The following is a 219,755-nucleotide window of genomic DNA, read 5'->3' on the forward strand; positions in this document are numbered from 1 at the left end:
GAGCCCCGGCTACGAGGACTGGACGAAGAAGCAGCTAGCCGAGCGTGCCCGCGAAATCGGCGTCAAGGGCCGCTCATCGATGAGCAAGCAGCGGCTGATCTCCGCCCTCCGCAACCACTGACGCCCGCCCGAACAGAACTCCTCCCGGCCGCGACGGACGCTTCAAGCCCGGCTTGCTGGCCGGACGGCTTGCCACGCCCCGTCTTCTTCGCGGCGTCGACGCTGGCCTGCAGCGCAGCCGTCAGGTCGGACGCGTTGGTCGCCGACGGCGGCCCGGCGGCCGGCTGGAACTCCTGCCCCGTTCTTCTTCGCCTCGATGAGCTCGTTAACCCGGTCGGGCCAGTAGCTGCCTCCTGTGGTTTCGGCTGGTGACCATGGGTAGAGAGCTTCTCCAATAGCCAGACGTTTCCCCGGTCAAGGAGGAGAGACCAGATGCCACAGGGGATTATCGAGGCCTTGCGCCAGGATCATGACGAGGTCCGGCAGATGTTCGCGCAGCTGGAGACAGCAACCGGCGACCAGCGACGGGATCTGTTCCACCGGCTTGTCGGCGAGCTCATCCGCCACGAGGTTGCCGAAGAGGAGATCCTGCGGCCCGTCAGCAAGCGGGACGCGGGAGAAGAGATCGCCAACGCCCGGATCCGCGAGGAGAGCCAGGCCGAGGAACTGCTCAAGGAGATGGAGAAGCTCGACACGGACTCCCCGGAGTTCACGGCCAAGCTCGGCAAGCTGCGGACGGAGGTGGAACGTCACGCCGAAGCCGAGGAAACCCAAGAGTTCCCGAAAGTGGCCCAAAAGGAGAGCCCGGAACGGCTTGAGCAGATGGGCAAGGTCTACGAGGCCGCCAAGAAGGCTGCACCAACGCGCCCCCATCCCTCCACGCCGAACACGCCTGTCGCCAACATGCTGGCAGGCCCGTTCGCCGCGGTTCTCGACAGGGCACGCGACGCAGTGCGAGACGCCATGAAGTCAAACTCTTAACAGCCAAGCCTCACCTGACGGCAAGGGACCGGCATCAACCAGGCACAGGGGGGCGGGATGAGACAGCTACGGATCACCAGACACCGCTCGGCCAGCGCGCGCCGGCGCGGCGAGATGGAGCAGCCGCTCCCCCTCGACCCTCGCGACCCGGACATCACCCGTGCCAAGCAGCTGCAGCGCCGGCCGCGGCAGCCGGGCGACCGCGGAGCACGATAAGGCCGCCGGTCCCTCGGCGCGGCTGGGCATTCCGGATCGGGTCGCGATCCGGGCCGCACCGGCGGGGATGCAACGCCTCGTTCTGCGTCGTCCGCGACGACCACGCCGTGCACGTGCTCGCCGGCCGCTGCCGACCCGCGGGCAGCGGACGACCGGAGCGCACTGACGGCCCATCAACAGGAGGGAATGAAATGAACCAGCCCGCACAGCAGCAGCAGCCCCCAGGCGAGACCGGGCGGCTCGAGCCGCGCCCGGACCACGGCGAGGAGAGCTACCACGGGTCGGGGCGGCTGGCAGGCAAAGCGGCCGTGATCACCGGCGCGGATAGCGGCATCGGCCGGGCCGTTGCCATCGCCTATGCCAGGGAGGGCGCGGACGTCCTGATCTCCTACCTCGACGAGCACGACGACGCCCGCGAGACCGCCCACTGGGTCGAGCAGGCGGGCCGCAAAGCCGTGCTCGTGCCCGGCGACCTCGCTGACCCGGCCCGCTGCCGAGCCGTCATCGATGCCGCCGTCGCGGAGTTCGGCAGGATCGACATCCTGGTCAGCAACGCGGCGCAGCAGATGACGCACGACAAGGTGGAGGACATCTCCGACGAAGAGTGGGACAGGACCATCGCGCTCAACCTCAGCGCGTTCTTCTACCTGACCAAGGCCGCGCTGCCGAACATGCCGCCGGGCGGGTCGATCATCGGGACGAGCTCGGTCAACTCCGACTCGCCGACTCCGACCCTGCTGCCCTACGACGTCACCAAGGCGGGCATCGCCAACATGACCGCGGCGCTCGCCCAGCTGCTCGCGCCGCGCGGCATCCGGGCCAACAGCGTGGCGCCGGGTCCGATCTGGACCCCGCTGATCCCGTCGACGATGCCACCCGAGCACGTGGAGAGCTTCGGCTCCTCAGCCGCCCTCGACCGGCCAGGACAGCCGGCCGAGGTCGCGCCCGCCTACGTGATGCTGGCATCCGACGAGGCCAGCTACATCTCCGGCGCGCGAATCGCCGTTACCGGCGGCAAGCCCATTCTGTAAGCGGATACGGGCCTTACTCGGCTGCGTTGTCGCCGAAGCCGACGCCGATCGCCTGGTCGTCGCGGTTTGCCTGCTCAATGCGTTCCTCCAGTCGCTGACGGCGTGGTTGCCTACCCTCGCCCCGTCCGTTAAACGCGCCTGGCGCCAGGGCGGACGGGGCCTCGTGCCCGTTCGGTTTGCGTCCGTACCGTCCGGGTAGCCGGCAGCCCGTTAGGCGGCAACGCGCCGCGACCCTGAGGGGAGGATGGCATGCGGATCGGTTACAAGCTGGCCACCGAGGGGTTCGGTCCCAAGGAGCTGATCAGGCAGGCAGTCCTTGCCGAGCGGGCCGGCTTCGACTTCGTGGAGATGAGCGATCACTACCACCCGGGGGTGGAGGCTCAAGGGCACAGCGCCTACACGTGGAACCTGCTGTCTGCGATCGCGATGAAGACCGAGCGGATCGGGCTCGTCACCGGGGTCACCTGCCCCACGGTGCGCTACCACCCCGCCGACGGCGACGCGGGGCCTTTCGCCCGGCTGCTCTCCGGATAGGCGAGCAAATAAGCCAGCGGAAGGAGGAGGCACGAGTGGCCACAGGCAAGCAGGTCAAGACGGCACGAAAGAACATCAGCAAGGCGCGCGAGGCGGCCGCCTCGAAACGGACGATCGCGCACCTGCCCAAGCAGACGAGAAGCGAACTCGGCAAGCAGGGAGCCGCGGTCGCACGGCGCAACCGGGCGGGCGGGGACTCCCCGAAGACAAGGGCTGAGCTGTACGAGATCGCCAAGCGGCGTGACCTGCCCGGGCGGTCCACGATGGGACGAGCCGAGTTGGCGCGCGCCCTGGGCGAGGAATAGGCAGAGGCGGACACCGCCAGGGCCCCGGGGGCCGTGGCTTACGTTCTTCTGCAATGCGGCGTACCTGCGAGACACGCTGGGCCGTGAGTGTGCCCGGGGGCGCTCGGTCGGCTCCCAGCGAGGTTAGGCAGGTCGCCTGCTGCGACAGCACCGCCATCGGGGCCTGCACAACGCCGCCAGGCAAACGCGGCTCATCATCCGGGTCAGCGCATCCGGCGCCATTGCCGAGACCCTCCTGAAGGTCTGCGGCCTACCCGGCGGCACCGCCGAGTCCGATGTCCCGCGACAGCGTCACCGCGCACTCCAGCATCCCCGCGTGCACGAACGCCTGCGGCAGGTTCCCGCGCAGCTGCCGCTGGTGCACGTCGTACTCCTCGGTGTACAGCGCGGGCGGCCCCGCCGCCGACCGGTTCCGCTCGAACCAGTGCGCGGCGGCGACCGGGCTGCCGTAGGCGTGCTCGACGAGCGCCATCCAGAACCCGCACAGCAGGAAGGCGCCCTCCGCCTTGTGCAGCGGCCGGTCGTCGTGCCGGAAGCGGTACACGAACCCGTCGGCGCTGAGCTCGTCGCGCACCGCGCCGATCGTCGCCTTGACGCGCGGGTCGGCCAGGTCGAACCCGCCGCGGATCACCGAAAGCAGCAGCGCCGCGTCGGGCCGCTCGTCGTCCGGCGCCCGTTGCCAGCGCCCGCCCGGGTGCACGCAGTCGGCGAGGCTGGCGGTGATCGCGTCGGCGAGCGAGCTCCATCCGGCCGCCTCCCGGTGCCCGTGCCCGCCGGGCGACCCGGCGGCCGCCGCCGCCGCGATCGCGCGCAGCCCGGACACGCAGGCCATCCGCGAGTGCGCCCAGCGCTGGCTGTCCAGTTCCCAGATGCCGGCGTCCGGCTCCTGCCAGCGCTTTTCTATCGCGTCGGCGGCAACGCTGACCGCACGCCAGTCGTCCTCCGCCAGCATGCCATGCCCGGCGGCGGCGGCGAGCAGGGACAGCGTCTCACCGAACGCGTCGAGCTGGAACTGCTTGCGCACCCAGTTGCCGGACCGCGGCTGCCCGCCGGGGAAGCCGCGCAGCCGCAGCGCCCGCTCGCCGCCGATCGGCTCGCCTGCCACCGTGTACGCGGGCATGAGCCCTGGCCCGTCGACGAGCAGCCGCTCGGTGATGAACCGGACCGAGTCGGCCAGCATCGGGTGCGGCCCGTGGGCGGCCATGGCGAGCCCCGCGTAGCACTGGTCCCTGATCCACGCGTAGCGGTAGTCGTAGTTGCGCCCGGCCTCGAGCCGCTCGGGCAGCGACGTGGTGGCGGCGGCGACGGTGGCGCCGCTCGCCGAGGTCAGCCCGCGCAGCACCGCGTAGGCGTGCCGCGCGTCAGCCACGGCGATCAGGTCGTCGCAGGCGGGGACCGCCTGCGACCAGTCCTGCTCCGTCGCCGCCCAGTAGGCCTCCGCGCCGGTGCCGCCCGCCGCCAGTTCCCTGTCCGATATCTCCAGAACGAGATCGTGGTGCCCGCCCGCGGCGAGTTCCACCCGCATGGCCAGCCCGCCATCGACGTGTCGCGCCCGCCCGGCCCCGGTCCAGCGGAACCACAGCGGGCCGCTCCGCCCCGTCCATACGTCCGCGTGTTCGGCGTCACTGTGCCGCGCCAGATCCGTCATCGGCGAGTGCCCGTAGCCGGCCCGCAGGTCGAGCCGCACGTAGGCCCGGACGTCGCCGTCGAGCGCCTCGATCCTGCGCAGCAGCACCACGCGGTGCGGGTCGGCGGGCATGGCCAGCGCCTCACGGCACTCCATCCGCCAGTCCCCGACCCAGCGGCTGCGCCAGATCAGCGTGCCGCTCTCGTAATAACCGCCCCACACGTGCCACCGGTCGGCGGGCGTGACGCGGTAGCAGCCGCCGCCGCCGAGCAGACCGGACAGCACGGCCGGGCTGTCCCAGCGCGGCGCGCACAGCCAGGCGACGCTGCCGTCGGGCCCGATGAGCGCGCCACGCTCGCCGTCCGCGACGAGCGCGTACTCGCGCAGCACCCGCGGCGCGGGCACCGCATCCGCAATGTCCTGGTTCGCCCTGCGCGCAGTAGCCATGACATTCCTACTTCCTCGGTCACATGCTTCTATGCGCGGCGTTTGGCGAGCCCGATGCCTGGAAGTAGGAGTGGATTCCAGGCAAGACGGCAACCAGAGGAAGGCAGGCGTGCTCATGACCGAGCCAACGAGCCAGCCGATGCCCGACGTCCCCCCGGCAGAGGTCGTACCGGTACCCGCGCCGGCGCCAGGGCCGCTCAAGGAGCCGGCAACCACCCGGCCGGCCGCGCCGCGCACCATCGTGGTCACCGGGGCGAGCGCCGGCATCGGCCGGGCCACCGCGGAGCGGTTCGGCCGCCGCGGCGACCGGGTCGCGCTGATCGCACGGGGCGAGGACGGCCTGCGCGGCGCGGCAGAAGCGGTAGAACGGGCGGGCGGCACCGCCCTGGTGCTGCCGTGCGACGTGGCCGACTTCGACGCGGTGGACCAGGCGGCCGATCGCGCGGAAGCCGAGCTCGGCCCGATCGACGTGTGGGTGAACGTGGCCTTCACCTCGGTGTTCGCCCCGTTCACCAAGATCACCCCGGCGGAGTTCAAGCGGGTCACCGAGGTCACCTACCTCGGCTACGTATACGGCACGATGGCGGCACTGCAGCGGATGACGCCCCGCGACCGCGGCACGATCGTCCAGGTCGGCTCGGCGCTCGGCTACCGCGCGATCCCGCTCCAGTCCGCCTACTGCGGCGCCAAGCACGCCGTCAACGGGTTCACCGAGTCGGTCCGCTGCGAGCTGCTGCACGACCACAGCAACGTCAAGATCACCATCGTGCAGATGCCGGCCGTGAACACGCCGCAGTTCTCCTGGGTCCGGTCCCGGCTGCCCAGGCAGCCGCAGCCGGTCCCGCCGATCTACGAGCCGGAGGTCGCTGCCGAAGGCGTCGTCTTCGCCGCCGAGCACCCCGACCGCAAGGAGTACTGGGTGGGCGGGTCAACCGCGGCGACGATCTTCGCCCAGAAGTTCGCCGCGCCGCTGCTCGACCGCTACCTCGGCAAGACCGGGTACGACTCACAGCAGACGGACCAGCGCGAACCCGCGAGTCGTGCGGACAACCTGTGGCAGCCGCTGGACCAGGCGCCGGGCAGTGATCACGGCGCGAACGGCGAGTTCGACGAGAAGTCCCGCTCGCACAGCGGGCACACCGCGCTGTCTGAGGCAACGGAAACGGCAGGGGCGGTTGTCACCCGCGCCTTCGGGTCGCTGATCACCACCGCTCGAAGCGGCACGGCTCGCCGGCGACAGCGGTGATACCCGCGCAGTCGGCGCCGCTTGCCGACCTCGACTTCCCCACGGTGGAGGAGGTCGCCGCGGCGGTCTACGAGATCAACACCGACCGACCGGAGGCGGACGGGACGCTGGCCTGGTCCAAGACCACCCTGATCACCGCGCGGGTCACCGCCGGCGGGGCGGCCGGGCTTGGCTACACCTACGCCTCGGGGGCGTGCAAGCCGCTCATCGAGGGCGAACTGGCCGGCGCGGTCGCCGGCCAGTCCGTCCTCGACACCGGCGCGGCCTGGCAGGCGATGGTCAGGGCGGTCCGCAACCTGGGCCGCCCGGGCCTCGTCTCCTGCGCGATCTCCGCGGTGGACACCGCGCTGTGGGATCTCAAGGCGAGACTGCTCGACCTGCCGCTCAGCGGCCTGCTCGGCCAGGTGCGCAAGGCGGTTCCCGTCTACGGCAGCGGCGGCTTCACCACCTACGACGAGCCCGTGGCGCGGGCTCAGCTTGAACGCTGGACAAGCGACATGAAGATCCCCCGCGTCAAGATCAAGATCGGCGAGTCCTGGGGCACCGCGGAGCGCCGCGACCTGGCAAGGATCGCCTTCGCCAGGTCGGTGATCGGCCCGGACGCCGAGCTGTACGTCGACGCCAACGGCGGCTATACCCGCAAGCAGGCCATCAGGATGGCCCGCGCCATGGCCGAGCACGGCGTGACCTGGTTCGAGGAGCCGGTCACCTCGGACGACCTGGACGGCCTGCGCGAGGTCCGCGACCAGGTCGACCCGGACGTGACGGCGGGGGAGTACGGCTACGATCTGCCCTACTTCTCCCGCATGGTGGACGCCAACGCGGTCGACTGCCTCCAGGTCGACGTCACCCGCTGCGGCGGCATCACCGAATGGCTCCGGGCCGCCGCCGTCGCCGCCGCCAAGGGCCTCGAGGTATCCGGTCACTGCGCGCCGAACCTGCATGCCCACGTCGCCGCCGCCACCCCGAACCTCCGCCACCTGGAGTACTTCCACGACCACGTCCGCATCGAGACCATGCTCTTCGACGGCGCCCTCGACCCCGCCGGCGGTGCCCTCCACCCCGACCCCACCCGCCCCGGCCACGGCCTGACCCTCAAGGACACAACGGCCGCCCGCTTCCGCACCGCCTGACCCGTCAGTCGTCCGCCAGGACGTCTGTCACCGGTTGCGGCTCGCCCAGGCTGGTCGCCGTGGCGCCCCTGCGGACGTACTCACGGCCGGGCGGCCACTGGGCCACGTACTGATCCCCGCTCGCGTCGTCGTAGCGCAGATAGCTGACGTGATCGATGTCGATCGCGAACAGGTGGAAGTGGCTAGGTTCTGGCTTCCAGCCCAGCTTCCGCGCGACCGACTCCGCGTAACGCCGCTGGACACCTTCGTCCTGCTCGTTCAGGGCGTGACCGCGCACCTTGAACTCTCCGTCTCCGCCGTCGCGACTGATGACCACGCCATGCACCAGGACACGCGGATCCCTGAGAAGGTCCATCGCCTTCTGCGAGCGCCACAGCATCGACAGCCACAGGGCGCCGTCCATGATGAACGGCTCGACCGGGCTGAGCCGCGGGGTACCGTCGCGCCGGATGGTGGCGACCAGGACGACACCGGGGCCAAGCAGGCGCTGTCTGCCAACCTCCGCCAGCCGCGGCTGGCGGCGTTCGAATTCGGACCACTTCATGACTCCCCGCTACCCAGAGTCCGCCTCAAGCAACGCGGCGCCGCCCCGCGCCGTAGGCCGGCCGGTCGGGCGGCGTAGGCCAGCCGCGGCTCAGGCCGGAACCTGCACGTCGAGCCATGTCCCGATGCTGCGCGCAAGGGTCGGCATCGGCAGCGACCCGTGATCAAGCACCGCCGCGTGGAACTCCGCGAGCGAGAACGCGGAACCGAGCCGCCGCTGCGCCTCGCCGCGCAGCCGCTCGATCTCCAGCTTCCCCGTCAGGTAGGCGAGCGCCTGTCCCGGCATCACGATGTAGCGGTCGATCTCCGCCGCCATGAACTCGTCCGGCATCGGGACATGATCGACCGCGTACTCCACGGCCTTCTCCCGGCTCCAGCCGAACGCGTGCAGCCCGGTGTCCACCACCAGCCGGACCGCCCGCATCAGCGCCGCGCTGACCGCGCCGAGCCGGCCGCGGTCGTCGGCGAACAGCCCGGTCTCCTCGGCGAGCTGTTCCGCGTACAGGCCCCAGCCCTCGGAGAACACGGAAAGGCTGCGCTGCCGCTGCAGCGCGGGAAGATCGGACAGCAGCTGGAGCCGCGATAGCTGCAGGTGATGGCCGGGCACCGCCTCGTGGAAGGCGACGACGTCGATGTCCCACCCGGTGCCCGCCGTGGGCAGCATGGTGTTGAACCAGAACGTGCCCGGACGGCCCCCGTCCAGCCGCGGCGGCGTGTAGTGCGGCGCCGCCCCGCCCAGGGCGACGACCGACGGCATCGGGGTGACCTCGCACGGCGGCGGCAGGGGAGCGGGGAAGAAGCCGGGCGCCTGCTCCTCGGCGCGCCGCACGGCGGCGAGCGCCCGGGCCACCGCCTCCTCGGGTGCCAGCTTCCCCGCGGATGACCTGATTGCGGCGAACACCTCGTCGCGCCCGGACAGGCCGAGCCCGGCGCCCAGCCGCACGGCCCGTTCCTCGAGCGCCGCGACGTGGTCGAGCCCGGTCTGGTGCAGTTCCCGCGCGGTCAGCGGCAGCGTGGTGAACAGCTGGATCGACCGAGCGTAGTCACCATCACCGCCGGGCAGCCAGTGCAGCCCGGGATGGTCGGACGGCCGGGCGGCGGGCAGCAGTTCCCTGACGGTCTCCACCCAGCGGGACAGCGCGGGGTGCAGCACGTCGGTCACCAGGGCCCGGCGCTCCCGCTCCCACGCCTCGGTGCCTGACCAGCCCTCCGGCGGCCGCGGCGTCAGGACGGGGCTGTCGTCAGGGGCGGCGAGCACCGCCTCGGCCCGGACGATGGCCTGCTCGGCGAGCGCGGCCACCGGCAGCCTGCCGCGCCGTGCGCCGGCCCGCAGCCGCTCGGTGATCTGGTCGAGCCAGTCGCCGGTGCCGCGCAGCCGGGTGAGGTAGGCCTCCGCCGCCGCGTCGTCGACGAGCACCGTCCGTGCCATGACCGCGAGCAGCATGATGGGACCCGAGTACTGCATGGCGGTGACGGTGTACTCGTCCGGCGCAAGGTCTACGGAGGCCACTTCGTGCGCCGCCGCCTCCTTGGTGCAGTCGAGGGTGACGCCGTCGGCCGGGTCAAGTTCCCCGGGGTCGATCGCCGAGGCTTCGGCGAGGAACCCGTTCACCTCGGCGCGCCACGCCTGGTGCCCGGCCTCGCTGTCGTCGGGCAGCAGGTCGTCGTAGCCGGGAATGCCGTAGCTCGTCGCGGCGAACGGGTTGGCGCGCAGCCATCGCTCGTGGAAACGGTCTGCCAGGTCACGTGCTGCTGAGGTCATGGAGCCCTTCCCGGTCGCGGCCCGCGACCGGGCCAGGTCTGCCACCGCAGGCTAGCACGCGCCGAGTTCGGCCCAGACGACCTTCCCCGCCGGGGTCGGCTCCACGCCCCACCGGCTGGCCAGCCTGGCCACAACGCTGAGCCCGTGCCCGGTCGTCACGGGAAACGGGACCGGTTTAACGGATTCGCCCGCCGCCGGCGCGACTGGTGCGAGTGTGACCGAGGCGCGCGCGAGCGGTGCGTTGTCCCTGACCGCGATCCTGATCCTGGTCGCCCACCGGGAAACGATGACGGTGAACGCCGACCGACCGTGCAGCACCGCGTTGGCGGCGAGCTCGGTGACGGCGATCGCGACGCCGTCCGCGAGCACCTGATCCGTCACCGGGTCGAGCAGGCCCGCCACGTAGTGCCGCGCCGCGCGCACGGAGCCGAGTTCGCACGGGAAGCTGCGCGCGTCCGCGGCCGCCCCGTGCAGCCGGCGCACGTCAGCCACCGCGTCAACATGCTCAGGAGCGTCGAGCACGCTGGCCGGGTACCCGCACTGCAGCGAGAAGGGGAACCGCGCGGCGAGCCCGTTCCACAGTTCTTCAAGCTCGATGGCGAGCGAGACCTGCCCGGCCTCCCACAGCAGCGCCACCATCTCGGCGTAGATGCGGATCCGCCGTCCGCCGCAAGCCAGTCCGTCCGCGCCAGCCGCAACAGCCGCGCCGTCCGCGCCGTCCGTGACTTCCTCACCCGGCAGGCCGCCCGCCGACCGGGCCCGGCCGAGCAGGCCGGACGCCGCCGCGGCGAACCGGCCGCCGTCAAGCCGGTCACCGTCGAGAAACGTCCCGAGCAGGCCCGCCGCGTCGACGAGCAGCAGCCGTCCGTCTCGCTCCGCCTCGTCAACCTTGATGCCGGCCGCGGCGAGCCCCGCGACGAACGCGTCCCTGTGCGGCTCTGTCGCCACCACCACGACGCCGTCGCCGGAGCTGATGCCCTCGGCCAGATAACGGCTGACGCTGCCGGCCAGTTCGCCGTCTGCCGGGTAGAACTGGACGACATGGGCCTCTTGCCCACCGGCGAGACGACCACTTCCATGCGACACAGCCCTACCCCTCGCCCCGCAGCGGCGTCTTAAACACCATCTTCGGCGCGAATCCGCTCGCGGCGAGCTTCGTTGCTCGGGTCATGAGGTCCGTAGCACAGTGACATGATGAAGAAACAACATGTGCGCGTCAGCATCCATCGCCCGCCTCATGGCGGGCTTTCGTGACTGTGGCTGTCGGAAGCGCGTAAGCGATAACGAGGTGATGGCCCATGCCGGTGGCGACGACGGAGACCGGGCAGCAGGAGCAGATGCAGCAGTTGCTGGCCGGCCTGACCGCGGTGCGCGGCGGCGACTTCAGCATCCGGCTGCCTGAGGGCGCCGACTCGCTAATGAACGAGATCGCGGCCGTCTTCAACGCCATGAACGAGCAACTCGGCGTGTTCACCTCTGAGGTCACCAGGGTGGCCCGCGAGGTGGGCACCGAGGGCAGGCTCGGCGGTCAGGCGGAGGTGCCCGCCGTCGCGGGCACCTGGAAGGACCTCACCGACTCGGTCAACGCGATGGCGGGCAACCTCACCGGCCAGGTCCGCGCCATCGCCCAGGTCACCACCGCCGTCGCGCGCGGCGACCTGAGCCAGAAGATCACCGTCGACGCGCGTGGCGAGATCCTCGAGCTCAAGAGCACCGTGAACACGATGGTCGACACGCTGTCCGCGTTCGCCGGCGAGGTCACCCGCGTCGCCCGCGAGGTGGGCACCGAGGGCCGCCTCGGCGGCCAGGCGGAGGTGCCGGGCGTCGGCGGCACCTGGCGCGACCTCACCGAGTCCGTCAACTTCATGGCGGGCAACCTGACCAGCCAGGTCCGCAACATTGCCCAGGTGACCACCGCGGTGGCCAAGGGCGACCTGAGCCAGAAGATCACCGTTGACGCGCGCGGCGAGATCCTCGAACTCAAGAGCACGGTGAACACGATGGTCGACCAGTTGTCGGCCTTCGCGGGCGAGGTGACAAGAATGGCCCGCGAGGTGGGCACGGAAGGACGGCTCGGCGGCCAGGCGCACGTGCCAGGCGTCGGCGGCACCTGGCGCGACCTCACCGACTCGGTCAACTTCATGGCGGGCAACCTGACCAGCCAGGTCCGCAACATCGCCCAGGTGGCGACCGCGGTGGCCAAGGGCGACCTGAGCCAGAAGATCACCGTCGACGCGCGTGGCGAGATCCTGGAACTCAAGAGCACCGTGAACACGATGGTCGACACGCTGTCGGCGTTCGCCGGCGAGGTCACCCGCGTCGCCCGCGAGGTCGGCACCGAGGGCCGCCTCGGCGGCCAGGCCGACGTGCAGGGCGTGTCGGGCACCTGGAAGGACCTGACCGAATCGGTCAACGTCATGGCCGCCAACCTGACCGCGCAGGTCCGCTCGATCGCCCAGGTGACCACCGCGGTGGCCAAGGGCGACCTGAGCCAGAAGATCCGGGTCGACGCCCGCGGCGAGATCCTCGAGCTGAAGGACACCATCAACACGATGGTCGACCAGCTCTCCTCGTTCGCCGGCGAGGTCACCCGGGTCGCCCGCGACGTCGGTACCCAGGGCAAGCTCGGCGGCCAGGCGATCGTCCAGGGCGTGTCGGGCACCTGGGAGGACCTGACCGACAACGTCAACGTCATGGCCTCCAACCTGACCGCGCAGGTCCGCTCGATCGCCCAGGTGGCGACCGCGGTCGCCCGCGGCGACCTGAGCCAGAAGATCACCGTCGAGGCGAGCGGCGAGGTCGCCGCCCTCGCGGGGACGATCAACGGCATGGTCGACACGCTGTCCGCGTTCGCCGGGGAGGTCACCCGCGTCGCCCGCGAGGTCGGCACCGAGGGCATGCTCGGCGGCCAGGCGACAGTGCCGAACGTCGCAGGCACCTGGAAGGACCTGACCGACAACGTCAACTCGATGGCCAACAACCTGACCAGCCAGGTGCGGAACATCGCCCAGGTCACCACCGCGGTGGCCAAGGGCGACCTGGGCAGGAAGATCGACGTCGACGCCCGCGGCGAGATCCTCGAGCTTAAGACCACCATCAACACGATGGTCGACCAGCTGTCCTCGTTCGCCGCCGAGGTCACCCGGGTCGCCCGCGAGGTCGGCAGGGAGGGCCGCCTCGGCGGCCAGGCCGAGGTCGAGGGCGTGTCGGGCACCTGGAAGCGGCTCACCGAGAACGTCAACGAGCTGTCCGGGACGCTGACCCGTCAGGTTCGTGCGATCTCCGAGGTGACGAGCGCGGTTACCACCGGGGACCTCACGCGGACCATTTCGGTCGAGGCAGCCGGCGAGGTCGCCGAGCTCACGGACAACATCAACACGATGGTCCGCTCGCTGCGCGAGACCACCGAGGCCAACCAGCAGCAGGGCTGGCTGCAGACCAACCTCGCCAGGATCGCCGGCCTGATGCAGGGCCACCGCGACCTGACCATCGTCGCCGAGCTGATCATGAACGAGCTCATCCCGCTGGTCGGCGGCCAGCACGGCGCCTTCTTCCTCGCCGACACGGCCGACACCGCCGACACCGAACAAGGCCAGACCAGGCTCCGCCTCATCGCCGGCTACGGACTGCCGCCAAGCGGAACGCAAGGCCAGGTGCTGCTCGGCCAGTCGCTGATCGGCCAGGTCGCCAAGACGCGCCGCCCCGTCGTCCTCGACGAAGTGCCCGCGGGCTACGTGAAGATCTCCTCCGCGATCGGCGAGGCCCGCCCGGTCAACGTGATGATCATGCCGATCGTCTTTCAGGACCAGGTGCTCGGCGTCATCGAGGCCGGCTCGCTGTGGCCGTTCACCCAGGTGCACAGGGACTTCCTCGAGCAGCTGATGGAGACGATCGGCGTCAACGTGAACACGATGATCGCCAACGCCAGGACCGACGCGCTGCTCGAGGAATCGCAGCGGCTCACCGGCGAACTCCAGTCACGGCAGATGGAGCTGCAGAGCTCCAATGCGGAACTCGCCGACAAGGCGGCGCTGCTCGCCGCGCAGAACCGCGACATCGAGACGAAGAACAAGGAGATCGAGCAGGCCAGGCAGGAGATCGAGGAACGTGCCAAGCAGCTCGACCAGGCCTCGCGCTACAAGTCGCAGTTCCTCGCCAACATGTCGCACGAGCTGCGCACCCCGCTCAACAGCCTGCTGGTGCTCGCACGGCTGCTCGCGCAGAACCCGCACGGCAACCTCACCGGCAAGCAAGTCGAGTACGCGACCGTCATCCACTCCTCGGGCTCCGACCTGCTGCGGCTGATCAACGACATCCTGGACCTGACCAAGGTCGAGGCAGGGAAGATGGACATCAACCCGGAACGGTTCGCGCTGACCGGCCTCATCGAGGACCTGCGCGGCGTGTTCGGGCCGCTAACCGAGGAAAAGCGCCTCGGCTTCACCATCACCACGGCGTCGGGCGTGCCCGGCGACCTGGTCACCGACAAGCAGCGGCTGCGCCAGATCCTCTACAACCTGCTATCGAACGCGGTCAAGTTCACCGAACGCGGCCGCGTCGAGCTGCGCATCGAGACCGCCGCCGGCCAGGCGCCAGGAACCGGCTCGTGGATCGTCTTCTCGGTCACCGACACCGGCATCGGCATCAGCGAGGAAAACCTCACCAGTATCTTCTCTGCCTTCCAGCAGGCCGACGGCACAACGAGCCGCCGCTACGGCGGCACCGGTCTCGGCCTGGCGATCTGCCGCGAGGTCGCCGCGCGGCTCGGCGGCGAGGTGACCGTGCACAGCGAGCTCGGCACCGGCAGCACGTTCACCCTGCACCTGCCGCTCTCCCAGCATGGCGGCTCGCACGCGCGGGTCATCTCCGGCGACGGCAGCGTCCGGCCGGTGCCCGCCGCCATGTCGCACGAGGCGCTGCGCGGCCACAAGGTCCTGGTCGTCGACGACGACCCGCGCAACGCCTTCGTCCTCACCGACGTGCTCGAAATGCACGGCATGACCGTGGTGCAGGCCACCGACGGCCGCAGGGCCATCGCGGAACTGGCGGCGGGCGACATCGACCTGGTGCTGATGGACGTCATGATGCCGCGGATGGACGGCTACGAGACCACTCGGGCCATCCGCCGCATGCCCCAGTACGCGAGCCTGCCCGTCATCACCGTCACCGCCCGCGCCATGCAGGGCGACCGCGAGAAGAGCATCGACGCCGGCGCCACCGACTACATCACCAAGCCCATCGACATCGAGGAACTCCTCAACTGCATGGAGCGCTGGCTGTAAAGTCCAAAGCCCAAAACCAGAAACCCGGCACCGAACGGTTGCGTGGTTCCCCGCCCACCACACGAGTCTCAGGACCCGAACTGCTGGATGCGGTCCTTGAGCAGGGTGGTCGCTATCGTGGCGCGGTGCGGCTGACCGCGCAGGAACGCGAGGGCGAACTTCTTCGCCTGCTCGTATTCGACCTTGCCGGGCAGCGGCGGCTCGGCCGGGTTGACGTTCACGTCGACGAGAGCGGGACCCGGGTGGTTGAGCGCTCGCGCGATGGCGGGCTTGACCTCGCCCGGCGCGATGACCTTGGCGCCGAGCGCGCCGTTGGCGGTGGCGAAGGCCGCGTAGTCGGCGAACGGCTCGGAATGCCTGACACCGTACTCGGGGTAGCCGAGGACCATCTGCTCCCAGAGGATCTGGCCGAGTGAGTTGTTGTTGTTGATCACGACCTTGACCGGGAGGTTGTGCTTGATGGCGGTGAGGAACTCGGCCATCAGCATCGCGAAGCCGCCGTCGCCCACGAACGCGATGACCTGCCGCCCGGGGAAGGCGTGCTGTATGCCGATCGCGTACGGCAGCCCAGGCGCCATCGTGGCCAGGTTGCCCGACAGGTAGAACTGCCGCTCGCCGCGGATCGTCCAGTGCCGCGCCGCCCAGGTGGCGATCGTGCCGCTGTCGCAGGTCACGATCGCGTCGTCGGCGGCGAGTTCGCTGATCGCGGACATCAGGTACTGCGGCGCGATCGGGTCGCGCTCCGCGTCCTCAAGCGCGGCCATCTTCCCCCGCCAGGTGTTCATCTCCTGCTGGTACTTCTTGAGAAAGTCGTCCGAGGTCCGCTGCTTGAGCAGCGGGAGCACGGCGCGCAGCGTCTCCTTCGCGTCACCGACGACCGGCAGCTCGGTGGGGATGCGGGCGCCCGCGCGGGCCGGGTCGGCCTCGATCTGCGCGCAGCGCACCGCCTTCTGCGGCAGGTGCTTGGTGTACGGGAAGTTGGTGCCGACCATCAGCAGCGTGTCGATCTCGTCCATCAGGTCCTCGGACGGCCTGGTGCCGAGCAGCCCGATCCCGCCGGTGGTGTAGGGCGAGTCGTCGGGTACGGCCGCCTTGCCGGGCAGCGTCTTGACGATCGGCGCGCCGAGGGCCTCGGCCACGGCGAGCAGCTCCTCGCGGGCGTGCAGCGACCCGGCGCCGGCCAGGATGGCGATCTTCTCGCCGTCGTTGAGGAAGTCGGCGAGCCGCTGAATCTCCTGCGCGGCGGGAAGCCCCGGCGCGGCGAGGTAGACGGCCGAGGTCTTCGGGTTGCTCGCCGGGGCCACGTGCTGCCAGGGATCGGCGCCGGCGTCGGCGACCTGGATGTCGTTGGGGATCGTGATGTGCGCGACGCCGCGCCGCGCGTAGGCGGTGCGGATGGCCATGTCGGTCACCGCGGGGATCTGCACCGGGTTGGAGATCATCATGTCGTACTCGGCGACGTCGGCGAACAGCCGATCGAGCGCTACCTCCTGCTGGTAGCCGGTGCCGAGCAGGGACGTCTCCTGCATCCCGGTGATGGCGAGCACCGGGACGTGGTCGAGCTTGGCGTCGTACAGCCCGTTAAGCAGGTGAATGCCGCCGGGGCCCGAGGTCGCCAGGCAGACGCCGATCCGCCCGGTCGCCTTCGCGTGCGCGGTCGCCATGAACGCGGCCGCCTCCTCGTGGTGCACCAGGACGAATTCGAGCTTGTCCCGGTGCCGCCGCAGGCCTTCCATGATCCCGTTGATGCCGTCGCCTGGCAGCCCGAAGACGGTATCGACGCCCCAGTCGATGAGGCGCTCCACGAGCGCCTCTGACGCTATCTGTGCCATCGCTGCCTCCCGTTGCTGAAGTTCTAGGCCCGACTGTCCACCGAGGCCGGGTCCTAGGCCGACTGTCCACCGAGACCGGGCTCAAACATGACCATGCCCGCCGGGCGCGCGGGGGGAATGCGCGCCAGGCGGGCACGGAGCCAGCGGACCGGGGGGACGGGCGGCCGGCGACCGGGTGGGCCCGGTGAGGATGGCCCACCCGGAGCTGTCAGGCCGCCATCGCGGCGGCGTCCACAGCAGTGCCGTAGACAGCGAGCGTCTCGTGCGCGATCCGGTCCCAGGAGTAGCGGGACTTCGCCCGGTCGGCGGCGGCCACGCTGAAGGCCTCGAGCATCATCGGGTGCGCAAGCAGCTGGCGGATCCGCTGCGCGAGCAGGGCCGGACGGCCCGGCGGGACCAGGATGCCGGTGGTGCCGTCCACCACGGCGTCCACGTAGCTGCCGACCGCCGAGGCGATGACCGGCGTCCCGCAGGCCATCGCCTGCAGGGCGGTCTGGCCGGACGGATCGTAGTCGCTGACGCTGACCATCAGGTCGGCGGAGCGCAGCAGCGGTGGCAGGGCGTCGCGGCCGACGTGGCCGACGAACCGCACCTGGCCGCCCACGCCGAGGGTGTCGGAAAGCTTGGCGAGACGGCGGAAGCCGAGGTCGTCGCGGAGCCGCTCGCGCGGCGGGCCGCCGGCCACGACGAGCTCCGCGCCCGGCACCTTGGCCATCGCGCGCAGCAGGGAGTCAAGCGCATCGTGATCGTGCAGGTCCGCGATGGTCACCAGGCGGGGACGCGCGCCGCGGTCGGCGACCGGGCCCTCGGGGGTGAACTCCTCGGTGTCCACGCCCCACGGCACGATCCTGATGGACCGGCGCGGCACGCCGAGCCTGGTCAGGTCGTTTTCCTCGTCGGAGCTGCCGGCGACCACGGCGTTCGCGCTGCGGCCGATGGCGGGCTCGAGCCGCATCCGCTCGGGGCCGGCGTCGCCGGACGCCACGCGGTGGCGCCGCTCGGCGACGCTGAGGGAGTCAAACGACTGCACCACGGGGATGCGCAGGTTGCGGGCGGCGGCCAGGGAGGCCAGTCCGCTGGTCCAGCGCAGCGCGTGCACCACGTCGGGACGCTCGCCGCGCCACCGCTCGTGCAGCGGCTGGCTGAACGCCGGGACCTGCGCGAGCAGGTCAGACTCGCCAAGCTTGTCAGCGGCCGCACCCATGTACTCGACCGTGACACCGGGGGAAACCTCGGCACGGTCCGGCAACGTGGCGCTGTGCCGCTGCGCGTACACCGTCACCCGGTGGCCGTTGCTCGCCAGCGACCTGCTCAGCTCGCGCAACCGTGAGTCGGTGGCCGACCCGGCAGTGCCGCAAGAAGCTGAGCCGGAAACTGTCTCAGCAGAAACGGGGTCGCCGGACATTGACGTGGCGTGCTGTGCTACCAGGGCGATCTTCATACCAGGTCTCCTCACCGCGGGAATTCCCATCACGGCGAGCGAGTCGAGCGGCCTGGAAGCTTGAGCGTGAAAATAAAAAAGTGGGCCACGCGAGCACGCACGCCATAGATGGCGTGGAACGTGCCTGCGTCGTAGGCACCACTGGAAAGGATCATATCCCCCGGGGGGCCGGAGTAAACAGCCGACGGGAGAAATTTTATCCCGCGCTGGCTTCGCTGACGCTCGGGTAAACCGGAATTAGCTGGTCAGCGGCGGTAAGCCGAAGCATCTTGGCGACCGGATCCCGCGGGCCCGCGAGGGCGAGCACGCCCCCCTGGCGGTCCATCGCCCGGTTGGCGCGCAGGATCACGTGCAGGGCCGAGGAGTCCATGAAGCGCAGGCCGGACAGGTCGATGATCAGCGAGCGCGGCAGCTTGGCCACCTCGGCGTCGAGCACCTCGCGTAGCGCGTCGCTGTTGGTCACGTCGGCCTCGCCGCTGAGCTTCACCAGCGTGTAAGGCTCACTGTCCGACTCGACCGTCGCGACAGATGTCGTGAGCAGGTCCACACCCGTGTTGTACCACATGAACTGGGACGCCGTTGCTCCTCAGTGCCCGCCGTTCGGTGACGGCAGCGCCATGTGCATCCGGATGGTCGTCCCGCTGGAGTCGGAGTTGAGCTCCACGAAGTCGCAGACCTGGTAGACGAGCCAGAGACCGTGCCCGCCGGTCGCGTCAGGCGCCGGCCTGACCTGGCCCGCGAGCGGGTCGGTGATGGTCCCCTCGTCGCGGATCTCGCACACGATCTCCCGCTCGTTGTGCCAGATGGCCAGGGTGCCCGACGACTTGGTGTGCCGCAGCGTGTTGGCCGCCACCTCGCTGACCGCGAGCACGAGGTCGCTGGCTCTGCCCTCGGCGAGGCCGGCCTCCCTGGCGCGCTCGAGCACGAGGGCGCGGACCTCGGAAAGGTCCGAGCGGTATGTGTGGTACATGGCATCATTCGTCGGCACGGGCAGTCGCACCTCTTGGCTGCGGCTGCGGCTGCGGCTGGGCGAAGCGGGAACTCCGGTCTGACGATACACCGGCGTTATACCGCCGAAGCCGAGACCGCGCGAGTCCGGCACTGCCCGTCCCGGCGTCGTTTCGGCGCCGGTCTGGCCGGTCCCGGTGACTGAGCTGGCACGATGCAGCGCAATACCCGCTCATCGGCACCTCAAACAATCGCGCCCGCACGTACCGCCCATAAGAGCCGGGCGCCCTCCCGGACTTCCGGTGACCCGGACATGGCGCTACAAAAGGACCATGACGACAAGCAGCCCCCACTCTTCAGGCAGGCCCGCTACCTCAGGCAGCTCCGCGACGTCAGGCAGGCGCAGCGCGACCTGGTTCGCGGCGACGGGGCGGGCCGGGATGAACCACCGGTCGTGGATGCGCAGCCAGGGGTTCACCTCCGAGGTGTTCGACGGCAGGCCGGTGATCGGGATCGCGACCACCTGGTCGGAGCTCGCGCCGTGCAACGTGCACCTGCACCGGGTGGCCGAGTCGGTCAAGCGCGGGGTGTGGCAGGCGGGCGGCTTCCCGCTTGAGTTCCCGGCGATGGCCCTGGGGGAGACGCTGCTGCGGCCGACGGCGATGCTGTACAGGAACCTGCTCGCGATGGAGGCCGAGGAGCTCATCCGCGCCAACCCGCTCGACGGGGTGGTGCTGCTGTCCGGCTGCGACAAGACGACGCCCGGCCTGCTGATGGCGGCCTCAAGCGTGGGGCTGCCCGCGATCATGGTCACCGGCGGCCCGAAGCTGAACGGCAAGTACCAGGGAACCGACGTGGGCTCAGGCACCGCGGTGTGGCGCTGGGAGGAGGATCTGCTGGCCGGCCGGATGACGCAGGAAGAGTGCGCGTTCGCCGAGGGGTGCATGTCACGGTCTGACGGGCACTGCATGACGATGGGCACCGCGTCCACGATGGCGTCGATGGCCGAGGCGCTCGGCATGCAGCTGCCGTACTCGGCGTCCTGGCCGGCGGTGGACTCCCGGCGCTACGAGACCGCGCAGCGGGCGGGGCAGGTCATCATCGACATGGTGGAGAACGACCTGACCCCGGCGAAGATCATGACCAGGGAGGCGTTCGAGAACGCGATCAAGGTCAACGCCGCGATCGGCGGGTCCACCAACGCGGTCATCCACCTGCTGGCCATCGCGGGCCGGCTCGGCGTGCCGCTGCGGCTCGACGACTTCGACACGCTGATCAGGGACGTGCCCACACTGGTCAACCTGCAGCCGAGCGGCAAGTACCTGATGGAGGACTTCTGCTACGCGGGCGGACTGCCCGCGGTGATGCGCGAGCTCGGCGGCCTGCTGCACGCCGGCGCGCTCACCGTCACCGGCAAGACCGTCGCGGAGAACGTCGCCGACGCGCCCTGCTGGAACCGCGATGTCATCATGCCGATCGATTCGCCGTTCCAGGAGGCGGGCACCGGCACCGCGGTGCTGCGCGGCAACCTGGCGCCGGACGGCGCGGTCATCAAGCAGTCCGCCGCGTCGCCGCACCTGCTCAAGCACCGCGGCCGCGTCCTGGTCTTCGACTCGCCCGAGGCCTACTACGCGGTGGCCGCCGATGCGGACCTCGATGTCGACGAGAACACCGTCCTGGTGATCCGCTACTGCGGCCCGAAGGGCTATCCCGGCATGCCGGAGACCGCCAACGTGCCACTGCCCGCAAAGCTGCTCAAGCGCGGCGTCAAAGACATGGTACGGATCTGCGACGGCCGGATGTCCGGCACCGCCTACGGCACCGTCGTGCTGCACGTGGCGCCCGAGGCGGCGGCCGGCGGACCGCTCGCCATGGTCGCCACCGGCGACTGGATCACCATCGACGTCCCCGCCCGCGCGCTCACCCTGGAGGTGCCAGACGACGAGCTCGCGCTGCGCCGCGCCGCGTGGACCCCGCCGCCGCGCCCGGTCACCCGCGGCTGGACCTGGCTCTATACCGAACACGTCCAGCAGGCCGACACCGGCTGCGACCTGGATTTCCTCATCGGGGCCAGCGGCTCGGAGGTCGGCCGCGACTCGCATTGACCAGCGACGATGCGAACATTAGTGCGCAGTATAGCGCCGATAACTTCATCTGATAATTGACAGTGCGTTTTGCCCGGTGCGACGGTTAGCACAAGGCCGGGCGGGCACCGGGTGCCCGGCGATCGGTCAACGCGGAGGTGCTGTCGTGCTGCGGGCGGAAGAGAACGAGATCCTGACCAGGGTCGGGCCGGGAACGCCGATGGGCGACCTGCTGCGCCGCTACTGGACGCCGGCCTGCTTGACGGCGGAGATTCCGGAGCCGGGCGGCGCGCCGCTGCGGGTGCGGCTGCTCGGCGAGAACCTGGTCGCGTTCCGCGACACCCGCGGCCGGGTCGGCCTGGTCCAGGAGAACTGCCCGCACCGCGGCGCGTCCCTGTACTTCGGCCGCAACGAGGACGCCGCGATCCGCTGCGTGTACCACGGCTGGGCGTTCGACGTGGACGGCAAGTGCGTGGACATGCCGAGCGAGCCTGCGCCGTTCTGCGAGAAGGTCCGGATGCGCGCCTACCCAGTGCACGAGTCCGGCGGGATCGTCTGGACCTACATGGGGCCGCGCGAGACGATGACCCCGTTCAGGGATTTCGGCACCGACGGGGCCGACGCGAGCGAGTTCATCGCGGCAAAGCAGCACTCAACGTGCAACTGGGTGCAGGCCATGGAGGGCAACCTCGACACGTCGCACATCTCGCACCTGCACCAGTTCGACGCGATCGACGACATTCCCGACGACGGCTCCGACAAGCCCGGCTATCCGTCGAACTGGATGTCATGGAAGTTCTGGCGGCATGACAGGGCACCGCGGCTTGAGGTCGATGACACCTGGTACGGGTACCGGTACGCGGGCATCCGGACCACGCCGAACGGCAACACGCACGTGCGGATCACCGCCTACGCGCTGCCGTACTCGACCATGGTGGCGTCCATTCCGTTCAGCTCGGGCCAGGGCCTGTTCGTGCCGATCGACGACGAGAACTGCTGGCGCTACATCCTCATGTCACGCGCCCGCAGGAACCCGCGCGACCTCGGCGGCGCCAACCTCTTCGCCGTGCCCGGCGCCCCGTTCACGGTGCCGACGCAGCGCGGAGCCGGCGGCATCGTCGCCCGCGAGTACACGGCGGAGAACGACTACCAGATCAACCGGGAAGCGCAGCGCTACGGCATCTTCAGCGGCGTCTCCGATTTCGTCAGCCAGGACCTGATGGTGACCGAGTCGATGGGCCCGATCTACGACAGGACACAGGAGCAGCTCGGCTCGACCGACCGGGCGGTCAGCCGGATGCGGCACCTTCTGATCTCGGCGGCCAAGGGCCTCGCCGAGGGCAAGGAGCCCCCGGCGCTCACCGGCGACTTCACCTCTATCCGCGGCGCGGAGAAGATCCTCGAGCCGGACGAGGACTGGCGCGCCCTCGGCACCGGCGCGGACCCGGTCATCCAGGAGGCCTTCGACCTCTAGGAAGTGCGCCGCGAACTAGGACAAGATGGCCGGCTCTTCGCCCCTGGGAGAGCTGGCCATCTGCTGCGCTGAACCGCCCGCCTGACCAGCGGGCCGACCGGCCGCAGCCCTACCCGTCACTGACCTGTCCACACCTGACCGCTGCCGGTCCCGCGGGGGTAACTGACGCTACCGCGCCGCGTTACGCGCGAGTAACGTGTGCGACGTGGGAGAGACGACGTGGCTCGACGCCACCGCACAGGCAGAACTTGTCCGCCGCGGCGAGGTAAGTCCCGCGGAACTGGCCGAGCAGGCCATCGCCAGGATCGAGACGGTCAATCCCAAGCTGGACGCCGTGATCCGCACCAGGTTCGACGAGGCGCGGCTGGAGGCCGCGGGCGACCTGCCCGACGGGCCGTTCCGCGGTGTGCCGATCCTGCTGAAGGACCTGGGCTGCACGGTCGCGGGCGAGACGACGGCGTTCGGCATCGGGCCGCTGCGCGACGTGGCGTTCCCGTTCACCTCTTACCTGGCGGAACACTTCCGCGCGGCAGGCTTCGTACCGCTCGGGCGGACCAACGTGCCCGAACTCGGCACCACGGTGACCACCGAGCCGAAGAGTTTCCCGCCGGCGCGCAACCCATGGAACCCGGATCATTCGACCGGCGGCTCATCGGGCGGCTCGGCCGCCGCGGTGGCGGCGGGCCTGGTCCCGGTGGCGCACGCCAACGACGGCGGCGGCTCCATCCGCATCCCGGCGAGTGAGTGCGGCCTCGTCGGGCTCAAGCCGACCAGGGGACGGGTGAGCCAGGGCCCGCTGATCGGCGAGGCATGGGCGGGAAGCACGATCGACGGCGCGGTCACCCGCACCGTCCGCGACGCGGCGGGCATCCTCGACGTGATCGGCAAGCCCATGCCTGGCGACCCCTACTACGCGCCGCCGCTGCCGCGCCCGCTGGTGCAGGAGGTTGGCGCCGACCCGGGCAGGCTGCGCATCGGCTGGCTCGACCGGCCGGGCCTCGAGGGCTACCTCGACGACCCGGAGTGCCGCGCCGCGGTGGCTGGCGCCGCCCGGCTGCTCGAATCGCTCGGCCACCACGTCGAGGAGTCGGCGCCGGCGGCCATGTACGACCAGGAGATCATCGGGCATTTCAACACGATCATCGCCGCCGACACCGAGGCGACCATGCGCGCCTTCGAGCTGCTGATCGGCCGCCCGATCGGCGAGGACGAGATAGAACCGCGCAACGTCGCCTACCGGCGGGCCGGCAAGGACCTCGGTGCGGTGGCCTACCTGCAGAGCCGCTCCTGGCTCGAGGCCTGGGCCCGCCGCATGGCGGACTGGTGGACCGGCCACGACCTGCTGCTGACGCCCACCGTCGGCGCGCCGCCGCCCGAGCTCGGCTGGTTCACCGCAGCGGGCCCCGAGGAGGAGGGCGTCAGGATCATCAGCTTCATCCCCTACACGGCGCAGTTCAACATGACCGGCCAGCCGGCCATCAGCCTCCCGTTGCACTGGACCCCGGGCGGCCTGCCGGTCGGCGTCCAGCTGGTCGCCGCCTACGGCCGCGAGGACCTCCTGGTCCGCGTCGCCAGCCAGCTCGAGCAGGCTGCCCCCTGGAGCGACCGCCACCCGCCCATCCACGCCTGACGGGCGACCAGCCGGCCGTCGTCACGGAGCGGCGGCCGGTCAGTGGCCGGCGATCTGGCCGCCGTCGATGTGCAGGATCTCACCGGTGATGTACGGCGATGCCTCGAGGAACAAGATGCCGTCGACGACGTCGCTGACCTGGCCGACGTGCCCGAGCGGAGGAAGCCGGTCGCCGAGACCCGCATAGCTTTCCGCCGGATGTGCGGGCGTCTGGATGATGCCAGGCGAGACGGCGTTGACCCGGATGCCGCGGGAGGCGTACTCGACGGCAAGCGACCGGGTGGCCGCGGCCAGGCCGCCCTTGGTCAGCGCGGTCAGCACCGAGGGCTCGCCGGAGCTCGGGCGTTCCGCGATGGTGGCCGAGATATTGACCACGTGGCCGCCGCGCCGCCTGAGCATCTCAGCGATGGCCCGCTGGGTAAGCCAGAAGAACCCGTTGATGTTGACACCGACCACCTGGGCGTAGTCCTCGGCGGTGTAGTCGGTGAACGGCTTTGACACGTAGACACCGGCGTTGTTGATGAGCGTGTCGATTCGGCCGAATCGTTCGATTGCCCCGCTGACGATCCGCTCGGCGGTGACGGGGTCGGCGATGTCGCCTTCGATGGCGAAAACGCCGGGGTCCGCGGCCGGTTTCATGGCGCGGGCGCTGGTTACCACGCTCCAGCCTTGCCCGCGGTAGGCCGCGACCAGGCTCGCGCCGATGCCCTGGGAGCCGCCGGTGATAATGGCGACCTTCTCGCCTGCCCGGTTCATGGCGTTCCCATCAGTTCCCCTCGACGGGCGAATAGGTGACCATCACGTGGTCGGGGTTGTCGGCGACCTGCAAGATGACGTGCGAGTACTCCACGGGCCCGAAGCGAGGATGCCGCAGCTTCTTCACGCCCTCGCCGCCGATGGCGGTCACGTCATGGGCCGGCCACCAGTCGCGGACCTGCGGGCTTTCCCGCTGCAGCTCCTCGATCAGCCGCGCGACGCTCGGGTCGCCCGGGTGCCGCGCGGCGGCGAGCCTGAAGCGGCCGAGCATCGCCCGCGCCTCGGGCTCCCACTCCAGGTAGATGTCCCTGGCGGCGTCGCTGGTGAACATCCAGCGCACGAGGTTGCGCTCGCCGGAGCCGCCAGCGCCGGCTGACCCGCCCGACCAGTCGCCGAACAGCTCGCGCGCGGCCGGGTTAGCGGCGAGCACGTCCCAGCGGCGGCCCTTGACCATGGTGGGGTACGGCTCGAGCCGCTGCACGAGATCGTCGACGCCGGGGCCGAGCCGCTCGCGCGGCGCAGGCGGTGCCTCATCGGAACCGTAGGCGAGGGTCAGCAGGTATCTCCGCTCGGCGGCCGTCATCCGCAGCGCGGCGGCCAGCGCGTCGAGCACCTGCTCAGAAGGCCGCGCCTGGCGGCCCTGCTCGAGGAACGTGTAGTAGGTGACGGACACGTTGGCGAGCTGCGCGACTTCCTCGCGGCGCAGCCCAGCTGTCCGCCGCCGTGTGCCTGGCGGCAGCCCGACGTCGGCGGGCGCGAGCCGCTCGCGGCGCGACCGCAGCAGTTCGCCGAGCGCTTGCGGATCTCCGGCGGAGGCCATGACATCCAGCCTAGTGATGGCGTTACTAGTAATGAAGCGCTCTGGTTACCGCCGGTGGCCCTTCCTAGGGTTGGCGGCATGACAACAGTCTCGATCCCAGTCTCCGACGGCACCCTGCTGCCCGCCTACCTGGCCAGGCCCGCTACCGCCGCGGCCACCGGCGTGATCGTCGTGCACGAGCTGTTCGGGGTGAATCCCGGTATCGCGGCCGTGGCCGACGACCTCGCCGGAGCAGGGTTTCTCACGGTCGCGCCCGAGTTCTACCACCGGTCCGCGCCGGCCGGCCGCTGGCTGCCGCGCGACGGCGCGGGCCGCGCGGAGGGCTTCGGCTACCTGAACGAGCTGACCCGTCAGCACGCGCTCGACGACACGGCAGCGGCCATCGCCTGGCTGCGCTCCCAGCCGCGGATAGAGCGCATCGCCATGCTGGGCTTCAGCGCGGGCGGGCACCTGGCGTTCCTCGCGGCCTGCTCGCTCGACATCGACCGCACCGCCGTCCTGTACGGCGGCTGGCTGACCGTGACGGACATACCGCTGAGCCAGCCGGCCCCGACGCTCGACCTGGCACCGGGCATCAAGGGACGCCTGCTGTACCTGGTCGGCGAGGACGACTTCCTGATCACTGCCGGGCAGCGCAGGGAGATCGCCGCAGCGCTGCGCGCGGCCGGCCCCGGCCATGAGGTGGTGAGCTATCCGGGATTGCACCATGCGTTCTGGTGGCCGGACACCCCGGAGTACAGCAAGCAGGCCAGGGACGACGCGTGGACGCGCGTGCTGGCGTTGTTCGCCTCGTAGACCGCCTCGTAAACCGCGCCGCGGGACCGCGCTGGCCTGGCCTTATAGCCTCGAACCGTGCCTCGAACCCGCCACGTCAGGCGGGCGGCACCGCATGCGCCGACCCCCGCTTGGCGAGCCGCTCGCGCTGCGGCACCAGCGTGTACTTCGGGTCGCGCGCCGAGGCCATCCCCGCGTGGAAGACGCCGAAGCGGGTCGCCGCGGACGCGGCCATCAGCGCGGCGCCCGACACCGCTGCCACCACGCGCCGGGGAACGCCGGCTGGCACCAGGGGAGTGCCGGACAGCGCCGCCCCGGTCGCGCCGATCGCGCCGAGTACCTGCCCCGCCCTGATGTACGCACCGCCGCGCCCGGAGTGGTACGGCTCGGCGATCATCCCGATCCGGTGCGTCATCCGTTCGAAGGCGAGCATCTCCATGACCTGGCCGGCAAGCGCCAGGTTCCGCGCCGGCTCCGATTCGTCCGACCGCGCGGCGAGCAGGCCGAGTCCGCCCGCGGCCATGGCGGCAGAGCCGGCGAACACGAACGGCATCTCCGGGTAGCCGTCATGCCAGGCGGGCACGGCGGTGTCGCCGATCAGCACGGCGGTGTACGCGGCCACGCCGGGACCGAGCAGCGCCGCACCCGCGGTGGCCGTGGCGCCGACCCGGGGCAGTCGCCCCGTCAAAGCACAAACGGCCGCCACCCCGGCGGCGGGCAGGTAGCCGCCGAGCAGCCAGGACCCGACGCTCATCGGCGAGGTCACCTTGAACACCCGCATCATGTTGAAGAACCGGGCCGGCCGGCCGAGGTCGTGCACGAGGGCGACCACCGAGACGAGGCCCGCCGCGAGCGCGCCGGTCTTCGCGGTCCTGGCGAGACCGGGACGGCCGGTGAGGTCGGCGCCCGCGGCGAGCAGCGAAGACCCGCCGGCGAGACCGCCGAGGAAGAAGTAACCCGCGATTTCCCGCGCCTCCCAGACCGGCGGGTTGAGCACCGGCTTGCCGTAGTAGGAGGTGAACTCGGCCTTCGGCACCATCGGCCGTTCGCCCCGCCGGCCGCCCCGCCACCGCCGCACGCCGCTGCGCTGCGCTACCCCGCTCATCGCCGCCCCCCAGCGCCAAGGCGCCCGATGCCGAGCCGCTCGCCGAGCGCGCTAGCCGCGAACGACGCGGCTGCGAGGGCGCCGAGCGCCGCGGCCGCCGCTCCGGCATGCCGCCACATCGAGGGCAGGTCCCGCGTGGTCACCACCGGATCCGGTGGCAGGCCGTACACCTCGGGCTCGTCGAGCAGCAGGAAGAACGCGCCGTCGCCGCCGACGCCGTCCGACGGGTCGTGCCCGTACAGCCGCGCGCCCGCCTCGCCCGCCGCGTGCAGGTCCGCAAGCCGTGCGGAAGCCCGTATCCGCAACTCATCAAGCGGCCCGAACTGGATCGAGTCGGTCGGGCATGCCTTGGCGCAGGCCGGCTCCAGGCCGGCGCCGAGCCGGTCGTAGCACATCGTGCACTTGAAGGCCCGGCCGTCCTCCTCGCGCTGGTCGATCACCCCGTACGGGCAGGCAGGAATGCAGTAGCCGCAGCCATTGCACACGTCCGCCTGCACCACCACGGTGCCGAACTCGGTGCGCATCAGCGCCCCAGTCGGGCACACGTCGAGGCAGGCGGCATGCGTGCAGTGCTTGCACACGTCCGACGACATCAGCCAGCGCAGCGAGCCCGGCCGCCCAGAAGAGCCATCCGCTGCACCGTCCGGCACGGTAACCGGCCGCTCCTGCTCGATGAACGCCACGTGCCGCCAGGTGTCGGCGCTCAGCCCCACCGAGTTGTCGTACGACATCCCGGTGAGCGCGAGACCGTCCTCGGGCACACCGTTCCACTCCTTGCACGCCACCTCGCAGGCCTTGCACCCGATGCACACCGAGGTGTCGGTGAAGAAGCCCATCCGCGGCTGCCCGCCCGGATAGCTGTCCATCCCATCCGGCCCGGATGGTCGAGGTCCGATGGTCACGTCCACGGCGGTCATGGCGCCATCCCCGTCCGCTCGTCGATCCCCGCCCGCTCCCGGTACTCCCTGACCAGAGCGGGCCGTGCCGAACCGACCGGTCGCCGCCCGGGCCTGATGTCGCAGGCGAAGGCCTTGTCCTCTTGGATGTGCACGTTCGGGTCCAGGCTGATCTCGATCAGGTCGTTGGCCGAATCGCCGGTGCTGTACCCGGCCCAGCCCCAGTGATACGGCAGCCCGATCTGGTGCAGCCGCCGCCCGTCAACGGTCAGCGACGGAATCCGGGACGTCACGAGCACCCGCGCCTCCACCGCGTTGCGCGCGGTGACGATCGTCGCCCAGCCCATGTGCACCAGGCCGCGCTCGGCCGCGAGTTCCGGCGACACCTCGCAGAAGAACTCCGGCTGCAGCTCCGCCAGGTAGGGCAGCCACCGGCTCATCCCGCCCGCGGTGTGGTGCTCCGTCAGCCGGTACGTGGTGGCCACGTAGGGGAACATGTCGGAGCGCGGCGAGCCGTTCGACGGCTGGAACCGGTTGTCCGGATGACCGAACGCGGTCACCTGCCTGGCCGGGTTGCGCTGCTGCCCGTACAGCGGGTTGGACAGCGGCGAGTCCTGCGGCTCGTAGTGCGCGGGCAGCGGCCCGTCGACAAGCCCGGCCGGCGCGTACAGCCACGCCTTGCCGTCGGCCTGCATGATGAACGGGTCGGTCCCGGCGAGCGCCGCGGGGCCGACCGCGTCATCCGGCGGCTGGTAATCAGGTGCCTTGTCAGGCACGAAGTCCGGCACGTCGTGCCCGGCCCACTTGCCCTCCGCGGCGTCCCACCACACCAGCGCCTTGCGCGAGCTCCACGGCCGCCCCCGCGGATCGGCGGACGCGCGGTTGTACAGGATGCGCCGGTTGGCGGGCCAGGCCCAGCCCCACTCGGGCGCGATCCAGTTCTGCTCCTGGCCCGGCTTACGCCGCGCGGCCTGGTTGGCCCCGTCGGCGTACACACCGCAGTAGATCCAGCAGCCGCAGACGGTGGACCCGTCGTCCTTCAGCTGCGTGTAGGCGGACAGCGGAGCACCGTCGCCGCCCCAGCCGTTGATCTCGGCGAGCACCGCCTCGGCCGACGGCTCCCCGATCGCACCGGACACCGGATAGTCCCAGGTCAGGTCCATCACCGGCCGGTCCATATTGGAAACAGACCCGGAACCAGACCCGGCTAGCTTGGACCGTATCAATCGTCCCAGGTGATACGTGAACCACAGCTCGCTGCGCGCGTCCCCCGCGGGCTCCACCGCGGTGTGGTGCCACTGCAGCATCCGCTGGGTGTTGGTGAAGCTGCCGCTCTTCTCGGTGTGCGCGGCGGCGGGCATGAAGAACACCTCGGTGCCGATGTCCTGCGTCCGCAGCTCGCCGCTGTCGATCTCCGGGCCGTCCTTCCAGAACGTCGCGGACTCGATCAGCGAGAAGTCGCGCACCACCAGCCACTTGAGGTTGGCCATGCCGAGCCGCTGCAGCTTGCCGTTGGCCGAGCCCACCGCGGGGTTCTCACCGAGCACCAGGTAGCCCTCGCAGTCGCCCGCGAGCTGCGCCATCACGGTCTCGTAGGTGGAGTGGCTGCCGGTCAGCCGCGGCAGGTAGTCGAAGCAGTAGTCGTTGTCCGCCGTCGCAGCGGAGCCCCACCACGCCTTCAAAAGGCTCACCGTGTAGGCACGCATGTTCGCCCAGAACCCCTTGTCGGTGCCCTCGGCGGTGACGAACGAGTCCAGGTCCTCGTTGGTGTGCGCGTGCGGCATCGGGATGTAGCCGGGCAGCAGGTCGAACAGCGTCGGGATGTCGCTGGAGCCCTGAATCGAGGCATGCCCGCGCAGCGCCATGATGCCGCCGCCCGGCCGCCCGATGTTGCCGAGCAGCGTCTGCAGGATCGAGGCGGCGCGGATGTTCTGCACGCCCGTGGTGTGCTGGGTCCAGCCGACGCTGTAGACGAACGCGGTCGTCCGCTCGCGCCCGGAATTCGAGGTGATCGAGTCACAGATCATCCCGAACGTGTTCGGGTCAATCCCGCAGGCCCGCTCCACTACCTGGGCGGTGTAGCGCGCGAAGTGGCGCCTGAGTATCTGGAACACGCACCGCGGGTGCTCGAGCGTCGGGTCGGTCCGCGGCGTGCCGACGTGCGCGCCGCCCGAGCCGTGCGCCTCGCCGCGCGCGGCCGTGCGGACCGCGGACGAGTCCGCGGACGCCGACTCGGCGGACGACGATTCGCCCGGGCCGGTCCTGTCCTCGTATTCCGCGTCCCGCTCACCCGACGCGGCCTGCACCTCGGTGCCCTCGTACGTCCAGGTGCCCGGGTCGTAGGAACGGCTGTCGGGGTCGAAGCCGGAGAACAGCCCGTCCAGGTCCTCGGTGTCCGCGAACTCCGCGGAGATGATCGTCGCCGCGTTGGTGTAGTTGAGCACGTACTCGCGGAAGAACTGTCCGCTGGAAAGCACGTGGTTGATCAGCCCGCCGAGCAGAACGATGTCGGACCCGGCGCGCAGCGGCACGTGCAGGTCGGCGACGGCGCTCGTCCGGGTGAACCGCGGGTCGATGTGGATGATCTTCGCGCCGCGCGCCTTGGCCTCCATCACCCACTGGAATCCGACCGGATGGCACTCGGCCATGTTGGATCCCTCGATCACGATGCAGTCGGCGTTGCGCAGGTCCTGCAGCATATTGGTGGCGCCGCCGCGCCCGAACGAAGTCCCCAGACCGGGGACGGTGGCGGAGTGTCAAATGCGGGCCTGGTTCTCGATCTGCACTGCCCCGAGCGCCGTAAACAGCTTCTTGAGCAGGTAGTTTTCCTCGTTGTCGAGCGTCGCGCCGCCAAGCGAGGCGAACCCGAGTGTCCGCCTGACCGCTCTGCTGCCGTCTGGACCGTCCACCTCCCACTGCCATCCGGCGCGGCGGGAGGCGATGATCCGGTCGGCGATCATGTCCATCGCCGTCTCCAGGCCGAGCGGCTCCCACGCGGTGCCGTACGGGCGCCGGTAGAGGACTTGGTACTGCCGGGCGGAGCCGGTGGTGAGCTGGAGGCTCGCCGACCCCTTCGGGCACAGCCGCCCCCGGGACACCGGGGAGTCGGGATCGCCCTCGATCTGGACTACCCGGTCGTCCTTTACGTAGACGTTCTGACCGCAGCCCACGGCGCAGTACGGGCAAACGGACTTGACCACTGTGTCCGCCGTGGCGGTGCGCGCCGTCAGCCCGGCGCTCACCTGGCTCTGCACCGCGGCGCCCCTGCCAAACGAGTCAGCGCCGGTCACCTGCCGGTACACCGGCCAGCCTTCGATCCAGGTACGGACACCCATCGGCGGCTCTCCCCCTTCTCGGTACCGTCGTGCTACCTCAGCCGCGCCCCGTTAAACCAGGTGTTTGCCCCCACCTGATCAGGGAAGACGCGCCACATGGCCGAAAAAAGCAGGCGGCACCAAGGCCGGCGGGAGGACAGTGCGCCGAGGGAGCGGCCGAGGTGGCTGTTCCTCGTGACAGGCGGACTGGTCTACGCCGGCGCGCTGCTCGGAATGTGGATCGTGCTGGCCGGTCAGCCGGACGCGGAGGACCTGGCGGCGGGGTCGGCGGCTGCGGTGCTTGCCGTGGGCGCGGGCTACCTCCTCAGCGACCGCGGAAAGATGGTACCCAGCGTCCGGGCCGCCGACCTGCGCACGCTCGCGGCCGTGCCGTGGCAGGTGGTGGCCGAAACCGGGCAGGTCTTCGCGCTGGCCGCTCGCAAGGCGTCTGGTCGCCAGGCGGCGCCGGGCGCGCTGTGCACCGTGCCGCTGGATACTGGGCCGGTCCTGCGCGAATGGCCGGCCGCGCGGCGGGAAGCGGTGCTGACCGCGCTGCTGTCTGCGGCACCGAACACGGTCGTCGTGGACATTGACATGGAAGCGGGCACGGCGCTGGTGCACCGGCTGGCCGGAGGCCCCCCGTCCGGTCCGCACCCGGCCGGCGCACGCCAGGCGCTGCCGGGATGAGCTGGTTCCTCGCGGCGGCGCTGGTGCTCCAGGTGGCGCTGATTCCCTGCGCGTGGGTGTGCTGGCGTTTCGACTCCGAGCACCGGGTGGTGGCCCTGGGGCTGGCCGGCACGGTCCAGGCACTGGCCGTGCTGTGCCTGGCCGTCGGGTACGGCGAACCCGGACTCGCGTCGCTTGCCGTGGTGCTTGCCGCGTTGTCCAGCGGAGGCTCAGTCGCCTTCGCCCGGTTCCTTGAGCGGTGGCTGTGACAGGCGGCTGTGTCATGAGGGTGACTGGCCGATGACGCTGACCGGGGTCATCTCGACGGTCCTGCTAGTGGCGGGGCTGGTGGTCGTGGTCGGCTCGTGCGTGGGAATGGCAGTCCTCGACGACCCGCTGGACCGACTGCACCTGACCACCCCGGCCGCGATGCTCGGCTCAACAGGGATCTGCGCCGCGGTGGTGGTGCGCGCCGGCCTCTCGGCGTCGGGACTGGCCGCCATTGGCGTCGCCGTGATCCTGATCGTCGCCAATCCGCTTGTCGGCCACGCCATGGCTCGCGCCATCGCGATCCGGCACGGCGCCACCTGGGCGGATCCACAGGACAACGGGGTGAGCCCGTCCGGGGGGGAACAGTGAACGAGGTGGTGATCGCGGTCGCGCTGGTCTGGGTGGCCGTGTCGGGCACGGCCGTGGTGCTGACCAGGGACCCGCTCCGCCAGGCCTTCGTGGCCGGGTTCTTCGGGCTAGCGCTCGCCTTTCTTTACCTGTCATTGCAGGCCGGAGACGTGGCACTGTCACAGATCGTGGTCGGTGCCATCGCGGTGCCGCTGATCGTACTGCTCAGCCTGGCCAAGGTGCGGAAGGACCAGGAGTGAGTCGGCGCGCACGCCTGGCGTTCTTCGCGGTGGCCGCGGCGGCGCTGGCGGTGACCCTTGGTGCTGGCCTGGCCGGCCTGCCGTCGTTCGGCAGCCAGCTCACCGCCTACGCCCGGATGCTCAACGCAGTTGCGCAGCAGCAGCGGCACGTCACCGACGTGGTGTCGGCCACCACCTTCGACTACCGCGGAATCGACACCCTGTTTGAGGAGTTCATCCTGCTCAGCGCGGTGGCTGGGATCTCTGTGCTGCTGCGCCCGCTCAGCGACGAGACTCGCGAGCTCCCCGAGGACAAGGCGCCGGACCGTGCGATCCCGCCGCCCGGCCCGGCAGTGTGGCTGCTTGCGGTGTTCCTCAGCTCCCTGCTCGTGCTGATCGGCATCGAGACGGTCACGCACGGCCAGCTCACACCGGGCGGCGGCTTCCAGGGCGGCGTAATTCTGGCCAGCGCCTTCTACGTTGTTTACCTGGGCACCAACTACCGAACGGTGGAGCGGTTCCAGCCGGCCCCGCTGCTTGAGGCATCCGACGGGGTGGGCGCCTCCGGATACGTGTTCATCGGCCTGCTCGGCCTGCTAGCCGGCGCTTCCTTCCTGAGCAACGTCGTCGGCCTGGGCGTCGCGGGCACCCTGATCTCAGGGGGCACCATCCCGCTGCTTAACCTGGTCGTCGGCGTGGAGGTGGCGGCCGGTTTCGCGATCCTGGCCTCGGAGTTCCTTGACCAGACGGCGGTCATCCGGCCGAGGCGACAATGAGCGAGCTTGCGAGCGAATCAGTAAGCACAGTGTGTCCGCGAATGCGGACTCCGAGCGCCAGCGAGGTGGCCGTGTGAGTGCCCTGGCCTACGGCGTCGTCGCCTGGCTCTTCCTCGTCGGCGTCTACGGCGTCGTGACCAGCCGCAACCTCATTCACCTGGTGGTCTGTTTGTCGGTTGCGCAATCCGCCACCGACATCTTGCTGCTGGAGATCGGCTACCGCGGCGGCGGTCACGCCCCGGTGTTCGTCAGCCTGCCTGCCCACCCGGGACCGGCCGTCGACGCCGTCATGCAAGCGCTGGCGCTCACCGATGTGGTGGTGGGAGCCGCGGTGACCGGCCTGCTGCTCGCGCTGGCAGTGCAGGTGCACAAGCGAGCGGGCACGCTGGATCCCGACGCGCTCCGGGCAACCAGGGACTGACCGCCGTGGACCTCGCCGGGTCGGCTTCGGCCGTCGTTCCAGTGTCGATCGCGGTTCCGCTCGCCGGCGCGGCCCTGCTGGCCGGGTTCAGCCGGCTGCTGCCCCGGTGGGCCAGAGACTCGATCGCCATCGCGGTCGCGCTCGCCACCACCATCCTGACCCTGATCCTGGTGGCCGCCAGTGCGGGCCGCCCGATGATCTACTGGTTCTCCGGCTGGCGTCCCGCTGGGGGCAGGGCCATCGGGGTCGACTACGCGGTCGGCCCGCTCGGGGCGGGCATGGCGTCCCTGGCGGGGCTGCTGGCCAGCGCCGCTCTGGTCTACTGCTGGCGGTACTTCGACACCGCCCGCGGCCGCCACCACGCCCTGGTGCTGATCTTCCTGGCTGGCAGCGTCGACTTCTGCCTGACCGGGGACCTCTTTAACCTGTTCGTCGCGTTCGAACTGGTCGCCGTGACCGCCTACGCGCTCACCGGCTACAACGCCGGGTACCCGGGCCCGCTGCAGGGAGCGATCAACTTCGCGGTCACCAACAGCCTCGGGGGCCTGACCGTCCTGATGGGCATCGGCTTCCTGTATGCGCGCACCGGCTCGCTGAACCTGGCCCAGATCGGCCAGGCCCTGAGCGGACGGCATGCCGACGGGCTGGTCGTCGTGGCGTTCGCACTCCTGACTGGCGGCTTTCTGATCAAGGCCGCGGTCGTTCCGTTCCACTTCTGGCTGCCCGACGCCTACGGCTCGGCCCCGATCCCGGTATGCGTGCTGTTCGCCGGGGTGATGAGCGAGCTCGGGCTGTTCGCCGTGATCCGGGTGTGGGTTACCGTCTTCTCCGGCCTGGCCGGCGGGTCAGAAGCTCGGATGCGGGCGGTGCTGCTCGGGTTCGCGATCCTCACCGCGGTGGTCGGCGCGGTCATGGCACTGGCGCAGCTGCACCTGAAGCGGATGCTGGCCTTTGTCACCATGAGCCACCTGGGCATTTACCTGATCGGTGTCGGCCTGCTTAGCCCGCTGGGCCTAGCCGGCGCGTCGCTGCTGGTGATCGGCGACGGCCTGGCCAAGTCCGCGCTGTTCCTCGGCGTCGGCGTCCTGCAGCACGAGCGGTCCAGCGTCAGCGAGACCAGGCTGCGCGGCCGCGGCCGCGGGCTAGCGGTCACCGGCGTCACGATCGCCGTGGGTGCGCTGGTCCTGGCCGACCTGCCGCCCTTCGTTTCCTCGACCGGGCACGCGCTGCTGGTGGACGCGGCGGACCAGGCCGGCCTGCCGTGGCTGGAAATCGTGATCGCCGCGTGCGTTATCGCCTCCAGCGGTGCCGTGCTGCGGGCCGCGGCACGGATCTGGCTGGGCTGGGGAGATACCGAAAGTCCAGATGCGGACATTGGTACCGCAGATGACCCGGGGGAAGAGGCCGAGGATAGGTCCGACACGGCCGACGCGGAACAGGAAGAGGAACAGGATCAGGGCAGGCGAGAGCGCTCAGGGCAGGAGCGTCGCGTGCCGCTGACCATGGTGCTGCCGCCGCTGGCGCTGCTCGCGATCGGGCTGGGGCTCGGGCTGACAGCCGGCATAGCGGAACATGCCGCGGCCGCCGCGTCGTCCTTCTCGGACCGGGCGGCCTACGCGGCGGCAGTGCTTGGCACCCACCGCGGGTCCGCCACGGCAGGTCGGACCGTCGTCCCGGCCTCCACTGCGGCGTCTGCGGGCGGTGTCCTCGCTGACCTGGGCCAGGTGCTTGCCGCGCTCTGCGTGGCGGCCGTCGCCCTGGACCGGCGGGCCTCGCGGCTCCGCCAGGCACTGGCCGCAGGCACCCGATGGCTGCGCCGCCTGCACAGCGGTCTCGTCGGTGACCAGGTCACCTGGCTGGTGGCCGGCCTTGCGCTGCTCGCCGCCCTCGGTCAGTGGGCGCTGCACTGACCGGACAGTCAGGAGTCAAGCAGCGGGCCGAGCGGCCCCAGGTCGATATTCAGTTCCCGGCGTTCGATGCCGAACCGCTCGGTCAGCTCGTTCATCGCCTCATCGAGGCGCATCAGCGTGGTGCCAAGCCGTTCCGCCTGCTCGTCGCTGACGGTTCCGTCCTCGACGCGGCGCAGCGCCTGCCGCTCCATGAGCTGGCGCAGCAGTTCGACGATGGTCAGCACGAGCGCGGCGAGCCCGCGCTCGGCCGCTTCGGGGTCGTCCCCGTCAAGCCGGTACCGCACCCGTTGTCCGGATGGCGCGCGCCCGGCCTCGCTCACTACTCGGCCTACTTCCCGGCTCATTCCTCGTCTCCCGTCGCCTGTCCAGTCAACGCGCCGACCGAGGTAAGCAGCGCGCGCAGCGAGATCACCACCAGGTCCACGTCCGCCACCGACAGCGTGATCTCGCCGGTGATTACCACGCCGCCCGCGAGCACCCGGTCAAGCAGGTCAACAAGCGCGAGCCGCTCGCCTGGCAGCACGTCCGCGCGTGCGTCCTGGTAGGGATCGGCGGTACGGTACCGCTCAACATCCGTCATCGTCGTCGCCGACGAACGAGTAGGGCGGCCACGGTCCTGTCACCTCGATCCGCAGCTCCGGATGTGCGGCCGCCCGGGCCGCGACCGCCGCGTTGAAGTCCGCGGCGCCATCCGCGGGCACCAGGTAGGCGGCGTTGAGCAGCATCGGCAGCCGCACGCCGCTCAGCTGCGGCGACTGCGGCGGGTGCAGCCGCGCCCCATCCGCCTGGCCGGCCAGAGCGCCGTGCAACGTCCGCGCTGCGTCGACAGCCGCGACACGCGACTCCCGCCCCGCCGCGAGCTGAGCGCGCCGGCGCCGCAGGTAAGCGAGCCCGGTACCGCCCCGCGTCGCCTGGGCTCCGTCCTCATCCGGGCTGGCCGCGTCACGGCCGGCCGCAAAGCCGTCGCGGGCGTGCCGAGGCGCTGCGGTCTCCGATTCCGGCACCGCGTAGGCCTTCACGCCCCACTCGACGCGGCCGTCCACCCGTCGCAGGGCGCCGCGCAACATCGCCCGGCGCTCGTCGAGCGCCGCGCAGGCGGCGGCGTCGCTGCTGTAGACGGTGGCGAGCCTGGTCGGCAGCAGCGGGAAGAGCCGCGCCGCGGCGTCGATGACGTGATGGTGCGCCCGCGCCACCTCGTCGAGCCAGTCCAGGTTCTCCAGGTTCCTGCGCAGCGCGGCCTCGCCGAACTGCGTCTCGCTCACGTCGCTGACCAGCATGCTCAGCCCGGAACAGGCGGCCACGCGCACCGGCGCGCCGCCGACCCCGGTCATCCAGGTCAGGTCGGCCGCGAGATCATCCACGCCGTTGTCGATGATGGCATACGCCCAGACCGTGGTCTGCTCTTGCCGCTCGCGACCTGGCAGTTCAGCCGAGCCGCAGGCCTCAGGATGAACGATGTTCGCGATGCTCATCGCCCGCCTCCAGTTCTCTCACCCGGCCCCGCAGGCGCCGGACCTCGTCTCGCAGTTCCCCGATGCCGTTCCCCGACCGATAGGCCATCTGGCCCCGTGCGGCGTCCGCGCTCAGCCACGGGTCGGCTTCCCACCAGTTGATGCCCACCTCGCGGGCGGTTTCCAGTGAGGCGATCACCAGCCGCAGCTTGATCGTGAGCAGTTCGATGTCGAGCAGGTTGACCTGGATGTCGCCCGCGATGACCAGGCCCTTGTCGAGCACCCGCTCCAGGATGTCGCCGAGGTTGGCGGGGACGCGCCCGCCGCCTGCCGCGACGGCGTTCGCCTGCGTCACGCCCCCGTTCGCCGGCATGTTGCTGACGGTCATCAGATGATCCCTTCGTCGCCACGGCCCCGCGCGAAGCGCCGCATCCGCCGGTAGGAGATGAGTTCCCCGTCGAGGTCAAGCTCGGCCTGGTAGGTCGCGATTACGTCGGTCGAGGACGGAATCCTTGCATCCTCGACCACCTCAACAGTCACCAGCCAGCCGTCCTGCGACGGCTCGACGCCGCTGATACCCTCAGGGTCCCGGCCGGTCAGCTCCGCGACCTGCCGCAGTCCCCGCTGGCCCGCCTGGGCGGCCGACAGCGGCGGCGGGTCAGTGACGAACTCCTCGGCGCGGGCCTCCCTGGCGGATCGTCGTTCGGCCATGTCGATCAGCTCCTATCGCACTTGCCCCGCTGACGGCGCGGGCGATCGGGTCGGCTGGGCTTGGTGACCAGGGTGGCGGTGAGCCGGTCCTCGGTCTGCGCCAGCTCATCGTCGGAGATTTCGCCACGGTCTCGCCGGCTCTGCGCCTCCTCGAGCTCGCGCCTGATCCTCGCCGGGTCGTACATCTCACGCTCCGCCTGCTCCTTGATCATCTCTCCGAGCTTGATAACGCCCTGGAGCGGCCGGAGCGGAAGCTGGAATGGCATGGTAAGCAGGCCCATCAGTCCCCCCTAGTCGTCGTCGTGGTGCTTGACGCCGTCGCTGCCGTCCCGATGAAGTCGTAGGTGGCGAGCGGCCCGAGCAGTCGCAACTCGATCCGGTCGCGCCACTCCTCAGCAAGCCGCCCGACCGCCTCGCGCAGCTCGTCCGCCTTGTCGGTCTCGACGAGGAAGGCGCCGTAGACCGCGTCGAGCTCGTGTGTTGGCGGCCGGACGACGCTGGCCGTGACGTGCCCGGACAGCGCCTTGCCGAGCGTGCGGTTGTCCGCGTCGCGCTTAGCCGTGATCGCGTTGTTGATGAACTCGCCGAGTTCGATCCGCTGGCTGCGCGTCGCGTCCGGGTCCGCATCCCTGAGTTGCTCGGCGAGCCTGGCCGCCTGCGGGCTGCCCGCAAGAAGTTCCTGCAGGACCGCCTGCTCGATGTACCGGCCCCTGACGACGTACTCGGCATGCCCCTCGAGTTGCCGCAGTGCGGCGGCGAACTCGTCGTGGTGCGGGCCGAGCAGTTCATCGGTTACCGCGTCGTCGTCGGACACGACCGCGCCGAAGCGCAGCGGCAGCACCGGGACGTAGGCGGAGCTTGAGTCAAGCAGTTCCTCGTGCGTCACGAGATCTTCGGCCCGGCCCAGCGGACGGTCCAGCCGCACGTCGCTGACCAGCGCCACCAGGTCGCGATGCCGGATGGCCCTGACCTCGCCAGGCGGGTCGCCGACCCCGGTCGCCCCCGATTCGACCTCGATGTCACCCGGCATGATGCCGTAGACGTATACGCCTGTGTACTCATCGTCCGTGGCCCGCACGTCTTCCCTCTGCGTTGTCATCTCAGTCCCCTTCCCGGCGCGAACGCCGCCCCGCGCGATCCCCGCCCTGCGCGTCCGCGAAGTCGCGGAGCTTGTCGGTTGCCGCGTCGAGCGCCCCCTTCGTCTTGTGCTTGGCGCCGCTCTCCTCCAGGCCGCCGACCAGGCCGGGCAGGCCCTCCTTCTCCTGCGATATGTCGAGCCGGTTGACGGCCTCGGCGAACCGCAGGTAGGTGTCGACGCTGGCGATCACCACGCGGGCGTCGATGGTGATCAGCTCAATCCCGACCAGCGACACCCGCACGTACGCGTCGATCACGAGCCCCTTGTCGAGGATGGTGTCGATGACGTCAGCCAGTCCCGACGGCTGCGGCCGTGCCGAGTTCCCGCCGCCTGGCTGCGTAGCGATGGTCATTGCCCGCTCCCTCCGTTATTTCCGTTCTGGAGGCGCCCTCGTGCGCGGGCGCCCCGCCTCGCCTCGCGGCGGAACGCTTAGCGCGCTCCGCCGCGACCGGCCCCCTGGCGCGCACGCTGCGGTGCGCGCGTCCTGCCGCCGCCGCGGGCCGGTGCCCGGCGCCTGTCGCTGGCACGGCCCCCGCCGGTGTCGGCCTCTTCATCCGCGGCCTCTTCGCCCACGGCCTCTTCGTCCGCGTCCCGGTCGTCAGTGTCTTCCTCGTCCGACGGCTCCTCGTCCGCGTACTCGTCCTCGGCGCCCGACTCGGTGTCCCGGGCGTCGTCGCGTGACTCATCCATTTCGTCGCGGTCGTCCCGCTCGCGGCCCTCTTCCTCGAGCGCGGTCTCGTGGTCCTTGACGACCTTGCCGTCCTCGATCACGCCGCGCCAGCCCTCGACCTCGTCGGGTTCGAGCAGGGTGTGCGCCATGACGTGCCGCTGGAAGTGCTTGAGCTCGAGCCGCGTGCGACGGCCCTGGGCGCGCCACAGGTTGCCCGTCCGCTCCATGAACCCCTGCGGGTGGTACTCCATGACCACGACAATCTTGGTCAGGTTGGGGGTCAGCTCGTGGAAGGTGACCACTCCGTCGACGTGGCCCTTCTGCCCCTTGGACTTCCAGGCGATCCGCTCGTCCGGACGCTGATCAGTGATGGTGGCTTCCCACTCGCGGTGCGACCAGAAGACCTGGGCCTTCCAGTTGACCTTGTACTCCTGGTCGTTCTCGTCGGGCGAGGCGTTCTCGACCTTCTTGGTGAACGTGGGGAACTGATCCCACATGGTCCACTGGTTGTACGCGAGCCGGACCGGCGCGCCGACGTCGATGGATTCGACGATGTTGGTGAGCTTGAGCTTCTGGCGGCCGCCGCCCTTGCCCTTGCCACCGAACACGCCGCCGACCTTCTCCTTCAGGCCCGCCCAGCCCGCGCCGAGCATCGACCGGCCCGGGCTCTTGCCCTCGGCCAGGCCCTTCGCGCCGGTCACCGCGGCCAACAGCCCCGGTCCCCCGCCGCCTTCCACGTAGTCGGTGAGCCTGCCGGTCGCCTCCTGGACCTTGCCATGCACCTTCGACATGGCACGGTCGGTCAGGGCACCGACGAGGCCGTTAGCCTCCTGCTTGAGCCGGTCCATCGGGCCGCTGCTCTCCTTCTCTGGCGGCATCTCGCTTACCCCCTAGTCCTGGTCACGGGCGACCGGCGGGGCGTGCCGCCGCTGCGGGCAGGCCTGGCAGGCCGGGCGGGCCGGGCAGGCCGCGCGTCCGCCTCGTCATCGGCGGGCTCGTCGTCCGCCTCGTCGTCCGCCTCCTGCTCGTAGTCGTCTTCTTCGGCCTCGTCCTGGTAGTCCTCGTCGCCCTCGTAGTCCTCGTCGCGAGCGTCCTCGTCGCGGGCCTCGTACTCCTCGTCCTCCGGCTCGTCCGCCTCATCGGCCCTGCCGCGCCCGGTCACGCGCCGGCCAGCACCGCCGACGGTGGACGACGCGCGCTTGGCGGTGCCCCCAGCGGCGCGCTTTCCGGCACCCGCGGCCTTCTTGCCGGTCTCGGACGCTTTGTCCGCACCCTCGGCTACCGCGGCCTCGGGGTTGAGCACCCGCTCGGCGCGCTCGTGCAGCGAGTTGGTCAGCGCGTCCATCTGGCTGCTGACCGCCGCCGTCGCCGCGGCCTTCCCCGCCGAGAGCAGGTCGCCGCGCACGATCTCCGTGAGCTGGCCGAGCTGGGGCGCCACCTTCTGCAGCGCATCGGTCGAGTTGAGCATCTTCATGCCGCGCTTCATGGCGATGCCGCCCACGGTGGTCCCGCCAACGGCCGTCGCCGCGGCCAGCATGGTCGCCATGCGGAACTTCTTCCGACGGCCGAGCAGGTAGCCGACACCGATCGCGGCGGCGGCTTGCATGCTGCCTTTCATCCTTAGCCTCCGATCTGAGCCACGAGCCGCTGGGTTCGCGGGGTTCGCGCTCATGGTTCCTGTCGCATCCGGATCCGGTGTCTTCCGCTACCGAAGCCGTCTGCTCGTTCGATCTGGCGCCGCTACCCGACGAACTGACATGGAAACAACCAGCATGAATCGCAGAAGGTATTTGAAAAATGACAACGAGTGACATTCCCTTTTCGGGCCGAACCGGACGGCCATGACGGGCTCAACCCTCGTCACGACGGCTGGGTCCAGGCGCTGGTTGATACGACCCAGGACGGGCACGAGCTGAACCTGCCGCCCATGGAGGCGATCGCACGCCGCGTCGCCGAGGGCCGTGCCGGAGCGCGCGCCTAAGTCTGCGCCGCCCGCCTCAGCCGGCCGCGTTGCCCTTGGGCTGCTCGGCGTGCGCCCGCGCCTCCCGCCGGTGCTGCCACAGCTTGACGGCCACCACGAGCAGCAGCGCCGCCAGCGGCGGCAGCAGGGCCGTCCGGCTCGCGTACCTGATGAGCACCGCGCCGCACGCCGCCCCCGCGACGAGCGCGAGCAGCCCGACAACGGCGGAGGCGTCCGCTGATTTGCGGCGCCCCGTCACCAGCGCCTCGATGAGCGCGGTGAGCGCCCCGGTCATGTAGGTGGTCGACGGGTTCCCCTCGATGCCGCGGGCGGCGGCGCCCTGCATGCCGAGCGCGAGCGCCGCCGCGGTGAGCAGCACGTCGGTGGCCGCCGTGGGCGGCGCGGCGTCGTAGCCGATCCATGCGACGTTGAGCGCCGCGAGGAGAGCGCACTCGACGGCGAGCACCAGCGTCGCGGAACGTGGCCACGGCTGGCCCTGCGCTGAGCGGCTCTGTGCGGACCGCCCTAGTGCCCGCTGGCCCGTTGAAGGCCTGCCGAACAACAGCCGCAGCCTGCTGCCCGCCGCCACGCCGAGTATGTACCCGATGACGGCCAGGATGGCGTGCACCGCCGGGGTCAGCGACGTGGTGCCGATAGCCCGCCCGACGAAGATCAGGTTGCCGGTGATGACGCTGGTGAACGCACCGCCGATCATCATCAGCGTGACCACGTCGACGCAGCCGCTCGCGAAGGTGAGCAGGCCGATGTAGTACGAGTGCCGATGGCGTTCCGCCTGCTCAGCCATGGCCGGGGAGGAGGCCTCAGCCGCCCGCGCCCAGCTCGGCGTACAGCGCCGCGGTCTGCGCGGCGACCGTGTCCCAGGAGAACTCGGTGACCGCGCGCTCCCGACCGGCGTGGCCCATCGCGTCCGCGCGGCCCGGGTCGCGCAGCAGCATGTTGAGCGCGTCGGACAGCGACGCCGGGTCGTCGGGCGGCACCAGCAGCCCGGTCACCCCGCCGTTGACCACCTCGGGAATGCCGCCGACCCGGGAGGCGACCACCGCCGTCTCGCAGGCCATCGCCTCCAGGTTGACGATGCCGAGCGGCTCGTACACCGATGGGCAGGCGAACACCAGCGCGTGCGTGAGCAGCTGGATGACGTCCTTCTTGGGCAGCATCTCCGGAATCCAGATCACCCCGGACCGCGACGCTTGCAGCTCCGCCACCAGCGTCGACACCTCCGCGCCAAGCTCCGGGGTGTCCGCCGCGCCGGCGCAGAGCACGAGCTGCGCCGACGGGTCGAGGGACGCGGCCGCCCGCAGCAGCACCGGCACGCCCTTCTGCCTGGTGATCCGCCCGACGAAGATCACGTAGGGCCGCGAAAGGTCGATGCCGTGCCGCTCGAGCACGTCCGTGCCGGCGTCGGGAGCGTATTCGGCCGTGTCGATGCCGTTGTGTATGACACGAACCCGTTCGGGGGAAATCTCCGGGTAGCAGGACAGGATGTCGGCGCGCATGCCGTCGGACACGGCCACCACCGCGGCCGCCGCCGCCAGCGACGTGCGCTCCGCCCAGGACGACAGCTGATAGCCGCCGCCGAGCTGCTCGGCCTTCCACGGCCGCAGCGGCTCGAGCGAGTGCACCGTCGCGACGTGCGGGATGCCGTGCAGCAGCGAGGCGAGGTGCCCGGCCAGGTTGGCGTACCAAGTGTGCGAGTGCACCAGGTCGGCCGGAGCAACCATGTCCGCCATGGACAGGTCGGCGGAGAACACCTTGAGCGCGGCGTCATGCAGCGCGGGCCACGCCTGGTGCGCCACCGCGGAATCCCGCGGCGCCCCCTGGCAGTGCACGGTCAGCTCGACGAGCGGCGCGAGCGATTTGGCCAGGTACTCCACGTGCACGCCCGCGCCGCCGTACACCTCGGGCGGGTACTCCCTGGTGAGGAGTGCCACCTTCACGGAGCAACCACCTGTCCCTTGCCTACCACGGTGATGCCACCCGGCGACACGGCGAAGCCGCGGGCAAGGTCGTGCTCCTTGTCGACGCCTACCTTGACGCCCTCGGGCACCACGACGTTCTTGTCGATGATCGCGTCCCTGATTTCCGCGTGCCTTCCGACATACACGTTGTGCAGCAGTACCGTGCGTTCGACAGTTGCCCAGGAGTTCACGCGCACCCCGGGCGACAGCACAGACTGCCGCACTAGACCTCCGGAAACGATCACCCCGTTCGAGACGAGCGAGTCGATCGCCCGGCCCACCCGGTCGCCGGTGTCGTGCACGAACTTGGCGGGCGGCAGCGGGTCCATGTGGGTGAGTATCGGCCAGCGGTCGTTGTACAGGTTGAACATCGGCTCGACGGTGCGCAGGTCCATGTGCGCGTCGAAGTACGCGTCGATGGTCCCGACGTCCCGCCAGTAGCCCCGGTCCCGTTCCGTCGAGCCGGGTACCTCGTTCGTCATGAAGTCATAGGCCTGCGCCGCGCCGTCGCCGACCAGCGCGGGGATGATGCTGCCGCCGATGTCGTGCTTGCTTTCCTTGTCCGCCGCGTCCCGGTGCAGCACGTCGACGAGCACCTTCGTGTCGAACACGTAGATGCCCATCGACGCGAACGACTCCTCGGGGGAGTCAGGGATCGTCGGCGGGTTGGCGGGCTTCTCCACGAACTTCTCGACGGACCGCCCGTCGGCGGCGACGCCGACGATCCCGAACGCCTTGGCGTCCTGCCGCGTCACCGGGATCGACGCCAGGGTCACGCCGGCGCCGTACTCCAGGTGCTGGTCGATCATCTGCCGCGGGTCCATCCGGTACACGTGGTCCGCGCCGACGACCACCACCAGGTCCGGGCGCTCGTCGTTGATCAGGTTCAGCGACTGGAAGATGGCGTCCGCCGACCCGGTGTACCAGTGCGGCCCGAGCCGCTGCTGGGCCGGCACCGGGGTCACGTAGTTGCCGAGCAGGTCGCTCATCCGCCATGTGGTCGAGATGTGCCGGTCCAGGCTGTGGCTCTTGTACTGGGTGAGTACGCAGATCTTTCTGATGCTCGAGTTGGCCAGGTTAGATAGCGCGAAGTCCACCAGCCGGTACACCCCGCCGAACGGCACCGCAGGCTTGGCCCGGTCGGCCGTCAGCGGCGCCAGTCGCGTCCCCGCGCCGCCAGCAAGCACAATGCCCAGCACGCGCCGGTCTGCCATATTCCGTGCCTCCGCTCTCGATCAGTGCGATGCAATGCTGCACCCTCTAGATCCCCCGGCGAAAGGCCGGCACGCGCAGAAAACGAGGCCAAAGCCCAAAAGATCAAAGTCATTATCCCGAACGGTTGCGCCCTACTCCGACCCCCCTCCCATCCTCTCCTTCCGGCTGTAGATGAGGCGGACTCCCTGACCCGCCGCCTCCACCAGCCCGAGGGCCAGGTCCACCGGCCCCGTGCCATCGGGGAACAGCCGGCTGCCCTCGCCGATCACCAGCGGAAGCACGATTAGCCGGTACTCGTCGACCAGTTCGGCGGCCTGCAGTTCGCGGACCACGCTGAGGCTGCCGGTGACCACGATGTCCGTGTCCTTGCTGCGTGCCTCAACCTCTTTCATCAGGTCGTCGCAGTCGAGCAGTTCGGAGTTCTGCCACAAGCTCGCGTCCGCCAGCGACCGCGAAGCCACCAGCTTCGACCAGGCGTTCATCCTGGCGGAAAACCAGTCGTCGCGGCCCGGCCAGAGTGCGGCGAACTCCTCGAAGGTGCGGCGGCCGAGCAGCAGCGCGCCGTTGTCCATGATCTCCCCGAGGCGGAACTTGTCCCCTTCGAGCGGTTCCGGGCCGAACCGGTACAGCCATCCGCCGTACGAGGTTCCCGCACTTCCGCCCGGGTCCTGGATTACTCCGTCCAGTGAGATGTATTCGATGACGATGACACGGCCCATGACCGTCCTCCTCGGCGCTCTGCTGCGCGGCCGGCTCTTGCCGGCCGTCGCAGTAGAGACGAGCAGTGGTGGGCATCGGGGACAGTGGTCACGGCAGCAGCAGGCAGCTGTCGCCGAACTCGTGCCACCGGTACCCCAGGCGCAGCGCCTCCGCGTAAGCCCGTCCGACAAGCTCGGGCCCGGCCACCGCGGTCAGCAGCGCCAAGTGCGACGCTCCAGGCGCGTGCCAGCCGGTCACCAGCCCGTTCACCACCCGGGCGCGCCGCTCGGGACCGAGCACGAGATCGGTCCACCCGCTCCGCGCCCGCACCGTCCCGTCCGGGCCGGCGGCCGACTCAAGCGCGCGGGTCACCGTGGTGCCGACCGCGACCACCCGCCCGCCCGCCGCACGGGTGGCATTGACCAGCCGGGCGGTGGACTCCGGCACCCGGAACCGCTCCGGCTGCGGCGGCTCGCCTGGCTCCTGGGACGACACGCCCGTGTGCAGCACGATGGGAGCAAGCGCCACACCGCGGGTGACCAGGTCGGTGACGATTTCGGCCGTGAACGGCCGCCCCGCGCTCGGCATCTCCGCGCTGCCCGGCTCCCGGCCGAAGACGGTCTGGTACTCAGCGAGCGGCCACTGCCGCGGCACGTACGCGTAACGGATCGGCCGCCCATGCCGGGCAAGGAAGGCCGCGGCGCCGCCCTCGATACGCGACTGGCCCGCCCTGAGCTCGGCCCGCCACAGCCGGTCCTGCCCGGCAGGCCGCGGCCCGTCAAGCACCAGCCCAACGCCATCGGCCAGGCCGATCACCTCGCCGGCCCGCAGCCCGGACACCGGCCCCGTGGACGTCCCGGCCGGCCGCACCTCCACCACCCAGGCGCCGTCGTCGAGTTCCGCAGAAAAGTGCACCTCCACCGGCGCGCCCGCCCGGTCCCCGTCGACCGCCGCGGCGAGCGTGGCCGAGGCGTTGACCACGACGAGATCCCCCTCCGCGAGAAACTCGCCGAATTGCCCGAATCGGGCGTGCCGCATCCCCGTCGCGGTCGCCACCAGCAGCCGCACGCCGTCCCGCACGGGCGGCGGCTCACTCGCCTCGAGCCCCGCCGGCAGCACGAAGTCGAGTATGGTCACGCCAGCCCCCGATGCGACGCGTCCCTTGACGTCGGCCTCCTTCACGCCCGTGCCTCCGCGAAATCCGCGGCGCGCAAGCGCCCGCTCGGCGGCCGCGTCGCGATCAGCCGCAGCAGCGCAGGTACCACGGCCTCCGGCTCCTGCCGGTCGGAGATGTCCTCGCCGGGGAACGCCGCCTGATGCATCTCGGTGCGCATGTCGCCCGGGTCGACCGCGTACACGGCGAGCTCGGGCTCCTCCGCCGCGAGCACCGCGGACAGCTGGTCGAGCGCCGCCTTGGCGGCGCCGTAGGCGCCCCACCCCTCGTAGGCCTCGACAGCCGCGTCAGAGCTGACGTTCACGACGATGCCGCCCGCGGCCCGAAGCACCGGGAGGAACTGCTGAGTGAGCGCCAGCGGCGCGAGCACATTGGTCTCGAACACCTTGCGGGCCGCCGCGAGTGGCACGTCGTCCAGCCGGGGGAGCGGCGACGGCCCCAGGTCGCTCGCGTTGTTGACGAGCAGGTCGAGCCTGCCCGGTGCGCCTGCGGCACTGCTTAGCTCGCCGACCATTTCGGCGAGCGCCTCCCGGTGGGCCGGGTCCGTGACGTCGCCAGGCACCACGACGGCGCCGGGCAGGGCGGCGGCCAGGTGGCCGGTGCGGCGCGCGTCGGTCACCACGCGCCACCCGTTCGAAAGCAAGCCACGGGCCAGCGCCAGGCCGAGCCCGCGCCCGCCGCCGGTGATCAGGGCAATTGGTTGCGATGTGCTGCTCATGAGCCCTATTCTTGTAGTTGAAGTTAACTTTAAGTCAAGGGAAAGCCTGGCGACCGTGCAGAGCACCGACCATCTCACCGTCAGCGAGATCGCGACCCGCAGTGGATTCAGCGCGTCAGCGCTGCGCTTTTACGAGCGCGAGGGACTCATCAACGCGACAAGGACGACGGGCAACCAGCGCCGCTATGAACGCAACGTGCTGCGCCGCCTCGCCTTTATTCGCGCGGCCCGTAACGTCGGCCTCACCCTGGACGAGGTAGCCGCCGCGCTCGCCGAGCTCCCCGACTCCCGCACCCCGACCAAGGCCGACTGGACCAGGCTCTCCCGAGGCTGGCGCGCCCGCCTCGACGCGCAGATCGCCGCTCTGGAGAAGCTCCGCGACGGCCTCGACTCCTGCATTGGCTGCGGGTGCCTGTCCCTGAAGCGCTGCGCCATGTCCAACCCCGCCGACATCGCCAGGACAGACGGGCCGGGCGCCCGCTACCTCCCCGCCCCGCTCAGGTAACCGCTTCAGCGCCGCGCGATGCCCCGCCAGACGTGCTTGAACGGCTCGCCCGTCTTCCGGTGCGGCACGGAAACAGGCTCAAGCTCCACCCGCTGCCATCCGGCGAGCAGCTCGCGAAGGTAGTCCTCCGAGAAGAAATGCACGGTCTGCCCCGACGCCTCGGCCACGTAATCGGGCTCCAGCTCACGCGCGGGCAGGTTGCGGGCGCGCAGCGGCCGGTCCTGCAGCGAGTTGACGTGGAACAAGAACAGCCCGTCGGCCCGGACCAGCCGGGTCACTTCACCGACTGCCACCCGGGTCACGCTGTCTGGAAACATGTGGATGGCGACGTTGGACATGACCGCGTCGAAGCTGCCGTTGCGGAACGGGAGCGGCCGTGTCATGTCCGCCACGAGAAACCTGGCAAGCGAGCCGAACCGAGCCCGCGCCCGCCCGATGGCCTCACGCGACAGGTCGACAGCCGTGACCGCATAGCCCTCCGCGGCCAGCCGGGCCGCGTCGTTGCCCGTCCCGCAGCCAAGCTCGAGCACGGTCCGCACGCCCGCGTCACGCAGCGGCCCGAGGAACGGCGCGGTCCACACACCCGCCCAGTCCAGGTCATCACCGGACTCCAGCCGCTGCCGGTGGTACCGGTCCCAGAACTCCGCGCCCGCCTGGACCACACGGCCACGCTATGCCGGAAGCGCAAAGGAAGCGACTCACTTTCGCCATCCCGCGGAGGACTGACGCCGGGGCGATGGCCTGCCCTGCCGTGATCACGTGGCCGAGAAACGCCTTGGAGCGATGATCACCGGCCTGGTAGCCTACGGCTTACCGTGAGGCCGATTGAGGGGGTGAGACCCGTGAACGCTGTACCAGCATGGGTGCTCCGCTTCCCGTCACGGCCGTGCGACTGACGTAGATGTCGCCTGGAGCGCCTCAACAACAGGGCACTCCCGAAAGGCAACACCTATGTACTCTCTGCAGTTCACCGCCGAGTCGTCGTCGAACGGCATGCTCGAGCGCGACTTCACCGTGGGCGGGGTCCCCGGCGTCCTGTGGTCCCCGGCCTCCGGCGCCCAGCGGGCACCCCTGATCCTGATGGCCCACGGCGGCGGCAACCACAAGAAGCACCCGGCGATGTCCGGCCGCGCCCGGCGCCTGGTGGCCGGCTGCGGCTTCCACGTCGCCGTCATTGACGCGCCCGGTCACGGCGACCGGCCGCGCACGGCGCACGACGAGGCCGAGATCGCCGAGCTGTTCCGGGCGCGGGCGGCGGGCGAGCCGGAGGGCCCGATCGTCGTGCGATACAACGACCACCTGGCGCAGCTCGCCGTGCCCGAGTACCAGGCGACCCTGGATGCCCTCCAGGAACTCCCGGAGATCGGCACCGACGGGCCGGTCGGCTTCTGGGGTATCAACATGGGCACCGCGATCGGCGTGCCGTTCGTGGCGATCGAACCCAGGATCGCCGCCGCGGTCTTCGGTCAGCACTGGCCCGGCGTCCTGGCCGAGAAGGCAAGTCGGATCTCCATCCCGATCGAGTTCGACATGCAGTGGGACGACGAGCACATCTCGCGGGAGGAGGGTCTCGCGCTGTTCGACGCCTTCGCCTCGAAGGAGAAGTCGTTGCACGTGAACTCGGGCAAGCACAAGGAGCTGCCCCGGTTCGAGGCCGACAGCGCGGTCCGCTTCTTCGCCCGGCACTTTGGCGGAGCGGTCGCCACGTCGGCCTGACGTGCGCGGTCGGCCGTCTCCCGCCGGGCGCCTGGTGCGAACCGGGGCCGAGATCGTGGGCCATCCAGGCCGGCCACGGCCCGAAGCCCGGCCTCCTGCCCGTTTCGCCCTGTTTTGCCCGGCACCCCAAGCAAACCCACGACGCTAGCCGGACGGGGAACGGCGGACCGCCCCGGGTCGGCGCGGTCCGCCCTCACCGTCAGCTCGCGGGCAGGATGTTCTGATTGACGTGGAACGCGTTGTCCGGGTCGTAGCGGCGCTTGACCTCGGCGAGCCGGTCATAATTACCCAGGTAAGAGGCCCTGATCCGGTCATCTCCCTCGGCCATCATGAAGTTGATGTAGGCGCCGCCTGCCGACATCGGGTGCAGTTCCCGCCAGTAGTCCTGCGCCCACTGGGTGATGCTGGCATTGTTGGCGGGATCGGGGTCGACCCCCACGATGACGCCGGCCCAGCCGCCGTCCCGGTAGGCGAAGGCGGTCGCGTCGGCCGGCACCCGGCTGGCCGCGCCGTCGATCGGGTACAGGTGCATCGTCGAATGCCCCGTCGGGAGCTGCTCGCCGTACTTGACGTGCACGTCGATCGCCTCATCGGAGATCTCCTGGAAGAAGTCCGCCTTCCAGTACCACTGCAGCCCTGCCGGGTACAGCGGGTCGAAGGCGCTCTGCAGCGCGGTGAACGGCATCTCCATCAGCCCGACGATCAGCGGCGAGCCGAACGAACGGACCGGCTCGAGCACCTCGTCCGCCTTGGCGTGCGGCCCCGTGTAGCACCAGACGATGGCGCAGGCCTTGCGTCCCCACAGTTCCTCGGGGAACGGCGGGGCCGGCGGGATCGTGATCAGGCCGATCCAGCCGCTGAGCTCCTCGGGCAGCAGGGGCAGCAGCTGGCGGTACCAGCGCATGACCGCCGCGGTGTCGGCGAAGTCGTACAGAACAGGGCCGCCGATGATCGTCCCGTGCTCGCCGATGTCGTGGCAGCGGAACGTGAACGACGTGACGACGCCGAAGTTACCGCCGCCACCGCGCAGCGCCCAGAACAGGTCGCTGTGCTCGTTGTCGGCGGTGGCCGTCACGAACGACCCGTCGGCGAGCACGACGTCCGCGGACAGCAGGTTGTCCACGGTGAGGCCGAAGCGGCGGGACAGGTAACCGATGCCGCCGCCGAGCGTCAGGCCAGCCACGCCGGTCGAGGCGAGGAACCCGCTGGGGGTAGCCATGCCGAACGCGACCGTCGCGTGGTCGACGTCGCCCCAGGTGCAGCCTGGGTCGACGCGCACCGTGTGCTCCTGCGGGTTGACCGTGGTGCTGCGCAGCCCGGATAGGTCGATGACGAGCGCGTCGTCGGCCACGGCCAGGCCCGCGGCGTTGTGGCCCCCGCCGCGCACGGTGATGTCCAGGCCATGGGCGCGGGCGAACCGGACGCACGCGATGACGTCGGCGGTGTCCGCGCAGCGCGCGATCGCGGCCGGATGCTTGTCGATCATGCCGTTGTAGACGGCGCGAGCCTCGGCATAGCCGGGGTCTGCCGCCAGGATGACGGTGCCGCGCAAGGCGGCGGACAGTTCTTCGTACGGTGCCGTGGTGGTCCCCGTGGTAACGCTCATCTTGTCTCCTCCAGGTCAGGTCAATGAGCTATGAGTCCGACGGTAGAAGGCGGAGCGTTCGCGGGGCGTTCGTCAGGCGTTCGCGACGATCAGCCGCCCTCCGCCGGGGAGCTCAGCGGCCGAACGCCCCGGCCGGACAAATCGCCCCGGCCGGACAAATCGCCAAGGCCGGGCAAGTCGCTCAGGTCTGCCTCGCAGCGGCGGACCAGGGCCACGCTGCCGTGGCTCGACGCGAGATCCGCGGCGGCGCGCAGCCGCGCGACCGCCCCTTCCGGCGGGTCATAACGGGCGCGCATCCGCATCACCTCGGGCAGCCACCACAGGTCGTCGTGGACGCGGCCCGCGGTGAGCGCGGCGTCGAGCGTCGCGCGGGCGGCGGTCGGCCGGCCCTGCTTGGCCAGCAGGTCGGCGAGCAGCGACAGCCAGTAGGGCCGGCGGGCGAAGGCGCCTTGGGCCTTGAGATTGTCGGCGCCCTCTTCGGCGAGCCTGGCGCCGAGGCCGTCGCGGTCGCTCGCGGCGGACCACCCGTCCAGGATCAGTCCCCACTCGCGGTAGTAGCCGAATTCATACCGCTGGCACAGCTCGCGCAGCTCAGCCACGACCTCGCGGAGCCGGGGCAGGTCGTGGCGGAGCTGCTGGGTAATGGCGCTGTAGGCCAGGGCGATGGTCACGTTGTAGGGATCACCGATCGCGCGGGCGAGATCGATCGCCTCCTGTGCCGCGCGCGCGGCCGACTCCTCGTCGCCGAGCAGCCAGTGGGCATGGGCGCTCCAGGCCGTCGCGTGCACGTTGGCAAGCGTCCCCACGCTGAGCAGCTCAAGGCCGCCGCCAAGGCCGGCGGCGAACGTCAGGTCGCGCAGGCCCTCGGCCGGCCGGCCCAAGCTGAGGGCCGACCCGCCCATCATGAAGCGCGCCTGGCCCGCGGTGCTCGTCCCGGGGTCGGCGAGGGCGAGCGCGCGAGCCGAAACCCGGTGGCAGTCGGCGGTCCGGCCCTGAACGAACCAGGTGACCCCTAGTCCGACGAAGCCCACCTGCACAAGGTCGGCGCGACCCAGCGATTCGGCGAGCGCGATCGAGCGCTGCATGTTCCGCTCCAGTGCACGCGACGCGTAGCCCTCCCTGGCGTTGAGCGGTGCGGCCAGCGCGGTGAGCACCGCGAGTTCCAGGCTGTCGCGGTCCCGCCCGGCGGGCATGGCCGCGATAACCGACAACGCGTCCCGGTACAGCCGGATCGACTCGGTGTGTGCGAACCGATCGGCTGCGATCTGCGCGGCCTGCCGGAAAAAGGCCACCGCCTTGGCCCGGTCGCCTGCGCGGGCGTACTGCGCCGCGAGCTGTGCGGCGACCCCGTCCGTCGCCCCGCCGTGCAGCAGTTCCAGGCCCTGGGCGATCCGCCGGTGCATCAGCCAGCGGCGGGCCGGGCTGACCTCCGCGTACGCGGCCTCCCGCAGCAGGTCGTGGGAGAAGTCATAGCCGGTGCCGAGCTCCCGCAGGATTCTGCTCCGCCACAGCTCGTCAATGGCCTCGACCACGGCATCGGCCGTCAGGTCGCTCGCCTCGGTGAGCAGGCCAAGGGAGAAGTCCGTGCCTACCGCCGCCGCCAGGCCCGCCACCTCCTGCGCCCCCGGGGTCGCCTGCGCCAGCCGCCTGCGCAGCACGGCGGACAGGTCACCGGGCGGCGATCCGCCCCCCTCGTCGACCCGGCCAGGCTCGCCGGCCTCGCCGCGGGCCGCCTCGATGACATAAAGCGGGAAGCCCCCGGTCGTCGCGTACAAGGTCGCCGCGTCCGCCGCCGCCAGGGCCCGGCCGGATATCGCCTCGGCGAGGCGCGCCCCGTCGGCGGCGTCGAGCGGGGACAGCGCCAGCTCGGTGAGCAGGCCGGCGGCCCGCATCCGCACCGCCCAGGCGGCCAGCTCACGGTCGCCGCGGCGATGGTCGTCCCGGACGGTGCCGGCTACCAGGAGCGGCGTCTCGTCGCCCGTCAGGCCAAGGCAGAAGCTGACGAAGTCGAGCGTCTCCTGGTCGCACCACTGGACGTTGTCCAGGACCAGGAGCAGCGGGCGGCCCACCGCGATCAGGGCCCGCGCCAGCCCCTCATAGAAGCGGTGCCGCTGCCACGCGTCCGCCATCGTGCCCGGCCGTGGATCGATACCGGGAACGCCCTGGTCAGGCAGCAGCCGCGCGACTTCCGCTCGCCACGCCTGGTCGAGGGTCGCCGCGGCCGCTCTGACCGCCGGATCGCGCAGCCAGTCGGCGACCGGGGCAAGCGCCAGCCGTCCCGGCGCCGCGAAGCACTGGGTAGCCACCACGACCGCGCCCTGCCGGCGGGCGAGGTCGGCGACCTCGGTCACCAGGCGGGTTTTTCCCACGCCGGCGCCGCCCGCGACAAGCACCATGCCGCGCCGCCCGGCGGACGCCGCCTGCCAGACGTCGGTCAAGACGCGCAGCTCGGCAGCCCGCCCGATAAGCGGTGCCCTGGGCTGACCGGGCCGCCCGGCCGACTGTGCCTGCTGTGCCGTCTTCGTGATCACGGGCGGGCCATCCCCGGCCGGCGCCGTCGGCCGGTTACGCGTCATGAGCCGCCTGAACGCCGCGCGGGTCGCATCGTCGGGCGCCACGCCGAGCTCCCGCTCAAGCACGGAAGCGCAATGGTGGTAGGTGCTCACCGCCGCCGCCCGGTCGCCCATGTCGGCAAGCAGCCCCATCAGCACGCGATACCCGGTCTCCTCAAGGGGCCGCAGCTCGATGCGGCGCCGCGCGGCGGCCGCCGCCCCGGTGAGATCGCCGCCCCGCGCCCGGGCGGCGCCGACCAGGTCGCACAGCTCCACGCACTGCCGTCCGAGCCGTTCCCTCGCCTCGGCGGCCCAGTCGTCGTACACACCAGGCAGCAGGTCGCCGCGGTATTGCGCAAGCGCCTCGCCGCCGTGCCTGATCACCGCGTCGTCGTCGCCGGACTCCGCGGCCGCGAGTGCCGCCAGCCGGCCGGTATCGAAGGCCCGCACGTCCGCGTGACAGGTCGGCCCGTCCACCCAGCACAGGTCCCTGGCCGTGACCTGCAGCGAGCCGTCCTCGCCAAGCGCCTGGCGCAGGTGATGCAGTTCCCGGCGCAGGTTGGTCAGTGCCTGCGCGTCGCCGGATTCCGGCCACAGCAGGCCGGCGATTCGCTGGCGCGGATGTGGCACCCCGGGATGCACGGCGAGGTAGGCCACCAGCGCGAGCGCGCGCGACGACCGGACCTGAACGCCGCTGTCTTGGTCATCGGTGATTTGCTGTCCGCCCAAGACGGACACTCGCAACATAACGCTCCGCTCTCCGAGGTCCGGCACCCGGCCAGCGAAAAGCCAGGCAACCCCGCAGCCTCGCAATGGCGCAACCGCACACGACCGCCGCCGTGTGAGCCTTAACTGGATCCTAGTAAAGGAGGTGCCTCGGAGAAAGAATGAACGCAAGGCCCGACCTCGGTCAACGTTTCGTCCACCATGGCCTTCCCACGGACAGCTAGCCAGGCTCCCTAGCCGGCCGGCGTGGTGATAATGCCGTACTCGTGAATCCGCCGGTAGATCGTCGCCCGTGACATGCCGAGTGCGGCGGCGGCGCGGATCTTGTTGCCGCCGTGGTCGAGCAAGGACTGGACGATCGCGTCCCGCTCGATCGACTCGAGCGGCGACAGCACTCGGCGGGAGACCGTCCAGCACTCCGGCGGCAGGTCCTCGGGCTGGATCTGGCCCGCCCGGCGGCGCTGCACCACCTGCTTGAGTACCTGCCAGAGCTGCGCCGTGTTGCCCGGCCAGGTGTGCCGCAGCAGCAGTTGCATGGCCGCGGAGGAACACCTGACCCGTCCCTGCTGGCTGAGCTTGCCGAGGAAGAACGGCACTAGGTCGCGCAGGTCCTCGCTGTGATGGCGCAGCGGCGGCACGGCCACGGACCCGGGGAACAGCCGCAGCAGCCCGTTCAGGTCGGCGCGGGCGGCGCTGCCGTCGAGGGTGACCGCTACGAGCAGGTCTGCGTCCCGGCCGGCGGCCTTCACCTCCTCCAGGGCGCCCGCCAGGGTCCTGGCCTGCCGCGCGTTGAGCGCGTGCACGTGCCGCAGGACCAGCAGCCCGGTACCGCCGCTCAGTTCCGCGCGCACCTGGGCGAGCCAGTCGCGGTCGTGGGCCGCCTCCGCGGCGTCGAGGACGTGGCAGGGCGCGGCGGGGTTGCGCCGCTGGTGCACGGCCCGGACGAGCGCGAGCTTGCCGACGCCCGGTTCACCTTCGAGCACGAGCCACTCGCCTCGCTCGTAACTCGCCTCCGTCAGCCTGCTGGCCCGCCGCCAGGCCGCACCGCCGCCAACCAGGCCGGGTAGCGACATGGTGGCCCGCGACACCGCGGCCTCTGGGAGCGGGACCGTGGCGGGCGTCACGAGCTTGACGTGCACTACACCGTCGGTGAGCGGTGCGGAGTCCACCGCCGTCGTGATGGCGCCAAGCTCGCCGACTGGTCGGCAGAACATCTTGGCGACCGCCCCGCTCGGCAGGTCCACCGTCACCGCGCCGGGCGGCCGCCACCGGCCGCGCGGCCCGGCCGCACTGGCCATGGTCTCGGTGGCCCGGCAAATCAACGCCGCCTGGTCCGCGGGGGCCAGGGCCTTTCGCGCGTGGTCGTTGAGCATAACGATGTCGTTGCCCAGCCCGAGGACGATGCCGCCGGAGTGCCGGCAGGCCCGCGTGTACTCCTGCAGCAGCCGAAGGTCCCGGCTGTTGCTCGTCTCGGTGAGCGCCTGGTTGAGCTGGTCGGCGGTGGAGCGGACGAGCGACAGCATCAGCGGGTCGGCGTCCCTGCGCCAGCAGGTCAGGTCGATCACGCCGAGGGTCTTCCCGGACAGCGGGTCGCGGACCGGAACGCCGGCGCATGCCATGCCCTCAAGCCGCTCCGCGTAGTGTTCGTGCCCGAACACGTGCGTCGGACCGCCCGATTCGAGCGCGGTCCCAATGCCGTTGGTACCGACGATGTCTTCGGCGTAGGAGAAGCCGGGTATGAGCATGATCCGGTCAAGCTGGCGTTCCAGCTTGTCGTCGCCGGTGAAGCGGCGCAGCACCAGCCCGGACGCGTCGGTCAGGACGATGCTGATCGGCTGTCCGTCGAGCTGCTCGAACAGATGCCTGAGCACCGGCTCGGCGGAGCGGGCCAGCGTCGAGTCGAGATTGGGGTCGCCACGGTAGCTCAGGTCGAGCCGGTCGGCTGCGACGTTCCACTCCTTGGAACGCCACCAGGAAGCCAGAATCGGCTCTCTGACCACCGACCGGTCGACTGGCTCGGCCGCCAGGAACCGGTCCCTGGCCTCGGCCAGGGGATCGCGGCCGCCGGGAAGTCGCTGTTCGGGCACTGCGAGCGCGGTGTCTAGCGGCGATCCGCAACCAGGCGACCTTCCGCGATCCGGCAGACCCCCGCTCTCCGGAACGTTCTGGTGCAGCCACGTCGATGCACGTCCCATTTGTCTCCTCCTGCCCTGCTCGTCCCGGTCGGAGGACCCCCGGTTCTCACGTGGAGTGTTCTTTCGTTATCTCCGTGTTGCTCAAAAGATAAGCCCCCTGTCATTAGGCACTGTCTCAACTTGAGATGCCCGATGCAAACTCGTCGGCGTCTGCTCGGCCCCATGGACAGCAGCGAAGAGACCTACAACCCGTGGAGCATCGTCAATCTCGTCTTCCATCACCTCGCCGACGAGGGCCTGCACCCAATGCTCGGCGAGGCCGGCGATCCGGGCGCTCACGCCGCCGGGTTGCTGACGGCGCTCGGCATCGTCCCGTCCGCCCGTGGTACCGAGAAGGTCGCCGGCCGCGTCAGTGACGAGCTGGCCGCGCTCCGCGAGGCCTTCGAGGCGGCGCACCCCGAGCGTGCCAGCCGAGGCGAGTCAGGCTGAGCCCGGGGAGCAGCTCACCGCAAATCTCCCAAGACCCCCACTGGTCCCTGTCTCATGCTGAGAACACCGTCTCGGCCAAACCGAGGTGTGATCCAGTGCACAAGGACTTTCCCAGCAAGGGAGGGATGCCGATGAGCCGCCAGAGCGTGGCCAAGGCCCACCAGAAAATCCAGGAGCTCTCCTGGGAGCCTCAGTACCACACGCCGGTCAGCCACTACGGAACGGATTACACGTTCCAGAAGGCCCAGAAGAAGGACCCGCTCAAGCAGGTGCTCCGGTCCTACTTCCCGATGCAGGAGGAGAAGGACCACCGGGTCTACGGCGCGCAGGACGGCGCGATCCGCGGCAACATGTTCCGCCAGGTGCAGGAGCGGTGGCTGGAGTGGCAGAAGCTGTTCCTGTCCATCATCCCGCTGCCGGAGATCTCCGCCGCTCGCGCGATGCCGCTGCTGTTCCGCACGGTTCCGAACCCGGAGCTGCACAACGGGCAGGCGATCCAGATGATCGATGAGGTTCGGCACTCGACGATCCAGCAGAACCTCAAGCGCCTGTACATGAACAACTACATCGACCCGGCCGGCTTCAACATGAGCCTGCGCGGGTTCCAGGACGACTACTGCGGCACGATCGGCCGCCAGTTCGCCGAAGGTTTCATCACCGGCGACGCGATTACCGCGGCGTCGATCTACCTGACGATCGTCGCCGAGACGGCGTTCACGAACACCCTGTTCGTGGCCATGCCGGCCGAGGCCGCCGCCAACGGCGACTACCTCCTCCCGACGGTCTTCCACTCGGTCCAGAGCGACGAGTCGCGGCACATCTCCAACGGCTACGCCACGCTGCTGATGGCGCTGAGCGACGAGTCCAACCACCAGCTGCTCGAGCGTGACCTGCGCTACGCGTGGTGGAACAACCACCGCGTGGTGGACGCCGCCATCGGCACGTTCATCGAGTACGGCACCAAGGACCGCCGCAAGGACCGCGAATCCTACGCGGAGATGTGGCGCCGCTGGATCTACGACGACTACTACCGCTCCTACCTCGTGCCGCTGGAGAAGTACGGCTTGGTCATTCCGCACGACCTCATCGAGGAAGCGTGGAACCAGATCTGGAACAAGGGCTACGTGCACGAGGTCGCCCAGTTCTTCGCCACCGGCTGGCTCGCCAACTACTGGCGGATCGACCCGATGACCGACAAGGACTTCGAGTGGTTCGAGTACAAGTACCCGGGCTGGTATGACAAGTACGGCGCGTGGTGGGAGAACTACAACCGCCTCTCGATGCCGAACGGCCACCACCCGATCGTCGCCGAGAGCGTCGACTACGAGTACCCGCATCGCTGCTGGACCTGCATGGTCCCGTGCCTGGTCCGCGAGGACATGGTCATGGACCAGGTGGACGGGCAGTGGCGCACCTACTGCCACGAGGAATGCCGCTGGACCGACGCGGTGGCCTTCCGGCCGACGTACCAGGGCCGCGAGACCCCGAACATGGGGCAGCTCATCGGCAAGCGCGAGTGGGAAACTCTCTACCACGGCTGGAACTGGGCCGATGTCGTCTCCGACATGGGCTTCGTCCGCGACGACGGCAAGACGATGGTCGCGCAGCCGCATCTCAACCTCGACGACCCGAAGAAGATGTGGACGCTCGACCACCTGCGCCGGATGCCGGAGGTCCAGTCACCCAACGTCCTGCTCAACCAGATGACAGACGAAGAGCGTGCGGCGTTCGTCGCGCACTACAACGCCGGTGGTCCCGCAGGTCGTCCAGCACCGGCCGCCGCCGGGTGACGGCACGGCTCAGATTCAGAACGGAGGCGGCTTACTCAGCAGGGCGCAGGCCCGCCGGTCCCACCACCGGCTGGGCCCGCGCCCGGAGTTGAGCGCCCCGTGCCGCAGAAAGGTGGCGCAGGAGGGGTGCGCGCGTGAGCCAGAAGCACACAGTCAGGTTCGAACCCGTCGGCATCGACATCGAGGTCGACGAGAACCAGACGATCCTGCGGGCCGCGGCCGAGCAGGGAATCATGCTCATGCACGGGTGCAAGGAAGGCCAGTGCGCCTCGTGCAAGTCGTTTGTCCTCGAAGGCGACGACATCGAGCACGACCGGTATTCCACGTTCGCGCTGCCCGATTACGAATTGGAGGAAGGGTACACGCTGCTGTGCCGGGCGCACGCGTACGACGACGTCACGATCGAGCTCCTCAACTACGACGAGGACATGATCCGGTCTGGCCTGCCGATCCAGCAGGCCACCGCGGAGGTTGTTTCCAAGGATCCAGTGACGCACGACATGCGCCATCTCGTGCTGCGCCTCATCGAGCCGGACGAGGTCAAGTTCTTTCCTGGCCAGTACATGGACATCTCCGTCCCCGGCACCGACCAGGTCAGGTCGTTCTCCATGGCCAACACCTCAAGCAGGGAAGGGTTGCTCGAGTTCGTCATCAAGGTCTATCCCGACGGGCTGTTCTCGCAATTCCTCGACAAGGAGCTCAAGGTCGGCGATCGCTTGGAGCTGACCGGCCCCTTCGGGGTGTTCACCCTGCGAGAGTCAGAAGCCGACCTGGTCTTCGTAGGCGGCGGAGCGGGGATGGCCCCGATCCTGTCCCTGCTCCGCTCCATGGCCGAACGGGGCATCGGTCGCAAGGCCACCTTCTTCTACGGCGCCCGCACCCAGCCCGACCTCTGCTTCGAGGACGAACTGCGGTCGATCGCCGAGAAGCTACCCGACTTCACCTACATCCCGGCCCTTTCGCACGAGGACTGGGACGGCGAGAACGGCCTCATCACCGATGTGGTCAAGCGCCTGACGGGGAGCCTCTCCGGGGCGCACGCCTACGTATGCGGCCCGCCGCCCATGGTGGAGGCCGCGCTCCCGCTGCTCGAGACGCTCGGCGTCCCAGAAAAGCGCGTCTATTACGACAAGTTCACGACAACCGGAGAGCCCCAATGACAGAGACGCAGACACCCAGCGTTCCACAGCAACGCAGCGTGCCCCAGCCGGTCTTCACCGACGCGGAAGCGGGCGCGAAGGAGTTCCCCGACTCGAACAACCGCCGCTTTACCTACTTCACCCCGGCAAAGCGCAAGCCGTCGCACTACGAGGACGTGACCGTCGAGGTGCAGCCCGACCCTCGGCACTACCTGTCGCAGGGCTGGCTGTACGGGTTCGCGGACGGCCGCGGCGGCTACCCGCTCGACTGGACGGTACTCAAGGCCTGGGGCTCGGACCGGCCCGAGCCCGAGCGCTACCCCGGGTCAGGCGGCCAGGGCTACGAGTGGCCCGCCACCGGCTGGCATGAGTTCCGCGACCCGAACGAGGAGTGGGAGCTCACCCTGTACCGCTACAACGCCAACGTCGTGCGGCAGCTCAACCAGAACGTGGACAACGCCCGCCAGGCCAAGGCATTCGATCAGTGGAACCCTAACTGGATCCGCTTCGTCGAGCGCAACATCGGCGCCTGGATGCACGTGGACCACGGCCTCGGCCTGTACCTGTACGCGAACGCGCAGCGCCGGGCCCCCACGAACATGCACAACAACGCGATCTCGGTCAACTCGATGCACCGCATCCGCGCCGCCCAGGACATCGCGCTGTACAACCTCACGCTGACCGATGAGGTACCCGGCTTCGACGGCAGCGCGCACCTGGAGACCTGGAACTCGGACCCCGCCTGGCAGGGCGTGCGGGAGACCGCCGAGCAGCTCACCGCGATCTGGGACTGGGCTGAGGCGATCTTCGCGGCCAACGTGGTGTTCGAGCCGCTGGTCGGCGAGCTGTTCCGCAGCCATCTGGTGCAGCAGATCGCGCCGCGCAACGGCGACTTCGTGACACCGACCGTGGTCGGCGCCGCCGAGTACGACTTCGCCGAGCGCGACCTGCGCTACACGATGGCGATGTTCGGCCTGCTCACCACCGACCGGGAGTTCGCCGATCTGAACAAGGCAATCATGCGGGGCTGGCTGACGGACTGGGTGCCGCGCGCCATCGAGGCGGCCCGCAAGCTGCAGCCGCTCTGGTCGCAGACCGACATGAAGCCGCCCCGCTTCGAAGACAGCCTCGACGCCGCCAAGAGCCGGTTCGCCGGCATCGTGTCAGACCTGCACCTGGACGTCCCGAAGGAGCTGGCCCAGTGACCACGCAGCAGTTCAAAACCACCGAGTCCCCGTTCAAGGCTAACAACACTGCCTCGAACAAGTGCGGCTTCACGCTCATGAACAACCAGGTCGGCGAGGTGGTCGCGGAGGTCATGGCGACCAAGCCGAACGTCAAGGTGACGTACATGCCGTCCATGATGCGGGTCGACGGCGTAGGGACGATCGAGGTCAACTACGACGAGATCTCCGAGGCGCTCGGTGAGGAGCCGGGCTACTTCGACGCCGCCGAGTTCGAAGAGGACATGTCGACCCACTACGGCCGGATGATCCACCTCGATGACAAGACGCTCTTCTTCGCCAACCCGGAGGACGCCGCCGACTACCTCGGCTTCGACCTCACGCCTACGTCCACCTGATGGTCGCCGCCCCCGGGGAGAACAACTGTCCGTAACCGCTACCATGCGTTGCGTGGCGATCGTTCTCCCCGGGGCATGACCGAACACAGCACAGCAAAGATCGGGATCCCTTAAGGAGGCGTCGGGCCTTGTATGAAAAGGATGGCGAGAAGTACTTCATCGTCGATTCGCACATGCACTACTGGAACGCGGCACCCTCGAACTGGGTGAAGGGCGCGGAGCAATACGCCAAGGGCTGGATCGAGTGCTTCCACGCCTACCAGGGCCTCGGCCCGGCCGAGACGCACTGGCCGATCGAGAAGTTCATGGCCTACACCGAGGACGACCTGATGAAGGACGTCTTCGAGGACGGCTACGTGGACGTCGCGATCTTCCAGCCAACATACCTCAAGGAGTGGTACGCGGAGGGGTTCAACACCACCGAGCGCAATGCAGCCCTGGGAGAGAAGCACCCGGGCATGTTCATCGCGAATACCCGCTTCGACCCACGCGACGGCGACAACGGCTTTGATGAGCTGCGCCGTAACGTCGAGCGGTACGGCTCCAAGGGCGTCAAGCTGTACACCGCCGAGTGGAACAACGGATCGCGCGGCTACAAGCTGAGCGACCCGGCCGCCTACCGGTACCTGGAGAAGGCCCAGGAGCTCGGCATCAAGAACATCCACGTGCACAAGGGCCCGACGATCTGGCCGCTGGACAAGGACTCGTTCGACGTGTCCGACATCGACCACTGCGCGACCGACTTCCCCGAACTGAACTTCATCGTCGAGCACGTGGGCCTGCCGCGGATCGAGGACTTCTGCTTCATGGCAACGCAGGAGCCCAACGTCTACGCCGGCCTGTCCGTCGTCATCGGCGGGCTCATGCACGCGCGGCCGAAATTCTTCGCCAAGGTCATGGGCGAGCTGCTGTTCTGGGTCGGCGAGGACAAGATGACCTTCGGCAGTGACTACGGCATCTGGGAGCCGAAGTGGCAGGTGGAGGGTTTCGTGGACTGGCAGATGCCGGACGATGACGAGCTCTCCGACTACCAGAAGCTGACCACCGCCGGCAAGAAGAAGATCCTCGGCCTGAACGCGGCCAAGCTCTACGACATCAAGGTGCCGGCCGAGTTCCTGGTGCCCGCCCAAGCCGGAACCCCCGCCGCGCAGGATTCGTCGCAGCTGGTCACCGAGCAATGAGCGTAAGCACCGACACGACCGTGATGAGCGCCGCCTTGGCGGCGCTCACCACGGTCCGCGACCCGGAGCTCGACGAGCCGATCACCACCCTGGGCTTCGTCGCGTCGTGCGTGGTGTCCTGCGACGGGCGGGCGGTGGTCCGCCTCCGTCTCCCCACCTACTTCTGCGCCCCGAACTTCGCCTACCTCATGGTCGCCGACGCCTACGACGCGGTTATAGCGGTGCCGGGAGTCACCGCGGCCGAAGTGATCCTGGAGGACCACTTCGCCTCCGACCAGATCAACGCCGGCGTAGCCGCCCAAGCCGGCTTCATCCGCTCCTTCCAAGGCGAAGCCTCCGCGGAACTCGACGACCTCCGCGCCCAATTCCTAAGAAAAGCCGTCATGGCCAACACCGACGAAGTTTGCCGCCCCCTCCTGAAGGCAGGCGTGACCCAAGAAGAACTAGCGATCCTAACCCTCGGCGTTCTCCCGCCTTCCCGGCAATTGGAAAGCCTAAGAAGACGCCGCGCCGACCTAGGCCTACCAGCCGACGACGACGCCCCGTTGCTAATCGACCCGGTGACAGGCAAGCGCATAAGCGCAGAAGCCGTACCCCTTCACCTGCGCAGGGCGCGCGTCACGCGGACCGGCATCGACGCGAACACAGCAATCTGTTCCGGCATGTTCAAAGTCCGCTACCCGGAGGGTTGGACACCTTAGCCACCGCTAACCAGAAGCGGAGGGGACGGGCCGAGGGGAATTCCCCGCGGCCCGGCCCTCACAACGTTCAGCGGCAGCGCGAGAATAAGTAATCGCAGTTCCAGAAAGATCGGGAAGGAACCGCACACAAAGTGAAAGCAGTACGAATTCACAAATTTCACGAAACCCCAGTAATAGACGAAGTGCCGGAGCCGAAGATCAGCAACCCGCTAGACGTCATCGTCAAGATAGGCGGCGCCGGCGTCTGCCGGACAGACTTGCACATCATCGAGGGCCAGTGGGACGCCGCGATGGGCACGCCGCTGCCGTACATCCTCGGTCACGAGAACGCCGGCTGGGTCCACGAAACAGGCCCCGCGGTCACCAACGTCCAGGTAGGCGACACGGTGATCCTGCACCCCACGCCGACCTGCGGCCTGTGCCGCGCCTGCCGGGCCGGCGACGATATGCACTGCGAGAACTCCAGCTTCCCCGGCCTGTCCACCGACGGCGGCATGGCGGAGTACCTGCTGACCTCGGCCCGCGCCTGCGTGAAGCTCGACCCGAAGACGCAGCCACGGGATGTCGCCGCGCTAGCCGACGCGGGCATCACCGCCTACCACGCGGTCCGCAAGGCGCTGCCGCTGCTCTATCCCGGCAGCACCGCGGTGGTGATCGGGGCGGGCGGCCTCGGCCACATCGGCATCCAGTGCCTGGCGGCGCTGTCGGCGACAAGGATCATCGTGGTCGACCGTAACCCGGACGCACTCAAGCTGGCCGGGCAACTCGGCGCCAGCGAGGCCGTGGTCGCCGACGGCAGGCACGTCGCCGCGGTGAAGGAACTGACCAGCGGCCAGGGTGCGCACGTGGTACTGGACTTCGTGGCCGAGCAGGGCGCCGAGATGGACGGCTGGAACATGACCCGGCCGGCCGGCTCCTACTTCGTGATCGGCTACGGGGGAACCGTCACCATCCCGACGCTTGACATCATCTCCACCGAGCGGAACATCATCGGCAACATCGTCGGCACCTACAACGACCTGGCCGAGCTGATGGCCCTGGCGCAGGCAGGCAAGGTCACGCTGCACACCAAGACCTACCCGCTCACGGCGGCTCCCGACGCGCTCGCCGACCTCGACGCCGGCCGTGTCCGCGGACGCGCGATTCTCGTGCCCTGAGTCGGCCGCACCCGTTCCGTATCAGCATTAAGAGAGGAGCAGCGATGGCTAAGGAACTGCGCTTCGGTGGTGAGGCGCGCGCCCTGTTGCTTGCCGGGGTCGACCAGCTCGCCGAGGCGGTCAAGTCGACACTCGGCCCCAAGGGTCGCAACGTGATCCTGGAGAAGATCACCGGGTCGCCGGTGGTGACCAACGACGGCGTGACAATCGCCCGCGAGATCTACCTGAAGAACCAGTTCGAGAACATGGGGGCGCAGCTGGTCAAGGAGGCCGCGATCAAGACCAACGACGTGGTCGGCGATGGCACGACCACGGCCACCGTGCTCGCCCAGGCGATGATTCGCGAGGGAATGCGGGCGATCGACGGGGGAGCCAACCCGGTCCTGGTCAAGCGCGGCATCGATCTCGCGATCGGCCGGCTGGATGAGTACCTTGAGTCGGTCGCGCACCCCGTGGAGACCGAGGAGGACTACCGGCGTGTCGCGGCGATCTCCGCTAACGACGACTACACGGTCGGCGCGGTGATCGCCAAGGCGCTGCACACGGTCGGCGATGCGGGGATCGTGACCGTGGAGGACTCGCCCGCGCCCGGCTTGGGCGTGGAGTTTGTCGAGGGTTTCCAGTTCGACAACGGCTACCTGTCGCCCTACCTGGTGACCTCGCCGGCCTCGCTCGAGGCGGTGCTCGATGATCCGTACATCCTGCTGTGCAGCGAGAAGATCACCAAGGTGCAGCAGCTCATGCCGCTGCTCGACAAGGTAATGCGGGCGCCGAGGCCACTGGTGATCATCGCCGAGAACGTTGAGGGCACCGCGCTGTCCATGCTGGTGCACAACCATGTCAACGGGATCTTCCAGTGCGTGGCGGTGCGCGCACCCGGCTTCGGTGACCGGCGGCTGCACAAGCTGGAGGACATCGCCGCGCTCACCGGCGGCGCCGTGTACAGCAAGCACTCCGGGTTCTCCCTTGAGACGATGACCACCGAGCACCTCGGCCGGGCCCGCCAGGTGCGGGTCACCGCGGACAACACGGCGATCATCGGCGGCGGCGGCTCGTCGGAGGCGGTCGACTTCCGCCTCGGCCAGCTTCGTGCCGAGCTTGAGCGGGCCACCTTCGGCATCGACGAGGACGTGCTGACCGAACGGATCGGCGCGCTGTCCGGCAAGGTCGCGGTGATCCGGGTCGGCGCGCCGACCTCCGCGGAGCTGAAGGAAGTGCGGCATCGGGTCGAGGACGCCCTGTCCGCGACAAGAGCGGCGATGGCCGAGGGCATCGTGGCGGGCGGCGGGTCAGCGCTCCTCCACTCGGTCGGCGCCCTGGACGGCGTCAGCAGCGATGCGGACGTCACCGGCGACTACGCGATCGGCGTGGAGATCGTGCGCCGCGCGCTGCCCGAGCCGGCCACGCTGATCGCCGCCAACGCGGGGTACGACGCCGCCACGGTGGTATCCGAGTCGGCCAAGCTCGGCGCTGACGAGGGGTTCGACGCGCTGTCCGGCCGGCACGGCGACATGGTCGCGATGGGCATCGTCGACCCGCTGCGCGTGGTGCGGTCCGCGCTCGCCAACGGCGCGTCCGTGGCCGGCCTGCTGCTCACCACCAACACGCTGGTGGCCGAGGAGCAGACGCCGTGGGGCGGCTCACCCGCGCTGATGACCGAGTACGGGTCGCTCGACGAAGGGCTGCACCAGCCGTCGCCGGACTCCTCGACACCGCAGTCCCTCGGCCTGGGACCGTCGGTTGGTTGACACGGCCATAGCCGCTCAGCAGGCCCTGACCGGACAGCGGCGGGGCCTGCGGGCGGTGACGCCCTTTCTCGGGCCGGCGTTCATCGCCGCGGTCGCCTACGTCGACCCCGGCAACTTCGCCACCAACATGGCGGGCGGCGCGCAGTTCGGCTACGCGCTCGGCTGGGTGGTGCTGACCGCGAACCTGATGGCGATGCTGGTGCAGACGCTGTCCGCCAAGCTCGGCATCGCCACCGGCATGTCGCTGCCCGAGACCTGCAGGGAGCGGCTGCCGCGCGGCGTCGTCATCTTCCTGTGGCTGCAGGCCGAGGCGGTGGCGATGGCCACCGACCTGGCCGAGTTCACCGGCGCGGCGCTCGGGCTCAACCTCGTCTTCGGCCTGCCGCTGTGGACCTCCGCGCTGCTCGCGGCCCTCGCGACCTTCGCGGTGCTCGCGATGGAGGTCGGCGGCTTCCGGCGGCTTGAGGCGGCGATCACCGCGCTCGTCGGCGTGGTGGTGCTCGCGTTCATCCTTGAGATCTACCTCGCGCGACCGCCGGCGGCCGCGGTCGCGGGCGGCGTGTTCACGCCCCGGCTGCCGGGCGGCGCGGCGCTCCTCGCGGTCTCCATCGTCGGCGCGACTGTGATGCCGCACGTCATCTACCTGCACTCCGCGCTGGTCCGCGGCCGGGTGGCAAGCGACGGCGACGAGGCGAGACGGCGCCTGTTCCGGTTCCAGATGGTCGACGTCCTGTGCGCGATGGGCCTGGCCGGGCTGATCAACCTGGCCATGCTCGCCACCGCCGCGGCCGTCTTCTTCACCCGCGGCGACCCGGGCGCGGGCGCGGACCTTGGCCGCGTGGTCGCCGGCCTGAACGGCTACGCCGGCGCGCACGCCGGCACGGTCTTCGGCGTCGCGCTGCTCGTCTCCGGCGTCGCCTCGTCCTGCGTCGGCACGATGTCGGGCCAGGTGGTGATGGAGGGCTTCCTCCGCCGCCGCATCCCGGTCTTCCTGCGTCGCGCGGTCACCATGCTCCCCGCCATCGTCGTGCTAGCGCTCGGCTTCAGCCCCACCAAGGCCCTGGTGCTGAGCCAGGTCTTCCTGTCCTTCGGCATACCGTTCGCGCTGATCCCGCTGGTCGCCTTCACCGCGAGCCGCCGCCTGATGGGCTCCCTGGTCAACCGGCCCGCCACCACCGCCGCCGCGGTCGCGGTAACGGCGGTGATCGTCGCGCTGAACGTCTACCTCCTTGCCACGGCCTGACCGGTCCAGCCACGGTCGGCCCAGCCGCCGCCCGACCCGGCGTCAAGAGCCGGCGGGCGCCAGGGACCCTACGACCAGGAACCAAGGGCGAGGACGGCGAAGATGAACGCGACGATGAGGAGGATCCAGAGCACCATCGCGATATAGCCGAGCATCAGTCCCGCGGTGGCCATTCCGGCGCCGGCCTGCCCGGTCCGCCCAATCTCCCGACGCGCGATGTGCCCGAGCACCACCGCCGCGATTGACGCGGGAAACACCACGATGCCGCCGATGCCGCAGGTCAGCGCGGCGATCGCCATTCCGTTGGTGCGCGCCGCCACCATAGGCGGCCCGTAGTCACTCATCATGGCAAAGTTCCCCGGCAGTGATTTCCCCGTTGCGGCCAAAGAAAGACCATCCCCCCGCAATCTTCACATCTATGGCCCCGCAATGCCAGAGTTCCCCCTGCGGTGCCCAGGTTCCGCCCACGCTCCGCTAGGGACTCCGGTCGCGGGCACCCAGGCGGAATCGCCCTAAACGCCGACCTCGCGGCCGCCCGCCTGCCGCGCCCCACGAGTCCCATCACCCCGCCCGCCCTACCGCTTCGACGTTGATCACGGCCTGCCGTCGACGCTGGTCGGAATGAACGGACCAGGCCAGCCAGGCATTGTTGCCCCTATTCGCCGGTAGTACGATCGTGGCACTGCAATGGGTCCGACGTGTCCGGCGTGCGGCCCGCTCCCGCCGATCTTCACATGTCCTTTCATGCACGTGCAGTATTTGTACGTTCCAGGAGTAAGTCCGATGCCGCAGCCTGGCGCCGGATACGTCTACGCCGGGTCGCGGCCAAGACCGACACCGCCCAGGCGGCCGCGAGCAGGCAGCAGGCGCCGACGAGCGACGCGGCGCCCGGCCAGGTGGCCGCGAGCGGGCTAGCGGCCTGGGCCTTGGTGCCGCTGATGGCGGCCGCCGCGGGGGAGACGTCGACCGCGAGGGCCAGGACGACGGCCGCGAGCGTGGTCAGCATGGCGGCGCCCGGGTGGCGCAGCATGGGCGGGTTGCACAGCGCGCCGACGGCGGAGCCGACCAGCAGGCAGATCAGCGCGATCAGCAGGCCGGCGACGACGATGCCCGGATGGTGCGCGGCGTCGGTCACCTTGTCGGCCAGGCTGCCGGCGGGGCTCGCGAGACCGCTGGCCGGCTCGGCGGTGAGCACCCCGAAGACGACCGCCGCGGCGCCGAGCAGCGCGCCGCCGCCGAGCGGGACGAGCAGGCTGGCGAGTTGCGCGCGCGCCGGGCCGGCCGCGGCGCCGACGCAGGCGCGGGCGGCGTCGGGTTCTGCGGTGAGCATGGCCCTGGTCAGGAAGGCCACGACGGGAACGAGCATCGCCCCGCTCCAGTCGAGCGTCTCGGCGAGCGACGTGGACCCGGCCGCGCCGACCGCGATGAGCAGCCCGTAGGCGATCAGCGGGAAGATCCAGCGGTGCGATCGCAGCAGGATCGCCGCCTGGAAGCGAAGCAGCGCGATCACGAGACCTCGGCCTCCCCGGAGCGAGCAGCGCCAGCGTCGGTGCGCTCGACGGCCACCGAGAGCACCCGCACCCCGTCCATGGCCCGCACCCGGTCCAGCACCTCGCCGGCGTCCGACGTCTCGAGGCGCACGGTGACCCGCTCCACCCGCCGCGCCGACACCGGCCCGGGGCCGGCCGCGATGGTCACCACGCCGTCGCCGCCCACCTGCCAGCGCTCGTCGGCCCGCCCGGCGAGCCGGGCCGGATCGTGGTCGACGAACAGCACCGTGCCGCCCTCGGCGACCCGTTCGGCCACCGCCTCATCGAGCGCCTCGCGCGCCGCCGTGTCCAGGCCGGTCCACGCCTCGTCGAGCACCAGCAGCCCGGGGGAGGGCAGCAGCGCCTGCGCGATCGCCATCTTCTGGCACATGCCCTTGGACATGGAGCCGAGCGACTGGTCGGCGTAGCCGGCCGCGCCGAGCCGCTCGAGCCACCGCTCGACCTGCCGCCGCCCCGCGTCGCCGCGCAGCCCGTGCACCCGCGCCATGTGCCGCAGGTACTCGCGCCCGGAGAAGGGCAGCCCGCCGGGGAACCGTTCCGGCACGTACCCGATGCTCGCTGGCCGGCCGGTCACCCGGCCCTCCGACGCCGCGGTGACGCGAGCGACGACCCGCAGCAGGGTCGACTTCCCCGATCCGTTGCGCCCCTCGACCCTGATCAGCCGGCCGGCGGGCACGTCGGCCGACATGCCGCGGACCACCCAGGGCTGCCGCACCCCGTACCGCTTGCCGACCGTATCGAGCCGCATCCCGACCTCCAAGCCGAAGCGTAACCGAGCAGGCAGCGAGAGGAGGGGGTCCGCCCCGCCGTGCGGGGCCAGCCGGGATGCGAGCGGCGGGCGGCCAGGCCCGCGCTATGTCACGAAATGGTGCAACACAGGCGTCAAACGCGCGAAAAACTACCATGTGCCGGGGTGAACAGTAGACAATGAGGCGCGCATTAATGACAGCTGCCCGCCCGCGCCTGGCCCCACCAGACGACGAAGCACCGGACACGCGGCGGGATCCCAGAGGCGGTTACATGAGTGTTATCGAAACGGCGGGCGCGCGGGTGCTCGCCGGCCACACGGGTGCGGTTAACTCGGTGGCGTTCAGCCCGGACGGTGCCAGGCTCAGCACCGCCAGTGAGGACAAGACGGCCCGGGTGTGGAACACCGCCACCGGTGACCTGGTGCACACGCTGGCCGGACACGCCGACGCGGTGTTCGCCGCGCCGTTCAGCCCGGACGGCAGACGGATCGCCACCGTCAGCGCGGACCTGACGCCCCGGCTGTGGGACACGAGCACCGGCGCCTGCGTGATGGAGCTGACCGGGCACACGATCGCGGTCTTCGGCGTCGCGTTCAGCCCTGACGGCCGGGTGCTGGCGACCACCAGCTACGACGAGACCGTGCGGCTATGGGACACCACGGCAGGCACCACCCTGCGCGTCCTCGAGGGACACAGCGACATCGTCTACGGCGCCGCGTTCAGCCCCGATGGCCGGCTGCTCGCGACCGCGAGCGGCGACGGCACCACCAGGCTGTGGAACGTCGCCACCGGGGCGTGCGTGCGAGTGCTCACCGGCCACACCGGCATCGTGTCCGCGGTCGCGTTCAGTCCGGACGGCGCGCTCATCGCCACGGCGAGCTTCGACTCCACCGCGCGCCTGTGGGAGGTGTCGACAGGCAACTGCCTGCGCATTCTCAGCGGCCACAGCGACACCGTCTGGTCGATCACGTTCAGCCCGGCCGAGCGGGTCGTCGCCTCGGCGAGCGAGGACGCCACCGCCCGGGTCTGGGACGCCGCCTCGGGCACGATGATCCGCACCCTCGAGGGCCACACCGATTCCGCGTTCGTCGTCGCCTACAGCCCCGACGGCCGGCTGCTCGCCACGGCGAGCTCGGACACCACGGTCCGCCTGTGGGAGTCGGCGTCCGGCCGGTGCATCCGCACCCTTGAGGGCCACACGGGGGCGGTCAGCTCGCTGGCGTTCAGCCCCACCGACCGGCAGCTTGCCACGGCGAGCACCGACGAGACCGCGCGCATCTGGGCCCTGTAGCCATTCCGCAGCCGCTCAGCCGCAACCGGAAGCCTCCGGTGCGGTGACGAGGCTAACGGAAAGCCCCACTAGTGCGGAATGATCGCATATGTCACAAAAGCCGCCACGGCGCCGAGCACTGAGCCGGCGATGACCTGGGCGGTCGTGTGATCCTTCAATACCACCCGGGACCAGGCGGTCAGTGCGACGAGCAGGTATGCGGGGGTCACCCAGGGGCCGGCCAGCAGCGCGAGTATCGTCACCGAGCCGGCTGCGACCGCGCAGTGGATGGAGATCTTCCACACCGTGGTGATCGCGGCGAGCACGGCGACGCTGCCGAGCATGCAGCCCAGGTAGCCGGACAGCTCGGCCGGCGCACCGAAGCCGACAAGCAGCGCGAGTCCCGCGGCGACCGACGCGACGATGAACAAGAGCACGATCAACCTGGCCCGCTTCGCGCCCACGTACCGGTCGTCCCAGCGGCCGGCCCGCACCCCGCGGCTGATGAACACCATGGGGAGCACGCCCGCGAAGATGGCGGCCACCGCGCCCCACGCGAGGCCGCGCACACCCTCGGCCCGCCACCCGACGGCCAGCGTGGTGGCGATGATCCAGTTCTTCGGCTCGAGCAGGTAGGAGACCTTCTCGGCCAGTGACCTGTCGTTCACTCGTCCTTCACGGTGACAGGCAACCATCAGACTCCTCCGTAGGCAAGTTGGTTGTCCGCTCGACCCGCGGCGGGTTACGTTCCCGGAAGACTCGATGAGGCGCGGAACACTCGATGAGGAGGGCACGCATGCCCGCACGGACCGGCGCGGAGTTTCTTGAGGGGCTCGCCAGGGCCAGGACCCAGGTGGAAATACAGGGCGAGACGCTGAACGGGGGCGTGGCTTCGCACCCCGCCTTCCGCAACGTCGTGCGCACGTACGCGAGGCTGTTCGACATGCAGCACGCCCCCGCACACCGCGACGTGCTTACCTACCCCTCGCCGCGCACCGGCGACCCGGTCGGCACGTCCTTCCTGATACCGCGCGACGAGCAGGACCTCGTCAAGCGGCGGCAGGCGTTCCGCCTCTGGGCCGAGGCGTCGCACGGCATGCTCGGGCGTACCGGCGACTACCTGAACAGCGCGCTGATGGCCCTCGCCTCCGCCGCCGACTGGTTCGGCCAGGCCGACACCGCCTTCTCCCGCAACATCGTCGCGTACTACGAAAAGGTGCGCGATCAGGACCTGCTGTGCACCCACACGCTGATCCCGCCGCAGGCCAACAGGGCGGTGGCGGGCAGCCAGCAGGGCGGCGGCGCGCTGATGGCGCACGTCGTCCGCGAGGACGACAACGGGATCGTGGTCCGCGGCGCCCGAATGCTCGCCACGATCGGCCCGTTCGCCGATGAACTGCTCGTGTTCCCGTCGACGGTGCTGCGCGGCACGCCGGAGGACAAGCCGTACTCGTTCGCATTCGCGGTCCCCGTCGACGCGCCTGGGCTGCGGTTCATCGCCCGCGAGGCCTTCGACTACGGCCGCTCGCACTTCGACCACCCGCTCGGCTCCCGGTTCGACGAGTCGGATGCGATCGTGATCTTCGACGACGTGCACGTGCCGTACGAGCGCTGTTTCACCCTCGGCGACCCCGAGATCTGCAACGGCTTCTACACGAAGACCGACGCGCTGCAGCACATGACCCATCAGGTGATCACCCGCACCACGGCCAAGACCGAGTTCATTCTCGGCCTGACCACGCTGCTGACCGAGTCGATCGGCATCGGCCAGTTCCAGCACGTGCAGGCCGACTTGGCGGAGATCATCACCACCCTGGAGACGCTGCGCGCGCTCGGCCGTGCCGCCGAGGCCGACGCGGCGCCCAACGGCTACGGCGTCTTCACGCCCGCCTGGCCGCCCCTGAACACCGCGCGCAACCTCTACCCCAAGCTCTACCAGCGGTTTCCCGAGATCCTGCGCAAGCTCGGCGCCTCCGGGCTGATGGCCATACCGACGGAGGCCGACCTGACAAGCGACGTCGCCGCCGACATCGACACCTACCTGCAGGCGGCCACGCTGAACGGCGCGGACCGGGTCCGGCTGTTCCGCCTCGTCTGGGACACCTGCGCCTCCGCGTTCGCCAGCCGCCAGGCGCTGTACGAGTACTACTTCTTCGGCGACCCGGTGCGCACCGCCGGCGCCTACGTGGCTAGCTACGACAAGTCCGCCTATGTGGCCAGGGTCAGGGACTTCCTCGCCGAGGATTAGCAGCGGCCAGCAGGCTCAGTTGACCTGGAACGAGCGCTTCGCCAGCCCCATCCAGTACCCGTCGATCACGGTCGGCGCGGGCGCGGACGGGTCGGTCGCCGCGCCAAGCGTCACGAACAGCGGCAGGAAGTGATCCGCCGTCGGATGCGCGTACGGCATGCCAGGCGCGCGCCGGAAGTTCGCCAATGTCTCCACGTCCCCGCGGCCAAGCGCGTCAGCGGCCCACGCGTCGAACTCCGCCGACCAGCCGGGCACGGCGTTGTCCGTGATCATCGACGGCGTGAGGAACGGCAGTCCGTGGGTGAGGAATCCCGACCCGATGAGCAGCACACCGTTCTCGCGCAGCGGCCGCAGCCGCTCGCCGAGTGACAGCAGCGCCAGCGGGTCGGACGTCGGAATGGACAGCTGCAGCACGGGCACGTCGGCCAGCGGGTACATGACCTTCAGCGGCACCCACGCGCCGTGGTCGAGGCCGCGGCTCGGGTGCTGGTGCGCGGGCGCGCTGTCCGGCATGAGTGCCGCCACCTCGCGCGCGAACGCTGACGCGTCGGGCGTCCGGTAGGTCAGCGTGTAATACCGCTGCTGAAAGCCGCCGAAGTCGTAGACGAGCGGCGTCCCTGGGGCGGGCGAGGACAACATCAGCGGCGCCGCCTCCCAGTGCGCGGAGACGATGAGCACCGCGCGCGGCTTGGGCATGGTGTGCGTCCAGGCGGCGAGCTGCGACATCCACACCGCGTCGTCGAGCAGCGGCGGCGCGCCGTGGCCGATGTACAGCGCGGGCAGCGGCGCGTCCGCCGCCTCCCAGGCCCGCTGCGCGGCCGACCGAGGCTCCGCCGTCACGGCGAACTCGTCGTACGCCCCGGCCGGCACCAGCGGATCGAAGATGGACGCCATGATCGCCTCCACGCGACAGCGGACCCATAAGTTGACGCTTCAACTATAGACATCCACTAATTGAACAGTCAAGTTAACGCCCGTATAATTACAGGCATGGAGTGGCTGACCGATGAACAGCAGGCGGCGTGGCGACCCGTGGTCGCACTGCTGCTGCGGCTGCCCGCCGCCCTCGACGCCCAGCTGCAGAAGGACGCGGGCATCACCCACTTCGACTACCTCGTCCTGTCCGGCCTGTCCGAGGCGCCGGACCGCACGCTGCGGATGAGCGAGCTCGCCGCGATGGCCAGCGGCTCGCTGTCTCGGCTGAGCCACGTCGTCAGCCGCCTCGAGGCCAAGGGCTGGGTCCGCCGCGAGGCCTGCCCAGGCGACGGCCGCTTCATCAACGCCGTGCTCACCGACGAGGGCTGGGCCAAGGTCGTCGCCACCGCCCCTGGCCACGTCGCCGCCGTCCGCGAGCTGCTCATCAGCACGCTGTCCGACGAGGAGTTCCGCCAGTTCGGCGCGATCGCGAGCCAGGTGCTCGCCGCGCAGGGCATAACAGTCAGGATCCCGAACGGGATCGGGTGATCCCGCCACCTCCCGGGGCTCCCCGGCGCCGGTAGGCTGCTAGCCCCGGTCGTGGCCGGGTATGACCAGGCCGGACTCGTAGGCGGCCACCACCGCCTGGGTCCTGTCCCGCAGGCCGAGCTTGGCAAGGATCCGGCTGACGTGCGTCTTCACAGTCTCCTCGGTGACCACGAGCCGGCCAGCGATCTCCGTGTTGGACAGGCCGGCAGCGACTAGGCGCAGCACCTCGGTCTCCCGCGGGGTGAGTGCCGCGAGTCCGCCGGTAACCGGGCCTGCCGCCGCGGGCCGCCGAGTCTTCGCGAACTCGCTGATCAGCCGCCTGGTGATCGCCGGGGCGAGCAGCGCCTCGCCCGCCGCGACCACGCGGACCGCCTCGAACAGCCGCTCCGCGGTGGCGTCCTTGAGCAGGAAACCGCTCGCGCCCGCCCGCAGCGCGTCGAAGACGTACTCGTCCAGGTCGAAGGTGGTCAGGATGAGCACCTTCGGTGCCGGAACGGTGTCGTCCGCCTCGCCGGTGAGCTGCCGCGTGGCCTCGATCCCGTCGGTGCCCGGCATGCGGACGTCCATCAGCACTACGTCGGGCCGCAGCTCCCGGCAAGCCCGCACCGCCTCGCCGCCGTCGCTTGCCGTGCCGAGCACAGTGAAGTCCGGCTGCGTGGCGAGCAGCGCGGCGAAACCCGCCCGGACCACCTCGTGGTCGTCGGCGACCAGGATCCCGATCGTCTCGCTCATCCGCGCCCGCCCACTCCGCTCGCTCCGGTCGCCGTGCTGTCCGCGCTCGCTCCGCTCGCGAGGGTCCGCGTGCCGTCGGCGTCCCTCGACCCGGGAAGTACCGCCTCGACGAGGAAACCGCCGCCCGGCGCCGTCCCGGTGTACAGCGACCCGCCCACAGAGAACGCCCGTTCCCGCATGCCGAGCAGCCCGTGTCCGCCGGAGTTGGCCGCCCCACCCGGGCCAGGCCCGTTGTCGCGCACCCGCAGCCGCAGCACGTCAGGAGCGTAACGCAGCTCCACGTCGATGGCCACGCCAGCGGCGTGCCGCCTGGCGTTGGTCAGCGCCTCCTGCACGATCCGGTAGGCGGCGAGTTCCACGCCCGGATCGAGCGGCGTCATGTGACCGGAGATGATCAGCCGGGCGGTGGCTCCCGACGCCTCGCGCGCCGCGTCGATCAGCTCCGCGAGCTGCGCGAGACCCGGCTGCGGGTGCCTGCTCGCGGTCCGCGTCCCGGGTGCCGGGTCGGAGCGGGCGGGTCCGGCCGTCCCTGGGGCCCCCGCGGCCCCCGAGGTTTCGGCGGTCCGCGCGGTCCCGGCGGTCCCGGAGGCCCCGGCCAGCGCGGCGGCCCCGGCCAGCGCGGCGGCCCCGGCCACGGCGGCGGGTTCGGCGTCGGCCGCATCCTCGCGGAGCACGCCGAGCAGCCGCCGCATCTCGGTAAGGCCGCCGCGCGCCGTGTCGCCGATCTCCGCGAACCGCCGCGCCCCCGCTTCGGGCAGCCCTTGTGTGGTCAGCCGCCCGGTCTCGGCGAGCACCGCGATCATCGAGATGTGGTGGGCGACCACGTCGTGCAGCTCACGGGCGATCCGCGCGCGCTCGCCGCGCGCGGTGTGCGCGACGAGCGTCCCCGCGAGCGCCTCACCCGCCGCGGAGTACGTCTTCGCCTGCCGCGACGAGCGGACAGCGAGGCCGCCACCGGCCGCCACGGGCACGAGACCGGCGAGCAGGATTGCCGCGACGTTTCTGTGCTCGGCCAGGGCGACCACAAGGAACGGCAGGCCGAGCGCCAGGGCAAGGAACGGGGCCAGGTACGGCGCGAGCGCCGCGCCGCCACCAGGCTCGCCCGCACCGCCGCGCGCCGCGCCGCGTACCTCGCCCACCATGCCGAGCCGGGCCGCCGCCACGATCAGCGCGATCATTCCCGCGACAGTCGGCCAGGAGAAGGAGGCGAGGACGAGCACATTCGCCACCGCGATCACCAGGGCCGAGGGGAGTGGTGACAGCAGCAGGGGCAGCGTCGACGCGAGGGCGAGCACGCAAAGCGGCAGCCCGTACAGCGTGGCAAGCTCGCCGGCCGTAAGGCCGCCGCCGTGGTCAGCCGCCTGGCCTATCGCCTGCCCCACCCCGGCGAGTGCGAGCAGCGCGACGCCGGCCCGCACCGCGAGCGGCTTCTTCGCGGCGCGCGACAACCGGGCCGGCCAGTCCTGTCCCATGTCACCTATTGTCCGCGCCGCGGCCCGCCGGCCGCGTCCTCCCCGCAAGCGCAATCTCCGGTAGCTCTCAAGGGGGACGCCGCACCCGTTCGGTACCTCGGGAAGAGGAGCGCTGAAGACCGCTCCGCACCGTGACGACCCGCACCACCGCGGGACCGTAGCGTGTGCTGCCATGGAAGCAACGATCGAAGTGACCGGGCTGCGCAAGCGGTTCGGGCAGGCGCGGGCCCTCGACGGCATGACATTCACCGTCGCGCCTGGTCAGGTCACCGGCTTCGTCGGGCCGAACGGCGCCGGCAAGTCGACCACGATGCGCGTCATTCTCGGCCTCGACGCACCCGACGAGGGCACGGCCCTGGTCAACGGCAAGCCATACCGCCGGCTGCGGCAGCCGCTCAGCCAGCTCGGCGCGCTTCTTGACGCGGCCGCCCTCCAGCCGAGCAGGAGCGCGCGCAACCACCTGCTGTGGCTGGCCCACTCCCAGGGCCTGTCCGCCGGCCGCGTGGACGAGGTCATCGGCCTGACCGGCCTCGCGGCCGTGGCGAAGCGGAAGGCGGGCGGGTACTCACTCGGCATGCGCCAGCGCCTCGGCATCGCGGCCGCGCTGCTCGGCGACCCGCCGGTGCTGATGATGGACGAGCCGTTCAACGGCATGGATCCCGAGGGCATCGCCTGGATGCGCACGTTCCTGCGCGACCTGGCCGCGCAGGGCCGCGCCGTCCTCGTCTCCAGCCACCTGATGAGCGAGCTGCAGGACACCGCCGACCACCTGGTGGTGGCCGGTCGCGGCAAGGTCATCGCCGACCGCAGCGTCGCCGACCTGATCGCCGCCGCCTCCGGCGAGCGGGTGCAGCTGCGCACCACCGCCCGCGCCGACGCGATGCGCGTCCTCGCCAATGCGGGGGCTGAGGTCGCCGCGACCGCGCCGGATGTCCTGACCATCGCAAGGCTCTCCTCCGAACGGGTAGTGGCAACTCTCACCGCCGACCGGGTCCCGTTCAGCGAGGTGAGCGCCCACCGGGCGACCCTCGAGGAGGCCTACATGGAACTCACGAGGATCGCGGACGCGGTGGAGTTCCGGGCGGGGGCCTCGTCATGACGACGATCGCACCGTACCGCTCGCCGGCCAGCGCCGGCCGTGACGGATTCGGGCACGCGCTTCGCGCGGAGTGGACCAAGTTCCGCACCGTCCGCGGTTGGGTGATCGGCGCGCTCGTCGCGGTGCTCGCCACGGCTGGGCTCGGCATCCTCGCCTCGAGCGGCGGGCAGAGCTCCTGCCAGGGGGTCGGCACCGCCGGGCAGCAGGGCAGCGGCTCATGCCAGCAGGGCATCTCCTTCACGCTCGGCCCGAACGGCGAGCCGGTGTCCGACAGCTTCTACTTCGTCGGCCAGCCGTTCACCGGTGACGGCAGCATCACCGCCCGGGTGTCGTCACTGACCGGGCATGTGTCGTCGCGGGACGTGCCCGTCAGCAGCGACGGGTCAGGCACCGTTCCCGGCGTCGAAGAGTGGGCCAAGGCCGGCCTGATCATCAAGGAGAACCTCACCCAGGGCTCGGCATACGCGGCGATCATGGTCGCCGGCGGGCACGGCGTGCGCATGCAGTGGAACTACACGGGCGACACCGCGGGGATGACCGGCACGGTCGGGCCGGCGAACCCGCGCTGGCTGCGGCTGACCAGGTCTGGCGACGTGATTACCGGCTACGACTCGGCCGACGGCGCGCGCTGGTCGCGCGTCGGTTCCGTGACGCTTTCCGGCCTCTCGTCGACCGTGCGGGTCGGCCCGTTCGCCGCGTCGCCCGACTCCAGGCACACCGGCGAGGGCTTCGGCGGCGGGACCAGCAGCGGCGGCGGTCCAACCTGGGATACCGCGGTCTTCGACCACCTCGCCGTGGCGGACGGCTGGACGGCGGGGCCATGGACCGGACACTACGTCGGCTTTCCCGAGATAGCCGGGGTCGTCGGGTATCACCAGACGGGCGGGACGTCGCCCACGTTCACGCTCACCGGCGAGGGCGACATCGCGCCGATCCCGGCCGGGCACGGCGGCCAGGCGGACCCCGCGGTCACCGTCAGCGACTACCTGGTGGGCACCTTCGCGGGCCTGATCGCGATCGTGGTGGTCGCCGCCCTGTTCGTCACCGCCGAGTACCGGCGCGGGCTGATCAGGCTGACCCTCGCGGCGACCCCTTCCCGCGGCCGGGTGCTCGCGGCCAAGTCGGTCGTCGTGGCCGCCGTCGGCTTCGTCGCCGGGCTGCTTGGCGCGGGTGTCGCGGTGCTGGCCGGCGAGGCGATCACTAGGGCCAGGGGCTACTACGCGTTTCCCGTCTCCGGAATGGCCGAGGCCAGGGTGATCGTCGGCACCGGCATCCTTACCGCCATGTTCGCGGTGCTTGCCCTGGCGATCGGCACCATCGTGCGCCGCAGCGCGGCCACGATCGCGGTCGCCGTCGTGGTGATCGTGCTGCCGTACTTCCTCTCCGTATTCGCGGCCGTGCCGCTCGCCGCGGGTGACTGGCTGCTGCGGATCCTGCCGGCCGCCGGGTTCGCGCTGCAGCAGCCGTACCCGGCCTACGGCCAGGTCAGCATGTTCTACGCACCCTTCTCCGGGTATTTCCCGCTGTCGCCGCTCGCGGGCCTCGGGGTGCTCGCCGCGTGGACCGCGGCCGCGCTCGCCCTGGCCGCCTACCTGCTGCGCAGGAGGGACGCATGAGCGAGCTTGCGAGCGAATCGGTAAGTACGGTGCGTCCGCGAATGCGGACTCCGAGCGCCAGCGAGGTGTCCTCGTGAACGGCGCGCTGCACGCGGAGTGGACCAAGTTCCGCACCGTGGCCGGCAGCTGGTGGCTGCTGCTCGCCGCGGCCGCGCTCACCATCGCGGTGAGCGCGGCGGCGGCCGCCGCCTACCACTGCCCGCCGGGGAACGGCGCCTGCGCCGCCGCGGCAACCGGCGCGGACCCGGCAAAGCTCAGCCTCACCGGCGTCCTGCTCGGCCAGGTGATCATCGCCCTGATCGCGGTCCTCGCCATCGGCGGCGAGTACGGCAGCGGGATGATCCGCGTCACCTTGATGGCGACACCACGCCGGCTCACCGCCTACGCCGCCAAGGCCCTGGTCACCACCGCGGCGGCCGTTGCGGCCGCGCTGCTCGCGGTGGGCGGCTCGGTGCTCGCCGGCTGGCTGATCTTGCCGGGCAAAGGCCTGTCGGCGGCCAACGGCTACCTGCCCATGTCCCTGGGCAACGCGGGTGACCTGCGCGCCGCCTGCGGCTCCGTGCTCTACCTGACGCTGATCGCCCTGCTCGCCTTCGGCGTGACCGCCGCCCTCCGCGACTCGGCAGCCGGCATCGGCGCCGTCCTCGGCGTGCTGCTCGTCCTGCCGATCGCCTCACTCGTCATACCCGACCACGTGCTCGCCCGTCACCTGGCACAGCTCTCCCCGATGACCGCGGGCCTGTACATCCAGGTCACCAGGGGAGTGGACACGCTGCCGCTCACCCCGTGGCAGGGCCTGGGCGTCACCGCACTGTGGGCCGCCGGCGCCCTAGCCCTAGGCGCCGCCGTCCTCCGCCTCCGCGACGCCTAGCCACGTCGCGCCCCGGCCACCTGACCCGGCACTTTCATCTTTACTTAGCTGGCGACCACACATTCCGGTCATAACGGCCACAAAAGTGGTCACCGGGTATGCAAAGACGCGGAAAGTGGTCGTCACCTAGACAAACGAGTGGCGCGGCGGCGGAGATTCTGGCCGCCTCGATGGCGGCCCCGGTCAGCTATCGCGTAGCCGCTTGGCGAACGCGGCCGCCGCGGCGCCGGGGTCGGCCGCGTCGGTGATCGCCCGCACCACGACGACCCGGGTCGCGCCCGCGTCGAGCACCGCGCCGAGCCGGTCGAAGCTGATCCCGCCGATCGCAAACCAGGGGCGGGCGGCGCCGAGTCCGGCCACGTGCGTGAGCAGCCCCGTTCCCGTGCCAGGCCGACCCTGCTTGGTCGGCGTCTCCCACACCGGCCCGGCGCAGAAGTAGTCCACGCCTTCCTCGATCGCCGCGGCCGCCGCCTGCTCAGGGCTGTGGCTCGACCGCCCGATCACCGGCCCGGGGCCGAGGATCCGCCGCGCCACGGGGACCGGCAGGTCGTCCTGGCCGAGGTGGAGCACGTCCGCCCCGGCCGCGAGGGCCACATCGGCCCGGTCGTTGACCGCGAGCAGCGTCCCGTGCCTGGCGCACGCGGCGGCGAACACCTCGAGCAGCGCTAGTTCCTCGCCCGCCTCCAAGCCCTTCTCCCTGAGCTGGACGATGTCCACCCCGTTGCTCAGCACCGCGTCGAGGAACGGGGCGAGATCCTCAGTTGAACGCCGCCCGTCCGTGCACAGGTAGAGCCGCGCGGCGGCGAGCCGCGTCCGCACATCAGTCGTCACGCCCCTATCGTGGCACGTCCACGGCATAGGCCCGCGCCGCTACGCTCGTGTCCATGCCGAGGGTCCTGGTTGTCGGTGACGTGATCAACGACATTCTGGCCGTGGTGCGGGGGCCGCTGCGGCACGGCGAAGACAACACGGCGACGATCAGGACGCGGGCGGGCGGCTCGGCGGCCAACCAGGCCGCGTGGCTGGCATCGCTCGGGGTGGACGTCGCGTTCGTCGGCCGGGCCGGCCTGGCCGACGCCGCGTTCCACCGGCAGGAACTTGCGCGGTTCGGCGTCGAGCCGCACCTGGCGGCCGACGAGTCCACTCCCACCGGCTCGATCGTCGTGCTGACCGGGCCGGACGGCGAGCGGACCATGATCACCTCACGCGGCGCGAACCTGAACCTGTGTCAGGCGGACGCGCCCGCGACGCTGCTCGACGGCGCTGACCTGCTGCATCTCACCGGCTACACGCTCTTCGAGCCGGGCACCCGCGCGGTCGCGCGAGGCCTCATCGCCGAGGCCGGGCGCCGCGGCATCCCGTTCACCGTCGACCCAGGTTCGGCGGCGTTTCTCGGCGCCCTCGGTCCAGGCGAGTTCCTCGGCTGGACGTCAACAGCTGCCGTCTGCTTCCCGAACCACGACGAGGCCGTCGTTCTCGCCGGCCGGCAGCCACGGACCGGCGGCCGCCCAGGGATCGGCGGCGGCCCAGGGATCGGCCGCCGCCCAGGCGCCGGCCAGCCAGACCCGGGTATGGCGGACCCCGTACGCCTCGCCGCGGAGCTGGCACGGCACTACGGCGTGGTCGCACTCAAGCTGGGCCCGGACGGCGCGGTGGTCGCCGCCGCCGGAGAGACCGAGCCGGTCACGGTCCCGGCCGTCCCGGCGCTCGTCCGCGACACCACGGGAGCCGGCGACGCCTTCTGCGCGGGCTTCCTCGCCGCCTGGCTCGCGGGCGCGAGCCTGAGGGCCGCCGCGGCAGCCGGCACCAGGGCAGCAGCAACCGCCGTGGCACTCCTCGGTGGCCGGCCGGCACCCGACCCCAAATGAGCAGCAGCCAAGCGAGCCAACCGAGCCAAGCGGCCCGCTTCCGGGCATATCGGACGCCAGCGTTAGACTGAGGTGAACAAAGCACGGGAGCCCGCCAAAGGGCTGAGAGGGAGGCACGGGGCCTCCGACCGTCGAACCTGATCCGGGTAATGCCGGCGAAGGGAGCGCGCGCGTGGACGCGGACGTCATTGTCGCAGGCGGCGGGGTGATCGGCACCGCTATCGCCTGGCGCGCCGCTAGGACCGGCCTGAAAGTCATCCTGGTCGACCCCGGAGGCGGCGACCCGGTAAACGACGATCCGCGGACGAGCGACAGGGCGAGCCTGGTCGCGGCCGGCATGCTCGGCCCGGTATCGGAGTCCGTCTTCGGCGAGCAAGACCTGCTCAATCTCAACCTGCACGCCATCGACCGCTTCCCCTCGTTCAACGCCGAACTGGAGCAGGCCGCGAACACCACCACGGGCCTGCGCACCGAGGGCACCCTCGCCGTCGCCTACGACAACGGCGACCTGGCCGCACTCGACCGCCTCACCGACTTCCGGCACTCGATCGGGCTCAAGGCCGAACGCCTCGACGCCAGAGAATGCCGCAGGCGCGAGCCGTTCCTCGCCCCGTCCACCCGCGGCGGGGTACTCGCCACCGGCGACCTGTCCGTCGACAACCGCCGCTACCTGGCCGCACTCCGCCAGGCGGCCGCACGCGCCGGCGTCGCGACGATCAAGGACAAGGCAACCGAGGTAACGGGAACCACGCTGCGCACCGCGACTAAAAAACTGACCGCAAGGCACGTCGTCGTCGCGGCCGGCCACGCGACCCGGGCCATCGACGGCCTCCCCGACGAGGTCAGGAAGGCGATCCGCCCGGTCAAGGGCCAGATCCTGCGCCTGCGCCATCCGGGAAACCTGCCGCACATCCTCACGCACACCGTGCGCGCCATCGTCCAGGGCCACGACCTCTACCTGGTCCCGAGAATGGACGGCGAGCTCGTCGTCGGCGCCACCCAGGAGGAACGCGACGACCGCGACGTGACCGCCGGCGCCGTCCACGACCTGCTTCGCGACGCGACCACCGCGGTGCCCGCGGTCAGCGAGCTGGTCTTCGCCGAGGCGAGCGCCGGGCTACGGCCCGGCACCAGCGACAACGGCCCCATCCTCGGCCTGGCCGGCGACGGCGGCCCGCTCATCGCGGCCGGCCACTACCGCAACGGCATTCTGCTGTCGGCCGGCACCGCCGACGCGGTGACCGCCCTGCTGTGCGGTCAGGACCCGCACCCCGCCTGGCTGCCGTTCACGCCCGGCCGATTCCGGAAGATAACAGCATGAAGCTCACCGTCAACGGAGACCAGCGCGAATGCCCGGCAGGCACCACGCTCGCCGCGCTGGTGACCGCGATCGTCCCGTCCGCCCGCGGGGTGGCCGCCGCCGTCGACGGCGAGGTCGTCCCCCGCCGCGCGTGGCCGGACACCCCGCTCGCCGACGGCGCGGTAGTCGAGGTCGTCACCGCCGTCCAGGGAGGCTGACAGCACAATGACCACACCGAACTGCGAACTCTCTTCTTCTGACCCTGCCGCCACGAATCAGCGACCTTGTACGTCAGAAGACGAGAGTTCGTTCGTCCCCACGCCCGCCACCGAACCATGGCACCTGGGAGGCCGCGCGCTGTCATCGCGGCTCATCGTCGGCACCGGCGGAGCGCCGTCGCTCGAGGTGCTCGGCAAGGTCCTCGCCGCCTCAGGCACCGAGCTGACCACGGTCGCCATGCGCCGGGTCGGCGACACGGGCCAGGGGTCGCTCATCGGGACCATCCAGCAGGCAGGCGTCGCCGTCCTGCCGAACACGGCAGGCTGCCACACCGCCGCGGAGGCGCTGCTCACCGCCAGGCTTGCCCGCGAGGCCCTGGAGACCGACCTGGTCAAGCTCGAGGTCGTCGCCGACGACATCACCCTGCTGCCCGACCCGGTGGAACTGCTCGACGCGGCGCAGCTGCTCGTCGCGGACGGCTTCACCGTGCTCCCGTACACCAACGACGACCCGGTGCTCGCGATCCGCCTCGAGGAGGCGGGGTGCGCCGCGGTGATGCCGCTCGGCGCGCCGATCGGGTCCGGCCTCGGCATCAGGAACCCGCACAACATCGCGATGATCGTCGAGCGGGCCGGGGTCCCGGTGATCCTGGACGCGGGCATCGGCACCGCGAGCGACGCGGCGCTCGCCATGGAGCTCGGCTGCGACGGGGTGCTGATCGCGTCCGCGATCACCCGCGCCGCCGACCCGCAGCGCATGGCGGTCGCGATGGCGCTGGCGGTGGAGGCGGGCCGGGCCGCGTACCAGGCAGGGCGCATACCTCGCCGCTGGCACGCGGTCGCGTCGAGCCCGGAGCTGCCGCGGCCCGCCGCCGGGGTGACCGCGTGATCGCTCGCGTGCTTTCCATCGCCTCCTCCGATTCCGGCGGCGGTGCGGGAATCCAGGCCGACCTCAAGGCCTTCGCGCGCTGCGGTGCGCACGGCATGACCGCGATTGTCGCGCTGACCGCGCAGAACACCCTGGGCGTGACATCGATCGCCGAGCAGTCACCCGATTTCGTTCGGGATCAGATCAGGGCGGTGCTCGATGACATCGGCGCTGACGCGGTCAAGACCGGCATGCTGTTCTCTTCCGCGATCATCGAGGCGGTGGCCGACGAGCTGACGGGCCGCGGGCTGCCGCTGGTGGTCGACCCGGTGCTTGTCGCCAGCTCGGGCAGCCGGCTGCTGCTGCCCGAGGCGGTCGCGACGCTGACCGGCCTGCTGTTCCCGCTGGCCACCGTGGTGACACCGAACCTGCCCGAGGCGCAGGCGCTGACCGGCCTGGACACCGAGGACCGCGCCGTGCTCGCGCAGCGGCTCGTGGAGATGGGCGCGGGCGCCGCCCTGGTGACCGGCGGGCACGGGGCCATACCCGCCGACCATCTCTTCGACGGGCGGACTCACCTGACGATTCCCGTGCCGCGTCACGAGGTCGCGGCGACCCACGGCGCCGGCTGTACCCACTCCGCGGCGCTTGCCGCGGGGCTCGCCGCCGGGCTGCCGCTGGCGGACGCCGCCAGGCGCGCCTCCGCCATCGCCAGCGACGCGGTGGCCAACGGCCTCGCGGACATCGGCAAGGGCGACGGCCCCGTCCATGTGCTGTATTGCTTGCGGGGGGACGACCCCCCTGCACCCCCTGGCATGGGAGGGCTTCGCCCCCCCATATCCCCCCCACGGGGGGACGGCGCAGAAGGCGCGCCGCCCCCCGCGCTGCGCTGAGGTTACGGCATGGTGGTGCGGGTGGCAGGCGGTCCATAGCCCAGACCGCCTCCGCGGCTATGGTTGTCTTGAGGCGGCCTTCAGGGAACCTCCAGTTCCGGCGCCTATCGTCGGCTTCGTTAGCGAACTAGGCGTGAGCGTGGAGGCTGGATCGTGCCTGACAAGGCGATCATCTCGCACCGCGGCGAGAAGTATGAGATCGGGCGCGGCAAGCGCTTTTACGGCATTTGGGCGGTGGGCGCGCCGTACGAGGCCCCCGTCGACCGGTGGCCAGAAAATCCGAGTGGCTGGCAGCAGGCCTGGGGGCGGTTCGCCACGATCGAGGCGCCAGGCACCATTGAGCCGGTCGCCCGCGAGCGGAAGTCGTCCTGGCTGAAGGGGTCGGGATCGCGACCCCGCGGCGGGCTGCCGCTGCGGCCGCGCGGCAATGTCGCGCTGTTCGTGGGGGAGGGGCTGCTCGTCCTGGGTGTGGTCCTCGGACTCGCCGGGCTGTTCCCCGCGTATTTCGCGACGCCGGGCCAGGCATCAAAGAGCCTGCTCGCGCAGCCGGATCAGGTCGTCCTACACCTGTGCTACGTGATCGGCTGGGCGGTGAGCGCCGCGCTCATCGCGCTCAGCGTGGCACGCCCCGCCACCGCGCGGCTCGGCGCGCTGTTCGGCCTAGGGCTCGGCGTGGTGACGTTCGGGCTCTTCCTCGCCGACCTCGGTGAGGCGACCCAGGCAGGCGTCTCGGCCGGCTCCGGCCTGGTGATCAGCCTGCTCGGCTGGCTCGCCTGCACCGTTGGCTCCGCGTTCGCGCTCGCCATCAAGGAGCCGCAGGCTGGCCAGCCCGCGGCGGATGCGCAGCTTGCGCAGGCCGGCCAGCCCGCGCCGGTCTTGCAGCCGGCCAGGCCGAAACGGAAGCACGTGGGCCCGCTGGCGCTGCTCGTGCTCGCCGCCATCGGCACCGCGGCGGCGTTCTTCCCGTCGTGGGACAGCTACACCCTGGTTGCCGCGGCGACGGGAACGTCGCAGACGATCACCGAGGGCAACGCGTTCACCAGCCACTACCCGGGCCTTGTGGTCGCCGGGGACGTCGCCGTCATGGTCGCGATCGTCGTGATCGCGGCGCTCGCCGCGCTGTCGCGCACGCCGCGGCGCGGGGCGCTGCTGCTCGCCGGCGCAATTGTGCCGTTGGCCGCGCAGGCGGTCTCGGCGCTGATTCAGGTGAGCCAGCCGGTGTCGCCCACGCTGTTCGGCATCTCCTCGGCGCAGGCTCAGGCCGTGGGGTTGTCCATCTCCGCCGGGGTCACGCCTATCTTCTGGGTGTTCTTTGTGTTCGTGATTTCCCTGCTCGTATCGTGTGCATGGCTCTTCACCGAGCCCGGTCATCCGGCAATGCCGGCATTCTCCGGCTACGGCTGGCCGCCCGCGGGTCCCGGCACGTCTGCCGAGACCGACGAGGCGCCTAGCGACGCCGTGACGGACGACGCGGAAAGCGAAGCGAGCGAGCCGAAAGCGAAGCAAGAAGAGGACGATAGCGCTGCCGCACCCGAGGGCGGCGGGCTATCCGCCTACGCCTGAAAGCGCTACGCCTTCGCGATCTGGCCGTAGAAAAACGCCCCCGGCGATGACGCCGGGGGCGTTTACTCCTTTTCAGGAGCTGTGATCGGCGCGTAGCAGGTAGAAATACGCTTTCTACTGACGTGCTACTTGCCCGTGGCGGCCTGGTACTTCGCGACCAGCTCCGCCGGGACGCGGCCACGATCCTTAATGTCGAAGCCGTTCTCGCGAGCCCAGTTCCTGATTTCGGTCGTGTTCAGCGCGGAGCCGGCCCCCCGGCCAGCCCGACCTGCGGCGCGACCGCCGCGGCGTGCTCCGCCGCCGACCTTGCGAGCGTGGCTGACGTACTTTCCGAGTGCGGACCGAAGCTCTTCAGAGTGCTTCTCGTTGAGGTCGATCTCGTATTCCGTGCCGTCAAGGGCGAACCGTACGGTCCCCTGAGCTGCCCCGCCGTCAATGTCGTCTATGAAGAGTGTTGTGATCTTTTGGGCCACTTCGGAATCCGCCTTTCCTGGTATCGACAGCCATCATAAGCGATAGCTGAACCGTAACGCGCCAGGAGGACGCCACCCCGTCTCCCACACAAGACTGGTAAATACCGGTGCCCCGCATCCGGTTGCCGGGCTTTGTGCTAGCGCTGAGCCACTAGCAATCATAACGCATGGACGGGCTAAGTGATGCGTCATAACTCACAAAGGTGGTGAGTCGCTGCGCGTGATACTGCAATCGCACCGCAATGGTTAAGAGCTGCCGCTGCTCTCAGAGAGGCCAGGATTCCTGTGCGTAACCCATCTGCCAGAACATCCACTCGTAGCGGCTCGTCGTCCTGAAGTGCCGGCGTACACTGGCATTCTCTTCCGCCGAAAGGCCCAGGGAAACCCGGTCAAGCTCGGCGATCACCTCGGCGACGACCTGACCGTACTCCTCGGCGCCATAGGTCGCGATCCATCGCCGATAGCGAGCATCGGGTGAGCCAAGGCGGAGAAGTTCCTTGCCGACCTCTGAGTAGATCCAGTAACACGGCAAGACGACGCCGACGCCTTCCGCGTAGCTGCCACCGCGGACAGTGGCGAGAAGGTAACTGGTATAGGCGAGATTGGTCGGCGCGGGCTCGGCGCGCGCCGCGTCCTCTTTGGATATTCCCAGTTCCCCGAGGAGAGTGGTGTGCAGTTCGAGTTCCGCGGCGATCGCTTCCGCAGCGTGACTGGCGAACATGCGCATCGCGGACGCCGTGGGCGCGCGGCTGGCCACCGCCGCTAGGGCCCGCGCGTACTCGCGTAGGTAAAGCGCGTCCTGCATCACATAGAACGCGAATGACTGCTCGGGCAGTGTCCCGTCGGTTAGCCCGGTGATGAAGGGGTGCGCCAGGATCGCGCTGTAGATATCGCTGATGCTCTCCCACAGCCGGGAGCTGTACGACTCGGCCATCGCGCCACCATAAACGTACGCGCCCGCCTCTGGCCAAGCGGCCCCCGCCTTATCCGCGCGCAATTGCACGCGCGCTCAGCTTGTCTGCACCACGTCTGCGGCGACGATGATCCCGTTCTGAACGGTGTCAGTGGTGTATTGCCGCGTGACGCCGTTGCGGCTATCGGTGGCCGCCAGATCGAAGTTGACCTGATCGCCTGATTCCCAGTTCTCCGATCCGATACGCCCTGTGCGCCCGTGCACGAGAACCCCGCGACGAAGTCCTGATACGACTGCCCGGTCGTTGCGCCATCGCCGATCAGCGCATATGCCTGCTCGTAGTCGCCTGATTCGATATCGCCGTAGTAAGCGGACACGACGGCCCGCGGATCAGTGACATTCTGATCCGCGGGCTGCTGCGGCGCGGCCGGGACGGTGATGGTAGCCGGCATGCCGGGTTCCGCGGCGCGACGGGATCGGGCCTGATGTATTCGCGAGCCGGCCGCTCCGGCACGATGGGCGCATGACGATTCTTGGGGCGACATGCCTTCCTCAGGTGCCACCGGAGCAACTGCGCGAGGTGGCGCGCGTGGCGCAGGACACCGGGCTCGCTGAGCTGTGGCTGTGGGAGGACTGCTTCTGGGGCGGCGGGATGTCGGTCGCGTCCGCGCTCCTCGCCTGGACGGACCGGCTGCACGTGGGGGTGGGCGTGTTTCCCGTGCCGCTGCGCAATGTGGCGCTCGCCGCGATGGAGACGGCCGCAGTGCAGCGGATGTTCCCCGGCCGGTTCACGGTCGGCGTCGGCCATGGGGTGCAGGACTGGATGGGCCAGGTGGGCGCCCGTGCCGCCTCGCCGGTGACCCTGCTGAGCGAGTACCTGGCCGCGCTGCGCGCGCTGCTGCGCGGCGAGCCGGTGACGACAGCCGGCCGCTACGTCACGCTTGACGACGTGACGCTTGGCCTACCGCCGCTCGCGCCCGTCCCCGTGTTCTCCGCGGCGGCCGGCCCGCGCACCCTCGAGGTGAGTGGCAGGCACGCCGACGGGACCATCCTCGACTCAGGGACCACGCCGGACCGGACGCGTGCCGCACTGGAAACCATTGACCGCGCCCGCGCCGAGGCCGGCCGCACGGGCCCGCACCAGATCGTCGTCTACCTCGAGGCCGTCACCGGCCCGGACGCCGCCGCGCGGCTTGCGGCGTTGGACCGGGGCGCCAGCGCCTCGGTCGCGGGCGACGCGCACGCAGTCGCCGACGCGGTCCGCTTCTGGGCGGGCCTCGGCGCGGACCGCGTGATCCTGCACCCGGCCCCGGACGACAAGGACCCAGTCGCCTTTATCCGCTTCACCGCCGAGCAGGTCCAGCCCCTGCTGTCCTGAGCCAAACGACCCGCGCCGCACCGGCGCGTGCGGGCCTGGGCCGACGACTGTGCGAACTAGGAGGACGGGTCGGCCGGGCCCGGGCCGTCGCTGGGCCAGCTGCCCTGGTCGGTGCCTGGCCAGCCGCCGGCGCTGGCGCCGTAACCGGGGCCTGCGCCGGGTTCGGCCCGCTGGCCGTGCGCGGCGGTGAGCCGGTAGTAGACCAGCGTCACGACCGCCGCGACGAACGGGGCCACCAGCCCGCCGGACACCAGGGAGGAGATGAAGCTCCGCCAGCCGTATGGCAGGGTGCGCAGGACCGCGCCCAGGACGATGTCGATCGCGATCAGGATCAGGAACACCAGGATGTACACGCCGAACACGTTCCACGCGTATCCGCTCACCGTCCGCCAGCTGCGGCCGAACGACTCCAGCGCGCCCGCGCGGCCGATCACGATCTCCGGGATGATCAGCGACCAGAACGTGAGCAGGATCAGGCCGGGCACGATGATCAGGATGAACCCGATCCCGATGCCGATGCTGGCGAGGATCGAGGCCACCGCGACCGAGCCGAGGAACGGCAGCGCGGACGAGATGGTTGCGCGCAGGTCAAGGTCGACGCGCCCGTCGCGGACGTCCTGCACGGCGAGCACCAGCGCCGACTGCAGCAGGAAGACGCCGAACATCGTGAAGATCAGCCCGATGTACGCGCCCCACGCGCCGAGCCCCCAGCTCAGCAGCGCGTTGATGACGGCGATCACGAGGTAGATGGAGAAGGAGATGACCATGAAGTGCGCGGCATGCCGCCGGTACAGCGCCCACGCCTCGCCAAGGACCCCTGATAGCGGACTCATACCGGTATCGTAAGCGTCCGGCTGCTCCGCGTCACCAGGCCAGCTAGTAGTAGATGAGCCCGACCGCGCCGCCGCCGGCGGTGATCGCGTCGCCGTTGACCGCGACGCTCTTCGGCGAGGCGAGGAACGCGACGACGGCGGCGACCTCATCGGCGGTGACGATCCGCCCGATCGAGACCGAGGCCCCGATCTGCCGCTCGACCTCCGCCACGGACACCCCGGCGCGCTCGGCTCGCCCGGCGAGGATCTGCGGCGTCTTCTCCGTCACCGTGACGCCTGGGTGCACCACAGTCACGTTGATCCCGTCCCTGCCGAGCTCGTCCGCCAGGTTCTTGGTCAGCGCCGCGACCGCCACGTTCCGCACCGTCCCGGTGACCGACCCTGTCGACCGCGCGGCAAGCCCGCTGATGTTGATGATCCGCCCCCAGCGGGCCGCCCGCATTCCGGGTACGAAGGCCCGTGCGCAGCGCAGGTAGCCGAGCACCTTCACGTTGACCTGCTCGCCGAACTCGGCCGCGTCGAACCCGTCGATGCCGACGACCGCCCCGGTGTTGGGCCGCGCCGCCGCGTTCACCAGGATGTCCGCTCCGCCGAGACGGCGGTTCACCTCCGCCGCCATCGCGGCGACCGCGTCATCGTCCCCGGTGTCGCACGGGACGCCGATCACCGTGCGCCCGGAGGCGGCGGTGAGCGCCCCGGCCGCCGCGTCCAGTGCCGCCGTGCCCCTGGCGATGAGCGCGACGTCGCAGCCCTCGGCCGCCAGTGCCCGCGCGATGGCGAGCCCGATGCCCCTGCTCCCGCCGGTGACGACGGCACGCTTCCCGGTCAGCTCGAGATCCATGGTCCGATCCTCTCACCAGGAAACCCACCATCGGGGGTCCGCCAGTGCGTGCGATGACCGGCCGGGCGGGAGCAATAGTAAAGAAGTTATTAGGAACTTTCCCCGGCGAATACGGCGTCATTGCGGCGTTTTGAGAAATCTTCTGGGTTACTAATTTGTGACCAAGGTTCCTCCGACCCCGCGGCGACAGGTCTGTTAGCGTCGCTCGGGTTGCGGCTGATCACGCCGCTGTTCCGGGGACGAGGAGAACATGGCACAACGCAGGCTCTTGTCCGTCTTGGCCGTGTCGGCCGCCGCAGCCGCCCTCGCCGGCGGAATCCCGGCGATCGCCAGCGCGGTCAGCGCGGGTTCGGCGGGCAGCACCGGCGTGACAATGCTGACGTCGGCGCAGGTCGCGAAGCTGTCGCAGAACGTCGACAAGCCAGTGATCGTGATCATGAAGAGCCAGGCCGCCCAGGTGCCGGTGAGCAGCTCGGCCGCGGTGACCAGCAGGACGGCCGCGGTGAAGGCGAACCAGTCCTCGCTCGTCGGCGAACTGCAGCAAGTGGCCGCCAAGCACATCAAGCAGTTCACCCTGGTCAACTCGCTCTCGGCCACCGTCTCGGCGCTTGAGGCGCAGCGCCTCGCGGCGGACCCCGCGGTGGCGGCGGTGATCCCGGACACCACGTTCACCATCACGGACCCGGCGGCCATGCAGCCCGCGGCGACGGCGAGCCCCGCGCGCACCACCTCGCTTCCGCTGCACAGCATCCCCGGCGCCTGCGCGACGAGCAAGAGCAAGGCACAGACCGTGCCGGAAGGCCTCGCGCTGACTGGCACCAAGTCGGCACATTCCCTCGGCTTCACCGGGGCCGGCGTCAAGGTGGCGTACATCGCCGACGGCCTGGACCCGAAGAACGTGAACTTCATCAGGAAGAACGGCACCTCGGTCTTCACTGCCTACAAGGACTTCACCGGGGACGGCCCGACCGCGCCGACCACCGCCGGCGAGGCGTTCCTCGACGCGAACACCATCGCCGGGCAGGGCACCAACATCTACAACGTCAATGGCTTCTCCGCTCAGGGCTACCCCGGCGGCTGCTTCATCAAGATCCAGGGCGTGGCACCCGGCGCCTCCCTTGTCGGCCTTGATGTCTTCTCCGGCGACCAGGCGCACCCCTACGTGACCACCACGTCGACGATCGCGCAGGCGATCAACTACGCGGTCGAGACCGCCAAGGTGAACGTGCTCAACGAGTCGTTCGGCGGCAACGCGCTCCCGGACAGCGCCGCCGACGCGATCAAGATCTTCGACGAGGCGGCCATCAAGGCCGGCGTCGTGGTCAGCGTCTCCACCGGCGACGCCGGCACCGCGAACACCATCGGCTCGCCGTCCAGCGACCCGAACGTCATCTCGGTCGGCGCGACCACGCAGTTCCAGGCGATGGCCCAGGCCAACATCGGCGGCGCGCGCTACTTCGCGTCCAAGGGCTGGCTGAACAACAACATCAGCTCCTTCAGCTCCGCCGGCTTCAACGAGGCGGGCGGGACCGTCAACCTGGTCGCGCCCGGCGACCTGAGCTGGGCCTCCTGCGACGCGAACACGAAGTACTCCGAGTGCACCAACAACCTCGGCAAGCCGAGCGTGATCGAGGAGGCGGGCGGCACCAGCGAGTCCGCTCCGTTCGTGTCCGGCGCCGCCGCCCTCGTGATGCAGGCGTACAAGAAGACTCACGGCGGCTTCCCCAGCCCGGCCGTGGTCAAGCGGATCCTGCTGTCCACCGCCACCGACCTTGGCGCCCCGGCGCAAGAGCAGGGCTCCGGCCTGCTCAACAGCCTCAAGGCCGTCCAGATGGCCGAGTCCTACGGGCACTCGGGCCGCACCGGGTCGACCGTGGCCGTCTCGGCGGCCCAGCTCACCGACAACAGCCTGCCGGGCGTGGTCAAGCACTACTTCGTGACTTTCACCAACGAGGGCACGAAGGCGCAGACGGTCAAGGCGGCCGGCCGCGCACTCGGCGCGGACACCGTGCTCGGGAACGGCACCGTGACGCTGAGCGACTCCGCGAGTAACCAGTACGCGGCGGACACTGGCAGCAAGGTGAACTACGCGGTATTCAAGTTCCACGTTCCCGCGGGCCAGGGTCGCCTCGCCGTATCGATCGCGTACGCCTCGAACCCGAACAACACCTTCCTGCCGGTCAACCTCACCCTGGTGGACCCGAACGGCAAGCTGGCCGCCGAGTCCGAGCCGCAGGGCGCGGGCAACTACGGCAACGTGGATGTGCGCGCTCCGGCCGCGGGCCTGTGGACGGCGATCGCTTCCGGCTACCCGGCAAGCCTAGGCGGCTACAACGGCAAGGTCGTCTGGCATGCGGTGAGCGAGAAGTTCATCTCGTTCGGCAGTGTCCAGCCGGGTCCCTTCACCCTGTCGCCCGGCCAGTCGAGGAACATCCAGTTCACCCTGACGACGCCGGCCAACCCCGGTGACACGGCCGGCTCGCTGGTGGTCAGCTCAAGCCTGGGGGGGAAGACCTCGATCCCGGTGATCGTGCGCTCCCAGGTCAACGTCGCCACCGGCGGCAAGTTCACCGGTACGCTCACCGGCGGCAACGGCCGCGGCGCGCTCGGCACCGGCGACTACTACTCGTTCAACGTCCCCTCGGGCACCAAGCAGGTCACAGTCCAGCTCGCGATGCACAACAACCCGGGCATCGGCAACGTGATCGGCGCCTACCTGGTCGCGCCGGACGGCAACGCGGTGGCCTACGGTCAGAACTACGCGCTGACCGGTGCCGAGGTCGGCGTCACCAACCCGACGCTCACCGTCAGCGCGCTCAACCCGGTCGGCGGCCTGTGGACGCTGGTCATCGCGTTCGCCGAGCCGGTCGCGGGGACAGAGGTGTCCGACTCCTACGCGGGCATCGTGTCCTTCACCAGCGCGGCGGCGACCGCGGTGCCCACCACGCCGCTGCCGGCAGGCGGGCAGACGCTGGCCGGCGGGACCCCGGTCCTCGTCCCGGTGACGATCACCAACACCTCCAACGCGCCGCAGGACTACTTCTTCGACGCGCGGACGAACATGTCAGCGACCATGACGCTGGCGCCGGTCGATTTCGGCACGAACACGGCGTTCGCCAAGGCGTCGAACAAGACGACGCTGCCGCTGTCGGCGAACGCCACCCAGGCGTTCTACTTCGTGCCGACGCACACCTCATCGGTCGCGGTGAAGCAGACCTCCACCATCCCCGCGATGACGGACCTGACCACCGTGACCGGCGGTGACCCGGACAGCGGCCTGGCCGGCCTGTCCAAGGGGTCGCTGTGCGCCAAGTCGGTCTCGGAGGCCTACACGCCGTCCGGTGGCTGGGTGACCTCGGGCGCCTGGTCGGTCGGGCCGACCGAGTGCGGACCGTTCAACTCGCTCGTCAAGGCAAACGGCACGGCGACCGACACGCTGACCGTCAAGGCGGCGGCGTTCGACAGCACCGTGACCAGTGCGACCGGCGACTTCGAGCAGCTGGCGACGAGCGCGGCGGCGGGCAGTGCGGCCATCAACCAGGCCGTCGAGCTCCAGCCGGGGCAGTCCGTCACGGTCAACGTGACGATCACGCCGTCCGGCACCGCGGGCACCGTGCACACCGGCACGCTCTACCTGGACGCGCTGCAGAGCGGCGTACCGCCGTATGGCCAGATTGCCGCCGACGAGGTGGTGGCCCTGCCGTATTCCTACACCGTCGGGTAGTCACTCCGGCATTGACACGGAGCCCCTCGTCCGCGGCCACGCGGGCGGGGGGCTTCCGCGTTTCGCCGTATGGAGGAAACCGCACCCGTTCCGGATAATTCTGCTAGGCCATGCAACCCGAGCGAGCCTGACCGGTGTCTTCACTGGCGAAGGAGGTGGCCGTGAGCACCACTGCTGACACAGAGTTCGGCGACTTCATGCGCGGCCGCTGGCCCGCGATGGTCAGGCTCGCGTACGCGCTGACCGGCGACGCGGGACACGCCGAGGACGTCGCTCAGGCCGCGTTCGCCCGCGCCTACGCGTCGTGGGGCCGGGTCAGGCGGGCAGGCGACCCGGACGCGTACGTGCGGCGCATCCTGATCAACGAGAACCGCAAGCGGTTCCGCAAGCACCGGGTGCCCGAGGACCTGCACGGCGACCTGGCGGGCGCGCTCGCCGGCCACACCGCGCCAGGCCAGCAGGGACCAGAGGAACGGCAAGCGCTGCTCGACGCGCTGAACCGGCTCGGCCCGCGGCAGCGCGCCGTGGTGGTGCTCCGCTACTGGCTCGACCTGTCGGAGGCGGAGACCGCGGCCACGCTGAACTGTTCCGTCGGCACCGTGAAGAGCCAGGCGTCCCGCGCACTCGCCACCCTGCGCAAGGACGCCACCACCGGCGATCAGGACATCGTGGAAGGGGGCAGGCGATGACCGAGCTCAAGGACGACCTGAACCGGGCGCTGCGCTCGGTGACGTTCGGCGATGCGCCGGTGGAGCGGGCGATCCGCGGCGGCCGCAGGCTGCGCAACCGTCGCCGCCTCACCGCGCTTGCGTCCGCCGTCGCGATTGTGGCGGTGGCGGCCGGCTATCCCGCGCTGACGCGCAACGCGGCGTCGCCACCGCCCGTGACGGGCCAGACGCCGTCGCCGTCGCACGCGGCAGCACTGCACCGCGACCCGGCCATCACCAGCAGGCCGGGCACCGACGTCGCCAATAGCGGCGTTATCGCGCGGGGGACGATCGGCGGTGCCCAGTGGTCCGTCGCCATCAGCAGCAGCTTCAGCGCCCATGACCAGGCCTGCTACACCGGCTTCGTCGGGACGGGCACCGGTCCCGCCGCGCGGTCGGCCGGCCAGGTGGTGTCGACGTGCGCGCCAGACCTGGCGTCGCTCGTCGCCTACGCGCCGCACGACCCGGCGGGCATCGTCGGGGCCACCGGCAACGCCAGCGGCAGCACGACCACGTACGACGCCGCACTCGGCGCGGTCGCTCCCGATGTCACCTATCTCGTCCTGCGCTTCACCGACGGCCAGGAGCTCAAGCTGATTCCCGTCACCTATCGAAGCCACCGTTACGTCGCGTGGCTGGCACCTGCCTCGATGTCCGTCGCCAGCCTCTCCGCGCATCTCGGCAGCCCGCGCGCGGACGGCGGGCAGATCATGACCGCGGTCCCGTTCGACGCGCCGGACGGCCTGCCGGTATTCGGGCTGTGGCTCAAGTCGAGTCAGGCCGTGCCGCCGCGGGCGGACGGCGTCATCGGCGGCGGGACGCAAGGCGGCCGCGTCTGGGCGGAGACCGCCTACCAGGGTCCCTGGGGTACCTGCTTCTCCTACACGCCAGGAGACCTCGAGTGCGTGCCGCTCGCCAGGCTCGGCACCACGCAGGTGCTCGGCGGCTGGGGTGGCACCGACGCGTCGCCGGTGTTCGGCTCGGCCGCGCCTGGGGTAGCGGAACTGGCGATCACGCTCTCCGACGGCACCGCCGTCGGGGTGACCCCGGTCGCGCTCGGCAACGAGCGGCTGTTCGCGTTCTGGATCGGCAAGGGCCTGTGGCCGACCGGGTGGGCCGCGTTCGACACCACGGGCAAGCGGATAGGCACCGGCTCGGTGGTCAAGAGGATAGGCAACGGCTCGTCCGCGTCGGGCTCCGCGACGCCGAAGCCGGGTTCATCAAGCGTCGGCTGAGCCCCGCGTTAACATCGCGCGAACCCCCTGTCCGCCCCGCATCCGGCCGGTTAGCCTGGTGCCGGAACCAGGGCCGCGGACGGGGGTTCGGCGATGAGCAGACTGAGTTACGGCTCCGTGCAGCCCGCGGTGGCGCAGACGGACCTGGCCACGGTCGCGCGGTACATGTTCTGGCTGATGTTCCGCAACGTCGCCTCCGACGGCCTGGTCTTCGAGGACCCGGTCAATCCCGGGATCGTGTCCGTACCCGGTTGCGTGCTCGCCTCACCGTCCTGGGAGAACAGCGCAACCCACGTCACGCAGGACTACGTGTACCACTGGACCCGCGACGCGGCGATCGTCGCGCTCGAGCTGGCCTGGGCGTACGCGGCGGGCACGCTGCCCGACAACCAGCCGCTCATCGACTACATCCAGTTCTCCCGCACCTGCCAGCAGTCGGCAGGCGACTTCGACCGCGCCTGCTTCTACATCGACGGCACGCAGCGCCCGTGGACCAACCAGACCGACGGCCCTGCCCTGCAGACCCTGGCGGCGCTCGCCATGTACCGGCAGCTCGACGCGCCCGCCCAGGCGATCGCGGTGCAGCTCATCGACGCGAACCTGAACTTCCTCAGCGCCGCCCACTCCGGGCAGACCTGCAACCTGTGGGAAGAGGAGTACGGCTACTCCTTCTTCGCCCGCTCCGCGCAGCTGCGCTGCTTCCAGGCGGTCGCCGCCAACACCATCGGCCTCACCGTGCCCGGCTGGCTGCCCGGCGCGCTCAGCTGGCTCATCTCCGCGCTCGACAGCCACTGGAATGGCGAGGTGTACCAGTCGGTGCTGCCCGTCCCGTCGGACTACCGCGCTCCCTACGACCCCAACATCGACATCATCCAGGCCGCGATCTACGGCGCCGAGTCGGTGACCGACCCGCGGCTGCTCGCCACCGCGGCCAGCCTCCGCGCCCAGTGGGCCGACCCCGCGTCGAAGTACTACTACCCGGTCAACGGCGCCGACGCGGCGCGCGGACTCGGCCCGATGCTCGGCCGCTACCCGGGCGACGTCTACGACGGCGACACCGACGACCAGGCCGGCGACCACCCGTGGGCGCTGTGCACAGCCAACTTCGCCGAGCTGTACTACCGCCTCGCCGCCAAGATCTCATCATCCAGAACGGTTCCGGCTGACTCGCTCAGCGCCACGTTTCTCTCCCAAGTCGGGGTGACCGCGGCGACGCCACCGCTTGACGCGGCCGCGGCGCTGCGGTCGGCGGGCGACGAGATGCTCCAGGCCATCGTCTACCACAGCGACCACCTGGAGCTGAGCGACGCGGTCACCGGCTTCGAGAAGTCGGTCGCCAACCTGTCCTGGTCCTACGCCGCGTTCCTTTCCGCGGTCCGGGCGAGGACGGCGCCGGCGGCCGTTTAGTCCCGGCGCCCAGGTCAGATGTCGTTGCCGGGCTCGGCGGTGCTAAGCGGGTAGCTGGCCTCGCTCTTCGGCAGCCCCGACGGGCTCACGAACTGCGATCCGCTCGGGCCGGCGGACACGGCCTGGCCGGTGGCGGACCCCTTCAGCAGCTGCGACCAGGTGAGGAACCACACCGTCCACCCGTTGTCCCAGGTACCGGGGCGCGGGCTGCCCTTGATCGTGACCGGGTCGCCGGGCACGGCGAGCTTGTAATAGGTCTCCGCGTTGGCGGGGGAGAGGTTCACGCAGCCGTGGCTGACGTTCTCGAACCCCTGCTGGCCTGTCGACCAGTACGCGTCGTGGTAGTAGTCGCCGCTGAAGGTGAACCGCACCGACCAGGGGACGAGCAGGTCGTAGCCGGGGCCTGTCATCCGCACCGGGTTGGCCTTCTCGATCGTCAGGTAGGAGCCGTTCGGCGTGTCGTCGCCCGTCTTGCCCGTGCTGACCGGCCAGTCGTACTTCTTCTTCCCGTTGACGTAGATCTGCGTGCGGTGCGTCCTGGTCGACGCGACCGCGATCACCGAGTCGCCGATGTTGAACGTCTGCGTCAGCGTGTGGTAGCCGTACAGTCCCGGCGCGGCCTGGACACCGTCGAAGTGCCCGGTGAACGACACCGTGGAGTGCGCCGGCCAGTAGTCGCGCGGCCGGAACTCAAGCGTCTGGGTCCCGTCCCAGTACCACGCGCCGAACACCCGCTTGCTGGTCTTGATCTCGATCGCCCGCTCGACCGCGGCCTTGTTCCGGATCGGGGAGCTGAACGTCAGCATGATCGGCATGCCGACCCCGTAGGTCTGCTGGAACCCCTCGAAGATGTGGGTGCTGAACGTGCCGGTCGGCTGCAGCGTGCGGAACGTGGTTGTCTTGGTTGTCCGCACGCCGTCCTTGCCGACCGCGATGGCCGTCACCGTGTAGGACTGCGCTATGTTCAGCGCCCACGTGCTGTGCCAGGAGGAGCGGTCGGCCGCGAACGTGCCGGTGACCGGGTCGCCGGAGGTGCTGACGGTCACGTGGGCGAGTTGGCCGTTGGGCGAGCTGACCGTGATCCCCTTCGACGGGTCGGCGCCGGCCGCGCTCGCGCCCGGCGTGATCGTCACCGCGGGGCCCGCGGGCGACGGCTTGGCGGAGGGGGAGGCGGTCGCGGTCGCGGTGCCGCCCGTCCCGGTGCTTCCCGACGCCGTGCTGCCAGGCGACTGCGTACTGCCCGGCCGCTCGATGATGGTCGTCGTGCTCCCCGTGCACGCCGTCACGGCCAGCGTCAACGCCGCCCCGGCCGCCAGAGCCGAGATCGTCGACCGGATCGCCCTCATGTCAGCACCATTCCCGCCATCGCACAAACCCGAACAACGACATTTCCCGACTAAGACTATGCATCGGGACGAACCGGCGACGCCCGTCTTCTGTACCGTTTCTAGAACGGTGTCGCGCCCGCGTAGTCGGCGGCGAGCACGGCGGAAACCTCGGAGATCACCGGCTTGTTCGTGGTGCGGATGCCGAGCTCGCGGTTGCGCCGCAGGCTGGAGAACGAGAAGTTTTCCGATCCGAGGTACACCTGCCGGTCGGAAAGGCCGGCGTCGGCCACCACCGCCTTGGCGTGGATGTAGATCACCTTGGTGCTGTTCCGGTACAGACGCACGTGCGCGCCCGCCTTGGTGAGGGCGGTGAACGCGTTGTCCCACGAGCTTTCCCTGGTCATCGTGATCTTCACGCTGACGCCCCGCTTGGCGGCGTTCTCGATCGCGGTGATGATGACCGAGTAGGCCATCTCCTCGTTCTCGATGCTGAGCGTGTGCCTGGCGCCGTCGATGACGGCGAGGATCGCGGCCTGGGAGTTGGTCGGCGACCACACCAGGTCGGCGCCGTCCGGCGGGCTGACCTTGCGGTGTGCGTAGTCGGCGTTGAACGTCGCGACGACCGCGGCGACGTCGGCCCTGCTCGTGTCGAAGACCGCGAAGTCTCTGGTGTCCGCGTAGTCCGCCGAGACCATGTTCAGCGTCATGATCACCGACGTCCTGTTGTCAACGGTGAGAGTCTTCTGGTGGTACGTGGTGCCCGACGGGGCCCACGTCACGTGCACGCCGTGCGCGCGCAGAAAGGTATAGGTCGCGGTGTTCCGTGATCGCTCCAGGTGCGCGTCGAGGATTACCCGGACGTCGACGCCGCGCTTGGCCGCCGCGGCGAGGTCGCCTTCCGCGGTGGAGTCGCGCAGCTCGTACATGGTCAGCTCGATCCACGACCTGGCGCCTTTGATGAGCTTGTAGATCGCGCTCAGCCCGGCCTGCGGCTCCGCGATGACGCGCAGCGCGCCTGACCCGGCGGAGACAGGACCCGCCCCCGGGACGGCGCGCGGGCTGCTCTTGCTGTGACTCTTGCTGTGACTGGGTGAATGCTTCGTCGGGCTGGTATCGAGCTTGACCTTTATCCCTTGGCATCCCGCCATGGCGACCACCATGCCGAGCACCACCGGAACGAGCAAACGGCGCATGGCGGCCTAGCTACCCGCGATGCGCTGCAAAGCACATCAAAGCCGGCAGAAGAATACGGCCCGCGAGTCGCCCGGGAAATGGGCTGGGGGAACGTCGGGTAATGCGCGCTCCGTTATGCCGTGAATACGAATCGTCCGCTCGCGCGTTCGTCACATGAGTCACTCATGTCACACCAAGTTCGCCTGTTCCCGCCAATCACAGGTCGGTAACGGCGCAGACCTCTCGTTGGACTGCCCGAGATGACCGGAAGGTTACTGTGACATATCCCACACGTAAGCAAACGGTTTCGGCATCCCCTTAATCATCTCGTGATCTTCAACATCAGGCCTCTGAGCTGCGACTTTATGGTGATTGGTCAATCACGAAACGATCAAGCGGTGATCATTTACCGAAGCGTGATCTGTCCGTGATTGCGGACCTAAGAATCCGTTTGTTCAAGACAGGCGCCGCTTGCGGATGGTACGCAAGTACGGCACAAGGGAAAGAGCAATGCCGCGTGCATACAACTCAATACGCAGCGTGAAATGAGCCTTTTCTTCCCTGATGGACGAAGAAAAGGCTCGAAGAATGAAAGGAACGAAATGATGGCAAGCCCGACTCTGCACCGATGGTCTGATACCTATGTCCGGGTCCGCGCCGAGCGGCGCGGAGGCGCCTAAGGATGAGGCGCAACTGGCTGGCTAATGCCGCACTCGCCACGGCGGCGATCAGTGTCCCTCTCGGCACAATGGCAGGGACCGCACACGCTGCGACCACGAGCGGTCAGCAGAAAACGGCCGCGCTCACGGCGTCCAAGATCCACAAACTCACGCACAAGAAGCCCTACGTCGGCCGGCACCGCCGGCAGACCTTCGACCAGGTGGCTGCGCACCTGGCGAAGACTCTGGTGGGCGACCCGTACTCCTACGGAGGGACGAGCCCGGGAGGATTCGACTGCTCAGGCCTCACCCAGTACGTCTACCGTCACACCGGCCATGGCAAGCGCATTCCGCGCACCGCTGAGGATCAGTTCCTCGATTTCAAGCGGGTGAGCCACCGTCACGCGAAGCCGGGTGACCTGGTGTTCTTCCATGAGACGAGCGACCCGAACAGCTACGTGTACCACGTGGGCGTCTACGAGGGCGGCCACAACATGGTCGCCGCGACGACCTACGGCGAAGGCGTGCAGTTCCAGTCGTATACCTGGGCGGGTGACACGGTCACCTTCGGCTCCATTACGCAATAACCATCGGGCTCCCGTTCCGCAAGCCGTCGCCTATGCTACGGAGACAATGCGGAACGGGAGCCAGTAAGTGGAATCTGTCCAGGCCGCGGCGGTGTACGGTCAGCCGGCCATCTCGCGCCGGCATGAGGCCGGGGCGGGATCGGCACGGGGCATGCTGTTCACGTTGCTCGGCGAGTTCGTACTTCCCGGGGACGGCACCGCGTGGACGAGCGCGGTCCTCGCCGCATTCGAACGGCTCGGCGTCGCGGAGAAGGCGACGCGCCAGGCGCTGATGCGAACATCCAACGCCGGCTGGCTCAACGCCGAGAAGGTCGGCCGCCGCACCCGCTGGCTGCTCACTCCCGCCGCGACCAGGCTGCTCACCGAGGGCGCGCGTCGCATCTACACGTTCGGCCCCGCGCAGGCGTGGGACGGGCAGTGGGTCCTGGTCCAGGTGCGCATTCCCGAGTCCGACCGGCGCGCCAGGCACGTGGTGCGGACCAGGCTCGCCTGGGAGGGCTACGGCTCGCTCGGTCCCGGCCTGTGGATCAGCCCGCACGCCGACCGGGAGCAGGAGGCGGTCCGGGTGCTGCGCGAGGCGGGAGTGGCCGACGACGCGCACGTGTTCGTGGCCAGGCGCACCGGCCTGTCCGACACCGTGGAGATGGTCGCCGCCGCCTGGGACCTGCCGGAGGTCGAGGTGGAGTACGAGCAGTTCATCGCCGAGTTCCGCGCACCTGGGCAGCCCGCTGACGTGCTGCTGCGCCAGCTGGAGCTGGTGCACGCCTGGCGCAGGTTCCCCGCGCTCGACCCGGCGCTGCCCCGCGAGCTGCTGCCGCCCCGCTGGTCGGGCACCACGGCGGCGGAGCTGTTCGCCGACCGGCACCAGCGGTGGCAGGACGAGGCGCGCCGCGAGTGGAAGCGCCTCAATAGCCAGGAATGACCCGGTCTGCGCGGTCGAACCTGGGCCGATCCCGGGCAAATATGCTACGAACCATTGACGAGCATGCACAACTTCGTAGAACATACAGGCATGGCTAACGTCGAATTCCGGACCAGTCCTGGGCAGTACAAGCACTGGCGGCTCGCGGTCGACGGGCCGGTGGCGACGCTGACCATGGACGTCGACGAGGCCGGCGGCCTGGTGCCCGGGTATGAGCTGAAGCTGAACTCCTACGACCTGGGCGTGGACATCGAGCTGTATGACGCGACCCAGCGGCTGCGGTTCGAGCACCCCGAGGTCAAGGCGGTCATCGTGACCAGCGGCAAGGAGAAGATCTTCTGCGCCGGCGCGAACATCCGGATGCTGGCGGCGTCGGAGCATTCGTGGAAGGTGAACTTCTGCAAGTTCACCAACGAGACCCGCAACGGCATTGAGGACGCGACAGAGAACTCCGGCCAGGTCTACCTGGCCGCGCTGAACGGCACCGCATCGGGCGGCGGTTACGAGCTGGCCCTGGCGTGCGAGCGGATCCTGCTCGTCGACGACCGCTCGTCGGCCGTGTCCCTGCCAGAGCTGCCGCTGCTCGGCGTGCTGCCCGGCACCGGCGGCCTGACCCGCGTGGTGGACAAGCGGCACGTCCGCCGCGACCTCGCCGACTACTTCTCCACCAAGTCGGAGGGAGTCGGCGGTAAGAAGGCGGTCGCCTGGCGGCTGGTGGATGAGGCCGTGCCGCGGGTCCGCTGGGATGAGGTCATAGCAGAACGGGTTCGTGCCCTAGCCGGCTCGTCCACGCGTCTGCCCGGCGGCGGGCCGATCGAGCTGACCCCGCTGGACAAGACCCGTACCGATGACGCGGTGCGCTACCCGCACGTCAGCGCGACGCTCGACCGCGACCGCGCGGTCGCCGAGATCACCGTGACCGGCCCGTCGCAGGACGCGCCGGCGTCGATGGCGGGGGCATACGAGCAGGGCGCCGGCTTCTGGCCGCTCGCGGTGGCCCGCGAGCTTGATGACCTGATCCTTGACCTGCGCACCAACGAGACCACGATCGGCAGCTGGGTCTTCAAGACTGCGGGCGACGCCGCGAAGGTACTCGCCCACGACGAGCTGCTGCTCGCGAACGTCGGCGCCGACTGGCTCGCCAATGAGGTCGTGCTGTACTGGAAGCGGACGCTCAAGCGCCTGGACGTGACCTCCCGGTCGCTCATCGCCCTGGTCGAGCCGGGTTCGTGCTACGCCGGGTCGCTGCTCGAGCTGGCGCTCGCGGCGGACCGTTCGTTCATGCTGTTCGGCGTATTCGAGGACATAGACCCGACAGTGTTTCCAAACACAGGGAACCCCGCGGCCATCACGGTCGGGGCGGCGAACCTGGGACCGCTGCCGATGGGCAACGGGCTGACCCGGCTGCAGACCAGGTTCCTCGGCGACCCGGACGCCCTGACGGCCGTGGAGAAGGCGGCGGGCGAGCCGCTCGAGGCGGAAGAGGCCGAGAAGCTGGGCCTCGTCACCTTCGCCCCTGACGACATCGACTGGGAGGAAGAGGTGCGGATCGCGGTGGAGGAACGCGCGTCGTTCTCACCGGACGCCCTCACCGGCCTGGAGGCCAACTACCGGTTCGCCGGGCCGGAGACCATCGAGACGAAGATCTTCGGGCGGCTGACCGCCTGGCAGAACTGGATTTTCTACCGGCCCAACGCCTCGGGCCCCGACGGCGCGCTGCGCGCCTACGGCACCGGGCGGCGGGCCGATTTCGACCGGAAGCGGGTATAGCTGATGACCAGGCCGGACTACGCGGAGAAGATCCCGAACAACGTCGGGCTCGCCGAGGACCGGCGGCTGCAGCGGGCCCTTGAGTCCTGGCAGCCGGACTTCCTGTCCTGGTGGGAGACGATGGGCCCCACCCTGCCCACCCAGGACGTGTACCTGCGCACGGCGATCGACGTGCGCGGTGAGGGCTGGGCCCAGTTCGGGCACGTGCCGATGATCGACTACCGGTGGGGCATCTTCCTGGCGGACAAGAACCCGGACAGGCAAATCGCGTTCGGCCAGCACAAGGGCGACCCGGCCTGGCAAAAGGTGCCGGGGGAGTACCGGGCAGAGCTGCAGCGCCTGATCGTGATCCAGGGTGACACCGAGCCCGCGTCGGTGGAGCAGCAGCGCAACCTGGGCGCGACCGCCCCGTCGCTGTATGACCTGCGCAACCTGTTCCAGGTGAACGTGGAAGAGGGCCGGCACCTGTGGGCGATGGTCTACCTGCTGCACGCCTACTTCGGCCGCGAAGGCCGCGAAGAAGCGGAGGAGTTGCTGCACCGCAACTCCGGCTCGGCCGACTCCCCCCGGATCCTGGGCGCGTTCAACGAGGAGACCCCGGACTGGCTGTCGTTCTACATGTTCACCTACTTCACCGACCGGGACGGCAAGTACCAGCTCGGCACCCTGAAGGAGTCCGCGTTCGACCCGCTCAGCAGGACGTGCGAGTTCATGCTGAAGGAAGAGGCGCACCACATGATGGTCGGCACCACCGGCGTCGACCGCGTAGTGGAGCGCACCGCGCAGGTGATGCTGGAAAACGACACCGACGAGGTGGCGGCGTTCGGCGCGATCCCGCTGCCGGTCATCCAGAAGTACCTCAACTTCCACTACTCGGTGTCGCTCGACCTGTTCGGCGGGGAGACGTCCACCAACGTCGCCAACTACTACACCGCCGGGCTCAAGGGCCGCTGGCTGGAGGAACGCCGTAAGGACGACCACCAGCTGCGCGACGACGCCATCATGGTCGACGCGCTGGCCGACGGGCAGATCGGCCAGACCGAGGTCGCCGCGCTTGTCGGCCTCAACACCGACCTGCGCCGCGAGTACATCGCGGACTGCGCGGGCGGGGTCAAGCGGTGGAACAGGATCCTGGCCGACGCGGGCCTGCCGCAGCGCCTGTACCTGCCGCACGTCGCGTTCAACCGCAAGGTCGGCGCGTTCGCCGGCATCGAGGCCTCCCCAGCCGGCGAGAAGCTGTCGGCCGATGAGTGGGCGGCGCGTAAGGGGCAATGGCTCCCTACCGACACCGACAAGACATTCGTCCGCTCCCTGATGCAACCGGTCTACGAGCGTGGCAAGATCGCCGCGTGGGTGGCGCCGCCGCGCAACGGAATCAACGGCCAGCCGTTCGACTACGACTACGTCCACCTCGCATAGTTGACGAAGACAGCCGAGCCGGCCGCTCCCGCTGTATGGCAAACGGAGCCCGAACCCCTGGAACGATGCGATGACGCAGTTGTTCAACGCTAGTGAGTACCTGCTCGACCGGCGGATCGCGGCCGGTGACGGCGCCCGGGTCGCGCTGACCGGCCCGGCGGGCGACCTTAGCTACGCCGAGCTGCACGACCGGGTCCGCCGGACCGCGGCCGGCCTGCGCGCCGCCGGCGTCCAGCCGGAACAGCGCATTGTGATGGTCATGGCGGATTCGCCACAGTTTGTGGTCGTTTACCTCGCGGCGATGCGGGTAGGCGCAATTCCAGTGCCAGTCTCGACGATGCTCCGTTCCGACGGAATCGCCGAGCTGCTGCGTGACTCGCGAGCCAGGTTCCTGGCGGTCACCAGCGAGTTTGCCGCCGCCGCGGAGTCGGCCGTGGCGGCGGCGCCCGAACTGGCCGGAGTGCTGGCTGACATCCCGCTTTCCGCCAGCACCCGGCCAGTTCACCTAGTTTCCCCGGGGGGACGACCCCCCCAGACCCCCCCGGTTTATCTGCTGGACGAACTGGCGGGCGCGGCGCCCGACGACTCGGTCTACGACACGAGCGCGGATTCCCCTGCCTTCTGGCTGTATACCTCGGGCACCACCGGCACCCCCAAAGGCGCCATGCACCGGCACGGCTCGGTCGAGGTGGTCTGCGAGACCTACGGCAAGCAGGTGCTCGGCATCCGCCCTGAGGACCGCTGCCTGTCGGCGGCCAAGGCCTTCTTCGCCTACGGCCTCGGCAACTCGGTGCTGTTCCCGATGTCGGTCGGCGCGGCGAGCGTCCTGCTGCCGTCGCCGTCGCGGCCCGACGTGATCGCGGAGACCGCCGCCAAGCACGGCGCGACCCTGTTCTTCGGCGGCCCGACGTTCTTCGCCAACATGCTCCGCGCCGGCCTGGCGCCCGACGCCCTGGGCGGTGTGCGACTCGCCGCGTCCGCGGGCGAGGCGCTGCCCGCCGCGCTGTACCAGCGGTGGACTAGCCACTTCGGCATCGACATTATCGACGGCATCGGCATGACCGAGATGCTGCACATCTTCCTGTCCAACGCCCCCGGTGCCGTCAAGCCCGGGACCACCGGCGTGCCGGTGCCCGGTTACGACCTCAAGCTCGTCGACGAGGACACCGGCGCCGAGGTGCTCGAAGCCGGCCACGCGGGCACGCTGTTCGTGCGCGGCTCTTCCACCGCGACCGGCTACTGGGCTCGCTACGACGCGTCCAGGCTCGTCTACCAGGGCGAGTGGCTGCGCACCGGCGACACGTACGTCCGCGACGCCGACGGGTACTACGAGTGCCTCGGCAGGACCGGCGACATGATCAAGGCGTCGGGCATCTGGGTCTCACCGATGGAGGTCGAGGCGCGGCTGCTGTCCCACCCGGCGGTCGCCCAGGCCGTCGTCGTGGCCGCGCGCGACGCCGACAGCCTGGAGAAGCCGGTCGCCTACGTGGTGCTCGCGCCGGGCGCCGCGGTCACCGAGGCGGAGCTCATCGAGCACTGCCGCGAGGCGCTCCCGTCGTTCAAGCGGCCGCGCGCCGTCGTGTTCACCGACGGTTTCCCGACCACGGCCACCGGAAAGATCCGCCGCGTGGAACTGCGGACCATGGCCGCGAACGTGCTCCGGCCTGGTTCACCCCCCGCCTCCGGTCTCGCCTCCCCAACCCCGACCCCGACAGCGGCCGAGGCACCCTGATGCTCGACGGGTTGCCGCTCATCGACGTGCACCTGCACACCGCGAGCAAGCCCACGCTCAAGCTGCCGTGGGAGACCTGGGTGCAGGGCTTCCCCGTCCGTGACCTGATGGACCGGCTGTACGACGCGGACGGCACCGTGATCCCCGCGGTCTTCGATGACTATCTCGTGTCGGAGGGCGTGGACACCGGACTGCTCATGTGCGAGTACTCGCCCAAGGTCACCGGCACCCAGGCGATCGAGGACATGCTGCCCATCGCCGCGGCGGCGCCCGAGCGCATCAAGATCATCGGTAACGTCAACCCGCACCTGCACTACCCGGTCGACGAGGAGGTCCGCCGCCAGCTCACCCTCGGCGCGGTCGCACTCAAGATCCACCCGGTGCACGCGGGTGTCGCCGCCAACGACCGCATGCTCTACCCCGCCTACGAGGCCTGCCAGGCCGCGGGCATCCCGGTGGTCGTGCACTGCGGCACCTCCACGTTCCCCGGCGCCGCCAACACCTACGGCGACCCGGTGGTACTCGACGACGTGCTCCGCGACTTCCGGTCGCTCACCCTGGTGCTCGCGCACGGCGGGCGCGGCTGGTGGTACGACGCGGCCGCCTTCCTCGCCCTGTCGAACGACCGGGTCTGGATCGAGCTGTCCGGCCTGCCGCCTGCCCGGCTGCGCGACTACTACGCCAGGCAGAACTGGAACCGCCTCACCAAGCGGATGATCTTCGGCACCGACTGGCCGGGCATCCCGGGCATCGCCGCCAACGCCCGGGCCGTGGCCAGGCTGATGCCCGACGACGACACCGTGGCCGCCGTCCTCGCGGGCAACGCGAGCCGCGTCTACAACCTCAAGGCCGCCGCGTGACGCTGGCTGGCCGTTCGGCAAGATGGTGGATAGTTCTCCACACTCCAATGTGCCGAACTATCCACTGTCTTCGGGATGGGGGCACAAGCACGTCATGAACCGCTCCGTTGGGATCATTGGCGCGGGCACGATGGGGGCGGGAATCGCCCAGGTGGCCGCGGTGGCCGGACACCGGGTGCTGATCGCCGACGCGATGCCGGGCGCCGCGGACCGCGCCGTCGCGGGCATCCGCGACCGGGTCAAGGCGCAGGTCGCCAAGGGCCGGCTCAGCGTCGACCCGGACGAGCTCGATCTCACCGCCGCGGACTCCGCCGACGCCCTCTCCGGGTGCGGCATCGTCATCGAGGCGATCGTCGAGGACCTGGCCGCCAAGCGTGCGCTTTTCGCCGAACTTGAGACGGTCGTCGACGCCGACGCGATCCTCGCGTCCAACACCTCGTCGCTGTCGCCCACCGCGCTCGCCGCGGGCCTCACCCACCCCGGGCGCCTGGTCGGCCTGCACTTCTTCAATCCGGTCCCGGCCATGAAGCTGGTCGAGGTCATCTCCGGGCTTGCCACCGATCCCAAAGTCGCGGACGCCGCCGCGGAGCTGGCCGCTGCCTGGGGCAAGACCGTGGTCAGGTCCACAGCGACCCCGGGTTTCATCGTCAACAGGATCGCCCGCCCGTACTACGCGGAGGCGTGGCGCATCCACGAGGAGCGGGCAACCGTTCCGGAGGCTATCGACGCGGTACTGACGGGGGCCGGCGGCTTCCGCATGGGGCCGTTCGCGCTGATGGACCTGATCGGGCACGACGTCAACGAGGCGGTGACCAGGTCGGTCTGGTCCGCGTTCGGGCACGACCCGCGGTTCGCGCCGAGCCTGGCGCAGCGCGCCCTCGTCGAGGCCGGCTGGTTTGGCCGCAAGTCGGGCCGCGGCGTCTACCCGGGCGACGGGGCGCCCGCCCCGTCGCCAGCGCCGCCGGCGCCCGCGCCGCGGGCCGTCACCGAGCACCCCGCGTTCGACGCCGCCGGCGGGCCGGTGCCGTCGCCGCTGCGCCCGCTGCTCGACCGGGCGGCCGGCGTCGCGGCGCCGCCTGGACTGCGGGACGACACCGGGGCGGGCCTGCCCGGCGGCCTCGTCGAACTGCCATCAGGCGCCTTCCTGGCGATCTGCGAGGGAACGGCCGCGACCGCTCTGTCGGCCGCGTTCGGCCGGTCCGTCATCGTCGCCGACCGCGTCCTTGACCCTGCGGCTGCCACCGCGATCGCCATTGCCGCCTCCGATGGCTGCCCGGAGCAGAGCCTCGCGGAGGCGACCGGGCTGCTTCAGGCGGCCGGTCTCGACGTGTACGTCATCGAGGACACGCCAGGCCTGATCGTGACCCGCACCGTCGCGATGCTCGGCAACCTCGCCTTCGACGCCCTCGCCTGCGGCGTCGCAAGCGAGCCGGACATCGACGCCGCGATGCGGCTCGGCGTCAACTACCCGCTCGGCCCGCTCGCCTGGGCCCGGCAGTGGGGCGCGGGCACCGTCCTGCGCGTGCTTGACAGCCTGGAGAACTGGTACCGCGACGGTCACTACCGCGCAAGCCCGCTGCTGCGCCGCGCCGCGCTCAGCCATCGCATCACGGCAGCCCCCGCCGCGAACTCCGCTCCCGCCTCGCAGGCCACGCCCGCCCCACGGGGCACTCCCGCCACGGACGCCCGATGACCCGCATCACGGTCCGCGACGAGGGCGAGGTCCGCTGGGTCGGACTCAACCGCCCGGAGAAACGCAACGCCATCGACATGGCGACCGCCGACGAGCTCATCGCGGCCCTGGACCAGGCCCGTAAGACCCCCTGCATCCTCATCGTCCACTCCGTCACCCCCGGCATGTTCGCCGCGGGCGCCGACATCGCCGAGCTGCGCGACCGTGACGCCGACGCCGCGCTGCTCGCCATCAACGCCGGCGTGTTCGAGAAGCTCGAGGCGCACCGCTGGCCCACCATCGCCGTGGTCGACGGCCCGGCGCTGGGCGGCGGCTGCGAGCTCGCCCTCGCCTGTGACTTCCGCATCGCCTCGCACAACGCCTACTTCGGCCAGCCGGAGCTGTCGCTCGGCATCCTGGCCGGCGCCGGCGGCAACTGGCGGCTCGCCCAGACCGCCGGCCAGCAGGTCGCCCGCCGCATGCTCTACGCCGGCGCCCGCCTGTCCGGCGCGGAAGCCCTCGCGGCGGGCCTCGCCGATGAGGTGGCCGACGACCCGGACGAGGCGGCCAGAGCCCTGGCCGTCAAGATCACCCGTCAGTCCTGGCGCGCACTCGAGCTCACCAAGCTCGCCCTGCGCTCACACCGCCCCGCCACCACCACCTTCGACATGGCAGCCCAGGCCCTCCTCTTCGAGAGCCAGGACAAGCACGACCGCATGACCGCCTTCCTCAATCGCCGCCGCACCTAGCCGGCCCCCGTGGCAGCCGGAATCCCCGCGCAGCCAGTATCCCGGCCGCACCCCCTGCCCACCGCGGATCACCCCGCCCGGCCCGAGCTCCGCCACGCCGCCGGTCGCCCGAACTCATCCTCACCCGTTCCGCCACTCCCAGAAACCCCGCAGGTCACCTGCGCTTCCACGCCTCGAACATGATCACGGAACTTCCGATTACAACGGAACTTTTCTACCCAGATCGGGTAGAAAGTTCCGTCAGGATAAGAAGTTCCGTGATCATGCGTCCGGTATGGCCGATTGGTGCGGTTTTCCGGAGTCCGGGTCACCTCCGGGCGGGCGTTCCAGGCCTGAGGCCGGCCTCAGGACCCGACCGCGCCCGCGGGTCCGGGCGTGGGGGACGGCAGGTCGAGCAGGCTGGACTCGACCGCGACCGGCGCGCCGGTGATCGCGGCCAGATTCAGCGCGTCGCTTGGCCTGGCATCCACGATGGCGCCGCCGCGCAGCATGACCTCGGCGTAGAAGATGCCGTCCCGTGCACCGGTTATCCGCACCGAACGAACGGCAGAACCCGCCGCGGCCACCAGCGCCGCCATGAACTGGTACGTCATCGGGCGCGGGAACTCGATTCCCTGCAGGCTGAAGCCGAGCGCTGACGCCTCGGCGTCACCGACGCCGATTCGCAGCCGGCGCGCGTCGTCGCCCGACGCGGTGAGCTCAACGAAGAACCGCTCTCGCCGGCCCGGCCGGTCCTCGGTTCCCCTGACCACTCCGGTGATCGTCACCGGGACCATTTCCGCCATACCCGACGTGCCTTTCCGCATGCCCGGCCCAAGACATCAAGCGTAGCCGGGAACGGCCGTCAAAGCCTCAGGAGGACGGCTTGGCCCGGCAACCGGAAACGCCGGATCCGCGTCTCAACTACCGTGCTGAGCCGCGTCCTCCCTGTGGCGATCGTCGCCTTCCTGCTATGCGGCTGCTCGACGCTTGGCGTCACTGCCCACATAGCCGGTCACGGGAGTTCGCCGGCCACCGTGCCAAAACCCAAGGGAATGCCGGGGATTATCAAGGCGTCCATCGCAGGTTCCCGGCCGGTGCCGGGACGGGTGTACTTCCCGCCAGGCACCCCGGTGAGCGCGGCCGACATCGGCACCCGTGCCGTCGGCAGCGGCCGGGTGGTGTACGGCCTGGCGAACCGGCGAGCCTACCTGGGCAGTGTCTGGCCCGTGATCAGCACCGATGGCGGGCTGCACTGGCAGATCGACGGGCCAGCGTTCTACTTCGCGGGAGCCTCAGGGCCGAGCGTGACGGACCGAATCGGCGCGCGTGGCGCCCGCATGGCCTGGGCGTGGGGGAATTCCGGCAACTTCGTCAAGGTGACCACCGACGGCGGCAGGCACTGGTACATAGCCGATTTCCCGGCGGGGGTGAAGAGCGTGAGCTGGCAGGCCGGTCGCCTGACCGCTCTCGCATACTGGAACGGCCTTCACGTCTTCCGCTACGTGTCGCCTGATAACGGCAGAACCTGGCGCTCGCAGCACTCATAGGCGCCAGCACCGGGCGCGGTACGCACCTCATGAGGACGGCTTGGTCAGGTCGTAGACGGTAGTGCTGCCCACCGTCTGGGCCGTGTAGTGCGCCGCGACCCAGGACTCGATGGAGGAGGAACCGTTGCCGCCGCCGAAGCTGTTCGTGCCGCGCCCGACGTAGTAGTGGATCTCGTGCTTGGCGACCATCGACTCGAACTGGGCGAGGGTTGGTGACGGGTCGGAGCCGTTGAAACCGCCGATCGCGACGACGGCCAGCCCGCCGGTGGCCAGCTCGATCGGCGCTGCCTCCTGGGTACCCTCGGTCGCGGCGATCCAGCGGTACTTGCCGGAATCCTGCTCAAGCAGCTTGATCAGGGTGCCGCTCACCTGTGTGCTGCCGGAGAGCCCGCCACCGAGACCGCCGAAGCCGCCGTTGCCCCTGCCGCCGAAGCCGCCACCGGGGAACGTGCCGCCGAAGCCCTCGGCGAAGTTCCCCCGCGGGAAGCGCGGGAACGTCCCGCTACCCGTGCCGCCGGTCCCGTTCCCAGTGCCCGTTCCGGTGCCGCCGGGGAACGTCCCGCCGCCGGGGAACGCGCCCCCGCCCGTCCCGCCGGTCCCGGTCCCGCCAGTGCCGGTGCCGCCCGTGCCGGTCCTGCCGCCGGGGAACGCGCCATTCCCGGTCCCGCCCGCAGGGAACCCATTGAAGCCACCGCCACCTACGGGGAACCCGCCGCGCGCGCCGAAGCGGCCGCCCGCCCCGCCGAACGCCCCGGCGACCGCAGGCCCCGCACTCGGGATGGCCCCGGTGTACGTGGTGTCGACGGTGTACAGCGTGTACGCGAGCGGCCCGCCGAGCCCGGCGACAAGCGCTGCCCCCGTCGCGACCGCGGCGGCCGTCCCGGCGAGCCTGGCGCGGCTGGCGCTGTCCCAGCGGCGCCTGACGCTGACTGCGCCGCCGCTGAACCCGGCTGGCACCGCCTTCGGTCCGCCGGACAGCCCGTCCGGCAGCCCGTCCGACACCCCGCCGGACAATCCGTCCGAGACCCCGCCGGACAACCCGCCCGATAGCCCGCCGGACAGTCCGGCGGGGGAGTGCCTGACCGGGATAGATTCCCGCCCGCAGACCGGCACCCACCCCTTGGCGGCTCCGCGGCCAGACTCGTCGAGGTCCGCGCGGCCCAGGTCAGCGTCTCCAAGGTCGGCGCGGTCCAGGTCAGTGCGGTCCCCGCCGAGCGGTCCGTCCGTGCCGTAGCCGGAGCCGGAGCTGAAGCGGGAGTCGGAGTCGGCATCGTCGCCGGAGTACGCGTCAAACGCCAGGCCGCCAGCCTCCTCGTCGAGCAAGACCCGGCGAGGTCCGCCCGCCAGACCCGGGCGGGCCGGGAACTGCGATACGAGCAGTCCCGCCACGACCAGCGCCGCCGCCGCGACGACACCCGCCACGACCACGGTCCAGCGCAGCCACGGCAGCCAGTCGGGCGACCGCTCGAGTAGCTCATACGACCACCACGCGGTGACAAGGACCGCGGCGACTGCGGTGACCCGCCCGGCCCAGCCCATGCGCGCCTGCCACAGCGAGATCGCGCCGACACCGACGAGCGCGCCGATCGCGGGACCGAGCGCCACCATGTAGTAGGGGTGGATGATGCCCTGCATGTAGCTGAACACCAGCCCGGTGACGATGAGCCAGCCGCCCCAGACCGCGGCGAACGCGCGCATCCGGGGCGCGGCATCGCCGCCTGGCCCAGCACTCAGCCGAGCATCCGGCCGGGCACCCGGCCGAGCACCACGCCGCGGCCGTGCCACCCAGACGAGCGCGCCGAGCGAGATCAGCGCCGCCGGGATGAGCCAGCTGACCTGGCCGCCGAACTCCGACTGGAACAGCCGGAAGATCCCGGTGGCGCCGCCGAAGTTCGAGCCGATCCCCCCGCCGCCCACCGAACTGCTGTTGAACCCGATCGAGCCGGTCTCCACGCCGTTCAGGCGCCCGAGCCCGTTGTAGCCGAGCGCGAGCTCAAGGATGTTGTTGTTCGTCGAGCCGCCGAAGTAGGGCCGCGAGCCCGCGGGCCACAGCTGGGCGATGGCCACCCACCAGCCAGCGCCGACGATCACGGCGAGCCCGCCGACGAGGACGTGCCAGATCCGGCGCGGCACCGAGGTGTGCGCGGCGATCAGGTAGGCGACGGCGAACCCCGGCAGCACGAGGAACGCCTGCATCATCTTCGCCAGGAACGCGAAGCCGAGCAGCAGCCCGGCGAACGTGAGCCAGCGCAGCGCCCTGGCGTCCCGTTCCACGGCTCGCTGCACGCAATACGCCGAGGCGGTCATCAGCAGGGTGAGCAGCGCGTCTGGGTTGTTGAACCGGAACATGAGCGCCGCCGCCGGAGTCAGCGCGAAGACGGCGCCCGCGATCAGCCCCGCCGAGGGGCCGAACCAGCGCCGCACGGCGGCATACAGGATCGCGACGCAGAGAACGCCCTCAAGCGCCTGCGGCGCGAGCAGCGTCCAGGAGGAGAACCCGAACACCCGCGCGAACAGCTCGTCCACCCATAGCGAGGCCGGGGTCTTGTCCACCGTGATGAAGTTGGACGCGTCGAACGAGCCGAAGAAGAACGCCTTCCACGACCGGGTGCCCGCCTGCACCGCCGCCGCGTAGAAGTCGTTCGCGTAGCCGTTCCTGCTCAGGTTGAACAGGTAGAGGACCGCGGTGACCGCGAGCAGCCCGAACAGCGCGGGCCTTGCCCATACCGGATCGCGGGACGGCCCGCGCCATAGCTCGCGCAGCCGGGCGCCGACTCCCCGCCCGGCCGGGCCGGTGTATGGCAGCGCAGGAACCGTCGTAGCGCTCATCGGGCGCTTCCCCCAATCGTTTCGTCAAGCAGCACAGGCCGGGCCGCGCCAAGCGCGGGCACCCGCAGCGATCCGGTGAGCAGGCCCCACCGCAGGCGCCAGATTCCGCGCAGGTCGGCGAGGGCCGTGGCGAGGATGTTCACCCGCGAGTCGGCCGAGTCCGTCCAGTCCACGGGAACCTCGTGGATGCGCAGCCCGGACCGCTCGGCGAGCACGAGCAGTTCGGTGTCGAAGAACCAGGACCGGTCCGCCACCAGCGGCAGCAGCGCCCGCGCCGCGTCGGACCGCACCGCCTTGAACCCGCACTGGGCGTCGGAGAACCGGACCCGCAGGATCATCCGGAGCAGCAGGTTGTAGCCGCGCGAGATGATCTCCCGCTTCAGTCCGCGCGCCACCCGTGCGCCGCGCGCGAGCCGGGACCCGATCGCCACATCGCTGTGCCCGGACAGCAGCGGTGCGACAAGCGGAAACAGCGCCCGCAGGTCGGTGGACAGGTCGACGTCCATGTAGGCGACGACATCGGCGTCGCTCGCCAGCCAGGCGGCGTGCAGGGCGCGGCCGCGCCCCGGCAGGTCCAGGTGCACGGCACGGACCTCGCCCGGGTGGGCGGCCGCGAGGTCCTGCGCGCGCGTCCAGGTGGCGTCAGTCGAACCGTTGTCGGCGACGGTGACGAGCCAGCTGCAGGGAAAGCTCGACTCCAGATAGCCGAGCAGCCGTGTGACGTGGTCGGTGAGCTCGCGTTCCTCGTTCCGTACCGGCACGACGATCTCGACTTGAGTACCCCCGGCAAGCGGGGATGGATGGCCCATGGCGTTGAGTGTGGGGGGAACTTATTAGCGCCGGCTGCGGCGAAGTTGAGAAAATGCTAAGCGCCGCCTGGGATAGCGGCTAACCGCGCCCCACGGCAGCAAGGACCTCGCCGAGCGCGCCGAGGAACTGATCCGCGTGCTGGCGGCCGAACGGCAGCGGCGGCCTGATCTTCAGCACATTGCCATGCCTGCCGGTGGCGCTGATCAGCACGCGGCGCTGCCGCATCCCGTTGACGATCGCGGCCGCGAGCTCTCCTGACGGCGCCCCGGTAGCAGGGTCCACAACGTCCGCCCCGAGGTAAAGCCCGGCCCCGCGCACCGAACCGAGCAGCGGGCTTTCCGCCGCGACGCGGGCGACCGCGTCCTTCAGGTACGCGCCGGTCGCGGCCACGCTGGTCGGCAGCCCCTCGGTGTCGAGCACGTCGAGCACGGCCGAGGCGGCGGCGACGCACACCGGGTTGCCGCCGAACGTGTTGAAGTACCGCACCTGGCGCCCGAAGTCGTCGAGTATCTCCCGCCGTACGGCGATGCCGGCGATCGGGAGGCCGTTGCCCATCGGCTTGCCCATGGTCACGATGTCGGGCACCAGGCCGTGCCGCTGGTATCCCCACATGTGCGAGCCGGTCCGCGCGAACCCGGACTGCACCTCGTCGGCGATGTAAAGTGCGCCCGCCGCGTGCACCAGGTCCGCCACCGGCGCGAGGAAGCCGGCGGGCTCGGTCAGCACGCCGTCGGAGGAGAAGGCCGAGTCGGCGAGGAACGCCGCGAGCCGGGTGCCGTGCCGTTCCAGGTCGGAGATGGCGTAGGCGACCGCGGCGGTGAAGTTCACGCCGCCGGTCGGCGCGGGAACGGTCCGCACGTGCGAGCCGAGCGGCACGTTCGGTCCGAGGCTGGGGGAGAGCTCGGCGAGCGCGGCGGTCACCCCGTGGTAGGCGTTCTCCGTGACGATCACCCCGGTCCCGCCGGTGTAGTGCCGCGCGATCCGCAGCGCCAGGTCGTTCGCCTCGCTGCCGGTGCAGGTGAACATCGCGTACGCGGCGCCCATGCTGTGCGTGGCGAGCAGCCGCTCGGCGTAGGTGACGACGCCGTCGGTGAGGTACCTGGTATGCGTGTTCAGTGTGGCGAGCTGCCTGCTGACCGCCTCGGTGACCCGGGGGTGTGAGTGCCCGACGCACGGCACGTTGTTGTAGGCGTCCAGGTAGGCGTTGCCCGCCGGGTCGTACAGGTAGACGCCCTCGCCGCGGACGAACTCGACGGGCTCGGAGTAGAACAGCCGGTACGCGCCGCCCAGTGCCGCCGAGCGCCGCCCGACCAGGTTCCTCGTCGCGGCCGGCAGGTCGTCGGCGCGGGAGGAGTCGAAGCCGTTGACCATGACGGGAGCTGATTCGCTCATAGTGGGCCCCTCACAGTGAAACCCCTCACGCTGAAAGCACCGCCCGCAGGCGGCCGACGATGTCCTCGGGAGTCAGCAGCCGCAGCGCCGCGAAAAGCTCGATCGCCTGGGGCGTCCGTCGCAGCAGGTACCCCTGATTCGACGGCTCGCGCATCGCATGCCACTGCGACAGGATGATCCGCGCGGCGACCCGCCCCACCAGGAAGCCAGCGATCAGTTCCAGGTCGGCCTCCGCGAGCGGGTCGACGCCGTGGTACCCGGCGACGACGTCGAGCGCCGAGCCGAGCACGTCAGGACCGCGGCCAAGCTGATAACAGGCGGCGACCGCCACGTCCATCGCGACCGGACCGGTCAGCGCGTCGCCGAAGTCGAGAATCCCGGTGATCCGCGCGCCGTCGCACAGCAGGTTCTCGCCGTGGAAGTCGGTGTGGATGACTTGGACGGGGACGGCGGCCAGCCGGGGCCGCAGCACCGACTCGAACCGGTCGAGGTAGTCCTCGAGCCCGGCCCGCACACCGGAAGGCACCGCGGTGCCGAGCGCCGCGGCGACCTCAGGCAGCACCCCGTCGCCCGGCAGGTCGGCGAGCGGCCCGCGCAGCCTGTCCAGGTGCTGCAGGTCCCAGCGGTGCGTCCGCAGTGCACCCGGATGGCTGAACCTGCGCAGCGCGACGCTGAGCTTCGCGAGGGTGGCACCAAGGTCCCGCCGCAGCTCGGGGCTGTTGTCCGCCCGCGACAGCAGCTCACCGTCGAGCCACGATGTCATCCGAACGAGTCGGTGGTGCCCGTTCCCCGCCACGGACACCTCAGGCCGTCCGTCAAGCGCCGGGACCACGCGCTGCACCGGCAGCCCGGGTGCCGCCTCGGCCAGGTGCAGCAGCACCGCCGTCTGGAACGACACCGCGGTGCTGGCCGCGCAGGCCGCGCCGTCGGCCAGGCCGACCTTTACGAACCAGGACGAATCGCCAGCAACCAACCGGAACGCGTCGTCGAACTCCGCCGACAGCCGCTCAGCGCTGCCGTCCACGCCGTAGTGGCGCCGCGCTATTTCCTCGGCCTGAGCAGGCGAGACGCGAGATACGGCAGACACACGATCATCGTACGACGCACCTCATAGCCGTCCGTCGATAAAGTGCCGTTAGTGACGGGGTATGACTCTTGTGTGATGAGAGGACCGACACATCCCCACAGGAGATTCGGGCCCGCACCGGCGGGTAGCGGCACAGCCATGAGCGGCCCAACCACAAGCGGTACAGCCATGCGCGCAAGCGTCACCCCCGAGGACGACAGGCCGGTTATCGCCGTGGCCAACCGGCTGCCCCTGCACCGCGGCGAGGACGGCTGGGAGCTGGCGCCAGGCGGCCTGGTCACCGCGCTGCGGCCGGTCATGGCCGCCCATCCCGGCGCCTGGGTCGGCTGGGACGGCGGCACCAAGGGAATGCCCACCACTCTGCCCGATTCCAGGGTCAGCCTGCTGCCCATCGCGCTGTCCGCGGCGCAGGTCCGCGACTACTACCGCGGCTTCGCCAACGCGACCATGTGGCCGCTGCTGCACAACGCGATAGAGAAGCCCCGCTTCGAGCGGTCCTGGTGGAACGCCTACCAGGAGGTCAACCGCGTCTTCGCGGACCGCGCCCAGGCGGCCGCCGACGAGCACCCGGACGCGATCACCTGGGTGCACGACTACCACCTGATGATGGTGCCGCAGCTGATCCGCAATCAGCGCCCCGAGGCGCCTATCGGCTTCTTCCTGCACGTGCCGTGGCCGTCGCCCGACATCTACGCCCGGCTGCCCTGGCGTGAGCAGATCCTGTGGGGGCTGCTCGGCGCCGACGTGGTCGCCTTTCACACCGACGACTACCGCTATAACTTCCTGCGCTCCTGCGTGCGCCAGCTCGCCGACTCGGGTCTTGAGGTGCGCGGGTCGGGGGTGGTGCTGCCCGACGGGCGGACCGTGACCACCGCCACGGCGCCCATCTCCATCGACGCCGGGGAGTTCGCCTCCTTCGCCGCCGAGCCCGAGGTGAAGGACGGCATCGCCGCGCTCGAGGATCAGTTCGCCGGCCGCGTGCTGCTGCTCGGCGCGGACCGGCTCGACTACACCAAGGGGATCATCGAGCGGCTGCTCGCGGTGGAGATGCTGCTCGAACGCGATCCCGAGATGCGCACCAGCGTCGCGTTCCTGCAGCTCGCCGTGCCGAGCAGGGACGACGTGCGGGAATACCGCCAGCTGCGCGGGATCGTGGAACAGCACGTCGGGCGGATCAACGGCCGGTTCACCCAGCCGGGTAGCGACGTCCCGGTGCACTACCTGTACCGCGGCCTCTCGCCGCAGCAGCTCGCGGCCTACTACGCGGCGGCGGACGTCCTGCTCGTCACGCCGCTGATCGACGGCATGAACCTGGTCTGCAAGGAGTACGTCACGGTGCAGCAGGCCGCGGGCGGCAGCGGCGCCCTGGTCCTCAGCGAGTTCACCGGCGCCGCCGTCGAACTGCCGCAGGCGGTGCTGTGCAACCCGTTCGACGTGGAGGGATTGTCCTACCGGATCGAGCAGGCGATCGCGCTCAAGCCGGACGCGAGGCGCAAGGCGCTGGCGGCCATGGCCGAGCAGGTCCGCGTGCACGACGTCCACGCGTGGGTGTCTGGGCAGCTCACGCTGATCGCCGCCCGCGGCGCGGCCGCGGCAGGAAATCGCCGCTGACGGCCCGGGGTCGCGATCGCGATGCGCACTCTCATCGGCACCTCTGGCTGGCAGTACCGGCACTGGCGGGACGCCTTCTACCCGCCTGACGTGCCGCAGGGCCAGTGGCTCGAGCACTACGCCGCGCGGTTCGGCACGGTGGAGAGCAACGCCACGTTCTACCGGCTGCCGGCCAAAGAGACCTTCGAGCAGTGGCGGGCGCGCACACCGGACGGCTTCGTGTTCGCGGTCAAGGCGAGCAGGTACCTCACGCACGTCAGGCGGCTGCGCGACCCAGCCGAGCCGGTACGCCGCATGCTTGACGCCTTCGCCGGGCTCGGGGACAAGCTCGGCCCCGTGCTGCTCCAGTTCCCGCCCCGAATGCCGGCCGATCCGTCCCGGCTTGACCTGGTGCTCGGCATGTTCCCCGCCGATGTCCGCGTCGCGGTGGAGCCGCGCGACGCCAGCTGGTGGACCGACGACGTTCGCGAGGTGCTCACCAGTCACGGCGCGGCGCTGTGCTGGGCCGACAGGGGCGGAACGGAGGCGACCCCGCTGTGGCGCACCGCGGACTGGGGCTATCTGCGCTTCCACGAGGGCGACGGCCACCCGTGGCCGCGTTACACCGAGGGCCGCCTGAAGGACTGGGCCGATCGCGTGGCCGACACCTGGCCCGGCAGCGCCCCGGTGTACGCGTACTTCAACAACGACCAGTCAGGCGCCGCGGTGCTCGACGCCGAGACCTTCACCCGGCTGACGGACCGTCACTAATCAGCAGGCTAGTCCTCACGCCAGCGAACGCCAGCCCGCGTGGTAGCTCTCCTGCACCACCTTCGAGTACGGGGCGGGGGAGACGACCGCGCGGACCGCGATCTGCTCGTGCCGCTGCACTGTTGTCTTCCGCGACCCGCCGTCCGGTTCGCCCCAGACGACCCTGACCTCGGCGCCGATCGGCACGTCGGGGTCGACGGTGGCGAGCGACAGGCCAGCCCGCTCGTTGGCCGAGTAGCCGGTGAACATCGACAGGCCGACGACCTTGCCGCCGGAGTCAACCACGGAGTCGAAGTTGGACGAACCGAAGTTCGCGTTCGGCAGGTCGAAGAACTGGTAGCCGGGTCCGTCGCCGAGCGGCGAGGTGAGGACCTTGCCGAGGTCCTCCGCGTGCCATGCAAGTGTCACCTTGCGCCGCTGGGTCGCGCCGTCGATTGCCTCCAGCGCGTCGCGGCCGACGAAATCGTGGTCGAACTTGACGAACGACCCGTAGCCGAGCTCCCACGGGTTGGTGTAGTAGTCCTCGATCTTGTCCGACAGGAAAGAGCCGGCGATCGCGTTGGTCGCCTCGTAGGAGTCCGCGCCAAGCCACTCGCGGTAGCCGCGCAGCTCGGGTGCGGTGTAGATGGCCGGCAGCGGCGACGGGATCCAGCCGGATTCCAGGGTGTTGCAGGAGTAGGCGCGCGCGCCGCACGGCTCGAGCCCGAACTCGCGGCCCGCCTCGAGGATGGCGTCGCGGATCTTGTCATAGGACTCGTACGGGCCCCAGATCTCGAGCCCAGGGGCACCCGCCATGCCGTGCCGCAGCGTGCGAACCTTCTCGCCCGCGATGTTCATCCAGCCCATGCGGAAGAACTTGACCTGCTCAAGCGGCTCGCCGTTGAGCTTCTCGATGACCGGCCAGGCGTTCGGGCCCTGGATCTGGAACCGCCACACCTTGCGCGTCACCGCCTTGCCATAAGGCCGGGATGGCGAGCGGGGATCAAGTACCATGTCGACGTTGTAGCCCTGCGAGCCCTTGTAGAGCAGCCAGTTGGCGACGGGAGCGCGGCCGACGAAGGTGAACTCCTCCTCGGCGTCGCGGAAGAGGATGCCGTCACCGATCACTCCGCCCTCGGGGGAAACAGGGACAAACTGCTTGGCGGTGTCCACAGGGAACTTCGCGGTCGAGTTGATCCCCGTGTCGGTGATCAGCTTGAGCGCGTCAGGGCCGGAGATGAAGATGTTGTGCATGTGGTGCGACTGGTCGTAGAGAACCGCCGTGTCCCGCCATGCGATGACCTCACGGCGGAAGTTGGTGAACTCCGAAGGGACGACGGGGTATATATAGGCGCCAAGCTGCGAATTACGGAGCAGCTCAACGGTGTTGCCCGCGGTGTCGAGCAGTTCCTGCAGGTTCTTCGGGCTCATATGTCACCTGTTCTGATACGGCCTCGGCATCTGTGCGGTCCACATGTTAATGCTCCGGTATGTGTGTCGTAATGCCCGCTAATGGGCAGGGTTGCACCTCCGTCTTGTGCCCGCGGAACAAAAACTTGCGGCCGCATGCCCCGACCTGCGGCCACAACATGACGGGAATGCGGATGCCCGCCGGAGTCATCCGCTCACGTTCGGAATAGAGTGCTTCCAGGCTTGTGAACTGGACGGACGGCGGGGGCGATAGAGCAGCGGACGGACGGTGGGGAGGCGCATGAGAACCCGGCTAACGACGCGGGGCGTGCTGGCCTGCTACGCCGTCTGGATGGCGCTGCTCGTCACGCTGCACTACGCGCTCCCCGGGCTGCGCACCGAGGCGGCGCCGCTCATCGACCTGACCGGCGCGGCGGCCATCGTCATCGGCGTCTTCCTCAACCGGCCGGCCAGGCGCGCCCCGTGGTTCATGATCGCCGCGGCCAACCTCACCGGAGCGCTCGGGATGCTCGCCGCGCGCATCCAGCGGACGGTGACCGGGGCGCCGCTCCCGTTCCCTTCCATCGCCGACGTCGTCTACCTGCTTGAGTACCCGCTGTTCGTGGCGGGACTCGTGCTGTTCATTCGCGCCAGGTCGGCCGAGCGGGACATGCGCAGCGTTCTCGACGCGTTCACGCTCACCATCGGCCTCGGGCTGCTCGCCTGGCTGTTCCTGCTCGTGCCCGACGCGACGAACCCGATGATGACCTGGCCGCAACGGTTCGTGTCCGTCGCCTATCCGGTCGGCGACCTGATCATCTTGATGATGCTGGCCCGGCTGCTCGCCCCTGGCACAGAATCCGGTGTCGCGGCCACGCTGATCACCGTGGGCACGATCGCCGGTATCGGGTCCGACGTGGCGTATGACCTGATCAAGAACTCGGGAAACCAGCACGGCGCGACGCTGCTCAGCCTCGGCTGGCTGGTCTGCTATATCGCCTGGGGTGCCGCCGCGCTGCATCCGTCGATGAGAGGGCTCACCCAGGCGGCCGGGCGGCGGCTGTCCGACGGGACAACGAGCAGCGTCGCGCTGCTCGTGGTGGCCTCGCTGATCCCGCCGATCTTCCTGTTCGCGCACGCCTGGCACGCACGCGACGGCGTCGAGGGTGTTGCCGCGATCGCCTGCGGCGTTCTCTACCTGCTCATGCTGACGCGGCTGTGGGAGGTCGCGTCCTCGCACCGCCGCAGCCTTGTCCGCGAGCGGACGCTGCGGGTGGCAAGCGCGGCACTCGCCGCGGCGGGCTCGGCCGAAGAGGTCGCGCGCGCGGTCAGGGACGCGGCGGTCACACTGATGCCGGGCACTCCCGCCGATCGCGCGGCGATACTCGCCGTGCGGGACGGCGACCGGCTGCGACGCGTCCGCCCTGGCGAGTCCGGTAGGCCGCCTGGTGAGGGTGACCCGGTCGAGTTCTGGCTGCGGCTCTCGGACGGCCCGGTGCCGCGGTTCGTGTCACTGGAAGAGATCCAGGCGGTTAGGCGGGACGCGGGGGTGTCCGTGCCCCGCTACCCTTCGGATGCCAGGTACGACGGCGCGCTGCTCTGCCCGCTGGCCCTGAAGGACCGGCCGGCCGGCGACCCGTTCCTCGGCGTGCTGATCTTTTACGGCGACCGCAGGGTGCTCGCCGACCGCTCGCCCGCCCTCGAGATCTTGGCCGACCAGGCCTCCCTGGCAATCGAGCGGGTTCTGCTCAACCAGCAGGTCATCCGTCAGCGCGGCGAGGCGCTGTTCCGCACTCTGGTGCAGGACGCATCCGACGTGATCCTCATCCTTGGCGACGACCGCAGGATCCGGTACGCCACCCCGTCCGCGGCGGACATATTCGGCGACGTCGTGGTCGAGAACTCCCTGCTGGTGAACCTGGTGGCACCGGGCACCCGCGAGGACGTGGACCGCGTGCTCGACCTGATGTTCACCCTCAGCGCCGGCGGGCTGTCACCGGGGTACCTGCTGCAGATCCAGCGGCTCGACGGCCGCGCCGCGGTGATCGAGGTGCGCGGCAGCGACCTGCGCAACGACGAGAACGTCGACGGCCTGGTGCTCACCCTGCGCGATGTGACTGAGCAGCATCAGCTCGCCGAGGAGCTGACGTACCGTGCCTTCCACGACGCGCTGACCGGGCTGCCGAACCGCACGCTGTTCGCCAGAGAGTCGGCGTCGGCACTCGCGTCGGCGCGCTCGAGCGGCCGGGTCGCGGGCGTGCTGTTCGTCGACCTGGACGACTTCAAGATCGTCAACGACACGATGGGCCACGGTGTCGGCGACGAGCTGCTCGCCGCGGTCGCCGTCAGGCTCGAGGCCACGATCCGTGCGACCGACACCGCGGCGCGGCTCGGCGGCGACGAGTTCGCGCTGCTCATCGACGACGCCGCCGACGCCGAGGCGGTGGACACGTTCGCGGAGCGTATCATCGCCGCGTTCACCGAGCCGTTCACGCTCAGTGAGTCCAAGGTGATCACCTCGGCGACGGTGGGCGTGGCCACCTCCGAGGACAGCGACGACGTGGACGAGCTGCTGCGGCACGCCGACCTCGCCCTGTATGCGGCGAAGTCGGCGGGCAAGCGGCGCTGGCGGCACTACCACGACTCGCTGACCAGCGGGATGATGCAGCGGCGCGAGGTGCAGGCCGCACTCGAGGATGCCGTGAAGAACGACGGTTTCGCTCTCGTGTACCAGCCGATCGTGGCACTCGACAGCGGCGAGATCGTCGGCTTCGAGGCACTGCTGCGCTGGCCGCGCCCCGGCCATCGGACAGTGCTGCCCGGCGAATTCATTCCGATCGCGGAGGAGACGGGGCTCATCGTCCCGATCGGCGAATGGGTGCTGAAGCAGGCGCTGAGCGACATGGTCCGCTGGCGGCGCGGACTGCCGCCCGCCGCGCCCGCCGCGCCTGACAAGGCTGGCGAGTGGGGCGACGGCCCGCACATCTCGGTGAACGTGTCCGCCAGGCAGTTCTTCGACCCGGGGTTCGTTGCCGGGGTCAGGCGGACGCTGCGGCGCTCTGGCCTGCCTCCTTCCGCGCTGCTGCTCGAGATCACCGAGTCGCTGTTGCTCGGCGAGAACGAGCGGATCCGCACCGACCTGGCCGAGCTGAAGGACATCGGGGTCCGGCTGGCGATCGACGACTTCGGCACCGGCTACTCTTCGCTGGCCTACCTGCTCGATCTGCCGATCGACGTGCTCAAGATCGACAAGACGTTCGTGACGGGGATCGGCTCGCAATGGCGGCGGCACGCCCTCGTTGAGGGCATCATCAAGCTGTCCCAGCCGCTGCAGGTCGACATCATCGCGGAGGGAATCGAGACAGAGACCGAGCGCGAGCTGCTCGCGGCCATGGGATGCCAGTTCGGCCAGGGCTACCTGCTGTCCGTTCCTGTCGACGCCGCCGCCGCGGAGGCCATGCTCGTCCGCGGCCGCCTGGTCCGCGAGTTGCCGAGGGAGCGCCGCAGGCTGCCCGACGGGCGTTATCTGAGGGACCTGTAGGCCGCCGCTGGTAGCCTGGCGCGATGCGGACCAGCCGTCTCGAGGCCTTCAGCGACGGCGTGCTCGCGATCATCATCACGATCATGGTGCTCGAACTGCGCGAGCCCGATGGCCTCCGCCCCAACCTGGCCGAACTGTCGCACTCGTTTCCCAGCCTGCTCAGCTACCTGCTCAGCTTCATCTACGTGGGCATCTACTGGGCCAACCATCACCACATGTTCCAGGTCACCGAGCATGTGACCGGCGGCGTGCTGTGGGCCAACCTGGGCCTGCTGTTCTGCCTGTCGCTGTTCCCGTTCACCACCCAGTGGATGGACAGCAGCACATTCGCCCAGACCCCCGTCATCGTCTACGGCGTGAACCTGCTGGCCGCCGCGATCGCCTACTACATACTGCAGACGGTGATCATCCGCTCCCAGGGCAAGGACTCGGCGCTGCGCAAGGCCATCGGGCGTGACTGGAAGGGCAAGGTCTCGCCCGTCGGCTACATCGCCGGCATCATCGCCGCCCTGGCAGGCGGGGGCACCATCCTCAACAGCCCCGGGATCGCGGTCGCCGTCGCCTGCTACGTCGCGATGGCGGCCATCTGGGTCATCCCCGACCGCCGGATTGAGACCGCCGTCATTCCCGCCGCCACCACCCCCGCCGACCCGGAACAGCACAGCTAACCCTGTGCGCCGTTTACCCTCCCGCTGCTGGGTAGTCGTATTCAGCACGCACGCACCAGCGGATATAGCCATAGGAGAGGTAATTCAATGTATATCGGCATAGGAACCGTGGTTCTCATCGTGATCATCGTCCTGGTCATCCTGCTACTGCGCCGCGTCCTCTGATTCCGGAACGCCATGGAAATACAGATGGCGCTTTATCTCCCGCGCGACGCGGTCAGCGTGCCGGTCACACGTCAGGTGCTCGACCGCTGCATGGAGACACTCGGCGTCACTTCAGACACCCGCGCTGACATCGCCCTCGCGCTGAGCGAGGCCTGTGCCAACGTCATTCAGCACGCCGCTCGCGGCGCGGAATACGAAGTCAGGGTGGGTGTCAGGAACTGTCAATGCGTCATCGAGGTTGTCAGTGCCGGCAGCCGCGGCGGCGGGCACGGCGGGGAACACCTCGCCGGGCTCGCCGTCGTCAACGGACCGGTGCCCGCGACCGCCGAGCACGGGCGCGGGCTGAAAATCATCGACGCGGTGGCGGACAACGTGCAGCTGAGGCCCAACGAACGCCGCGGCGCGACCGTCCATTTCGAGAAGACGCTCGTCTGGCTGCCCGACGCACCGGGCCGGCATCTGCTCGCGGGTGATCGCGGCCGGTTGAACCCAAGCGCCTGATTGCCCCGATACTTACCGCATGAGAATGTGGGCACGGGCGACGGTGGCCGTCGTCGCGATAGCGGTCGCGCTCACCGGATGCGTGAAGAGCCGCACGTCCGCGGCCCCCGCGGGAAGCACGGCGGGAGACGCGGCGCAGGAGAAGAGCTGCACCGCCGACTACTGTGACCCGGCGGACTGGGACACGGCGCTCACGTCGACACCGCTGAAGCAGATCCCGCCGTTCGCCGAGCCGATCAACGTGATCATCAGCGCGGGGTCGACCGTGTCCCTCGCCCAGATCCAGCAGGCGCTCGGCGACTGGAAGACGGTCTCCACCGCCACCACCGTCAGCGTGACGGGCATCCACATCAAGTGCATCTCCTCGGAGAAGGCCGACGTGACCGGCGGCGGATATGTCCCGCAGCACGTCGCCTGGCGGCTCGGCGGCTGCGTGGACGGCAACGACCTGTCGATCAGCGGTAACGAGGACCACGTCAGGATCTGGAGCCAGCCGGTGTCGGGCGGCAAGCACGTCGCCTGGTTCATCGCGGCGAGCTACGAGACCATGTGCGTGGTCAGGAACGGCAAGCTGCAGACGGCGGCCGCCAACAAGGCCTGGACGGCGCTGCATCCGGCCAGCGCCTACCACTGCGTCGACGGCGGGCCAGGCAGCATCACCACCAAGCACGCGGACGGATACGACGACGCGGCACGGGACTTCGCCGCCGCCATCCTCGCCGCCGCCAAGAGCCACGGCTGGCACGCTAGCCAGCGCATCGTCACCGTCAACCGCCGCGGCAGCGCGGGCGAGGGCGGCGTGCCATTCGACGACACCGTCTACGTCGTCACGGTCGCGGGCTAACCGCGAAATGCCAAGGATCGCGATCGTCGGCGGCGGGATCGGCGGCCTCGCCGCCGCCGCGTTCCTGCGCCGCGCCGGCCTGGAAGCCGTGGTGTACGAGCAGGCGTCGCAGCTCAAGGAGGTCGGCGCCGGCGTGGTGGTGGCACCGAACGCGGCTCGCCTGCTGCGCGCGCTCGGCGTGCTCGACCCGCTCGCGGCGAAGGCGGTCAGGCTGGAGACCGGCTGGGAGTTCCGCCGCTGGCAGGACGGCAGCGTGCTGTCCGCCGAGGACCTGGAGACAGAGTGCGAGCGCCGCTTCGGCGAGCACACCTACACCGCGCACCGAGCCGACCTGCTCGAGGCGCTCAGCGCCAGCATCTCGGCGGAGACCGTCCGCCTCGGCATGCGCTGCGTCGCGCTCGACGCCGCGGGCGACGGCGGCCCGGTGACGCTCACCTTCGCCAACGGCGAGAAGGCCGAGGCGGACATCGCCATCGGCGCGGACGGCATCCACTCGATGGTCCGGGCCGCGCTCACCGAGCCCGCGCCCGCGACGTTCTCCGGGCTGTGCGCCTTCCGTGCGCTCGTCCCCGCGCAGCAGGCGCCGGCGTTCTCCCGCCGTCCCGCGCAGACGCTGTGGCTCGGCCCCGGCCACCATCTGGTCCACTATCCGGTCTCCGCGGGCCGGTACGTCAACCTGGTTGCCTTCGCCCCGGCGGGCGATTACACGACCGAGTCGTGGACCGCGACCGCCACCGTGGCGGAGTTTCTCGCGGAGTTCGCTGGCTGGGACGAGCGGCTCACCACGCTCATCCGCGCGGCGGGCACGCCTGGCCGCTGGGCGCTGCTTGACCGCGCGCCGCTAACCCAGTGGACAAAAGGCAGGCTGACCCTGCTCGGCGACGCTGCGCACCCGATGTTCCCGTTCTTCGGCCAGGGTGCCGCCCAGGCAATCGAGGACGCCGCCACGCTGGCCCGCTGCCTGTCCGCAAACCCGGCGGACCCGCCCGCCGCGCTTCGCCGCTACGCGGAACTGCGGATACCGCGCACCACCAGGCTCCAGGAGGTGAGCCACGCCCGCGAGCGCATCAATCACCTCCCCGACGGCCCCGACCAGCAGGCCCGCGACGCCGGCTTCAGCAATGTCGACCCGCTCGCCGCTAACGCCTGGATCTACTCCCACGACGCCGACGCGCTTTAAAACGACAGAAACCAGATCATCCCGAACGGGTTCGTGGCTACGCCCGGCCGGTCACGCGCTGACCACCGCGATCCAGTTGCCGTCCGGGTCGGCCAGGTAACCGCGCCGGTTCCCCGATGCGTGCGCGGACGGCTCGACAAGCACTTGGACCCCGGCGGCGCGCAGCCCAGCCACCGCCTCGTCGGCCGAATCGCACCACACCACGAGCTCGAATGGGTGCCCGGGTGACGGTGCGGGCAGCCCCTGCGGCTCCACCTCGTCCCGGTCGCTTATCGCCACCGTCACGTCACCGACCCGGATCTCCACGTGCACCGGGGTGCCGGACGCGGGGGTGCGGAACGTCTCCGTTCCGCCGAGCAGGTCACGGTAGAACGCGACCGAGGCCTCGATGTCGGCGGTGTACAGGTTGGGCATCACGGACAGGAACTTCACGTTTCCCAGCCTAGAAACCTACAGCACCGGGCCGGGGGTGAGGATGCGTGCCGCTCAGGCGTCAGCCACGCCCGGCACCACCGGCGGCAGGCTCGACCACGGGAAGTTGATCCATCGGTCGGTGCGCTTCCACACGTAGTCGCACTTCACCAGAGACCCCGGCTTCTCGTACACCACGGCGGAACGCACCTCGGCCACGTGCTCCACGATGAAGTCGCGCACCAGCTCCAGGGTCTTGCCGGTGTCCGCCACGTCGTCGGCGATCAGCACCTTCTTCTGCGAGAAGTCCACCGCGAGCGGCACGGGCGGCAGCATTACCGGCATGTCGAGCGTGGAGCCGACTCCGTTGTAGAACTCGACGTTCATCAGGTGCAGGTTCTTCACCGAGAGGGCGTAGCCGAGGGCGCCGGCGACGAACATGCCGCCGCGTGCGATCGCCAGGATGAGGTCGGGCCTGAAGTCGTCGGCGGCGATCACCCGCGCCAGATCCTGTGCCGCTGAGCCGAAGGTTTCCCAGGTGAGCGTCTCACGCGCGTGCTCCATAGCCCGGACATTACAGCGCCGGCCCGCCGTGATCATCTCACCTGGTGAGAGCCTCGCGCGATGTCGCGTCATAGTCCGCGAGCCACTGACCGCCGCGGCCGTCGAGGTCGCGCCGGTTCAGCCGCTTGCGCACCGAGATCGCCACGTCCCTGCGGAAGGCGGCCCAGCGCGATGGCAGGTGGTTGGACACGCCGCGCGCCCGCGCGGTCAGCACCACCCGCGAGGCCCGCGGCCGCCGCACCCGCTCGTAGGCGGCGAGCGCCGCGACCGGATCGCCGGGGGAGGCGGCCATGGCGTTCGAGAGCACAGCACCGTCCTCGAGCGCCTGGCAGGCGCCCTGGCCGAGGTAGGGCAGCATCGGGTGTGCCGCGTCGCCGAGCAGCGTCACCCGCCCCGAGGTCCACGCGGGGATCGGGTCCCTGTCGTAAAGCGCCCACTTGTACCAGGTCTGGCCCGCCGCGAACAGCCGGAGCAGCGACTCGTGCCACGCCGCGTACCGCTCGAGGACTTCATCGCGCGAGCACTCGGTCACCCACGACTCGTGCCGGTAGCTGTCGTCGTCGTAGTGGCAGACCACGTTGATCAGGTCCTCGCCGCGCAGCGGGTAGAGCACGATGGTGCCGTGCGGACCGAGCCACTGGCCGTTGGCCGCGGCGAACAGCTCCGCGCCGTCGCGGATCGCCGCCGTGGGTATCACGGAGCGGTAGCAGATCTTGCCGGTGAACCGCGGCGCGTCCGGGCCGAACAGCGACGTGCGCACGGCCGAGTGGATGCCGTCCGCGCCGATGATCACGTCCGCCTCGGCGGCGGTGCCGTCCGCGAACCGCGCCACCGCGAGGTCTCCCTCGGTGCCGGCGGACAGGCAGCGCTTGCCGAGTGACACGAGCCCGGGCGGCAGCGCCGCGGCGAGCACGTCGAGCAGGTCGGCGCGGTGCACGGTGGCTGGTTCGATGCCATGCGCGGCCACCTGTGCCGCCCGGCTGGTCCTGGAGATGACCCGCCCGCCGATCCCGTCGCGGGTGACCGCGAACTCGGTACGTCCCGCGACCTTCCGCACCTCGTCCTCGACGCCGATGAACCGCAGCACCCGCATCGCGTTGGGGTGCAGCGCGACCCCGGCGCCGATCTCCTTCAGTTCCCCCGCTGCCTCGTAGACGGAGACGTCGGCGCCTGCCCGCAGCAGTGCACAGGCCGCCGTGAGTCCGCCGATGCCGCCCCCGATGATCGCGACACGTGTCATGCCGCCATCCTCCCGCGGCCCCGCCAGCCCCTCAATCGGCTGCGACGACGGAATTCACCGGCCGCGGTTGTCGCGCCGGACTGGATTGCACCTCTCAATAGCTTCTCAATTCTCAGAATTGGCTCTGCTGTGGAGCGCCGGCCAATCCCTGACCGGCCGTCGGCCGTACCGGCGGTGCAAGCGTCACCTTTGGAGGGAGTCCCGTTTTATGAAGCGCATCAGGAAATCAGCGGCGGCCTTCGCCGCCATCGCCACGACCGCTGCGGGCATGCTTGTCGCAGGCGGCGTCCTTGCGGGGTCGGCAAGCGCCGCCCAGCCAGCCGGCCACCCCAGCACGTTCCTCGGTCAGTTCCATCACGTCAAGGTTGTCGCCTCGACCGTGCCGGCCAACGGGGACGTCAACCCGTACGGCGTCGCGGTCGTGCCGCGCAGCACCGGTGATTTGCGCCGGGGCAACATCCTGGTCAGCAACTTCAACGACAAGACCAACGCGCAGGGCACGGGCACCACGATCGTGCAGGTCGGCAGCCACGGCGGCGCGAAGCTATTCGCGAAGATTCACGACCCCGCCTGCCCGGACGGCGTCGGGCTCACCACCGCCCTGGTGGCACTGCGCAGCGGCTGGGTGATAGTCGGCTCGCTGCCCACCAAGAAGGGGAACATCTCCGGCCCCGGCTGCCTGATCGTGCTCGACCCATGGGGCCACGTCAGGAAGACCATCACCGGCCATGGCATCGACGGCCCCTGGGACATGACCGCACTTGACCTCAGCGGCAAGGGCGTCGCCCAACTGTTCGTAACCAACGTGCTCGGCGGCATTCTCGGCAAGCACCACACCATGCACGGCGGTACCGTGCAGCGGCTGATCATCACCAGCAACAGCAAGCATGTGCCGCGGCTGCTGAGCAGCAGGCGGATCGGCTCAGGCTTCGCCGCTCGGACCGACCCCAACGCGCTCGTCATCGGCCCGACCGGCGTCGGCCTCGGCCGCAGCGGCATGCTCTACGTGGCCGACACGCTGAACAGCAGGATCGCCGCGATCCCGAACGCCATCTTCCGCCGCTCTAATGGCGGCACCGGCCGGACGGTAACCAAGGGCGGCAAGCTCATGGGCCCGCTCGGCCTGGTCCTCGCCCCGAACGGCCACATCATCACCGCCAACGGCCTCGACGGGAACCTGGTAGAGACCACGCCACTCGGCAAGCAGGTGGCCGTGGCGACGGTCGACATGAACATGGGCGGCGCGGGCAACCTGTTCGGCCTCGCCATCAAGCCCGGCGGGCGGGGGGTCTACTTCGTGGACGACTTCAGCGCGGACAACAACCTCCAGTTGCTGTTCTAGCCCAGACCCCATTGCCGTTGACTGAGTCAATGATTATTGTTGACTCAGTCAACGGCATGGAGGTGCCCCGCGTGACGACCGTCTCCGCTCGCCGGACCACGGGCCCTACACCCGCCCAGGTGGCCCAGGTCCGCGCGTTCAACCGCTTCTACACCAACGTCATCGGCGTGCTGCACGGCATGTACCTGGACCTGCCGTACACGGTGACCGAGGGCCGGGTGCTGTTCGAGATCGCACGCGGCGGCACGGCCGACGTGACCTGGCTGCGGCAATCACTGGACATTGACGCCGGCTACCTGAGCCGGGTGCTGCGCCACTTCGAGGCCGACGGCCTGGTGACCAGGCACCGCTCTGCGACGGACGCACGGCGCCAGGAGATCCGGCTGACCGATGCGGGACGCTCAGCCGCGGCGGAACTCGACGCGCGCGCCGTCGGGCAGATCGGTGCGCTGCTCGGCGACGTGGACTGCGCCCCGCTGCTCGACGCCATGCGCGTGATCACCGAGTCGCTCGGCGGTACGGCGCAGGGCTCGCCCGTTCCCGATCTTGCCAGCACCGAACGGGTTGTGACGTTGCGCCCGCTGGCCATCGGAGACCTGGGCTGGATCCTGCAGCGGCACGGCACGCTTTACGCCGCCGAGTTCGGCTGGGACGCCACCTTCGAGGTGTTCTGCGCCCAGATCATCGCCGAGTACCCCGCACTGCGCGACCGCAACCCGGGACGTGCCGAGGGCTGGATCGCCGAGGTGGACGGCGTGCCCGCCGGATCGGTCTGCTGCGTGCCCGACGACGACAGCCCGGACAGCGACAACAGGGCCAGGCTCCGGCTGCTGCTCGTGGAACCCTGGGCCCGCGGCCTCGGCCTCGGCGGACGCCTGGTCGACCGGTGCCTGAACTTCGCCCGCGAGGCCGGCTACGCGGACATCGTGCTGCTGACCTACGACCAGCTCGCCGCGGCGCGCCGCGTCTACCAGGCCGCGGGCTTCCACCTGGACGCCGAGCACCCGGAGGAGGCGTTCGGCCAGCTCATGAACGGCCAGACCTGGGCCCGCGCGCTCTGACCATCCGCGAGCCGGTCGCGTGGCATTGACCCGCCATTGACGCGCCGCACCGGGACCTGGTCTGATCGACTCTGGCCCGATGCCCGCAGTGTGTGGAAGGAGTACGCGGTGACCACGTTCCCGGATACGGACGGCCAGACGTCCGCTCAGGCGGGGCCGCCGCCGCCCTTCGATCCAGAGCTGCTCCCCGTGCTCGACGCCATGATGGGCGGCGGCCCGGTCGAGTTCACGCTCGCCACGATCCCGGCCATCAGGCAGGCGCCCTCGCCGTTCCCCGTGCCCACCCTGGACGACTTGCGGCGTGGTGGCGCGTTCGAGGTGACCTCGGTGCAGGCGCCAGGCCCGGCCGGCGCGCCGGACATCTCGCTGCTGATCTGCCGCCCGGCCGGCGTCACCGTGGCGGTGCCCGCGCTCTACCACATCCACGGCGGCGGGATGATGCTCGGCGACAACCGGACCGGAGTGCCGGGGATGCTCAACCACGCGCAGCGGCTCCAGATGGCCGTCGTGTCGGTGGAGTACCGGCTCGCGCCGGAGACACCGCATCCCGGCCCCGTCGAAGACTGCTACGCCGGGCTCGCGTGGACGGTGGCACACGCCGCCGAGCTTGGCATCGACCCGGCGCGGGTCATCGTCGGCGGCGGCAGCGCCGGCGGCGGTCTGTCCGCGGCCGTGGCGCTGCTTGCCAGGGACCGGGGCGGGCCCGCCCTCATCGGGCAGCTGCTGATGTGCCCGATGCTGGACGACCGCAACGAGACGCCGTCCTCCTGGCAGATGACGGGACTCGGCGTCTGGGACCACGCGGCTAACGAGGTCGGCTGGACGGCGCTGCTCGGCGACGCCCGCGGGGGCCCCGACGTGTCGCCGTACGCGGCGCCGGCCCGCGCGGCAGACCTGTCAGGACTGCCGCCCGCGTTCATCGACGTGGGCTCGGCGGAGACCTTCAGGGACGAGGATGTGGCCTATGCGACCCGGATCTGGCGGGCGGGCGGCTCGGCCGAGCTGCACGTCTGGCCCGGCGGGTTCCACGGCTTCACGGTGGCGGCACCGGACGCGGCGCTGTCCCGCGCCGCCGTGGCGGCCCAGCTGTCCTGGCTCAGCCGGCTGCTTGTATGACGCGGGATGCCCCGGACCGTCGCGGCCATGACGGACAATCGTGATTAACATGGTCACGTGCCACACCTGCTGCACCTAGACTCCGCCGCCTCGCTGCGCGGCTCTCGTTCCAGGGAAATCACCGCGACCTTCGCCGACACCTGGCGCGCACAGGGCGATCAGCACGGTGACCTACCGGGATCTGCACGCGGAGCCGCTTCCGCACCTGGCCGACGCGGTGCTGCACTGGCCGCCGCGGCTGCGCCAGGAGGGCGCAGCGACGGCGGATCCCGGCGTGCTCGCCGCTGCCGAGGCGCTGCAGAATGTGCTGGTCAGTGAGTTGCTCGCCGCCGACGTGCTGCTGGTGGGCGCGCCGCTGTACAACTACTCGGTGCCGTCGTCGCTGAAGGCGTGGATCGATCACATCCACGTTCCGGGCAGGACCGCGCCGTTCGTCGATGACCCGGCGCAGCCGATGGCGGGACGGCCCGCGGTGGTGGTGACGAGCCGCGGCGCCTCCTATGACGCCGGCTCGCCGACGGAGGGGTGGGACCACGCGGTTCCGGTGCTCGAGCTCATCCTCGGCACCGCCCTCGGCATGACCGTCGACGTCGTCACCACCAGCCTCACCCTCGCCGAGACGGTGCCCGCACTGGCGCCGCAGCGCGACCGCAGCCGCGGCGAGCTCGCCGCCGCCCACCAAGCGGCCGCCGCGGCCGCCAGACGCCTGGCGGTGCCTTAGCGCGGCTAGCCTGCCGTGTTAGCCGGCCTGGGCCCGCAGCGCGCGGGCGCGGTCGGCCACCTCGGCGAGCACCCGCATGGTGGTCTGCAGGTCGCCGGGGTCGATGCCGCTGGTGAGCGCGACCTCGGACGAGCGGACCGCGTCGTGCAGCACGCCGAAGCGCGCCCGTCCCGCGTCGGTCATGCTCACCAGCGATGCCCGCCGGTCGCCGGGGACAGCGGAGCGCGCGACGAGCCCCGCGGACTCGAGCCGGTCGATCCGCTCCACCACCGACGGGCCGATCATGCCGAGCGACCTGGCGAGATCCCGCTGCACCATCGGTCCCCTGGCATTGAGCGTGACGAGCATGGTCCAGTCGGCGAACGTCGCGCCCGCGGTGGCAAGCGCCGCGTCGAGCAGCGCCCTGGTGGCGCGTGCGGTGAGGTTGACCTGCCGTCCGATCGGATCGAAGCCTCGCGGCTCACTGGGCTCCTGCGTCACGCGGTCATCGTATCCCCGTACCCCCTTGACCATCTAGATCGGCTCCATTTAGATTGGAACCAATCGAAATGGAGCCAATACAAGACAGGGGAATGCTGATGCTTCTCGTCATCGGTGCGTCAGGAAACGTCGGCCGCGAGGTCACCAGGCTGCTCGCCGAGTCGGGTGAGCAGGTGCGCGTCCTTACCAGGAACCCGGGCAGCGCCGCGGTCCCGGCCGGGGTCGAGGTCGTGCGCGGCGACCTGGCGGACAGCGAGTCGCTTGAGTCGGCCATGAAGGGCGCGGACGGGGCCTACAGCCTGATGCGGCCGGACCCGGACGCCACCAGGAACCTGGCCGCCGCCGCGGCAAGCCAGGGCCTCGAGCGGATTGTGCTGCTCACCTCGCTCGCCGCCGAGGCGGCGGATACCCCACTCGGCCTGCAGCACCGCGAGGCCGAGCAGGCGGTGGAGGCCACCGGCCTCACCTGGGCCTTCCTGCGGCCGACCAACTTCGCGTCCAACAGCCTGGCCTGGGCGCAGTCGATCCGCACGGAGGGCGCCGTCCGCGCTCCGTTCGGCACCTTCAAGTCGGCGGTCATCGACCCGCGCGACATCGCCGCGGTCGCGGTCGCGGAACTCAGGTCGCCGGACCAGGCGAACAGGGTGCACCGCCTCACCGGCCCGCAGGTGCTCGGCCTCACCGACCAGATCGCGATCATCGGCGAGGTGCTCGGCCGCGACATCACCTACGTGGAGCAATCAGAGCGCGAGGCGCACGAGGAACTGCTCGCCCGCGGCGTGCCGGCCCCCGTGGCCGAGTCCATCCTGGCCGGCCAGCGCGGCGCGCTGACCCAAGAGCAGCACGTCTACGACACCGTCCAGCAGGCGACCGGCCGCCCCGCCGCGCCCTACCGCGACTGGGTAACCGCGAACCGGGCCGCGTTCGCCTCGTAACCGATTCCCACGACCAGCGGCCGCACGGAAGTTAGCGGAAACCGGGATGCGTCCCGGCCAGGCCGGATGCTTGGATGGCCTCATGACCGACGACCAGGACGTGCCGCGCGTGGTCAGCGCCAGCCGCGAGATCGCGGCGAGCCCGGAAAAGATCTTCGAGCTGATCGCGGACCCGGCACAGCAGCCCCGCTGGGACGGCAACGACAACCTCTCCGCGGCCCAGGAGGGGCAGCGCGTCCGGCAGGCGGGCGACGTCTTCATCATGACGCTCACCATGGGCGCCGTCAGGGAGAACCACGTGGTCGAGTTCGAGGAAGGCCGCCGCATCGCCTGGCGTCCGTCCGAGCCAGGTAAGCGCCAGCCAGGCCACCTGTGGCGCTGGGAACTCGAGCCGGCAGGCGACTCGAGCACCCGCGTCACGCACACCTACGACTGGACCCTGCTCACCGACAGCAACCGCCTGCCGCGAGCCAGGCGCACCACGCAAGACCGGCTCATGGCCTCGATCGACCGCCTTGCCTCGATCGCCGAATCGCCCTGATAAGCGGCTACGGCCGGACCGCGGCCTCCAGCGCCGCGAACTCGCCCTGCGTCAGCGTGATCCCCGCCGCGGCGACGTTGTCCTCCAGGTGCGCCACGCTCGACGTGCCGGGAATCGGCAGCATGACCGGGGAGCGGTGCAGCAGCCAGGCCAGGGCGAGCTGTGACGGCGAAGCCTCGTGCTCGTCGGCGAGCGAAGCCAGCGGCCCGCCCGGCTTGGCAAGCTCGCCGGTCGCCAGCGGGAACCACGGGATGAACCCGATGCCGTTCGCCGCGCTGTAGTCAAGCAGCTCCTCGGACGACCGGTTGCCGAGGTTGTACAGGTTCTGCACGGTGGCGATCGGCGTGACCGCCCGCGCGGCCTCGACCTGGCCGACCGACACCTCAGAAAGGCCTATCAGGCCGATTTTCCCCTCATCCCGGAGCGCGGCAAGCTCGCCCACCTGGTCTTCGAGCGGCACATCCGGGTCGACGCGGTGCAGCTGGAACAGCGGGATCCGCTCAAGGCCGAGGTGGCGCAGGCTCATCTCCGCCTGCTGGCGCAGGTACGCGGGGCGCCCGACCGGAGCCCAGCGGCCTGGCCCCTGCCGGGTCAGGCCCGCCTTGGTGGCGATGACCAGGTCCGACGGGTACGGGTGCAGCGCCTTCCTGATGAGTTCCTCGGCGACCACCGGCCCGTAGGAGTCGGCCGTGTCGAGGAAGTTGACCCCTAGCTCGACGGCGCGCCGCAGCACGCGCACCGCCTCATCGGCGTCCCTTGGCTCGCCCCAGACGCCCGGTCCAGGAAGCTGCATGGTGCCGTATCCGAGACGGGTCACCGGCAGTGTGCCGCCGATGGAGAACTCGCCGGATGCCTTCGCCGGCGTGGCCTGCGTTGTCATGTCCGATGCTCCTTCCTTTCGAAACTGCACGTCCGCGTGTAACCGGAGCCGCCGCCCAGATCTTCCACACCACCATCCCGAACGGATTCGGCTGACTCTCCCGCCCCCCGTTCCTCCCTAGAATCGAGTTATGCCGGGAGCGGTAGGAATCGTGGTCGCCGGCCGTTACCTGCTGGCCGAGCCGGTCGGCCAGGGCGGCATGAGCCGGGCCTGGCGTGCCCGCGACCAGCTGCTCGACCGCGAAGTGGCGGTGAAGGAGATCCTGTTCCCGCTGCAGTCTCCTGACGAGCGCGCCGAACTGCTCGCCCGCGCCATGCGCGAGGCGCGCGCGGCGGCGCGGCTCGACCACGAGGGCGTGGCCACCGTCTACGACGTGGTGGAGCACGACGACGCGCCGTGGATCGTGATGCGCTTCGTTCCTGGCCCTTCGATTGGCGCGGAGATCGCCCGCCTCGGCCGGCTGCCGTGGCGCCGGACGGCCCGCATCGGCGAACAGGTCGCCGCCGCGCTGGCGCACGCGCACGCCGCGGGCATCGTGCACCGCGGTCTGAAGCCGGACAACATCCTGCTGGCCGGCCCGTCCGGGGATCGCGCGGTCGTCACCGACTTCGGCATCGCCAGCATCATCGACGCGACAACCGAGCTGACCGGCACCAGCCTGCGCATCGGCACAGTCGATTTCATGGCGCCGGAACAACTGGAGGACGGCCGGGTCGGCCCGCCTGCCGACCTGTGGGCACTCGGCGTCACGCTGCACACGGCCACCGAGGGCGCGCCGCCCTTCGCCGGCTCCACGATGGCCGCGGTGATGACGTCCATCCTCACCAGGCCGCCGGCCCCGGCCGCGCAAGCAGGCCCGCTCCGCGAACTGATCGCGGCACTGCTCGACAAGGACCCGTCGCGGCGTCCCGACGCGCCGGCCGTCGCGGCGGCGCTCGCCGCCATCGCTGAAGCCGCGCCCGACGCGCCGCAGGACGCCGCGCCCGGCGCGCTGCCGCACGCGCCGCCGGACGCCTCGCCTGACGCGCCGCAGGACGCCGCGCCCGCCGTCGCGCCGCAGCCGCACCCGGTGAGGGCGGGACCCGCGCTGTCCGACGTCACGTCGACGACCCACTGGCTTCGCCCTCAGACGGCCGCCGCGGGACTGGTCCCAGCCGCCGCCCCCGCGCCGGCGCCGGCCCGCCAGGACGACGGGCTGGCCGGCTCGGCGGGCAAGCAGCCAAGGCTCCTCGTCGGCCTTGTCACCGGGATCGCGATGATCGTCATCCTGGTCCTAGTGGTCGAGATCTTCTCGCCATCGCGCTCCAGCCGCCAGGGGACGGCTGGCCGGCCGCTGTCGGCGACGCCCGTCGGCCAGCTCGCCGGCCCGAGCGGCTACCAGGTGCAGGGCGCCGCCTTCAGTCCAGACGGCGCCACGGTCGCCGCGTCCTTCCGTGCCTCCGCGGGCGGGGGAGCGGCACGGGGCCGCGTCGTCCGGTGGGGAGCGCGGAGCCGCGTGCCGCTCACGCCGCTGACCGACTCCGGCGGCCTGCCCGGCCTGTCGGGGGTCGCATTCAGCCCGGAGCGCGGGACCAGCCTGGCGGCGGCGAGCGGCGATGGCGTCGCCGTGTGGAACCTGAGCAACCGCGCCGTGAACGTGTACCGCTCACCTGACGCACGGGCGGGCGCGCCCATCCCCGGCAAGGGCACCGTGGTCAGCGTCGCCTATACGCAGGACGGCAAGTCGGTTGCCGTGGCCGACTTTGGCGGCGGCATCTACCTCCTCAACCCGGCAGACGGACAGTGGGCGGGCAAGAGCTTCACCGTTCCCAGCTACCCGACTCAGGTGGCGGTCAGCCCGACCGGCGCGACCCTGGCCGTCGCCGACTCCGCGGGGCACGTGTACCTGTGGAGCCAGTCCGGCGGCGCACGCCTGGTCGCGGCGGGCGCCGACAAGCAGTCGCCGCAGACCCTCGCGTTCAGTCCTGACGGCAAGACGCTCGCCATCGCCGCGCCAGGCGGGGTCCTGTTGCTCGATGTGATAACCGGGAAGCTCGCCGCCCCGCTCGGCGGGCAGCTGCCACCCCCGGTGGCGGTCGCGTTCAGTGCGGACGGCGGCACGCTCGCGGTGGCCGACGTCGACGGCGGCATCGTCCTGGCGGACCTGGCCACCCGCCAGCTGCTGCCGTTCCAGGCCGGCGTGGCCGGACTCGATGGCGTGGCCTTCAGCCCTGACGGCACGACGCTTGCCGCCTACGGCTTCGACGCGAACACGATCTCCCTGTACCGCGTCAAGTACGCGGCATCGTTACGGGGGCGGCGGGGTTACTGGTAGCGGGCGGCCCGCGCAGCGACGAGACGCACACCAGCGCGGCGCCGTCGAAGCCGGCCAGGCTCTCGGCGCCGGACCGGTAACAGCGGCGCAGGAAGCCGGGATCAGCGGCGAACGGCTGACCGCCGTCGGCGGCAAGGCAGGCGCGGGCGAGGTCGCTCACCGCGGGCAGGTCCGATTCGTCAAGCGGCCGCCACGACAGCGCCGTCACCTGATTTTCCACGGCCAGACACTACGGATCCGCCGCCGGTCCCGCCAACACGTTTCCTCGTTGGAACCGGCCGGGGCCGCGTGCTACGAACGCACAAAGCCGCGGATCGCCATGCTCCGCCTGTACCGCAGACTCAAGCAAGCCCTGGACTCCGACGGCATCCTGTCCCCGGGCAGCAGGGCATCTGGCCAAGTTCGATGCGCGAATTCTAGAATCAGTGCAAACGCAGCGACGCGTTCCGGAGGTTCACTCATGACAACGGCGCCCACGGCCACTCCCGCCCAGGCCACAGCAGAGATCGAGGACGAAGGCCATGTCGACGTCCTTATCGTCGGCGCCGGAGTCTCCGGCATCGGCTTCGCGCATCACTTGCGTGAGCGGTTCCCCGACCAGAGCTTCGTCATTCTGGACGCCCAGGACAACCGGGGCGGCACCTGGTGGACTCACCGCTACCCCGGCGTCCGCTCCGACAGTGACCTGTTCACCTACGGATACCGGTTCAAGCCGTGGCGCGGCCCGGCGATCGCGGCGGGCGGTGAGATCCTTTCCTACCTCGACGAGGTCATCGAGGAGGACGACCTCGCCGGGCACATCCGCTACCAGCATGAGGTCACCGACGCCGCCTGGTCCACCGCGGACCGCCGGTGGACCGTGGAGGTCACCAGGGCGGACACCGGCCAGCGGCTGCGCTACATAGCCGGCTTCCTGATGATGTGCCAGGGCTACTACAACCATGCCAAGCCCTATAAGCCCCGGTGGGAAGGCATGGACCGCTTCCAGGGCCTGATCGTGCACCCGCAGCAGTGGCCGGAAGATCTCGACCTGGCCGGCAAGCGCGTCGTCGTCATCGGCTCGGGCGCCACGGCGGCCACCCTGATCCCCGCGATCGCGGGGCAGGCGGAGCACGTGACGATGCTGCAGCGCTCGCCCTCCTACTACTTCGCGCCGCCGGTGACCGACGAGCTCGCCGAGCAGCTGCGCGCCCTTGACATCCCCGAGGAGTGGACGCACGAGATCCTGCGCCGCAAGTTCATGGCGCAAACCAACATGCTCGCCCGGATGTCGACGGAGTCGCCCGCCGAGCTGCACGCGTTTCTCGTCGAGTCGGTGCGCCCGCTGCTGCCCGAGGGATTCGACGTCGACAAGCACCTCACGCCGCGCTACCGCCCATGGCAGCAGCGCATCGCCATCGTCCCCGACGGGGACCTGTTCGCGGCGCTGCGCGATGGCAACGCCTCGATCGTCACCGACACCATCGAGACGTTCACCGAGCACGGGATCAAGGTCAGCTCGGGCGAGGAGATCCCGGCCGACATCGTGGTCAGCGCCACCGGGTTCAACATGTCCCTGTTCGGTGACGTCGCGTTCGCCGTCGACGGTGAGCCGGTCGACTTCACCGGCCGCGTCACCTGGCGCGGCATCATGATCAGCGGCGTGCCGAACATGGCCTACATCTTCGGCTACTTCAGGCACAGCTGGACCCTGCGCGTGGACCTGGTCAGCGACCTGCTCATCCGCCTCATGGAGAACATGGCGGTCAAGGACGCCACGATGGTGGCGCCCGCCCTGCGTCCAGAAGACGCGGACATGCCGCTGCTGCCGTTCGCCGACCCGGAGAACTTCAACTCCGGCTACGTCATGCGCTCACAGCACCTGCTTTTCCGGCGGGGCGACCGCGAGCCGTGGACCCACCTGCTCGAACTCGAGCAGGAGCAGGAAATCCTGCCCAAGGCGGACCTGGACGACGGCACGCTCGCCTACCGCTGACCCCAGCCGGAGGGTGCAGTATGGGGGGATGGTTCGTTCAGCTCCCCGGCATGACCGCGACGCAGGCGGCCCGGCGGACGTCCTGGCCGCGAAGGCCGCACTGCGCGACGAGGTCTGGTCGGCCATGCAGGCGGCGAAGGTGGCCAGGTTCCCCGGCGCGCCGGGGCGCATCCCGAACTTCACCGGCGCGGAGAAGGCGGCGGAACGGCTGCGCGGGCTGCCCGCCTGGCAGGCGGCGCTGACCATCAAGGCCAATCCCGATTCCGCGCAGCTGCCGGTGCGGCAGCGCGCACTCGAGGACGGCAAGACCGTCTACATGGCCGTCCCCCGGCTGGCCGAACGGGAGCCGTTCTTCGCCCTCGACCCCGACCATCTGGACCAGCCGCCGCGCAAGGCCGCGTCGATCAGCGGCGCGTCGCGGTCGGCTCGGCGCGTGATGCTGGACGAGCTGTCACCGGTCGACCTGGTCGTCATGGGCTGCGTCGCGGCGGGCGAGGACGGCGCGCGGCTCGGCAAGGGCGGCGGCTTCGCCGACCTCGAATACGCCCTGGCCTCCGCGGCGGGCCTGATTGGCCCGCACACCGTCACGGTCACCACGGTGCACGAGATCCAGCTGCGCCCGGCCGGCGAGATCCCGCTGACCACTCACGACGTCGCACTCGACTTCATCGTCACGCCCGACCGGGTCATCGACTGCCGCCCCGGCCGCGCGGCGCGGCCTCCGGCCGCCATCGACTGGGACAACCTGACCGACGAGAAGATCGCCGCGATCCCGCTGCTCTCCGCGCTCCGCCGCTGAGCACGCTAGCTTGTCAGGCTGCCTGACGCGGTGCCCCGTGGGTTGCGAGAGGAAGCCGAACCCGTTCCGTCCCCTGCCGCGGTACCCCGGTGAGGACAGTCAGTTCCTCGACCTCGACCGCGAGGTCCGCCGGCTCGGGAACCTCGGGATGGGGAGCGGACCGCGCAAGCCAGCCGAGCGCGAGGCTGGCGACCAGCACCGCGAAGCAGGCGGCGACCGCGCCGACCGCGCCGAGCCGCGGCGTCTCGCCGAGCAGCGCGATGCCGACGGCCGCGCTCGCCGCGGGGGTGACCGCGGCGATGATCGGCAGCGTGACCATGGGCCGTCCGGTCTGGTAGGCGGATTGCGTCAGCAGCACATTGCCGGTACCGCACACCGCCACCGCGTACGTGGTCCACGAGGTGAAGATGGCGACCACGCCATGGCTCGCGACGTGCGAGAATTGCATGATCACCACGGCCGAGCAGGCATCGGCGAGTCCCGCCGCCACGGCGAGCAGCACCGCGCGCCGGTTTCCCGAGGAGCGCAGGCCCGCGACCGCGGCGACCAGGGCGCCCGCCCCGGTCAGCACGGCGCCGACGATCGCCCCCACCGCGTGCGCCGAGTAGTGGCCGGCGACGTGGCCGTGTGCGGGCGAGGTCAGCGCGAGGAACGCCACGATGGCCGCGACCACCGTCAGCGCCGCGGCCCAGGAGTCGCGGCCGAGCGGCCGGCCGGACCAGATCCGGACCACGCCCACCGCGACGATGAGTTCCGCCGCCACGATGAGCTGCACCGTCGCCAGCGTCCCGAACCGCAGCGCCACGGTGTGCGCCGCGAAGCCCCCGATTTGCGCGCCGATCCCCAGCAGCCACAACGGCTGCCTTGCCAGCATGAGAAGCAGCCCCGGCCGCCCCGCGGATGATTGCGGCGCCCCCGCCGCCTGACGCTGCTCTACCGCCGCACCGGCCCCGTACAGCACGGCGGCAGCGAGGGCACTTGCGATCATCACCATCACGCAGCCAACGCTATGCGCGATGCATCGCGTCAGCCATCGGGAAGACCCCCCATTCCGGGGTGGGGTTAACCCCTAGAACTTTCGTAGGGCCCGTAGTGTTGGCCGCATGCCTGAGCAGACAGCGGATCTCGTCGCGCTGCTGCCGCTGGCACCCGGCGTCTACCGGTTCAGGGACGCCGAGGGAAGGGTCCTCTACCTGGGCCGCGCCGTCAGCCTCCGTCGGCGGGTCGCCTCCTACTGGGGCGACCTCGCCGGCCGCGCGCACTTGGCACCCATGGTCGCCCGCGTCGCCCGCGTGGAGGCGGTCGTCTGCGACTCCGCGCACGAGGCCGCATGGCTGGAACGGAACCTGCTCCAGGCCAGTAAGCCCCCGTGGAACCGCGCACCGGACGGGGGCCAGGAGGTCGAGGTCTGGATTCGCCTCGGTGATTCTGACCGTACGCCGAGCCTCGCGGTCGTCCACGAGCGCGCGGCCGCCGGCCGGCATTTCGGCCCCTACCTGGGCGGTAGGCAGGTGCGACTCGCTGTCGCCGGCCTGTGCCGCGTGCTGCCGCTGAAATCGTGCCGGCGATGACATGGACGGCACCAGCGCGAGATGGCCCGGGTCCGCGGCGTCTCGGCGGCCGACCGGACGGAGCTCGCGGCAAAGATGGCGGCGGTCCTCGACCGCGATCCGGCCGCGATCTCCCGGCTGAAGCAGCGGCTGATCGAGCGCAGGGATGCGGCCTCGGCCTCGCTTGCCTTCGAACTCGCTGGCCGTCCCCAGTCCGAGATTGAGGCCCTGGACTGGATCACCACGGAGCAGAAGGTCACCTGCCCGGACCGCGCCGACTGCGACATCCACGGCTGGGCGGACGGCACCCTCGTCCGCTTCGAGTTCCGTACCGGCCGCCTGGCCCGCTGGACCCAGCGCCGCTGCGGCGAGTCGGCCGCTAGCCGTCATCTCGCGGACACCGCACTGGAATGGCGCGACTTCGCCCAGCGCAACGCGGCCCTGGCCGCCCGTCTCTCGGGCGGATTCCCGCACCACCACGTCGCGCCGTAGTGTTGGCCACATGCCGGAGCAGACTGCGGATCTCGTCGCGCTGATGCCGTTCGCGCGGCACATTGGGATGACGATCGACGAGGCAAGCGCCGACCAGGTCATCGCCCGGCTTGCCTGGGCGCCCGAGCTGCGCACCGCGGGCGGCCTCATGCACGGCGGGGTGCTGATGTCGCTCGCGGACAGCGCCGGGGCCCTCGTGGCCTACCTCGGGCTTCCCGAGGGTGCGCGGACCGCGACGATCACCTCGTCTACCCAGCTCTTCCGTCCCGTAACTGCCGGCGAGGTCCGCGCCATCGCGATCCCGCTGCACCGTGGCCGCACCACCGTCACGATCCAGACCAGCCTGTACGACTCGCAAGACCGCCTCGTCGCGCAGACAACGCAAACCCAATCGGTCATCACCCGCAACCTCGCGTAGGGACATGATCACGGAACATTCGATCCTGACGGAGAAAGCTCCCCGATCCGGGTAGAAAAGTTCCGTTGAAATCCGAAGTTCCGTGATCATGGCGAGGCCCGGTGCCATGATCCCGTCAGCGCCGAGTGAGCTCCCGGTAACGAATCCGGGCACGGTCCTTTGTCGCCCCGCACCAGCGTGATCATCCGCACCCAAGCGCACCTCACGGACGCCGCGTGCCAGCCGCTATGGTGAGCCGGGGACCAGGCCGCACCGGGCCGTTCGCTCACCCCCGGGAGTAACGCACGATGATCATTGACTGTCACGGTCACTACACGACGGCGCCAGCCGCTCTCCAGGAATTCCGCGACGCGCAGCTCGCCAGGCTGAAGGACCCGGCGCTTCCCGTCCCTGCCGACCCGGAGATCAGCGACGATGAGATCCGCCAGACGATCGAGAGCAACCAGCTCAGGATCTCCCGCGAGCGTGGCCATGACCTGACGATCTTCTCGCCCCGCGCGTCGTTCATGGCCCATCACGTGCCCGACCCGGCGACGGCGGTCAAGTGGGCGCAAGTCTGCAATGACCTCATCTACCGGGTGACCACGCTGTTCCCCGGCAACTTCGCCGGGGCCGCCCAGCTGCCGCAGGTCGCGGGCGAGCCCCTGACGAAGTGCGTCGAAGAGCTTGAGCGAACCGTCACCGAGCTTGGCTTCGTCGGCTGCAACCTCAACCCCGACCCGGCAGGCGGGTTCTGGAGCTCGCCGCCGCTCACCGACGAGTACTGGTTCCCGCTGTACGAGAAGATGACCGAGCTCGACGTCCCGGCGATGATCCACGTCTCCACGTCGTGCAACCCGGCCGCGCACACGCTCGGCGCGCACTACCTGAATGCGGACACCACGGCGTTCATGCAGCTCGTCCAGGGACGGCTGTTCGAACGCTTCCCGAGCCTCAGATTCGTCATACCGCACGGCGGCGGCGCGGTGCCCTACCACTGGGGCCGCTTCAAGGGCATCGCGACCAGGGAGAAGTTCCCGCCAATCGAGGACAACGTGATGACCAACGTGTACTTCGATACCTGCGTCTACCACCAGCCGGGCATGGACCTGCTGACCGGCGTGATCAGCCCGGACAACATCCTGTTCGCCAGCGAGATGCTCGGCGCCGTGCGCGGCGACAACCCGGACGGCGGTTTCCCCTGGGACGACACCAAGCGCTACGTCGAGGCATCGGAGCTGTCGGCCGACGACCGCGCCAAGGTGTTCGAGCGCAATGCCCGCCGGGTCTACCCGCGGCTCGATGCCAGGCTCAGGACTGCGAACCGATAATCCTCATCTCGCGACCGCAGCCGGTGCAGGTGATCGTGAGCCATTCGCCGATCTCCGGCGGCTCGAACGGGACCCAGGTATCGCACTGCGGGCAGTTGATCTTCGCGGCCACGGACGGCCCGGTGAAGCGGGCCAGGCAGTCCGCGATCGGTTCCAGGCCCACCGCCGCGCGCCGCTCGTCGAGGCGGCCGGGGTCGCGGGGGTTGTTCGGCACCCATTTGCCTCCCCGCCTGGTCATCTGGGTGCCGTACTCCTGCGGCCTGCCCTCGTGCAGCAGCACCCGGTCGGTCAGGAACGCCTGATCGACAAGCGACGCCTCCCCGGCGGAGACCGCGGCGCGCAGCAGGATGAGGCAGTGCCGCTGGAACTTGGGATCGGTGTCCGCGTGCTGCACGAGCAGCCACGCCGCGTGGGCACCATCGGTACCGACCAGCGACGCACCGGGCCAGCCACGCGAGTGGATCAGGTTCTTGAGCCAGGGCAGGTTCTCGGCGTCTACCGCCTCGAACGCGCCCGATTCCAGGTCATCGGATAGCCGCGCCTCCTGGTCCTTCTCCATCCGGCGCAGCAGTTCGGCCCGCAGCTCTTCATCCATGACCCAGTCGCGCCTCCTCGGGAGAACCGGCTGATGAACCGCCCGGCATGGCGGAAGAGAAGACCAGTTCCGGTCCGTCGACCCGCTTGCGCAGCTGCCGCGCGTCGGCGCGGTGCGTCGGCGATACCCGCCACGGCGCGCGGCTGCCCTGGTGCGGCAGCCGGTCGAGCGCCCGCTTGATGTACCCGGCCTGGAAGTCGAGGAACGGCCCGGCGGTCATGCCTTGATCGGCGGCGACCGGCCGGGCGGTGTCGTAGCCGCGGGAGTCCATGTAGGTCAGCAGCCGGCACAGGTGCTCGCTCAGCGAGCCGACCTTGAGCGTCCACGAGGCGTTGGTGTAGCCGAACACGAACACGAAGTTCGGCACGCCGGACAGCATCATCCCCTTGTAGATGAAATGGTCGGGCGCATGCACCGGCGAACCGTCCACGGTCAGGGACATCCCGCCGAGCGCCTGCACGTTCAGGCCGGTTGCCGTCACGATGATGTCCGCCTCCAGTCGCCTGCCGTCGAGCAGCTGGACGCCGTTCTCGGTGAACGTCTCGATGTGCCCGGTGACAACCGACGCCTTCCCGTCGCGGATCACGCGGAACAGGTCACCATCGGGCACGATGCACATCCGCTGGTCCCACGGGTCGTACGGCGGGTTGAAGTGCTCGTCGACCGGATAATCCTCCGGCAGCATCCTGGCGTTGAGGTACCTGATCAGCCGTCGTGCCGCCTTCGGGTGCTTCTGGCAGAACCGCCAGAGCACGACCTGGCGGCTCGCGTTGATCCACCGGGTCATCGAGTAGCCGCGAGAGGCGCCGAACCACGCGGTGAGCCGGGCGTTGACCGCGTCACGCGACGGGACGGGCAGCACGTAGGACGGCGTCCGCTGCAGCATGGTGACGTGCGCCGCCGTCCGCGCCATCGCCGGGATCAGGGTGACGGCGGTCGCGCCGGAGCCGATGACGACGACGCGCTTGCCCGCGTAGTCCAGGTCCTCCGGCCAGTGCTGCGGGTGGATGACCGGCCCGGCGAACCGCTCGCGTCCCGCGAACCGCGGCGTGAAGCCCTCGTCGTAGCGGTAGTACCCGGCCGCGCACAGCAGCCAGTTGCACATGATCACCGAGCGCGCGCCGGTCGCCGCATCCTGGACCGTGACCGACCACTGCGCATCGGAAGACGACCAGGACGCGGAAATCACCGTGACGTGGTACCGGATGTTGCGGTCGATGCCGTGCTCGGCTGCGGTCTCCCGCACGTACGCCAGGATGCTCGCGGAGTCCGCGATCGCCACCTCCGACCGCCACGGCCGGAACTCGTACCCGAATGTGTGCAGGTCAGAGTCGGATCGCACCCCCGGATAGCGGAACAGGTCCCAGGTGCCACCGGACGCGCCACGCGCCTCCACGATGAGGTAGCGACGCCCCGGATGATCCCGCTGCAGGTAGTAGGCGACCCCGATCCCCGAGACGCCGGCACCCACAATCAGAACGTCAATGAACTCCTGATGCCCGGCGGCCGCGTCCATGCGTCCCCACCTCCGGGTACTAGGTTAGAAACCAATCGGTTAGAAACCAATTGGCAGCCCCGCATAGTTCTCCGCGAGGCCTGCCGCGCCATGCGCGCTCGACGTGACCCAGCGTAGCTGTGACAGCTGAAGCTGCGCGTCGAAGGGGTCACCGGAAACGTGCAGCATCGTCGTCATCCACCAGGAGAAGTGCTCGCACCGCCACACGCGGCGCAGCGCCGTGTCTGAGTAGGCGTCCGCCAGCGCGAAGTCGTTCTTCCGCACCAGCCGGCCGAGCGCCGGGGCGAGCAGCGCGACGTCGGCGATCGCCAGGTTTAGCCCCTTCGCGCCGGTCGGCGGCACGGTGTGCGCGGCGTCGCCGGCCAGGAACAGCCGCCCGTGCCGCATCGGCGACTGCACGAAGGACCGCATGGGCAGCACGCTCTTGTCGGTGATCGGCCCCGGGGTGAGCGTCCAGCCATCCTGCCCGTGCCCGAGCCGCGTCGCCAGCGCGTCCCAGATGGCGTCGTCGGACCAGTCGGCGACATCGGTGCCGTTCGGCACCTGCAGGTACAGCCGGCTGACGGTGGCGGACCGCATCGAGTGCATGCCGAATCCGTCGGGGTGCCATGCGTAGATCAGCTCGTCGGTGGACGGCGCCACGTCGGCGAGTATGCCGAGCCAGGAATAGGGGTACACGCGCTCCCAGGAGTCGCGCTTATCGGACGGCATCGCCGCGCGGCTCGGCCCGAACGACCCGTCGCACCCCGCGATCGCGAGCGCGTCGATCCGCTGCCGCGCTCCGGCGTCGTCGGTGAACGTGACGAACGGGTGGTCGGTCTCCAGGTCATGCAGCTCGGCGTCTGACGTGTCGTAAAACACCGTCCGGCCCGCCGCCTCGCTCGCGGTCACCAGGTCCGCCTGCAGCTGCGTCTGCCCGTACACCCACACGCTGCGCCCAACCAAGTCGACGAAGTCCAGGTGGTGACGCTCCGACGGCCACTGCAGGTAGATGCCGCGGTGCTCGTCGCCGTGCGCCTGCACTCCCGCGCCAAGGCCGACCGAGGTCAGCAGGTCGACGCTCGAGCTTTCCAGGATGCCGGCCCGGATCCGCGCCGCGACGTACTCCTGCGTGCGCGACTCGATCACCACCGACTCGATCCCGTCCTGGGCGAGCAGATGGGCAAGCAGGAGTCCGGCCGGTCCGGCCCCGATGATGGCAACGTCAGTCCGCATGCAGCCTTTATAGGGCCACCCATGCCATGCGTGCCACACCGCGCTTCCGTTGGCCGGAAGTCAGGCCGGAACTAGGCTCAGCCAGCTTCAAGGGAAAGACTGCGCGCGATGCCGCGGGACGCCACCCGCAGTGCCGGCAACAGCCGCGCCCGGCCGCGCAGGTCAGGCAGCACGAGGCCGAGCGCCGCGACCACGGCATCAGCGGCGAGCACCGGCACGGCGATCGAGCAGGCGCCCAACGTCATCTCCTCGCTGGTGGTCGCGTACCCGTCGCGCGGCACTCGGCGCAGCTGCTCCTCAAGGCGCCCCGGTGCGACGATCGTGTACGGGGTGTACCGCTCGAGCGGCCGGGACAGCACCGCGTGCCGCACATCGGCGGGCGCGTAGCCGAGCAGCACCTTGCCGACACCGGTCGAGTGCAGCGGCAGCCGGGCGCCGACCCGGCTCACCAGCGGAACGGAACCGTGCCCGGACAGCCGGTCCAGGTACAGCGCCTGCGTGCCGTCCAGGACCGCCAGGTGCACCGTCGCCTTCGTCGCACCGTACAGGTCCTGCAGGAACGGCGCGGCGACGTCGCGCAGTCCGGTCTGCACCGGGGCAAGCAGCCCGAGGTCCCACAGCCGCCGCCCGATCACGTACTCGCCCGTGGCGGTCCGGCGCAGCGCGCCCCAGCCGGCCAGCTCGGCAACCAGCCGGTGCGCGGTCGGCAGCGTCAGCCCGGCCCGCCGCGCGATCTCGCTCAGCGTCAGCGCCCGGTGCCCCGCGTCGAAGCTGCCCAGGATCGCAAGCAGCCGCGACGCGACGGTGACACCGGAATCAGGCATCGCACCCTTCCGTTCAGCGGAAGCTGTCAAACCTCCAGACTAGTTATCCGGAACGGTGAAGTAGTGCCCCTGGTCAAGATCCGCGATGAGCCCGGGCTCGGCAGGCCGCCAGCCGAACCGCTGCCGCGTCCGCGCGCTCGACGCGGGTACGTCGAACCCGGCGAACACCGCGAACGTGCCGAAGTGCTCTCGCGACTCCTCGGCGGTGAGCGATTTCACCGGCACGTCGAGGTGCCGGCCGATCGTCTCCGCGATGTCGCGGAACGGCACGCCCTCGTCCCCGATCGCGTTAAGCAGCGTCCCGGCGGGCACCTGCTCGACGGCGATGCGGAACAGCCGCGCGGCGTCGAGCCGGTGCACGGCGGGCCACACGTTGCGGCCCTCGCCGACGTAGGCGGACAGGCCCTTGGCCCGTGCGATGCCGATGAGCGCGGGCACAAACGCGTAGTCGCCCTCCCCGTGTACCGACGGCGGCAGCCGCAGCACAGACACGCGCACGTTCCGGTCGGCGAACGGCATCGCCGCGCGCTCGGAAACCCGCGGCCAGTGCGGGTTGTCCGACGCCGCCAGGTCCTCGGTCACGACCTGGCCGGGCTCGGCCGCGGGCAGCCCGGAGGCGACGACGAGTGGCTTGGCCGTTCCCGCCAGCGCCTCGCCGAACGCCGCGATGGCGGCACCGTCGATCGCGGCAGCCGCCGCCGGATTGCCGGTGGGGGAGAAGTCGTGGATGTAGCCGGTGTGGATGACGCCGTCGGCCGCCGCGGCCGCGGCCTCCAGCCCGGCGGTGTCCTGAAGCGAGCCGCGGCACACCTCGGCCCCGGCGGCCGCGACCGCGGCGGCGGCCTTGTCCGACCGTGCCAAGCCGGTGACCCGATGCCCGTTGCCGAGCAATTCCCGCACGACGGCGGACCCGATGAACCCGGTCGCGCCGGTGACGAACACGCGCATGATTGAGCCCCTTGATCCGAGTGGATTCCCTGTCACTCCACGGTGCCGGGCACTGAGCTGCCGCGTCCAAGACCCGTTCCGCACCACGCGATACCGATCAGGCATCATCGCAGCTCAGAGCCACTGCCAGCACGGGACAGGAGGGAGCGGTGAATTACGATGAAAGGGTGCCGCCAACCCCGCTGTCCGCCCCGCTGACCCAGGCCGTCTCATCCGCCCGCGCCGACCCGCGTGAGCCGCTGCTCCCCGCCGACCTGGACCTGCGCCTCGTCCGTTACTTCACCGTGGTCGCCGAGCACCGCCACTTCGGTCGCGCGGCCGCGGAACTCCTGGTCGCCCAGCCGTCGCTGAGCCGCCAGGTCGCCCGCCTGGAGCGGCAACTCGGCGCGCGGCTGTTCGACCGCACGCCGCAGGGCACCACGCTCACTGCGGCAGGCGAGGTGTTCCTGCCACGCGCCCGGGCCCTGCTCCGTGCCGCCGCTCAGGCAGCGGCCGCCGCGAAGGCCGCCGCCCAGCCGAGCCGGATCACGATCGGATACACGCCGGGCATCATCGTCACGCAGGCGGTCCGGCTGCTCCGCCGCCAGCACCCGGACGCCGACGTGCAGACTCAGCACCTGGAGTGGAACGAGCCGCGCGCCGCGCTGCTCGACCACCGCGTCGACGCGGCCGTCACCCGGCTGCCGCTGGATACCGACGGCCTCGACGTGTCGATCCTGTATGATGAGCCCCGGCTGCTCATGGTGCCCGTTGATCACCGGCTCGCGGGCAAGGAATCGGTCACCCTCGACGACATCGCGGGCGAGCCGATACCGCGGATGCCCGACCCGGTGTGGAACGCCTACTGGCGGATCGACCCGCGCCCGGACGGCAGCCCGGCGCCGGACGGCCCGCTGGTCGACGCGATCGAGGACAAGAACGAGCTGATCGCCGCCGGCCAGGCCGTCGCCATCGTCCCGGCCGGCATCCATGGCACCAGCATGCGCCCGGACCTGACGACGATCCCGCTGCACGGCGTCGCGCCAAGCCACGTCGTGCTCGCCACCCGTGCCGCCGACCGTGGCCGCCTCGTCGCCGCGTTCCGCCGGGCGGCCAGGGATTGCCTCACCGGATCGGCCGCGGGCTGACCGTGCCATCGACCTGCGATTTACCGCGGGATAGCATTTTGCGCATGACGACCCCCCAGCACCGCGCTGACCTGTTCATCGACCCGGCGGACGACCCACGCGAGGGCGGTCCGAGGCTGGGAGGCGAGCGGGCCACGCTGACCGAGTTCCTCCGCGGCCAGCGGCTCACCCTGGAACTGAAGTGTGCGGACCTGGATGCGGCCCAGCTGGCGAGCCGCTCGGTCGAGCCGTCCACGATGTCTCTGCTCGGCCTGATCAGGCACATGGCCGAGGTGGAGCGGACCTGGTTCAGGCGCCGCTTCGCGGGCAACGAGGAGCTGGCCAAGCGCTACCAGACGGCGGTAGACCCGGACGGCGACTTCAACGGAGCGGTCGCCGACCCCGAGGTCGTCAAGGAGGCGTGGGCGGCCTGGCGCGAGGAGATGGCGTTCGCCAACGAGTTCATCGCCGACCACGACTTCGACTACGTCGGCACCGACTCGCAGGGGGAACCGGTCTCGCTGCGCGAGCTGCTTGTGCACATGATCGAGGAGTACGCCAGGCACTGCGGCCACGCCGATCTGCTGCGCGAGCGCATCGACGGACGCGTGGGGCAGTAACCGCGTAGGACGAGCGGATCAACCAGGACCACCCGTTCGCGCGGCGGACGGCGTCCCGCGGCGTCGGCTGCTAGGCGCGCAGCGCGCCGACGATTCGGGCCACGTGAGCCGCGGGATCGCCGACGTTGTCGATGACGACGAGCCGTTCCGTCAGCTCGGGCGGCCACGGCTCGAACTCGCGCCGCGTCACCTCGTCCCAGGTGGGAATGTGCTGCCCGGGCATCTCCGCCACGCGTGATTCCACCCGGCGCCGGTGCTCGGCGGCGTCGCCGCACCGCACCTCCACCCACCGCAGCGCCGCCCCGGTCCGCTTCGCGAGTGCGACCCAGCCGTCGCGCACGACACCGATCCCGTTGACCGCGTCGGCCACCACGTCCCGGCCCGCGAGGAGCTGATCGGCGGCGACCCGTTCCGCGATCTCGTACCCCACCGCGCTGTCGCCTAGTGTCCCGAGCGCCGTCACGACAGCCGACTCGATGCTGTCGATCCGCAGGTAGGTCGCGCCGATCGCGTCGGCGACGCCCCGCGAGAGCACGGACTTCCCCGAGCCGGGCAGCCCGGCGAACACCACCAAGAGCGTCATCCGAGCAGGCTACCCGGACCTTCCGACAGTCAGCCGGCCGGCAGTTAGCCGGCCGGCGGGCTGGCGTGCCCGGCGATGCACCGCCACCCCTGCGCCGTCCGCGTCCACGTCTGCGTCAGTCGCACCCGGAACTCCAGGTCCTGCCCGCCACGCGTCACTTCGTCGGTCACCCACGCGGTCAGCACCGCGGTGTCCCCGGCGACCGTCACCCGCACGTCATCGAGCCGCTGCGCCCGCCACACCAGCTCACCACGGGTATTGCCCGCCAAGTACTGCTCATAGTCCAGGACATCGCCCCGGAAGGTGGTCCACTGCAATCCCGGATGCATCAGCTCCCGCAGCGCCGCCTCGTCCCGCTCCGCCAGCGCGGCGGCCCGCCGCACCGCCGCCTCCGCCACAACTTCCTCGTCCGCGCTATCCCGTGTCACACCCCCACTCTGGCACGCTCGGTGATCTCATCGTCGGGAGAATGCCGAACATTGCGATTTGGGTGCGCGCATGTTAAACCAAAACTGAGGGTAAAGCCTGACTCTGCGTCCGTCAGCTATCAACGGGGAGCGTGAGCATGAAGGACGGAATGAATGAGCGCGGGTTCAGCAGGTTCACTGTTAACGGTTACAAGTTAACTAGACCGTTTCTCGCCAGCCGCTCAGTCGGAGAGGCAGCTGCTCCAGATAGCGTTGAGACCGCCGACAAGGAGGCGACACGCTACCTCTCCGCGGCAACGCAACTGGACATTGACTATGCGAAGAGCGTCGTCGACCGTGTGTTCAATGAGCAGTTGAAGGCACTCGCACCAACCTTCGGCGTAGACGTGCCCGTCGTGGTCAAGTGGGCACTGAAGGCGCTCCGCATCCGAGCGATAAGAGACCGATGGCTGACTGTAATCCTTGCACTGCAGATTTTCTTGATCGTCGTCCTGATACTGTGGTGGCCTTGGGTTTGGATTCCACTTGTCCTACTGCTTTTGGTGGCGTGGATGGTCGTTTCCTGGGACTACCACGAACGAATTCATAAGGCAGTCATCGGGAAAATGCTTCGCGACCGTTTCAGGCCTGTAGACGCTCCGTGGCCAACGAATGGAGGAGACCGCGACCGGCTCGATACGGTAGCCGCGCGCAAAGATGGGAATCTTGTAGTTTTTAGCGGTCATGAGGCATTCATTGGAAGCGGGAAGCTCATGGCGCAGCAGCGAATACTGCTCGATATCAGTGGTGTGAAGGATGACGACGGAGAGGCCGGAAAGCAGCCGGAGAGCTTTACCAGCCAGGATCTACACACTGCTATTGTGGCAGCCTTCGACCGCGAACACGGGCTGGGCAAGAGTCTTGACAACATCCGTGTCTATGAACGTCTCTTCGTCAACGGACTGCACATCCAGAGTGACGAGAATCTACTGCCTGACCGACTCCGGCCGCCCCCAACCTCAGTCGAGAGTTCGCTATTGAACGCGGCGGCGGAGAATCCATCGCCGGAGGCCCGCGCATACGTGTGTGTGGAGATGCCTGGGTGGCAAGGCCAGCTCGTGGTGACGCAGTTCATCCGAGCTGTCTACGCGGGGAAGTCGCTCTTTGTAGAATGGACTTTCATGGTTCTTCCTCCGATTCGCAAAGAATTCCGGCGAATCGATACGCTCTACGAGTTTTCTTCGCCTCTTCAGCTGAAGGATTCGCTCCTTGCAGGCCTTAGGGCGCTAGTACCCGCGCTAGCCAGGTCCCCGGTCCGCGCATTCGGCGCCTGGCGTTATCCGCGCCTCGTGCGACGTCGACAGTTGAGGCGTGAGAATGCCATAAAGCGTGGCTACTTGTTTGACTACGGAGCACGCACGAGCATCCGAGAAGACGCGAGCGGCGACCAGCGTCAGCACTACTTCCTGGCACGAGACGAAATAATGTACGTACTCCTTGCGCAGCAGACACTGACCCGCGCGGTCGAAGATTTCCTTAGCGAGCACGGAGTAGACCTTGGTCAATTCAAAGACCAGGTGAAGGTAATCTTCGATTCAAGCATAAATTACAACATTGGAGATATTTCAGGTAGCACTGGATTCGCTATCGGCAATAATTCTTCAGCGACAGTCAACGAGCCGAAGAAAGAACCGAAATGACCGATTCTAAGCATCAAGGCGGCTCCCAGTTTAAGTTCGGCAACATCGAGAACAGCACTGGGTTTGTCGTCGGCGACGGAGCTAACGTTACCGTTTACCAGCATCAGGCAACGCCGCAGGACGAAGTGTGCGCACTACTCGAAAATTTCCTGCGTTCGCTGGAGTCCCACAGCGATGCCATCGAAGACGCGGAAGGCATTCGCGAATCGGCCGAGATGGCGCGCGACGAGGTCATGCGTCCGTCCCCCAAGTGGCAAGCGGTCCGTCGCATGCTCACAGCGATCGCCGCCGGCGTCGCGGGGGTCGCGTCGCTAACCGACGCCATCACCAACATTCAGGCGATCGTCAACGGCATCAAGTGACGGGTAGAGCTTGGCTGGGCAAGATATTGACTATCTAGACCGGGTATCGCTTGGGGCCCTGGGTGTAGATACGGCCGGTGGGAGTCGTCCATTCATGCCAGCCTGGCCGGGGCTGGGTGAGGTTCCATCCGGGTGACTGTTTGACGCGGTGGCATTGCCTGCTGCGTGATCCGGCGTTGCACGCGCAGGTTCTGCCTCCCTTGTCGTAGGGCGTCGCGTGCTCGAAGTCGGTTTCCCTGGCGTGGCGGGAGCAGGGCGGGAAGGTGCATTCCCCGTCGCGTACCTGGACGAGGTGGCGCAGGGTGTCGTTGGGCTGGTAGGCGTGCGATTCGTGGCGGTGGTCGCAGTCGAATGTGGGCATCGGCTCAAGTGCGACGGCGAACCGCCTGCCGTCGGGCAGGGTGAGCGTCCAGCGCCCGGAGCCGCCCGGCGGTCCGGGGTCGTCGTCGCAAGTGAAGCGCCACGCAGATCTGCCTGGCGGCCCGACCGCCCCAGCCAGCGATTTCAGCCGGCTGGCGGTGATCGTCAGCTGCACCCGGGCGGGCAGCCCGGGTCTTGCGCTGTACCCGAAATCATCCTGGCGGGTCTGGCGTCGTGCCGGGCGGGCGCAGCCGTGGCCGATCGCGATCCCGTCGGTGTCGGTGACGGTGACGCACAGCCGGGTCGCCGGGCTGGCGATGGCGGCGGCGGCCAGGTCGCGGCAGAGTTCGGGGTCGAGCGGCCCGAGGCCGTGGCCCTCGCCGGGCCGTTCCCCGAGGCCGAGCAGCGTGGCCAGCGGCAGCACCAGATCGGTCAGGCGTGGCGGCGATGACGGTCTGGCAGGTCCATCATCTGCTATGTCTAGGTCACCTTCGCCTGCGGCGTCCGGAGCATCGCCGTCAGCGATGTTCATTTCGGCACCGCCTGCTCGGCCGGAGCCGCTGCCGCCGGTGTCCGGCTGGTTGCCGGGCGGGGTGTTTGCGGTGCCGGGTCCCTCGCCGGCGGCCGTGCCGGGCTGGGATTGGGTGGCGAGCTGGCCGGAGGCGATGCGGGATCTGGCGCTGGTGCCGTTGATGAGATCCAGATACGCGGTGGCGCGCAGCTGGTCCGTCCGTGCCTCGCCGAACGCCCCGGAGTCGTGGTATTCGGCGGCCCGCTCGGCTACCCGGGCGTGTGCGGCCAGGGCCTGGCCGGTGGGCAGGTCCCGGCCGGACAGCCCCGCGGCGCCGGATTCCTCGCGGAACAGCAGCACCCGTGCCTTGGTCTGCTCTGCTTCCTGGCGGCGGCGGGCGGCCGAGTCCGGGTCGATGGTGATGGCGGCCTGTTCGGCGAGTTTCGCGACCTGGCTGTGGGTCTTGCCGGCCAGTTCCGGCGCGATCATGCGCTCGGCGGCGGCGGTGTCTTCGTCGGTGAGCGGGCCGAGGGCCTGGTCGATGGCGCGTGCTTTGGCCAGGGTGAGGTCGCCAGCGGCGAGCAGCTCCCCGTTGCGGGGCAGCTGGGCGTGCAGGTCCCAGGCGAGCCACATCAGGTTCTCCGCCGAGGTCACTGACATCGCCAGGGCGGCGGCGACCTCGTGGGTGAGGGATCTGGTCCAGCCTTCGGGCAGGTCGCCGCGGTAGCTCCCGCCGGGCAGCGGCTGGTCCTCGTCGCGGATCAGCGCCCGCAGCACGCCGAGCTTGCCCGCCGCCGCCCACGACTCCAGCGCCTGCCACCGGCGCAGCAGGCCGGTCATCTCGTCACGGGACAGGCCATCGCAGCGCCACCCGGCGCCGGAGGCGGCCTCGGCCGCGGCGGCCAGCGCCGCCGACGGGGCGCAGCCGTCCCATTGGCCGCCCAGGGCGAACCCGGACAGGTGCGCAGGGCCGGGCGTGCCGCCCGTCCCGTCGTCCTGTCCCGGCTGCGGTCCCATCCGGATTCCCCTTTGTTCGATTTGCTGCTTACAAGTTCTAGTACTCGAATATTATCACTAATTCAAGATCATTATCTGCCGAAACACTATCCATTCGGTTAGTCTTTCCTATCCGAACGTCAAATGCGCTAAAGCAAAAGGCTGGTTGACCGGAACAGTCCAAAGCCAAAAGAAGGCCGGCCCAGCCGGGCACCGTAAAGGCGCGAGGCTGGGCCGGTTCTGAGTAGCCGTCAGGAGATTTTGACCTTGCGCGTCACCGTGGCGTGCTGGCCCGCCGCGTCGGTGACGGTCAGGGTGACCTTGTAGGTACCTGCCTTGGCGAACCGATGCGACACCTTGGCGCCGGCGGCGGTGTGGCCGTCGCCGAACTTCCACGCCCACGCCTTGATCTTGCCGCCGAGCTCGTGGCTTGACCCGCCGTTGAACGTGACCGCCGCCCCGTGCTTCGGCGCGGCGGGGGAGACCCCGAACGCCGCGACCGGCAGTGCGGGCTTCTCGACGCCGCCGGAGAAGAACGGCTGCGATCCGCCGGGGATGAGCAGCCTCGGCTTCACGGTCCCGCAGTTGCCCGGGTTCGTCGTCGAGGCGACCTCGACGCCCTTGTCATCGCCCCAGAGCAGTTCCTTGCCGTCGGGGGAGAAGCTCGGGCTGAGCCGCAGCGGGTGCGAGGTGCTCGCGGCGTTCAGCTTGACCGTGCAGTTCTTCGTGTATGAGCCGTTGACCTGGTCGGAGAAGAGCCAGAGCCGGACGGTGCGCGGCTTGCCGTTCGTCTAGTCCGCGGCGTCGTCCTCGAAGACGGCGAGGATGGAGCCGCTCCTGGTGAGCACCGCCTGGGCTCCGGTCCCCGTCATGGCAGCCCAGTTCCAGCCGATCACGCCGGTGTCGTCGGCCTGGGTGGTCTTGTGCACGAACCAGCGGGCCTGCGAGTCACTCACCGTCGGGCCCGCGTGCGAGACGACGAACTCCGAGTTGTTGATCCAGTACGGCTCGTAGAAGTCCTCCTGGCCGAGGGTCTGGCTGGGGAACTTGAGGCCGGTGGCGGTGGCCGGCGTCCACAGGGCGGTGTAGGAGTCGTCGCCGCACTCCCAGATGCCATAGGCGATCTTCGACGCGTTGTCGGCCTCGGATGGCGAGGACCAGTTGAGCTTGCGGGTGGTGAACTGGCGTGCGTGGGTCCCGTCGGCGTGCGCGATCCAGACGTTGCCGCCCTTGAGGTAGACGATCGACCCGGCCGGCGACGTCGCGGCCGCTGTCCCCACCGACTGCGGCGACACGGACCGCGAAGGGGCCGCCGTGGCCGCCTGCGCCGTCCCGCCGAGCAGGCTCGCGGCGGTGATGGACCCGGCCAGCGCGACAGCGCCGAACGCGATCCGTTTCCTCGACTTGAATTGCACCTGGTCCTCCAGCGGCAGTTGCGTCTACGGCGAGCGCGCCTTCGCCCGCGCTAGGCCAGGCTAGGTCTGAGCCGGTGTCGCACCCCAGGGTGAGAGCACCACACCTCACGGCGGGAACCCACACCCTTCACCGTGCGGGCCGCCCCACTCAGCCCGGCCCAAGATGCGGGAAAGCCGGCTGTCGACGCCTCTGAGGCCTCGCTGAGGACTTGCTCTCAGAATCGCCCATTCGGTCAGTAGTTGGCACACAAGCACATAGACTCACGGCCGTAACAGCCTGTAAGCGGCTGGAAGAGGCTGCGCGCCACGGAGAACACCGTGGCCGGCCCTACCGCAGCCCCCTGGAGGAGCACATGACCGCGATCGAAGTCCGCGGCCTGACCATGAGCTACGCCGATCGCCAGGTGCTCAAGGGGGTGGACTTCGAGGTCCGCCGTGGCGAGGTCTTCTGCCTGCTCGGGCCGAACGGTGCCGGCAAGACCACCACCGTCGAGATACTCGAAGGGTTTCGGCAGCGCACCGGCGGCGATGTCCGCGTGCTCGGCATGGACCCCGCGGCGCAATCCGCCAGGCTCCGCGAGCGGATCGGCATCGTGCTGCAGGAGTGCGGCTTCCCGCGCCAGGCGCGGGTGGGCGAGTTGATCAACATGTGGCGCGCCTACTACCCCAAGCCCAGGGCGCTCGACGACCTGCTCAACGTCGTCGAGCTGACCGAGGACAGAAATACGCAGGTGCGCCGGCTGTCCGGCGGCCAGCGCCGCCGCCTGGACCTGGCGCTCGCGCTGGCTGGCGACCCGGACCTGATCTTCCTCGACGAGCCGACGACCGGGTTCGACCCCGAGTCCAGGCGGCGCTGCTGGGCGGCGATCGAGAACCTGCGCTCGCTCGGCAAGACGATCGTGCTCACCACCCACTACCTGGACGAGGCGGAACGCCTCGCCGACCGGGTGGCGATCTTGCAGGCCGGACAGATACAGGTCGCCGGCACGGTGCGGCATGTCGCCAGGGAAGCTGGAGTACCAACCACAATCAAGTTCACCGCCCCCGAACGGGTGCTTGATGGCACTCTCCCCCCGCCCCGCTGCCTCGATGTCGTGGTGACCGGCGATGTCGCCGTCTGCCATACCGACTGCGCGAGCGCGGCGGTGCGCGAACTGCTCTCCTGGGCAGCCGCGAACGACCTCGGCGATCTCGACGGCCTGTCGGTGGAAACACCCACGCTGGAGGACGCCTACCTGCAGCTCGTCAGCTCCCTCCCGGGGCGACGACTGCCGGAAGCCCTCGAACCCCTCGTCACAGGAGGCACGCACTGAGCCGCACGATTGGCCTCGCCTTCCGCCAGGCCCTGCTTGAGCAGCGCTCGTTCTGGCGCAGCGCCGAGTACGCACTATTCACCTTCGCCCTGCCGCTCGCCCTGCTGCTGCTCATCGGGTCGACCACGGCCAAGGGGTACCTGCCTGGCACGCACGTCGAAGGTCAGATGATCTTCGTGCCGTCGATCATCGCGTTCGGCGTGATCGTCGCCGCCTACGTGAACCTTGGCGCCAAGCTCGCCACCCTGCGCCACGACGGCGTGCTGAAGCGCATCAGGACCACTCCGCTGCCGGCCGGCGCGTACCTGTCGGGTGTGCTCGGCTCAACCGCGGCGACCACGCTCGCGATCACCGCCTGCACCGCGCTGATCGGCGCGGTCGCCTTCGGCGCGGTGCCCAGGATCGGCGGCCTGGCGGAGATCGCCGGCGGTCTCGTCCTCGGCGTGGCGTGCTTCGGCTCGCTGGGCCTGGCGCTCAGCTCGCTCGCGCGCAGCGCGGAGTCGGCGTCACCGATCGCCAACGCCAGCTACCTGCCGGTGGCGATCATGTCGGGCATCTTCGACCCCACCTTCAGCGTGCCGCGCTGGCTGTCCGCGGTCGTCGCGCTGCTCCCCGTCCGCGCGCTCGCCCAGATCCTCCAGCACGGCTACACCAACGTGGCGCACGCCCCAGTCAGCGACCTGTTCGTCCTTCTCGGCTGGACCGCCGTCGGCTGTGCCTTCGCCGCCTGGCGCTTCCGCTGGCACTAGCCTTACGCCAGTTCCGCGTCGTGCGCGAGCAGCGCGATCTGTGTCCTGTTGGCGAGCCCCGCCTTGGCGAGGATGTGCGTCACGTGCGCCTTGACGGTGGGCACGCTCATCAGCAGCGCGGCGGCGATCTCCGCGTTGCTCTGCCCGTCGGCGATGGCGCGGACGACCTCGAGCTCGCGCGGGCTGAGCGCGGCGAGCTGACGCTCCGCCTGCTCCCTGGCGTTCTCGTGCACCACGGCGCGCCGCATCAGCCGCCGGGTCACCGCGGGGGACAGGATGGGGTCCCCGGCCGCGACGCGCCTGATCGCGTTCGCGATCTCGGCGGGCGGCGAGTCCTTCAGCAGGAAGCCGCTCGCGCCGGCGCGCAGCGCGCCGAGCACGTTCTCGTCGGCGTCGAAGGTGGTCAGCACGATGACCTCAGGCGCCCGCGGCACGCCGCGCAGCCGCCTGGTGGCGGCAATGCCGTCCACCCGGGGCATCCGCAGGTCCATCAGCACCACGTCGGGCCGGTGCTTCGCCACCGCCACTGGCACCTGGTCGCCGTCCTCGGCCTCGCCGACGATGATCAGGCCGTCGCTGCCGTTCAGCATCATCGACAGGCCGGCCCGCACCAGGGCGTCGTCGTCCACGAGCAGCACACGGATCTCCGTGGGCGGCGACAACGGGCCGTTTGCCTCGCTCATTCCGGGCTCATTCCGGCCACGGCAGCGATGCGTGCAGCAGGAACTCGCCTGCGTCGCGCCGGTGCTCGAGCGTTCCCCCGGCCAGGTCGAGCCGCTCGGCGAGCCCGATAAGCCCCGTCCCGGTGCCAGGCACGGACGCGGCGCCCGGTGCCGAGGCCACCGAAGACCCGGCCGCGGGCACCCGGTTAGCGATCGACACGTCGAGCCCGCTGCCTGGCCCGCCGCCGAGCGTCACCTCGACCGCTGAGCCCGGCGCGTGCTTGCGCGCGTTGGTCAGCCCCTCCTGCACCACCCGGTACACGGTACGCCCAACAGGATCGGGCACCGCGAGAAAGTCAAGGCCGCCGTCGTGAACCTCGACGGGCGTGCCCGCCCCGCGGGACTCCTCGATCAGCCGGTCCAGGTCGGCCATGCCGGGCAACGGCCGCCCGCCCGCCGTCGGATCCCCCGTTTCCTCCGCGCGCAGCACGCCGATGACCTCTCGCAGTTCGTCGAGCGCCTGGTGCGTCCCCGAGCGGATCACCTCGGCGGCGCGCGACAGCTGCTCGGGCGGCGCGTCGGGCCGGTAAGACAGCGCCCCGGCATACGTCGCGAGCAGCGACAGCCGGTGCGCGAGCACGTCGTGCATCTCGCGGGCGATCCTGGCCCGTTCGCCGGCCCTAGCCTCGGCCACCCGCCTGGCCTGCTCGGCCTCGGCGTGCTCGGCCCGCTCGCGGAGCGAGGCGACCAGCTCCGTGTGGGCACGGAGCAGCGTGCCCCACCCGACGAGCGCCGCGTAGGCGACCACGGTAAGGACCGCCCACCAGCCGTAGGGCAGGCTGCCCAGTGACCGCCACGCCCCCTGGATCAGGTGCGCCGCCACCCCGGCGCCCGCCACCGCGGCGGCGGTGCCGAGCGGCCGCCACCGGGCGACGAGCAGGACGGCGAGCGTGGCAGGCGGCGTCGCCGCGGGCGACAGGACCGCGAGAAACGACAGCAGCAGGGCCACCGGAACCAGCCAGCGGGCGAGCAGCGGCACCAGCGCGATGCTAACCACGCCGATCGCGATGTCGAGCGCCAGATAGGCCGCGGACTCGTCGCCGACGTGGCCGGCGATCGTGGCCGCGCAGAGCACGGCCATCACGGCTGCCCACACGGCGGGCTGGATCCGCATGCGGCGCCGCAGGTCCGCGTCGTTCCCGGCCCTGTCTTCTCCTGCTGCGGCGGTGGTTCCGCCGAGCGTGGCAGCCCGCATAGCAGCCAAGTCTAGGATCGGCCGCCGCGAGCGACCACCGACCAAAGTATGACCCGCATCGACCAAGGGCGGTCCGGGTACCGACCGCGGCACGATGCCCGGCCGGGGCGGCGAAACCGACGATGAGGTCATGAACGAAACACATTCGCCCCTCGCCAGCGGCGTCACGGCGACCCCGCCGGCCGGCCGCTACCGAATCGACACCAAGCGGTCCACGATCACCATCTCCACCAGGCACCTGTTCGGAATCGGCCCGGTGCGCGCCACGCTCGCCCTGCGCGACGGGCGCATCCAGGTGAACGACCCGCCGGCCGGCTCCGCCGTCCGCGCCAGCGCCGCAGCGGTGAGCTTCCGCAGCGGCAACGACGCCCGCGATGCCGCCGTGCTCTCGCCCCGGCTGCTCGACGCCGCGACATACCCCAGCCTCACCTTCATCTCGACCGCCCTCGAGCGTGAGAGCGCGTCAGACGCATTCCCGGAAGGCCGCTGGCTGCTGCGCGGCGAGCTCGAGGTCCGCGGCGTCGGCCGCCTGGTGGAGGCTGCCATCGCCACGGTGTCGGCCCACGGCGGCACGCTGCACGCGACCGCACGGCTGCGCGTCGACCGCTACGACTTCGGCATCACCGCCTACCGCGGCCTCGCCGCCCGCTGGCTCACCGTGGATCTCGACATCATCGCCGAGATCGACCCGCATACCGCCACAGAAGAGGCGTGACAAGCCATGACCACGCACACCACTGCCGCCGCGCTTGAGATCACCGGCCTGTGCAAGCAGTACGGCAGCAAGGTCGCCGTCGACGACCTCAGCCTGCGCGTCGCCGAGGGCGAGATCTTCGGCATCCTCGGGCCTAACGGCGCGGGCAAGACCACCACGGTCGAGTGCGCCGAGGGCCTGCGCCGCCCCGACGGCGGCACGGTCCGGGTGTTCGGCATCGACCCCTACCGCGACCGCCGTGAGGCGCGGACCCTGGTCGGCGCACAGCTTCAGGAGAGCCAGCTGCAGGACAAGCTCACCGTCGCAGAAGCGATCGAGCTCTACGCGTCGTTCTACCCGCAGCCCGCCGACACCGAGGCGCTGCTGCACCGTCTCGGCCTTACCGACAAGCGCAACACCCGTTACCGCAGGCTGTCCGGCGGACAGAAGCAGCGGCTGTCCATCGCGCTCGCGCTGGTCGGCAACCCCCGCCTCATCGTCTTCGACGAGCTGACCACCGGCCTTGACCCCGCGGCGCGGCGGGAGAGCTGGCGGATGGTCGAGCAGCTGCGCGACAACGGCATCACCGTGCTGCTCGTCACCCACTACGCCGACGAGGCGGAGCGCCTCTGCGACCGGGTGGCGCTCATCCAGTCCGGACGCCGCGCTGCCACCGGAACCCCGGTAGAGCTGATCAGCGCGGGCGCGAGCCACGCTGGCTACCCGAGCACCCGTTTCAACCTCGACGACGCGATCGTCGCCCTCACCACCGGAGAAGAGTCATGACCGAGCACCTGATGGCGAGCAGAGTTTCCGAGCCCACGATCCGCCGCTCGCCAGTAGCCCACTCGGCGTTCGGCAACCTGGTCCGCACCGAGACCCTGCTGCTCGTCCGCGAGATCGTGCCGCTGCTGTGGGGCGTGGGCTTCCCGATGACACTGCTCGCCGTCATGGGCTCGTTCTCCCATGGCCCCGACAAGTCGCTCGACGGCTTCAGCCTCGTCGCCACCTACGAGCCGATCCTCATCGCGTTCACCATCGCGACCTTCGCGCTGCAGGGCCTGCCCACGGTGCTGGCCGGCTACCGGGAGCGCGGCATCCTGCGCCGGCTGAACGCCACCCCGGTCGGCGCGGGGCGGCTGCTCGCGGCCCAGCTCACCGTCAACCTCACCATCGCGCTGATCTCCACCGTCGGCATCCTGATCGTCGGCGACGCCGCATTCGGCGTGCCGCTGCCCTGCCAGCCCGCGGGCTTCGCCCTGGCGCTGCTGCTGGCCGGCGCCGCGATGCTCTCCCTGGGCCTGTTTATCGCCTCGGTCGCCCGCACCGGCCGCGTCGCAGGCGCGGTCGGCACCATGGTGTTCCTGCCGCTGATGTTCTTCGCCGGCCTGTGGATGCCGCAGGCCACCATGCCTGCGGGGCTGAGCTCCGTCAGCGGCCACACGCCGCTCGGCGCGGCCGTCGCCGCGCTGCACGCCGGAATGATCGGCCAGTGGCCGTCCGCAAGCGGGCTCGCCGCGCTGGCCGGCTACGCGGTCGTGTTCGGGCTGCTCGCCTGGCGGCTGTTCCGCTGGGAGTAGCGGTATCCCCGCCAGCGGCGGGCCGACCAGGCTCCTGAAACAATGATCGGCAGCTAACAGAGAGGGCAGAGAGATGAAGCTCGGCATCCACTTCATGAACTTCACGCACCCCGATGGCGGTGCGGCGCTGCGTGCGGCGGTCGGCGACACGGCGGTCGTGGCCGATCAGGCGGGGCTCGACCTGTTCACCGCGATGGACCACTGGTTCCAGATGGAGCACTTCCAGACCGCCTACGAGCCGATGCTCGAGGGCTATTCCGTGCTGAGCTTCGTCGCGGCGAAGACCGAGCGGCTGCGGCTCGGCCTGCTGGTCACCGGGGTCACCTACCGCCATCCCGGGCTGCTCGCCAAGACGGTGACCACGCTTGACGTGCTGTCCGGCGGCCGGGCGATGCTCGGCATCGGCGCGGCCTGGTACGAGCGCGAGCACCTGGCGCTCGGCGTGCCCTACCCGCCGGTTGCCGAGCGTTTCGAGCGGCTCGAGGAGGCCATCCAGATCTGCGAGCAGATGTGGAGCGACAACGACGGCCCCTACAACGGCAAGCACTACCAGCTCGCGGAGACGATCTGCGTACCGCGCCCGCTGCAGTCGCCGCGTCCGCCGATCCTGATCGGCGGCGGCGGTGAGAAGAAGACGCTGCGCCTCGTCGCGAAGTACGCGGACGCCTGCAACCTGTTCGGCTCGTCGGTGGCCGACGTCAGGCACAAGCTCGAGGTGCTGCGCGGGCACTGCGACGCCGAGGGGCGCGATTACGACGCGATCTCCAAGACGATCATCGGGCGGCTGAACCCGGACGACCCGGCGGCCTTCCTCAGGGAGATGGAGGAATACGCCGCGCTCGGCGTCGACCTGGTCGAGCTCGCCCCGGCGATGCCCGACCCGGTGGGGTACGTGACCATGCTCGGCGAGAAGATCGTCGGCCCGCTGGCGGAGATCGGGTAGCCGTGACCGCGAAGACTTCCGCGGATCTGACCTACGGCACCTACCTGCGCCTCGATGACCTGCTGTCCTGTCAGCGGCCGCTCACCGAGTCGCACGACGAGCTGCTGTTCGTCATCATCCACCAGGTCTACGAGCTGTGGTTCAAGCAGATTCTGCACGAGACCGAGCTGCTGCAGGAGCGCCTCGAGGCCGGCGACAGCGCCAGGGCCCTGGGCACCGCGCACCGTATCGCGAAGATTCTCAAGACCGTCGTCGGTCAGATGGACATCCTGGAGACGATGACACCGCGCCAGTTCGCGGCGTTCCGGCCGGAGCTCGGCAGCTCGAGCGGCTTTCAGTCGGCCCAGTTCAGGCACCTGGAGGCGGTGCTCGGCCGCCGTGACTTCACCAACGCCGTCATCAGCGACGACGCGGCCCTTGCGGCAATCGTGGCCAGGCGCCCGCTGTTCGCCTCGCTGCTGCGCTACCTGAATGGCGCCGGCTGGCAGGTTCCCGCCGCCGTGCTCGACCGCGACCCGCACGAGTCATGGCCGGGGGACAAGCAGATCCAGGACCTGCTCGCGGACGTCTACGCCGAGGCGGGCACCGCGGCCGAGGTCTGCGAGGCCTTCGTCGACATCGACGAGGGCGTCCAGGAGTGGCGCTACCGGCACGTGAAAATGGTCGAGCGGATCATCGGGGTTAAAACCGGCACCGGCGGCTCGGCAGGTTCGGCGTACTTGCGTACCACGCTGTTCCGTTCCGCGTTTCCCGACCTGTGGGAGGTCCGCTCCCAGTAGCCCAGTCTCAGCCGGCGAGCAGACCGGGCAGCGCCGCGATGACCGCTGCCCAGTCGGGCGTCGCCGGGTCGATGAGCGTGAAATGGTCGCCGCGCAACTCAATCAGGCGCGCCTGCCCGCCCGCCGCCGTCGCGGCGGCCACATACCGCTCGCTGTAGGAGTAGGGCACGTTGTCGTCGCCCCGCGAGTGCAGGCACAGCACGGGCGCGGACGGCGGCACCGCCGCGATCGGATCGGCGAGCCGGTACTCAGCAGGCATCTCATCGGGCCCGCCGCCCATCAGGTCAAGCGCCGCCGTGTCCCCGACCCGCTGCCGCGCGCAGTCGGCGAGCGCGAGCACCCCAGCCTGCGACACCACCCCGGTCACCGCCACCTTCGGATTGGCGCCAGGCGCCCCGGCCGGCAGCTTTCCCCGCCCCACCGCCCAGGCCGCGAGGTGCCCGCCCGCGCTGTGCCCGACCACCACCACCCGTCCGGTATCAACGGGCAGCGAAGCCAGCAGGTCAATCCCCGCCGCCACATCCTCGAATGTCCCCGGCCAGCCGCCGCCGGCCAGCGCCCTGCGGTACTCCAGGTTCCACGCCGCATACCCCCGCCCCGCCAGGTCAGCCGCGAGCGGCCGCCCAAGCGACAGGTCATACCGCGCCCGCCAGAACCCCCCGTGGATCACCACCACGGTCCCCAGGGGCTTTCCGTCCGGCAGCGAAAGCTCCCCGAACTGACTCGGATCCGCCCCGTACCGGTGCACAACCCGCCCGTTGTCCGCCGGCCTACCTGCCACGCCGCCCCCTCTCCGCGTCATGCGAGCTCGTCGTCTCCGTCGTCCGCGTAGGACTCGGCGTACAGCCGCCTGTTGATGTCATCTGACCACGCCTGCGCCCATCGTCGCAGGTTCGCGATCTCACCCTCGGACAGCCCGTACGCCGAGAACTCCTCGTCGGCACGCCACAAGACGGAGCCGAGCCGTGTCGCGAGCCCCTCAAGGCTGAATTCGTCCCAAGCGCACCTGCTGCCCAGCGATTCCAGCTCTGTCTGTGAACGGATCTTGGACGCGGCGTGAATATCGACGAGATCTCGTGGTAACCGCGATCCGCTAGGGCTCTGACCTTGGTGCCGATCACATCGTCGAGGGAGAGTACGGGCCCCCAGGGCGTGTCCTCCGGCGGACGGTCGAACCCTTAGGCCGTGCGCCTGAACCGCGTAGCCCCCCGTGATGACGAATGGGAACGCGTTGCCAATTTCCAGAACGTCCTGCAGCAGTCTCCTGTGCAGGGCGTTCAGGTTCATGGGCGGACTGGCACCCCTTCGATGAGCTCAGGAAACGCCGCTTCCCAGACCTCGCGGATGACCCGCCCCACCACCATGCGGAGCATCGGCCAGTGCCTGAGCAGGAGCCCGCGGTTGAGGTAAGCCGCGAGATCCTCCTGCAGGCCCTCCGTCAGCACGACCTGATACATGCTGGCGCAAAGAGGCGCACGGTCAACATCAAAAGCGGTGAGGCCGGACCACGCGATGTGCGCGGGGAGCTGGACGGTGCCATGGCCCGGCCCGGCGAGTTCGTCTAGGGTCGCGGGCAGCCTGCTGCGGTACCGCTCCTCAAGGATCGCGGCACGAGACACCGGCGCTGCTTCCGGGAAGCCACCCACATCACTCATTATGCGCCGCCGACGAGCCCGCCGGCACTGATTGCCCGCTCTCCGCCGGCTTGACGGCGCCCCGCCCCGTGCTCGCCACCGCGACCCCGGTCAGGATGAGCAACCCGCCGCCCGCCATGGCCAGCGTGACGTGCTCGCCGAGGAACACCGACGCTGCGAGGACGCTGACCGCCGGCTCCAGGTACAGCAGCATGCTGACCCGGCTGGCGCCGTCGGCGAGGATGGCGAAGTTCCACAGCAGCATCCCGGCCGCCGTGCTGCCGACGCCGAGGAACACTAGGTCCGCCCAGACCGCCGGCCCGAGGTGCGGCAAGCCCGCGCCGGGCAGCATCCAGGCGAAGGCCAGGTAGGGGACCGTGCCCACGACGGTGGACGCGGCGGTCGCGGGAAGGGCGCCGAGTTCCGCGCTGAGCGGGCGCAGCACGATCGTGTAGGCGGCGAAGGACAGCGTGCTGGCTAGGACCAGCCCGATTCCGGCCAGCGCACGGTAGCCGCTCGCCCCGGTGACCGCTCCGGGTCCCGCGAGCACGGCGACGCCCGCCAGGGCGGCGGCGCTGCCGAGCCAGGGCCGGACGCCGCCGCGCTCGCCGGAGAACAGCCGGCCGAGCACCAGGACCCAGACCGGCTCGGTGGCAAGCAGCAGTCCCACCGTTGACGCGGGCAGCCAGCGCAGCCCCAGGGTGACGAGCAGGTTGTACCCGACGAGGCCGAGTAGTCCGGCGGCGACCAGCCGGCCCGCCAGCCGGAGCCGGTGCCGGACCCGGCGGAACACGGACACGGCCCAGGGGAGCAGCAGCAGCGACGCCATGACCATGCGGAGCAGCAGCAGCGGCAGCGGCGACAGGTGCCCGACGACCGCGCGGGTGGCCACCGGGGCGAGGCCCCACAGGACCACCGCGGTCAGTCCCGCGGCCAGCGCGTCGCGTCTCACTGGTGTCCCTCCCGGCTCCGCCGGGACGTTACGCACCCGGCGCTTACCGCCAGTCTGCTGTAATGGTCTTATGCAGTTCAACACTTACACGGTGGCGGGCGCGCATATCGCGGTCTGGCTGGTCAATCACCCGGAGCCGGACCAGGCGGCACTCGCCGCCCAACTGCGCAGCCATGACGTGCACGAACCGCAGGTCACGGTGGATGACGCGCTCGCGCTGAATCCGTGGGCGGCCCGGCTGCGCGAGGTGTTCGAGTCGCAGACCGTCGCGGAGAAGGCGGAGCTGACCGACGCGCTGCTGCTGGCGGCCGACTGCCGGCCCCGGCTGGTCAGCCACGGCCCAGGCAGCCCGTTCCACTTCCACTACGCGCCGGTCGAGACGGGTCTCGCGGCGCGGGTCCGCGCCCTCACCGCCGCGGGCGTGGCGCACGTGATCGACGCCGGCGGCGGCAGCCGGCTGCGGGCCTGCGACCGGGCCGGCTGCGGGGTCGCCTTCCTCGACACGTCGCGCAACGGACGTCGCCACTTCTGCGGGGTCCGCTGCGCCAATCAGGTCAACGTTGCCAATCACCGGCTGCGCCAGCGCCCGGTCGGCGCTGGCACCGCTGGGTGATCACGGTCCGGCAGCCTCGGGGAACGCGAGCACCGTCTGCGCCGTGTCGTAAACGACCGGCGGTTTGCCGGGCTCGGTCACGACGAACACGGTGAGGCCGAGTAGCTCGCCCTGCTCATGCGGCTGGGGCATGCGCACGACGACCCGGCTGCCCGGAGCCACGATGACTCGCTTTATCTCGGGAGTGCGGGTCACGAAGTGCCCGACGCCGCGCCGTGTCTCCGCGATGCCGGTCTCGCGGAGCAGTTGCATGGCCCTGCGTACCGTGTCCCTGCTCACCTGGTAGCGCTCACCCAGCTCGGGTTCTGACGGTAGCGGCGAGCCGGGCGGGAGCTGCCGCACGATGATCATGCCCCGCAGGTACATGGCGAGCTGGAGGTACGCGGGGAGCATGCTGCGCGGGTTGATGACCGAGGCATCGATGACATCGCTTATAGCTGCGACCGCCTGTGCATCGGCGAGAGTGAAGTGACGTTTGTCACTATTTGTCATATTTCTCTTTTCTGCACGCCAGCCGTGCGCATACTCTTCTGCTTGTACGGATAAGCATACAAGCTATGGCCGTACGGGGGCGGACGGCACCGGAGGGTGCTATCCCCATCGGCCCCCGGCGGGAAGTACCGCCGGACCGGCCGGTCCCTGGCCTGTAAGCAAATGGGGTGGCGGGCCAGGGACCACCCCGCCGCTGCCAAACGCCACCCGTCGCACCGCATTCCCCGAGGTGCCAGCGGCAGGTCAGCGGGGGCACGGCTGGGTGACCGGCCGCTCCGGCGCGACGGTGGTGATGGTCGTTGCGGTCGGCGAGCCCGGCCCATCGGCGCAGTCCGCGGAACCCGATGCCCCTGCGGCCCGGCTAGCGCGGCGCGGCAGCAGGACGGCCGCCGCGACCGCGATGGACGCGACGCCGAGCCCCGTGCCGACCAGCCAGGCCAGGTGATACCCGTCGGTGAGCGCCTGCGCGGAGGTCCCGCCTCCGGTGCGCGCCGAGGCGAGCGCGGTGAGCACCGCGACGCCGAGCGCCCCGCCTACCTGCTGCGTCGTGTTGAACACCCCGGAGATCACTCCGGCGTCCGCGTCGGTGGCGCCCGCCATGCCGAGCACGGTGAGGGCAGGCAGCGCTAGCCCGCCGCCGATGCCGAAAAGCACGAGCGGCGGCAGCAGCCATAGGGCGTAGGCCGCGTGCGCCGGTGCCTGAGTCAGCACTGCGAGCGCGCCGGTGATCGCGACCAGGCCGCTCAGCAGCAGCGCCCGGGCGCCGAAGCGGACGGTCAGCCGCGCCGACAGGCCGAGCGAGACCATCGCGATCACCGCGGCGGTCGGGAACAGCCCGAGCCCGGCGGCCGCGGCGCCGTAGCCGAGCGCCCGCTGGAAGTACAGGATCACGATCACCTGGAAGCCCATCGCGGCGCCGATGATGAACAGCTGCGCGACGTTGGCGCCCGCCACTGCGCGGGATGCGAGCACGCGCAGCGGCAGCAGCGGCGTCCGCGCGGTGGCCTGCCGGACGGCGAAGCCGGCGAGCAACGCGACCGCGAGCAGGCCGGCCCACCAGTCAGCGCGGGAGGCGATGGAGAAGACGGCGAGCATGACCCCGGACGTGGCGAGCAGCGCGCCGATTCCGTCCGCCCCGACCCGCAGGCCGAGTCCAGCGTCACCGGACAGCACCCGCCAGCCGGCCAGCGCGGTCGCCGCGCCGACCGGCAGGTTCACGAAGAAGATCCAGTGCCAGCTCGCGTACTGCACGAGCAGCCCGCCGAGGATCAGGCCCGCGGACGCGCCGACCGCGCCGGTGAACGCGAAAGCGCCGATCGCCCTGCTCTGCTCCGCGGGGGAGTAGAAGAGCCTGACGATCATCCCGAGGGTGACCGCGGACGCCATGGCCGCGCCGCCCCCCTGCACGAACCTGGCCGCGATCAGCATCCAGGGCGCGACCGCCAGGCCGCAGGCGAGGGATGCGAGGACGAACACGGCGATCCCGGCCAGGAACAGCCGCTTGCGCCCGAGCAGGTCGCCAAGCCGGCCGCCGAGCAGCAGCAGACCGCCGAAGGCGATCAGGTAGGTGGTCATCACCCAGCTCAGGTTCCCGGCGGTGAAGCCGAGATCCTGCTGGATGGCCGGCAGCGCGACGGTCACGATCGTGCCGTCGAGTATGACCATGAGCGACGCCGTGCACAGGATGCCGAGCGCCAGCCAACGCTTTGCGGGGGGTTCGGGGGGTCGTCCCCCCGCAGGATTATTGCGAACCATGTGAAGACCTCCCTATGAGCAAGCCCTTAGAGAGACCGTAACAGATAATCTAAAAGCAGACAATCTAAAAATGACCAACCTAGCCCGGAACGCGGGCCCGCCGCACCGGCCGGTCGGACACCACTGGCTCCGCCAGCAGCCCGGTGACCAGCGAGGTCAGCGCGCCGGTGAATACCTCCCGCTGCTCCGCCGGCAGTGCGTCGAGGACCTCGCGGTGCACCCCGTCGGCGATCTCGTGCCCGGCCGCGACCAGGCCGGCGCCCGCCGCGGTGACGGTGATGATCCGCGCCCGCCGGTCGGCCGGGGATGGCGTCCGTTGCGCGTACCCGGCGCCCTCCAGGTAGTCCATGGTGTTCAGCATCGTCGTCTTGTCCAGGTCGGCCAGCTTCGCCAGTTCGATCTGCGTGTAGGAGCCGCGCATCGCGTGCGCGAGCACGCAGTACTCGCGCGGCGTGATCCCTATCTCGGCGAAGGCCGCCGTCATCCGGGTGGCCAGCACGTGCGACGCGTGCGTGAGCAGGAAGCTGAGGTCAAGCACCCCGCGGCCGCTGATCGGCTCTGCTGCGAACGTCATGGACCCCATGCTACGTCTGTAATTAGATAATTCCGTGATAGACGTATCCCGGTAGCCGCGCACCTCGACGTCGACGGTGACCGTGACGGGATCGGGCAGCGCGGCAACCCGTTCGGCCAGCTCATCCGCGCCGATGTGCCGGGCGTTCGGCCCCATCGCCACCAGCTCGGTGACCTCGGCATGCCCAAGGCGCAGCGGATAGCGGACCGCCTGCTCGGTCGCGTCCGCGTAGTCGTGGTAGGCGAGCGCGAGCCGGGCGGTCTTCCGCTCGTCCATCCCGATAAGACCGAGCGGCCCGCGCAGTTCCGCCAGGTGATCCGCGCCCGGGGTGGCCACGATCAGCGCGCCGCCCGGGGCGAGCACCCGGCGGATCTCCGCCGGGTTGCGCGGCCCGAACACGCTCAGCACCAGGTCCGCGGCGCCGTCCGCGAGCGGCAGCGGCTGCCAGGCGTCCGCGCCGAGCGCGGCCGCCCGGGGATGCGCCCGCGCCGCGCGGCGCAGCGCCGGCGCGGACAAGTCGACGCACGCGCCGAGCCGGCCGGGCAGCGCGTTGAGCACGCCGCCGAGGTAGTAGCCGGTACCTCCGGCGAGGTCGACCACCAGGCCGGCCCCGCCGCGGTCGAGCGCGGCGGCGAGGTGCGCGATGGCGGCGGCGAGCGGCCGGTAGTGCCCGGCGCCGAGAAACTCCTCGCGCGCCATCACCATCTCGGCGCTGTCGCCGGTTCCCGGCCCGCCGCGGCCGCTGGTGAGGCTGACGTAGCCCTGCCGCGCGATGTTGAAGCTGTGCCCGCGCGCACACCTGACCTGATCCTCGCCCACCGCAACCGGACCGGCGCAGACCGGGCAGCGCAGGAAGGCCGCGACGGCGTCGAGCGCCCGGTGCCGCTGAACCGCCATCCGCCCCTCAGCCCCTTACGCCCCCGTCGATGCAGCCTCGCCTGCGCGAACTATAGTGCGGTAGTGCCGGAGCCGGTTCCGGCGGTAACCCCAAGGACGTGATCAGTTGCGCGTCATCATGCTCGCCCCGCCCGGCGCAGGTAAGGGCACCCAAGGGGAGCGGATCGCCGCCAGGTACCAGGTGCCGCACATCGCGAGTGGCGACATCTTCCGCGACGAGGTGGCACGGAAGACCCCGCTTGGGGAGCGTCTGCGCGCCTACCTGGCCGCCGGCGACTTGGTCCCCGACGAGCTGGTGCTCAGCGTGATCCTTGACCGGGTGCTCGCCGCCTCGCGCGACGACGGCGGCTTCGTCCTCGACGGATTCCCGCGGACCCTCGCCCAGGCGCAGGCTGCCGCCAAGATCGCCAGGGACACTGGCGCTAGCGCGCAGGCGGTGGTGTACCTGGACGCGCCCGCCGAGGTCCTCATCGAGCGGCTGTCCGGGCGTGGCGAGAACCGCGCGGACGACAGCGCGGACGTGCAGCGGCACCGCCTCGAGGTATACGCGCAGCACACCAAGCCACTCATCGATTACTACACGGATCGGGGCATCCTGATCAGGATCGATGCCACCCCCGCCGTTGATGAGGTCTCCGAGCAGATTTTCGCCGCGCTCGACGCAATCGATAACTGAGCGTCGCAACGCTCTGACCTGCATAAACGCACAAAGATCACAAAGTCCGGCCGGCAAGGTGAGCCACGCGACACGCCGCGTTACCGCGAAGTCCCACCCTGGGCGCGCGATGTGAGGTAAATCCGATGGTGTGCATCGGAGCTTGCGGACCGTGTCGGCGATTGCCGTCCTCGGCATGCTCGCGGCCTGCTCCGGCCAGACCGCGGGCGGAGCCTACGGAGGCCGGCCGGGAGGCGGCGGAACCAGCCAGGCCAGCACCGCGCATCCGCTGCCCGTCGCGCTGACCCGGGTGACCTCCGCGACCGTTTCCGTCCAGCCGGACACGGGCCCCGTTGCCGTTACCACCGAGTTCGCCCGCAAGCTGTACGCGTCGGCGCCGATCGTGGTGGTGGCCTCCGCGGACGGCACCAAGCTGCCGGCGGCGGTCCGTGAGGCCCGCGCCATCCACGCACCCCTGCTGCTCGCCCCGGCCGCCGCCAAGGCCAGCGCCACCAGCAAGGCCACCGACACCGCCGAGGCCCAGCTCACCGCGGGCATCCAGGCGCTGCACCCGGTCGCCGTCTTCTCCATGGGCCTGTCATCAACAGCAACGGCCGCGCTCGCCGCGCGGCTGCCCGGAATCCGCGTGGTGCGCCGCGTGGCCGACCTGCCCATGACCGGCGACCCGGCGTCGCTGCGCGACGTGACCGTGCTCATCCACGCCTCGGCGAAGGCCAGCCGGAGCGTCCCGGTCGTCGCAGTGACCACGACGGCGAAGGCGGCGGGCGCAACCGTCATCGACATGACGGGCGCCGACCCGCGGGCCGACCCGACGGTGATCAAGGCCCTGGCGCGGCTGCGCCCCGCCGCGGTGGTCGCGGTGGGCGCCGGATTCGGCACGGTCACCCAGCTGACCGCCAGGCTCGCGGTCGCGGAGACCGGCACGCAGCTTCCAGGCGGCGGTCAGGTCATGTTCCCCGGCCGCAGGCTGATCGCGCTGTACGGGCACCCGGAAACGCCGAGCCTTGGCGTGCTCGGCCAGCAGGACCTGCCGGGCAGCATCGCCAGGGCCAAGCAAATCGCCGCCGAGTACCGGCCACTCAGCACCGTGCCCGTGGTCCCGGCGTTCGAGATCATCGCCTCGGTCGCCGAGGGGTCGCCAGGCCCGGACGGCAGCTACTCCTACGAGACGCCGGTCGCCGACCTGTTGCCCTGGGTGCGCAGCGCGACCAAGGCAGGCCTGTACGTCGTGCTCGACCTGCAGCCGGGGCGCGCCAGCCTGCTCCAGCAGGCCAAGGACTACAAGTCGCTGCTCGCGCTGCCCAATGTCGGCCTGGCACTCGACCCGGAGTGGAAGCTGCTGCCTGGACAGCGGCCGCTCAAGCAGATCGGACATGTGGACATCTCCGAGGTCAACAGCGTGATCGACTGGCTGGCCACGCTGACCGCACGCGACAAGCTGCCGCAGAAGCTGCTTGTGCTGCACCAGTTCCTGCTCAGCATGATCGCCGGCGAGCAGGATCTTGACACCAGCCACGATGACCTGTCGATCCTCATCCACATGGACGGGCAGGGCACCCCGGGCAACAAGCAGGCAACCTGGAACGCGGTCACCGCGACCGCACCGCGTCGGGTGTTCTTCGGCTGGAAGAACTTCTTCGTCATGGACCACCCGATGCTCTCGCCTGGCGAGACCATGACGAAGACTCCCGCCCCGGTGATGATCTCCTACCAGTAAGGACGAGCCCGTATCAGCGGCCTGTCAGCCGCAGTACGCCTCGGTCGACGAGACGCTCACCGGAATCGAGAACCTGACCCTCATCGGCCGGCTGACCGGCCTGTCCCGCAGGGGCGCCAAGCTCCGCGCAAGTCACCTGCTAGCCCGGTTCCGGCTAGCCGACGCCGCCGGCCGCGCGGTGAAGACCTACTCCGGCGGCATGCGCCGCCGCCTCGACCTGGCCGCGAGCCTGGTCAGCAGGCCGCGGGTGCTGTTCCTCGACGAGCCGACCACCGGACTCGACCCGCGCAGCAGGAACGAGCTGCGGGACATCGTGCGGGACCTGGTCGACGACGGCGTGACCGTCCTGCTCACCACCCAGTACCTGGAGGAGGCCGACCAGCTCGCGGACCGGATCGCGGTCATCGACCGCGGCCGGGTCATCGCCCAGCCCGCTCGCAGCGATCCAGCAGACCTGTTCGCTCGCCTGGTGCACCTTGGTGCAGGTCAAGCACAACCCATTCGAGCTGATCGACTTCTCGGTGCAGCCGATCCTGTTCCTGTTCCTGTTCGTGTACGTGCTTTGGCAACAAATTACGATATTAATACTTGATTTCGACTGCTACTTTTCCACTTCGAATGTCTGTAGTAGCTGGCAGAGTGGACAGCATGATCGAAGGAGGGCACGATGAGTGCTATGACAATCGGCGAGGCATGGCCAGACTTCGGCAGTGCTTTCACCGTCGCCGAACTGGACCGGATGCCCGATGACGGCCATCGGTACGAGCTACTCGACGGGGCGCTCGTCGTGAGCCCCAGGCCGACGACCGTCCACCAGGTCGTGGCCACGCGGCTGGCCAGCGCGCTCGAACGGGACTGCCCGGAGGACCTCTGCGTGGTCGCTGAGCCCGCCGTGCAACTCGACGATTGCACCGAGTTCGACCCGGATCTCGTGGTGGTCCCGCTCAACGAGGTCGGTGACGCGAAGTTCACCGCGCCTCCGCTGCTGCTGATTGAGATCCGGTCTCCGAGCACCGCCTTGTTCGACTTGAACAGGAAGAAGGCGGTGTACCAGCGGTTCGGCGTCCCGTCATACTGGATTGTGAACCCAGACCCCCGCCCCGAGCTCACCGTCTTCGAGCTGCGTGACGCGAGCTATGTCACCGAGCTGACCTCAACCCAGCCGGTGACTGTCACGCGTCCGTTCCCGGTCACCATTGACCCTGCCAGGCTGACCAGGGGCCTTCGCCGCTAGGCGGCTAGTCGAAGCGGACGCCGGCCTCGTCGAGCCGCGACAGCATGTCCGCCGGGTCTCCGTATACGCGGAACGCGCCAGCGCGCTCAAGCTCCTCGCGGCCGTAGCCGCCGGACTGCAGCCCGATGCCGAGCGCCCCCGCGCGCCGGGCGGCGAGCAGGTCCCAGACGCTGTCCCCGACCACCATCGCATCCCGCGGTTCCACGTCGAGCAGCGCCGCGCAGGCAAGGAACAGGTCCGGGTCCGGCTTGGCGTGCCGCACCATGTCCCTGGTCACCATCGGGGTGTCCTGCGGCAGCCCGAGCAGCTCAAGCGCGGGCCGCGCGGTCGCGGCGTACCCGCTGGTCGCGATTCCCCAGCGGACACCCGCCTCGGTCAGCGTGGCGAGCAGCTCACGCGCGCCGGGCAGCGCGATCACCGAGCCCAGCTGCTTGCGGTACTCGGCTGCGTGCGCTTGCTGCAGCTCCGCGATGTCGTCGGCGGACAGCGTCCGGCCGGTCTCCCGCAGCAGGGCCTGCACGAACAGCCCGCCGCTCATCCCGATCCGCCGGTGGATCCGCCACACCGCCAGGTCGATGCCGATGGCGCCGAGCGCGGCCCGCCAGGCGACCACGTGCTGGTACACGCTGTCGATCAGCGTCCCGTCGAGGTCGAACAGAAACGCCGGGGTGGGTGCGTGCGGGTACTCCACGCCGGTCATTGTGGCACGCAGACTTACAGTCGCAGGACGCGGGCGGCGTTGTCGTGAAGCAGCGCGGGGAGCGCCAGGTCAAGCTCGTCGAGTTCGGCCAGGCAGCGGTCCGGCGCGATGAACGGGAAGTCGCTGCCCCAGACGAACTGCGAGGAAAGACGCCCGCGCAGCTCACGGATCACCTCGGCGGGTATCCGCTTTGGCGACCAGCCGGAGATGTCGATGTACACGTTCGTCTTGTGCAGCGCCATCGCGATCAGGTCCATGTGCCACGGCCACCCGAAGTGCGCCGCGACCACGGTCAGCTGGGGGAACGCCGCCGCCACCGAGTCGAGCTTGAGCGGGTGCGCGTAGTCCAGCCTGATCCCCTGCCCGCCCGGCTGCCGCGCCCCGATGCCGCTCGTCCCGGTGTGGAACAGCGCGAGCAGCCCGTGCCGCTCGCACGCCTGGAAGACCGGCCAGTACCGCTCGTCGTCCGGCGCGAACGCCTGCAGCGACGGATGGAACTTCACCCCCCGCAGCCCGAGCTCCGCGATCCGCGCCACCTCGTCAACCGCCGAGTCCTTATGCGGATCGACAGACCCGATCCCAGTGAACGCGTCCGGGTGCTCCGCGATCGCGGTGGCCACGGTCTCGTTCGGCACCCGCGGCCGCCCGGTCGCGGTCTCCGCGTCCCAGGCGAGCAGCACCGCCCGCACGTCAAGCGCCCGGTACTTGGCGGCGAGCTCATCAAGCGACTGCCGCTCCACCGAGGACCTGAAGTACGCCTCCGCCGCCTCGACATATCCCGCCATCGACCCGTCAATCCAGTCTGGCGTCGGCAGGTGCACGTGAAAGTCGATCGCTCGCATGAAACGGGACGCTACACCCGCGGTACCGGCTAGCGGCTGCCAGATCCGGATAGCGCGAACAGCCGCAATCCGTTCGCTAGCTACCGCCTCCATGTGCTCCGCGATCTGGGCTACCTGGCCTTCACCTACGGAGTACCTCAGCAGCCGCCCGCGTCCCCAGGCTATGACGTGGCGCAGGTACGCGATGGACGGATCGCCCTGTTGTACACGCTGCTGAACGGGTTCACCGACCCGGGAGTAGCAGGATTGATCGGGGAATCGGGGACTCACGCCGCCGGCTGCCTGAAGTGCCAGATGACGAGTGCCGGGCCGGCGGTGGCGCGCGCCGCCTCCGGCAGGTAGTCCAGCAGCGACCACGGCCAGTCCTGCCAGTCGCCGATCTCCGTCGCGGCCTCGGGCGGCGGCCCGTCCGTCCGGGTGAAAGGCTCCTCGCAGCGCACCACCTGCAGGCCGCTGCTCAGGGCCGCCCGCAGGTAGTCACCGAACTTATGCCGGTGGCTGGCAACAATGCATGGCTCGCCTCCCGGGCCGCGTGCCGTGATCACCGAGCCCCTGGTGACGTGCTCATGATGGATGTCCGAGATGACTAGGTCCCCGCCAGGGCGCAGCACGCGGGCGAACTCGGCCAGCACCGACTCGAGACGCGGCACGTGGACGAGGGCGAGCGCGCAGACGATGACGTCCACCCAATCGTCCGCGAGCGGCAGCCGGTGCAGCTCACCGAGGTGGAATTCGCCATCGGGTACGCGCCGTCGTGCGTGCGCGAGCATGTCCGGTGAGCTGTCCACGCCGATGACCCGGTGCCCGCGACTGGCGAGGAAGTCGGCGAACCGGCCGGTCCCGCATGCGGCGTCGAGCGCCACGCCGGGCTCTCTGTCACCGAGGAACTCGGCCACGAAGGGCTCGTCGATCGTGAACAGCCCGCCGCCCGCGTGCTCGTCATAGTCGGCGGACTGCTGCCGGTAGGCGGTGACGGTGGTTACTCGCTCCGCGAGCACGCCGCGGTCCCGCAGCTTCTCGTCATCGAGCAGCCGCCGGATCTCGACCAGCCGTGCCTCGGTGAACGCGCGATCGTGGTCTCCGGCCCAGGCGTCAAGCAACGCGATGCCCTCGAGGCCGAGCAGGTAGCCAAGCGGATCCTGATAGATCACGAGATCCGATCGTAAAAGGCGCGCGACAACCTGCCTACCGCATTTCCGCCGACGTCCGCAGGGGATGGGGCTCGGCCACCGTCTGGACTCAGCCGCGCCGCCGCGTCTGCGACGGAAGGCTACCCGCGGCCGCGTCATCCTAAGATGACAAATCTTCAGCGTGTCGCTTACCAGGGTCGGCTGCCAGCACGCGCAGCTGCCCGGCTACAGCCTCGAGCGGCTCGAGCGAGTGCTCCGCCCGGCACAGGACGGTGGCGCCCTCGCACGCGGCGATGATCGTCACCGCGAGAGCCCGGGCCGACGCGGGCTCGACCCCTGACGCCTCCAGGGCCGCGGCGAGCCGCTCGCGCCAGGATCGGAAGATCGCCGCCGCCCGCTCGACCAGTTCCGGCACGTCCGCGCTCACGGTGACCGCGAGCACGGCGCAGCCCGCCCGGAAGTCCGACCTGAGCAGCACTGCACGCCACAGCCCGACGAACGCGTCGACGATCTCAGCCGCGGACAGGCCGGTGAAGGAATCGGTGAACGCCAGCGCCCGATCGCCCGCGAGGTCGATAGCGGCCCCGATGAGCTGGTCCTTGCCCTCAGGGAAGTGGTAGTAGATCGACCCACGCGGCGCTCCGGAGTCCTTGAGCACCGAGGAGAAACTGGTCGCCTGGAACCCGTGCATGGCGAGCAGCTTCACGGCGCTGGCGATCATTCGGTCCGGTGCTTCGCCTGCCACGCCCCGTCCTTCCCGCTGCGGTTGCCAACTCCCCGTCCGCACTCTATATGATGGCCGTCATAGGCATTATGACGCTCGTCATAATGCCTGTTCGCAGAGACGGAGTCACAGCCGTGCCCATGATCGACGTCTACAGCAATGCCGGAACGTTCGCGGACAAGCACGCCCTGGCGAAGCGACTCGCCGCCACGCTGATGGAGATCGAGCAGGTTCCCGACATTCCCATGTTCCGTAGCAACACCGCGGCCTTCGTGCACGAGCTTCCCGACGGCGCCATCGCGAACGTCGACGGCGGGGGCGACTACGTCCGGGTGCAGGTGCTGACCAATGCCGGGGCACTCGACCGTGCCAAGCAACTCGCCGTGGTCGAGCGGTTCACCGCCATCGTCGCGGAGGCGGCAGGCGATGCCTCGCTCGCCGAGCGCACCTGGGTGCTGCTGACCGAGGCGGTGCCCGGCGGGTGGGGCCTGTACGGCCACGCGAACACCAACGAGGAACTGGTCGCGGCCGCCAGGGCGGAGATCGCCAGGCTGCGCGGCTGACCCGAGACTAGCGGCGACCCTCGCAGGTGCCTTCCGGTGTTATAACCCCGGAGCCGTCAAGGCTTTCGAGGAGTTGATCTTCACTCGTCGGCGATGTCGATCAGCACCTTGCCGGTCGCGCCGCCCTCGACGGCGTCGTGCGCGGCAGCCAAATCCGCCAGCGGATAGTGATGCAGCGGCAGTCCGGCCTCCTCGCCCACCCGCAGCGCTCCGGCCGCAACGGCAGCGGTGACGTCCGCGGCGGCCGCGGCAAGCAGCGAGGGGCTCAGGGTGTAGAGCAGCAGGAACTGATACCGCAGGTTCCGCGCGAAGGTGGCACGAATCGAGAGCGGGAACGTGTCACCGCCGTTGTTGGCGTAGATCGCGATCGTCGCCCCGTTGCGCGCCACGGCCAGGTCGAGCTCGTTATTGACCGCGGGGGACACCTCGACGATCAGGTCGACCCCGTCGGGTGCGAGCCGCCCGATCTCGGCGGCGGCATCCGCCGTGCGGTACTTGATCGTGTGGTGCGCGCCCGCCGCCACCGCGAGCGCCGCCTTCGCGTCGCTGCTGATCGTGCTGAGCACCGTCGCCCCCGACCAGGCGGCGAGCTGGATTGCGGCGTTGCCTACCGCGCCCGCTCCGCCATGCACCAGGACGACCTGCCCGGCAAGCGTGCCGGGCCCTAGCCGAAAAGAAGCATCGCCCGAGGTGAGCGCCCGGTGCGCGGTGATCGCGGGCACGCCAAGGCAGGCGCCGAGGTCGAACGACGCCTCGTCCGGTAGCGGAACGGCCCGGTGCCAGTCCAGCACGCAGTACTCAGCGGTCGTCCCGTGCGGCGTCCCGTGCTGTCCGAGATACAGCCAGACCCGGTCTCCGACCGAGACAGAGGTCACGCCGGACCCGACCGCGTCGACGAAACCCGCGCCGTCCTGGCCCGGCGTCACTTCCTCGAACGACGATCCGGCAGCCGATGACGAGCCGGCCCGCGCTTTCCAGTCGGTCGGGTTCACCCCGGCGCGGACCATCCGCACCAGGACCTGTTCCGGCCCCGGCGAGGGAACGGGCCGGTCCACCAGCCGCATGACGCTCGACGGGCCCTTTTCCGCATAGACGATGGCGCGCATGGGTCCGATGCTAGGCAATGCGCGGTGCCTATGCTGAAGAGCCTGCACCGAACGCAGGGCACAGATAGGGAGAGATGTGGCGTCTCAGCTCAGCAACTGGTCTGGCAGCTACCAGTTCACCGCCCGCGAGGTGATCGCCGCGCAGACGATCAGCGACGTACAGAAGGCCGTGAAACAAGGCAGGAAAGTAAGGGCGATCGGCACCAGGCACTCGTTCAACGACCTCGCAGACAACGGCGCCACCCTCATCGACGTAACCGGCATAGCCCCAGACCCGGTGATCGACGAAGCAGCAAGGACGGTGACCGTGGGCGCCGGCACCTCCTATGGCGTGCTCGCGTCCTGGCTGGAAAGAAACGGCTGGGCGCTGCACAACCTCGGCTCGCTGCCGCACATCTCCATCGCCGGCGCCACCGCCACCGGCACCCACGGGTCAGGCAGCGGCAACAAGATCCTGTCCGCCGCGATCGCCGGCATCGAGTACGTGGCGGCCGACGGTGAAATCAGGCATACGACGAGGAATGACGACGGCTTCGACGGCATGCCAGTCGGCCTCGGCGCATTCGGCATCGCCGTGCGGATCACGCTGGACATCGAGCCGTCCTACGACATCCGCCAGGACGCGTACGCGGGCCTCACCTGGGACCGGGTGCTCGAGGACCCGGATGCGGTGATGAACTCCGCCTACAGCGTGAGCCTGTTCACCGACTGGACCGGTCCCACCCTGCGCGCGGCCTGGGTCAAACGCAGGACAACCGACGCAAACAATCAAGACGTAGACGATTTCTTCGGCGCCCAGCGAGACCCAGGCCCCGTCCGGTTCATCGACGCGCCGGAGGACAACCTGACGATCTGCGGCGTCCCCGGCCCGTGGTCGCAGCGCCTGCCGCACTTCCGCCTCGACAGCACGCCGAGCAACGGCGACGAGATCCAGACGGAGTACTTCGTCGACAAGCGGCACGGCGCGCAGGCCCTTGAGGCTCTGCGGCAGCGAGCAAGCAAAATCGCGCCGGTACTGCAGGTCTCCGAGATCCGCTCCATCGCCGCCGACACCCTGTGGCTCAGCGGCTCCTACCAGCGCGAGACGATCGCGCTCCACTTCACCTGGCTCAACAGGCCGGATCAGGTAAACGCCGCGGTAACGCAGGTCGAGCAGGCGCTCGAGCCGTTCGCGGCGAGGCCGCACTGGGGCAAGGTCTCGCACGTCACCGCCGAGCGAGTCACGGCGCTATATCCACGGCTGAAAGACGCCAGGGAACTGTTCGAACGCCTCGACCCGGAAGGCCGCTTCGGCAACAACCGCCTGGAGCGGCTCGGCGTCCGCGCTGGCCAGGTCCGCCGATGACCGCCCTTACTCAGGAGGAACGGGATGTGCTGACCCTGGTCGCCGACTGGGTAGACCGCGAGGTCCGGCCGGCCGCCAGGGAGCTCGAGCACGCCAACACCTACCCGGCGGACCTCATCGGCCAGATGAAGGAGCTCGGCATCTTCGGCCTCGCCATCCCCGCCCCCTGGGGCGAGGCGCCGGTGTCGATGCCCTGCTACGCACTGGTCACCGCGGAGCTCGCCCGCGGCTGGATGAGCCTGGCCGGCGCGATGGGCGGGCACACCGTCGTCGCCAAGCTGCTCGTCACGTTCGGCACGAAGCAGCAGCAGGACAAGTACCTTCCCCAGATGGCGACGGGGGGGTTGCGCGCCACCATGGCGCTGACCGAACCGGGCGGCGGCTCCGACCTGCAGGCCATTCGCACCATCGCCAGGCGAGACGAGGACGGCGACGGCTACGTCATCAACGGCGCCAAGACCTGGATCACCAACGCCCGCCACTCGGGCCTTATCGCGCTGCTCTGCAAGACCGACCCGGCCGCCGAGCCACGGCACCGCGGCGTATCCGTGCTGCTCGTCGAGCACGGCCCCGGCCTGACCGTGTCCAGGGACCTGCCCAAGCTCGGCTACAAGGGCGTGGAGTCGTGCGAGCTGTCCTTCGACGACTTCCGGGTGCCCGCCGACGCGGTGCTCGGCGGCATCGAAGGCCGCGGCTTCGCGCAGATGATGAAGGGCCTGGAGACCGGGCGCATCCAGGTTGCCTCCCGCGCGCTCGGCGTGGCGCGCGCCGCGTTCGACGACGCGCTGCGCTACGCGCAGCAACGCGAGGCCTTCGGCAAGCCGATATGGAAGCACCAGGCGATCGGCCACTACCTCGCCGACATGGCGACGAAGGTGACCGCCGCGCGTCAGCTGATCCTGCACGCCGCCGAGCGCTTCGAGTCCGGCGAGCGCTGCGACATGGAGGCGGGCATGGCCAAGCTGTTCGCCTCCGAGATCGCCATGCAGGTGGCCCTGGACGCGGTCCGGATACACGGCGGCTACGGCTACTCCACCGAGTTCGACGTCGAGCGCTACTTCCGCGATGCGCCGCTGATGATCGTCGGTGAGGGGACGAACGAGATCCAGCGCAACGTCATCGCCGACCAGCTCGTCAAGCGCGGCGGCCTCGACCGCTTCTGACGCGATCAAGTCAAGGGAGACGACCCCCATGCGGCACAGCGCCGAGCGCATCTACACCACCCACGTCGGCAGCCTCCCGCGCCCGGCGGCACTGCTCGACCTGATGAAGGCCGCCGCGGAAGGCCGGCCGGTAGAGCCGGCCCTGCGGGCGGAGGCCGAGCGCTTCGCCGTAGCGGACGCCGTCGCCAGGCAGCATGCGGCCGGCCTGGACATCGTCAGCGACGGCGAGCAGAGCAAGACCGGCTTCTTCGCCTACATCGGCCAGCGGCTCAGCGGCTACGAGCCGCGCCCGGACCGCAGCCCGCTCGACGGCTTCAAGCCGGAGATCGACGCCTTCCCCGAGTACTACGAGCAGTACCTGAAGAGCGCGATGACCGGTGGCACCGCCGCACCCGCCGTCCCGCTCGGCTGCACCGGCCCGGTGACCTACATCGGCCAGGAGCAGCTCTGGCGCGACCAGCTACTCGACCGCGTCGAGGGAGGAGAAGCTGGAGACCGCCCGGCTGTACGTCGCGGCGATCAACCGGGCGCTGCTCGGCATACCGCGCGACCGGGTGCGGCTGCATACCTGCTACGGCATCAACGAGGGCCCGCGGGTGCACGACGCGCCGCTGTCGGACCTGATCGAGGTCCTGCTCACCGTCTCGGCGTCCGCCCTGTCCTTCGAGGCCGCCAACCCGCGGCACGAGCACGTCTACCACCTGTTCGAGACCGTCCGCCTGCCGCCGGGCATGGTCCTGCTGCCGGGCGTGATCAGCCACGCCACCAGCATCGTTGAGCACCCGGACACGATCGCCGACCGGATAATCCGCTTCGCCGAACGGGTCGGCAAGGAGAACGTCGTCGCCAGTGCCGACTGCGGTTTCTCCTCGCAGGCCACGTACCGCCCGGAGATCCACCCGAAGATCGTCTGGGCCAAGTTCGAGTCGCTCGCCGAGGGCGCCCGCCGCGCCACCGCGAAGCTCTGGTAACACGCAGGACAAGGACTTACCAGCTGGCCCGCGCCAGCGTCCTGGTGATCGTGTCGAGCACCAGTTCCGGCACGCGCAGCGGCGGCACGTGGTCAACCCCGGGCACGAGCGTGTACTCGCACTCCGGTATCCGCTCGGCTGCCTGCCGGTTCGCCTCGACAAGCGGCGGCCAGTCGGCGTCACCGACCAGCAGCGACGTCGGCACCGCGATCTCACCGAGCCGGTCAAAGACCGGCGGGTCCGCTGCGTCGCTGGCGGAGAACAACGACGCCCGGGCGGCCGACCGGAACTGCTCGAGCACCGCCGGCGTGCTGCCGCCCTCGCCGGCCCCCCAAATGCCCGCCATCACGTCCGCCAGGCCGTCCACGTCCTTGGCCTCTGCCGCACGCGTCCAGCCGGCCTCGATCTTCGCGTACCGTTCCGGCCCGACCATCGCGGCCTCTTCCTCATCACTCATCGGGAAGCCAGGGATCCCGGGGCACAGCAGCACGATGGCCGCCACCCGCTCTGGCTGCGCGAGCGCCAGCCCGAGCGCGGTCGCGCCGCCCTGGCTGCATCCGACGATCGCCATCCGCTCAATGCCGTAATGGCCGAGCACCGCCTTCAGGTCCTGCAGCAGCGAGAACTCCACGGTGGCGGCGGGGGAGTTGCCGTAACCCCGCGCGTCGTACCTGAACACCCGGTACCGCGCGGTCAGCGGCGCGAGCACCGGCTCCCAGATCCGCGAGTCGCCGATACCCGGATGCAGCAGCACAAGCGGCGGTCCGTCGCCCCCGCTGTCGTCCGCCCAGACCGTACCGTCCTCAACCGCGATCATCGTGGAAGTCATAGCCCAGCACTATCACCGTCCGTGCCGCGCCGGCCACTGGTTAACGCGGACTTCGCTACCTCAGCAGCAGCCGTTCCAGCCGCCGGGTGGCGATGAACATGCCGGCGGCGCCGAACGCGGCCAGGTAGCAGGCGGCGGTCAGCAGCGCGGTCTCGTCGAAGCTGCCGAGTGCGGGACCCCGGATCAGCTCGATGCTCTGGTAGAGCGGCAGCGCCTGGATCAGCGGGCGCAGCCAGCCGGGGTATACCGACAGCGGGTAGAAGGTGGTGGCGAACAGGTACATGGGCAGCATCACGAGCTGGACCAGCTGAAAGTCGGAGAAGTCGCGCGTGAAGGTGGTCACCGCCAGGCCGCCCGCGGCGAACGCGAAGCCGACGAGGGCCGCGGCGGGGATGGCGAGCAGGATGCCGGGGGAGACGACAAGGCCAACCGCCGCGGCCGCCGCGAGGAAGCCGATCGAGGTCAGCAGGCCGTTGAGCACGGCGCTCGCGACCTCGCCGAGCGCGATGTCGGTGGCCGACAGCGGCGTCGGGACGATCGCCTCGTAGGTCAGGTCCACCTTGATCCTGATGAAGACGTCGAAGCAGGTCTGGTTGAACGCGGTGTTCATCGCGGTGGTGGCCAGGATCACCGGCGCGACGAAGACGGAGTAGCGGACGTCCACGCCAGGCACCGTCCCGACCAGCGAACCGACGCCGAACCCGATGGTGAGCAGGTACATGACCGGCTCGACCAGGCCGAAGGCGAGCGGCGTGACCGAGCGCCGGTACAGCATCATGTTGCGTTCCACCAGCGCCAGGACACGCCGGACGGTCCAGGTCGCCGGCCGGGCGGCCTCGGCACGGTCTCCCCGCGGCGCAACTCGAACCCGATCCCGTCGACGGCGCGGAACTCAGGCACCTTCCCCCGGGCCGGATAGACCTTGCTGAGATCGAGCGCCCGGACCAGGGCTGAATCGCGCATGCGTGGCAGCGTAACAAACACCCATGAAGCGTGTAAATTGCTTAATTCGTGTTGCAAGAACTTGACATCCCCTGGTCACCGCCCCCAGAGGCGCCTGCTGGCCAGCTCCGCCCCGCGGGCGAGGGTGTCCAGCTTCGCCCAGGCGATCTGCGGGTGCACCCGCCCGCCGAGGCCGCAGTCGGTGGACGCGACCACGTTCTCCCGCCCGACCGCCTCGGCGTACCGAACGATCCGGTCAGCGACGAGTTCCGGGTGCTCGATGACGTTGGTGGAGTGGGTGACCACGCCGGGCAGGATGACCTTGCCCTCCGGCAGCTTCACGTCCCGCCAGATCTTCCATTCGTGCTCATGCCGGACGTTGGCGGCCTCGAACGAGTAGGCGCCTGCGTTGATCTCGAGCATGATGTCAACGAGGTCGGCCATCGGAAAGTCGGTGGTGTGCGGCCCGTGCCAGCTGCCCCAGCACAGGTGGAACCGGATCCGCTCGGCTGGCAGGTCCCTGATGGCATAGTTCAGCGCCTCGATGCGCTTGCGCGTGAAGCGCCGGTAGTCCTCCACGCTCGGCGCCGGGTTGATCTGGTCCCAGTTCTCCGCGATCGCCGGGTCGTCGAGCTGCAGGATCAGCCCCGCCTCGATGATCGCCGTGTACTCCTCGCGCATCGCGTCCGCGCAGGCGTACATCATCTCCTCGTCGTCGGCGTAGTACTCGTTGCCGAACCGGGCGCAGCTGGCCGGGGCCACCGCGTTCAGGAAGCCGTCGGCGACACCGGCCGCCGCCATCGCCGCCTTCATGTCCGCGATGTCCCGCGCCACATCCTGCTGTCCCTGGTAGGTGATCGGCCCGCGGCAGACCGGCGCGGTCGCCATGGCCCGTGGCGGTATCGAGGCGCCGGAGGTCGGGTCACCGTAGGCGTCGGCGAACGCCTGCCAGTCCCGCCGCTCGCCGAACGACACGAGCCGGATCTCGCCGGGCTTGGCCTTCGGCTGCGGTATGTCCCCGATCGTCAGCGATGACAGCTCGATACCGGACAGCCGCTGGAATACGTACGTCCACCACGAGCCGTAGTCGTACCGCTGGCCCATCGAGTGCCCGTACTCGCCGTCGTTGACCAGGTCGATGCCGGTGTCCCGCTGCCGCGCGACCACCTCGCCGACCGCGGCGCGCAGCAGGCCCAGGTACTCGTGCTCGTCGACGAGCTCGCCCTCGGCCCGCTGCCCGTTGAGCGCGATGAGGTCCTCGGGCCGCGGCAGGCTGCCCGCGTGACTGGTCAGGATCCGGTCCGGCATGTTTCCTCCTTGAGCATTCCTCGGGCGCAATGATCTTCCCGCGCTGAGCACCTTGGCTCCAGCCAAAATTAACTGGAAATGTTCTTTACCATAAGAGTTGATTAACTGGAAAGTTTCTTTACCGTAAGCCTTGACGGCCCCGTTTACGGCATTCAAAGTGACCACAACGCCCCATTACCGCTCACGCGGGGCACCGGATCGCCTCAGCTTCTCTCATCCCTGGAGGGTCCATGCTGGTCGGAAAACGGATTCTGCGCACAGCTCTCATCACTGGCTCGGCACTCGGGCTAACAGCCGGCGGCGTTGCCCTCGCGCTGGCCTCCGGGCCCGCGCAGGCAGCCACCGCCTGCGCTGCCGCGTGGAGCTCCACTGCTGTCTACACCGCCGGCATGCAGGCCAGCGAGAACGGGACCAACTACACCGCCAACTGGTGGACTCAGGGCAACGACCCGGCGACCAACAACGGCGGACCCGGCTCGGGACAGCCGTGGACGTCCAACGGCGCCTGCGCCGGCGGCTCGGGCGGGAGCCCCAGCCCGACCCCGACCCCGACCCCGACTCCTACGCCGACCTCGACCGGCACGGGCTCGGCGAGCGGCCTGCTCTTCAGCCCGTACAAGGACGTCACCATCAACATGAACTGGAACACCAACCAGATGCAGTCGGCGGTGGAAGGGACCGCCATCCCGGTGGTGGGCTCCGGCAGCCTGGTGTCGACGTACGTACCGAAGCTGCCCGCGATCACGCTCGCGTTCGCCACCGGAGCCTGCGGCAGCGAGACCTGGGGCGGTGTCTCTGGTGCCAGCTGGGCCGCGGAGAACGTTCCGCAACTCCAGAACGCCGGCCTGAACTACGTCGTCTCGACCGGCGGCGAGGCCGGGACCTTCACCTGCGCCTCCACGTCCGGCATGGACTCGTTCATCGCCCGCTACGCCAGCTCGCACCTAGTCGGCATCGACTTCGACATTGAAGGCGGCCAGAGCCAGTCTGATATCCAGAACCTGGTCAACGCGTCGGTGGGCGCACAGTCGACGTACCCCAAGCTGCAGTTCTCGTTCACCATCGCCACGCTCGCGGCGTCGGATGGCAGCTACGGCGGAGTGAACTCACTGGGTGCCGAGGTCGTCCAGGCGGTGAAGGCCTCCAGCCTGAAGAACTACGTCATCAACCTGATGACCATGGACTTCGGCAGCGCTTCGGCCGGCGTCTGCGTCGTCGTCTCCGGCGCCTGCGAGATGGGGCAGTCGTCGATCCAGGCGGTAACGAACCTCGAGCACACCTACGGGATCCCGGCGAGCAAGATCGCCGTCACCCCGATGATCGGCCTGAACGACAACTCGAGCGAGACCTTCACCACCGCCGATGTGGACACGCTCACGAATTACGCGAAGAGCAACGGCCTGGCCGGGCTGCACTTCTGGTCGCTTGACCGGGACACGCCCTGCCCCTCGGCGCAGACATACGCGTCTCCCACCTGCAACTCGGTTAGCGGCACGACAGCACTCCAGTACACCAACAGGTTCATCAACGACGGGGCCTGACGGAGATCCAAGGGCGGGCCGCGCACGGGCTGCCGTGCGCGGCCCGCCTCGCTTTCTGCGCTGCGAGATCACCCCGCATCCGTGGTGCGAGATCACGCCCGCGGGGAACGGATCACTCGTGATCCTTGACAGCTGCCCCATTCCGATCGTGCTCGCGCCGCTGGCCGGCGGCCCGTCCACCCCTGAGCTGGCCGCCGCGGTGAGCGAGGCGGGCGGCCTCGGGTTCCTCGCCGCGGGCTACCTGTCCGCCGCGGAACTGGCCGCCAGGTGCCGCCGGGTCAGGGAGCTCACCGCCCGGCCGTTCGGCGTCAACCTGTTCGTGCCAGGCGAGGAGACAGAGGCCACCCAGGCAGAAAGAGACGAGCGCGTCACCGAGTACGCGCGGGCCATCGCCGCCGACGTGACGAGCATCGGCGCGGACCTCGGCGTGCCACATTACGACGACGACGCGTGGCAGGCGAAGCTGGCCGTCGTGCTCGAGGAACCGCCGCCCGTCGTCTCGTTCACCTTCGGCATCCCTGATCGATCGGTCATCGAGGCCGTCAAGGCAGCGGGCAGCGAGGTCTGGATAACTGTAACGACTGCGGCGGAGGCACGCCTGGCGGTCGAGGCTGGCGCCGACGCCGTGGCGGCCCAGGGCGCCGAGGCTGGCGGGCACCGCGGCGGACTCACCGACGGCCCGGGCTCCGCCGTCGGCACGATGGCGCTAGTCCAGCTCGTCACGGCGGCGGTGGCCGTGCCCGTCGTCGCGGCGGGCGGCATCGCCACTGGGGCTGGCGTCGCGGCGGCGCTGTGCCTCGGCGCTCGCGCGGCGGCGCTCGGCACCGCGTTCCTTGACTGCCCGGAGGCGGGCACGGCCGCCGTGCACCGCGCCGCGCTCCACGCGGACGAGACGAGGTGGACGAGCCTGACCCGCGCGTTCAGCGGCCGCACCGCCCGCGGCATCGCCAACGGGTTCCTGCTCGCGCATTCTTCAGTGGCGCCCGCCGCCTATCCCGAGGTCAACCAACTGACCGCACCGATGCGCGCGAAGGCGCGGCAGGCCGGCCTGCCCGACTACGTGAACCTGTGGGCAGGCCAGGCCTATCCGCTGACCGCCGCGGTCCCCGCGGCCGATCTGGTGCGTGATCTGTGGGCCGAGGCTGGTGCGGTACTGGACCGGGTCAGCGGAACCCGTTCGGGATGAAAACCTAGGTCATCCAGAACGGGTGCGTGCTGACCCGCGCCAGCTCACGCCTTCGCGCGGTCGCCTGCCAGCTGGTCGTCGATCGCCGCCGTCACGTAGTCCATGGCCGCGTCGGCACCGGGCAGCACGTGGTTCATGGTGAAGAACCCGTGCATCTGCCCGTCGAACCGCTGGTGGCGGACGGGGACGCCCGCCTGGACGAGCCGGGTGGCGTACAGTTCGCCCTCGTCGCGCAGCGGGTCGTGCTCGGCGGTGAGCACCACCGCGGGCGGCAGGTCCTTCAGGTCGACCTGGCGCAGCGGCGATGCGTCCGGATGGACGCGGGCCTCGGGCTCGGGCGCGTAATGGTCCCAGAACCAGACCATCGATTCGCGGCTGAGCAGCAGCTGGTTCGCCGGGTCCAGGTACGACGTCGTGTCCAGGTCGCAGTCGGTCACCGGGTAGACGAGCACCTGCAGCGCGATCGCCGGCCCGCCCGCCGCCTTGGCGCGCTGCGCCATGATCGCCGCCAGGTTGCCGCCCGCGCTGTCGCCCGCGACGATCAGCGGCACCCGTGCGCCCGCCAGTTCCTCGATCCGCTCGTTCGCCCACAGCAGCGCGGCCCACGAGTCGTCGACGGCGACGGGGAAGCGGTACTCGGGCGCGAGCCGGTAGTCGACGCTGACCACCACGCTCCCGGTGCGCTGCGCGAGCAGCCGGGTGGTCGCGTCGTAGTCCTCGACGCTGCCGATCACCCAGCCGCCGCCGTGGTAGTACACGATGACGGAGCGCGGCTGACTGTCCGGCACGAAGACCCGCACAGGCACGGACCCGCCGGACGCCTTCACCCGCTGCTCGCGGATTTCGGCCATGTCCGGGCCTGGCGGCGCGTCGCCGCGCAGCAGCGCCATCACGCCGCGCGCGTCCTTCGCGTTCATCTCGTGCAGCGGCGGTGCGCCGCTCGCGATCAGCTGCTCAAGCAGCCCGGCCGTCGCCTGATCGATTGCCATCGCCGTCACCCTTCTCTCTTGCGAATTCGTCGGGGGGGTTTGGGGGGGGGCGCCCCCGCTGGCAAGCACGACATGGTGAAACCCTCATACCCGCTCGCCGCCACCGCGGCGCAGTGGTCGCGGTAGGGGCCGACGCCGCCGATGTACGGCAGGAAAAGCCGTGGCTTTCCCGGGATGTTCGCGCCCATGTACCAGGACGCGGCCTTCACGTGCAGGGTGACGCTCGCGACCTCCTGCACGTGGTCGGTCCAGGCGCTGGCCGCCGCCTCGGTGGCCTCGATGATGTCGGCGCCGCTCTCGCGCGCCGCGGCGAGGCAGTCGCCGATCCACTCCACGTGCTGCTCGATCGACACAGGCATGTTGGACAGCACAGAGGGGCTGCCGGGCCCGGTGATCGTGAACAGGTTGGGGAAGCCGGGCATGGCCAGGCCGAGGTAGGTGCGCGGGCCCTCGCGCCAGGCGTCCTTGAGCGGCAGGCCGCCGCGGCCGCGGATGCCGAGCGCCTCAAGCGGCCCGGTGAGCGCGTCGTACCCGGTGGCGTAGACGATCATGTCCAGGTCGTGCTGGCAGGCGCTCGTCCTGATGCCGGTCGCGGTGATCTCCTCGATCGGCGTCCGCTTCAGGTCGACCAGGGTGACGTTGGGCTGGTTGAACGTCTCGTAGTAGTTGGTGTCGAGCGGCAGCCGCTTGGTGCCGATGGGGAAGTCCCACGGCTTGAGCATCCCGGCGGTGTCCGGGTCCCGCACGATCTCGTCGATCTTGCCGCGGACGAAGTCGGCGGCCGTCTTGTTGGCCGCCTCGTCGAGCGCGATGTCGGCGAACGAGCCGAACAGGAAGGTGAACCCGCCCGAGCCCCACGCCGCCTCGTAGGTCTTGTTTCGCTCGGCCTCGGACGCGTCGACCGCGTGGTTGATGCTCGGCACGTAGGGGAAGCCGGCCCGCGAGTGCCGTGCCCGGCGCCGCCATTCGGGGTAGTTCGCCTTCCACAGCTCGACCATCTCCTGGTTGAGCGGGCCGTTCTCCGCCGGGATGGTGAACTGAGCGGTGCGCTGGAACACGGTCAGGTGCTCCGCCTGCGCGGCGATCTCGGGGATGGCCTGGATGCCGGAGCTTCCCGTGCCGACCACCGCGACCCGCTTGCCGGTGAAGTCAACCGGCTCCTTCGGCCAGTCCCCGGTGTGCAGGCTGACGCCGGCGAACGCGTCCGAGCCGGGGAACAGCGGCCGGTTGGCGGTGGACAGGCAGCCCACGGCGGTGATGACGTACCGTGCCGTGGCGATGCGCCCTTCGGCGGTGCGCAGCGTCCAGAGGCTGGCCGGCTCATCGTACTCGATGGCGGTGACCTCGGTGCCGAAGGTGAACTCCTTCAGGAGGTCGAGCCGGCCGGCCACCGTCTCCAGGTAGCGCAGGATCTCCGGCTGCGCCGGGTACCGCTCGGTGAGCGGCCACTCCTGTTCCAGGTCGGGCAGGAAGGAGAACGAGTAGTACATGATCTCCGAGTCGCAGCGCGCACCCGGGTACCGGTTCCAGTACCAGGTACCGCCGACCCCATCGGCACGCTCGAAGCCGTGTACAGAAAACCCCTGCTCGCGCAGCCGGTACACCATGTAAAGGCCCGCGAACCCGGCCCCGATGACAACGGCGTCAAGCGGTTCGGCGTCGCTCATGGCTCACACGCTACGCGTGAACCGCCCGCGACGGAATATGAGAATCCCCTTCTAATTTCCGGCCGGTTCGAGGTAGACGCCGGCCATCGGGCCCTCCTCGTCGGCCGGCTCGCCATTCGTCCCGCGCGGCCAGTACGCCGCACCGGACACCTCGTAGCCGAGCAGCGCGCCGCGGCCGCCCCGTGGCACAGTCCAGTGCAGGGTGAACCGGTGCGGTCCCGCTGTCAGGCGCGAGGCGGTCGCGAGCACGGGCACCATCCCAATGGGACCGCGCGGTCCGACGGCGCCGACCCCGCCAGTGGTGATGCCGTGCGCCGGCGCCGCCGATGGCGAGCGGTATGGCGATGACGGCGGCCACCCCGGCCGCGCCGGCGGACAGCGCGGCGCTGCGCACCGGGCGCCGCCTCGCACGCGCGGCAACGCCGCTCAGCGTCTGCCCCAGTCGTCCCATCGGTCACCTCGCACAGCCCGCCCGTCACTCCCCTTGGACGGACTAGCCGCCGTGCCCGGTTCCTGCCCGCGGCAATTCCGTCTGCCGACGCTCTGCACGGCTCGCTGCCGGTATGGATGTACCGTTAGGCGGCCAGAGCCGGCTCAACGGTACTTTCTTGACCGCGCGACGAGGGTCAGGCGGCCTCGACCAGGTCCGCGTCGCGGTTGACGAGGGCGGCGTAGTGGCCGCCCATGGCCAGCAGTTCGGCGTGGCTGCCGCGCTCGACGATCTCGCCGCGGTCAAGCACGATGATCTCGTTGGCGTCGCGGATGGTGGACAGCCGGTGCGCGATGGTGATCGTGGTGCGGCCCGCGCTCGCCGCGTCGATGGCCTCCTGCACGGCCTGCTCGGTCTGCGTGTCGAGGGCGCTCGTCGCCTCGTCGAGCACCAGGATGGGCGGGTCGCGCAGCACGGCGCGGGCGATCGCCAGCCGCTGCTTCTCCCCACCGGAGAACCGGTAGCCGCGCTCGCCGACCACGGTGTCGTAACCGTCGGGCAGCGACATCAGATGGTCGTGGATGTGCGCGATCTTCGCGGCGGCGACGAGTTCGTCGTCGGTCGCCGACGGCTTGGCGAACCGCAGGTTGTCGGCCACCGAGGCGTGGAACAGGTAGGTCTCCTGCGCGACGACGCCGACCGCGCCGGCCAGCGAGTCGAACGACAGGTCCCGCACGTCGGTGCCGTCGATGGTGACGCTGCCGGAGGTCACGTCGTAGAGCCGGGGGATCAGGTAGCTGAGCGTGGTCTTGCCTGAGCCCGTCTCGCCGACGATGGCGAGGCTGCGCCCGGCGGGCACGGTCACGTCGATGCCGCGCAGCGTGGGGCGAACTGCGCCCATACCCTGGCCGTCGTAGGAGAAGCCGACGTCGTGCAGCCGCACCTCGCCGCGGACCCTGCCGAGGGTGACCGGGTTCGCCGGCTCGGCGATGTCGACGGGCAGGTCGAGGTACTCGAAGATCCGCCCGAACAGCTCGATCGAGCTCTGCAGGTCCACGCCGAGGCCGAGCAGCTGAACAGAGGGGCGGAACAGGCCCTGCTGCAGGGTAGTGAAGGCGACGAGCGTGCCGATCGAGATGGCCATGTGGTCGCCGCGGCCGGTGAGGCCGGTCACCAGGTAGATGACGGCGGGCATGGAAGACATGACGATCTGGATCAGCGACTGGCGCCAGCGGCCCGTCATGTTCGAGCTGACCTCAAGGTCGGACAGCTTGCCGGAGGCGGCCGCGAACTCGCGGGTGAGCGAGGCGGACCTGCCCATGGTGTGGCCGAGCAGGATGCCGCTGACCGACAGCGACTCCTGGACGATCGAGGACAGCGCGGCGAGCTGCTTCTGCCTGTCCCGCGTGATGCGGCGGCGCTCCGTCCCGACGCGGCGGCTGATCCACACGAAGAACGGCAGCATGATCAGCGACGCGATGGTCAGCCGCCAGTCGAGCGCGGCCATCGCGATCAGCGACGCGACCACGACGGTCAGGTTCGACACCAGCGTGGTCGCGGTGGTGGTGACGGTGGCCTGCATCCCGCCGATGTCGTTGGCGATGCGGGACTGCACCTCGCCGGTGCGGGTGCGGGTGAAGAAGGCGAGCGACATGCGCTGCAGGTGCGTGTAGACGGCGGTGCGCAGGTCGTGCATGACCCGCTGGCCGACCCGCGTGGAGACGTAAGTCTGCGACACGCCGAACGAGCTGTTGGCGGCCGCCACCACGATCATGGCCACGGCGAGCAGGGCGAGCAGCCCGGTCCTGCCCTGCGGCAGTGCGACGTCGATGATCGCGCGGATCAGGAACGGGTTGACGAGCGAGACGAGCGATGAAGCGGCGACGAGCGCGGCTACGAAGAGAAGGTTCCACCGGTACGGGCGGAACAGCCGCGCGACACGGCGCAGTGGCACCCGGGGATTGCTTGCGGTACCCAATAAGGCCTCCAGGACTGTGAGCTGAGTCAGGGATCGGTTAGTCATGCTTGCTCAAACAGAGTCTAGCTCATAATTGTTCCTGGCTCAGTATGAGCCTGTCTCCTGATAAAATGCAACCATGGAGTACGACCCGGTTCAGCTCGCTGACCTCGTCCACGGGCTGACGAGGCGGCTGCGCAGGGCGCAGGCCGAGCGGCTGGCGCCGCTCGGCCTCACGCCGGCCCAGGAACGCGCGCTGCGCATGATCGCCCGCAGCGAGGAGCCGCTGCGGATGACGGAGATCGCCGACCGGCTCGGCATCGTGCCCCGCTCGCTGACCACGGTGATCGACGATCTCGAGGAGGCCGGCCTGGTCCGCCGCGAGGTCGACCCGCGCAACCGCCGGGCGATCCTGCTGCACCTGACCGACCGCGGCACCGGCGTCAGGGACGAGCTGCGCGAGGCCAGGCGCCGCGCCGCCGAGGACCTCTTCGCCCCGCTCGGGGACGGGGACCGCGAGGCCCTCGGCGGCCTGCTCGCGCGGCTCGACGAGGGCGGCACCTATGGAGCAGGGCCCAGAGGCTAGAGAGCCGCGCCTAGACCGTCTCCTGCGCCGTGGTGTGCCCGGCGCCCGAGGGCTCGCCGTCAGCGGGACGGTAGAAGTCCTTGCGGCGGATCAGCAGCGTGGCGCAGACCGCGCCGACGAGGGCCACTCCCGCGGTGACGTAGAGCAGCTCGTTGAGCGCGGTGGCGAAGCTTGACCGCAGTGCCAGCGCGACGGCGCCGCGCTCGGCGGCGGGCACCGAGGCGATGAGCTGGCTGACCGAGCCCTGCCGCACCGCGCTGGCCAGGGACCCGGCCGAGCCGGCGAGCGACGGCGGCAGCGCGCCCGCCAGGTGGGCGGAGATCGCCGCGGTGAAGATCGAGCCGAGTGCGGCGATGCCGGTGGCGATGCCGATCTGCCTGAAGGTGGAGTTGACGCCGGAGGCCATCCCGGCCCTGGCCGGAGGGACCACGCCGATGGCGGTGGACGCGAGCGGCGGGTTTACCAGGCCGCCGCCGGCCCCGGCGATGATGAAACCGGGGATCAGGTGCGTCCAGCTCGACAGGCCGGTCAGCCCGGCCATCACGATGAGGCCGATGCCGACCAGCAGCAGGCCAGGGCCGATCAGCCAGCGCGTGGGCACCTTCTCCGCGAGCCGGCCGGCGACCACCGACGTGACGAGCTGCGCCGCGCTGAGCACGGCGATCCGCAGCCCGGCGCCAAGCGCCGAGTAGCCGAGCACGTCCTGCAGGTAGATCACGAAGTACAGCAGCATCGCGTACAGCGAGCCGTTCATCGCGAACGCCGCGATGGATCCGCCGCTGAAGGTGGGCACGCGCAGCAGCGACAGGTCGAACATGGGGTGCGCGACCCGGCTCTCCGCCACCACGAACGCGGCGAGCAGCGCGGCGCCGCCGACGAGGCAGCCGATCACGCCTGGGTCCGACCAGGAGTCCTCGCCGGCCCTGATCAGCCCGTAGACCAGGCTGACGAGCCCGGCGGTGAGCAGCACGAACCCGGCCAGGTCAGGCGGAGTGGGATGCGGCGACTTGGACTCGTCAACCCGCCACAGCGTCACGGCGAGCGCGAAGACGCCGATCGGCACGTTGACGAGGAAGATGCCCCGCCAGTCCCAGCCCGTGATGATGATCCCGCCGACCACCGGGCCGAGCGCGGTGGACAGGCCGACGACGGCCCCCCACACGCCGAACGCCACGCCGCGGTCCTTGCCGTGGAACGTCTGCCCGATCAGCGCCAGCGAGGTCGCGAACATCATCGCGCCGCCCACGCCCTGGCCGCTGCGCGACGCGATCAGCATGACCGGGTTCACCGCGAGGCCGCAAAGCAGCGAGCCGAGCGTGAATATCGTGAGACCCAGAGAAAACATCAGCCTGCGGCCGTAGCGGTCGGCCAGCACGCCCGACGTCAGCAGCAGCGAGGCGAGTGTCAGCGCGTACGCGTCAAGCGTCCATTGCACGTCACTGAACCCGGCGTGCAGCCCCGCCTGGATCGCCGGCTGCGCGACGATGACGATGGTCACGTCGAGCAGCAGCATGAAGATCCCCGTGCAGACCGCGATGAGGGTCCACCATTTCCTGTCCAATGTGGCTCATCCCCTTCCCCTAGAGGTTCGCCATTCATCGCCTCGTTCCGCCAATTCGCCGCCGTGCTCGACGTCTCCGACCAGACCATCGCGCGCCGCTACCGCCGACTGGCGGAGGTGACAGGCCTGCGGGTGTTCGGCCTCATCGACGGCCCGCGGGCCGGCTGGGTGGACTGGCTGGTACGGCTCCAGGCCACGCCGGGCAGCGCGCAGCGCATCGCGGATACTCTCGCGCAGCGTCCCGATACCCGCTGGGTGCGGCTGTATTCGGGTGGCACGGAGATTGTCTGCACGCTCCAGGCGCGCAGGCCGGAGCAGCGCAACGCGCTGTTCCTGCGCGGGCTGCCCGGCAGCCGCCACGTCACGGCGATCACCGCCCAGTCGATCCTGCACGTGTTCAGCCCGGTCGCCTACGGCACGAGTCGACCGTGCGCCGCCGGATCGATGAGCTGCGCCGCGCCGGGCTGCTTTACTTCGACATCGACGTCGACGCGGTGCTCGGCGTCAGCGTGAACCTGATGCTGTGGCTGAAGATCGAGCCCGCCAGCCTGGACGCCGCGGGCCGCGCGATCGCCGCGCACCGCGAGATCCCGTTCGCCGCGGCGACGACCGGCCCGACCAACCTCGCCGTCAGCGCGGTCTTCCGCGACACCGCCGCGCTTTACGCCTACCTGACGACGAGGCTCGCCGACCTGCCAGGCCTGCAGTCCGTGGAGACCGCGCCGATCATCGGCACGGTCAAGCGGGTCGGCCAGGTCCCTGGCATGCCGTAGGGCGGCGGCCCGCGACCAGGCCGCCGCCCTGCGCCTAGGGAAACCGCGGCTCAGTCCCCGAGCGCCGCCCCGGCCAGCGCCGGATCAGCCGGACGGCGCAGCCCGGCGAGCGCGGTCAGCGCGCCGACCGCGGCGACGCCGGTGATGAGGAACAGCGCCGGCCGGTAGGCCGAGAGGGTCGCGGCCGGCGTGCCCAGCCGGCCGCCGCCGCCGGCGTCGACCACCGCGGTGACGACGGCGAGCACCAGCGCGCCGCCCACCTGGAACGACGTCTGGAACAGGCTGGCGGCAAGACCCTGCTCGTTGTCCGGCATCCCGTCGGTGGCGGCGACGCTCAGCGCGGAGAAGCCGAGCCCGAAGGCGAGCCCGACGAGCAGCATCGTCGGCAGCATCACGGACGGGTAGTCCGGGGTGACGCCCGCCCGCAGGAACACCGCATACGCTGCCGCGAGGCAGGCGAAGGCCGCCGCCGCGAGCCGGGCCGCGCCGAACCTGCCGAGCAGTCCGCCCACGCCGACCGACAGCACGGCCACCATGACGCCGGCGGGGAGGAAGGCGAGCGCGGTCGCGATGGGGGACCAGCCGGCCAGGCTCTGCAGGTACTGGGTGGCGAGGAACTGGAAGGACACGTAGGAGCCGAACAGGGTGACCGCGCCGATGTTGGCACGAAGCAGCGGTCCCGACCGGAAGATGCTCAGCGGCATCAGCGGGTCGCGGCTGCGCGACTCGATCGCGGCGAACGCGGCCAGGCCGGCCGCGACAAGCGCGAACGAGCCGATGGTGCGCGCCGACGCCCAGCCCGCCTGCTGCGCGGAGACGACCGTGTAAACGAGCAGCAGCATGGACGCCGAGACGGTGAGCGCGCCGGGCAGGTCGAACGACCGCCGCGGCCCGGCCGGCACCTTCGCTCCCGCCTGCACGGCGGCTCCAGCCTGCTTGCCGCCCTCCCGCGGGATCAGCCACCAGCCCGCGGCGAACACGATCAGCGCAACGGGTGCGGGGATGAGCAGTGTCCAGCGCCAGCTCACCGCGGTGAGCAGCCCGGAAAGCACCAGGCCAAGTGAGAACCCGCTGCCGCCGAACACCGAGTAGATGCTGAACGCCCGGTTGCGCATCGGGCCCTCGGGAAACGTCGTGGTCAGCAGCGACATGCCGGCGGGGGCGGTGAACGCCGCCGCGATGCCCTTGACGAACCGGGCCGCGATGAGCAGCCCCGCGACGCTGGTGAGGCCGCCGAGCAAGGACAGGATGGCAAACGCGGCGAGCGCGGCGAGGAACACCCGGCGCCGGCCGAGCAGGTCGGCCGCGCGGCCGCCGAGCAACAGCAGGCCGCCGTAGCCAAGCACGTACCCGCTGACGATCCATTGCAGCGACGACGTGGACAGGCCGAGAGCGGTCCTGATGGACGGCAGCGCAACGCCGACCATCGACACATCGAGCGCGTCCAGGCACAACGCGCCGCCGAGCACGATCAGCACGCCCCACAACCGCGGCGACCAGCGCGGGCTTTCCGGCTCGGGCTGGCGCCCGACAGCGGGTGAGGAGTGAGCAGGGGCAGGGTCAGTAGTGGTGACGGATGACGGCAAGGGCCGTTCTGAAGACCGCATGGTCTAAACCTATGCATGCACACGCAATGATTGCAAGTGCAATTAATGTACTTGCAAGTAGATGAACGGTTGCGGTATCCTCTGCCCGTGAGTGTGGCACCAGGAGCCGAGTCGCCCGCCGCGGTGGTTGAGCGCTGGCGGGAAATGACAGCCTGCCACGCGGCGATCTGCGCGGCGCTCGAGCGTGAGCTCGGCGAACGGCACGGTCTCGGTGTCAGCGACTTCGAGGTGCTCGACCGGCTTGTCGAAAGCCCGAAGCGCAAGTGCCGCGCGCAGGAGCTTGCCGAGTCGGTGCACCTGAGCCAGAGCGCGCTGTCCCGCCTCGTCGACCGGCTGGAAAGAACCGCGCTTGTGGAGCGCTGCGCCTGCGACAACGACCGCCGGGGCATCCACGTCGTGCTGACCGAGGCGGGGGAGCGCCGCCACGCCGAGGCCGCCGTCACGCACCGGGACGTCCTGGCCCGGCTGCTCCCCGCCGGCTAGCGGCACCGCGACGCCTCCGCCGCGCCAACGGGTGACTCGTCAGGGCCGCCTGGCGAGGGTGACCGTGCGGCTGCCGTGCAGCCACAGATCACCGCGCTTGAGCAGGAATTGCGGGCTGTCGCGGTCAAGCAGCGCATCCAGCGTGGCCACGTCGCCGGAGTCCAGCCGGTCGGCAAGGCCTCGCGACAGCCGGTCGAACCACACACGCGCGTACTCGCCGGCGTTCGCGGCGCGGCCTGGAGAATCGGCTGGCGGCCGCAGGTCGATCACGAACTCGCGCTCGCCGGTGACCTCCCAGCCAGCGTCGGCGAGCCGCGGCGCCCACTCGCTGCCAAGCGTGGGCATCACCTCCGCGTGCGCCGCCGCGCGCACGCTCGCCACCCGGTCCTCGAAACCGGGGCGCCCGAAGCCGAGATTGTCGGGCAGGAAGCGAAGCTGCTCGGCGAACTCCGCGACCGCGATCACGCCACCAGGCCTGGTGGCGGCCAGCACCTCGCCGAGCACCCGGCCTGGGTCGGCCAGGTGATGCAGCGACATCGACGCCCAGGTGACGTCGAGCACGCCGAGATCCGGCCAGCCCTCGTCGAGGTTGGCCGCCACGGCGCGGACCCTGTCCCCGAGACCGAGGCCGGCGGCCTTGTCGCGCAGCAGCTCGAGCGAGCCTGGCTCAACGTCCACCGCGATGACCTCGGCGACGGGAAAGCGCCGCGCCAGGCCGATCGCTCCGGTGCCGGTGCCCGCGCCGAGGTCGAGCAGCCGGCGCGCGCCGGATTCCGCCGCCGCGTCCCTGACCCAGTCCAGCGCCGCTGACCAGTAGTCCTGCAGCACCTCGCCGTCCAGCTCGAGCAGGTCGGTCATGCCCTCGCCGGCCGCGCCGGGCGAGTCATGGGAGCCGTGCGAGTCATGGGAATGGTGGCCGGCGGCGTGGCCATGATGCCCGTGAGCGTGCGTGTTGGTCATGGCCACACGCTAGGCACGCCGCGGCTTACTGGCAAACTTTATTGCCGGAATGGCAAAAGGGGCGAAACGAACCAGGCCGGCTATCCGGCCGCACCCGGTTCGCCCCGTGGCCTACACCGGCTGCTTCTCGAGCAGCCAGAAGATGCTCGGCCCGAAGTGAATGCCCGCGAGTGGCTGCTGCACCGCCCGTTCCGCGGCGGCGAGCGCCCGGTGCGGCACGAGCGCCTTCGCCAGCGGATGCCGGAAGTTGGACACGGAAAGCGCCTGCTTGATCTCCAGTCCCACGAAGGAGAGCTGCCGGGCAAGCGTGCGCGGGTGGTGGTTCACGTAGGGGGCGGTGCCGCGGCGCCGCGAATCGTCAGAACGGATGTCCACCGGCTTCGGGCCGATCCGCTGCCCGCGCAGCAGCGCGCCGAGGCGGCGCCCCGCATGCGTGGAGTTGGCCGCCTCGACCACGGCGTGCCCGCCGGGCAGCAGCACCCTGGCAAGCTCCGCGAACTCGGCGTCCGGGTCGGGCAGGTGGTGCAGGATGCGGACCACGAGGGCCAGGTCGATGCTGCCGTCCGGGAACGGCAGCCGCGCCGCGTCCGCGAGCTCCCGATCGAAGGTGTGCCGCGGGAAGATCTCCCGGGACAGGTCGAGCTGCTGTGTGCTCGGGTCGGCCAGGGTGACCCTGCTCGCGTACTCGGCGAGGATGACCGACAGCCGGCCGTAGCCGCCGCCGATGTCCGCCGCGTGCTGGTAGCTGCGCCCGGCGAGCAGCCGTCGCAGCGCGTCGACCTCGGCCTGGTGCTCGTACTCGCGCCCGGTCCAGAACTGCGCGTAGTTGAAGAACGGATCGTTGTATATGCCGGTCTTGCGACCGGCAGCACCTTCTGCTGTCACTGTGTACCCCCCGGCTGCCGTCACTGTGTGCCCCCCGGCTGGCGGATACCCGGTGATTGCGCTGCGTAAGCGGCGGAGTACTCACCCGTTCGGGGTGATGCTCTTAACCTCCTCACCGAACGGGTTCGGCTGACTCTTCCCGGCCCATGAGTCCCGCCATGCTTGGCATGCCGGGGGCGATTGTCGGCCCCACCCTCTAGGGTGTAACCCACTGACATCCTGGGTTTCGATCTGTATCACCTGCGGGGGGTTTGACTGTGGCCGATCGCGTCGCGCCTGACGTGGCCAGCGCCCTGCTGGACGGGTCCCGGCAGGACGAATCCGGCCCAGTGGACGAGGTCGGCCTGGTCGCGGGGACCGAGGACTCGACGCCGCTCCAGTTCGCCGTCGCCCTCGACGAGGCCTCGTACCTGCAGCTCGACGACGTGGTGGTCACGGTGCGGCACGTGCCAGGCGTCGGTCCCGTGCTGACAAGCGGCATCGTCACCCAGGTCACCGCGAGGCAGGAGGGCGCCAGCTACGGCTCGGACGTCTTCCTCATCGCCGAGGGCGTGCTGCCCGCGCGGACCCAGGAGATCGCCGAGGTCACCACCACCCGGGTGGAGCCGGAGATCTACGTGCCGCCGCGACCTGGCGAGGTGGTCCGCCGCGCCAGGGGAAACGAGCGCGCCCACGCGCTGTACTTCGATCAGATGGGCAACAAGGTGCCGGTCGGCCGCGGCCGGGACGGCGCGCCGATCTTCGTCAACATGGAGTTCCTCGACGGCACCAGGGGCGCGCACGTGTCGATCAGCGGCATCTCCGGCGTCGCCACCAAGACCAGCTTCGCGCTGTTCCTGCTGCACTCGGTCTTCCGCTCCGGCGCGCTCGGCGCGCGCGCGGTCAACGCCAAGGCGCTCGTCTTCAGCGTCAAGGGGGAGGACCTGCTCTTCCTCGACCAGCCGAATATCCGCCTCGACGACGACCTGCGAACCAGCTACGCCGAACTCGGCCTGCCCGCCGAGCCGTTCGCCTCCGCGGGCTTCTGGGCGCCCCCGATCCCCGAGGACACCACCGCCCGGCCGAACGTCACCGGCCGGACCAGCGGCGTCGAGGCCTTCTGGTGGACGCTGCGGGAGTTCTGCGACCTGCAGCTGCTGCCCTACGTCTTCGCCGACGCCGAGGACGACAGGCAGCAGTACACGATCGTCATCCACCAGGTCGCCGCCCGGCTGAAGCGCTACGCCGAGCCGTTCGGCGACAACGGCGCGGTGCTGCTCGAGGGCAAGGTGCTCACCACCTACGAGGAGCTCGTCAACTTCCTCGTGGAGCGGCTGACCGACGAGGACACCCGCGCGGACTGGGCGGGGCCGGTCACCGGGACGGGCACCGTGAACGCGTTCGTCCGGCGGCTGCGCGCTTCGCTGCGGCCGCTGAGCTCCATCATCCGCGCCGACCTGGCAGGCGGGCCGCGCCGCGCCATCTCCACCCAGGACCAGCAGCTCACCGTCGTCGACCTGCACAACCTGCACGAGCGGGCGCAGCGGTTCGTGGTCGGCGTGGTGCTCGCCGCGGAGACCGCGCGCAAGGAGGAGGCGGGGCCTGGCGGGCTGCTGTTCACCATGATCGACGAGCTGAACAAGTACGCGCCGCGCGAGGGCAGCTCGCCGATCAAGGACGTGCTGCTCGACATCGCCGAGCGCGGCAGGTCGCTCGGCATCATCCTCATCGGCGCGCAGCAGACGGCGAGCGAGGTGGAGCGGCGCATCGTGTCCAACTCGGCGATCCGGGTGGTCGGCCGGCTCGACGCGGCCGAGGCGGGGCGGCCCGAGTACGGCTTCCTGCCCGCCGCGCAGCGGGTGCGCGCGACCATCGCCAAGCCGGGCGCCATGTTCGTCTCCCAGCCGCAGATCCCGGTGCCGCTCGCGATCGAGTTCCCGTTCCCCGCCTGGGCGACCCGGCTGTCTGAGTGCGCCGGGCCGATCCAGCCGCCGCCCGGTGCTTCGGGTGCTAGCCAGGCGCCGCCCGACTTGATGTCCCGATTGCCGCCAGAAGATGACATTCCGCCGTTCTAGCCGCCAGTGGCCCCGCGCCGCCCGCAGCCGTCCGCGCAAGCGGACAGCGGGGGGTACGGGGGGTCGTCCCCCCGGGAGACAACTGTGAAGTTCCTGCACACCGCCGACTGGCACGTCGGCAAGACGCTCAAGGGCCGTGACCGGCTCGAGGAGCAGCGCGCGGTCCTCGACGAGATCGCCTCGATCGCCGAGTCACGCGAGGTGGACGCCGTCCTGGTGGCGGGCGACGTCTACGACCTGTCCGTGCCGTCGGCCGCCGCGCAGCAGCTGGTGGTGCAGACGCTGCTGCGGATGCAGCGGGCCGGGGCGCAGGTCATCGTGATCGCGGGCAACCACGACAACGGGCCGATGTTCGAGGCCTACCGGCCGCTGATGGGCGCGGCGGGCATCACCGTCGTCGGCACGTACCGGCCGCCGGACAAGGGTGGCGTCGTCCGCTTCGCCGCCCGCTCGGACGGCGCGGACACGCGGGTCGCCGTGCTGCCGTTCCTGTCGCAGCGCTACGCGGTGCGCGCGGCCGAGATCGTCGCGAACACCCCGTCGGAGAACGTCCGCGCCTACGACGAGCAGGTCCGGCAGGTCATCGCGTCGCTCACCGGCGGCTTTGGCGCGGACACGGTCAACCTGGTGATGTCGCACATCACCTGCGTCGGCGGGAAGTTCGGCGGCGGCGAGCGGTCCGCCCAGTCGATCTTCGAGTACAGCGTGCCCGCGAGCATCTTCCCCGTCTCGACGCACTACGTCGCGCTCGGCCACCTGCACCGGCGGCAGTCGCTGCCCGCGTCCGCCCCGGTGCACTACAGCGGCTCGCCGCTCGCGGTGGACTTCGGCGAGCAGGACAACACAAGCGTGGTCTGCCTGGTCGAAGCCGCGCCAGGCATCCCGGCCAGGGTCACCGACATCCCGGTCACATCGGGACGGCGGCTGCGTACCGTCCGCGGCTCGCTCGCCGAGCTCGAGGCGCAGGCGAGTTCGCTCGGCGAGGATTACCTGCGGGTGTACCTGCGCGAGCCGGGCCGCGCCGGGCTGCGCGACGACACGATCGCGATCCTCCCGAACGCCCTCGAGGTGCGTATCGATCCGGAGTTCGCCGCCCCGGTGGGCGCCGCTCCCGTCTCCGCCGAGCCGCGCACCGCGCGCACGCCAGGGCAGCTGTTCGCCGACTACTGCGCCGAGCGGGAGATCAGCGACCCCCGGGTGGCGGACCTGTTCGGCCAGCTGCACGACGAGGTCACCGCCACCGATGGTGTGACCGACAGTGCCGAGCTGTCACCGGCGAACTGACGAGGAAGGAGAACCGCGATGCGCCCGATCGTCCTTGACCTGCACGGCTTCGGCTCGTTCCGCGACGAGGCACACGTCGACTTCACCGACGCCGACTTCTTCGCGCTCGTCGGCCCGACCGGCTCGGGCAAGTCCACGGTGATCGACGCGATGACCTTCGCCCTGTACGGGTCGGTGCCGCGGTGGGGCCGTAAGGGCATGGTGTCACTCGCGCTCGCGCCGTCCGTCGCCCGCAGCACCGTCAAGCTCGTCTTCGAGGTCGCCGGCCAGCGCTACGTGGTGGCCCGCGAGCTGCGCCGCTCTTCCGGCGGTGCTGGCGGCACCGTCAATCAGCGCGCTGCCAGCCTGGAGCGGCTCGCCGACCCGAACGGGCTCGCCATGCCGGGCGACCAGACGTTCCCGATGGCCAAGGACCTGGACGGCGTCAACGACGCCGTCGAGAAGCTGCTCGGCCTGCGCTATGAGGACTTCACCGAGTGCGTGGTGCTGCCGCAGGGACAGTTCGCCGCCTTCCTGCACGCCAAGCCGAGCGAGCGGCAGGACATCCTGCTGCGGCTGCTCGGGGCCGAGCACTACCGGCTGATGATGATGCGCGCCAACCAGCGGGCGAGCGTCGCCGGCCAGCGCGCGGCCACCTACGGCGAGGAACTGCTCGGCTACGCCGACGCCACCCCCGAGGCCGAACGGCAGGCGCGCGCGGCCGAGGAGGCCCTGGACGCCCTCGGTGAGCGGGTCGCGGCGGCGCTGCCGCTCCTGTCTGCCAGGCGCGCGGACCTGTCGGCGGCTGAGGACCGCTTGCGGCGGCTGCGCGACGAGGCGGCCGGCCTGTCCGCGCTGCGGGTACCCGACGGCGTGGGGCAACTCGACGCGGACCTGGCGGCCGGCCGGTCCGGCCTGGCGGCCCTGCGGGCCGCCGAGCGGTCGGCCGAGGAAGCAGACGGCGCGGCCCGCGCGGCGCTGGCGGACGGCCCGCAGCAGGCGCCACTCGAGCTCGCCCGCGCGCACCGCGCCGAGCTCGCGAAGAACCAGGCGGCGCTTCCTGGAATCGCCGCGGACGTCGCGCGACTCGGCGCACACGCGGCCGAGGCGTCGGCGGCGGTGGACACCGCGGCGGCGACCCTGGACGAGATCCGGGTCCGCCGCGACGAGGCGACCCGTACGGCCGAGACCGCCGTGGAACGCGTCACCGCGCTGAGCGTCGAGCACGCCAAGCTCGCCGCGGTGACGATCCCGGCCGGGGTCGCGCAGCTCGACGAACGCCGCGCGTCGGCGGCCAGTGCCGTCGCCGTCGCGGCCGCCGCCCTAGGGGATGCCGAGCAGGCCGAGGCGTCCGCTCGTTCGGCACTCGCCGCGGCGGCGCCGGAGGCGCCGCTCGCCCAGGCCGCCCGCGACCTAGCCGACCTGCGGACGCTCCAGGCCGATGCGGCGGTCGCGGACCGCGCGGCCAAGCGCGCCGCCGCCGAGCGGGCGGCCGCCGACGCCGCCCTGTCCGCCGCCGAGAACACGCGTGCGGACCGCGCCGCCGAGCTTGACGAGGCGCGCCGCGCCCACGTGGTCGCCGGCCTGCGCCCGCACCTGGTAGCGGGAGAGCCCTGCCCGGTCTGCGAGCAGACGGTCTCGACGCTGCCGACCCCGCTGCCGGCCGACGAGGTCGATGCCGCCAAGGCCCGCCTGGCAGAAGCGGATCGCGTCACCGCCAGCGCACGGTCCGCCGCGAGCGCGGCCACCGCTGCCGCCGCCAAGGCGGAAGCGGATGTCGCGGGCAACGCCAGACGCCGGACGGCGCTGTCCGGCAACCTGGCCGGCGTCCTGTCCGGTCCGCTGGCCGAGTTCCCGCTGCCGGCCGTGCGCGCCGCGGTCGCCGCTCTCGCGCCCGAGGGTGACCACGGCGACGCAGGCCGGCGGACCGGTCGCATGGCAGACGCGGACCGAGGCCCAGCCACGGACGCCGGGCCCGGGCGGCAGCACGACGCGCTGGCTGCCGCGCACGCGGAGGTCACCGAGCTGGTGCGCGCACGGCGCGAGGCGGAGCAGGCCGCGGAGCGCACCGCCGCCGCGGCGCGGCAGGCTCGCGAGCGGCACCGGGCGGCGCAGGCGGACGAAACCAGGGCGGAGAGCGCACTGGCCGACGCGGCCACGGCACTGCGCCTGGCCCGCGACCCCCTCGTGGAACTGGGCGCGCCGTCGGCCGACGGCCTGGGTCTGGCCGGCGGCTGGGCGGCGCTCGCCGGCTGGGCGGGGGAGCAGGCCACGGCCCGGGCGGCCGCGCTCGCCCAGGCACGGGATGCCGCGACCCACGCCGACGCCGAGCGAAGCCGGCTCACCGCCGCCTTCGACCACGCGGAGCGAGGCGTCGCCAGGCAGCGCGCCGTGGCCAAGGCCGCGTCCGACGACGACCAGCGTGCCAGGGCCCGGCTCAGCCAGGTCACGGCGCGCATCGCCGAACTCGGCGAACTGCTGGCCGGCGCGCCGAGCGACGAGCAGATCACCGAGCAGACTGCCCGGCGGGACCGGCTCGAGGCGGCCGCGACCGCCGCGGGGACCGCCCTGCGTGCGGCGCGCGCCGAGCGGGCCACGAGCGAGACGGCGCTCGCCGCGCTTGAGGACACCGAGCGGGCCGCCCGCGGCCAGCTGTCGGCCGCCCGCGACCGCGTGGTCGCGCTCGGCGCACCTGCCCTCGACGGCCACGGCCTGCTCGACGGCTGGACCGAGTTGGTGACCTGGGCGTCGGGCGAGGTGAAGCTTCGCGAGCAGGAGGCAGAGGCCGCCGCGGCGGAGGCGGACGCCGCGCGTGCCGCCATCGGCGAACTGACACAGAAGCTGGCGCTCGACCTGGCGGACGCGGGGATCGACCTGGCTGCAGAAACGCTGGCTACGTCGGCCGCCGCGGCGGTGACCGGCGCGGTCGCGGCGGCCAGGGCGACCACGCGGCGCATCGCGGAACGCCGCGCGCAGGCCGCGGGTCTCGTCGGCAGGCAGCAGACGGCGCAGGAGGAGCAGCAGGTCGCGCACCTGCTTGGCAACCTGCTCCAGGCGCGGCAGTTCCCGCAGTGGCTGGTCAGCGAGGCGCTCGATGACCTGGTCGCGATCGCGTCGCAGACCCTCGCCGCGCTGTCGAGCGGCCAGTTTGACCTGGCACACGAGAAGGGCGACCTGTTCGTCATCGACCACGCCGACGCCGACGCCCGCCGCTCGGTGCGCACTCTGTCAGGCGGCGAGACCTTCCAGGCGTCACTCGCGCTCGCGCTCGCGCTGTCCTCGCAGATCTCCTCGCTCGCGGTCGCGGGGGCGGCCCGCCTCGACTCGATCTTCCTCGACGAGGGGTTCGGCACCCTGGACGCGGAGACCCTGGAGGTGGTGGCAAGCACGCTGGAGACGCTCGCCCAGGGCGATCGGATGGTCGGTGTGGTCACTCACGTGACGGAACTCGCCGAGCGGGTCCCCGTCAGGTTCCGCGTGGTCCGCAATGCCCGGACGTCGACCGTCGTGCGCGAGGGACTGTCCGCGGCGGAGACCGGCCTGACGGCGGAAACGGGGCAGCCATGACCAGCGGAACCGAGGTAAGCGCGCACGGCCCGGGCGCACTCAGTAACGGCAGCCGCCGGCGCGGCGAGGACGCCGCCGCCCGCGGCATGCGCTTCAGCGTCGACGGCTGGGACCCGGGCTACGGCGCCAGCGTCGAGCTCGACGGCGACCTCGGCGAGTCAACAGCCAAGATCGAGACCGGCGTCGAGGTGCCCGCGGACCGCTGGCGGCCGGTGGACCCGGTCGCTGACGGCCTGCTACCGGACGCGCTGCTGTTCGTCGACGGCGTGCGCAGAGTGGAGGCGCGCGTCTGGATCGACGGGGCCGCGGCTGGCGATGGTCCCCCTGGCTGGGCGCCCGACGCGACCGAGGCCCTGTGCGCGTCCTACGCGGCGGGCGTGGTGTGCTGCTGCGCCGCGGGTGCGCATATTGTGGCCGCGGAGCTGCGCAGGGGACTGTTCTCCGTCGCGCCGCACGCCAGCGACATCCAGACCAGGGCGGGCGGCTACCGGGCCAATCTCGTGACGCAGGGCAAGTCCGGCGTGCCGGTGATGACGGCGCTGTCCCAGTCGCTGCAGCGCAGGCTCGCCGAGGTCGAGGTGATCACCGCGACCGAGGCCCGCGGCGCGGCCGACGGGCATGTCGGCCGTCATGCCCGCGGCGAGGCGGGCGACCTGCTGATCGTCGACGGCCCGCTGCACGGCCGTCAGCACCTGCCGCGCGCGCTCGGCTACATCAAGTCGCACCGCACCACGTACCTGCCGCCAGAGCTCAACGCCATGGTGGGCACGCTCGCACCGGGCCAGCGCACCCCCGCGTTCCTGATGGGGACAAGCTGGGACCGGCACAGCTGGTACCTGCGGCTGCCTGGCCCCGCCGTCTCCCCGTGGGCAGGCGTGGTCCGCGTGGAATGCCCCGCCGACGTGCCCGTCACCGAGGTGACCAGGCTCGGCGGGCTGAGCCAGCGGGTGCTCGGCAGGTTCGCCTCTGTTGCCTACAAGGATTCACGCGCACCGCAGAACCTGTACCCGATCGCCGGCCTGGAACGCGAACTGCGCCGCCGCCTCGGCGACCCGCAGCTGCTCTACCGTGCGCTTCGCGAGGCCGCCCGGCCGGCCGCCGCCCAGTAGCCAGGACGTCATTCCGGTGCTCGCCGGCGGCGGCATGCCTCCGGGGGTCAGCCGATCGGACTGAGTGGATCGATGATGAATGACGCCGAGGCGGTCTGCGGTGTTGCCTCGTTATCGGTGACGGTGATGGTGACGTGGTACCGCTTCCCGCTTAGCGTGGGTATGCCGCTGACAACGCCGTTGCTGAAGCTCAGTCCGGGCGGCAGGGTACCGGTCACCGACCAGCTGTACGGACCATTGCCGCCGGATAGCTGGAGTGACAGGGTGAAGGACTGCCCGACCGTGGGGAACTGCGTGCCCGGATTGGTCAGGGTGAGCGCTTGATAGGAGCACTGGACGGCCACCTTGGTGCCGGCGCTATGCGAGGACGGGGACGTCACCACGAGCGTGTCGGCGATCTCCCACTGGTTCGACGCCGGCGTCACTGAGTCCGGGACGCTGACCGTCCCGCCGGCGGGGATTTTCACCTGTGCAGACCCGGTGCTTGTCTGGTTGGAGCGAACCCAGTGATACGTCACGGTGACCGCCCGGTCTGAGCTGATCGTCCCCGGCACGGTGAGCCCGGACAGCGATTCCGGGCACGCCCCGGAGACGGTGGCCGGGCTGGCCGCCACCGTGATGACCGGCGCGGGCGGCGGGGTTGTCGGCGGCGTCGTGGTGGGCGGCTTCGTGGTAGGCGGCTTCGTGGCGGGCGCGGTGGTGGCCGGGGCGCTGGTGGTCGGCGCACTGGTAGCCGACGCGCTGCTGGTGGGCGGGTTCGTGGTCGGACTGGCAGTGGCCGTGCCACTGGCAGTGGGGCTGCTGGCCGTGGGCGAACTCGTGGTCGGCGTGCCGGCGGTTGCCGCGCCGCTCGTCGGCGAATTCGCGGCGGGATCTCCCGTGCCCGGCGTGCTCGTGCTCGCAAGGCCGGTGGTCGCACGGGTGTCGTTCGATTGCAGCGCCAGCGTCGTGGTTGTGACCGCGATGGCCGCGACGATGCCCACGGCGGCGCCCGCGAACACGGTCCTTTTCCTGCGGCCCGCACCCCCGAGCAGGGTAGCGGCGAACGAGCCGCCAGTCGCGCCGGCGACGCCGCCGAGCAGCAGCAGGAGCAGGGCCGCGGCGCGTTTCGCCAGTTCCCCCTTGCCGCGTTCCGCCCAGTCCTGGCCATAGGCGTAGTCAGCGACCGAGATCAGTTCGGCGACGAACTCCACGGCGTGCGCCGGCCGGTTTCTCGGGTCCTTGGCCATCCCGCGCTCGATGAAGGCGCGCAGCGGCTGATCAATCATGGCGACGGGGACCGGCGCGGTCCGGTGCTGCTCGGCCAGCCGCCCGAGCCCGCCGGAGAACGGGGTCGTGCCGGTGAGGCACTCGAAGAACACGGCGGTGGCGGAGTAGATGTCGGTGGCCTGGGTGGCCGGCTCGCCGGTCCATTGCTCGGGCGCCATGTACAGCGGCGTGCCTGTGGCAGGACCTCGCTCGCCGGCCCTGACCGCGATGCCGAAGTCTGTCAGCTTGCTGTTACCCGCGCTGTCGACCAGCACGTTCTCCGGCTTGTAGTCGCGGTGCACGATGCCGAGCTCGTGTGCGGAGGCGAGGCCGAGCAGCGAGCCGACCAGCACGACGAGCGCGGACTCCGGGGTGGTGGGGCCCTGCCTGGTGATCATCTCGTGCAGCGAGACGCCCTCGACCAGTTCCATCACGATTGCCGCGCCCTGGCCGGGGTCCTCGACGTAGTCGTACAGCCGCACGACCTCCGGCACGTCGAGTGACCGGAGCACCTCGACCTCCTCGCGGAAGCGCGCAAGGAAGTTCGGGTCGCGGAACAGCTTTGGCGCTAGGTACTTGATCGCCACCTGCTGGCCGCTGTGCATGTGGACCGCGGCGACGACCCGGCTGGACGCGCCGCGGCCAATCTCACGTTCTTCGGTATAGCCGGGTACCGCCCACGCACTCATGAGGCCACTCCGTCAGGGGTCACAGCGAGGGGATGCGCTGCGCGGCAGGTAGTCATCGCGCGCACTTGTAGGTGAAGGAGGCGGGCTGGGCCGAGATCACGTTCGGCGTGAAGACCTGGAAGATCGCTACCGCGTGGTGGGTCCCGGTGCCGCGCAGGTTCCACTTGAGGTCGACGCGGACCTGCCGCTGGCCGCTGGCGGCGGTGACCGTGCCGGTCGGCAGGGTCTCGCGGTCCTTGGTCCACTGGTAGGTGACCGGACCGCCCTTGCCGTTGGTGAAGATCGTCCCGACCACGTCCACCGTCGCGTTGCAGGCGATCTTGCCGGGGTGCACGACTGACACCGTGGCCTTCGTGACTTTGAGGGTCTGGTGGGTCTTGGTCCACACATAGGCGCCGATGGCGGCCACGATGGCGAAGGTGAGCACGCTGCTCAGCACGCCGGCCAGGCGATGCGAACGTCGCCGCGGGCGCCCGGTGGGCCACGCGTCAGGCCTGCCGTTAGCCCGGCGCTTGCCCTTGCCGCTGCCCGCGCTCTCGCGCCAGGCGTCGTCGTCTTCCGGGAGAGTCGGACGGTAGCCGTCAGGGCCAGGCCCGGCAGGTCCTTGCCGTGGCACCTGGCGCGTCTCGTCCAGGACGGTCGGCCTTTGCCGCGACTCATCCAGGACCGTTGGCCTATGCGGCGACTCATCCAAGACAGTCGGCCTTTGCCGCGACTCGTCCAGGACGGTCGCGCGGTAAGCCTCCGGCCCCGGGACGGCGGGGAGTCTCGTGTCGCCATCGGCCAGCAGGGTGCGCCGGTCGGCCGCGTGCTCGGTGAGGCCGCCGTCGAAGCTGCCGCCGATGGCAGTCAGCATGCGCGCGACGTGCTCTGCGCCCGGAGGCCGCGCGCCGGGATCCTTCTCCAGCAGCCGCTCGACCAGTTCGGGCAGTCCGTCGGGCAGGTCCGGCCGGATGTTCCGCAGCGGGACTGGCTGGTCCTGCAGGTGCATGTACATCAGGGTGATCGGGATCTCGGCCACGAATGGCGGGCGGCCGGCGAGCAGCTCGTACAGGACGCAGCCGAACGAGTACAGGTCCGAGCGTCCGTCTACGTCAGAGCCCGCGCACTGCTCGGGCGACATGTACGACAGCGTGCCGATGGTCTCGCTTGGCGCCGTCAGCCTCGGGGAGTTGTCCTCGAGCAGCCGCGCGATGCCGAAGTCGACGATCATGAGGTGGCCACGCTGCGACACCATGAGGTTGCTCGGCTTGATGTCGCGGTGCACGACGCTGATCGCGTGCGCGGCGGCCAGCCCTGAGCAGGTCTGCGTGGCGATGTGCAGCACGCCGTCCACCGGGAGCATCCCCTGGCGGCTGGCCTGCCGCTGGTGCAGTAGGTCGGCCAGGGACATCCCCTCGGCCAGTTCCATCACCATGAAAAGCTCGTTGCCGACGCGGCCGGCCGCCAGAGCGGAAATGATGTTGGGATGCCTGAGCCGGGCCAGCGTGTCCGCCTCGCGCCTGAAGCGGGCGATGGTCACCGCCACCTGCGCCTGGTCGCCGATGCTGGCGAGCTGGACCAGCTTGACAGCGACCACCCGGCGGGTGGCCAGGTCCCGGCCGCGCCAGACCTCACCCATTGCTCCACTGCCGAGCGGGACATCAAGCGCGTACCGTCCCACTAGCAATTGGGCCACTGAACCTCACCCACCCCGTAAAAGCGCTTCCTGGCCCGCGGAACCGCTTTATGCGCAAGGTTCGACCGAGGTTCGACGTGGCCTAGGTGAGGAAAGCATAGATGGTAGCGCCGCACGGCCGGGGGTCATTACGATCGCTATTCACAGTTTGATTTTCTTGCTTTGTTATCGGTTATGCGCACTTAGTTTCGTGATCCCAGGTAAGTCGCCGGCCAGGTGGTGTTTCAGCGCGAACAGGGTCGCGGCGCCGCGAGTGGAGCAGCCGATCTTCGCGTAGATGTGCTGGATATGACTGTCGGCGGTCTTGGGGGAGATGACCAGGCGGCTGGCGATCTCGGCCGTGGTCAGCCCGGAGGACGCCAGGGCGAGCACCTCGGCCTCGCGGGCGGTGAGTCCCGCGGGCAGCATGGCGGGCTGGCGCGGTGCCAGATGCCCGGCCGCCGACAGCACGCACTCGACGGCGCCCCGGTCCACTTCGCCCGCGGCGGCCATCCGGCGCAGTTCCGCGGCGGCCGCCTCCTTGCTGAACGCGGGCCGGTGCGCGCGCTCCTGCGTCATGGCCTGGTAGCGGTCGGCCTCACTAGTGACGGGACGCACGGCAGAAATGGCTGCACCCAAGAGTTCGATGGCGAGCCAGAATGTCACTCAGGCTCGATATCATGTTCTCACTGAGGTCGGTGCCCGGGAAGGAGAACGTGCGGTGGTGATCGTGCAGGCGTACCGGTTCGCGCTCGACCCGACGCGGGGGCAGGAGCGGGCGCTGCGCTCGCACGCGGGTGCGGCGCGGTTCGCCTGGAACTGGGCCCTGGCGGCGTGCC

209 protein-coding genes, 3 pseudogenes and 1 riboswitch (1 of these 213 running past the window's edge) are annotated in these 219,755 nt (G+C 70.3%); of the genes and pseudogenes, 112 read left to right on the forward strand and 100 right to left on the reverse strand.

Annotation, left to right across the window (positions count from 1 at the left end; translation table 11 throughout):
- From EAS64_RS35740 to EAS64_RS35760, 6 genes and pseudogenes are all read left to right on the forward strand, one after another.
- Window positions 1–121: the 3' end of a Rho termination factor gene (locus EAS64_RS35740; protein ID WP_145860382.1), read on the forward strand. It extends 149 nt beyond the left edge of the window; only the last 121 of its 270 coding nucleotides appear in the window; its start codon lies off the left edge, out of view; its stop codon occupies window positions 119–121.
- Between the two features lie 311 nt (window positions 122–432).
- Complete coding sequence (locus EAS64_RS35745; RefSeq protein ID WP_145860384.1) at window positions 433–981, forward strand: hemerythrin domain-containing protein; 549 nt, start codon at window positions 433–435, stop codon at window positions 979–981.
- 57 nt (window positions 982–1,038) lie between these two features.
- Entirely contained in the window at window positions 1,039–1,197 is a 159-nt protein-coding gene (locus tag EAS64_RS44160; protein ID WP_187366421.1) for a hypothetical protein, read from the forward strand.
- A 191-nt stretch (window positions 1,198–1,388) separates the two neighbouring features.
- Entirely contained in the window at window positions 1,389–2,228 is an 840-nt protein-coding gene (locus EAS64_RS35750) for an SDR family oxidoreductase (protein ID WP_145860385.1), read from the forward strand.
- Between the two features lie 249 nt (window positions 2,229–2,477).
- Window positions 2,478–2,720: pseudogene (locus EAS64_RS35755) on the forward strand (LLM class flavin-dependent oxidoreductase); the annotation flags it as partial.
- A gap of 77 nt (window positions 2,721–2,797) precedes the next feature.
- Window positions 2,798–3,067, forward strand: a complete 270-nt coding sequence (locus tag EAS64_RS35760; protein WP_145860390.1) for a hypothetical protein — start codon at window positions 2,798–2,800, stop codon at window positions 3,065–3,067.
- A 250-nt stretch (window positions 3,068–3,317) separates the two neighbouring features.
- On the opposite strand, the gene EAS64_RS35765 is transcribed toward EAS64_RS35760, so the two are convergent.
- Window positions 3,318–5,141, reverse strand: coding sequence for a glycoside hydrolase family 15 protein (locus tag EAS64_RS35765; protein WP_145860392.1), 1,824 nt, complete (start codon window positions 5,139–5,141; stop codon window positions 3,318–3,320).
- 115 nt (window positions 5,142–5,256) lie between these two features.
- On the opposite strand from EAS64_RS35765, the gene EAS64_RS35770 reads away from it, so the two are divergent.
- Complete coding sequence (locus tag EAS64_RS35770) at window positions 5,257–6,387, forward strand: SDR family oxidoreductase (RefSeq protein ID WP_246116024.1); 1,131 nt, start codon at window positions 5,257–5,259, stop codon at window positions 6,385–6,387.
- Complete coding sequence (locus EAS64_RS35775) at window positions 6,384–7,520, forward strand: enolase C-terminal domain-like protein (protein WP_246116025.1); 1,137 nt, start codon at window positions 6,384–6,386, stop codon at window positions 7,518–7,520. Before EAS64_RS35770 ends, EAS64_RS35775 begins: the two co-directional genes overlap by 4 nt.
- A 4-nt stretch (window positions 7,521–7,524) precedes the next feature.
- Here the strand turns inward: EAS64_RS35775 and EAS64_RS35780 are convergent, their stop codons facing one another.
- From EAS64_RS35780 to EAS64_RS35790, 3 genes are all read right to left on the reverse strand, one after another.
- Window positions 7,525–8,064: a pyridoxamine 5'-phosphate oxidase family protein gene (locus tag EAS64_RS35780; RefSeq protein ID WP_145860394.1), complete on the reverse strand. Its 540-nt coding sequence runs from the start codon at window positions 8,062–8,064 to the stop codon at window positions 7,525–7,527.
- Window positions 8,065–8,154: 90 nt separating this feature from the next.
- Window positions 8,155–9,825 carry a DUF885 domain-containing protein gene (locus EAS64_RS35785; protein ID WP_145860395.1) on the reverse strand — a complete coding sequence of 557 codons (1,671 nt, stop codon included), beginning with the start codon at window positions 9,823–9,825 and terminating at the stop codon, window positions 8,155–8,157.
- Between the two features lie 51 nt (window positions 9,826–9,876).
- Window positions 9,877–10,911, reverse strand: a complete 1,035-nt coding sequence (locus EAS64_RS35790; RefSeq protein ID WP_145860397.1) for an MEDS domain-containing protein — start codon at window positions 10,909–10,911, stop codon at window positions 9,877–9,879.
- 212 nt (window positions 10,912–11,123) lie between these two features.
- Here EAS64_RS35790 and EAS64_RS35795 point away from each other — a divergent pair, with 212 nt between their 5' ends.
- On the forward strand, window positions 11,124–15,107 hold the full coding sequence (locus EAS64_RS35795) for a HAMP domain-containing protein (protein ID WP_145860399.1): 3,984 nt from the start codon (window positions 11,124–11,126) through the stop codon (window positions 15,105–15,107).
- Window positions 15,108–15,175: 68 nt separating this feature from the next.
- Here the strand turns inward: EAS64_RS35795 and EAS64_RS35800 are convergent, their stop codons facing one another.
- The 4 genes from EAS64_RS35800 to EAS64_RS35815 form a co-directional block, all read right to left on the reverse strand.
- Window positions 15,176–16,939: a thiamine pyrophosphate-dependent enzyme gene (locus EAS64_RS35800; RefSeq protein WP_145860401.1), complete on the reverse strand. Its 1,764-nt coding sequence runs from the start codon at window positions 16,937–16,939 to the stop codon at window positions 15,176–15,178.
- Window positions 16,940–17,147: 208 nt separating this feature from the next.
- A complete protein-coding gene (locus EAS64_RS35805; protein ID WP_187366422.1) occupies window positions 17,148–18,380 on the reverse strand; it encodes a glycosyltransferase in 1,233 nt (410 codons plus the stop codon).
- Window positions 18,381–18,576: 196 nt separating this feature from the next.
- Window positions 18,577–18,945 (reverse strand): STAS domain-containing protein, encoded by a 369-nt coding sequence (locus EAS64_RS35810; protein WP_145860406.1) that lies wholly within the window; start codon window positions 18,943–18,945, stop codon window positions 18,577–18,579.
- Between the two features lie 21 nt (window positions 18,946–18,966).
- On the reverse strand, window positions 18,967–19,368 hold the full coding sequence (locus tag EAS64_RS35815) for an ATP-binding protein (RefSeq protein WP_145860407.1): 402 nt from the start codon (window positions 19,366–19,368) through the stop codon (window positions 18,967–18,969).
- A gap of 292 nt (window positions 19,369–19,660) precedes the next feature.
- Between EAS64_RS35815 and EAS64_RS35820 the strand changes: the two genes are divergently transcribed.
- The 3 genes from EAS64_RS35820 (at window position 19,661) to EAS64_RS35830 (ending at window position 24,516) form a co-directional block, all read left to right on the forward strand.
- Window positions 19,661–21,433 (forward strand): IlvD/Edd family dehydratase, encoded by a 1,773-nt coding sequence (locus EAS64_RS35820; protein WP_145860408.1) that lies wholly within the window; start codon window positions 19,661–19,663, stop codon window positions 21,431–21,433.
- Window positions 21,434–21,578: 145 nt separating this feature from the next.
- Window positions 21,579–22,886 carry a Rieske 2Fe-2S domain-containing protein gene (locus EAS64_RS35825; protein ID WP_145860410.1) on the forward strand — a complete coding sequence of 436 codons (1,308 nt, stop codon included), beginning with the start codon at window positions 21,579–21,581 and terminating at the stop codon, window positions 22,884–22,886.
- A 205-nt stretch (window positions 22,887–23,091) separates the two neighbouring features.
- Window positions 23,092–24,516: an amidase gene (locus tag EAS64_RS35830; RefSeq protein WP_222849854.1), complete on the forward strand. Its 1,425-nt coding sequence runs from the start codon at window positions 23,092–23,094 to the stop codon at window positions 24,514–24,516.
- A gap of 39 nt (window positions 24,517–24,555) precedes the next feature.
- Here the strand turns inward: EAS64_RS35830 and EAS64_RS35835 are convergent, their stop codons facing one another.
- Together EAS64_RS35835 and EAS64_RS35840 are read right to left on the reverse strand one after the other, a co-directional pair.
- The gene (locus EAS64_RS35835; protein WP_145860414.1) at window positions 24,556–25,272 is read right to left on the reverse strand and encodes an SDR family NAD(P)-dependent oxidoreductase; all 717 of its coding nucleotides are present in this window, start codon (window positions 25,270–25,272) and stop codon (window positions 24,556–24,558) included.
- Between the two features lie 10 nt (window positions 25,273–25,282).
- Window positions 25,283–26,092 carry a helix-turn-helix transcriptional regulator gene (locus EAS64_RS35840; protein ID WP_145860416.1) on the reverse strand — a complete coding sequence of 270 codons (810 nt, stop codon included), beginning with the start codon at window positions 26,090–26,092 and terminating at the stop codon, window positions 25,283–25,285.
- A 78-nt stretch (window positions 26,093–26,170) separates the two neighbouring features.
- Between EAS64_RS35840 and EAS64_RS35845 the strand changes: the two genes are divergently transcribed.
- Window positions 26,171–26,887 carry a dienelactone hydrolase family protein gene (locus EAS64_RS35845; RefSeq protein WP_145860418.1) on the forward strand — a complete coding sequence of 239 codons (717 nt, stop codon included), beginning with the start codon at window positions 26,171–26,173 and terminating at the stop codon, window positions 26,885–26,887.
- Between the two features lie 76 nt (window positions 26,888–26,963).
- Here EAS64_RS35845 and nrfD read toward each other — a convergent pair whose 3' ends face one another.
- From nrfD to fdh, 3 genes are read right to left on the reverse strand one after another with little or no spacing between them, the layout of a single operon-like run.
- Complete coding sequence (gene nrfD, locus EAS64_RS35850; RefSeq protein ID WP_145860420.1) at window positions 26,964–27,971, reverse strand: NrfD/PsrC family molybdoenzyme membrane anchor subunit; 1,008 nt, start codon at window positions 27,969–27,971, stop codon at window positions 26,964–26,966.
- Window positions 27,968–28,837 (reverse strand): 4Fe-4S dicluster domain-containing protein, encoded by an 870-nt coding sequence (locus tag EAS64_RS35855; protein WP_222849875.1) that lies wholly within the window; start codon window positions 28,835–28,837, stop codon window positions 27,968–27,970. Before EAS64_RS35855 ends, nrfD begins: the two co-directional genes overlap by 4 nt.
- Window positions 28,838–28,884: 47 nt before the next feature.
- Complete coding sequence (fdh, locus tag EAS64_RS35860; RefSeq protein ID WP_187366423.1) at window positions 28,885–32,202, reverse strand: formate dehydrogenase; 3,318 nt, start codon at window positions 32,200–32,202, stop codon at window positions 28,885–28,887.
- A 174-nt stretch (window positions 32,203–32,376) separates the two neighbouring features.
- On the opposite strand from fdh, the gene EAS64_RS35870 reads away from it, so the two are divergent.
- The 7 genes from EAS64_RS35870 (at window position 32,377) to EAS64_RS35900 (ending at window position 36,811) form a co-directional block, all read left to right on the forward strand.
- A complete protein-coding gene (locus tag EAS64_RS35870; RefSeq protein WP_187366424.1) occupies window positions 32,377–32,868 on the forward strand; it encodes a Na+/H+ antiporter subunit E in 492 nt (163 codons plus the stop codon).
- A complete protein-coding gene (locus EAS64_RS35875; RefSeq protein ID WP_145860430.1) occupies window positions 32,865–33,116 on the forward strand; it encodes a monovalent cation/H+ antiporter complex subunit F in 252 nt (83 codons plus the stop codon). Before EAS64_RS35870 ends, EAS64_RS35875 begins: the two co-directional genes overlap by 4 nt.
- Before the next feature lie 31 nt (window positions 33,117–33,147).
- Window positions 33,148–33,486 carry a monovalent cation/H(+) antiporter subunit G gene (locus EAS64_RS35880; protein ID WP_145860432.1) on the forward strand — a complete coding sequence of 113 codons (339 nt, stop codon included), beginning with the start codon at window positions 33,148–33,150 and terminating at the stop codon, window positions 33,484–33,486.
- Complete coding sequence (locus EAS64_RS35885) at window positions 33,483–33,725, forward strand: Na(+)/H(+) antiporter subunit B (protein WP_145860433.1); 243 nt, start codon at window positions 33,483–33,485, stop codon at window positions 33,723–33,725. The genes EAS64_RS35880 and EAS64_RS35885 overlap by 4 nt, the downstream gene beginning before the upstream one ends.
- Window positions 33,722–34,480, forward strand: a complete 759-nt coding sequence (locus tag EAS64_RS35890) for an MnhB domain-containing protein (RefSeq protein WP_145860435.1) — start codon at window positions 33,722–33,724, stop codon at window positions 34,478–34,480. Before EAS64_RS35885 ends, EAS64_RS35890 begins: the two co-directional genes overlap by 4 nt.
- A gap of 73 nt (window positions 34,481–34,553) precedes the next feature.
- Window positions 34,554–34,901, forward strand: coding sequence for a cation:proton antiporter subunit C (locus EAS64_RS35895; protein ID WP_145860437.1), 348 nt, complete (start codon window positions 34,554–34,556; stop codon window positions 34,899–34,901).
- A 41-nt stretch (window positions 34,902–34,942) separates the two neighbouring features.
- The gene (locus EAS64_RS35900) at window positions 34,943–36,811 is read left to right on the forward strand and encodes a complex I subunit 5 family protein (protein WP_145860439.1); all 1,869 of its coding nucleotides are present in this window, start codon (window positions 34,943–34,945) and stop codon (window positions 36,809–36,811) included.
- A gap of 8 nt (window positions 36,812–36,819) precedes the next feature.
- Here EAS64_RS35900 and EAS64_RS35905 read toward each other — a convergent pair whose 3' ends face one another.
- The 10 genes from EAS64_RS35905 to EAS64_RS35950 all read right to left on the reverse strand — a co-directional run bounded on the left by EAS64_RS35905 (window position 36,820) and on the right by EAS64_RS35950 (window position 42,399).
- Window positions 36,820–37,155 (reverse strand): gas vesicle protein K, encoded by a 336-nt coding sequence (locus tag EAS64_RS35905; protein WP_145860441.1) that lies wholly within the window; start codon window positions 37,153–37,155, stop codon window positions 36,820–36,822.
- Window positions 37,152–37,391 (reverse strand): gas vesicle protein, encoded by a 240-nt coding sequence (locus EAS64_RS35910; protein WP_145860443.1) that lies wholly within the window; start codon window positions 37,389–37,391, stop codon window positions 37,152–37,154. The genes EAS64_RS35905 and EAS64_RS35910 overlap by 4 nt, the downstream gene beginning before the upstream one ends.
- Window positions 37,378–38,283: a GvpL/GvpF family gas vesicle protein gene (locus EAS64_RS35915; protein WP_145860445.1), complete on the reverse strand. Its 906-nt coding sequence runs from the start codon at window positions 38,281–38,283 to the stop codon at window positions 37,378–37,380. Before EAS64_RS35915 ends, EAS64_RS35910 begins: the two co-directional genes overlap by 14 nt.
- On the reverse strand, window positions 38,255–38,650 hold the full coding sequence (locus EAS64_RS35920; protein ID WP_246116026.1) for a gas vesicle protein: 396 nt from the start codon (window positions 38,648–38,650) through the stop codon (window positions 38,255–38,257). The genes EAS64_RS35915 and EAS64_RS35920 overlap by 29 nt, the downstream gene beginning before the upstream one ends.
- On the reverse strand, window positions 38,650–38,973 hold the full coding sequence (locus EAS64_RS35925; RefSeq protein ID WP_145860446.1) for a gas vesicle protein GvpO: 324 nt from the start codon (window positions 38,971–38,973) through the stop codon (window positions 38,650–38,652). Before EAS64_RS35925 ends, EAS64_RS35920 begins: the two co-directional genes overlap by 1 nt.
- A 5-nt stretch (window positions 38,974–38,978) precedes the next feature.
- Window positions 38,979–39,254 carry a gas vesicle protein GvpG gene (locus tag EAS64_RS35930; RefSeq protein ID WP_145860448.1) on the reverse strand — a complete coding sequence of 92 codons (276 nt, stop codon included), beginning with the start codon at window positions 39,252–39,254 and terminating at the stop codon, window positions 38,979–38,981.
- On the reverse strand, window positions 39,254–40,072 hold the full coding sequence (locus EAS64_RS35935; RefSeq protein ID WP_145860451.1) for a GvpL/GvpF family gas vesicle protein: 819 nt from the start codon (window positions 40,070–40,072) through the stop codon (window positions 39,254–39,256). Before EAS64_RS35935 ends, EAS64_RS35930 begins: the two co-directional genes overlap by 1 nt.
- 1 nt (window position 40,073) lies before the next feature.
- On the reverse strand, window positions 40,074–40,463 hold the full coding sequence (gene gvpJ / locus EAS64_RS35940; RefSeq protein WP_145860453.1) for a gas vesicle protein GvpJ: 390 nt from the start codon (window positions 40,461–40,463) through the stop codon (window positions 40,074–40,076).
- Between the two features lie 77 nt (window positions 40,464–40,540).
- The gene (locus EAS64_RS35945) at window positions 40,541–41,659 is read right to left on the reverse strand and encodes an SRPBCC family protein (RefSeq protein ID WP_145860455.1); all 1,119 of its coding nucleotides are present in this window, start codon (window positions 41,657–41,659) and stop codon (window positions 40,541–40,543) included.
- Window positions 41,660–41,664: 5 nt separating this feature from the next.
- Window positions 41,665–42,399, reverse strand: a complete 735-nt coding sequence (locus EAS64_RS35950; RefSeq protein WP_222849855.1) for a hypothetical protein — start codon at window positions 42,397–42,399, stop codon at window positions 41,665–41,667.
- Between the two features lie 189 nt (window positions 42,400–42,588).
- On the opposite strand from EAS64_RS35950, the gene EAS64_RS44165 reads away from it, so the two are divergent.
- Window positions 42,589–42,762 (forward strand): hypothetical protein, encoded by a 174-nt coding sequence (locus tag EAS64_RS44165; protein ID WP_187366425.1) that lies wholly within the window; start codon window positions 42,589–42,591, stop codon window positions 42,760–42,762.
- 16 nt (window positions 42,763–42,778) lie between these two features.
- On the opposite strand, the gene EAS64_RS35955 is transcribed toward EAS64_RS44165, so the two are convergent.
- The 6 genes from EAS64_RS35955 to EAS64_RS35980 form a co-directional block, all read right to left on the reverse strand.
- Window positions 42,779–43,546: a YoaK family protein gene (locus tag EAS64_RS35955; protein WP_145860459.1), complete on the reverse strand. Its 768-nt coding sequence runs from the start codon at window positions 43,544–43,546 to the stop codon at window positions 42,779–42,781.
- 16 nt (window positions 43,547–43,562) lie between these two features.
- The gene (gene glgA / locus EAS64_RS35960; protein ID WP_145860461.1) at window positions 43,563–44,699 is read right to left on the reverse strand and encodes a glycogen synthase; all 1,137 of its coding nucleotides are present in this window, start codon (window positions 44,697–44,699) and stop codon (window positions 43,563–43,565) included.
- Entirely contained in the window at window positions 44,696–45,934 is a 1,239-nt protein-coding gene (gene glgC, locus EAS64_RS35965) for a glucose-1-phosphate adenylyltransferase (RefSeq protein ID WP_145860463.1), read from the reverse strand. The genes glgA and glgC overlap by 4 nt, the downstream gene beginning before the upstream one ends.
- A 132-nt stretch (window positions 45,935–46,066) precedes the next feature.
- Window positions 46,067–46,654, reverse strand: a complete 588-nt coding sequence (locus EAS64_RS35970) for a dihydrofolate reductase family protein (RefSeq protein ID WP_145860464.1) — start codon at window positions 46,652–46,654, stop codon at window positions 46,067–46,069.
- Between the two features lie 88 nt (window positions 46,655–46,742).
- Window positions 46,743–47,816 carry an S-adenosylmethionine:tRNA ribosyltransferase-isomerase gene (locus EAS64_RS35975; protein WP_246116027.1) on the reverse strand — a complete coding sequence of 358 codons (1,074 nt, stop codon included), beginning with the start codon at window positions 47,814–47,816 and terminating at the stop codon, window positions 46,743–46,745.
- Window positions 47,813–48,526, reverse strand: coding sequence for an SDR family oxidoreductase (locus EAS64_RS35980; RefSeq protein WP_145860465.1), 714 nt, complete (start codon window positions 48,524–48,526; stop codon window positions 47,813–47,815). The genes EAS64_RS35975 and EAS64_RS35980 overlap by 4 nt, the downstream gene beginning before the upstream one ends.
- Before the next feature lie 55 nt (window positions 48,527–48,581).
- Between EAS64_RS35980 and soxR the strand changes: the two genes are divergently transcribed.
- Window positions 48,582–49,031 carry a redox-sensitive transcriptional activator SoxR gene (gene soxR / locus EAS64_RS35985; RefSeq protein WP_145860467.1) on the forward strand — a complete coding sequence of 150 codons (450 nt, stop codon included), beginning with the start codon at window positions 48,582–48,584 and terminating at the stop codon, window positions 49,029–49,031.
- Between the two features lie 5 nt (window positions 49,032–49,036).
- Here soxR and EAS64_RS35990 read toward each other — a convergent pair whose 3' ends face one another.
- On the reverse strand, window positions 49,037–49,693 hold the full coding sequence (locus EAS64_RS35990) for a class I SAM-dependent methyltransferase (RefSeq protein WP_145860469.1): 657 nt from the start codon (window positions 49,691–49,693) through the stop codon (window positions 49,037–49,039).
- A 289-nt stretch (window positions 49,694–49,982) separates the two neighbouring features.
- Between EAS64_RS35990 and EAS64_RS35995 the strand changes: the two genes are divergently transcribed.
- On the forward strand, window positions 49,983–50,747 hold the full coding sequence (locus tag EAS64_RS35995; protein ID WP_145860471.1) for an alpha/beta hydrolase family protein: 765 nt from the start codon (window positions 49,983–49,985) through the stop codon (window positions 50,745–50,747).
- A 199-nt stretch (window positions 50,748–50,946) separates the two neighbouring features.
- Here the strand turns inward: EAS64_RS35995 and EAS64_RS36000 are convergent, their stop codons facing one another.
- The 3 genes from EAS64_RS36000 to EAS64_RS36010 all read right to left on the reverse strand — a co-directional run bounded on the left by EAS64_RS36000 (window position 50,947) and on the right by EAS64_RS36010 (window position 57,718).
- Window positions 50,947–52,353, reverse strand: a complete 1,407-nt coding sequence (locus tag EAS64_RS36000) for an FAD-binding oxidoreductase (RefSeq protein ID WP_145860473.1) — start codon at window positions 52,351–52,353, stop codon at window positions 50,947–50,949.
- An 89-nt stretch (window positions 52,354–52,442) separates the two neighbouring features.
- Window positions 52,443–55,634, reverse strand: a complete 3,192-nt coding sequence (locus EAS64_RS36005; RefSeq protein ID WP_222849857.1) for an ATP-binding protein — start codon at window positions 55,632–55,634, stop codon at window positions 52,443–52,445.
- Window positions 55,635–55,864: 230 nt separating this feature from the next.
- Window positions 55,865–57,718, reverse strand: a complete 1,854-nt coding sequence (locus tag EAS64_RS36010; protein ID WP_222849858.1) for a sigma-54-dependent Fis family transcriptional regulator — start codon at window positions 57,716–57,718, stop codon at window positions 55,865–55,867.
- A gap of 270 nt (window positions 57,719–57,988) precedes the next feature.
- Here EAS64_RS36010 and EAS64_RS36015 point away from each other — a divergent pair, with 270 nt between their 5' ends.
- The 10 genes from EAS64_RS36015 to EAS64_RS36060 all read left to right on the forward strand — a co-directional run bounded on the left by EAS64_RS36015 (window position 57,989) and on the right by EAS64_RS36060 (window position 68,796).
- Entirely contained in the window at window positions 57,989–58,255 is a 267-nt protein-coding gene (locus tag EAS64_RS36015) for a hypothetical protein (protein ID WP_145860479.1), read from the forward strand.
- A 131-nt stretch (window positions 58,256–58,386) separates the two neighbouring features.
- Window positions 58,387–60,045, forward strand: coding sequence for a ferritin family protein (locus EAS64_RS36020; protein WP_145860480.1), 1,659 nt, complete (start codon window positions 58,387–58,389; stop codon window positions 60,043–60,045).
- 134 nt (window positions 60,046–60,179) lie between these two features.
- A complete protein-coding gene (locus EAS64_RS36025) occupies window positions 60,180–61,205 on the forward strand; it encodes an NADH:ubiquinone reductase (Na(+)-transporting) subunit F (RefSeq protein ID WP_145860482.1) in 1,026 nt (341 codons plus the stop codon).
- Window positions 61,202–62,389, forward strand: a complete 1,188-nt coding sequence (locus EAS64_RS36030; protein WP_145860484.1) for a ferritin family protein — start codon at window positions 61,202–61,204, stop codon at window positions 62,387–62,389. The genes EAS64_RS36025 and EAS64_RS36030 overlap by 4 nt, the downstream gene beginning before the upstream one ends.
- The gene (gene mimD / locus EAS64_RS36035; RefSeq protein WP_145860486.1) at window positions 62,386–62,766 is read left to right on the forward strand and encodes a propane 2-monooxygenase effector subunit MimD; all 381 of its coding nucleotides are present in this window, start codon (window positions 62,386–62,388) and stop codon (window positions 62,764–62,766) included. The genes EAS64_RS36030 and mimD overlap by 4 nt, the downstream gene beginning before the upstream one ends.
- 128 nt (window positions 62,767–62,894) lie before the next feature.
- Window positions 62,895–63,947: an amidohydrolase family protein gene (locus tag EAS64_RS36040; RefSeq protein ID WP_145860488.1), complete on the forward strand. Its 1,053-nt coding sequence runs from the start codon at window positions 62,895–62,897 to the stop codon at window positions 63,945–63,947.
- Window positions 63,944–64,648 (forward strand): iron-sulfur cluster assembly protein, encoded by a 705-nt coding sequence (locus tag EAS64_RS36045; RefSeq protein ID WP_145860490.1) that lies wholly within the window; start codon window positions 63,944–63,946, stop codon window positions 64,646–64,648. Before EAS64_RS36040 ends, EAS64_RS36045 begins: the two co-directional genes overlap by 4 nt.
- A gap of 182 nt (window positions 64,649–64,830) precedes the next feature.
- Entirely contained in the window at window positions 64,831–65,805 is a 975-nt protein-coding gene (locus EAS64_RS36050) for an NAD(P)-dependent alcohol dehydrogenase (protein WP_246116028.1), read from the forward strand.
- Window positions 65,806–65,849: 44 nt separating this feature from the next.
- Window positions 65,850–67,553, forward strand: coding sequence for a chaperonin GroEL (gene groL, locus EAS64_RS36055; RefSeq protein WP_145860493.1), 1,704 nt, complete (start codon window positions 65,850–65,852; stop codon window positions 67,551–67,553).
- Complete coding sequence (locus EAS64_RS36060; protein ID WP_145860495.1) at window positions 67,546–68,796, forward strand: Nramp family divalent metal transporter; 1,251 nt, start codon at window positions 67,546–67,548, stop codon at window positions 68,794–68,796. The genes groL and EAS64_RS36060 overlap by 8 nt, the downstream gene beginning before the upstream one ends.
- Before the next feature lie 68 nt (window positions 68,797–68,864).
- On the opposite strand, the gene EAS64_RS36065 is transcribed toward EAS64_RS36060, so the two are convergent.
- From EAS64_RS36065 to EAS64_RS36075, 3 genes are all read right to left on the reverse strand, one after another.
- On the reverse strand, window positions 68,865–69,143 hold the full coding sequence (locus EAS64_RS36065; RefSeq protein WP_145860496.1) for a DUF4190 domain-containing protein: 279 nt from the start codon (window positions 69,141–69,143) through the stop codon (window positions 68,865–68,867).
- Window positions 69,144–69,538: 395 nt separating this feature from the next.
- Window positions 69,539–70,306, reverse strand: coding sequence for an ABC transporter (locus EAS64_RS36070; RefSeq protein WP_145860498.1), 768 nt, complete (start codon window positions 70,304–70,306; stop codon window positions 69,539–69,541).
- Window positions 70,303–71,094 (reverse strand): ABC transporter ATP-binding protein, encoded by a 792-nt coding sequence (locus tag EAS64_RS36075; protein WP_145860501.1) that lies wholly within the window; start codon window positions 71,092–71,094, stop codon window positions 70,303–70,305. Before EAS64_RS36075 ends, EAS64_RS36070 begins: the two co-directional genes overlap by 4 nt.
- A 272-nt stretch (window positions 71,095–71,366) precedes the next feature.
- Here EAS64_RS36075 and EAS64_RS36080 point away from each other — a divergent pair, with 272 nt between their 5' ends.
- Window positions 71,367–72,386, forward strand: coding sequence for a WD40 repeat domain-containing protein (locus tag EAS64_RS36080; protein WP_187366426.1), 1,020 nt, complete (start codon window positions 71,367–71,369; stop codon window positions 72,384–72,386).
- A gap of 68 nt (window positions 72,387–72,454) precedes the next feature.
- On the opposite strand, the gene EAS64_RS36085 is transcribed toward EAS64_RS36080, so the two are convergent.
- Window positions 72,455–73,033, reverse strand: coding sequence for a phosphatase PAP2 family protein (locus EAS64_RS36085; protein WP_222849859.1), 579 nt, complete (start codon window positions 73,031–73,033; stop codon window positions 72,455–72,457).
- Between the two features lie 128 nt (window positions 73,034–73,161).
- On the opposite strand from EAS64_RS36085, the gene hpaB reads away from it, so the two are divergent.
- On the forward strand, window positions 73,162–74,613 hold the full coding sequence (gene hpaB / locus EAS64_RS36090) for a 4-hydroxyphenylacetate 3-monooxygenase, oxygenase component (RefSeq protein ID WP_145860506.1): 1,452 nt from the start codon (window positions 73,162–73,164) through the stop codon (window positions 74,611–74,613).
- 15 nt (window positions 74,614–74,628) lie between these two features.
- On the opposite strand, the gene EAS64_RS36095 is transcribed toward hpaB, so the two are convergent.
- Window positions 74,629–75,507: a dioxygenase family protein gene (locus tag EAS64_RS36095; RefSeq protein WP_145860507.1), complete on the reverse strand. Its 879-nt coding sequence runs from the start codon at window positions 75,505–75,507 to the stop codon at window positions 74,629–74,631.
- Between the two features lie 96 nt (window positions 75,508–75,603).
- On the opposite strand from EAS64_RS36095, the gene EAS64_RS36100 reads away from it, so the two are divergent.
- Complete coding sequence (locus EAS64_RS36100) at window positions 75,604–76,077, forward strand: MarR family winged helix-turn-helix transcriptional regulator (protein ID WP_145860509.1); 474 nt, start codon at window positions 75,604–75,606, stop codon at window positions 76,075–76,077.
- A 39-nt stretch (window positions 76,078–76,116) separates the two neighbouring features.
- On the opposite strand, the gene EAS64_RS36105 is transcribed toward EAS64_RS36100, so the two are convergent.
- Complete coding sequence (locus tag EAS64_RS36105) at window positions 76,117–76,809, reverse strand: response regulator (RefSeq protein WP_145860511.1); 693 nt, start codon at window positions 76,807–76,809, stop codon at window positions 76,117–76,119.
- Window positions 76,806–78,281: a sensor histidine kinase gene (locus EAS64_RS36110; protein ID WP_187366427.1), complete on the reverse strand. Its 1,476-nt coding sequence runs from the start codon at window positions 78,279–78,281 to the stop codon at window positions 76,806–76,808. Before EAS64_RS36110 ends, EAS64_RS36105 begins: the two co-directional genes overlap by 4 nt.
- Window positions 78,282–78,453: 172 nt before the next feature.
- Here EAS64_RS36110 and EAS64_RS36115 point away from each other — a divergent pair, with 172 nt between their 5' ends.
- From EAS64_RS36115 to EAS64_RS36125, 3 genes are all read left to right on the forward strand, one after another.
- Entirely contained in the window at window positions 78,454–79,380 is a 927-nt protein-coding gene (locus EAS64_RS36115) for an ATP-binding cassette domain-containing protein (RefSeq protein ID WP_145860514.1), read from the forward strand.
- Window positions 79,377–80,996, forward strand: coding sequence for an ABC transporter permease subunit (locus tag EAS64_RS36120; protein ID WP_145860516.1), 1,620 nt, complete (start codon window positions 79,377–79,379; stop codon window positions 80,994–80,996). The genes EAS64_RS36115 and EAS64_RS36120 overlap by 4 nt, the downstream gene beginning before the upstream one ends.
- Window positions 80,997–81,069: 73 nt before the next feature.
- On the forward strand, window positions 81,070–81,867 hold the full coding sequence (locus tag EAS64_RS36125; RefSeq protein WP_145860518.1) for an ABC transporter permease: 798 nt from the start codon (window positions 81,070–81,072) through the stop codon (window positions 81,865–81,867).
- Window positions 81,868–82,050: 183 nt separating this feature from the next.
- On the opposite strand, the gene thiE is transcribed toward EAS64_RS36125, so the two are convergent.
- Entirely contained in the window at window positions 82,051–82,725 is a 675-nt protein-coding gene (thiE, locus tag EAS64_RS36130) for a thiamine phosphate synthase (protein ID WP_145860520.1), read from the reverse strand.
- Between the two features lie 26 nt (window positions 82,726–82,751).
- On the opposite strand from thiE, the gene EAS64_RS36135 reads away from it, so the two are divergent.
- The 6 genes from EAS64_RS36135 (at window position 82,752) to EAS64_RS36160 (ending at window position 88,577) form a co-directional block, all read left to right on the forward strand.
- Window positions 82,752–83,735 carry a carbohydrate kinase family protein gene (locus EAS64_RS36135; protein WP_145860522.1) on the forward strand — a complete coding sequence of 328 codons (984 nt, stop codon included), beginning with the start codon at window positions 82,752–82,754 and terminating at the stop codon, window positions 83,733–83,735.
- Window positions 83,736–83,816: 81 nt separating this feature from the next.
- A riboswitch (TPP riboswitch) is annotated at window positions 83,817–83,901 on the forward strand.
- Window positions 83,902–83,907: 6 nt separating this feature from the next.
- Entirely contained in the window at window positions 83,908–85,056 is a 1,149-nt protein-coding gene (gene thiO, locus EAS64_RS36140; RefSeq protein ID WP_145860524.1) for a glycine oxidase ThiO, read from the forward strand.
- Window positions 85,053–85,253, forward strand: coding sequence for a sulfur carrier protein ThiS (gene thiS, locus EAS64_RS36145; RefSeq protein WP_145860526.1), 201 nt, complete (start codon window positions 85,053–85,055; stop codon window positions 85,251–85,253). Before thiO ends, thiS begins: the two co-directional genes overlap by 4 nt.
- Before the next feature lie 7 nt (window positions 85,254–85,260).
- On the forward strand, window positions 85,261–86,142 hold the full coding sequence (locus EAS64_RS36150; protein WP_145860528.1) for a thiazole synthase: 882 nt from the start codon (window positions 85,261–85,263) through the stop codon (window positions 86,140–86,142).
- Entirely contained in the window at window positions 86,139–87,014 is an 876-nt protein-coding gene (gene thiD / locus EAS64_RS36155; protein WP_187366428.1) for a bifunctional hydroxymethylpyrimidine kinase/phosphomethylpyrimidine kinase, read from the forward strand. Before EAS64_RS36150 ends, thiD begins: the two co-directional genes overlap by 4 nt.
- Window positions 87,015–87,167: 153 nt before the next feature.
- Window positions 87,168–88,577, forward strand: coding sequence for a hypothetical protein (locus EAS64_RS36160; RefSeq protein WP_145860530.1), 1,410 nt, complete (start codon window positions 87,168–87,170; stop codon window positions 88,575–88,577).
- Between the two features lie 125 nt (window positions 88,578–88,702).
- On the opposite strand, the gene EAS64_RS36165 is transcribed toward EAS64_RS36160, so the two are convergent.
- The 3 genes from EAS64_RS36165 to EAS64_RS44170 form a co-directional block, all read right to left on the reverse strand.
- A complete protein-coding gene (locus tag EAS64_RS36165) occupies window positions 88,703–89,050 on the reverse strand; it encodes a histone-like nucleoid-structuring protein Lsr2 (protein WP_145860532.1) in 348 nt (115 codons plus the stop codon).
- A 265-nt stretch (window positions 89,051–89,315) separates the two neighbouring features.
- On the reverse strand, window positions 89,316–89,984 hold the full coding sequence (gene tenA, locus EAS64_RS36170; RefSeq protein WP_145860534.1) for a thiaminase II: 669 nt from the start codon (window positions 89,982–89,984) through the stop codon (window positions 89,316–89,318).
- A gap of 75 nt (window positions 89,985–90,059) precedes the next feature.
- Window positions 90,060–90,227 carry a hypothetical protein gene (locus EAS64_RS44170; RefSeq protein WP_187366429.1) on the reverse strand — a complete coding sequence of 56 codons (168 nt, stop codon included), beginning with the start codon at window positions 90,225–90,227 and terminating at the stop codon, window positions 90,060–90,062.
- Window positions 90,228–90,486: 259 nt separating this feature from the next.
- On the opposite strand from EAS64_RS44170, the gene EAS64_RS36175 reads away from it, so the two are divergent.
- Window positions 90,487–91,341, forward strand: coding sequence for an LLM class flavin-dependent oxidoreductase (locus EAS64_RS36175; protein ID WP_145860536.1), 855 nt, complete (start codon window positions 90,487–90,489; stop codon window positions 91,339–91,341).
- A 56-nt stretch (window positions 91,342–91,397) separates the two neighbouring features.
- On the opposite strand, the gene EAS64_RS36180 is transcribed toward EAS64_RS36175, so the two are convergent.
- Together EAS64_RS36180 and EAS64_RS36185 are read right to left on the reverse strand one after the other, a co-directional pair.
- Window positions 91,398–92,174 (reverse strand): DUF7847 domain-containing protein, encoded by a 777-nt coding sequence (locus EAS64_RS36180; protein WP_145860538.1) that lies wholly within the window; start codon window positions 92,172–92,174, stop codon window positions 91,398–91,400.
- A gap of 43 nt (window positions 92,175–92,217) precedes the next feature.
- A complete protein-coding gene (locus EAS64_RS36185; protein WP_145860540.1) occupies window positions 92,218–93,015 on the reverse strand; it encodes an SDR family NAD(P)-dependent oxidoreductase in 798 nt (265 codons plus the stop codon).
- A gap of 250 nt (window positions 93,016–93,265) precedes the next feature.
- Between EAS64_RS36185 and EAS64_RS36190 the strand changes: the two genes are divergently transcribed.
- From EAS64_RS36190 to EAS64_RS36205, 4 genes are all read left to right on the forward strand, one after another.
- A complete protein-coding gene (locus EAS64_RS36190; protein ID WP_145860542.1) occupies window positions 93,266–96,739 on the forward strand; it encodes a S8 family serine peptidase in 3,474 nt (1,157 codons plus the stop codon).
- A 161-nt stretch (window positions 96,740–96,900) separates the two neighbouring features.
- Window positions 96,901–97,428, forward strand: coding sequence for a SigE family RNA polymerase sigma factor (locus EAS64_RS36195; protein WP_246116029.1), 528 nt, complete (start codon window positions 96,901–96,903; stop codon window positions 97,426–97,428).
- Window positions 97,425–98,681, forward strand: a complete 1,257-nt coding sequence (locus EAS64_RS36200) for a hypothetical protein (protein ID WP_145860544.1) — start codon at window positions 97,425–97,427, stop codon at window positions 98,679–98,681. The genes EAS64_RS36195 and EAS64_RS36200 overlap by 4 nt, the downstream gene beginning before the upstream one ends.
- Before the next feature lie 93 nt (window positions 98,682–98,774).
- Complete coding sequence (locus tag EAS64_RS36205) at window positions 98,775–100,088, forward strand: glycoside hydrolase family 15 protein (protein ID WP_145860546.1); 1,314 nt, start codon at window positions 98,775–98,777, stop codon at window positions 100,086–100,088.
- Between the two features lie 14 nt (window positions 100,089–100,102).
- Here the strand turns inward: EAS64_RS36205 and EAS64_RS36210 are convergent, their stop codons facing one another.
- Both EAS64_RS36210 and EAS64_RS36215 read right to left on the reverse strand, forming a co-directional pair.
- Window positions 100,103–101,434, reverse strand: a complete 1,332-nt coding sequence (locus tag EAS64_RS36210) for a L,D-transpeptidase (protein WP_145860548.1) — start codon at window positions 101,432–101,434, stop codon at window positions 100,103–100,105.
- Window positions 101,435–101,535: 101 nt separating this feature from the next.
- On the reverse strand, window positions 101,536–102,609 hold the full coding sequence (locus tag EAS64_RS36215) for a phospholipase D-like domain-containing protein (protein ID WP_145860550.1): 1,074 nt from the start codon (window positions 102,607–102,609) through the stop codon (window positions 101,536–101,538).
- Between the two features lie 728 nt (window positions 102,610–103,337).
- Here EAS64_RS36215 and EAS64_RS36220 point away from each other — a divergent pair.
- The 8 genes from EAS64_RS36220 to EAS64_RS36255 all read left to right on the forward strand — a co-directional run bounded on the left by EAS64_RS36220 (window position 103,338) and on the right by EAS64_RS36255 (window position 112,959).
- On the forward strand, window positions 103,338–103,835 hold the full coding sequence (locus EAS64_RS36220) for a C40 family peptidase (RefSeq protein ID WP_187366430.1): 498 nt from the start codon (window positions 103,338–103,340) through the stop codon (window positions 103,833–103,835).
- A 67-nt stretch (window positions 103,836–103,902) separates the two neighbouring features.
- The gene (locus tag EAS64_RS36225; RefSeq protein ID WP_222849860.1) at window positions 103,903–104,757 is read left to right on the forward strand and encodes a PaaX family transcriptional regulator; all 855 of its coding nucleotides are present in this window, start codon (window positions 103,903–103,905) and stop codon (window positions 104,755–104,757) included.
- Between the two features lie 90 nt (window positions 104,758–104,847).
- Entirely contained in the window at window positions 104,848–106,527 is a 1,680-nt protein-coding gene (gene boxC / locus EAS64_RS36230; RefSeq protein ID WP_145860554.1) for a 2,3-epoxybenzoyl-CoA dihydrolase, read from the forward strand.
- Between the two features lie 3 nt (window positions 106,528–106,530).
- Window positions 106,531–107,946 carry a benzoyl-CoA 2,3-epoxidase subunit BoxB gene (gene boxB / locus EAS64_RS36235; protein WP_145860555.1) on the forward strand — a complete coding sequence of 472 codons (1,416 nt, stop codon included), beginning with the start codon at window positions 106,531–106,533 and terminating at the stop codon, window positions 107,944–107,946.
- A 70-nt stretch (window positions 107,947–108,016) separates the two neighbouring features.
- Window positions 108,017–109,678, forward strand: a complete 1,662-nt coding sequence (locus EAS64_RS36240) for a benzoate-CoA ligase family protein (RefSeq protein WP_145860556.1) — start codon at window positions 108,017–108,019, stop codon at window positions 109,676–109,678.
- Window positions 109,678–110,538, forward strand: coding sequence for an amidohydrolase family protein (locus EAS64_RS36245; protein ID WP_145860558.1), 861 nt, complete (start codon window positions 109,678–109,680; stop codon window positions 110,536–110,538). Before EAS64_RS36240 ends, EAS64_RS36245 begins: the two co-directional genes overlap by 1 nt.
- Window positions 110,539–110,632: 94 nt before the next feature.
- Window positions 110,633–112,231 (forward strand): 3-hydroxyacyl-CoA dehydrogenase, encoded by a 1,599-nt coding sequence (locus tag EAS64_RS36250; protein ID WP_145860560.1) that lies wholly within the window; start codon window positions 110,633–110,635, stop codon window positions 112,229–112,231.
- Complete coding sequence (locus EAS64_RS36255) at window positions 112,228–112,959, forward strand: enoyl-CoA hydratase/isomerase family protein (protein WP_145860562.1); 732 nt, start codon at window positions 112,228–112,230, stop codon at window positions 112,957–112,959. Before EAS64_RS36250 ends, EAS64_RS36255 begins: the two co-directional genes overlap by 4 nt.
- 344 nt (window positions 112,960–113,303) lie before the next feature.
- On the opposite strand, the gene EAS64_RS36260 is transcribed toward EAS64_RS36255, so the two are convergent.
- Complete coding sequence (locus tag EAS64_RS36260; protein ID WP_187366431.1) at window positions 113,304–113,744, reverse strand: bifunctional nuclease family protein; 441 nt, start codon at window positions 113,742–113,744, stop codon at window positions 113,304–113,306.
- Window positions 113,745–114,035: 291 nt separating this feature from the next.
- Between EAS64_RS36260 and EAS64_RS36265 the strand changes: the two genes are divergently transcribed.
- Window positions 114,036–114,488 (forward strand): beta propeller repeat protein, encoded by a 453-nt coding sequence (locus tag EAS64_RS36265; RefSeq protein ID WP_145860566.1) that lies wholly within the window; start codon window positions 114,036–114,038, stop codon window positions 114,486–114,488.
- A gap of 27 nt (window positions 114,489–114,515) precedes the next feature.
- Here EAS64_RS36265 and EAS64_RS45240 read toward each other — a convergent pair whose 3' ends face one another.
- The 4 genes from EAS64_RS45240 to EAS64_RS36285 all read right to left on the reverse strand — a co-directional run bounded on the left by EAS64_RS45240 (window position 114,516) and on the right by EAS64_RS36285 (window position 120,606).
- A complete protein-coding gene (locus EAS64_RS45240) occupies window positions 114,516–117,317 on the reverse strand; it encodes an ArnT family glycosyltransferase (RefSeq protein ID WP_222849861.1) in 2,802 nt (933 codons plus the stop codon).
- Window positions 117,314–118,126 carry a dolichyl-phosphate beta-glucosyltransferase gene (locus EAS64_RS36275; RefSeq protein WP_145860568.1) on the reverse strand — a complete coding sequence of 271 codons (813 nt, stop codon included), beginning with the start codon at window positions 118,124–118,126 and terminating at the stop codon, window positions 117,314–117,316. Before EAS64_RS36275 ends, EAS64_RS45240 begins: the two co-directional genes overlap by 4 nt.
- Before the next feature lie 79 nt (window positions 118,127–118,205).
- Window positions 118,206–119,519, reverse strand: a complete 1,314-nt coding sequence (locus EAS64_RS36280) for an aspartate aminotransferase family protein (protein ID WP_145860569.1) — start codon at window positions 119,517–119,519, stop codon at window positions 118,206–118,208.
- A 25-nt stretch (window positions 119,520–119,544) separates the two neighbouring features.
- Window positions 119,545–120,606, reverse strand: a complete 1,062-nt coding sequence (locus EAS64_RS36285; protein ID WP_145860571.1) for a phosphotransferase — start codon at window positions 120,604–120,606, stop codon at window positions 119,545–119,547.
- A gap of 138 nt (window positions 120,607–120,744) precedes the next feature.
- Here EAS64_RS36285 and EAS64_RS36290 point away from each other — a divergent pair, with 138 nt between their 5' ends.
- Both EAS64_RS36290 and EAS64_RS36295 read left to right on the forward strand, forming a co-directional pair.
- On the forward strand, window positions 120,745–122,217 hold the full coding sequence (locus EAS64_RS36290; protein WP_187366432.1) for an alpha,alpha-trehalose-phosphate synthase (UDP-forming): 1,473 nt from the start codon (window positions 120,745–120,747) through the stop codon (window positions 122,215–122,217).
- 21 nt (window positions 122,218–122,238) lie between these two features.
- Complete coding sequence (locus EAS64_RS36295) at window positions 122,239–122,967, forward strand: DUF72 domain-containing protein (RefSeq protein ID WP_145860575.1); 729 nt, start codon at window positions 122,239–122,241, stop codon at window positions 122,965–122,967.
- A 15-nt stretch (window positions 122,968–122,982) separates the two neighbouring features.
- Here the strand turns inward: EAS64_RS36295 and ligM are convergent, their stop codons facing one another.
- Window positions 122,983–124,377 carry a vanillate/3-O-methylgallate O-demethylase gene (gene ligM, locus EAS64_RS36300; RefSeq protein WP_145860577.1) on the reverse strand — a complete coding sequence of 465 codons (1,395 nt, stop codon included), beginning with the start codon at window positions 124,375–124,377 and terminating at the stop codon, window positions 122,983–122,985.
- 280 nt (window positions 124,378–124,657) lie between these two features.
- Between ligM and EAS64_RS36305 the strand changes: the two genes are divergently transcribed.
- The 5 genes from EAS64_RS36305 (at window position 124,658) to EAS64_RS36325 (ending at window position 131,255) form a co-directional block, all read left to right on the forward strand.
- Entirely contained in the window at window positions 124,658–127,897 is a 3,240-nt protein-coding gene (locus tag EAS64_RS36305) for a putative bifunctional diguanylate cyclase/phosphodiesterase (protein ID WP_145860579.1), read from the forward strand.
- A gap of 23 nt (window positions 127,898–127,920) precedes the next feature.
- A complete protein-coding gene (locus EAS64_RS36310) occupies window positions 127,921–128,565 on the forward strand; it encodes a TMEM175 family protein (RefSeq protein ID WP_145860581.1) in 645 nt (214 codons plus the stop codon).
- Between the two features lie 189 nt (window positions 128,566–128,754).
- Entirely contained in the window at window positions 128,755–129,231 is a 477-nt protein-coding gene (locus EAS64_RS36315) for an ATP-binding protein (protein ID WP_187366433.1), read from the forward strand.
- A 19-nt stretch (window positions 129,232–129,250) separates the two neighbouring features.
- On the forward strand, window positions 129,251–130,075 hold the full coding sequence (locus tag EAS64_RS36320) for a hypothetical protein (protein ID WP_145860586.1): 825 nt from the start codon (window positions 129,251–129,253) through the stop codon (window positions 130,073–130,075).
- 7 nt (window positions 130,076–130,082) lie between these two features.
- Complete coding sequence (locus EAS64_RS36325) at window positions 130,083–131,255, forward strand: FAD-dependent monooxygenase (protein WP_145860588.1); 1,173 nt, start codon at window positions 130,083–130,085, stop codon at window positions 131,253–131,255.
- Window positions 131,256–131,306: 51 nt separating this feature from the next.
- Here the strand turns inward: EAS64_RS36325 and EAS64_RS36330 are convergent, their stop codons facing one another.
- The 3 genes from EAS64_RS36330 to EAS64_RS36340 are packed head-to-tail and all read right to left on the reverse strand — an operon-like array spanning window position 131,307 to window position 133,470.
- Complete coding sequence (locus EAS64_RS36330; RefSeq protein WP_145860590.1) at window positions 131,307–131,687, reverse strand: VOC family protein; 381 nt, start codon at window positions 131,685–131,687, stop codon at window positions 131,307–131,309.
- A 54-nt stretch (window positions 131,688–131,741) separates the two neighbouring features.
- The gene (locus tag EAS64_RS36335; protein WP_145860592.1) at window positions 131,742–132,230 is read right to left on the reverse strand and encodes a phosphoribosyltransferase; all 489 of its coding nucleotides are present in this window, start codon (window positions 132,228–132,230) and stop codon (window positions 131,742–131,744) included.
- Between the two features lie 37 nt (window positions 132,231–132,267).
- A complete protein-coding gene (locus EAS64_RS36340; protein WP_145860594.1) occupies window positions 132,268–133,470 on the reverse strand; it encodes an FAD-dependent monooxygenase in 1,203 nt (400 codons plus the stop codon).
- Window positions 133,471–133,678: 208 nt separating this feature from the next.
- Here EAS64_RS36340 and EAS64_RS36345 point away from each other — a divergent pair, with 208 nt between their 5' ends.
- The 4 genes from EAS64_RS36345 to EAS64_RS36360 all read left to right on the forward strand — a co-directional run bounded on the left by EAS64_RS36345 (window position 133,679) and on the right by EAS64_RS36360 (window position 137,710).
- Window positions 133,679–134,812, forward strand: a complete 1,134-nt coding sequence (locus EAS64_RS36345) for an NHL repeat-containing protein (RefSeq protein ID WP_187366434.1) — start codon at window positions 133,679–133,681, stop codon at window positions 134,810–134,812.
- A 71-nt stretch (window positions 134,813–134,883) separates the two neighbouring features.
- Entirely contained in the window at window positions 134,884–135,873 is a 990-nt protein-coding gene (locus tag EAS64_RS36350) for a bifunctional helix-turn-helix transcriptional regulator/GNAT family N-acetyltransferase (protein WP_281283367.1), read from the forward strand.
- Between the two features lie 201 nt (window positions 135,874–136,074).
- A complete protein-coding gene (locus tag EAS64_RS36355) occupies window positions 136,075–136,989 on the forward strand; it encodes an alpha/beta hydrolase (RefSeq protein WP_145860813.1) in 915 nt (304 codons plus the stop codon).
- Between the two features lie 166 nt (window positions 136,990–137,155).
- The gene (locus EAS64_RS36360) at window positions 137,156–137,710 is read left to right on the forward strand and encodes an FMN-dependent NADH-azoreductase (protein ID WP_222849862.1); all 555 of its coding nucleotides are present in this window, start codon (window positions 137,156–137,158) and stop codon (window positions 137,708–137,710) included.
- A gap of 18 nt (window positions 137,711–137,728) precedes the next feature.
- Here the strand turns inward: EAS64_RS36360 and EAS64_RS36365 are convergent, their stop codons facing one another.
- Window positions 137,729–138,190, reverse strand: a complete 462-nt coding sequence (locus EAS64_RS36365) for a MarR family winged helix-turn-helix transcriptional regulator (protein ID WP_187366435.1) — start codon at window positions 138,188–138,190, stop codon at window positions 137,729–137,731.
- Between the two features lie 92 nt (window positions 138,191–138,282).
- On the opposite strand from EAS64_RS36365, the gene EAS64_RS36370 reads away from it, so the two are divergent.
- Both EAS64_RS36370 and EAS64_RS36375 read left to right on the forward strand, forming a co-directional pair.
- Window positions 138,283–139,125, forward strand: a complete 843-nt coding sequence (locus tag EAS64_RS36370; protein WP_187366436.1) for an NAD(P)H-binding protein — start codon at window positions 138,283–138,285, stop codon at window positions 139,123–139,125.
- An 82-nt stretch (window positions 139,126–139,207) separates the two neighbouring features.
- On the forward strand, window positions 139,208–139,666 hold the full coding sequence (locus EAS64_RS36375) for an SRPBCC family protein (protein WP_145860600.1): 459 nt from the start codon (window positions 139,208–139,210) through the stop codon (window positions 139,664–139,666).
- Window positions 139,667–139,673: 7 nt separating this feature from the next.
- Here the strand turns inward: EAS64_RS36375 and EAS64_RS36380 are convergent, their stop codons facing one another.
- A complete protein-coding gene (locus EAS64_RS36380) occupies window positions 139,674–140,546 on the reverse strand; it encodes an aldo/keto reductase (RefSeq protein ID WP_145860602.1) in 873 nt (290 codons plus the stop codon).
- Between the two features lie 130 nt (window positions 140,547–140,676).
- Here EAS64_RS36380 and EAS64_RS36385 point away from each other — a divergent pair, with 130 nt between their 5' ends.
- Complete coding sequence (locus tag EAS64_RS36385; RefSeq protein ID WP_145860604.1) at window positions 140,677–142,860, forward strand: WD40 repeat domain-containing serine/threonine protein kinase; 2,184 nt, start codon at window positions 140,677–140,679, stop codon at window positions 142,858–142,860.
- Here EAS64_RS36385 and EAS64_RS36390 read toward each other — a convergent pair.
- A complete protein-coding gene (locus EAS64_RS36390) occupies window positions 142,817–143,080 on the reverse strand; it encodes a hypothetical protein (protein ID WP_145860606.1) in 264 nt (87 codons plus the stop codon). The two genes, EAS64_RS36385 and EAS64_RS36390, sit on opposite strands and share 44 nt — an antisense overlap.
- Before the next feature lie 240 nt (window positions 143,081–143,320).
- Between EAS64_RS36390 and EAS64_RS36395 the strand changes: the two genes are divergently transcribed.
- Together EAS64_RS36395 and EAS64_RS36400 are read left to right on the forward strand one after the other, a co-directional pair.
- Window positions 143,321–144,835, forward strand: coding sequence for a flavin-containing monooxygenase (locus tag EAS64_RS36395; RefSeq protein WP_145860608.1), 1,515 nt, complete (start codon window positions 143,321–143,323; stop codon window positions 144,833–144,835).
- Between the two features lie 28 nt (window positions 144,836–144,863).
- Entirely contained in the window at window positions 144,864–145,634 is a 771-nt protein-coding gene (locus tag EAS64_RS36400) for a 5-formyltetrahydrofolate cyclo-ligase (RefSeq protein WP_145860610.1), read from the forward strand.
- Between the two features lie 13 nt (window positions 145,635–145,647).
- Here the strand turns inward: EAS64_RS36400 and EAS64_RS36405 are convergent, their stop codons facing one another.
- Window positions 145,648–146,628: a DMT family transporter gene (locus EAS64_RS36405; protein WP_246116047.1), complete on the reverse strand. Its 981-nt coding sequence runs from the start codon at window positions 146,626–146,628 to the stop codon at window positions 145,648–145,650.
- Between the two features lie 109 nt (window positions 146,629–146,737).
- Here EAS64_RS36405 and EAS64_RS36410 point away from each other — a divergent pair, with 109 nt between their 5' ends.
- The 4 genes from EAS64_RS36410 (at window position 146,738) to EAS64_RS36425 (ending at window position 149,404) form a co-directional block, all read left to right on the forward strand.
- A complete protein-coding gene (locus EAS64_RS36410; RefSeq protein ID WP_145860614.1) occupies window positions 146,738–147,205 on the forward strand; it encodes a nucleotide excision repair endonuclease in 468 nt (155 codons plus the stop codon).
- Window positions 147,206–147,226: 21 nt separating this feature from the next.
- The gene (locus EAS64_RS36415; protein WP_145860616.1) at window positions 147,227–147,676 is read left to right on the forward strand and encodes a hypothetical protein; all 450 of its coding nucleotides are present in this window, start codon (window positions 147,227–147,229) and stop codon (window positions 147,674–147,676) included.
- A 10-nt stretch (window positions 147,677–147,686) separates the two neighbouring features.
- Window positions 147,687–148,094 (forward strand): PaaI family thioesterase, encoded by a 408-nt coding sequence (locus tag EAS64_RS36420; protein WP_145860618.1) that lies wholly within the window; start codon window positions 147,687–147,689, stop codon window positions 148,092–148,094.
- A 287-nt stretch (window positions 148,095–148,381) separates the two neighbouring features.
- A complete protein-coding gene (locus EAS64_RS36425; RefSeq protein ID WP_145860619.1) occupies window positions 148,382–149,404 on the forward strand; it encodes an amidohydrolase family protein in 1,023 nt (340 codons plus the stop codon).
- Here EAS64_RS36425 and EAS64_RS36430 read toward each other — a convergent pair.
- The 5 genes from EAS64_RS36430 to EAS64_RS36450 all read right to left on the reverse strand — a co-directional run bounded on the left by EAS64_RS36430 (window position 149,385) and on the right by EAS64_RS36450 (window position 154,502).
- The gene (locus EAS64_RS36430) at window positions 149,385–149,999 is read right to left on the reverse strand and encodes a DUF6624 domain-containing protein (protein WP_187366437.1); all 615 of its coding nucleotides are present in this window, start codon (window positions 149,997–149,999) and stop codon (window positions 149,385–149,387) included. The genes EAS64_RS36425 and EAS64_RS36430 overlap by 20 nt on opposite strands.
- Window positions 149,992–151,515 carry a flavin-containing monooxygenase gene (locus tag EAS64_RS36435; protein ID WP_145860621.1) on the reverse strand — a complete coding sequence of 508 codons (1,524 nt, stop codon included), beginning with the start codon at window positions 151,513–151,515 and terminating at the stop codon, window positions 149,992–149,994. Before EAS64_RS36435 ends, EAS64_RS36430 begins: the two co-directional genes overlap by 8 nt.
- Window positions 151,516–151,554: 39 nt before the next feature.
- Window positions 151,555–152,730, reverse strand: coding sequence for a 4-hydroxybenzoate 3-monooxygenase (locus tag EAS64_RS36440; protein WP_145860623.1), 1,176 nt, complete (start codon window positions 152,728–152,730; stop codon window positions 151,555–151,557).
- Window positions 152,731–152,807: 77 nt separating this feature from the next.
- A complete protein-coding gene (locus tag EAS64_RS36445) occupies window positions 152,808–153,554 on the reverse strand; it encodes an IclR family transcriptional regulator (protein ID WP_145860625.1) in 747 nt (248 codons plus the stop codon).
- Window positions 153,555–153,593: 39 nt separating this feature from the next.
- Window positions 153,594–154,502: an SDR family oxidoreductase gene (locus EAS64_RS36450; RefSeq protein ID WP_145860627.1), complete on the reverse strand. Its 909-nt coding sequence runs from the start codon at window positions 154,500–154,502 to the stop codon at window positions 153,594–153,596.
- Window positions 154,503–154,651: 149 nt separating this feature from the next.
- Here EAS64_RS36450 and EAS64_RS36455 point away from each other — a divergent pair, with 149 nt between their 5' ends.
- Window positions 154,652–155,629 (forward strand): LysR family transcriptional regulator, encoded by a 978-nt coding sequence (locus EAS64_RS36455; RefSeq protein WP_246116031.1) that lies wholly within the window; start codon window positions 154,652–154,654, stop codon window positions 155,627–155,629.
- Window positions 155,630–155,673: 44 nt separating this feature from the next.
- Window positions 155,674–156,228: a DinB family protein gene (locus EAS64_RS36460; protein ID WP_145860629.1), complete on the forward strand. Its 555-nt coding sequence runs from the start codon at window positions 155,674–155,676 to the stop codon at window positions 156,226–156,228.
- A 70-nt stretch (window positions 156,229–156,298) separates the two neighbouring features.
- Here EAS64_RS36460 and EAS64_RS36465 read toward each other — a convergent pair whose 3' ends face one another.
- Complete coding sequence (locus tag EAS64_RS36465; protein WP_145860631.1) at window positions 156,299–156,811, reverse strand: P-loop nucleotide/nucleoside kinase family protein; 513 nt, start codon at window positions 156,809–156,811, stop codon at window positions 156,299–156,301.
- Between the two features lie 44 nt (window positions 156,812–156,855).
- Complete coding sequence (locus EAS64_RS36470) at window positions 156,856–157,239, reverse strand: nuclear transport factor 2 family protein (RefSeq protein WP_145860633.1); 384 nt, start codon at window positions 157,237–157,239, stop codon at window positions 156,856–156,858.
- Between the two features lie 137 nt (window positions 157,240–157,376).
- Here EAS64_RS36470 and EAS64_RS36475 point away from each other — a divergent pair, with 137 nt between their 5' ends.
- Together EAS64_RS36475 and EAS64_RS36480 are read left to right on the forward strand one after the other, a co-directional pair.
- Window positions 157,377–158,918 carry an AbeC-like domain-containing protein gene (locus EAS64_RS36475; protein WP_500691526.1) on the forward strand — a complete coding sequence of 514 codons (1,542 nt, stop codon included), beginning with the start codon at window positions 157,377–157,379 and terminating at the stop codon, window positions 158,916–158,918.
- Window positions 158,915–159,280 carry a hypothetical protein gene (locus EAS64_RS36480; RefSeq protein WP_145860637.1) on the forward strand — a complete coding sequence of 122 codons (366 nt, stop codon included), beginning with the start codon at window positions 158,915–158,917 and terminating at the stop codon, window positions 159,278–159,280. The genes EAS64_RS36475 and EAS64_RS36480 overlap by 4 nt, the downstream gene beginning before the upstream one ends.
- A 34-nt stretch (window positions 159,281–159,314) precedes the next feature.
- Here the strand turns inward: EAS64_RS36480 and EAS64_RS36485 are convergent, their stop codons facing one another.
- Complete coding sequence (locus EAS64_RS36485; RefSeq protein WP_145860639.1) at window positions 159,315–161,168, reverse strand: DUF222 domain-containing protein; 1,854 nt, start codon at window positions 161,166–161,168, stop codon at window positions 159,315–159,317.
- A 230-nt stretch (window positions 161,169–161,398) separates the two neighbouring features.
- A complete protein-coding gene (locus EAS64_RS36490) occupies window positions 161,399–161,722 on the reverse strand; it encodes a PKD domain-containing protein (RefSeq protein ID WP_246116032.1) in 324 nt (107 codons plus the stop codon).
- On the opposite strand from EAS64_RS36490, the gene EAS64_RS46425 reads away from it, so the two are divergent.
- Window positions 161,703–161,942 carry a hypothetical protein gene (locus EAS64_RS46425; protein ID WP_246116033.1) on the forward strand — a complete coding sequence of 80 codons (240 nt, stop codon included), beginning with the start codon at window positions 161,703–161,705 and terminating at the stop codon, window positions 161,940–161,942. The genes EAS64_RS36490 and EAS64_RS46425 overlap by 20 nt on opposite strands.
- On the opposite strand, the gene EAS64_RS36495 is transcribed toward EAS64_RS46425, so the two are convergent.
- Window positions 161,939–162,562: a hypothetical protein gene (locus EAS64_RS36495; RefSeq protein ID WP_145860643.1), complete on the reverse strand. Its 624-nt coding sequence runs from the start codon at window positions 162,560–162,562 to the stop codon at window positions 161,939–161,941. The two genes, EAS64_RS46425 and EAS64_RS36495, sit on opposite strands and share 4 nt — an antisense overlap.
- 353 nt (window positions 162,563–162,915) lie before the next feature.
- Here EAS64_RS36495 and EAS64_RS36500 point away from each other — a divergent pair, with 353 nt between their 5' ends.
- Window positions 162,916–163,875 carry an ABC transporter ATP-binding protein gene (locus tag EAS64_RS36500; protein ID WP_145860645.1) on the forward strand — a complete coding sequence of 320 codons (960 nt, stop codon included), beginning with the start codon at window positions 162,916–162,918 and terminating at the stop codon, window positions 163,873–163,875.
- 32 nt (window positions 163,876–163,907) lie between these two features.
- Window positions 163,908–164,624, forward strand: a complete 717-nt coding sequence (locus EAS64_RS44175) for an ABC transporter permease (RefSeq protein WP_281283372.1) — start codon at window positions 163,908–163,910, stop codon at window positions 164,622–164,624.
- A gap of 2 nt (window positions 164,625–164,626) precedes the next feature.
- Here EAS64_RS44175 and EAS64_RS36510 read toward each other — a convergent pair whose 3' ends face one another.
- Window positions 164,627–165,307, reverse strand: coding sequence for a response regulator (locus EAS64_RS36510; protein WP_145860649.1), 681 nt, complete (start codon window positions 165,305–165,307; stop codon window positions 164,627–164,629).
- A 7-nt stretch (window positions 165,308–165,314) separates the two neighbouring features.
- Complete coding sequence (locus EAS64_RS36515; protein WP_246116034.1) at window positions 165,315–166,541, reverse strand: sensor histidine kinase; 1,227 nt, start codon at window positions 166,539–166,541, stop codon at window positions 165,315–165,317.
- Window positions 166,542–166,671: 130 nt separating this feature from the next.
- Here EAS64_RS36515 and EAS64_RS36520 point away from each other — a divergent pair, with 130 nt between their 5' ends.
- The 5 genes from EAS64_RS36520 to EAS64_RS36540 all read left to right on the forward strand — a co-directional run bounded on the left by EAS64_RS36520 (window position 166,672) and on the right by EAS64_RS36540 (window position 170,537).
- Window positions 166,672–167,256, forward strand: coding sequence for a YceI family protein (locus EAS64_RS36520; protein ID WP_187366439.1), 585 nt, complete (start codon window positions 166,672–166,674; stop codon window positions 167,254–167,256).
- Window positions 167,257–167,262: 6 nt separating this feature from the next.
- Complete coding sequence (locus tag EAS64_RS36525) at window positions 167,263–168,021, forward strand: ABC transporter ATP-binding protein (RefSeq protein ID WP_145860652.1); 759 nt, start codon at window positions 167,263–167,265, stop codon at window positions 168,019–168,021.
- Complete coding sequence (locus EAS64_RS36530; protein WP_145860653.1) at window positions 168,018–168,815, forward strand: ABC transporter permease; 798 nt, start codon at window positions 168,018–168,020, stop codon at window positions 168,813–168,815. Before EAS64_RS36525 ends, EAS64_RS36530 begins: the two co-directional genes overlap by 4 nt.
- A gap of 73 nt (window positions 168,816–168,888) precedes the next feature.
- Window positions 168,889–169,758: an LLM class F420-dependent oxidoreductase gene (locus EAS64_RS36535; RefSeq protein WP_145860656.1), complete on the forward strand. Its 870-nt coding sequence runs from the start codon at window positions 168,889–168,891 to the stop codon at window positions 169,756–169,758.
- Between the two features lie 2 nt (window positions 169,759–169,760).
- Window positions 169,761–170,537 (forward strand): tryptophan 2,3-dioxygenase, encoded by a 777-nt coding sequence (locus EAS64_RS36540; protein WP_222849863.1) that lies wholly within the window; start codon window positions 169,761–169,763, stop codon window positions 170,535–170,537.
- A 7-nt stretch (window positions 170,538–170,544) separates the two neighbouring features.
- Here the strand turns inward: EAS64_RS36540 and EAS64_RS36545 are convergent, their stop codons facing one another.
- The 4 genes from EAS64_RS36545 to EAS64_RS36560 form a co-directional block, all read right to left on the reverse strand.
- The gene (locus EAS64_RS36545; protein ID WP_246116035.1) at window positions 170,545–171,318 is read right to left on the reverse strand and encodes an alpha/beta hydrolase family protein; all 774 of its coding nucleotides are present in this window, start codon (window positions 171,316–171,318) and stop codon (window positions 170,545–170,547) included.
- Window positions 171,319–171,335: 17 nt separating this feature from the next.
- Window positions 171,336–171,488, reverse strand: coding sequence for a hypothetical protein (locus tag EAS64_RS45245; RefSeq protein WP_222849864.1), 153 nt, complete (start codon window positions 171,486–171,488; stop codon window positions 171,336–171,338).
- A 332-nt stretch (window positions 171,489–171,820) separates the two neighbouring features.
- Window positions 171,821–172,192: a hypothetical protein gene (locus EAS64_RS36555; protein ID WP_222849865.1), complete on the reverse strand. Its 372-nt coding sequence runs from the start codon at window positions 172,190–172,192 to the stop codon at window positions 171,821–171,823.
- A complete protein-coding gene (locus EAS64_RS36560) occupies window positions 172,185–173,123 on the reverse strand; it encodes a DMT family transporter (protein ID WP_187366440.1) in 939 nt (312 codons plus the stop codon). Before EAS64_RS36560 ends, EAS64_RS36555 begins: the two co-directional genes overlap by 8 nt.
- 70 nt (window positions 173,124–173,193) lie before the next feature.
- Here EAS64_RS36560 and EAS64_RS36565 point away from each other — a divergent pair, with 70 nt between their 5' ends.
- Window positions 173,194–173,736 carry a CGNR zinc finger domain-containing protein gene (locus tag EAS64_RS36565; RefSeq protein WP_187366441.1) on the forward strand — a complete coding sequence of 181 codons (543 nt, stop codon included), beginning with the start codon at window positions 173,194–173,196 and terminating at the stop codon, window positions 173,734–173,736.
- On the opposite strand, the gene EAS64_RS36570 is transcribed toward EAS64_RS36565, so the two are convergent.
- The 3 genes from EAS64_RS36570 to EAS64_RS47235 all read right to left on the reverse strand — a co-directional run bounded on the left by EAS64_RS36570 (window position 173,737) and on the right by EAS64_RS47235 (window position 177,454).
- Window positions 173,737–174,228, reverse strand: a complete 492-nt coding sequence (locus tag EAS64_RS36570) for a GntR family transcriptional regulator (protein WP_145860665.1) — start codon at window positions 174,226–174,228, stop codon at window positions 173,737–173,739.
- A 243-nt stretch (window positions 174,229–174,471) separates the two neighbouring features.
- Entirely contained in the window at window positions 174,472–175,983 is a 1,512-nt protein-coding gene (locus tag EAS64_RS36575; RefSeq protein ID WP_145860668.1) for an MFS transporter, read from the reverse strand.
- A 79-nt stretch (window positions 175,984–176,062) separates the two neighbouring features.
- On the reverse strand, window positions 176,063–177,454 hold the full coding sequence (locus EAS64_RS47235) for a putative RNA methyltransferase (RefSeq protein WP_145860670.1): 1,392 nt from the start codon (window positions 177,452–177,454) through the stop codon (window positions 176,063–176,065).
- A gap of 106 nt (window positions 177,455–177,560) precedes the next feature.
- On the opposite strand from EAS64_RS47235, the gene EAS64_RS36585 reads away from it, so the two are divergent.
- The 4 genes and pseudogenes from EAS64_RS36585 to EAS64_RS36600 all read left to right on the forward strand — a co-directional run bounded on the left by EAS64_RS36585 (window position 177,561) and on the right by EAS64_RS36600 (window position 181,081).
- The gene (locus EAS64_RS36585; RefSeq protein ID WP_145860671.1) at window positions 177,561–178,130 is read left to right on the forward strand and encodes an adenylate kinase; all 570 of its coding nucleotides are present in this window, start codon (window positions 177,561–177,563) and stop codon (window positions 178,128–178,130) included.
- A gap of 151 nt (window positions 178,131–178,281) precedes the next feature.
- Window positions 178,282–179,847: a hypothetical protein gene (locus EAS64_RS36590; RefSeq protein ID WP_145860674.1), complete on the forward strand. Its 1,566-nt coding sequence runs from the start codon at window positions 178,282–178,284 to the stop codon at window positions 179,845–179,847.
- 31 nt (window positions 179,848–179,878) lie between these two features.
- Window positions 179,879–180,364: pseudogene (locus EAS64_RS36595) on the forward strand (ATP-binding cassette domain-containing protein); the annotation flags it as partial.
- 150 nt (window positions 180,365–180,514) lie between these two features.
- Complete coding sequence (locus EAS64_RS36600; protein WP_145860676.1) at window positions 180,515–181,081, forward strand: Uma2 family endonuclease; 567 nt, start codon at window positions 180,515–180,517, stop codon at window positions 181,079–181,081.
- A gap of 4 nt (window positions 181,082–181,085) precedes the next feature.
- On the opposite strand, the gene EAS64_RS36605 is transcribed toward EAS64_RS36600, so the two are convergent.
- The 4 genes from EAS64_RS36605 to EAS64_RS36620 form a co-directional block, all read right to left on the reverse strand.
- Window positions 181,086–181,781 (reverse strand): HAD family hydrolase, encoded by a 696-nt coding sequence (locus EAS64_RS36605; protein ID WP_145860678.1) that lies wholly within the window; start codon window positions 181,779–181,781, stop codon window positions 181,086–181,088.
- Window positions 181,782–181,795: 14 nt separating this feature from the next.
- Window positions 181,796–182,623, reverse strand: a complete 828-nt coding sequence (locus tag EAS64_RS36610; protein WP_187366442.1) for an amidohydrolase family protein — start codon at window positions 182,621–182,623, stop codon at window positions 181,796–181,798.
- A 266-nt stretch (window positions 182,624–182,889) separates the two neighbouring features.
- Window positions 182,890–183,774: a class I SAM-dependent methyltransferase gene (locus EAS64_RS36615; RefSeq protein ID WP_145860682.1), complete on the reverse strand. Its 885-nt coding sequence runs from the start codon at window positions 183,772–183,774 to the stop codon at window positions 182,890–182,892.
- A gap of 139 nt (window positions 183,775–183,913) precedes the next feature.
- Entirely contained in the window at window positions 183,914–184,498 is a 585-nt protein-coding gene (locus EAS64_RS36620; protein WP_222849866.1) for a TetR/AcrR family transcriptional regulator, read from the reverse strand.
- Window positions 184,499–184,611: 113 nt separating this feature from the next.
- On the opposite strand from EAS64_RS36620, the gene EAS64_RS36625 reads away from it, so the two are divergent.
- On the forward strand, window positions 184,612–185,040 hold the full coding sequence (locus EAS64_RS36625; protein WP_145860684.1) for a tautomerase family protein: 429 nt from the start codon (window positions 184,612–184,614) through the stop codon (window positions 185,038–185,040).
- An 80-nt stretch (window positions 185,041–185,120) separates the two neighbouring features.
- Here EAS64_RS36625 and EAS64_RS36630 read toward each other — a convergent pair whose 3' ends face one another.
- Window positions 185,121–186,146 (reverse strand): NADPH:quinone reductase, encoded by a 1,026-nt coding sequence (locus EAS64_RS36630; RefSeq protein ID WP_145860686.1) that lies wholly within the window; start codon window positions 186,144–186,146, stop codon window positions 185,121–185,123.
- 76 nt (window positions 186,147–186,222) lie between these two features.
- Here EAS64_RS36630 and EAS64_RS36635 point away from each other — a divergent pair, with 76 nt between their 5' ends.
- The 4 genes and pseudogenes from EAS64_RS36635 (at window position 186,223) to EAS64_RS46430 (ending at window position 189,625) form a co-directional block, all read left to right on the forward strand.
- A complete protein-coding gene (locus EAS64_RS36635) occupies window positions 186,223–187,491 on the forward strand; it encodes an FAD-binding protein (protein ID WP_145860688.1) in 1,269 nt (422 codons plus the stop codon).
- Entirely contained in the window at window positions 187,488–188,654 is a 1,167-nt protein-coding gene (locus EAS64_RS36640) for an acyl-CoA dehydrogenase family protein (protein ID WP_145860690.1), read from the forward strand. The genes EAS64_RS36635 and EAS64_RS36640 overlap by 4 nt, the downstream gene beginning before the upstream one ends.
- 28 nt (window positions 188,655–188,682) lie before the next feature.
- A pseudogene (locus EAS64_RS47750) lies at window positions 188,683–188,922 on the forward strand (hypothetical protein); the annotation flags it as partial.
- A 286-nt stretch (window positions 188,923–189,208) separates the two neighbouring features.
- A complete protein-coding gene (locus EAS64_RS46430; protein WP_246116037.1) occupies window positions 189,209–189,625 on the forward strand; it encodes a uroporphyrinogen decarboxylase/cobalamine-independent methonine synthase family protein in 417 nt (138 codons plus the stop codon).
- 16 nt (window positions 189,626–189,641) lie between these two features.
- Here the strand turns inward: EAS64_RS46430 and EAS64_RS36655 are convergent, their stop codons facing one another.
- The 4 genes from EAS64_RS36655 to EAS64_RS36670 all read right to left on the reverse strand — a co-directional run bounded on the left by EAS64_RS36655 (window position 189,642) and on the right by EAS64_RS36670 (window position 192,704).
- Window positions 189,642–190,442 carry an alpha/beta fold hydrolase gene (locus EAS64_RS36655; RefSeq protein WP_145860696.1) on the reverse strand — a complete coding sequence of 267 codons (801 nt, stop codon included), beginning with the start codon at window positions 190,440–190,442 and terminating at the stop codon, window positions 189,642–189,644.
- A gap of 67 nt (window positions 190,443–190,509) precedes the next feature.
- The gene (locus tag EAS64_RS36660) at window positions 190,510–191,244 is read right to left on the reverse strand and encodes an ABC transporter permease (protein WP_222849867.1); all 735 of its coding nucleotides are present in this window, start codon (window positions 191,242–191,244) and stop codon (window positions 190,510–190,512) included.
- On the reverse strand, window positions 191,229–191,417 hold the full coding sequence (locus tag EAS64_RS36665) for a hypothetical protein (RefSeq protein WP_145860698.1): 189 nt from the start codon (window positions 191,415–191,417) through the stop codon (window positions 191,229–191,231). Before EAS64_RS36665 ends, EAS64_RS36660 begins: the two co-directional genes overlap by 16 nt.
- Window positions 191,418–191,492: 75 nt before the next feature.
- Complete coding sequence (locus EAS64_RS36670) at window positions 191,493–192,704, reverse strand: cobalamin-independent methionine synthase II family protein (protein WP_145860700.1); 1,212 nt, start codon at window positions 192,702–192,704, stop codon at window positions 191,493–191,495.
- A gap of 230 nt (window positions 192,705–192,934) precedes the next feature.
- Here EAS64_RS36670 and EAS64_RS46435 point away from each other — a divergent pair, with 230 nt between their 5' ends.
- Both EAS64_RS46435 and EAS64_RS36680 read left to right on the forward strand, forming a co-directional pair.
- Window positions 192,935–194,245 carry a carbohydrate-binding protein gene (locus tag EAS64_RS46435; RefSeq protein WP_145860702.1) on the forward strand — a complete coding sequence of 437 codons (1,311 nt, stop codon included), beginning with the start codon at window positions 192,935–192,937 and terminating at the stop codon, window positions 194,243–194,245.
- A 118-nt stretch (window positions 194,246–194,363) separates the two neighbouring features.
- The gene (locus EAS64_RS36680; RefSeq protein ID WP_145860704.1) at window positions 194,364–195,431 is read left to right on the forward strand and encodes a nitronate monooxygenase; all 1,068 of its coding nucleotides are present in this window, start codon (window positions 194,364–194,366) and stop codon (window positions 195,429–195,431) included.
- A gap of 44 nt (window positions 195,432–195,475) precedes the next feature.
- On the opposite strand, the gene EAS64_RS36685 is transcribed toward EAS64_RS36680, so the two are convergent.
- From EAS64_RS36685 to EAS64_RS36700, 4 genes are all read right to left on the reverse strand, one after another.
- Window positions 195,476–196,420 (reverse strand): alpha/beta hydrolase, encoded by a 945-nt coding sequence (locus EAS64_RS36685; protein ID WP_145860706.1) that lies wholly within the window; start codon window positions 196,418–196,420, stop codon window positions 195,476–195,478.
- A gap of 5 nt (window positions 196,421–196,425) precedes the next feature.
- Window positions 196,426–198,087, reverse strand: coding sequence for a flavin-containing monooxygenase (locus EAS64_RS36690; protein WP_145860708.1), 1,662 nt, complete (start codon window positions 198,085–198,087; stop codon window positions 196,426–196,428).
- Window positions 198,088–198,138: 51 nt separating this feature from the next.
- Window positions 198,139–198,336: a fibronectin type III domain-containing protein gene (locus EAS64_RS36695; protein WP_145860710.1), complete on the reverse strand. Its 198-nt coding sequence runs from the start codon at window positions 198,334–198,336 to the stop codon at window positions 198,139–198,141.
- A 377-nt stretch (window positions 198,337–198,713) separates the two neighbouring features.
- Window positions 198,714–200,495 (reverse strand): ABC transporter ATP-binding protein, encoded by a 1,782-nt coding sequence (locus EAS64_RS36700; RefSeq protein ID WP_281283368.1) that lies wholly within the window; start codon window positions 200,493–200,495, stop codon window positions 198,714–198,716.
- A gap of 118 nt (window positions 200,496–200,613) precedes the next feature.
- Here EAS64_RS36700 and EAS64_RS36705 point away from each other — a divergent pair, with 118 nt between their 5' ends.
- Window positions 200,614–201,060 (forward strand): MarR family winged helix-turn-helix transcriptional regulator, encoded by a 447-nt coding sequence (locus EAS64_RS36705; protein ID WP_145860714.1) that lies wholly within the window; start codon window positions 200,614–200,616, stop codon window positions 201,058–201,060.
- Between the two features lie 10 nt (window positions 201,061–201,070).
- Here EAS64_RS36705 and EAS64_RS36710 read toward each other — a convergent pair whose 3' ends face one another.
- Entirely contained in the window at window positions 201,071–202,621 is a 1,551-nt protein-coding gene (locus tag EAS64_RS36710) for an MFS transporter (RefSeq protein WP_145860716.1), read from the reverse strand.
- A 63-nt stretch (window positions 202,622–202,684) separates the two neighbouring features.
- Between EAS64_RS36710 and EAS64_RS36715 the strand changes: the two genes are divergently transcribed.
- Complete coding sequence (locus tag EAS64_RS36715) at window positions 202,685–203,134, forward strand: hypothetical protein (protein WP_145860718.1); 450 nt, start codon at window positions 202,685–202,687, stop codon at window positions 203,132–203,134.
- Window positions 203,050–203,394, forward strand: a complete 345-nt coding sequence (locus EAS64_RS36720) for an Lrp/AsnC family transcriptional regulator (protein ID WP_145860720.1) — start codon at window positions 203,050–203,052, stop codon at window positions 203,392–203,394. The genes EAS64_RS36715 and EAS64_RS36720 overlap by 85 nt, the downstream gene beginning before the upstream one ends.
- A 50-nt stretch (window positions 203,395–203,444) precedes the next feature.
- On the opposite strand, the gene EAS64_RS36725 is transcribed toward EAS64_RS36720, so the two are convergent.
- A complete protein-coding gene (locus tag EAS64_RS36725; protein ID WP_246116038.1) occupies window positions 203,445–204,872 on the reverse strand; it encodes an MFS transporter in 1,428 nt (475 codons plus the stop codon).
- A gap of 216 nt (window positions 204,873–205,088) precedes the next feature.
- Here EAS64_RS36725 and EAS64_RS36730 point away from each other — a divergent pair, with 216 nt between their 5' ends.
- Entirely contained in the window at window positions 205,089–205,484 is a 396-nt protein-coding gene (locus EAS64_RS36730; protein WP_246116039.1) for a MarR family winged helix-turn-helix transcriptional regulator, read from the forward strand.
- A gap of 39 nt (window positions 205,485–205,523) precedes the next feature.
- Here EAS64_RS36730 and EAS64_RS36735 read toward each other — a convergent pair whose 3' ends face one another.
- Together EAS64_RS36735 and EAS64_RS36740 are read right to left on the reverse strand one after the other, a co-directional pair.
- Window positions 205,524–206,444, reverse strand: a complete 921-nt coding sequence (locus EAS64_RS36735; RefSeq protein ID WP_246116040.1) for a class I SAM-dependent methyltransferase — start codon at window positions 206,442–206,444, stop codon at window positions 205,524–205,526.
- 111 nt (window positions 206,445–206,555) lie between these two features.
- Window positions 206,556–207,329, reverse strand: a complete 774-nt coding sequence (locus EAS64_RS36740) for a class I SAM-dependent methyltransferase (protein WP_187366443.1) — start codon at window positions 207,327–207,329, stop codon at window positions 206,556–206,558.
- 257 nt (window positions 207,330–207,586) lie between these two features.
- On the opposite strand from EAS64_RS36740, the gene EAS64_RS36745 reads away from it, so the two are divergent.
- From EAS64_RS36745 to EAS64_RS36760, 4 genes are all read left to right on the forward strand, one after another.
- Window positions 207,587–209,383, forward strand: coding sequence for an ATP-binding protein (locus tag EAS64_RS36745; RefSeq protein ID WP_222849869.1), 1,797 nt, complete (start codon window positions 207,587–207,589; stop codon window positions 209,381–209,383).
- Between the two features lie 84 nt (window positions 209,384–209,467).
- Window positions 209,468–210,667 carry an exonuclease SbcCD subunit D gene (locus tag EAS64_RS36750; protein ID WP_145860727.1) on the forward strand — a complete coding sequence of 400 codons (1,200 nt, stop codon included), beginning with the start codon at window positions 209,468–209,470 and terminating at the stop codon, window positions 210,665–210,667.
- An 18-nt stretch (window positions 210,668–210,685) separates the two neighbouring features.
- Entirely contained in the window at window positions 210,686–214,213 is a 3,528-nt protein-coding gene (locus EAS64_RS36755; RefSeq protein WP_145860729.1) for an AAA family ATPase, read from the forward strand.
- On the forward strand, window positions 214,210–215,322 hold the full coding sequence (locus tag EAS64_RS36760; protein WP_246116041.1) for a hypothetical protein: 1,113 nt from the start codon (window positions 214,210–214,212) through the stop codon (window positions 215,320–215,322). Before EAS64_RS36755 ends, EAS64_RS36760 begins: the two co-directional genes overlap by 4 nt.
- A 47-nt stretch (window positions 215,323–215,369) precedes the next feature.
- On the opposite strand, the gene EAS64_RS36765 is transcribed toward EAS64_RS36760, so the two are convergent.
- The 3 genes from EAS64_RS36765 to EAS64_RS36775 form a co-directional block, all read right to left on the reverse strand.
- Window positions 215,370–217,259, reverse strand: a complete 1,890-nt coding sequence (locus EAS64_RS36765; RefSeq protein ID WP_145860731.1) for a serine/threonine-protein kinase — start codon at window positions 217,257–217,259, stop codon at window positions 215,370–215,372.
- Between the two features lie 52 nt (window positions 217,260–217,311).
- The gene (locus tag EAS64_RS36770; RefSeq protein WP_342782113.1) at window positions 217,312–218,937 is read right to left on the reverse strand and encodes a serine/threonine-protein kinase; all 1,626 of its coding nucleotides are present in this window, start codon (window positions 218,935–218,937) and stop codon (window positions 217,312–217,314) included.
- A gap of 165 nt (window positions 218,938–219,102) precedes the next feature.
- Entirely contained in the window at window positions 219,103–219,534 is a 432-nt protein-coding gene (locus EAS64_RS36775; RefSeq protein ID WP_145860735.1) for a response regulator transcription factor, read from the reverse strand.
- A 28-nt stretch (window positions 219,535–219,562) separates the two neighbouring features.
- Here EAS64_RS36775 and EAS64_RS45260 point away from each other — a divergent pair.
- A partial coding sequence (locus EAS64_RS45260; RefSeq protein ID WP_246116050.1) for a helix-turn-helix domain-containing protein occupies window positions 219,563–219,755 on the forward strand: 193 nt, incomplete at its 3' end.

The organism is Trebonia kvetii (genome assembly GCF_007827045.1).
Lineage (GTDB): Bacteria > Actinomycetota > Actinomycetes > Streptosporangiales > Streptosporangiaceae > Trebonia > Trebonia kvetii.

What these genes read in the sequence shown, in the direction of transcription:
- EAS64_RS35745 (WP_145860384.1), top strand. Translation starts at nt 433, where the DNA reads ATGCCACAGGGGATTATCGAGGCCTTGCGCCAGGATCATGACGAGGTC.
- EAS64_RS44160 (WP_187366421.1), top strand. Translation starts at nt 1,039, where the DNA reads ATGAGACAGCTACGGATCACCAGACACCGCTCGGCCAGCGCGCGCCGG.
- EAS64_RS35750 (WP_145860385.1), top strand. Translation starts at nt 1,389, where the DNA reads ATGAACCAGCCCGCACAGCAGCAGCAGCCCCCAGGCGAGACCGGGCGG.
- EAS64_RS35765 (WP_145860392.1), bottom strand. Translation starts at nt 5,141, where the DNA reads ATGGCTACTGCGCGCAGGGCGAACCAGGACATTGCGGATGCGGTGCCC.
- EAS64_RS35770 (WP_246116024.1), top strand. Translation starts at nt 5,257, where the DNA reads ATGACCGAGCCAACGAGCCAGCCGATGCCCGACGTCCCCCCGGCAGAG.
- EAS64_RS35780 (WP_145860394.1), bottom strand. Translation starts at nt 8,064, where the DNA reads ATGAAGTGGTCCGAATTCGAACGCCGCCAGCCGCGGCTGGCGGAGGTT.
- EAS64_RS35785 (WP_145860395.1), bottom strand. Translation starts at nt 9,825, where the DNA reads ATGACCTCAGCAGCACGTGACCTGGCAGACCGTTTCCACGAGCGATGG.
- EAS64_RS35795 (WP_145860399.1), top strand. Translation starts at nt 11,124, where the DNA reads ATGCCGGTGGCGACGACGGAGACCGGGCAGCAGGAGCAGATGCAGCAG.
- EAS64_RS35800 (WP_145860401.1), bottom strand. Translation starts at nt 16,939, where the DNA reads ATGGCACAGATAGCGTCAGAGGCGCTCGTGGAGCGCCTCATCGACTGG.
- EAS64_RS35805 (WP_187366422.1), bottom strand. Translation starts at nt 18,380, where the DNA reads ATGAAGATCGCCCTGGTAGCACAGCACGCCACGTCAATGTCCGGCGAC.
- EAS64_RS35810 (WP_145860406.1), bottom strand. Translation starts at nt 18,945, where the DNA reads ATGTGGTACAACACGGGTGTGGACCTGCTCACGACATCTGTCGCGACG.
- EAS64_RS35820 (WP_145860408.1), top strand. Translation starts at nt 19,661, where the DNA reads ATGACGACAAGCAGCCCCCACTCTTCAGGCAGGCCCGCTACCTCAGGC.
- EAS64_RS35835 (WP_145860414.1), bottom strand. Translation starts at nt 25,272, where the DNA reads ATGAACCGGGCAGGCGAGAAGGTCGCCATTATCACCGGCGGCTCCCAG.
- EAS64_RS35840 (WP_145860416.1), bottom strand. Translation starts at nt 26,092, where the DNA reads ATGGCCTCCGCCGGAGATCCGCAAGCGCTCGGCGAACTGCTGCGGTCG.
- EAS64_RS35845 (WP_145860418.1), top strand. Translation starts at nt 26,171, where the DNA reads ATGACAACAGTCTCGATCCCAGTCTCCGACGGCACCCTGCTGCCCGCC.
- nrfD (WP_145860420.1), bottom strand. Translation starts at nt 27,971, where the DNA reads ATGAGCGGGGTAGCGCAGCGCAGCGGCGTGCGGCGGTGGCGGGGCGGC.
- EAS64_RS35855 (WP_222849875.1), bottom strand. Translation starts at nt 28,837, where the DNA reads ATGGACAGCTATCCGGGCGGGCAGCCGCGGATGGGCTTCTTCACCGAC.
- EAS64_RS35875 (WP_145860430.1), top strand. Translation starts at nt 32,865, where the DNA reads ATGAGCTGGTTCCTCGCGGCGGCGCTGGTGCTCCAGGTGGCGCTGATT.
- EAS64_RS35880 (WP_145860432.1), top strand. Translation starts at nt 33,148, where the DNA reads ATGACGCTGACCGGGGTCATCTCGACGGTCCTGCTAGTGGCGGGGCTG.
- EAS64_RS35905 (WP_145860441.1), bottom strand. Translation starts at nt 37,155, where the DNA reads ATGAGCCGGGAAGTAGGCCGAGTAGTGAGCGAGGCCGGGCGCGCGCCA.
- EAS64_RS35910 (WP_145860443.1), bottom strand. Translation starts at nt 37,391, where the DNA reads ATGACGGATGTTGAGCGGTACCGTACCGCCGATCCCTACCAGGACGCA.
- EAS64_RS35915 (WP_145860445.1), bottom strand. Translation starts at nt 38,283, where the DNA reads ATGAGCATCGCGAACATCGTTCATCCTGAGGCCTGCGGCTCGGCTGAA.
- EAS64_RS35920 (WP_246116026.1), bottom strand. Translation starts at nt 38,650, where the DNA reads ATGACCGTCAGCAACATGCCGGCGAACGGGGGCGTGACGCAGGCGAAC.
- EAS64_RS35925 (WP_145860446.1), bottom strand. Translation starts at nt 38,973, where the DNA reads ATGGCCGAACGACGATCCGCCAGGGAGGCCCGCGCCGAGGAGTTCGTC.
- EAS64_RS35930 (WP_145860448.1), bottom strand. Translation starts at nt 39,254, where the DNA reads ATGGGCCTGCTTACCATGCCATTCCAGCTTCCGCTCCGGCCGCTCCAG.
- EAS64_RS35935 (WP_145860451.1), bottom strand. Translation starts at nt 40,072, where the DNA reads ATGACAACGCAGAGGGAAGACGTGCGGGCCACGGACGATGAGTACACA.
- gvpJ (WP_145860453.1), bottom strand. Translation starts at nt 40,463, where the DNA reads ATGACCATCGCTACGCAGCCAGGCGGCGGGAACTCGGCACGGCCGCAG.
- EAS64_RS35945 (WP_145860455.1), bottom strand. Translation starts at nt 41,659, where the DNA reads ATGCCGCCAGAGAAGGAGAGCAGCGGCCCGATGGACCGGCTCAAGCAG.
- EAS64_RS35950 (WP_222849855.1), bottom strand. Translation starts at nt 42,399, where the DNA reads ATGAAAGGCAGCATGCAAGCCGCCGCCGCGATCGGTGTCGGCTACCTG.
- EAS64_RS35955 (WP_145860459.1), bottom strand. Translation starts at nt 43,546, where the DNA reads ATGGCTGAGCAGGCGGAACGCCATCGGCACTCGTACTACATCGGCCTG.
- glgC (WP_145860463.1), bottom strand. Translation starts at nt 45,934, where the DNA reads ATGGCAGACCGGCGCGTGCTGGGCATTGTGCTTGCTGGCGGCGCGGGG.
- EAS64_RS35970 (WP_145860464.1), bottom strand. Translation starts at nt 46,654, where the DNA reads ATGGGCCGTGTCATCGTCATCGAATACATCTCACTGGACGGAGTAATC.
- EAS64_RS35980 (WP_145860465.1), bottom strand. Translation starts at nt 48,526, where the DNA reads ATGAGCAGCACATCGCAACCAATTGCCCTGATCACCGGCGGCGGGCGC.
- EAS64_RS35995 (WP_145860471.1), top strand. Translation starts at nt 49,983, where the DNA reads ATGTACTCTCTGCAGTTCACCGCCGAGTCGTCGTCGAACGGCATGCTC.
- EAS64_RS36000 (WP_145860473.1), bottom strand. Translation starts at nt 52,353, where the DNA reads ATGAGCGTTACCACGGGGACCACCACGGCACCGTACGAAGAACTGTCC.
- EAS64_RS36015 (WP_145860479.1), top strand. Translation starts at nt 57,989, where the DNA reads ATGGACAGCAGCGAAGAGACCTACAACCCGTGGAGCATCGTCAATCTC.
- EAS64_RS36020 (WP_145860480.1), top strand. Translation starts at nt 58,387, where the DNA reads ATGAGCCGCCAGAGCGTGGCCAAGGCCCACCAGAAAATCCAGGAGCTC.
- EAS64_RS36030 (WP_145860484.1), top strand. Translation starts at nt 61,202, where the DNA reads ATGACAGAGACGCAGACACCCAGCGTTCCACAGCAACGCAGCGTGCCC.
- EAS64_RS36045 (WP_145860490.1), top strand. Translation starts at nt 63,944, where the DNA reads ATGAGCGTAAGCACCGACACGACCGTGATGAGCGCCGCCTTGGCGGCG.
- groL (WP_145860493.1), top strand. Translation starts at nt 65,850, where the DNA reads ATGGCTAAGGAACTGCGCTTCGGTGGTGAGGCGCGCGCCCTGTTGCTT.
- EAS64_RS36065 (WP_145860496.1), bottom strand. Translation starts at nt 69,143, where the DNA reads ATGATGAGTGACTACGGGCCGCCTATGGTGGCGGCGCGCACCAACGGA.
- EAS64_RS36075 (WP_145860501.1), bottom strand. Translation starts at nt 71,094, where the DNA reads ATGCGGCTCGATACGGTCGGCAAGCGGTACGGGGTGCGGCAGCCCTGG.
- EAS64_RS36080 (WP_187366426.1), top strand. Translation starts at nt 71,367, where the DNA reads ATGAGTGTTATCGAAACGGCGGGCGCGCGGGTGCTCGCCGGCCACACG.
- hpaB (WP_145860506.1), top strand. Translation starts at nt 73,162, where the DNA reads ATGCCCGCACGGACCGGCGCGGAGTTTCTTGAGGGGCTCGCCAGGGCC.
- EAS64_RS36095 (WP_145860507.1), bottom strand. Translation starts at nt 75,507, where the DNA reads ATGGCGTCCATCTTCGATCCGCTGGTGCCGGCCGGGGCGTACGACGAG.
- EAS64_RS36100 (WP_145860509.1), top strand. Translation starts at nt 75,604, where the DNA reads ATGGAGTGGCTGACCGATGAACAGCAGGCGGCGTGGCGACCCGTGGTC.
- EAS64_RS36105 (WP_145860511.1), bottom strand. Translation starts at nt 76,809, where the DNA reads ATGAGCGAGACGATCGGGATCCTGGTCGCCGACGACCACGAGGTGGTC.
- EAS64_RS36110 (WP_187366427.1), bottom strand. Translation starts at nt 78,281, where the DNA reads ATGGGACAGGACTGGCCGGCCCGGTTGTCGCGCGCCGCGAAGAAGCCG.
- EAS64_RS36115 (WP_145860514.1), top strand. Translation starts at nt 78,454, where the DNA reads ATGGAAGCAACGATCGAAGTGACCGGGCTGCGCAAGCGGTTCGGGCAG.
- EAS64_RS36120 (WP_145860516.1), top strand. Translation starts at nt 79,377, where the DNA reads ATGACGACGATCGCACCGTACCGCTCGCCGGCCAGCGCCGGCCGTGAC.
- thiE (WP_145860520.1), bottom strand. Translation starts at nt 82,725, where the DNA reads ATGCCGTGGACGTGCCACGATAGGGGCGTGACGACTGATGTGCGGACG.
- EAS64_RS36135 (WP_145860522.1), top strand. Translation starts at nt 82,752, where the DNA reads ATGCCGAGGGTCCTGGTTGTCGGTGACGTGATCAACGACATTCTGGCC.
- thiS (WP_145860526.1), top strand. Translation starts at nt 85,053, where the DNA reads ATGAAGCTCACCGTCAACGGAGACCAGCGCGAATGCCCGGCAGGCACC.
- EAS64_RS36150 (WP_145860528.1), top strand. Translation starts at nt 85,261, where the DNA reads ATGACCACACCGAACTGCGAACTCTCTTCTTCTGACCCTGCCGCCACG.
- tenA (WP_145860534.1), bottom strand. Translation starts at nt 89,984, where the DNA reads ATGGCCGAGTCGTACAGCTCCCGGCTGTGGGAGAGCATCAGCGATATC.
- EAS64_RS36175 (WP_145860536.1), top strand. Translation starts at nt 90,487, where the DNA reads ATGACGATTCTTGGGGCGACATGCCTTCCTCAGGTGCCACCGGAGCAA.
- EAS64_RS36180 (WP_145860538.1), bottom strand. Translation starts at nt 92,174, where the DNA reads ATGAGTCCGCTATCAGGGGTCCTTGGCGAGGCGTGGGCGCTGTACCGG.
- EAS64_RS36185 (WP_145860540.1), bottom strand. Translation starts at nt 93,015, where the DNA reads ATGGATCTCGAGCTGACCGGGAAGCGTGCCGTCGTCACCGGCGGGAGC.
- EAS64_RS36190 (WP_145860542.1), top strand. Translation starts at nt 93,266, where the DNA reads ATGGCACAACGCAGGCTCTTGTCCGTCTTGGCCGTGTCGGCCGCCGCA.
- EAS64_RS36200 (WP_145860544.1), top strand. Translation starts at nt 97,425, where the DNA reads ATGACCGAGCTCAAGGACGACCTGAACCGGGCGCTGCGCTCGGTGACG.
- EAS64_RS36205 (WP_145860546.1), top strand. Translation starts at nt 98,775, where the DNA reads ATGAGCAGACTGAGTTACGGCTCCGTGCAGCCCGCGGTGGCGCAGACG.
- EAS64_RS36210 (WP_145860548.1), bottom strand. Translation starts at nt 101,434, where the DNA reads ATGAGGGCGATCCGGTCGACGATCTCGGCTCTGGCGGCCGGGGCGGCG.
- EAS64_RS36215 (WP_145860550.1), bottom strand. Translation starts at nt 102,609, where the DNA reads ATGCGCCGTTTGCTCGTTCCGGTGGTGCTCGGCATGGTGGTCGCCATG.
- EAS64_RS36220 (WP_187366430.1), top strand. Translation starts at nt 103,338, where the DNA reads ATGGCAGGGACCGCACACGCTGCGACCACGAGCGGTCAGCAGAAAACG.
- boxC (WP_145860554.1), top strand. Translation starts at nt 104,848, where the DNA reads ATGGCTAACGTCGAATTCCGGACCAGTCCTGGGCAGTACAAGCACTGG.
- boxB (WP_145860555.1), top strand. Translation starts at nt 106,531, where the DNA reads ATGACCAGGCCGGACTACGCGGAGAAGATCCCGAACAACGTCGGGCTC.
- EAS64_RS36240 (WP_145860556.1), top strand. Translation starts at nt 108,017, where the DNA reads ATGACGCAGTTGTTCAACGCTAGTGAGTACCTGCTCGACCGGCGGATC.
- EAS64_RS36245 (WP_145860558.1), top strand. Translation starts at nt 109,678, where the DNA reads ATGCTCGACGGGTTGCCGCTCATCGACGTGCACCTGCACACCGCGAGC.
- EAS64_RS36250 (WP_145860560.1), top strand. Translation starts at nt 110,633, where the DNA reads ATGAACCGCTCCGTTGGGATCATTGGCGCGGGCACGATGGGGGCGGGA.
- EAS64_RS36255 (WP_145860562.1), top strand. Translation starts at nt 112,228, where the DNA reads ATGACCCGCATCACGGTCCGCGACGAGGGCGAGGTCCGCTGGGTCGGA.
- EAS64_RS36260 (WP_187366431.1), bottom strand. Translation starts at nt 113,744, where the DNA reads ATGGCGGAAATGGTCCCGGTGACGATCACCGGAGTGGTCAGGGGAACC.
- EAS64_RS45240 (WP_222849861.1), bottom strand. Translation starts at nt 117,317, where the DNA reads ATGAGCGCTACGACGGTTCCTGCGCTGCCATACACCGGCCCGGCCGGG.
- EAS64_RS36275 (WP_145860568.1), bottom strand. Translation starts at nt 118,126, where the DNA reads ATGGGCCATCCATCCCCGCTTGCCGGGGGTACTCAAGTCGAGATCGTC.
- EAS64_RS36280 (WP_145860569.1), bottom strand. Translation starts at nt 119,519, where the DNA reads ATGAGCGAATCAGCTCCCGTCATGGTCAACGGCTTCGACTCCTCCCGC.
- EAS64_RS36290 (WP_187366432.1), top strand. Translation starts at nt 120,745, where the DNA reads ATGAGCGGCCCAACCACAAGCGGTACAGCCATGCGCGCAAGCGTCACC.
- EAS64_RS36295 (WP_145860575.1), top strand. Translation starts at nt 122,239, where the DNA reads ATGCGCACTCTCATCGGCACCTCTGGCTGGCAGTACCGGCACTGGCGG.
- ligM (WP_145860577.1), bottom strand. Translation starts at nt 124,377, where the DNA reads ATGAGCCCGAAGAACCTGCAGGAACTGCTCGACACCGCGGGCAACACC.
- EAS64_RS36305 (WP_145860579.1), top strand. Translation starts at nt 124,658, where the DNA reads ATGAGAACCCGGCTAACGACGCGGGGCGTGCTGGCCTGCTACGCCGTC.
- EAS64_RS36310 (WP_145860581.1), top strand. Translation starts at nt 127,921, where the DNA reads ATGCGGACCAGCCGTCTCGAGGCCTTCAGCGACGGCGTGCTCGCGATC.
- EAS64_RS36315 (WP_187366433.1), top strand. Translation starts at nt 128,755, where the DNA reads ATGGCGCTTTATCTCCCGCGCGACGCGGTCAGCGTGCCGGTCACACGT.
- EAS64_RS36320 (WP_145860586.1), top strand. Translation starts at nt 129,251, where the DNA reads ATGAGAATGTGGGCACGGGCGACGGTGGCCGTCGTCGCGATAGCGGTC.
- EAS64_RS36325 (WP_145860588.1), top strand. Translation starts at nt 130,083, where the DNA reads ATGCCAAGGATCGCGATCGTCGGCGGCGGGATCGGCGGCCTCGCCGCC.
- EAS64_RS36335 (WP_145860592.1), bottom strand. Translation starts at nt 132,230, where the DNA reads ATGGAGCACGCGCGTGAGACGCTCACCTGGGAAACCTTCGGCTCAGCG.
- EAS64_RS36340 (WP_145860594.1), bottom strand. Translation starts at nt 133,470, where the DNA reads ATGACACGTGTCGCGATCATCGGGGGCGGCATCGGCGGACTCACGGCG.
- EAS64_RS36345 (WP_187366434.1), top strand. Translation starts at nt 133,679, where the DNA reads ATGAAGCGCATCAGGAAATCAGCGGCGGCCTTCGCCGCCATCGCCACG.
- EAS64_RS36355 (WP_145860813.1), top strand. Translation starts at nt 136,075, where the DNA reads ATGATGGGCGGCGGCCCGGTCGAGTTCACGCTCGCCACGATCCCGGCC.
- EAS64_RS36370 (WP_187366436.1), top strand. Translation starts at nt 138,283, where the DNA reads ATGCTGATGCTTCTCGTCATCGGTGCGTCAGGAAACGTCGGCCGCGAG.
- EAS64_RS36375 (WP_145860600.1), top strand. Translation starts at nt 139,208, where the DNA reads ATGACCGACGACCAGGACGTGCCGCGCGTGGTCAGCGCCAGCCGCGAG.
- EAS64_RS36380 (WP_145860602.1), bottom strand. Translation starts at nt 140,546, where the DNA reads ATGACAACGCAGGCCACGCCGGCGAAGGCATCCGGCGAGTTCTCCATC.
- EAS64_RS36385 (WP_145860604.1), top strand. Translation starts at nt 140,677, where the DNA reads ATGCCGGGAGCGGTAGGAATCGTGGTCGCCGGCCGTTACCTGCTGGCC.
- EAS64_RS36395 (WP_145860608.1), top strand. Translation starts at nt 143,321, where the DNA reads ATGACAACGGCGCCCACGGCCACTCCCGCCCAGGCCACAGCAGAGATC.
- EAS64_RS36400 (WP_145860610.1), top strand. Translation starts at nt 144,864, where the DNA reads ATGGTTCGTTCAGCTCCCCGGCATGACCGCGACGCAGGCGGCCCGGCG.
- EAS64_RS36405 (WP_246116047.1), bottom strand. Translation starts at nt 146,628, where the DNA reads ATGGTGATGATCGCAAGTGCCCTCGCTGCCGCCGTGCTGTACGGGGCC.
- EAS64_RS36410 (WP_145860614.1), top strand. Translation starts at nt 146,738, where the DNA reads ATGCCTGAGCAGACAGCGGATCTCGTCGCGCTGCTGCCGCTGGCACCC.
- EAS64_RS36415 (WP_145860616.1), top strand. Translation starts at nt 147,227, where the DNA reads ATGGCCCGGGTCCGCGGCGTCTCGGCGGCCGACCGGACGGAGCTCGCG.
- EAS64_RS36420 (WP_145860618.1), top strand. Translation starts at nt 147,687, where the DNA reads ATGCCGGAGCAGACTGCGGATCTCGTCGCGCTGATGCCGTTCGCGCGG.
- EAS64_RS36425 (WP_145860619.1), top strand. Translation starts at nt 148,382, where the DNA reads ATGATCATTGACTGTCACGGTCACTACACGACGGCGCCAGCCGCTCTC.
- EAS64_RS36430 (WP_187366437.1), bottom strand. Translation starts at nt 149,999, where the DNA reads ATGGATGAAGAGCTGCGGGCCGAACTGCTGCGCCGGATGGAGAAGGAC.
- EAS64_RS36435 (WP_145860621.1), bottom strand. Translation starts at nt 151,515, where the DNA reads ATGGACGCGGCCGCCGGGCATCAGGAGTTCATTGACGTTCTGATTGTG.
- EAS64_RS36440 (WP_145860623.1), bottom strand. Translation starts at nt 152,730, where the DNA reads ATGCGGACTGACGTTGCCATCATCGGGGCCGGACCGGCCGGACTCCTG.
- EAS64_RS36445 (WP_145860625.1), bottom strand. Translation starts at nt 153,554, where the DNA reads ATGCCTGATTCCGGTGTCACCGTCGCGTCGCGGCTGCTTGCGATCCTG.
- EAS64_RS36450 (WP_145860627.1), bottom strand. Translation starts at nt 154,502, where the DNA reads ATGCGCGTGTTCGTCACCGGCGCGACCGGGTTCATCGGGTCCGCCGTC.
- EAS64_RS36460 (WP_145860629.1), top strand. Translation starts at nt 155,674, where the DNA reads ATGACGACCCCCCAGCACCGCGCTGACCTGTTCATCGACCCGGCGGAC.
- EAS64_RS36465 (WP_145860631.1), bottom strand. Translation starts at nt 156,811, where the DNA reads ATGACGCTCTTGGTGGTGTTCGCCGGGCTGCCCGGCTCGGGGAAGTCC.
- EAS64_RS36475 (WP_500691526.1), top strand. Translation starts at nt 157,377, where the DNA reads ATGAAGGACGGAATGAATGAGCGCGGGTTCAGCAGGTTCACTGTTAAC.
- EAS64_RS36480 (WP_145860637.1), top strand. Translation starts at nt 158,915, where the DNA reads ATGACCGATTCTAAGCATCAAGGCGGCTCCCAGTTTAAGTTCGGCAAC.
- EAS64_RS36485 (WP_145860639.1), bottom strand. Translation starts at nt 161,168, where the DNA reads ATGGGACCGCAGCCGGGACAGGACGACGGGACGGGCGGCACGCCCGGC.
- EAS64_RS46425 (WP_246116033.1), top strand. Translation starts at nt 161,703, where the DNA reads ATGAGCAGCCTCGGCTTCACGGTCCCGCAGTTGCCCGGGTTCGTCGTC.
- EAS64_RS36500 (WP_145860645.1), top strand. Translation starts at nt 162,916, where the DNA reads ATGACCGCGATCGAAGTCCGCGGCCTGACCATGAGCTACGCCGATCGC.
- EAS64_RS36510 (WP_145860649.1), bottom strand. Translation starts at nt 165,307, where the DNA reads ATGAGCGAGGCAAACGGCCCGTTGTCGCCGCCCACGGAGATCCGTGTG.
- EAS64_RS36515 (WP_246116034.1), bottom strand. Translation starts at nt 166,541, where the DNA reads ATGCGGGCTGCCACGCTCGGCGGAACCACCGCCGCAGCAGGAGAAGAC.
- EAS64_RS36520 (WP_187366439.1), top strand. Translation starts at nt 166,672, where the DNA reads ATGAACGAAACACATTCGCCCCTCGCCAGCGGCGTCACGGCGACCCCG.
- EAS64_RS36525 (WP_145860652.1), top strand. Translation starts at nt 167,263, where the DNA reads ATGACCACGCACACCACTGCCGCCGCGCTTGAGATCACCGGCCTGTGC.
- EAS64_RS36530 (WP_145860653.1), top strand. Translation starts at nt 168,018, where the DNA reads ATGACCGAGCACCTGATGGCGAGCAGAGTTTCCGAGCCCACGATCCGC.
- EAS64_RS36535 (WP_145860656.1), top strand. Translation starts at nt 168,889, where the DNA reads ATGAAGCTCGGCATCCACTTCATGAACTTCACGCACCCCGATGGCGGT.
- EAS64_RS36555 (WP_222849865.1), bottom strand. Translation starts at nt 172,192, where the DNA reads ATGAGTGATGTGGGTGGCTTCCCGGAAGCAGCGCCGGTGTCTCGTGCC.
- EAS64_RS36565 (WP_187366441.1), top strand. Translation starts at nt 173,194, where the DNA reads ATGCAGTTCAACACTTACACGGTGGCGGGCGCGCATATCGCGGTCTGG.
- EAS64_RS36570 (WP_145860665.1), bottom strand. Translation starts at nt 174,228, where the DNA reads ATGACAAATAGTGACAAACGTCACTTCACTCTCGCCGATGCACAGGCG.
- EAS64_RS36575 (WP_145860668.1), bottom strand. Translation starts at nt 175,983, where the DNA reads ATGGTTCGCAATAATCCTGCGGGGGGACGACCCCCCGAACCCCCCGCA.
- EAS64_RS47235 (WP_145860670.1), bottom strand. Translation starts at nt 177,454, where the DNA reads ATGGCGGTTCAGCGGCACCGGGCGCTCGACGCCGTCGCGGCCTTCCTG.
- EAS64_RS36600 (WP_145860676.1), top strand. Translation starts at nt 180,515, where the DNA reads ATGAGTGCTATGACAATCGGCGAGGCATGGCCAGACTTCGGCAGTGCT.
- EAS64_RS36605 (WP_145860678.1), bottom strand. Translation starts at nt 181,781, where the DNA reads ATGACCGGCGTGGAGTACCCGCACGCACCCACCCCGGCGTTTCTGTTC.
- EAS64_RS36610 (WP_187366442.1), bottom strand. Translation starts at nt 182,623, where the DNA reads ATGCGAGCGATCGACTTTCACGTGCACCTGCCGACGCCAGACTGGATT.
- EAS64_RS36630 (WP_145860686.1), bottom strand. Translation starts at nt 186,146, where the DNA reads ATGCGCGCCATCGTCTATGCGGAAAAGGGCCCGTCGAGCGTCATGCGG.
- EAS64_RS36640 (WP_145860690.1), top strand. Translation starts at nt 187,488, where the DNA reads ATGACCGCCCTTACTCAGGAGGAACGGGATGTGCTGACCCTGGTCGCC.
- EAS64_RS36655 (WP_145860696.1), bottom strand. Translation starts at nt 190,442, where the DNA reads ATGATCGCGGTTGAGGACGGTACGGTCTGGGCGGACGACAGCGGGGGC.
- EAS64_RS36665 (WP_145860698.1), bottom strand. Translation starts at nt 191,417, where the DNA reads ATGCGCGATTCAGCCCTGGTCCGGGCGCTCGATCTCAGCAAGGTCTAT.
- EAS64_RS36670 (WP_145860700.1), bottom strand. Translation starts at nt 192,704, where the DNA reads ATGCCGGACCGGATCCTGACCAGTCACGCGGGCAGCCTGCCGCGGCCC.
- EAS64_RS46435 (WP_145860702.1), top strand. Translation starts at nt 192,935, where the DNA reads ATGCTGGTCGGAAAACGGATTCTGCGCACAGCTCTCATCACTGGCTCG.
- EAS64_RS36685 (WP_145860706.1), bottom strand. Translation starts at nt 196,420, where the DNA reads ATGGCAATCGATCAGGCGACGGCCGGGCTGCTTGAGCAGCTGATCGCG.
- EAS64_RS36690 (WP_145860708.1), bottom strand. Translation starts at nt 198,087, where the DNA reads ATGAGCGACGCCGAACCGCTTGACGCCGTTGTCATCGGGGCCGGGTTC.
- EAS64_RS36705 (WP_145860714.1), top strand. Translation starts at nt 200,614, where the DNA reads ATGGAGTACGACCCGGTTCAGCTCGCTGACCTCGTCCACGGGCTGACG.
- EAS64_RS36735 (WP_246116040.1), bottom strand. Translation starts at nt 206,444, where the DNA reads ATGACCAACACGCACGCTCACGGGCATCATGGCCACGCCGCCGGCCAC.
- EAS64_RS36755 (WP_145860729.1), top strand. Translation starts at nt 210,686, where the DNA reads ATGCGCCCGATCGTCCTTGACCTGCACGGCTTCGGCTCGTTCCGCGAC.
- EAS64_RS36760 (WP_246116041.1), top strand. Translation starts at nt 214,210, where the DNA reads ATGACCAGCGGAACCGAGGTAAGCGCGCACGGCCCGGGCGCACTCAGT.
- EAS64_RS36765 (WP_145860731.1), bottom strand. Translation starts at nt 217,259, where the DNA reads ATGAGTGCGTGGGCGGTACCCGGCTATACCGAAGAACGTGAGATTGGC.